This is a genomic window from Myxococcus hansupus, assembly GCF_000280925.3.
Lineage (GTDB): Bacteria > Myxococcota > Myxococcia > Myxococcales > Myxococcaceae > Myxococcus > Myxococcus hansupus.
On the sequence record NZ_CP012109.1, the window covers coordinates 1314825 to 1545510 of the forward strand.

General features: G+C 69.5%; 201 protein-coding genes, 1 other RNA gene and 2 pseudogenes (1 of these 204 running past the window's edge). 139 read left to right on the plus strand and 65 right to left on the minus strand.

Annotated features, from left to right (window positions below):
* Positions 1-38: 38 nt before the first annotated feature.
* From A176_RS05420 to trmB, 4 genes are all read right to left on the minus strand, one after another.
* A complete protein-coding gene (locus tag A176_RS05420; protein WP_226994447.1) occupies positions 39-1184 on the minus strand; it encodes a hypothetical protein in 1146 nt (381 codons plus the stop codon).
* Positions 1185-1254: 70 nt separating this feature from the next.
* Positions 1255-1671 (minus strand): nuclear transport factor 2 family protein, encoded by a 417-nt coding sequence (locus tag A176_RS05425; RefSeq protein ID WP_002638885.1) that lies wholly within the window; start codon positions 1669-1671, stop codon positions 1255-1257.
* 56 nt (positions 1672-1727) lie between these two features.
* Positions 1728-2771, minus strand: a complete 1044-nt coding sequence (locus A176_RS05430; RefSeq protein WP_002638886.1) for a diguanylate cyclase — start codon at positions 2769-2771, stop codon at positions 1728-1730.
* Positions 2772-2878: 107 nt separating this feature from the next.
* Positions 2879-3499: a tRNA (guanine(46)-N(7))-methyltransferase TrmB gene (gene trmB / locus A176_RS05435; protein ID WP_002638887.1), complete on the minus strand. Its 621-nt coding sequence runs from the start codon at positions 3497-3499 to the stop codon at positions 2879-2881.
* A gap of 75 nt (positions 3500-3574) precedes the next feature.
* On the opposite strand from trmB, the gene A176_RS05440 reads away from it, so the two are divergent.
* The 29 genes from A176_RS05440 to A176_RS05580 all read left to right on the plus strand — a co-directional run bounded on the left by A176_RS05440 (position 3575) and on the right by A176_RS05580 (position 42841).
* A complete protein-coding gene (locus A176_RS05440) occupies positions 3575-4501 on the plus strand; it encodes a bifunctional riboflavin kinase/FAD synthetase (protein WP_002638888.1) in 927 nt (308 codons plus the stop codon).
* 204 nt (positions 4502-4705) lie between these two features.
* A complete protein-coding gene (gene pilB / locus A176_RS05445) occupies positions 4706-6406 on the plus strand; it encodes a type IV-A pilus assembly ATPase PilB (RefSeq protein WP_002638889.1) in 1701 nt (566 codons plus the stop codon).
* A gap of 42 nt (positions 6407-6448) precedes the next feature.
* Positions 6449-7570 (plus strand): type IV pilus twitching motility protein PilT, encoded by a 1122-nt coding sequence (locus A176_RS05450; protein WP_002638890.1) that lies wholly within the window; start codon positions 6449-6451, stop codon positions 7568-7570.
* Positions 7571-7627: 57 nt separating this feature from the next.
* Positions 7628-8881, plus strand: a complete 1254-nt coding sequence (gene pilC / locus A176_RS05455) for a type IV pilus assembly protein PilC (RefSeq protein WP_002638891.1) — start codon at positions 7628-7630, stop codon at positions 8879-8881.
* 10 nt (positions 8882-8891) lie between these two features.
* Positions 8892-10592, plus strand: a complete 1701-nt coding sequence (locus A176_RS05460) for a two-component system sensor histidine kinase NtrB (RefSeq protein ID WP_002638892.1) — start codon at positions 8892-8894, stop codon at positions 10590-10592.
* A gap of 110 nt (positions 10593-10702) precedes the next feature.
* Entirely contained in the window at positions 10703-12085 is a 1383-nt protein-coding gene (locus A176_RS05465; RefSeq protein WP_082282687.1) for a sigma-54-dependent transcriptional regulator, read from the plus strand.
* A 448-nt stretch (positions 12086-12533) separates the two neighbouring features.
* Positions 12534-13223 (plus strand): prepilin-type N-terminal cleavage/methylation domain-containing protein, encoded by a 690-nt coding sequence (locus A176_RS05470; RefSeq protein WP_002638894.1) that lies wholly within the window; start codon positions 12534-12536, stop codon positions 13221-13223.
* Positions 13224-13488: 265 nt separating this feature from the next.
* Positions 13489-14256 (plus strand): tetratricopeptide repeat protein, encoded by a 768-nt coding sequence (locus A176_RS05475; protein ID WP_002638895.1) that lies wholly within the window; start codon positions 13489-13491, stop codon positions 14254-14256.
* On the plus strand, positions 14247-15215 hold the full coding sequence (locus A176_RS05480; protein WP_044889627.1) for an ABC transporter ATP-binding protein: 969 nt from the start codon (positions 14247-14249) through the stop codon (positions 15213-15215). The genes A176_RS05475 and A176_RS05480 overlap by 10 nt, the downstream gene beginning before the upstream one ends.
* A complete protein-coding gene (locus tag A176_RS05485; protein WP_002638897.1) occupies positions 15212-15982 on the plus strand; it encodes an ABC transporter permease in 771 nt (256 codons plus the stop codon). Before A176_RS05480 ends, A176_RS05485 begins: the two co-directional genes overlap by 4 nt.
* A gap of 9 nt (positions 15983-15991) precedes the next feature.
* A complete protein-coding gene (locus tag A176_RS05490; RefSeq protein ID WP_002638898.1) occupies positions 15992-16987 on the plus strand; it encodes a prepilin peptidase in 996 nt (331 codons plus the stop codon).
* Positions 16984-18105 carry a sensor histidine kinase gene (locus A176_RS05495; RefSeq protein WP_002638899.1) on the plus strand — a complete coding sequence of 374 codons (1122 nt, stop codon included), beginning with the start codon at positions 16984-16986 and terminating at the stop codon, positions 18103-18105. Before A176_RS05490 ends, A176_RS05495 begins: the two co-directional genes overlap by 4 nt.
* A 72-nt stretch (positions 18106-18177) precedes the next feature.
* Positions 18178-19596 (plus strand): sigma-54-dependent transcriptional regulator, encoded by a 1419-nt coding sequence (locus A176_RS05500; RefSeq protein ID WP_002638900.1) that lies wholly within the window; start codon positions 18178-18180, stop codon positions 19594-19596.
* A gap of 203 nt (positions 19597-19799) precedes the next feature.
* The gene (gene pilM / locus A176_RS05505) at positions 19800-20882 is read left to right on the plus strand and encodes a type IV pilus assembly protein PilM (RefSeq protein WP_002638901.1); all 1083 of its coding nucleotides are present in this window, start codon (positions 19800-19802) and stop codon (positions 20880-20882) included.
* A gap of 27 nt (positions 20883-20909) precedes the next feature.
* Positions 20910-21587 (plus strand): PilN domain-containing protein, encoded by a 678-nt coding sequence (locus A176_RS05510; RefSeq protein ID WP_002638902.1) that lies wholly within the window; start codon positions 20910-20912, stop codon positions 21585-21587.
* 15 nt (positions 21588-21602) lie between these two features.
* Entirely contained in the window at positions 21603-22217 is a 615-nt protein-coding gene (locus A176_RS05515) for a type IV pilus inner membrane component PilO (RefSeq protein WP_002638903.1), read from the plus strand.
* A 43-nt stretch (positions 22218-22260) separates the two neighbouring features.
* Positions 22261-22827 carry a pilus assembly protein PilP gene (locus tag A176_RS05520; protein ID WP_002638904.1) on the plus strand — a complete coding sequence of 189 codons (567 nt, stop codon included), beginning with the start codon at positions 22261-22263 and terminating at the stop codon, positions 22825-22827.
* A 57-nt stretch (positions 22828-22884) separates the two neighbouring features.
* A complete protein-coding gene (locus A176_RS05525) occupies positions 22885-25599 on the plus strand; it encodes a type IV pilus secretin PilQ (protein ID WP_044889626.1) in 2715 nt (904 codons plus the stop codon).
* A gap of 37 nt (positions 25600-25636) precedes the next feature.
* Positions 25637-26290: a hypothetical protein gene (locus tag A176_RS05530; protein WP_021781097.1), complete on the plus strand. Its 654-nt coding sequence runs from the start codon at positions 25637-25639 to the stop codon at positions 26288-26290.
* A 58-nt stretch (positions 26291-26348) separates the two neighbouring features.
* On the plus strand, positions 26349-26711 hold the full coding sequence (locus tag A176_RS05535; protein ID WP_002638907.1) for a roadblock/LC7 domain-containing protein: 363 nt from the start codon (positions 26349-26351) through the stop codon (positions 26709-26711).
* A 135-nt stretch (positions 26712-26846) separates the two neighbouring features.
* Positions 26847-27425 (plus strand): elongation factor P, encoded by a 579-nt coding sequence (efp, locus tag A176_RS05540; RefSeq protein ID WP_002638908.1) that lies wholly within the window; start codon positions 26847-26849, stop codon positions 27423-27425.
* Between the two features lie 42 nt (positions 27426-27467).
* Entirely contained in the window at positions 27468-28070 is a 603-nt protein-coding gene (gene accB, locus A176_RS05545; protein WP_002638909.1) for an acetyl-CoA carboxylase biotin carboxyl carrier protein, read from the plus strand.
* Positions 28071-28143: 73 nt separating this feature from the next.
* Entirely contained in the window at positions 28144-29529 is a 1386-nt protein-coding gene (gene accC / locus A176_RS05550) for an acetyl-CoA carboxylase biotin carboxylase subunit (protein ID WP_002638910.1), read from the plus strand.
* A gap of 189 nt (positions 29530-29718) precedes the next feature.
* Positions 29719-32961, plus strand: a complete 3243-nt coding sequence (sgmX, locus tag A176_RS05555; protein ID WP_002638911.1) for a type IV pili formation protein SgmX — start codon at positions 29719-29721, stop codon at positions 32959-32961.
* Between the two features lie 27 nt (positions 32962-32988).
* Positions 32989-33933, plus strand: coding sequence for an ExeA family protein (locus tag A176_RS05560; protein WP_002638912.1), 945 nt, complete (start codon positions 32989-32991; stop codon positions 33931-33933).
* A 5-nt stretch (positions 33934-33938) separates the two neighbouring features.
* Complete coding sequence (locus A176_RS05565; RefSeq protein ID WP_044889625.1) at positions 33939-37871, plus strand: translocation/assembly module TamB domain-containing protein; 3933 nt, start codon at positions 33939-33941, stop codon at positions 37869-37871.
* Between the two features lie 14 nt (positions 37872-37885).
* Positions 37886-40969 carry a POTRA domain-containing protein gene (locus tag A176_RS05570; protein ID WP_044889670.1) on the plus strand — a complete coding sequence of 1028 codons (3084 nt, stop codon included), beginning with the start codon at positions 37886-37888 and terminating at the stop codon, positions 40967-40969.
* 17 nt (positions 40970-40986) lie between these two features.
* On the plus strand, positions 40987-41499 hold the full coding sequence (locus A176_RS05575) for a hypothetical protein (RefSeq protein ID WP_021781096.1): 513 nt from the start codon (positions 40987-40989) through the stop codon (positions 41497-41499).
* Positions 41500-41521: 22 nt separating this feature from the next.
* The gene (locus A176_RS05580) at positions 41522-42841 is read left to right on the plus strand and encodes a 1-acyl-sn-glycerol-3-phosphate acyltransferase (RefSeq protein ID WP_002638916.1); all 1320 of its coding nucleotides are present in this window, start codon (positions 41522-41524) and stop codon (positions 42839-42841) included.
* Here the strand turns inward: A176_RS05580 and A176_RS05585 are convergent.
* From A176_RS05585 to A176_RS05615, 7 genes and pseudogenes are all read right to left on the minus strand, one after another.
* Positions 42838-44100: a spinster family MFS transporter gene (locus tag A176_RS05585; protein ID WP_002638917.1), complete on the minus strand. Its 1263-nt coding sequence runs from the start codon at positions 44098-44100 to the stop codon at positions 42838-42840. The genes A176_RS05580 and A176_RS05585 overlap by 4 nt on opposite strands.
* Positions 44097-45032 (minus strand): Ppx/GppA phosphatase family protein, encoded by a 936-nt coding sequence (locus A176_RS05590; protein ID WP_002638918.1) that lies wholly within the window; start codon positions 45030-45032, stop codon positions 44097-44099. The genes A176_RS05585 and A176_RS05590 overlap by 4 nt, the downstream gene beginning before the upstream one ends.
* 14 nt (positions 45033-45046) lie before the next feature.
* The gene (locus A176_RS05595) at positions 45047-46231 is read right to left on the minus strand and encodes an aminotransferase class V-fold PLP-dependent enzyme (RefSeq protein ID WP_002638919.1); all 1185 of its coding nucleotides are present in this window, start codon (positions 46229-46231) and stop codon (positions 45047-45049) included.
* Positions 46232-46522: 291 nt separating this feature from the next.
* Positions 46523-47815, minus strand: a complete 1293-nt coding sequence (tolB, locus tag A176_RS05600) for a Tol-Pal system beta propeller repeat protein TolB (protein ID WP_002638920.1) — start codon at positions 47813-47815, stop codon at positions 46523-46525.
* Positions 47812-48600, minus strand: coding sequence for an energy transducer TonB (locus A176_RS05605; protein ID WP_002638921.1), 789 nt, complete (start codon positions 48598-48600; stop codon positions 47812-47814). Before A176_RS05605 ends, tolB begins: the two co-directional genes overlap by 4 nt.
* Positions 48601-48603: 3 nt before the next feature.
* Positions 48604-49070 (minus strand): annotated as a pseudogene (tolR, locus tag A176_RS05610) (protein TolR).
* An 11-nt stretch (positions 49071-49081) separates the two neighbouring features.
* A complete protein-coding gene (locus A176_RS05615) occupies positions 49082-49792 on the minus strand; it encodes a MotA/TolQ/ExbB proton channel family protein (RefSeq protein WP_002638923.1) in 711 nt (236 codons plus the stop codon).
* A gap of 161 nt (positions 49793-49953) precedes the next feature.
* On the opposite strand from A176_RS05615, the gene A176_RS05620 reads away from it, so the two are divergent.
* Positions 49954-50958 (plus strand): hypothetical protein, encoded by a 1005-nt coding sequence (locus tag A176_RS05620; protein ID WP_002638924.1) that lies wholly within the window; start codon positions 49954-49956, stop codon positions 50956-50958.
* 120 nt (positions 50959-51078) lie between these two features.
* Complete coding sequence (gene murI / locus A176_RS05625) at positions 51079-51894, plus strand: glutamate racemase (protein ID WP_002638925.1); 816 nt, start codon at positions 51079-51081, stop codon at positions 51892-51894.
* Between the two features lie 90 nt (positions 51895-51984).
* Here murI and carF read toward each other — a convergent pair whose 3' ends face one another.
* Positions 51985-52836: a plasmanylethanolamine desaturase gene (gene carF, locus A176_RS05630; protein ID WP_002638926.1), complete on the minus strand. Its 852-nt coding sequence runs from the start codon at positions 52834-52836 to the stop codon at positions 51985-51987.
* Positions 52837-53050: 214 nt separating this feature from the next.
* On the opposite strand from carF, the gene A176_RS05635 reads away from it, so the two are divergent.
* The 10 genes and pseudogenes from A176_RS05635 (at position 53051) to A176_RS41005 (ending at position 64447) form a co-directional block, all read left to right on the plus strand.
* Positions 53051-53617: a hypothetical protein gene (locus tag A176_RS05635; RefSeq protein ID WP_044889624.1), complete on the plus strand. Its 567-nt coding sequence runs from the start codon at positions 53051-53053 to the stop codon at positions 53615-53617.
* Between the two features lie 150 nt (positions 53618-53767).
* Positions 53768-54460, plus strand: coding sequence for a cell division ATP-binding protein FtsE (gene ftsE / locus A176_RS05640; RefSeq protein WP_002638928.1), 693 nt, complete (start codon positions 53768-53770; stop codon positions 54458-54460).
* Positions 54457-55359 carry a cell division protein FtsX gene (locus tag A176_RS05645; protein ID WP_002638929.1) on the plus strand — a complete coding sequence of 301 codons (903 nt, stop codon included), beginning with the start codon at positions 54457-54459 and terminating at the stop codon, positions 55357-55359. The genes ftsE and A176_RS05645 overlap by 4 nt, the downstream gene beginning before the upstream one ends.
* On the plus strand, positions 55356-56489 hold the full coding sequence (locus tag A176_RS05650; RefSeq protein WP_002638930.1) for a murein hydrolase activator EnvC family protein: 1134 nt from the start codon (positions 55356-55358) through the stop codon (positions 56487-56489). Before A176_RS05645 ends, A176_RS05650 begins: the two co-directional genes overlap by 4 nt.
* A gap of 69 nt (positions 56490-56558) precedes the next feature.
* Positions 56559-57419 (plus strand): alpha/beta fold hydrolase, encoded by an 861-nt coding sequence (locus A176_RS05655; RefSeq protein ID WP_002638931.1) that lies wholly within the window; start codon positions 56559-56561, stop codon positions 57417-57419.
* 56 nt (positions 57420-57475) lie between these two features.
* Entirely contained in the window at positions 57476-58813 is a 1338-nt protein-coding gene (locus A176_RS05660; RefSeq protein ID WP_002638932.1) for a S41 family peptidase, read from the plus strand.
* A 69-nt stretch (positions 58814-58882) separates the two neighbouring features.
* Positions 58883-60742 (plus strand): PEGA domain-containing protein, encoded by a 1860-nt coding sequence (locus A176_RS05665; RefSeq protein ID WP_044889622.1) that lies wholly within the window; start codon positions 58883-58885, stop codon positions 60740-60742.
* Positions 60743-60744: 2 nt separating this feature from the next.
* On the plus strand, positions 60745-61053 hold the full coding sequence (locus A176_RS05670) for a hypothetical protein (RefSeq protein ID WP_002638934.1): 309 nt from the start codon (positions 60745-60747) through the stop codon (positions 61051-61053).
* Positions 61054-61618: 565 nt separating this feature from the next.
* The gene (locus tag A176_RS05675) at positions 61619-62599 is read left to right on the plus strand and encodes a D-alanine--D-alanine ligase (RefSeq protein ID WP_044889669.1); all 981 of its coding nucleotides are present in this window, start codon (positions 61619-61621) and stop codon (positions 62597-62599) included.
* Positions 62600-62924: 325 nt separating this feature from the next.
* Positions 62925-64447: pseudogene (locus tag A176_RS41005) on the plus strand (cellulose synthase family protein).
* Between the two features lie 68 nt (positions 64448-64515).
* Here A176_RS41005 and A176_RS05685 read toward each other — a convergent pair.
* Complete coding sequence (locus tag A176_RS05685; RefSeq protein ID WP_002638937.1) at positions 64516-65058, minus strand: hypothetical protein; 543 nt, start codon at positions 65056-65058, stop codon at positions 64516-64518.
* Positions 65059-65141: 83 nt separating this feature from the next.
* Between A176_RS05685 and A176_RS05690 the strand changes: the two genes are divergently transcribed.
* On the plus strand, positions 65142-66185 hold the full coding sequence (locus A176_RS05690) for a PEGA domain-containing protein (protein WP_002638938.1): 1044 nt from the start codon (positions 65142-65144) through the stop codon (positions 66183-66185).
* A gap of 94 nt (positions 66186-66279) precedes the next feature.
* On the opposite strand, the gene A176_RS05695 is transcribed toward A176_RS05690, so the two are convergent.
* Complete coding sequence (locus A176_RS05695) at positions 66280-66876, minus strand: hypothetical protein (protein WP_002638939.1); 597 nt, start codon at positions 66874-66876, stop codon at positions 66280-66282.
* A gap of 53 nt (positions 66877-66929) precedes the next feature.
* Here A176_RS05695 and A176_RS05700 point away from each other — a divergent pair, with 53 nt between their 5' ends.
* Positions 66930-68825 carry a M1 family aminopeptidase gene (locus A176_RS05700; RefSeq protein ID WP_044889621.1) on the plus strand — a complete coding sequence of 632 codons (1896 nt, stop codon included), beginning with the start codon at positions 66930-66932 and terminating at the stop codon, positions 68823-68825.
* Between the two features lie 9 nt (positions 68826-68834).
* Here A176_RS05700 and ftsY read toward each other — a convergent pair whose 3' ends face one another.
* Positions 68835-70397 (minus strand): signal recognition particle-docking protein FtsY, encoded by a 1563-nt coding sequence (gene ftsY, locus A176_RS05705; RefSeq protein WP_021781095.1) that lies wholly within the window; start codon positions 70395-70397, stop codon positions 68835-68837.
* Between the two features lie 66 nt (positions 70398-70463).
* On the opposite strand from ftsY, the gene A176_RS05710 reads away from it, so the two are divergent.
* Together A176_RS05710 and A176_RS39030 are read left to right on the plus strand one after the other, a co-directional pair.
* Positions 70464-71024: a hypothetical protein gene (locus A176_RS05710; RefSeq protein ID WP_002637930.1), complete on the plus strand. Its 561-nt coding sequence runs from the start codon at positions 70464-70466 to the stop codon at positions 71022-71024.
* A gap of 58 nt (positions 71025-71082) precedes the next feature.
* Entirely contained in the window at positions 71083-71310 is a 228-nt protein-coding gene (locus A176_RS39030; RefSeq protein ID WP_002637929.1) for a hypothetical protein, read from the plus strand.
* A 334-nt stretch (positions 71311-71644) separates the two neighbouring features.
* Here the strand turns inward: A176_RS39030 and rnpB are convergent.
* Positions 71645-72040, minus strand: an RNA gene (rnpB, locus tag A176_RS37560) — RNase P RNA component class A.
* Positions 72041-72098: 58 nt separating this feature from the next.
* Positions 72099-73376: an RNA polymerase sigma factor gene (locus A176_RS05720; protein WP_002637928.1), complete on the minus strand. Its 1278-nt coding sequence runs from the start codon at positions 73374-73376 to the stop codon at positions 72099-72101.
* A 295-nt stretch (positions 73377-73671) separates the two neighbouring features.
* Here A176_RS05720 and A176_RS05725 point away from each other — a divergent pair, with 295 nt between their 5' ends.
* The 6 genes from A176_RS05725 (at position 73672) to A176_RS05750 (ending at position 83003) form a co-directional block, all read left to right on the plus strand.
* Positions 73672-75003, plus strand: a complete 1332-nt coding sequence (locus A176_RS05725; RefSeq protein WP_044889668.1) for a reverse transcriptase family protein — start codon at positions 73672-73674, stop codon at positions 75001-75003.
* A gap of 96 nt (positions 75004-75099) precedes the next feature.
* Positions 75100-75591, plus strand: coding sequence for a hypothetical protein (locus A176_RS05730; RefSeq protein WP_144429503.1), 492 nt, complete (start codon positions 75100-75102; stop codon positions 75589-75591).
* A gap of 31 nt (positions 75592-75622) precedes the next feature.
* Positions 75623-77386, plus strand: a complete 1764-nt coding sequence (locus A176_RS05735; RefSeq protein ID WP_044889620.1) for an Hsp70 family protein — start codon at positions 75623-75625, stop codon at positions 77384-77386.
* Between the two features lie 6 nt (positions 77387-77392).
* Entirely contained in the window at positions 77393-78913 is a 1521-nt protein-coding gene (locus A176_RS05740; protein ID WP_002637924.1) for a S16 family serine protease, read from the plus strand.
* Positions 78907-81213: a J domain-containing protein gene (locus A176_RS05745; protein ID WP_002637923.1), complete on the plus strand. Its 2307-nt coding sequence runs from the start codon at positions 78907-78909 to the stop codon at positions 81211-81213. The genes A176_RS05740 and A176_RS05745 overlap by 7 nt, the downstream gene beginning before the upstream one ends.
* Positions 81210-83003 (plus strand): tetratricopeptide repeat protein, encoded by a 1794-nt coding sequence (locus A176_RS05750; protein WP_002637922.1) that lies wholly within the window; start codon positions 81210-81212, stop codon positions 83001-83003. Before A176_RS05745 ends, A176_RS05750 begins: the two co-directional genes overlap by 4 nt.
* A gap of 10 nt (positions 83004-83013) precedes the next feature.
* Here the strand turns inward: A176_RS05750 and A176_RS05755 are convergent, their stop codons facing one another.
* Positions 83014-83646 carry a ribonuclease HI family protein gene (locus A176_RS05755; protein ID WP_082282906.1) on the minus strand — a complete coding sequence of 211 codons (633 nt, stop codon included), beginning with the start codon at positions 83644-83646 and terminating at the stop codon, positions 83014-83016.
* Between the two features lie 18 nt (positions 83647-83664).
* The gene (locus A176_RS05760) at positions 83665-84393 is read right to left on the minus strand and encodes a zinc ribbon domain-containing protein (protein ID WP_002637920.1); all 729 of its coding nucleotides are present in this window, start codon (positions 84391-84393) and stop codon (positions 83665-83667) included.
* 166 nt (positions 84394-84559) lie between these two features.
* Here A176_RS05760 and A176_RS05765 point away from each other — a divergent pair, with 166 nt between their 5' ends.
* Both A176_RS05765 and A176_RS39275 read left to right on the plus strand, forming a co-directional pair.
* A complete protein-coding gene (locus A176_RS05765; protein ID WP_002637919.1) occupies positions 84560-85327 on the plus strand; it encodes a carboxypeptidase regulatory-like domain-containing protein in 768 nt (255 codons plus the stop codon).
* Positions 85328-85465: 138 nt separating this feature from the next.
* Positions 85466-85630, plus strand: a complete 165-nt coding sequence (locus tag A176_RS39275) for a hypothetical protein (protein ID WP_002637918.1) — start codon at positions 85466-85468, stop codon at positions 85628-85630.
* An 88-nt stretch (positions 85631-85718) separates the two neighbouring features.
* Here A176_RS39275 and A176_RS05770 read toward each other — a convergent pair whose 3' ends face one another.
* Positions 85719-86012: a TIGR02300 family protein gene (locus A176_RS05770; RefSeq protein ID WP_002637917.1), complete on the minus strand. Its 294-nt coding sequence runs from the start codon at positions 86010-86012 to the stop codon at positions 85719-85721.
* A 147-nt stretch (positions 86013-86159) separates the two neighbouring features.
* On the opposite strand from A176_RS05770, the gene A176_RS05775 reads away from it, so the two are divergent.
* Positions 86160-87896 (plus strand): AgmX/PglI C-terminal domain-containing protein, encoded by a 1737-nt coding sequence (locus A176_RS05775; protein WP_002637916.1) that lies wholly within the window; start codon positions 86160-86162, stop codon positions 87894-87896.
* A gap of 3 nt (positions 87897-87899) precedes the next feature.
* Here A176_RS05775 and A176_RS05780 read toward each other — a convergent pair whose 3' ends face one another.
* Genes A176_RS05780 through A176_RS05790 form a run of 3 tightly spaced genes read right to left on the minus strand, consistent with a single transcriptional unit; the run spans position 87900 to position 90651 of the window.
* Positions 87900-88145 (minus strand): DUF3006 domain-containing protein, encoded by a 246-nt coding sequence (locus A176_RS05780; RefSeq protein WP_002637915.1) that lies wholly within the window; start codon positions 88143-88145, stop codon positions 87900-87902.
* 20 nt (positions 88146-88165) lie between these two features.
* Positions 88166-89464 (minus strand): ComEC/Rec2 family competence protein, encoded by a 1299-nt coding sequence (locus tag A176_RS05785; RefSeq protein WP_002637914.1) that lies wholly within the window; start codon positions 89462-89464, stop codon positions 88166-88168.
* On the minus strand, positions 89461-90651 hold the full coding sequence (locus A176_RS05790; protein ID WP_002637913.1) for a ComEC/Rec2 family competence protein: 1191 nt from the start codon (positions 90649-90651) through the stop codon (positions 89461-89463). Before A176_RS05790 ends, A176_RS05785 begins: the two co-directional genes overlap by 4 nt.
* A 112-nt stretch (positions 90652-90763) precedes the next feature.
* On the opposite strand from A176_RS05790, the gene deoC reads away from it, so the two are divergent.
* The 4 genes from deoC (at position 90764) to A176_RS05810 (ending at position 94492) form a co-directional block, all read left to right on the plus strand.
* Positions 90764-91585: a deoxyribose-phosphate aldolase gene (gene deoC, locus A176_RS05795; protein ID WP_002637912.1), complete on the plus strand. Its 822-nt coding sequence runs from the start codon at positions 90764-90766 to the stop codon at positions 91583-91585.
* A 14-nt stretch (positions 91586-91599) separates the two neighbouring features.
* Entirely contained in the window at positions 91600-91992 is a 393-nt protein-coding gene (locus tag A176_RS05800) for a TraR/DksA family transcriptional regulator (protein WP_002637911.1), read from the plus strand.
* A gap of 65 nt (positions 91993-92057) precedes the next feature.
* Positions 92058-93785: a phospho-sugar mutase gene (locus A176_RS05805; protein ID WP_002637910.1), complete on the plus strand. Its 1728-nt coding sequence runs from the start codon at positions 92058-92060 to the stop codon at positions 93783-93785.
* 65 nt (positions 93786-93850) lie between these two features.
* Positions 93851-94492 (plus strand): hypothetical protein, encoded by a 642-nt coding sequence (locus A176_RS05810; protein WP_002637909.1) that lies wholly within the window; start codon positions 93851-93853, stop codon positions 94490-94492.
* Here the strand turns inward: A176_RS05810 and A176_RS05815 are convergent, their stop codons facing one another.
* The 5 genes from A176_RS05815 to A176_RS05835 form a co-directional block, all read right to left on the minus strand.
* On the minus strand, positions 94493-95659 hold the full coding sequence (locus tag A176_RS05815; RefSeq protein ID WP_002637908.1) for a sensor histidine kinase: 1167 nt from the start codon (positions 95657-95659) through the stop codon (positions 94493-94495).
* 350 nt (positions 95660-96009) lie between these two features.
* A complete protein-coding gene (locus A176_RS05820) occupies positions 96010-96939 on the minus strand; it encodes an ABC transporter permease (protein WP_002637907.1) in 930 nt (309 codons plus the stop codon).
* Positions 96932-98047 carry an ABC transporter permease gene (locus tag A176_RS05825; RefSeq protein WP_002637906.1) on the minus strand — a complete coding sequence of 372 codons (1116 nt, stop codon included), beginning with the start codon at positions 98045-98047 and terminating at the stop codon, positions 96932-96934. Before A176_RS05825 ends, A176_RS05820 begins: the two co-directional genes overlap by 8 nt.
* Entirely contained in the window at positions 98040-99470 is a 1431-nt protein-coding gene (locus tag A176_RS05830) for an ABC transporter ATP-binding protein (RefSeq protein WP_002637905.1), read from the minus strand. Before A176_RS05830 ends, A176_RS05825 begins: the two co-directional genes overlap by 8 nt.
* An 89-nt stretch (positions 99471-99559) precedes the next feature.
* Entirely contained in the window at positions 99560-100753 is a 1194-nt protein-coding gene (locus tag A176_RS05835; RefSeq protein WP_002637904.1) for a BMP family lipoprotein, read from the minus strand.
* A gap of 75 nt (positions 100754-100828) precedes the next feature.
* Between A176_RS05835 and A176_RS05840 the strand changes: the two genes are divergently transcribed.
* A complete protein-coding gene (locus A176_RS05840) occupies positions 100829-102133 on the plus strand; it encodes a thymidine phosphorylase (protein WP_002637903.1) in 1305 nt (434 codons plus the stop codon).
* A gap of 88 nt (positions 102134-102221) precedes the next feature.
* Here the strand turns inward: A176_RS05840 and A176_RS05845 are convergent, their stop codons facing one another.
* On the minus strand, positions 102222-102830 hold the full coding sequence (locus A176_RS05845; RefSeq protein WP_002637902.1) for a DUF4328 domain-containing protein: 609 nt from the start codon (positions 102828-102830) through the stop codon (positions 102222-102224).
* Between the two features lie 430 nt (positions 102831-103260).
* Here A176_RS05845 and A176_RS05850 point away from each other — a divergent pair, with 430 nt between their 5' ends.
* The 4 genes from A176_RS05850 (at position 103261) to A176_RS05865 (ending at position 106085) form a co-directional block, all read left to right on the plus strand.
* A complete protein-coding gene (locus A176_RS05850; protein WP_021781094.1) occupies positions 103261-103671 on the plus strand; it encodes an SET domain-containing protein-lysine N-methyltransferase in 411 nt (136 codons plus the stop codon).
* Positions 103672-103913: 242 nt separating this feature from the next.
* Positions 103914-104279 carry a TIGR02266 family protein gene (locus A176_RS05855; RefSeq protein WP_044889617.1) on the plus strand — a complete coding sequence of 122 codons (366 nt, stop codon included), beginning with the start codon at positions 103914-103916 and terminating at the stop codon, positions 104277-104279.
* A gap of 34 nt (positions 104280-104313) precedes the next feature.
* Entirely contained in the window at positions 104314-104718 is a 405-nt protein-coding gene (locus A176_RS05860) for a cytidine deaminase (protein WP_002634520.1), read from the plus strand.
* 20 nt (positions 104719-104738) lie between these two features.
* Positions 104739-106085: a 5'-deoxyadenosine deaminase gene (locus tag A176_RS05865; RefSeq protein ID WP_044889616.1), complete on the plus strand. Its 1347-nt coding sequence runs from the start codon at positions 104739-104741 to the stop codon at positions 106083-106085.
* A 3-nt stretch (positions 106086-106088) separates the two neighbouring features.
* On the opposite strand, the gene A176_RS05870 is transcribed toward A176_RS05865, so the two are convergent.
* Positions 106089-107456 (minus strand): sensor histidine kinase, encoded by a 1368-nt coding sequence (locus tag A176_RS05870; protein WP_002634516.1) that lies wholly within the window; start codon positions 107454-107456, stop codon positions 106089-106091.
* Positions 107457-107716: 260 nt separating this feature from the next.
* Between A176_RS05870 and A176_RS05875 the strand changes: the two genes are divergently transcribed.
* The 11 genes from A176_RS05875 to A176_RS05925 all read left to right on the plus strand — a co-directional run bounded on the left by A176_RS05875 (position 107717) and on the right by A176_RS05925 (position 121605).
* On the plus strand, positions 107717-108454 hold the full coding sequence (locus tag A176_RS05875; protein ID WP_044889615.1) for a PspA/IM30 family protein: 738 nt from the start codon (positions 107717-107719) through the stop codon (positions 108452-108454).
* A gap of 10 nt (positions 108455-108464) precedes the next feature.
* Positions 108465-109652: an ABC transporter substrate-binding protein gene (locus tag A176_RS05880; RefSeq protein WP_002634513.1), complete on the plus strand. Its 1188-nt coding sequence runs from the start codon at positions 108465-108467 to the stop codon at positions 109650-109652.
* Positions 109653-109663: 11 nt separating this feature from the next.
* Complete coding sequence (locus A176_RS05885) at positions 109664-110467, plus strand: hypothetical protein (protein ID WP_002634512.1); 804 nt, start codon at positions 109664-109666, stop codon at positions 110465-110467.
* Between the two features lie 155 nt (positions 110468-110622).
* Complete coding sequence (locus A176_RS05890) at positions 110623-112275, plus strand: hypothetical protein (protein WP_002634511.1); 1653 nt, start codon at positions 110623-110625, stop codon at positions 112273-112275.
* Complete coding sequence (locus A176_RS05895; protein ID WP_002634510.1) at positions 112272-112973, plus strand: ABC transporter ATP-binding protein; 702 nt, start codon at positions 112272-112274, stop codon at positions 112971-112973. The genes A176_RS05890 and A176_RS05895 overlap by 4 nt, the downstream gene beginning before the upstream one ends.
* Positions 112970-114253, plus strand: coding sequence for an ABC transporter permease (locus A176_RS05900; RefSeq protein WP_002634509.1), 1284 nt, complete (start codon positions 112970-112972; stop codon positions 114251-114253). Before A176_RS05895 ends, A176_RS05900 begins: the two co-directional genes overlap by 4 nt.
* A complete protein-coding gene (locus A176_RS05905) occupies positions 114250-115029 on the plus strand; it encodes a hypothetical protein (protein ID WP_002634508.1) in 780 nt (259 codons plus the stop codon). The genes A176_RS05900 and A176_RS05905 overlap by 4 nt, the downstream gene beginning before the upstream one ends.
* Positions 115030-115129: 100 nt before the next feature.
* Positions 115130-117634 carry a serine/threonine-protein kinase gene (locus A176_RS05910; protein WP_002634507.1) on the plus strand — a complete coding sequence of 835 codons (2505 nt, stop codon included), beginning with the start codon at positions 115130-115132 and terminating at the stop codon, positions 117632-117634.
* Between the two features lie 75 nt (positions 117635-117709).
* Positions 117710-119467, plus strand: coding sequence for an ATP-binding protein (locus A176_RS05915; RefSeq protein WP_002634506.1), 1758 nt, complete (start codon positions 117710-117712; stop codon positions 119465-119467).
* Positions 119468-119522: 55 nt separating this feature from the next.
* Positions 119523-120080 carry a gamma-glutamylcyclotransferase gene (locus A176_RS05920; protein WP_002634505.1) on the plus strand — a complete coding sequence of 186 codons (558 nt, stop codon included), beginning with the start codon at positions 119523-119525 and terminating at the stop codon, positions 120078-120080.
* Between the two features lie 148 nt (positions 120081-120228).
* Positions 120229-121605: a DNA/RNA non-specific endonuclease gene (locus tag A176_RS05925; protein ID WP_226994210.1), complete on the plus strand. Its 1377-nt coding sequence runs from the start codon at positions 120229-120231 to the stop codon at positions 121603-121605.
* Positions 121606-121659: 54 nt separating this feature from the next.
* On the opposite strand, the gene A176_RS05930 is transcribed toward A176_RS05925, so the two are convergent.
* Positions 121660-122652: a L,D-transpeptidase family protein gene (locus tag A176_RS05930; RefSeq protein ID WP_044889614.1), complete on the minus strand. Its 993-nt coding sequence runs from the start codon at positions 122650-122652 to the stop codon at positions 121660-121662.
* A gap of 52 nt (positions 122653-122704) precedes the next feature.
* Between A176_RS05930 and A176_RS05935 the strand changes: the two genes are divergently transcribed.
* On the plus strand, positions 122705-123094 hold the full coding sequence (locus tag A176_RS05935; protein ID WP_021781093.1) for a hypothetical protein: 390 nt from the start codon (positions 122705-122707) through the stop codon (positions 123092-123094).
* Here A176_RS05935 and A176_RS05940 read toward each other — a convergent pair.
* The 3 genes from A176_RS05940 to A176_RS05950 all read right to left on the minus strand — a co-directional run bounded on the left by A176_RS05940 (position 123081) and on the right by A176_RS05950 (position 127735).
* Positions 123081-125480, minus strand: coding sequence for a LysM peptidoglycan-binding domain-containing protein (locus A176_RS05940; protein WP_002634500.1), 2400 nt, complete (start codon positions 125478-125480; stop codon positions 123081-123083). The two genes, A176_RS05935 and A176_RS05940, sit on opposite strands and share 14 nt — an antisense overlap.
* A gap of 336 nt (positions 125481-125816) precedes the next feature.
* Positions 125817-127346, minus strand: a complete 1530-nt coding sequence (locus A176_RS05945) for a multiheme c-type cytochrome (protein ID WP_002634499.1) — start codon at positions 127344-127346, stop codon at positions 125817-125819.
* A 5-nt stretch (positions 127347-127351) separates the two neighbouring features.
* Positions 127352-127735, minus strand: a complete 384-nt coding sequence (locus A176_RS05950; RefSeq protein WP_002634498.1) for a response regulator — start codon at positions 127733-127735, stop codon at positions 127352-127354.
* A 181-nt stretch (positions 127736-127916) separates the two neighbouring features.
* Between A176_RS05950 and A176_RS05955 the strand changes: the two genes are divergently transcribed.
* From A176_RS05955 to A176_RS05990, 8 genes are all read left to right on the plus strand, one after another.
* Positions 127917-129569, plus strand: coding sequence for a mechanosensitive ion channel family protein (locus A176_RS05955; protein ID WP_002634497.1), 1653 nt, complete (start codon positions 127917-127919; stop codon positions 129567-129569).
* A 119-nt stretch (positions 129570-129688) separates the two neighbouring features.
* Positions 129689-130255, plus strand: coding sequence for a hypothetical protein (locus A176_RS05960; RefSeq protein WP_002634496.1), 567 nt, complete (start codon positions 129689-129691; stop codon positions 130253-130255).
* A gap of 15 nt (positions 130256-130270) precedes the next feature.
* Positions 130271-131098: a hypothetical protein gene (locus tag A176_RS05965; protein ID WP_002634495.1), complete on the plus strand. Its 828-nt coding sequence runs from the start codon at positions 130271-130273 to the stop codon at positions 131096-131098.
* A gap of 14 nt (positions 131099-131112) precedes the next feature.
* The gene (gene lpoB, locus A176_RS05970) at positions 131113-131718 is read left to right on the plus strand and encodes a penicillin-binding protein activator LpoB (protein WP_002634494.1); all 606 of its coding nucleotides are present in this window, start codon (positions 131113-131115) and stop codon (positions 131716-131718) included.
* Between the two features lie 16 nt (positions 131719-131734).
* Positions 131735-132991 (plus strand): COG3014 family protein, encoded by a 1257-nt coding sequence (locus A176_RS05975; RefSeq protein ID WP_002634493.1) that lies wholly within the window; start codon positions 131735-131737, stop codon positions 132989-132991.
* Positions 132992-133021: 30 nt separating this feature from the next.
* Entirely contained in the window at positions 133022-133801 is a 780-nt protein-coding gene (locus A176_RS05980; protein ID WP_002634492.1) for a ZIP family metal transporter, read from the plus strand.
* Positions 133802-133832: 31 nt separating this feature from the next.
* Complete coding sequence (locus A176_RS05985) at positions 133833-134717, plus strand: class I SAM-dependent methyltransferase (protein ID WP_002634491.1); 885 nt, start codon at positions 133833-133835, stop codon at positions 134715-134717.
* A 338-nt stretch (positions 134718-135055) separates the two neighbouring features.
* Positions 135056-136780 carry a sigma-54-dependent transcriptional regulator gene (locus A176_RS05990; RefSeq protein ID WP_002634489.1) on the plus strand — a complete coding sequence of 575 codons (1725 nt, stop codon included), beginning with the start codon at positions 135056-135058 and terminating at the stop codon, positions 136778-136780.
* A gap of 23 nt (positions 136781-136803) precedes the next feature.
* On the opposite strand, the gene A176_RS05995 is transcribed toward A176_RS05990, so the two are convergent.
* From A176_RS05995 to A176_RS06015, 5 genes are all read right to left on the minus strand, one after another.
* Entirely contained in the window at positions 136804-137601 is a 798-nt protein-coding gene (locus A176_RS05995) for a biliverdin-producing heme oxygenase (RefSeq protein ID WP_002634488.1), read from the minus strand.
* Positions 137598-137858, minus strand: a complete 261-nt coding sequence (locus A176_RS06000; protein ID WP_226994213.1) for a hypothetical protein — start codon at positions 137856-137858, stop codon at positions 137598-137600. Before A176_RS06000 ends, A176_RS05995 begins: the two co-directional genes overlap by 4 nt.
* A 132-nt stretch (positions 137859-137990) precedes the next feature.
* Entirely contained in the window at positions 137991-138479 is a 489-nt protein-coding gene (locus tag A176_RS06005; protein ID WP_002634486.1) for a GDYXXLXY domain-containing protein, read from the minus strand.
* Positions 138479-139576: a DUF4401 domain-containing protein gene (locus A176_RS06010; RefSeq protein ID WP_002634485.1), complete on the minus strand. Its 1098-nt coding sequence runs from the start codon at positions 139574-139576 to the stop codon at positions 138479-138481. Before A176_RS06010 ends, A176_RS06005 begins: the two co-directional genes overlap by 1 nt.
* A 1-nt stretch (position 139577) precedes the next feature.
* On the minus strand, positions 139578-140591 hold the full coding sequence (locus A176_RS06015; RefSeq protein WP_002634484.1) for a DUF2157 domain-containing protein: 1014 nt from the start codon (positions 140589-140591) through the stop codon (positions 139578-139580).
* Between the two features lie 135 nt (positions 140592-140726).
* On the opposite strand from A176_RS06015, the gene A176_RS06020 reads away from it, so the two are divergent.
* Both A176_RS06020 and A176_RS06025 read left to right on the plus strand, forming a co-directional pair.
* Positions 140727-141416 carry a fimbrial protein gene (locus A176_RS06020; protein WP_002634483.1) on the plus strand — a complete coding sequence of 230 codons (690 nt, stop codon included), beginning with the start codon at positions 140727-140729 and terminating at the stop codon, positions 141414-141416.
* Between the two features lie 162 nt (positions 141417-141578).
* Positions 141579-142265 carry a hypothetical protein gene (locus A176_RS06025; RefSeq protein WP_021781092.1) on the plus strand — a complete coding sequence of 229 codons (687 nt, stop codon included), beginning with the start codon at positions 141579-141581 and terminating at the stop codon, positions 142263-142265.
* Between the two features lie 17 nt (positions 142266-142282).
* Here the strand turns inward: A176_RS06025 and A176_RS06030 are convergent, their stop codons facing one another.
* Both A176_RS06030 and A176_RS06035 read right to left on the minus strand, forming a co-directional pair.
* Positions 142283-142789, minus strand: coding sequence for an ureidoglycolate lyase (locus A176_RS06030; protein WP_002634481.1), 507 nt, complete (start codon positions 142787-142789; stop codon positions 142283-142285).
* Positions 142790-142805: 16 nt separating this feature from the next.
* Positions 142806-144110 (minus strand): sigma 54-interacting transcriptional regulator, encoded by a 1305-nt coding sequence (locus tag A176_RS06035; RefSeq protein WP_044889661.1) that lies wholly within the window; start codon positions 144108-144110, stop codon positions 142806-142808.
* Positions 144111-144618: 508 nt separating this feature from the next.
* On the opposite strand from A176_RS06035, the gene A176_RS06040 reads away from it, so the two are divergent.
* Positions 144619-145599, plus strand: a complete 981-nt coding sequence (locus tag A176_RS06040; RefSeq protein ID WP_002634479.1) for a hypothetical protein — start codon at positions 144619-144621, stop codon at positions 145597-145599.
* A gap of 59 nt (positions 145600-145658) precedes the next feature.
* Positions 145659-146045 (plus strand): thioredoxin, encoded by a 387-nt coding sequence (trxA, locus tag A176_RS06045; RefSeq protein ID WP_002634478.1) that lies wholly within the window; start codon positions 145659-145661, stop codon positions 146043-146045.
* A gap of 70 nt (positions 146046-146115) precedes the next feature.
* Here trxA and A176_RS06050 read toward each other — a convergent pair whose 3' ends face one another.
* Positions 146116-146463 (minus strand): hypothetical protein, encoded by a 348-nt coding sequence (locus A176_RS06050; RefSeq protein WP_002634477.1) that lies wholly within the window; start codon positions 146461-146463, stop codon positions 146116-146118.
* Positions 146464-146751: 288 nt separating this feature from the next.
* Here A176_RS06050 and A176_RS06055 point away from each other — a divergent pair, with 288 nt between their 5' ends.
* Both A176_RS06055 and A176_RS06060 read left to right on the plus strand, forming a co-directional pair.
* Positions 146752-147162: a DUF1761 domain-containing protein gene (locus tag A176_RS06055; RefSeq protein WP_002634476.1), complete on the plus strand. Its 411-nt coding sequence runs from the start codon at positions 146752-146754 to the stop codon at positions 147160-147162.
* A gap of 12 nt (positions 147163-147174) precedes the next feature.
* Entirely contained in the window at positions 147175-147867 is a 693-nt protein-coding gene (locus tag A176_RS06060; protein WP_002634475.1) for a helix-turn-helix transcriptional regulator, read from the plus strand.
* A gap of 63 nt (positions 147868-147930) precedes the next feature.
* On the opposite strand, the gene A176_RS06065 is transcribed toward A176_RS06060, so the two are convergent.
* Complete coding sequence (locus A176_RS06065) at positions 147931-148821, minus strand: alpha/beta fold hydrolase (RefSeq protein ID WP_044889660.1); 891 nt, start codon at positions 148819-148821, stop codon at positions 147931-147933.
* 195 nt (positions 148822-149016) lie between these two features.
* Between A176_RS06065 and A176_RS06070 the strand changes: the two genes are divergently transcribed.
* The 9 genes from A176_RS06070 (at position 149017) to A176_RS06110 (ending at position 157997) form a co-directional block, all read left to right on the plus strand.
* A complete protein-coding gene (locus A176_RS06070; protein WP_002634473.1) occupies positions 149017-150006 on the plus strand; it encodes an AAA family ATPase in 990 nt (329 codons plus the stop codon).
* Between the two features lie 30 nt (positions 150007-150036).
* On the plus strand, positions 150037-150918 hold the full coding sequence (locus A176_RS06075) for a DUF58 domain-containing protein (protein WP_002634472.1): 882 nt from the start codon (positions 150037-150039) through the stop codon (positions 150916-150918).
* The gene (locus tag A176_RS06080) at positions 150915-151904 is read left to right on the plus strand and encodes a BatD family protein (RefSeq protein WP_002634471.1); all 990 of its coding nucleotides are present in this window, start codon (positions 150915-150917) and stop codon (positions 151902-151904) included. The genes A176_RS06075 and A176_RS06080 overlap by 4 nt, the downstream gene beginning before the upstream one ends.
* Positions 151879-152889 (plus strand): vWA domain-containing protein, encoded by a 1011-nt coding sequence (locus A176_RS06085; protein ID WP_002634470.1) that lies wholly within the window; start codon positions 151879-151881, stop codon positions 152887-152889. The genes A176_RS06080 and A176_RS06085 overlap by 26 nt, the downstream gene beginning before the upstream one ends.
* The gene (locus A176_RS06090) at positions 152886-153947 is read left to right on the plus strand and encodes a VWA domain-containing protein (protein WP_002634469.1); all 1062 of its coding nucleotides are present in this window, start codon (positions 152886-152888) and stop codon (positions 153945-153947) included. Before A176_RS06085 ends, A176_RS06090 begins: the two co-directional genes overlap by 4 nt.
* Complete coding sequence (locus tag A176_RS06095) at positions 153944-154954, plus strand: tetratricopeptide repeat protein (RefSeq protein ID WP_002634468.1); 1011 nt, start codon at positions 153944-153946, stop codon at positions 154952-154954. The genes A176_RS06090 and A176_RS06095 overlap by 4 nt, the downstream gene beginning before the upstream one ends.
* Positions 154938-156821: a BatD family protein gene (locus A176_RS06100; protein ID WP_044889610.1), complete on the plus strand. Its 1884-nt coding sequence runs from the start codon at positions 154938-154940 to the stop codon at positions 156819-156821. Before A176_RS06095 ends, A176_RS06100 begins: the two co-directional genes overlap by 17 nt.
* Entirely contained in the window at positions 156818-157528 is a 711-nt protein-coding gene (locus A176_RS06105; protein WP_002634466.1) for an SH3 domain-containing protein, read from the plus strand. Before A176_RS06100 ends, A176_RS06105 begins: the two co-directional genes overlap by 4 nt.
* A gap of 100 nt (positions 157529-157628) precedes the next feature.
* Positions 157629-157997 carry a hypothetical protein gene (locus A176_RS06110; RefSeq protein WP_002634465.1) on the plus strand — a complete coding sequence of 123 codons (369 nt, stop codon included), beginning with the start codon at positions 157629-157631 and terminating at the stop codon, positions 157995-157997.
* Between the two features lie 18 nt (positions 157998-158015).
* On the opposite strand, the gene A176_RS06115 is transcribed toward A176_RS06110, so the two are convergent.
* Positions 158016-158993, minus strand: coding sequence for a tetratricopeptide repeat protein (locus tag A176_RS06115; protein ID WP_002634464.1), 978 nt, complete (start codon positions 158991-158993; stop codon positions 158016-158018).
* 241 nt (positions 158994-159234) lie between these two features.
* On the opposite strand from A176_RS06115, the gene A176_RS06120 reads away from it, so the two are divergent.
* Positions 159235-159642 carry a response regulator gene (locus A176_RS06120; protein WP_002634463.1) on the plus strand — a complete coding sequence of 136 codons (408 nt, stop codon included), beginning with the start codon at positions 159235-159237 and terminating at the stop codon, positions 159640-159642.
* A gap of 13 nt (positions 159643-159655) precedes the next feature.
* Here the strand turns inward: A176_RS06120 and A176_RS06125 are convergent, their stop codons facing one another.
* Positions 159656-159982, minus strand: a complete 327-nt coding sequence (locus tag A176_RS06125) for a PilZ domain-containing protein (RefSeq protein ID WP_002634462.1) — start codon at positions 159980-159982, stop codon at positions 159656-159658.
* Between the two features lie 224 nt (positions 159983-160206).
* On the opposite strand from A176_RS06125, the gene A176_RS06130 reads away from it, so the two are divergent.
* The 11 genes from A176_RS06130 to A176_RS06180 all read left to right on the plus strand — a co-directional run bounded on the left by A176_RS06130 (position 160207) and on the right by A176_RS06180 (position 169282).
* A complete protein-coding gene (locus A176_RS06130) occupies positions 160207-160668 on the plus strand; it encodes a hypothetical protein (protein ID WP_002634461.1) in 462 nt (153 codons plus the stop codon).
* A gap of 15 nt (positions 160669-160683) precedes the next feature.
* Positions 160684-161169, plus strand: coding sequence for a hypothetical protein (locus A176_RS06135; protein WP_002634460.1), 486 nt, complete (start codon positions 160684-160686; stop codon positions 161167-161169).
* Positions 161170-161179: 10 nt separating this feature from the next.
* Positions 161180-161974, plus strand: coding sequence for a flagellar M-ring protein FliF (locus tag A176_RS06140; RefSeq protein WP_002634459.1), 795 nt, complete (start codon positions 161180-161182; stop codon positions 161972-161974).
* 217 nt (positions 161975-162191) lie between these two features.
* Complete coding sequence (locus A176_RS06145; RefSeq protein ID WP_044889658.1) at positions 162192-162653, plus strand: hypothetical protein; 462 nt, start codon at positions 162192-162194, stop codon at positions 162651-162653.
* 144 nt (positions 162654-162797) lie between these two features.
* Positions 162798-163943, plus strand: a complete 1146-nt coding sequence (sctQ, locus tag A176_RS06150; protein WP_002634457.1) for a type III secretion system cytoplasmic ring protein SctQ — start codon at positions 162798-162800, stop codon at positions 163941-163943.
* Between the two features lie 8 nt (positions 163944-163951).
* Complete coding sequence (locus tag A176_RS06155; RefSeq protein ID WP_002634456.1) at positions 163952-164374, plus strand: flagellar biosynthetic protein FliO; 423 nt, start codon at positions 163952-163954, stop codon at positions 164372-164374.
* On the plus strand, positions 164371-165102 hold the full coding sequence (sctR, locus tag A176_RS06160; RefSeq protein ID WP_002634455.1) for a type III secretion system export apparatus subunit SctR: 732 nt from the start codon (positions 164371-164373) through the stop codon (positions 165100-165102). The genes A176_RS06155 and sctR overlap by 4 nt, the downstream gene beginning before the upstream one ends.
* A gap of 4 nt (positions 165103-165106) precedes the next feature.
* Complete coding sequence (locus A176_RS06165; RefSeq protein WP_002634454.1) at positions 165107-165376, plus strand: flagellar biosynthetic protein FliQ; 270 nt, start codon at positions 165107-165109, stop codon at positions 165374-165376.
* Positions 165373-166167, plus strand: a complete 795-nt coding sequence (locus A176_RS06170; RefSeq protein WP_002634453.1) for an EscT/YscT/HrcT family type III secretion system export apparatus protein — start codon at positions 165373-165375, stop codon at positions 166165-166167. Before A176_RS06165 ends, A176_RS06170 begins: the two co-directional genes overlap by 4 nt.
* Positions 166164-167213 (plus strand): EscU/YscU/HrcU family type III secretion system export apparatus switch protein, encoded by a 1050-nt coding sequence (locus A176_RS06175; protein ID WP_002634452.1) that lies wholly within the window; start codon positions 166164-166166, stop codon positions 167211-167213. Before A176_RS06170 ends, A176_RS06175 begins: the two co-directional genes overlap by 4 nt.
* Positions 167210-169282: a flagellar biosynthesis protein FlhA gene (locus A176_RS06180; protein WP_002634450.1), complete on the plus strand. Its 2073-nt coding sequence runs from the start codon at positions 167210-167212 to the stop codon at positions 169280-169282. Before A176_RS06175 ends, A176_RS06180 begins: the two co-directional genes overlap by 4 nt.
* A 16-nt stretch (positions 169283-169298) precedes the next feature.
* Here A176_RS06180 and A176_RS06185 read toward each other — a convergent pair whose 3' ends face one another.
* The 6 genes from A176_RS06185 to ligA form a co-directional block, all read right to left on the minus strand.
* Entirely contained in the window at positions 169299-169652 is a 354-nt protein-coding gene (locus A176_RS06185) for an HU family DNA-binding protein (RefSeq protein ID WP_002634448.1), read from the minus strand.
* 125 nt (positions 169653-169777) lie between these two features.
* Positions 169778-171163 (minus strand): YihY/virulence factor BrkB family protein, encoded by a 1386-nt coding sequence (locus tag A176_RS06190; RefSeq protein WP_002634446.1) that lies wholly within the window; start codon positions 171161-171163, stop codon positions 169778-169780.
* Between the two features lie 584 nt (positions 171164-171747).
* The gene (locus tag A176_RS06195) at positions 171748-174738 is read right to left on the minus strand and encodes an Rne/Rng family ribonuclease (protein WP_002634444.1); all 2991 of its coding nucleotides are present in this window, start codon (positions 174736-174738) and stop codon (positions 171748-171750) included.
* Between the two features lie 548 nt (positions 174739-175286).
* On the minus strand, positions 175287-175730 hold the full coding sequence (locus A176_RS06200; protein ID WP_002634442.1) for a DUF3052 family protein: 444 nt from the start codon (positions 175728-175730) through the stop codon (positions 175287-175289).
* Complete coding sequence (locus tag A176_RS06205; protein ID WP_082282692.1) at positions 175727-176026, minus strand: acylphosphatase; 300 nt, start codon at positions 176024-176026, stop codon at positions 175727-175729. The genes A176_RS06200 and A176_RS06205 overlap by 4 nt, the downstream gene beginning before the upstream one ends.
* 3 nt (positions 176027-176029) lie before the next feature.
* Complete coding sequence (gene ligA, locus A176_RS06210) at positions 176030-178048, minus strand: NAD-dependent DNA ligase LigA (RefSeq protein ID WP_002634439.1); 2019 nt, start codon at positions 178046-178048, stop codon at positions 176030-176032.
* A 530-nt stretch (positions 178049-178578) separates the two neighbouring features.
* Between ligA and rho the strand changes: the two genes are divergently transcribed.
* Both rho and A176_RS06220 read left to right on the plus strand, forming a co-directional pair.
* Positions 178579-180198: a transcription termination factor Rho gene (gene rho / locus A176_RS06215; protein ID WP_193409834.1), complete on the plus strand. Its 1620-nt coding sequence runs from the start codon at positions 178579-178581 to the stop codon at positions 180196-180198.
* 25 nt (positions 180199-180223) lie between these two features.
* Complete coding sequence (locus A176_RS06220; RefSeq protein ID WP_002634433.1) at positions 180224-180538, plus strand: hypothetical protein; 315 nt, start codon at positions 180224-180226, stop codon at positions 180536-180538.
* Positions 180539-180541: 3 nt separating this feature from the next.
* Here A176_RS06220 and A176_RS06225 read toward each other — a convergent pair whose 3' ends face one another.
* From A176_RS06225 to A176_RS06240, 4 genes are all read right to left on the minus strand, one after another.
* Complete coding sequence (locus A176_RS06225) at positions 180542-181771, minus strand: AI-2E family transporter (protein WP_002634431.1); 1230 nt, start codon at positions 181769-181771, stop codon at positions 180542-180544.
* Positions 181772-181891: 120 nt separating this feature from the next.
* Positions 181892-182350 carry a hypothetical protein gene (locus A176_RS06230; protein WP_002634429.1) on the minus strand — a complete coding sequence of 153 codons (459 nt, stop codon included), beginning with the start codon at positions 182348-182350 and terminating at the stop codon, positions 181892-181894.
* Between the two features lie 14 nt (positions 182351-182364).
* A complete protein-coding gene (locus A176_RS06235) occupies positions 182365-182847 on the minus strand; it encodes a hypothetical protein (RefSeq protein WP_002634427.1) in 483 nt (160 codons plus the stop codon).
* A 16-nt stretch (positions 182848-182863) separates the two neighbouring features.
* On the minus strand, positions 182864-183619 hold the full coding sequence (locus A176_RS06240; protein ID WP_002634425.1) for a glutamine amidotransferase: 756 nt from the start codon (positions 183617-183619) through the stop codon (positions 182864-182866).
* Positions 183620-183828: 209 nt separating this feature from the next.
* On the opposite strand from A176_RS06240, the gene A176_RS06245 reads away from it, so the two are divergent.
* Positions 183829-185292 (plus strand): glutamine synthetase family protein, encoded by a 1464-nt coding sequence (locus A176_RS06245; RefSeq protein ID WP_002634421.1) that lies wholly within the window; start codon positions 183829-183831, stop codon positions 185290-185292.
* A 20-nt stretch (positions 185293-185312) separates the two neighbouring features.
* Entirely contained in the window at positions 185313-186497 is a 1185-nt protein-coding gene (locus A176_RS06250) for an iron-containing alcohol dehydrogenase (protein ID WP_044889608.1), read from the plus strand.
* 63 nt (positions 186498-186560) lie between these two features.
* Here the strand turns inward: A176_RS06250 and A176_RS06255 are convergent, their stop codons facing one another.
* Positions 186561-187121, minus strand: a complete 561-nt coding sequence (locus tag A176_RS06255; protein ID WP_002634418.1) for a hypothetical protein — start codon at positions 187119-187121, stop codon at positions 186561-186563.
* Between the two features lie 188 nt (positions 187122-187309).
* Positions 187310-188179, minus strand: coding sequence for a hypothetical protein (locus A176_RS06260; RefSeq protein ID WP_044889607.1), 870 nt, complete (start codon positions 188177-188179; stop codon positions 187310-187312).
* Positions 188180-188620: 441 nt separating this feature from the next.
* Between A176_RS06260 and A176_RS39665 the strand changes: the two genes are divergently transcribed.
* Positions 188621-189328 (plus strand): hypothetical protein, encoded by a 708-nt coding sequence (locus A176_RS39665; protein ID WP_021781090.1) that lies wholly within the window; start codon positions 188621-188623, stop codon positions 189326-189328.
* Between the two features lie 34 nt (positions 189329-189362).
* On the opposite strand, the gene A176_RS06270 is transcribed toward A176_RS39665, so the two are convergent.
* The 6 genes from A176_RS06270 to A176_RS06295 all read right to left on the minus strand — a co-directional run bounded on the left by A176_RS06270 (position 189363) and on the right by A176_RS06295 (position 196434).
* Positions 189363-191213, minus strand: a complete 1851-nt coding sequence (locus tag A176_RS06270) for an ArnT family glycosyltransferase (RefSeq protein WP_002634412.1) — start codon at positions 191211-191213, stop codon at positions 189363-189365.
* On the minus strand, positions 191210-192160 hold the full coding sequence (locus A176_RS06275) for a hypothetical protein (protein ID WP_044889605.1): 951 nt from the start codon (positions 192158-192160) through the stop codon (positions 191210-191212). The genes A176_RS06270 and A176_RS06275 overlap by 4 nt, the downstream gene beginning before the upstream one ends.
* Positions 192147-192659, minus strand: coding sequence for a zinc metalloprotease (locus A176_RS06280; protein ID WP_002634409.1), 513 nt, complete (start codon positions 192657-192659; stop codon positions 192147-192149). The genes A176_RS06275 and A176_RS06280 overlap by 14 nt, the downstream gene beginning before the upstream one ends.
* An 82-nt stretch (positions 192660-192741) precedes the next feature.
* On the minus strand, positions 192742-193686 hold the full coding sequence (locus A176_RS06285; RefSeq protein ID WP_002634407.1) for a CarD family transcriptional regulator: 945 nt from the start codon (positions 193684-193686) through the stop codon (positions 192742-192744).
* An 81-nt stretch (positions 193687-193767) separates the two neighbouring features.
* A complete protein-coding gene (locus A176_RS06290; RefSeq protein ID WP_002634405.1) occupies positions 193768-193974 on the minus strand; it encodes a hypothetical protein in 207 nt (68 codons plus the stop codon).
* 447 nt (positions 193975-194421) lie between these two features.
* On the minus strand, positions 194422-196434 hold the full coding sequence (locus A176_RS06295) for a serine/threonine-protein kinase (protein ID WP_226994215.1): 2013 nt from the start codon (positions 196432-196434) through the stop codon (positions 194422-194424).
* A 382-nt stretch (positions 196435-196816) separates the two neighbouring features.
* Here A176_RS06295 and A176_RS06300 point away from each other — a divergent pair, with 382 nt between their 5' ends.
* From A176_RS06300 to A176_RS06320, 5 genes are all read left to right on the plus strand, one after another.
* Positions 196817-197587, plus strand: a complete 771-nt coding sequence (locus A176_RS06300) for a hypothetical protein (RefSeq protein WP_002634400.1) — start codon at positions 196817-196819, stop codon at positions 197585-197587.
* Positions 197588-197748: 161 nt separating this feature from the next.
* Positions 197749-198234, plus strand: coding sequence for a nuclear transport factor 2 family protein (locus A176_RS06305; protein ID WP_002634398.1), 486 nt, complete (start codon positions 197749-197751; stop codon positions 198232-198234).
* A 68-nt stretch (positions 198235-198302) separates the two neighbouring features.
* Positions 198303-198965 carry an SRPBCC family protein gene (locus A176_RS06310; RefSeq protein ID WP_002634396.1) on the plus strand — a complete coding sequence of 221 codons (663 nt, stop codon included), beginning with the start codon at positions 198303-198305 and terminating at the stop codon, positions 198963-198965.
* A gap of 8 nt (positions 198966-198973) precedes the next feature.
* Positions 198974-199327, plus strand: coding sequence for an ArsR/SmtB family transcription factor (locus A176_RS06315; protein ID WP_002634394.1), 354 nt, complete (start codon positions 198974-198976; stop codon positions 199325-199327).
* 156 nt (positions 199328-199483) lie between these two features.
* Entirely contained in the window at positions 199484-201289 is a 1806-nt protein-coding gene (locus A176_RS06320) for an acyl-CoA dehydrogenase family protein (protein ID WP_002634393.1), read from the plus strand.
* A gap of 30 nt (positions 201290-201319) precedes the next feature.
* On the opposite strand, the gene A176_RS06325 is transcribed toward A176_RS06320, so the two are convergent.
* Positions 201320-202030 (minus strand): PilZ domain-containing protein, encoded by a 711-nt coding sequence (locus A176_RS06325; protein ID WP_002634391.1) that lies wholly within the window; start codon positions 202028-202030, stop codon positions 201320-201322.
* Between the two features lie 263 nt (positions 202031-202293).
* Between A176_RS06325 and mraZ the strand changes: the two genes are divergently transcribed.
* The 18 genes from mraZ to ftsZ all read left to right on the plus strand — a co-directional run bounded on the left by mraZ (position 202294) and on the right by ftsZ (position 229973).
* A complete protein-coding gene (mraZ, locus tag A176_RS06330) occupies positions 202294-202746 on the plus strand; it encodes a division/cell wall cluster transcriptional repressor MraZ (protein ID WP_002634389.1) in 453 nt (150 codons plus the stop codon).
* Positions 202747-202792: 46 nt separating this feature from the next.
* Positions 202793-203179: an STAS domain-containing protein gene (locus tag A176_RS06335; RefSeq protein ID WP_002634388.1), complete on the plus strand. Its 387-nt coding sequence runs from the start codon at positions 202793-202795 to the stop codon at positions 203177-203179.
* 6 nt (positions 203180-203185) lie between these two features.
* A complete protein-coding gene (gene rsmH, locus A176_RS06340; RefSeq protein ID WP_002634387.1) occupies positions 203186-204100 on the plus strand; it encodes a 16S rRNA (cytosine(1402)-N(4))-methyltransferase RsmH in 915 nt (304 codons plus the stop codon).
* Entirely contained in the window at positions 204097-204519 is a 423-nt protein-coding gene (gene ftsL / locus A176_RS06345; protein WP_002634386.1) for a cell division protein FtsL, read from the plus strand. Before rsmH ends, ftsL begins: the two co-directional genes overlap by 4 nt.
* Positions 204516-206534: a penicillin-binding protein gene (locus A176_RS06350; protein ID WP_002634385.1), complete on the plus strand. Its 2019-nt coding sequence runs from the start codon at positions 204516-204518 to the stop codon at positions 206532-206534. Before ftsL ends, A176_RS06350 begins: the two co-directional genes overlap by 4 nt.
* A 51-nt stretch (positions 206535-206585) precedes the next feature.
* Positions 206586-208109, plus strand: coding sequence for a UDP-N-acetylmuramoyl-L-alanyl-D-glutamate--2,6-diaminopimelate ligase (locus A176_RS06355; protein ID WP_002634384.1), 1524 nt, complete (start codon positions 206586-206588; stop codon positions 208107-208109).
* 39 nt (positions 208110-208148) lie between these two features.
* The gene (locus A176_RS06360) at positions 208149-209549 is read left to right on the plus strand and encodes a UDP-N-acetylmuramoyl-tripeptide--D-alanyl-D-alanine ligase (RefSeq protein WP_044889604.1); all 1401 of its coding nucleotides are present in this window, start codon (positions 208149-208151) and stop codon (positions 209547-209549) included.
* Positions 209549-210727 carry a phospho-N-acetylmuramoyl-pentapeptide-transferase gene (mraY, locus tag A176_RS06365; protein WP_002634382.1) on the plus strand — a complete coding sequence of 393 codons (1179 nt, stop codon included), beginning with the start codon at positions 209549-209551 and terminating at the stop codon, positions 210725-210727. Before A176_RS06360 ends, mraY begins: the two co-directional genes overlap by 1 nt.
* 19 nt (positions 210728-210746) lie before the next feature.
* On the plus strand, positions 210747-212114 hold the full coding sequence (gene murD / locus A176_RS06370; RefSeq protein ID WP_002634381.1) for a UDP-N-acetylmuramoyl-L-alanine--D-glutamate ligase: 1368 nt from the start codon (positions 210747-210749) through the stop codon (positions 212112-212114).
* 4 nt (positions 212115-212118) lie between these two features.
* The gene (gene ftsW, locus A176_RS06375; protein WP_002634380.1) at positions 212119-213291 is read left to right on the plus strand and encodes a putative lipid II flippase FtsW; all 1173 of its coding nucleotides are present in this window, start codon (positions 212119-212121) and stop codon (positions 213289-213291) included.
* Positions 213288-214439 (plus strand): undecaprenyldiphospho-muramoylpentapeptide beta-N-acetylglucosaminyltransferase, encoded by a 1152-nt coding sequence (gene murG / locus A176_RS06380; protein ID WP_002634379.1) that lies wholly within the window; start codon positions 213288-213290, stop codon positions 214437-214439. Before ftsW ends, murG begins: the two co-directional genes overlap by 4 nt.
* Positions 214436-215854, plus strand: coding sequence for a UDP-N-acetylmuramate--L-alanine ligase (gene murC, locus A176_RS06385; protein WP_002634378.1), 1419 nt, complete (start codon positions 214436-214438; stop codon positions 215852-215854). Before murG ends, murC begins: the two co-directional genes overlap by 4 nt.
* A gap of 5 nt (positions 215855-215859) precedes the next feature.
* The gene (gene murB, locus A176_RS06390; protein ID WP_002634377.1) at positions 215860-216792 is read left to right on the plus strand and encodes a UDP-N-acetylmuramate dehydrogenase; all 933 of its coding nucleotides are present in this window, start codon (positions 215860-215862) and stop codon (positions 216790-216792) included.
* Positions 216789-217745: a D-alanine--D-alanine ligase gene (locus A176_RS06395; RefSeq protein ID WP_002634376.1), complete on the plus strand. Its 957-nt coding sequence runs from the start codon at positions 216789-216791 to the stop codon at positions 217743-217745. The genes murB and A176_RS06395 overlap by 4 nt, the downstream gene beginning before the upstream one ends.
* 154 nt (positions 217746-217899) lie before the next feature.
* Positions 217900-218754: a cell division protein FtsQ/DivIB gene (locus tag A176_RS06400; protein WP_002634375.1), complete on the plus strand. Its 855-nt coding sequence runs from the start codon at positions 217900-217902 to the stop codon at positions 218752-218754.
* A 46-nt stretch (positions 218755-218800) separates the two neighbouring features.
* The gene (ftsA, locus tag A176_RS06405; RefSeq protein ID WP_002634374.1) at positions 218801-220033 is read left to right on the plus strand and encodes a cell division protein FtsA; all 1233 of its coding nucleotides are present in this window, start codon (positions 218801-218803) and stop codon (positions 220031-220033) included.
* A gap of 418 nt (positions 220034-220451) precedes the next feature.
* A complete protein-coding gene (gene agmC / locus A176_RS06410; RefSeq protein ID WP_420811426.1) occupies positions 220452-228419 on the plus strand; it encodes an adventurous gliding motility protein AgmC in 7968 nt (2655 codons plus the stop codon).
* Positions 228420-228755: 336 nt separating this feature from the next.
* The gene (gene ftsZ / locus A176_RS06415; protein ID WP_002634372.1) at positions 228756-229973 is read left to right on the plus strand and encodes a cell division protein FtsZ; all 1218 of its coding nucleotides are present in this window, start codon (positions 228756-228758) and stop codon (positions 229971-229973) included.
* 22 nt (positions 229974-229995) lie between these two features.
* On the opposite strand, the gene A176_RS06420 is transcribed toward ftsZ, so the two are convergent.
* On the minus strand, positions 229996-230385 hold the full coding sequence (locus tag A176_RS06420; protein WP_002634371.1) for a hypothetical protein: 390 nt from the start codon (positions 230383-230385) through the stop codon (positions 229996-229998).
* A 137-nt stretch (positions 230386-230522) separates the two neighbouring features.
* Here A176_RS06420 and A176_RS06425 point away from each other — a divergent pair, with 137 nt between their 5' ends.
* A protein-coding gene (locus A176_RS06425; RefSeq protein WP_002634370.1) for an acetyl-CoA carboxylase biotin carboxylase subunit crosses the window boundary here: on the plus strand, positions 230523-230686 show its 5' portion. The gene runs 1189 nt beyond the window's last position; only the first 164 of its 1353 coding nucleotides appear in the window; the start codon lies at positions 230523-230525; the stop codon falls past the right edge of the window.

Genomic DNA, 230686 nt, shown 5'->3' on the forward strand with positions numbered 1-230686 from the left:
AAGTCGAGGCGATGCCGCGCGCCCCGCGGTGACAGGCCTCAGGCCTCGTCCGCGGGGGCGCTCTCGTCGGGAGTGGAAGGAACGGGCTCGAAGCGGAGCAGGGCGTGCAGCGGGACGAAGACCTCGTGTCCCTCTTCACCGAGCAGCAGGTCGAACCGGCCCACGCGCAGCAGCGGAAGCTGCAGGGTGATGCCGTTGCGCAGCACCATCCGCGGCGTCGTGCCGATGTGGTCCAGGAAGGCGCGCGGATCCGAATGCGGGCGCTTGTCCGGCTGACGTGCCACGGCCGAGGGCTTCTGCGTCAGCTTCGCGTCGCGCTCCAGGCCGGGCAGCAGCCGCTCCCAGTCCGCGCGGCGGGACAGCAACACCACCTGCAGCTTCTCCAGCCGGCCGGTGCGCTCCAGCGCCAGCGCGATGGGCTCCTCGGCTTGCAGCGTGTCGAGCAGGGAGCGCTCCGCCAGCACCACGGAGACCTCCGCCTTGTCGCGGATGAGGGTGGCGAGGAACTCCGCGACCACGGCGTTCTCCACCTCGCCGCGCGCCTGCTTGATGGCCGCCTTGCGCTGGGTGCGCTCCTTGCGGGCCATGAACTCCGCCACCGTCATGCCGCTCTGGAGCACGCCGAAGGCGTCGCCCAGGGACAGGCTCGGCGTCTGGCCCATCAGCTCGTACACCTGGTCGAAGCGCTTCGCCTCCTCGGCGTGCAGCTTGCGCCAGATGCGGCACTTCATCTTGCCTTCCAGCTCGCCCTTCGCGATGCGCGCGGGAACGCGCTCACGCACCGCCAGCGCCTGGACCTGCTCGGGCGTCGGAGGTGGCCGGGGCGTGGAGGGCCGGAATCCGCCGGGCCGTCCACCAAAGCCGCCAGGGGCCCGGCCCGGCGCCGGAGCGCCACCGCCCGTCCCTGTGGGGCGGGGAGCGAGCGGACGGGGGCTGGGCGCCATGCCCGTGGGGCGAGGCGTGGGCGCGGGGGTGTCCGCTGCCGGCGTGGGACGCGGTGCCAGCGGGGGCTCCGCGGGCGTGGGACGGGGCGCCGGCAGGGGGGCCGAGGCCGTCGTGGGCCGTGGCGTGGGCGCCACGCCCGTGGGGCGTGGGGTGGGGCGCGGCGTGGGCGCCGGAGTCGGGGTCGGAGCGGCCGTGCCGGGCGTCGATGCCGGGCGCCGGATGACTTCGACCGCGGGCATGACCCGCCGTGTCTTCCTGTCGTTCACAGTCGTACGTTACCTGATGCGAGTTTCCCGGGCATACCCGGCTTCACGGCTGGAGGGATGCTGAAAGGTCGACCTTCCACCCGGAAGGCTCTCGAACCATCCGGACCTCGTGGGAGCTACCTGCCGCGCGCACGAGCACTGTCGCTTCGTCTCCCTCCTCCCGGACCAGCGAGACCTCTGTAACATCTGGAGGCGGAGGGACATTCGCGAAGAAGAGGGCCATGGGCTCGGGCTTCTCTTCCCCGCCAGAAGCCTCTCCCACGACCTGGGCCCGCTGGGCCAGGGAGTCCTGGGTGGGCTTGGACAGCGCCCCCCACGCTTGCTGCAGCTCCCCCCGCTTCACGAGCCGGTGGAAGGACGTGTAGGCATCCTGCGGGGTGCCGAAGCGGGGCCGGTTGCAGCCACCCAGGCCCAGCAGGACCAGGGCCAGCAACCAGGGCATCGTCGCGGAGAGGCGCATGGGGACAGGGATTTAGGTCAAAGCGCCGCCGGGGAAAAGCCCGAGCTTCGGACATGTCACGCGGCGTGCTGATGGACACGGTTGCGGCCCGCTTCCTTGGCCGCATAAAGGCTCATGTCAGCCGCCCGCAGCAGCGCCTCCGCGCTCGGCAGGTCGCCCGAGGGCACCGTGGCCACGCCCAATGACGCGGTCAGCCGCACGGGCTGGGGCTTCCCGCTTCCTCCCACATGCACCAGCTCCAGCGCGGCGATGGCGTCGCGGACCCGTTCGCAGACCACGAGCGCGTCCGCGGCGGCTGTCTCCGGGAGGACGGCGATGAACTCCTCGCCCCCGTACCGCGCCAGCATGTCCACTTCCCGAAGGCGCGAACGCGCGGTCTGCCCCACCGCCTTCAGCACCTGGTCCCCGAAGGGATGCCCGAAGCTGTCGTTGATGCGCTTGAAGTGGTCGATATCGAGCATCACCAGCGACAGCGGCGCTCCGTAGCGGCGCGAACGGGCGAACTCGTCACTCAACCGCTCCTCGAAGGCGCGCCGGTTGGCCAGGCCCGTGAGCGCATCCGTGCGGGTGAGGGCGAGCAGCTCCTCGCGCCGGGCCGCGAGCTCCTTGTTGGCGCGGTCCAGCTCGCGGTTCTTCTCCACCAGCGCGTCCTGGAGCGCCTTCAGCCGCAGCATGGACTTCACGCGGGCGGACAGCTCGAGCATGTCGAAGGGCTTCACCAGGTAGTCATCCGCGCCCAGCTCCAGCCCCTCCACCTTCCCCGCGGCCTGCCGCGCCGTCATGAGAATCACCGGGATGAAGCCGAAGCCGTCCTCGCCGGCGTTCGCCTTGACGATGCGGCACACCTCCACGCCGCCCAGGCCCGGCATCTCCACGTCCATGAGGATGAGGTCGGGCCGGGACTCGCGGATGGCGGACAGCGCCTGGGCGCCGTCATGGGCTTCGGTGAAGAGGTAGCCGTGCGGGGCCAGTCCGTCGCGCACATGCCGGACGTGCGCCGGGTCGTCGTCGACGATGAGCACTGTGCGGCCACTCAGGGTGCTCCCGGATGGGGCGCGGCGGGCGACCTCCAGCGTCCTCTTCCGTTCGCCATCCGCCATGAAGTCTCGCCCCCAGGAGCAATCGTCCCGCGGTGCGGGCCTGGCCGCCATTCTTGCTGCCCGCACCCGGGATGCAAGGGGCAGCGCAAGCACTGAATGCGCGGGCGTCAGGCAGGCTTCACTAGCCGCGCCCGGTACACGGGCTCCCCACTGGCCAGATAGCGGCGCTCCCGAGTGGAGGGCACTTCTTCCGGGTCATAGGGATGGAAAACGCCTGAACCCAGGGGGTTCTGGAAACCAGCGGATTCCAGGATGGCGAGCATCGACACGCCGCGGTCCTGGACGTCGGTGCGCATGTCGAAGCGGCCACCCGGTGCGAGCTTCCCGTACAGGAGCTCGGCGAAGGCGGGCTGAATCACAGCGCGCTTGGCGTGGGAGCGCTTCCACCAGGGGTCGGGGAACTGGAGGTGGATGACCGAGAGCGAGCCCGGCGCGAAGATGCGAGGCACGACGAAGCGGGCATCGGATTCGATGACGCGCAGGTTGCGCAGGCCCGCCTTGTTGCCGCGCTCCTGGGTGTCGCGCGCGTACTTCTTGCGCCACTCGAAGGCGACGAAGCGCACCTCGGGGTGACGGCGGCAGTACTCCAGGGCGTGGCCGCCGGCGCCGGAGCCAATCTCCAGTTCGAGTGGCCCCGTGAAACCGAACTCCGCATCCCAGTCGGGAGGGGTCTCCTGGGTGGCCAACGTGAGTCCGACGGGCTCGGGCAGCAGGCGGGGGCGGGGCATGGGCGGGCGCCACCAACCATGGAGGCGGCGGGTTTGGCCAGGGAAAAACGCGGAGCCTGGAGTATACGGGAGCCCATGAAGGTCTTCCCTGCGGTGGCGGACGCGGGCGGAGCGCTGGCCGGACAGGCGCTCGCGCTCGGCAACTTCGACGGTGTGCACGTGGGCCATCAGGCCCTCTTCGCGGAGGCGCGCCGGCACGGACGGGCCGCGGCCTTCACCTTCCATCCCCATCCGGGAAAGGTGCTCCAGCCGGAGCTGGCCCCCAAGCTCATCACCCTGTTGCCACGCAAGCTGGAGCTGTTCGAGCAGTGCGGTCTGGACGCCGCGGTGGTGCAGCCCTTCACCCGGGAGTATGCGCGCACGCAGCCCGCGGAGTTCGAGGCCGCGTTGTTCGACACGCTCGGCGTGGCGCACGTCGTGGTGGGCAGCGACTTCACCTATGGCGCGGCCCGCAAGGGCACGGTGGAGACCCTGCGCGAGGCGGCCTCTCGCCGGGGCGCCTCGGTGCACGTGGTGCCGCCCGTGACGGTGGACGGCGTGGTGGCCTCGTCGTCGCGTGTGCGCGAGTACATCCTGGAGGGCCGTGTGTCCGCGGCGAGGCGGCTCCTGGGGCGCCCCTTCGACTTGGACGGCACGGTGGTGGCCGGTGCGGGGCGGGGGCGGGGCATCGGGTTTCCCACCGCGAACGTGGACACGCAGAACGAGCTGCGGCCCGCACCGGGCGTCTATGCGATCCGCGTCCACCTGCCGGGCGAGTCAAAGGGCACCTGGCACGGCGGCGCCGCGAACATCGGTGTGAAGCCCACCTTTGGCGGCACGGAGGTCACCATCGAGGCGCACCTGCTCGACTTCTCGGGTGACTTGTACGGCAAGGAGCTGCGCGTGCAGTTCCTCGAACGCCTGCGCCCCGAGCAGCGCTTCGGCTCGGTGGCCGAGCTGACGGGGCAGATCAAGCGCGACGTGGAGTCCGCGCGGGCCGTCATCGCACGTGCGGACGGGTGAGCAATTTTCCCGTGTCCGTTCAACGGTTTGTGACAGCAGGGGAGCAGGCGAGGGCGCCTTGACGGGCGCGCGCGGCTCCCCTCTAATTCGCAATCAGGAACTGTGCCATGGGGTGTGGATCACCCGGGCATCGCTCCCGCGTCTTTGAGCTCGGAGGCGGGCCCCCGCCCGCTTCTTTCTTCTTCAAGGAAGAGGCATCAACGAATGTCCGGTCGACTCGGTGAACTGCTGGTTCGCGAGAACCTCATCTCCGTGCAGCAGCTTCGCAAGGCCCAGGAAGAGCAGCAGAAGAACGGCACGCGCATTGGCACCGCGCTCGTCAAGACGGGCGCCATCGAGGAGTCGAAGCTGACCGACTTCCTCTCCAAGCAGTACGGCGTGCCGGCCATCAACCTGAAGGACTTCGACGTCGAGCCGGACATCATCAAGCTGGTGCCGAAGGAAGTGGCGGAGAAGCACCTGGTGGTGCCCGTCAACCGCGCCGGCCCGTCGCTCATCGTGGCCATGTGCGACCCGTCCAACATCTTCGCCGTGGACGACCTGAAGTTCCTCACTGGCTACAACATCGAGACGGTGGTCGCCTCCGAGGTCTCCATCCGCGAGGCCATCGAGCGCTACTACGCGGAGAAGGGCCCGTCGCTCGAGGACATCGTCGGTGACGTCAGTGACGACATCGAGGTCACGAAGGAAGAGACGGAGAACATCGATGAGATGGCCAAGGCCGCGGATGACGCGCCCGTGGTCAAGCTGGTGAACCTCATCCTCATGGACGCCATCAAGAAGCGCGCGTCCGACATCCACGTCGAGCCGTACGAGAAGGACTTCCGGGTCCGCTTCCGCATCGACGGCGTGATGTACGAGGTGATGCGCCCGCCCATGAAGCTGCGCAACGCGATCACGTCGCGTTTGAAGATCATGGCCTCGCTGGACATCTCCGAGCGGCGCCTGCCGCAGGACGGCCGCATCAAGATCAAGATGGGCGGCGGCAAGGAGATGGACTTCCGTGTGAGCGTGTGTCCCACGCTCTTCGGCGAGAAGGTCGTGATGCGTCTGCTCGACAAGAGCAACCTCCAACTCGACATGACGAAGCTGGGCTTCGACGCGCAGCCGCTGGCCTGGTTCAAGGAAGCCATCGACCGGCCCTACGGCATGGTGCTGGTGACGGGACCCACGGGCTCCGGCAAGACGACGACGCTGTACTCGGCGCTCTCCAGCCTCAACGGCCTGGACACCAACATCTGCACCGCGGAAGACCCGGTCGAGTTCAACTTCGCCGGCATCAACCAGGTGCAGATGCATGACGACATCGGCCTGAACTTCGCCGCGGCGCTGCGCTCCTTCCTCCGCCAGGACCCGGACATCATCATGATTGGTGAGATCCGTGACTTCGAGACGGCGGAAATCGGCGTCAAGGCGGCGCTCACGGGCCACCTGGTGCTGTCCACGCTGCACACCAACGACGCCCCGGGCACGGTGAGCCGTCTGCTCAACATGGGCATCGAGCCCTTCCTCGTGACGGCCTCGCTCAACCTCATCCTCGCCCAGCGTCTGGCGCGCCGCCTGTGCCCGGCGTGCAAGAAGCCCGCGGAGAACGTGGACGAGCAGGCGCTCATCGACGCCGGTGTTCCGCCGGACAAGATTGGCACCTTCACGATGTACGAGAAGGTCGGCTGCCGCGACTGCAACGACCGTGGCTACCGTGGCCGCGTGGCCATCTACGAGGTCATGCCGTTCTGGGACGGCCTCAAGGAGCTGGTCATCAACGGCGCTTCGGCCGCGGAGCTGAAGCAGGAGGCCATCCGCCTGGGCATGAGCAGCCTGCGCATGAGCGGTCTTCGCAAGATGATGGACGGCGCCACCACGTTGGAAGAGGTGGTGGGCAACACCGCCCCGGACCGCTTCTAGTCAACCCACCCCCCACCGCATTCCCCCGAAGGACATCTTCCCGTGGCCAACCTGCACCAGCTCCTCAAGGCGATGGTCGAGAAGGGCGCTTCCGACCTCCACGTCACCACTGGCTCACCGCCGCAGCTTCGCGTCGACGGCGAGCTCGTTCCCTTGAAGACGGCGCCGCTGACCCCGGTGGAGACGAAGCAGCTCTGCTACTCCATCCTCACGGACGCCCAGAAGCACAAGTTCGAAGAGGAGAACGAGCTCGACTTGTCCTTCGGCGTGAAGGGGCTGTCCCGCTTCCGCGCCAACATCTTCATGCAGCGCGGCGCCGTCGCGGCGGCGTTCCGGACCATTCCCTTCAAGATCCTGACCTTCCAGGAGCTGGGCCTGCCGCCGGTGGTGGCGGAGCTGGTGAAGAAGCCGCGTGGGCTCATCCTGGTGACGGGGCCCACGGGCTCGGGCAAGTCGACCACGCTGGCCTCGATGATCGACAAGATCAACACCGAGCGTCATGAGCACATCATGACCATCGAGGACCCCATCGAGTACCTGCACCCGCACAAGAACTGCCTCGTGAACCAGCGCGAGGTGGGGGCGGACACGCGGAACTTCAAGACGGCCCTCAAGTACATCCTCCGCCAGGACCCGGACATCGTGCTCGTAGGTGAGCTCCGCGACCTGGAGACGATTGAAGCGGCGCTGACCATCGCGGAGACGGGTCACATCTGCTACGCGACGCTCCACACGAACAGCGCGGTGCAGACCATCAACCGCGTGCTGGACGTGTTCCCGCCGTACCAGCAGCCGCAGGTCCGCGCGCAGATGTCCTTCGTGTTGGAGGGCGTGATGAGCCAGGCGCTGGTGGCGAAGGCGGGCAGCCCCGGCCGCGTGCTGGCGCTGGAGGTGATGGTGCCGAACCCCGCCATCCGGAACCTCATCCGTGAGGACAAGGTCCACCAGATCTACTCGTCCATGCAGGTCGGCCAGGCCAAGTTCGGCATGCAGACCTTCAACCAGGCCCTGGCGTCGCTGCTGCTGCGGCGGATCATCTCCCAGGACGAGGCCTTCGGCCGTTCTAGCGACGCCGAGGAGTTGCGCAACATCCTGGCCACGGGCGGTGGGAACCTGCCCGGGATGCCACAGCAGCGACCAGGCGGGGGAGCGGGTGGTCGTTAGTTCCGGGATTTTGAGAACAGCGGTTAGAGTGGCGCGGCACCCGCGGAGGTCCAGCTCATGGCAGCCCCAGCAGTGAAGTCGGCAGCAGCTCCCAAGAAGGTCACCGCCCAGTTCCTCTGGGAGGCGAAGACCAAGAGCGGGGAGACCAAAAAGGGTGAGATGGAGGCGATGGACATCGAGGCCGTCAACGCGCGCCTCAAGTCCCTGGGCCTGAATCCGACCAAGGTCCGCAAGAAGAGCGTCCTCGACGCCGGCATCTCAATGCCGGGCATTGGCGGCGTCACGGGCAAGGACATCCTCGTCTTCACCCGCCAGTTCGCCACGATGATCGACGCCGGCCTGCCCCTGGTGCAGTGCCTCGACATCCTCGCGACCCAGATGGACAACCCCGCCTTCAAGAAGGTGTTGTTCGCCATCAAGGGCAAGGTGGAGCAGGGAAGTACCTTCGCGGACGCTCTCAAGGAGCACCCCAAGGTCTTCGACGAACTCTACGTCCAGCTCTGCGCCGCGGGTGAAGTGGGCGGTATCCTCGACTCCATCCTCAACCGGCTCGCGGCTTACCGCGAGAAGAACGAGAAGCTGAAGAACAAGGTCAAGAGCGCGATGACCTACCCGGCCATCGTTATCTTGGTGGCCATTGGCGTGACGGCGCTGCTGCTGCTGAAGGTGACGCCAGTGTTCGAGAAGATGTTCTCGGACTTTGGCAGCGCGCTCCCGGGCCCCACGCAGATGGTGGTGGACTTCTCCCACTTGGCGCAGGAGTACATCTTCCACGTCCTCGCGGGCATCTTCGTGTTGGTGACGTCCTTCTCCTGGACCTACCGTCAGCCGAAGGGCCGGAAGTTCTGGGACAAGGTCTTCATCAGTGCGCCGCTGTTCGGGCCGGTGCTTCGGAAGGTCGCCGTGGCGCGCTTCACCCGTACGCTTGGGACGATGCTCTCGTCGGGCGTTCCCATCCTCGACGCCCTGGACGTGACGGCGAAGACGGCGGGCAATCGTACCGTGGAAGAGGCCATCTACTACGTGCGAGGGAAGATCGCCGAAGGTAAGAACATCGCGGGGCCGCTGCTGGAGACGAAGGTGTTCCCTTCGATGGTGGTCCAGATGATTGGCGTCGGTGAGGCCACCGGCGCCATGGACACCATGCTCAACAAGATTGCCGACTTCTACGACGACGAGGTCGACTCGGCCGTCAACGGCCTCACGGCGATGATTGAGCCGCTGTTGATGGTGTTCCTCGGCGGCGTCGTCGGTGGCTTCCTCATCGCGATGTACCTGCCCATCTTCGGTCTGGCCGGTGCCATCAAGTAGTTCGTCTGGGGTGGGGGCGTCCTCGGGTTCGCCGGAGGAGACGCTTCGTCGCAGGCTGACGTGGCTCATCGCGTTTCGCATCGTGGCCACCAGCCTGTCGCTGGTGGCTGTCGCGTTGCGGCTGGTTTCACAAGGGCGCGCGGAACCGGTCCTCGGGGACTGGATTGCCTTCGCCATCATTGGCGGCGTGTACCTGCTCTCCCTCGTGACCGCGGTGGTCGTGCGGAGGGGGCGGTTGCTCGCACCCGCCGTGGTGCTTCAGGTCCTGGGGGACCTGGTGATCGCGACCGTCCTGGTGGTCCTCACCGGCGGCGGTGGCTCTCCCTTCACGTTCACCTATTCGCTGGCGGTCATCAGCGGCGCCATCCTCATGGAGCGTCGCGGCGCGCTGCTGTTGGCGGCGGCGGGGTCGGTCCTCTTCGCGGGCGTGGTTCTGGGCGTGTACGAGCGGATTTCGGGCATCCCATTTACCGCCCGCAACGTGCCGTTCCTGCTCGTCTCTCACGTGCTCGCGTTGTTCCTGGTCGCCGTGCTCGCGGGGTACCTCAGCCGGCAATTGTCGGCCGCGGGTGGCGCACTGACCGCGAGGGAGCGGGACCTTCACCGGCTGGAGACACTGCAGGCGCAGATTCTCGACTGCATGCCGTCCGGGTTGGTGACCTGTGACGCAGCGGGGCAGGTCACCTTCGTGAATCGGGCCGCCCGCGCGATTCTTGGGGTCGAGGCGCTACCTGGGAATCCTCTTGAACGTCTGTTGCCAGGGGCGCTCAACCTGGGACGCCGTGCCTCCCGGCGCGAGCTGACCGTCCGTACGTCCGCAGGTGAGCGCATCCTGGGCCTGAGCACGACACCCTTGGTGGAAGACAACGAAGGGGCGTTGCTCATCGTCTTCCAGGACCTGACTGAGTTTCGGCGCATGGAGGAGGGGCTGCGGCGCGCGGACAGGCTCGCGGCGCTGGGAACCATGTCTGCTCAGCTCGCTCACGAAATCCGGAACCCCCTGGCCGCGATGCGGGGGTCCGCCCAACTGCTGGGGCAGGATGGGGGCGCGGATGCGTCGAGGGTGAAGTTGACGGGAGTCCTGATGCGCGAAGCCGACCGCTTGTCGCGACTGGTCGAGGACTTCTTGCGGTTCGCGCGTCCGCCAACGCCTGTACGCCGCGCGGTGCGGCTGGACTTGCTCGTGACAGAGACGATGGAGATGCTCCGGAGCGACCCCATGGCACGGGACGTCCGACTGGAGGTCCACCAGGGCGACGGGCCGCTGAGTGCGCAGCTCGATGCGGACCAGCTTCAGCAGGTGCTGCTCAATCTGGCTCGAAACGCCCTCCAGGCAACCGGAGCCAGAGGCCATGTCCGCGTGGAGCTGGGACGTGAGGGTGGACAGGTGCGGTTGACGGTATGGAACGCGGGCCCCCCGATTCCTCGAGCGGACCTTCCACGGCTCTTCGAGCCCTTCTTCACGACACGTGAGGGGGGCACGGGGTTGGGACTGGCCTCCGCGCACTCCATCGTGCGAGGGCATGGGGGCGACATCGACGTCCACTCGGAGGAAGGCGAGGGGACGCAGTTCTCGGTGGTGCTGCCTCTCGTGGATGTGGTGGGTGAGCGCACGTTGGCGGAGGCACCTTCAAGCAGCACGGACCAGCACGATGTGTCGGTGGATACGAAGGCGCAGGCTCCGAAGCTCCCTCGTTCGTCGGTGCATTGAGTCTCTTGATACCTGGGCCCCATGGGAATTCCACGGGCTGCCGGTGTCACGCCTGCCTCGCGCGTTGGACCCACTCCGTGCGTCCGGCGCTCTCTGCTAAATTCGCGCGCATGCATATTCTGGTGGTGGACGACGAGCCGTCGATGCGTGACGTGCTCGAGATTCTCTTCACCCGTGCTGGGTTCGAGGTCACCTGCGCGGGGAGCGTCAAGGACGCCACGACGGCACTCGGGGGCGTTTCCTTCGACCTGGTGCTGACGGATATGAAGCTGGGCAGCGGGAGCGGCATGGAAGTGCTGCGCGCCGCGAGAGCGCTCAAGGAGCCACCTGAAGTCATCGTCATCACCGCTTTCGGCACGGCTGCGTCGGCGGTGGAGGCGATGCGCGAGGGCGCGTACCACTACATCTGCAAACCCTTCGACAACGAAGAGTTGCGGCTCCTGGTCCAGAAGGCTTTGGAGAAGAAGCTGTTGCGTCAGGAGAACCGCTCTCTTCGTGCGCAGCTCGCACCAGGCGCTGGGATGCTTGCCGTGGGGCGCAGTCCTCGCATGGAGGCCATCATGGGCCTCGTGGAGAAGGTGGCCGCCACGCGCACCACCGTGCTCATCTACGGAGAAAGTGGAACGGGGAAGGAGCTGATCGCTCGTGCCCTGCACTTGAAGAGCCCGCGTGCCGGGCACCCGTTTCTTCCCGTGAATTGCGCCGCGTTGTCGGAAGGCGTCTTGGAGAGTGAACTCTTCGGACACGTGAAGGGGTCCTTCACGGGCGCAACCAGCGACAGGTTGGGGCTGCTTGCCGCGGCGGGGGAGGGCACGGTCCTCCTGGACGAAATCGGAGAGGTGCCCCCCGCAATGCAGGTGAAGCTCCTGCGCGTGCTCCAAGAGCGAAAGGTCAAGCCGGTGGGGAGCAGCCAGGAGGTGCCCTTCCAGGCCCGACTCGTCGCTGCCACGAACCGCAATCTGGATGCGGAGGTGAAGGCGGGCCGCTTCCGCGAGGACCTGTTGTATCGGCTCAATGTCATCACACTGGAGTTGCCGCCGCTCCGTGAGCGCGCCGAGGACATTCCGCTGCTGGCTTCGCACTTCCTGGCCCGGCTCGTCGAGGAAGTGGGGAGGCCTGGACTGCACTTCACTCAGGAGGCACTCAAGGTGCTCGCGGGCTACGCATGGCCCGGCAACGTACGTCAGCTCCAGAACATCATCGAGCGGGCGGTGACGCTCTCGGAGGGAGACGCGCTCGGGCCAGAAACGTTGCCCGCCACGCTTCGAGGTGAGCCCGCCATCCCGACGGGGGATGTGCAGGTTCCCGTCGGTTTCAGTTTGGAGCGCTTCCTGGATGACAGTGAGCGCCGCTATCTCCTGGCGGCGCTCAAGCGCACGGATGGCGTGAAGACTCGCGCCGCGGAGCTGCTCGGGCTCTCTTTCCGTTCCTTCCGGTACCGCCTCGCGAAGCATGGCCTGGTCGATGAACTGGAAGACCCGAGGCAGTCCTGATTTTGCCTACGGCTCATTTCGATGACCGCGTGGCGTCCATGGCGATGAGCGGTTCGAATCCAGGCCGTGACATTCCAGCGCAGTGGAGTCGGTCCCCCTCGTGTGCATGCACCAGGGTGATCGCCTCGGTGAATCGCGGCTTCCGATCATTGCGGCCAGTCCCCATACGAGCAACGGATACGGAAGTGCGCAAGTCCCGCAGTGGCTTGCGCGGGCTGCGTTCGGGGTTTTCGCCTCGGAGATGCGTGGGGCAAGCGACAGTTCTGGGCACCCCAAGTGCCGTTTTTTGACACCTCGGAAGCTGAGAGATGCTTGAGACTTGGTTCGAGCAATCGAAATTACGCGAGGTTGGCTCGCTTCATCGTCGGCAGGAGGGTTGGCATCCCGCGTGCTAGGTGACTCCTGCAGGGCAACACGCCCTCGTTGTTGTTCCCCCAGAGGACTCCCCATGCGCGTCTCCCGCTTCAACCCCCGGAACCGTGGTTTTACCCTGATCGAGCTGATGATCGTCGTTGCCATCATCGGCATCCTGGCGGCCATCGCCATCCCGAACTTCATCAAGTTCCAGGCGCGCTCCAAGCAGGGCGAGGCGAAGGCGAACCTCAAGGGCCTGTTCACCTCCCAGAAGTCCTATTTCCAGGAGAAGGACCGCTACTCCGGTCTCTCTGGCGCCATCGGCTTCGCGCCCGAGCGTGGCAACCGCTACGCCTACGTCATCTCCGCAGAAGTGCCGGATGGTTCGGGCGCCGTGGCTCAGGATCGCAGCCTCGCGCTCATTCCTGCTGGGGCCAACCACATCATCAACGTCGATACCTTCAAGTATCGCTACATGCCGGATGGCACGACCGACACCCTTCCCAACCCCGCGATGACGGTGCTGGGCGGCGTGCCGAACAACGGCAACGCCGGTACCTACCGCGAGAACCTGAACGGCGTTGACGTGTCGCACTTCCTGCACACGGCCGTGGGCAACATCGACAATGACGTGACGGATGGCACGGGCTACGACCAGTGGTTCATCTCGTCCCAGTCCGTGGGGCCGGTGACGCCGTCTGCCTGCAACGCTTTCCAGCCGGACGAGCTGAACGCCGCGGAAGGCGTTCCCTACAACATGAACAACGACGTGGAGTGCCAGTAGTCGTTGTCGGTTGATTGAAGTTTTGGGGAGGGCTGGCCACGTGCCGGCCCTCCCTTTTTTCATGGAGCGCTTCCCAGCGGTCCTGGCAAGAGGCTCGGTTGTCGCTCTTGCTTGCTGACAGCGGGGAGTCGCGCACGCGATGATTGCCGCTGCCGCTATGTCGAGTCGCCTCATCTGGTCCGCAGTGTTCGCCGTCTCCGTCGTGCTGTGCGTGGCGCTTGCCGCCCCGCCGAGGCGGCCCGCCTATCAGGGGCACACTCCACCTTTGCTTCCTCGGCTCGAGGTGGTGCGCGCCATTGGGGCGCCCATTCATCACCTCGTCACCGACTATTACTGGATCCAGACCATCCAGGCCGTGGGCAAGGCGAAGACGCCCGCCGAGCACCGGGACATCTTCGACTACGCGAACATGGTGACGGACCTCGACCCGAAGTTCCGGCAGGTCTACGTCTTCGCGGGGGTCTCCATCGCATACCCCTTAGGGGGGCGGTGGCTTAATGGGGAGGAGTCCACACGGCTTCTCGAGAAGGGCCTCGAGCACTTTCCGGACTACGTCTACCTGCGCATCATGCTGGCCTACAATCTCAGCACCTTTCATCGGCAATACGAACGGGCGGCGAAGATCGTGGAAGAGGCCTCCAGGATGCCGGATGCGCCGCCGTATCTGGCGGGACTGGCGACCCGGCTCCATGCCCAGGCAGGCAACTTCGACGCAGGGCTGGACTTCGCGCGCTCCCTGGCTGAATCCGCGGAGGAGCCAGAGACCCGGGAGCTGTTCGAGCGTCGGGTGAAGGAGATCGAACTGGAGCGCGAGCTGAGTCACGTCGACGCCGCGGTCCAGCGATACCAGCAGCGCGTGGGCAGTCTGCCTCCAGGCGTGGATGCGCTGGTGCGCGCTGGGGATTTGCCCCACATGCCTGAGGATCCACTGGGCGGCGACATCGAACTGGATGCGACGGGCCGAAGCTACTCGACTGCCCAGGAAAAGCGACTGACCGACTTCGCACGCGCGAACATGGAGGCATCACCGTGAGCAGCACCATCCCGATCGAGGTCCATGGACTCGCCAAGACGTATCGGCTGGGATTCTGGATGAACCGCAAGGTTCGCGCGCTCCAGGGCTTGGACCTGGAGGTGCAGCCCGGGCAGGTCTATGGGCTGCTGGGGCCCAACGGGGCGGGGAAGTCCACCACCATCAAGATCCTCATGAACCTGGTGCAGTCCTCGGAGGGTAGCGCACGCCTGTTCGGGTTGCCGCCCACGGATGAGAACGCACGGCGGCAGGTGGGGTTCCTTCCCGAAAACCCCGCGCCTTACGAGTACCTCACTGGCGCGGAACTCGTGACATTGGCGGGGCAGTTGGCCGGGATGAGCGGCCATGAGCTGGACCAACGGGTGAAGGAAGTCATCGGCATGGTGGAGATGGAGCGCGCCGCGAAGCTCCAGATTCGCCGGTACTCGAAGGGCATGATTCAACGCATCAGTCTGGCGCAAGCCATCGTCAACCGGCCGAAGCTGCTCATCCTGGATGAGCCCACTTCAGGGTTGGATCCGGTGGGGCGGCGGCAGGTTCGGGACCTCATCCTCGCGGAGCGGCAGCGGGGGACGACGATTCTGTTCTGCACGCACATCATCTCGGACGTCGAGGCGTTGTGTGAACGGGTCGTCGTCCTCGTGGGCGGACGGCGCGTTCGAGAAGGAAGTGTCCGCGACTTGTTGTCGGGACAGGCGCCCGTGGTGGAGATGACGGTAGAGGGCCTGTCGCTGGCGCGATTGCGGGAGTTTGGTCACGAGCTGGCCTACGCGCAGGACTTTGGTGACCGCGTGCTGCTTCGCACGGGGGATGCGGCCGCGCAGGCGCTGTTGCAGCAGGCGCTTCAAGCGGGCGGACGGGTGACGCAGATTCAGCCGACCCGCTACTCGTTGGAGGACCTGTTTCTCGATGCGCTCAAGGAGGCTCGGCACGGTACGGTGGGAGGGGAGATTTCATGATTCGCGAATTGGGTGCACTCACGCTCAATGGTTTTCGTGAGGCCCGGCGCAATCGCGTCAGTGTCGTCGTCGCGGTGTTCACCCTGGGGTTGTTGCTGTCCTCCACGCTCGTCACCGATGTGACGGTCTACACGTTCCAGCGAGTCATGTCGGACGTGGGGCTGGGGGCGATGTGCCTCACCCTGGTGCTCCTGGCCATCTTCTTGTCCAGTGGCCTGCTCAGCAGGGAAATTGAGCGGCGAACCATCTTCCTCGTGGTGTCGAAGCCGGTGTCTCGCGCGCTGTTCATCGTCGGGAGATTGGCGGGGAACATGCTGACGCTCGCGGTGCTGCTGCTGATGATGTCCGCGGTATTCTTCTCGCAGGTGGCGCTCTACGGCCTGCCCGTCACGCCGCCGCAGCTCGTCGCGGCAGGCATGCTCTGGGTGGAGTTGCTCGTCATCTCCGCCGTGGGCTTCGCCATGTCGAGCTTCGCCAGCCAGTTGGTGTCCGCGGTGGTGACGACGGGCGTCTACTTCGCGGGCCACCTGTCGGCGGACATCTACACCCTGGCGGGGCGCTCGAGTTCCGTGGTCATCCAATGGCTCGGGAAGGGCATCTACTACCTGCTGCCCAACCTGGCCCGGCTCAACTTCCGCCCCCAAGCTTCCTATGAGCTGATGACACCGGCCGTGGACATCGCGAAGTCGGCGGCCTATGGAGTCGGCTATGCCGGGGTGATGGTGGCGCTCGCCGTCTTCATCTTCAGCCGACGCGACTTCAAGTAGAGGTTTCCAGTGGAAGGCTTCTTCGCTGCCTGGCTGTTCGTCACAGGCTTGGTGGTGGGTAGTTTCCTCAACGTCGTCATCGCTCGCGTCCCTGAGGGACTGAGCATCGTTCGTCCCCGCTCGCGTTGCCCGAAGTGTGGGCACGTCATTGCCTGGTACGAGAACATCCCCGTCGTGTCGTGGTTGGCGCTCCGTGCCCGGTGTAGCGGTTGCGGTACGCCCATCTCCGCGCGCTACCCGATGGTGGAAGTTCTCACTGGGTTGCTCTACTTCGCGTGCCTGCGCCGCTTCGGGTGGACCTACGAGCTGGTTCCCGCGCTGGTGCTCGTCACCTTGTTGGTGCCGCTCACCTTCATCGACCTGGACCACTGGATTCTGCCCTTCTCGCTGACGCTGCCGGGCATCGCCGCGGGCGTGTTGCTCGCGATACCTCGCGGGGGAGATGCGTTGCTGGCCGCGGTGATTGGCGCGGCGGGAGGCTTCCTGGCGTTTCGGCTGATGGAGTACGTGGGCTGGAAGGTCTTCAAGAAAGAGGCGCTCGGAGCAGGGGACAAGTACCTCGTCGCGATGCTCGGGGCGTTTCTCTCCTGGCATGCGCTGCTCGGCATCCTCTTTCTCGCCTCGCTCCAAGGCGCGGTCGTTGGCAGCCTGATGCTGGCGCTGACGGGGCGTGCTGGCCCTGCGAGTGATGCGCCCGGCGATTCGGAGACGCCGGAACCCACGGATGTCGCGGTGGATCCCGAGCCCACGATGACCTGGGACTTCACCAGGTCGGGGCTCCCGCTGTGGAAGCGGCTGCTGCTCTTCCCGGTGTGTTTGTTGTTTCAGCCCATCCCCGACGCGCCTCTGGATGAGGAGGGCGAGGAAGAAGAGTGGGTGCCGGGGCCCACCAACATTCCCTTCGGTCCCTGGCTTGCCCTGGCCGGCCTGGAGGTCATGCTGCTCGGTCCCTGGTTGGGGTCGGTGCTGCCGTCCAACATGGCATTGTTGTTGGGCGCTGGGTGAAGTGGCGCATCGCCAGCGTGGCGTTCTTGTTGGGCTCGCTATCGACGGGGCTCACCTGGCTGTCGGTTCAGCCCGTGCTCATCCAGCTTCTGGACGTGGTTCGTCGGCTCGCGCCCGCGGCAAGCCCTGAAGCGGAGACCCTCGCGAAGGTGCGGGCGTTGCTGCCCCTGGCGCTCGGGTTGGACCTGGTGGCGCTCACGGTGCTGGCCTACGTCGTCTTGGACTTCACGGTGGGACGACCGTTGCGCCGTACCGAGGCCGTGGTGGAGCAGTTCGGCCGGCTGGAGTTGGACGCCCAGTTGGTGCCCACGGAAGGGGGGCCGCTGTTGACCCGCATGCAGAGCGCGTTGCGCCGCATGGCGGAGGCGCTTCGCGCGGAGCAGGGGCTCACCCGCTCTCAGATGGCGTCCCTTCGTGAGGCCAACGCTCGGCTGGCTCGCGTCCAAACGGAACTGGTGGCTTCAGAGCGGCTGGCCATGGTCGGCAGGTTGGCGGCGGGTGTGGCGCATGAGGTGGGCAATCCCCTGTCTGGCATCCTCGGATACCTGTCGCTGGCTCGGGGCAAGGCGACCACGCCCGAGCTCAAGGACTACCTGGACCGCACCGAGTTCGAGGTACAGCGAATCGACCGTATCATCAGGGGGCTCCTGGACCTGGGCCGTCCCACTACGCCCGCGCTGGAGCCTGTGGAGGTGGGGGCGGTGGTGGAGACGTGCGTCCGGCTGGTGCGGGCCTCGCCAGAGTTGGCCCATGTGACGGTGACCGTGGAGCTCGAGCCTGGGGTGGTGGCGCGGGCAGACGCGGGGCCACTGTCTCAAATCGTCATCAACCTGTTGCTCAACGCCGCCCAGGCCATGGAGGGCAAGGGGCAGGTGCGTGTGTCCGTCCTGACTGTGGAGGGCGAGGTCCAGGTCCAGGTCCACGACGCGGGGCCTGGCATTCCCTCCGATATCATGCCGCGCTTGTTCGAGCCGTTCTTCACCACGAAAGGGCGGGATGGAACGGGGCTGGGGCTGGCGGTGTCCCAGCGCCTGGCCCAGGTCATTGGGGGGCGACTGACAGCGGAGAACCCTCCTACGGGCGGTGCTCGATTTACCGTCCACCTGCCGTCCACATGAGACGAGGGACACTTTAGGTGGTCGGGAGCTATCCGCTTCGCCTCCGCTGGGGGAAGATGCCCCCCAACGGTCATGCCCCTGTTCCGTACGATTCTCGTCGCCGACGACGAGCCCTCCATTCGCCACATCCTCACGCTGGTGCTCACCGACCGCGGCTATGACGTGCGCGCGGTGTCGGACGGGGACGAGGCACTGCGGGAGCTGGCCGCACGGGACTATGACGTCCTTCTCTGCGACGTCCGCATGCCGAAGAAGCAGGGCCTTGTCGTCTTGCGCGAGGCGCTGGCAGCGCATCCAGGGCTCACCGTGGTCGTGATGAGCGCCTACGGTTCACAAGAGCAGGCCCTGGAGGCTGTCGCCGGTGGCGCCTTCGATTACGTCCAGAAGCCCTTCAAACCGGACGAAATCGTCTTCGTGCTCCGCAAGGCGGAGGAGCGCGAGCGACTTCTCCGGGAGAACCGCAGGCTGAAGGAGGCCAGCCTTCCTTCCGCGCCGGAAGGCCACATCCTGGGGTCCAGTCCCTCGCTTCAGGCCGTGCTCCGGCAGGTGTCACGCCTGGCCCCGGTGGACACCACCGTGCTCATCAGCGGTGAGAGTGGCACCGGCAAGGAGCTCATCGCACGCGAACTCCATTCGCGCAGCCCTCGGGCCGCGATGCCCTTCGTGGCCGTCAATTGCGGCGCTTTCCCCTCGGGCCTCATCGAGAGCGAACTGTTCGGCCACGCCAAGGGCGCATTCACGGATGCGCGCACCGCCAAGCGGGGGCTCTTCGCGGAAGCGGACGGGGGCACGCTCTTCCTGGACGAAGTGGGGGAGTTGCCGCTCGCGGCCCAGGTGAAGCTGCTGCGCGTGCTTCAAGAGGGGGAGATTCGGCCGGTGGGAGAGAACCGGGTCGAGAAGGTGGACGTGCGCGTGGTCGCGGCCACCTTGCGGGATCTTGGGCGATTGGTGGAGAAGGGTGAGTTCCGGGAGGACCTCTACTATCGCCTCAATGTGGTGAATTTGCGGGTGCCCCCCTTGCGTGAGCGGAGTGATGACGTCCCCCTCCTTGCCCGCACCTTCATCAGCCGCTTCAACCGGCAACTCAACCGCGACCCGCCGATTCAGGGGCTCGCTCCGGAAGCGGAGTCACTCCTGACTGCCTACGCGTGGCCTGGCAACGTGCGGGAGCTTGAGAACGCGATGGAGCGGGCGGTGCTGCTGGCGGATGGCCCGCAGATTCTCCCGTCCAACCTGCCCGATCGGCTGTGGGCCGCGCGCCCACCCGGACCCGTGGGAGGGCCGGCTCGAGTGGCGCTACAGGATGGTGGGGACCTGTCGCTCAAGCGGGCCATCCGGGAGATGGAGGAGTCCTACATCCGGGCGGCCCTGCGAAAGACGAAGGGGAACCGCACCCGGGCGGCGGAGTTGCTGGACATCAGCCACAGGGCGCTCCTCTACAAGATCAAGGAGTTCGGCATCGACCCGGACGCCGAGGCGGAGCAGGGCTGAGGGAAACGGTGGTGTGTTCCCGCCGGATTTGACGGAACGCGCCGGAGGCCGGAAAATCGGGCCTCAGCGGCGGTGTTGAGGGGCCCGGCGCGGTGTTGGTGGTGCGAGGCTCCCGTCCGTCAGGAGGGCAGGCGGGCTCCAGGCACTTTTTAGGAGGGGTTGACGGCCAGTGCTACGCTGGCTGCCTCTCGACGGAGTCACGCATGGCGAAGGGCAAACTGGTACTCGGCCTGGATATCGGATCGACGTCCATCAAGATGATTCTCCTCAAGGAGCAGCGCAAGCGAGGCGAGGTCGGCTTCGCGCTGCACAGCTTCGGAATGAAGCCGCTCCCTCCGGAGGCCATCGTTGATGGGGCGCTGATGAATTCCACGGCCATCGTCCAGGCCGTGCAGGACCTGATGTCCGAGCTGAAGGTGAAGGGCAAGGACGTCGCCATCGGCGTGTCCGGCCACTCGGTCATCATCAAGAAGATTCAGATGCCCCGCATGTCCCAGGACGAGCTCGAGGAGAGCATCCAGTGGGAGGCGGAGCAGTACATCCCGTTCGATGTGAAGGACGTGAACATCGACACGCAGATTCTCGACGGCGGCGGCAACGATGCCACCGGCCAGATGGACGTGCTGCTGGTCGCCGCCAAGAAGGACATGATCAACGACTACACCACGGTGGTCTCCGAGGCGGGGCTTGCACCGGTGGTCGTGGACGTGGACGCCTTCGCCGTCCAGAACATGTTCTCCGTCAACTACGACGTGCCCGAGCGCGAGACGGTGGTCCTCATCAACGCCGGCGCCTCGGTGGTGAACATCAACATCATCTCCAACGGCGCGACGGTGTTCACCCGTGACGTCACCATCGGTGGCAACCAGTTCACCGAGGAGATTCAGAAGCAGCTCAACGTCTCCTACGAGGAGGCCGAGGCCCTGAAGATTGGTGGCAACGGCTCGGACGCGGATGCCGTGGTGCCGCAGGACGTGGAGCGGGTGCTCTCCAGCGTGGCCGAGCAGGTGGCGGGCGAAATCCAGCGCTCCCTCGACTTCTACGCGGGCACCGCCGCTGACTCGAACTTCAGCAAGGTCTACCTGTCGGGTGGCACCGCGAAGATTCCCGCGCTGTTCAAGACCATCGAGGCCCGCACGGGCGTGCCGGTGGAGATTCTCAACCCCTTCCGCAAGATCGAAGTGGACAACCGCAAGTTCGACCCCGCGTTCATCATGGACGTGGCGCCCATGGCCGCGGTGGCCGTGGGACTGGCGCTGCGGCGCCCGGGCGACAAGCTGGCCTGATCCGTCCACCCTCTGGAGACGACGCACATGATGATTCGCATCAACCTGCTGCCCGTCCGGGCGGTGAAGAAGCGGGAAATGGGCCGGCAGGTGCTGGTCCTCTTCGCGATGGTCCTGCTGGGCGCCGGCGTGGGCAATTACTTCTGGTATGCCGACCGGGACGGCGAGCTGAAGGCTCAGCAACGCGCCGTGGCCACGACCCGCACGAAGATCGCCGAGCTGGAGAAGATCATCGGCGAGGTCACGAACATCAACACCCGCAAGGCCGAGGTGGAGAAGAAGCTGGCCGTGTTGGACTCCTTGCGCAAAGGGCGCAACGGCCCGGTGCGCATGCTGGACGCGCTCGCTTCCGCCACGCCCAAGAAGGTCTGGGTGAGGACCTTCACCGAAGCCAACAACGCGGTGTCCATTGATGGCTCGGCGGTGAGCCACGACGAGGTCGCGGAGTTCATGCGCGGGCTCAACGGGGTGGTGTGGACCCCCAAGGGCATGGGACGTCTGGTGGATCAGCGCCGAGAGACTCAGACGTCGCGCGTGGAGTTGCTGACCACGGACGCGACCATCGAGGAGTTCCCGGCCACCCAGGTGACGCCCTTCTTCACGAGCATTGACCTGACCAGCGCGACGCAGAAGGTGGACGCGCAAGCGGCCTCGGTCCCGTTGGTCGAGTTCAAGATCACCCTGTCCGCCAACTACTCCATCTGAAGAAGGCCCAACGCCATGGACAAATATCTGGATCAGTTCGTCAAGGCGCCTCCGGCCACGAAGTTCGGAGGACTGGCCTTCGTGGTGGTGCTGCTGACGGTCGGCAACTACTTCATGCTCATTCAACCGGCGGAGGACGGCATCAAGCAGCAGATGTCCCTGCGTCGGAAGCTGGACCTGGAGCTCGCGGAGAAGAGCGAGATCGCCCAGAACCTCAATGAGCGGCGCCGCGAGATGGACGTGCTCGAGCAGAAGCTCGCAGAGGCTCTGACCGAGCTTCCCGAGAAGCGAGACATCGAGGAGCTGCTCGCGCAGATCAACGACATCGGGAAGAAGACTGGACTGGAAATCTCCAGCGTGACGCCTGGCAAGGAGTCCGTCAGCGGTGGGGAGTTCTTCGCGCGCATCCCCATCAAGATGACGGTGAGCGGCAACTATCACGAGATCGCCATCTTCCTGCAGGAGATGGCGAGCATGCGCCGCATCGTCAACGTCAACAACATCAAGCTGGATGGAGCCGCACTCAAGAACGAGAAGCTCGTTCTCAAGAGCAGCTTCCAGGCGACGACGTTCCGGTTCGTCGAGCAGAAGAGTGCTGCGGGCTCGAAGACGGCGAACTCGAAGAAATAGAAACTTGATCCGCCCAAGAAGTAGGGCGACAAGGGGATTGAGGATGAAGACGTTCAAGGCCACCATGACCACTGCCGTGCTTGCGCTGGCGATGACGGCTTGCGGCGACACGCCCATGCCGCCTCCCGTTGCCGCGAAGCCGGCGGCGGCAGCCGCGAAGCCGGCGGCTCCGAAAGAGGCCGCTCCAGCAGAAGCTCCGCAGGTGCCTGCGTACGTTTACCTGTATAACCCGGTGGGTAAACGGGATCCGTTCCGCAGCCCGTTGGAAGAGTTGGGGCCCGTGACGTCGAACCAGGTGGCCGCGTGCAACGAGCCGTTGTGCGCGTTCGACCTGGGCCAGTTGAAGCTGGTGGCTGTCGTCACGGGAGATGCCAACCCCATGGCGATGGTCGAGGACCCGGCGGGCCGGGGGCACATTGTTCGCCGGAACACCCGAATGGGGCGTCAGGGCGGCAAGGTGACGCAGATCCTTCGTGATTCCGTCACGGTGACCGAGGTGTTTTCGGGCAATGGCGAAATCATCAAGAACCCGGTGATGCTGCAACTGAAGCCCGATGCAAAGCAGGACCCCGCCTACAACATGATGACGGGCAAGAACTACGGGGAGTAGCGCCCTCTGAGGCGCTCCCGCGGGCGGTGGCCCGCTTCCAACTTGTTGAGGGGACGCATGCTCGAGGAGAGCGCTGTGACGAGGGGCAAGTGGATGTTGGCGGCCGCGTGGGCGGTCGCTTTGATGGGTGCCAGAGTGGAAGCCGCCGAGCTGAACACGCTGCGGGGACTGAATGTCTCCCGCACAGGTTCAGGCGCTCAGGTGGTGGTGACCGGAACCCGGCCACCCACTTTTACCGTGTTTCGTCTGAGCGGACCGGAGCGACTGGTGGTCGACCTCTCGTCGGCCGACGCGACGGGGATCAAAGGGCACCACGACGGTTCCGGACCCGTTTCGGGGGTCGTGGCGTCGCAGTTCTCCGACGAACGCGCAAGCGTGGGTCGAGTGCTGCTGGCGCTGGACAAGGCCTCCCAATACGATGTCCGCGCGGATGGAAACCGCGTGGTCATCTCCGTCGATGGGGTCGCGGCGCAAGCGGCTCCCTCGGTGACCGCGTCAACGACGCGGGACGCCGTTGGCGGCGCGAGCGCGGTACCTCCGACGGCCCAGGCGGTTGCCTCTGCGGCGCCGGTACGGGAAGCGCCGAAGAAGGCCGAGCCCGAGGCGGCCCCGAAGGCGGCACTCCCTGAGAACGTGGTCGCCGCGGAAGCGGACGAGCGCGAAGTCGCGAATCCTGCCCAGCGAATCACGGGCATGTCGTTCGCTGGGGACACGCTGCGCATTCGGGCCGATGGCGATATCGCGCGCTATGAGGTGTTGGAACTCGCGGATCCCCCGCGCCTCGCCGTGGATTTGTTTGGGGTCGGCCTGGCGGCGCGTGCGCCTCGGGTGAACTCCGGAGCCCTGCGAGAAATTCGCGTGGGTGCGCATTCCGACAAGGTCCGGTTGGTCCTCGACGTTCGTGGTCAGATGCCCGCGTATCGTGTGGATCGCTCCCGCGATGGCTTGGAAGTGGTCCTGGCCGGCGCGGTCGCGCGCAAGGCGCCTCCCGCCGCTGAGCCCAAGGCCACCGTGGCGGTTGTCGCCGAGAACGAGCCGCTGCGTCCCGCGCAAGTCAAGGAGGACCCTGCCTCCACCGTCGAGGTGAAGGACATCCGGTTCGAAGAGAGCGAGGACGGCGGGCGCCTGGTGATGAAGCTCACGGGCGCGGCCTCATGGAAGGTCGACCGGCCGGATCCACGGAGCGCGGTCCTCACGTTGGACGATGTGCGTCTGCCCAAGAACCTGGAGCGGAGCCTCGACACCAGCGCCTTGGAAACGCCGGTGAAGATGATCAGCGCCTTTAGCGTGCCGGGCGAGGGGCGCAAGGTGCGCCTGGTGGTGGCCGCGGATGGCGCCATCGAGGAGAAGCTGTCTCAGAAGGCCGGCACGTTGTCCTGGCATCTCGCGGTGAAGGGCGTGAAGACGGAGTCGGTGGCTGTCGCGGCTCGTACGGCGGGATTCACCACCGAGGCCCCCGCCTATGCCGCGGAAGGTGCTCCGCAGCAGGCCCGGTACCGTGGCAAGCGGGTGTCCTTCGAGTTCAAGGACATCGATATCCAGAACCTGCTTCGCGTCATCGCGGAGATCTCCAAGAAGAACATCGTGGTCGCGGATGATGTCGGCGGCAAGGTGACCATCCGGCTGCGCAATGTTCCCTGGGACCAAGCCCTGGACCTGGTGCTTCGCACGAAGGCGTTGGGCAAGGAGGAGTTCGGCAACATCATCCGGATTGCTCCTCTGAAGACGCTTGAGGAAGAGGCTCGGCTGCGCCAGGAGCGGAAGAAGTCGCTCCAGCAGCAGGAAGACCTGATGGTCAACCTCGTGCCGGTGAACTACGCCGTCGCAGCCGAAATGGCAGCACGGGTGAAGGACGTGCTGAGCGAGCGTGGGTCGGTGACGGTGGACCAGCGCACCAACGTCCTCATCATCAAGGATGTTCGCTCCAACACGGAGCGAGCGCGCTCGTTGGTGCGGAGCCTGGATACCCAGACGCCGCAGGTGTTGATCGAGAGCCGTATCGTCGAGGCGAATACGACGTTCAGCCGCTCTCTGGGCGTTCAGTGGGGTGGGCAGGCTCGGGCGGGCCCGTCCACGGGTAATGCGACGGGTTTGATCTTCCCCAACAACTTCGCGGTCACGGGTGGTGTGCCGGGCCCCGGCGTTGGTGTCTCGGGTACTCCTAACTTCGCTGTGAACCTGCCGGTCGGCGTTGGGCAAGGTATCGGTGGTGCCATGGGGTTCACGTTCGGGTCCGCAGGCGGAGCGCTTCAGCTCAATCTGCGACTGTCGGCTGCGGAGAACGAGGGCACGGTCAAGACCATTTCCGCGCCGAAGGTGACGACGCTGGACAACAACACGGCACGCATCAGCCAGGGCGTTTCCATTCCCTTCAGCCAGACGTCGGCTCAAGGCGTGAACACCACCTTCGTTGAAGCGCGTCTGTCCCTCGAGGTGACGCCGCACATCACGCAGGATGGCAGCGTCTTGATGTCCATCAACGCCGCCAACAACCAGCCGGATCCCTCCAGCACGGGCGCCAACGGGCAGCCTTCCATTCAGCGCAAGGAGGCCAACACCCAGGTCCTCGTGAAGGATGGGGACACGACGGTGATTGGTGGCATCTACGTTCGCCGGGGAGCCACCCAGACCAACTCGGTGCCGTTCCTGTCGCGGATCCCGGTGCTGGGCTTCCTGTTCAAGAACAACGTCGAAAGCGATGCGCGGCAGGAGCTGCTCATCTTCATTACTCCCCGCATCCTCAACCGGCAGACCATCGCGCAGACGCTGTAGGGGTCTTTCGCATCCTTACGCTGGAGAGCGTTCGCCTATGAAAAACATGTATCTCGCGGTGGCCCTGGGGTTGGCCTTGACAGGGTGTGTCGACAACGTCCCAAGCCTGCAGGTGTCCAACGCGTTCGTCCCAACGGCTCAATGCACCGTGAACGCCTCGGGGCCCGCCAGTCCTGGTGGTTCGCTCGATCTGTCGACTTCGAGCCGATACCTCGTGGGGCTCGCTGTTCGAAACACCTTGACCTCAGAAGAGGTTGTTGCAGGCGGCAACCCAATCACGGGTGGTGATCAGAGCGCCATCTACATCACGGACATCGAGCTGAACTACGAGGTGGTTGGGACTGGGCCCAGCCTGACGAGCGATGTCTACCAGAGCCACATCGTGTTGCCTGGGAACGTGACAACCAACAGCTCGCTCATCGTGGATCTCCTGGGCGGCAACGCTCGTGAGGCACTCCTCAGCTACCTGGGCACTGGGGATTCGGTGACGGTCCTCGTGCGGATGAAGCTGCTTGGCAAGTTCGTCAGCGGTGGCAAGACGGAGTCCAACGAGATCTCCTACCCCATCCAGTTCTTCCGGTCCGGCTTCACCTGTCCGACGGGAACGACCCTGCTGTCCACCGGACCCTGCGGCGGTCCGGGTGGTCAGGACAGTTACGCGCCCTCGTGCACGGATCCTGACGACGCGTAGCCTCACCCCGCCGGGGCCCTTGACCGGGCCCCGGCCGCTTTTCTAAGAGCCTCTGCCCATGTCCTTTCGCACGCACCTCGAGTCGGTGGTCAACCAGGTCGATGGAGCCCTCGCGTGCAGCGTGATGGGCTTTGATGGCATCTCCGTCGACACCTTCCAGAAGGACGAGAGCGCGGAGCTGGACCTCAACGTCGCGTGGGTCGAGTACGCCAACCTCCTCACGCAGCTCCGGAACGCCGCGGAGACCCTCAAGACGGGGACCGTGAGCGAGGTCAGCGTGAACAGTGAGAAGGTGCTGACCATCATGCGGCTGGTGTCGCCCGAGTACTTCCTGGTGCTCGCGATGCACGCCGACGGCAACTACGGCAAGGGCCGTTATGTTCTGCGCGTCACGGCACCCAAGGTGCGCGCCGAACTCTAGCCGCGCCCCCTGACAAGCAGTCATCCAGCCGACGCTTCAGGCGCTGCTTTCCCCTTCCCATCGAAGGGGGCATGGGCTAGACACCCCGGACTTTTCAAGCTTTCGCAGCTGCGAGTCTGTAAGGAGTCGGTCCCCATGGCCGGTGTTATCGATACGTCCGAGTTCCGCAAGGGTCTGAAGATCGAAATCGACGGTGAGCCTTTCGAAATCGCCGATTTCCAGCACGTCAAGCCCGGCAAGGGTTCCGCGTTCGTGCGCACCACGATCCGCAGCCTGATCACCGGTCGCGTGCTGCAGCCCACGCTGAAGTCCGGTGAGAAGGTGGGCAAGCCCGACATCGAGGAGAAGGACATGCAGTACCTGTATGTCCAGGGCGAGGAGTTCTACTTCATGGACACCCGCAACTACGAGCAGACCTTCCTCGGTGAGAAGGTGCTCGGAGAGGCGAAGAACTTCCTGAAGGAGAACATCAACGTCAGTGTCCTCTTCTACAATGGCAAGGCCATTGGCGTGACGCTGCCGAACTCCGTGGACCTCAAGGTCACCCAGTGTGACCCGGGCATCCGCGGCGACACCGTCTCTGGCGCGCTGAAGCCCGCCGTCCTGGAGACCGGCTACTCCGTCAACGTCCCGCTCTTCATCGAAGAGGGCGACGTGCTGAAGATCGACACGCGTGACGGTAAGTACCTCACGCGCGTGGCCACCCGGGGCTAGGTTCGTAGCGGTCGCGACACTGGAGGGAAGGGGACTCGAGTTATGGCAACGAAGCGCAAGACAACCCGAGCGCAGACGCCCGCACGGACGGAGGCCGCTCCGCGCGCCGCCGCCGACACGGGTGGCACGTCGCTGGACGTGGATGCCCTGCGGCAGATCGTGGAGATTCTCGAGTCCTCGGACGTGACGAGGCTGGTCTGGAAGCGCGGTGAAGAGAAGCTCTTCATCCGCCGCGGCCAGGGCCCCGAGACGACCATCGTCCACCATGCCGCGCCGCCGCCTGTCGCCGCCAGCGCCGGGGTGGAGTACGCCGCCCCGGCTCCCGCGCCGCGCGCTGCTGCTCCCGCGCCCGTCGCGGCTCCCGCGGCCCCGGCTCCCGCCGCTGAGAAGCCGGCCGAGAAGCCCGGCCACCCGGTGACCAGCCCCTTCGTGGGGACGTTCTACCGGACCCCGGCGCCGGACCAGCCGGCCTTCGTGGATGTGGGCTCCCTGGTGAAGAAGGGCCAGGTGCTCTGCATCATCGAAGCGATGAAGCTGATGAACGAGATCGAGTCCGAGGTCTCCGGCCGCGTGGCGGAGATCCTCGTGGAGAACGGCCGCCCGGTGGAGTTCGGGCAGGCGCTGTTCCGCATCGAAGTGGCCTGAGAATGAGGCTCGCGCGCCGCCCGTGTTTCGCGGGCGCGCCGCTCCTCAAGACGGCCCTGACGGAGACACCCACGTGTTCAAGAAGGTGCTGATCGCCAACCGCGGGGAGATTGCCCTGCGGGTCATCCGCGCCTGCCGGGAGTTGGGCATCGCCACGGTCGCGGTGCACTCCACGGCGGACGCCAACGCGCTCCATGTCCGCTTCGCAGACGAGGCGGTGTGCATCGGCCCGCCGGCGTCCAAGGAGAGCTACCTCAACGTCCCGCAGTTGCTGTCCGCCGCGGAAATCACCCGCGCGGACGCCATCCACCCGGGCTACGGCTTCCTGTCGGAGAACGCCGAGTTCGCGGAGGTCTGCGAGAACTGCAAGATTCGCTTCATTGGTCCCCGGCCGGAGATGCTCCGGATGATGGGCAACAAGGTGCGCGCCCGTCAGGCCGCGCGCGAGGCCGGGCTCCCGCTCCTGCCCGGCAGCCCCGGCACCGTGAACAACCCGCGCGAGGCGGAGGCCTTCGCCCGCGAGATTGGCTTCCCCGTCATCCTCAAGGCGGCCGCGGGTGGCGGCGGCAAGGGCATGAAGATCGTCCGCGAGCCGGGCGCGCTGGCGCAGGCCTTCGCCACGGCGCAGGCGGAGGCGGTGGCGTCGTTCTCCAACGGCGACCTCTACATCGAGCGCTACGTCGAGAAGCCGCGCCACATCGAAATCCAGATTGTCGCGGACGAGCACGGCAACATCGTGCACCTCAACGAGCGTGAGTGCTCGGTGCAGCGCCGGCACCAGAAGCTCATTGAAGAGAGCCCGTCGCCGGCGCTCACGCCGGAGCTGCGCAAGCGCATGGGCGAGGTGTCCGTCAACGCCATGCGCAAGCTCGCGTACAACAACGTGGGCACCATCGAGTACCTGCTCGACGAGCGCGGCGAGTTCTACTTCATGGAGATGAACACGCGCATCCAGGTGGAGCACCCGGTGACGGAGCTCGTCACGGGCGTGGACCTGGTGAGCGAGCAGATTCGCCTGGCCTACGGAGAACCCCTGCGCATCAAGCAGGAGGACGTCCAGATTCGCGGCCACGCCATCGAGTGCCGGGTGAACGCCGAGGACCCCATCACCTTCGCGCCCTGGCCGGGGAAGATTACCGGCTACAGCGTGCCGGGTGGTTACGGGGTGCGCGTGGACTCGGGGGCCTACGAGAACTACACGGTGCTGCCGTACTACGACAGCCTCCTGTCGAAGCTCATCGTGCACGCGGAGGACCGGGCCACGGCCATCCGCCGCATGCAGCGCGCCCTGGGCGAGTACGTCGTGGAAGGCATCCGCACGAACATCCCCTTCCACCGGGCCGCACTCGCGGAGGAGTCCTTCCAAGAGGGCAACTACGACACCCGGTTCGTGGAGCGGTTGTTGGCGAGCGAGACAGGCTCGCGTCGTTTGAAGAAGGCCGTCGAAGAGACGCCGTAGCGCCCATACACCTGGTGTGGATTCCCGCTTGTCGGGCCGCCACGCGAGCAGGTGATCCGGCCCCGGGGGGAGCCGGGCCGTTTCTTGACCCGCGTCGGAGCTTTCCGTTAGCCTCCGACACTCCCCCTTGCTGAGGATGGAAACCCGCGAAGTTCAAGGGGTTTCGGCCTGCTGGAAGCCCACCGCTCGATGGACAAGAACAAGATCATCGAAGCCGCCGCGAAGCTCGTCGCGAAGGGCGCCTACGACAAAGCCATCAAGGAGTACCAGAAGGTCCTGGAGGTCGACCCGAAGGACATCCGGGTCCTCCAGAAGATGGGGGAGCTGTACCAGAAGAAGAACGACAACCCTCAGGCGGCCCACTTCTTCACCAAGGTCGCGGAGAGCTACTCGTCCGACGGCTTCTTCCTGAAGGCCGTCGCGCTCTACAAGCAGGTCCTCAAGCTCAATCCGAACCTGCTTGAGGTGAACCTCAAGCTGGCGGAGCTTCACCAGCAGCTCGGACTGATGTCCGAGGCGATGGCGTACTTCCAGATCGTCGCCAACCACTACGACAAGGCGGGCGACACCAAGTCGTCGCTCGATACCTTGAAGAAGATGGTGGATCTCGACCCGGAGAACGTGGCGTCGAAGATCAAGCTGGCGGAGCTGTACGCGCGCGAGAACATGACGCGCGAAGCGGCGCAGGAGTTCAAGCGCGCCGCCGAGTACCTCAAGCGCAACAGCCGCGCCGACGACTGGCTCCGCGTGGCGGAGCGCCTGTCCGCGCTCGAACCGGACAACCTGCCGCTCTCGAAGGAGCTGGCGACGTCGTACTTGCAGCGCGGCGACCAGAAGCGCGCGCTGGCGAAGTTGCAGGTCTGCTTCAAGGCGGACGGTCGCGACGTCGAGACGCTCACGCTGCTCGCGCAGGCGTTCCAGGGCCTGGGGCAGACGTCGAAGACGGTCTCCGTCTACAAGGAGCTGGCCAAGATTCATCAGGAGCGCGGCCGGCTCACGGAGTCGGAAGCCGTCTGGACGCAGATTGAAGTGCTGGACCCGCAGGACCCGGATCTGCTCGCGCGTCGCGCGCCCGAGCCGGCTCCCGCTCCCGCCGCGCCTCAGCCCACCGCGGCCCCTCAGCCCGCGCCGCGCCCGGCGGCTCCGCAGCCCGCCGCCGCCGCGCCCGCGCCGGCCCCCGTGGCACCGCCTCCTCCCGCGGGGATGGGGCGCGAGCAGCTCTCCAAGCTGCTCACGGAGACGGACGTCTACGTCAAATACGGGCTCCACGACAAAGCGCTGGAGCACCTGCGCAAGGTGTTCTCCGTCGACCCGGAGAACCTCGACGCCCACGAGAAGGCGTATCAAATCTACGTCGCGTCCGGGAACATGGCGCAGGCGTCCGAGCAGCTCCTGAACGTGCTGCGCCTGTGCACGCGCTCGGCGGAGGTCCAGCGCGCGCAGCCGTACCTGGCCACCATCCTCCAGGAGAATCCCGCCCATCCCGAGGTACCGGCGTTCCTGTCCGTGCTGCGCACGGAGGGGCCCGTGGTCGCCGCGCCGTCGCCGGTGTCGATGGTGGAGTCGGTGGGCGAGGACGCCATCCTGGTGGACTCCAGCGACGACGAGATTCTCGTCGCGCCGCCGCCGGAAGACGCGCTCCTGCACCCGCCCGGTGACGAGCTGGCGCTGGCAACGTTGCCCTCGAGCGACTCGGACGAGGTCATCGAGGAGGACAGCGACTCCACCGTCATCAGCGAGGAGGCGCTCGTCGGCGAGGCCATCACCTCGGGTGAGTTCGAGGTGTACGGCTCCACCGAGCCGGAGGACCTGGCCGCCGCGTCGGTGGACGAGACGCTGGTGACGGATGACTCCGGCCTGGGCTTGTCGGACGAGCCCGGCCTGGGCTTCACCGACGATGAGCCGCTGGTGGCTTCCGGCGACGAGGACCTGGCCGGCGCCACGGCTTACTCGCTCGATGACGAGTCGCTGGTGGACGACGGCACGGCCACGTCCATGGAAGGCCTGTCGCTCGGTGACGAGGACGAGCCGCAGCCCACGCAGATGCACGCGCCCTCGCAGGCGCTGCTCGACGAGGCCTCTCCGGACACGCTTCAGCTCCCCACGTTCGACGACGAGGCGCCGCCTCCGTTGGGCATGGAGGATGTCCCCACGCGCGTGGGCGCCGCGCCGCTGACCGCCGCGGACCTGGACGAGGACCCGTTCGGTGGGCCCGCGCTGGGCGACCCGTTGGAGTTCGAGGAGCCGACCGCCTCGCACGCCATCGTCGTCGACGACGAGCCTGTCGTCGAAGAGCCCGCCGTGGAGGAGGCGGCGGACCTGGTCGCGGACGAGGAGCCCGAGCCGGTTTCGTACGAGGAGCCCGTCGCCTACGAAGAGCCGCTTTCGTACGAGGAGCCTGTCTCCTACGACGAGCCCGCTCCCGAGGCCGAAGCCGCGCCCGTCGCTGAAGCCGAGGCCGAAGCCGAAGCCGAGAGCGCACCCGACGAGGAGGAGCCCGCGGCCGAGGAGTGCGACGAGGCCTCGTTCTTCCTCGACCAGGGCCTGTTCGAGGAGGCGCGCGAAATCCTCGAGACGGTGATGATTGCCTTCCCGGGGCACGCGCGCGCATCCGAGCTGATGGAGCGGCTTGAGGCGGCGGAAGCCGGTGGGGCCGCCGAGGCCGGGCCCTCCGAGCCGGCGCACATCCCGTCCGTGCAGCCTGTCACGGACGCCTTGGACGACGAGCCCGCGGAAGCGACGACGGGCGAGCGCGACGCGTTCGACCTGGCGGCGGAGCTCGCGGGCGAAATCGACAACTTCGGCGACGACGCCGGGGCCACGCCGCTGCCCGCGGAGGAGGACTTCCAGTACTCGGTGGAGGAGGTCTTTTCCGAGTTCAAGAAGAGCCTGGCCAAGGTCGTGAAGCCCGAGGACGTGGACACGCACTACGACCTGGGCATCGCCTACAAGGAGATGGGGCTGCTGGACGACGCGCTCCACGAGTTCGACGTGGCCCGGCAGGGCAGCGTGGGGACGAAGCGCGAGCTCGACTGCATCACCATGATGGGCATGCTCCAGTTGCTGCGCGGTGACGCGGTCGCGGCCGTGGAGGCCTTCCGCGAGGGCCTGGGCAACCCGAATGCGACGGGTGAGGCGGCGAAGGCGTTGGGCTTCGAGCTGGCGGCGGCCTACGAGGCGCAGGGCGACGAGGGCAAGGCGCTCTTCCACTACCAGCGGGTGGCGGCGATGGACGCGAAGTACCGCGACGTGAGCGGGCACGTGTCCCGGCTTGCCGCGACGGTGGCGCCGGTGGAGGATCTGGTCCCGATGCCTTCCACCAACGGGGCCAAGGCCAGCAGCGCGCCCGCACCCGCGGGGGCCGCGGCACCCACCACGACTCCGATTCCAGCGGCTGGCGCGTCCAAGGCGCGCAAGGTCGGCTACCTGTAGTTGCACCCCCCGAGGTCCGGCGAGCCCATGACTACGTACCTGGACTTCTTCGAGCTGACCCAGGAGCCCTTCTCCAACGCTCCGGTCAGCCGCTTCTATTACAACTCCGCCCAGCACTCGCAGGCGCTCACCCGGTTGATGCACGCGGTGAGCTACATGAAGGGCCTGTCCATCCTCGTCGGTGACATCGGCGCGGGAAAGACGACGCTGGCCCGCCGCATGCTCGACTCGCTTCCGGAGTCCGAGTACGAGGCCGCGCTGCTGGTCATCATCCACTCGGGCATCACCGCCAACTGGCTGCTGCGCCGCATCGCGCTCCAACTGGGCGTGGAGAACCCCGCGCAGGAGAAGCTGGCGCTGCTGTCGCAGCTCTACCAGCGGCTGCTCCAAATCTATGAGTCCGGCAAGAAGGCCGTCGTGCTCATCGACGAGGCGCAGATGCTGGAGACGCGCGAGCTGATGGAGGAGTTCCGGGGGCTGCTCAACCTGGAAGTCCCCGAGCGCAAGCTCATCTCCTTCGTCTTCTTCGGCCTGCCGGAGATTGAAAAGAACCTGAAGCTGGACGCGCCGCTCGCGCAGCGCGTGGCCATGCGCTACCGGCTGGAGCCCTTCACCGCCGAGTCCACCGAGGCCTACGTCAAGCACCGCCTCCGGCTCGCGGGTTGCCCGCGGATGCCCTTCAGTCCCGAGGCGCTGCTGGCCGTACACCAGCACTCCTCCGGCTCGCCCCGCGTCATCAACACCCTGTGTGACAACGCGCTCTTCGAGGCGTTCCTGGCGCGCGAGCAGACGGTGTCCGCGGAGCTGGTCCACCGCATCGGGAAGAACCTGGGCCTGCTCGGGGTGAACACGGCCACCGGGCAGGCAGCCGAGCGGCCGAACGCTCCCGCGTCGGCGCTCCCCAGGACGACGAGCAGCAAGGTGGACCTCGCGGAGATCGACCGCTACCTCGAAGGGCTGGGTAAACTGTAGCGGCTTTGTCCTCTCAGAGCCGCCACGGTGCGCGCAGGGCGCTGCTGTTGGTGCTCCTCGTCTTGTCGGGGAGCGTGCTCCTGTTGCGCATGCCGGAGACCTGGGAGCTGGCCTGCACGTTGGGCCGCAGGCACCTGCCGGAAGTGATGGGGTTGGATGTCGGGCTCGGCCGCTGCGAGTTGGATCCGCTCGGCTCCCGCGTGGTGGTGCACGGCTTCTCGCTCTTCCTTCCGGGCACGGATACGCCGCTGGTGGCGGTGGACCGGGCGGAGGTGCAGCTTGGATTCCTGCAGCCCCTGCGCGGCCGGCTGACGCTGGCGAGCGTGAAGGCGTCGCGTCCTCGGGTGGTGCTCGACCTGTCGCGACCGAGCGCGCCGAAGGAGCCAAAGCCGGCCTTCTGTTTCCTGGAGCCGTTGGAGCACCTGCGCGTGGCGAAGCTGGACATCGCCGGCGCAGAGCTGCGGCTCGCGCTGCCAGAGGGGCGGCGCGTGGAGGTGGACGAGCTGAACGTCCATTGGGACGAACAGTGGGGCGTCATCGAGCTCGACGTGGAGGCCCGGCGTGGGCTCGTACGCCTGGGGCCGGATGGGCGGGAGCTGACGCTGGGGCAGCTCGTGGTCGCGGGCGCGCTCGACCCGGATGAAGCCCTGTTGGAGCTGGAGCGCGCGGAGGTGTCACTGGACGACATCACCACCACCGTGTCGGGCCGCGTGGACTCGCTGTGTTCGCCGCGGCTGGCCCTGGACGCGCAGGTGTTCCTCCCGCTGCGCTCGCTCTATCAGGCCCGGTTGATTCCCAGTCCCGCGACGGGACACCTCTGGACGCGTGTCTCCATCGCGGGAAAGGCGGAGTCCCCCGCGGTGTCCCTGGAGCTGTCGGGCAACAGCCTGGGCTATGCGCAGTTCGGGCCGACGAACCTCAGCGCGCGCCTGTCATATTCGGGGGACGAGGTCCTCCTGGAGGACGTCACCATCCCCGTGGGCGCGGGCAAGGTCCACGCGACGGGGCGCCTGGGCCTCACGCCCACCTTCCCGCTGGAGGTGACGCTCGCGACGGAGGACGCGTCGCTGGGCCGCATCCTGGACCGTGCGGGCGTGAAGGGCTCCTGGGTGGACTTCCCGGCGACGCTGGACGCGCACCTGACGGGCAACCTGCTGCCGAAGTTCTCGTTGTCGGGGCCGTTGGACCTGCGCACGGGCCGCTTCGTGCTGGCCACGCACGCATTCGACACGCAGCCCCGAGACGGGCTCACCATCCTGTCCTTCGAGAAGGGACGGGCGCAGGCGCAGGTGAAGATTCAGCCGGACCGCGTGGCCTTCAGCAACGTCTCGGTGGAGACGGGCCACTCGAAGGTGACGGCGGATGTGGCGCTGCTGCTCTCCGGTGGGCTGGGCCTGGACATCCACGGGAAGGGCGACGTGGACCTGGCGGACTTCGGCCACATCGCGGGCCTGCCCTGGGCCGGACGCGGGAGCGCCACGTACACGATTACGGGCCCCGCCGCGGACGTGAAGGTGGAAGCGGGGTTGTCCTTCCGCGACTTCGAGTTCTGGAACCTGTCGCTGGGCGTGCTGCAGGGGAAGCTGGGCTACAAGGACAACGTGCTGACGTTCCCCTCCTTCTCCGGACAGAAGGGGCGCACGCCGTACTACGGCAAGGCCGGGGTGAACTTCGGGCGGCTGCTCAACCTCCGCTTGGAGGTGAATGTCCCGCAGGGCCGCTCCGAGGACCTGGTGGACGTGGTGGCGGGGCTGAGCCCCTCGCTCGCGGTGATGCAGGGCACGTTGGGTGGGACGGTCTCCGGCCGCGTCGAGGTGGACAGCCCCGTGGAGAAGCTGGAGGGGCTGGTGGCCTTCGACCTGAAGGACACCACCTACTACGGGCGGCGCATGGGCGACGGGGAGACCCGGCTGCGCTTCGTGGACGGCAAGGCCATGGTGCTGGAGCGCACCACCCTCACGGGCCCGTTGGGCCGCACGTGGGCGGAGGGCACGTTCACCTTCGCGGGCGGCCTGGACTACCGCTTCGGAGGTGACGGGCTGTCGCTGGCGGAAGCCGTGGACCCGGAGCTCGCCGGACGCATGGGCATCCAGGGGACGATGGTGATGGACGGCGTCGTGTCCGGCACCGCCGACGTGCCCGTGGTGGACATGACGCTGCGCGCGCCGCGCGTCACCTTCGCCGAGCGGAACCTGGGCGCCATGGACCTCACCGGGAAGATGGTGGGGAAGAACTTCGAGGTGTGGGGCCATCCCTTCCGGGACGCGAAGGGCCGCATCCTCATGAAGGTGCAGGAAGGGTGGCCCTACGAAGCCCAGGGCTCCTTCGCCCTGCCGGAGATTCGCCCGCTGCTGCCGGACGCGCCGATGTGGGCGGGCGTCAGCGGTTCGCTCGCGGGCACGGTGACCTCCAAGGGGTTGCTGCTGGAGCTGGCCGGGTCGCAGGTGAACGCCACCGTGGAGCGGCTGGCCCTCTCGCGCGACGACCTGAGAGGGGAGAACGCCGGGCCCATCGTGCTCGCCTACGCGGGGGGCCGCACGGACGTGCAGCCCTTCCGTTTCAAAGGGCAGCATGTGGACCTGACGCTCGGCGGCTGGATGAGCCAGCGCGGATTGGACGTCACGCTGCGCGGTGGGCTGGACGTGCGCCTGCTGGAGTCGCTGATGCCGTCCATGGTGGAGCGGGCCTCCGGGCGCGTCACCGTGGACGCGGGGGCCTCCGGCACGCTGGACAAGCCCTCCGTGATGGGGACCGCCGAGTTGTTCGACATGCGGCTGGCCATGCGCGACTGGCCCGTCCAGGTGCGCAACATGTCCGGGCGCGTGGAGATGACGGGCCAGCGGGTGCTGGTGGAGCACCTGCAGGGGCAAATCAACGAAGGCCGGGTGTCCGCGCGTGGCGACGTGCGGCTGGAGCGCTTCCTGCCGAAGCGACTGGGCCTCACGGTGCAGTTGGACGAGGTGCCCTACCGCTTCACGGAGGACCTGCCCGCGACCTACTCCGGCCTGCTCCAGGTGGTGGGGCCGCCCAAGGGCTTCACCGTCACCGGCGGCATCGACATCGTGAAGATGCGCTACCAGAAGGCGCTGGACGTGGAGTCGCTGCTGAAGACGCTCCAGAAGCGCACCTCGCACCCGGCGGCGTTGAGCTCCGCGTCCGCTTCGGGCGAGCCGCCCAAGCCCTGGGTCCTCTGGGACGTGAACGTGCACTTCGGTGACGTCCGGGTGGACAACAACCTGGCCAAGGCGCGGCTGCTCGGCGACGTGCGGCTGACGGGGACGGACCTGCGGCCGGGGTTGCTCGGCCGGGTGGAGCTGGCGGAGGGCAGCCAGGCGTTCTTCCGCAACAACCCCTTCACCATCAACCAGGGGCAGCTCGAGTTCCAGGACGCGACGCAAATCGACCCCGTCTTCGAGGTCCAGGCCCAGACGCTGGTGCGTGAGTTCGTCGTCCGGTTGCACGCCTTCGGCAAGGTGGCGGACCCCCAGATTCTGCTTTCATCCGAGCCCGCGCTGGTGGAGGGGGACATCATCTCCCTGCTGACCCTCGGGTTCACCTCCTCGGACCAGGACACGGCGGCCTCGGCGGGCGCCGGGCTGGCGGCCGAGGCCCTCTTCAACGTGTCGGGGCTGGACCGGCAACTCCAGCGGTTCCTTCCCAGCAATCCGGTGTTGAGAGATTTGTCCCTTCAGATTTCGACCACCTATAACGACGCCACCCGGCAAGCGGAGCCGACCGCGCAACTGGAGTCGAAGTTCCTGAGCGAGCAGCTTAAAATCGGCATGACGCAACCCGTGAGCGGGCGCGGCACGCGGGCGCGGGCCGAGTACCGTTTCGATGACCGACTCTCCGCGCAGGCCCAGTGGGACAACGAGAACAACGAAGCCTCGTTTGGAAACCTCGGGCTCGAGCTGAAGCTGAGCTGGGAGGTCGAGTAGCCCGCGCCCTGGTGCTGCTGGCGCTGGGGCTCTGCGTCCTCTTCACGCTCCCAGCGCACGCTCGGGGCGACGACGGCAGCGCGTTCGGCGCCGAGGTCGTCGCGGTGGAGCTGCACCTGCCTGGCGGGGCGGACGCGCAGGGCTTGAGCGAACTGGTGGCGGTGCGCAAGGGGCAGACGCTGACGCCGGGCGCGGTGCGACGCTCGGTGGAGCGGCTGTGGGCCACGGGCCGTTTCACGGACGTGGTGGCGCGCACGGAGGCCGTGAAGGGCGGGGTGCGGCTGATGTTCCAGTTGACGCCGGTGGCGCGGCTGGCGCGGCTGCGTTTCGAGAGCAACGGCGTGCTGTCGGACGGAGAGCTCCTGGAGGCCAGTGGCCTGCTCGAAGGCGGGCCGCTGGACGCGGAGGAGCTGGACGGCGCGGTGGCGGCCGTCCTCCAGGCCTACCAGCGCAAGGGCTACGACGCGACGAAAGTCACGGTGACGCAGGAGCCGGTGACGAATGGCATCGCGGTGGTGTTCACCGTCACCGAAGGGCTGCCCACCCGGGTGCGACAGGTGACCTTCTCCGGCAGCCCGGGCTTGCCGCTGCAGCGGTTGCTGGCGGTGCTGGAGCTCCAGCCCGGGCAGGTGTTCGACCGGGCACGGCTCACCGGCTCGCTGGACCACCTGCGCACGTTGATGCGTGAAGAGGGGTACTGGCGCGCGCAGGTGGGGGCGCCCGCGGTGATGGTGGAAGGAAGCTTCGCGTCGGTGGCGGTGCCGTTGGCGGCGGGGCCCAAGTACATGCTGCGCTTCCATGGCAACCGGCACTTCCCCCAGGAGGTGCTGCAGCGCGTGCTGGCGCATGACGTCTCGGAGCCCATGGACGAGGTGGTCGCGGGCCGCCTGGCGCGCCGCGTGGAGGTCTTCTACCGGTACCGGGGCTTCCTCGACGTGCGGGTGCGGCCCCGTGAAGTGCTCCGGCCCGACGGTGAGGCGGCGGCGCTGGTGTTCGACGTGGAGGAGGGGCACGTGACGCGCGTCTCCGACGTGCGCTTCCTCGGCAACGCGGGGCTGCCCGCGGACACATTGCGCGCGTTGCTGTCGGGACGGGTGTTGGCGGGCATGGCGCGGCCAGAGCTGGAGCTGCCGATGCGCGATGACCCGATGGACACGGAGGGGCGCCACGGTGCGGCCCTGCCCGGTGTCGCGCCGCCGCCGCCACCCTCCACGGTGTACGTGGAGGACGCGTGGCAGGAGGCCGTGGACGCCATGAACGAGGTCTACCGCGAGCAGGGCTACCTCTCCGCGGCGGTGTCCTTCCGTGGGTTGACGGTGGACGTGAAGGCGCGCACGGCGGTCGCGGACTTCGACGTGGTGGAAGGCCCTCAAGCGAAGCTGGTGAAGGTGGTGTTCGAGGGTGTGCCGGCGGGCCTGTCCTCGTGGGCCATGGGGCGCCGCGTGAGCGAGGGCGAGCCGCTGAGCTTCGACGCGGTGGAGTCCTCGCGCCAGGTGCTCGAGCAGGAGCTGGGGCGGCAGGGCTACCTCTTCGCGCGCGTCACCACGGAGACGGGCGTGGTCGAGGACGGTACGCAGGCGACCGTCATCTTCCGCGCGGACGCGGGCCCCCAGGTGAAGGTGGGCAAGATTCTGGTGCAGGGGCTGACGCGCACCGACCCGGACCTGGTGCTTGCCAACCTGGCGATGGTGGAGGGCAAGCCCGTCTCATTGGACGAGCTGACGGAAGGGCAGCGCCGGCTGGCCCGGCTTGGCGTGTTCCGCCAGGTGGACGTTGCGCTGGCCGACCCGACCCGGCGCGAGGACACCAAGGACGTGATGGTGTCCGTCCAGGAGCGGCCCCGGTTGGATGGCCAGGTGTCCGGTGGCTACTTCCTGGTGGACGGTCCCCGAATCACCCTGGACACGGCGTATCGCAACCTCGACGGCCTGGGGCTCAGCCTGCTGGCGCGAGGGAAGATCAACTACGCGGGCTGGGGCGCGGAAGCGCTGTCCCGGGACAGGCGCATCGCGTGTCAGCAGGTGGTGCCCGGAGGCGGTCCGGCGCCGGGCTGTGACTTGGAGCTCCAGGGCCTCAACGGCTTTGGCGGCCGGGGCAACCTCGCGCTGGCGCAGCCGCGGCTGTTCTTCCTGTTGCCGTTCCAGGTGGGCGCCCGGTTGGACTTGATTGGCGAGCGCATCCACCGGCCCTCCTACGTGTCCTCGCGGTTCGCCGCGGCGGCGGCCACGGACTGGGCGGTGTCGTCGTGGCTCAACGTGTCGCTGTCGTACGAAGTGGAGAACAACCAGCTTCGCTCGCGTGCGGGCGTGCTGGAGTTGCTCAACCGCGCCGACCAGGAGCGGTTGCGCTATCCGTTCGGCGACTTCGCGCTGCACTCGCTGCGGCCCGCGGCCACGCTCGACTTCCGCGACGACCCGGCCAACCCGCGGCGCGGCGTGGTGTTCGTCTCCAGCGCGGAGTTCACCCGGGGCTTGAGCGTGCGCCCCACGGACGTCGCCGGCAACCGCGTGGACGCGTACCCCATCGACGGCGTGAAGCTGTCCGGCAGCCTGAGCGGATACATCCCCCTGGGGCGCCGGGCGAGTGTGGCGCTGTCCGCGCGCGCGGGCACCATCCTCCCGCTGCAGGACCAGGCGCAGGCCATCGGCTCGAAGCTGTTCTACCTGGGCGGTTCGTCGAGCCTTCGGGGCTTCCGCGAGGACGGCGTGTTGCCCGAGGACGTGCGCGGGGCCTTGGGACAGCGCCTGCGGGACTGCCGGGCGCTGATTTCGCCCGCGGGGTGCTCGGCGGAGCTGAAGGCCGTCCTCGCGGGGCAGGTGCCCACGAGCCAGGGCGGCGAACTCTTCACGCTGGGGAAGGCGGAGCTGCGCCTGCCGGCCTTGTCCTCCGTGGACCTGGGCCTGTTCTTCGAGGCGGGCAACCTGTGGCTGGATCGGACGCAGTTCGACCCGGGCCGGCTGCGCTACGCGGCGGGCGCGGGCCTGCGCTACGTGACGCCCGTGGGCCCGCTGGCCTTCGACGTGGGCTTCAACCTGGACCCGGACGAGTCCATCAACGAGGCCACCACGCAGTTCCACTTCAGCATCGGCACGTTCTGAGGACGGGGAGGGTGCGCATGCGCTGGCGGAGATGGGTGGTGGGGTTGGGGCTCTGGGGCGCCATGGCCGGCTGTGGGCACGCGAAGGCCTCCGCGGCGGGGCCCGAGCGGCCGAAGTGGATGCCTCCCGAGGGCACGTGTCCTCGGGGCGCCATGCTCCAGATGGAGCGCCTGGGCCTGAAGCCGGGAGACAAGGTCCCTGTCATCGTGGACGCCATCCAGGACCATCCGGGGCCGGCGCGCTACAACTACAGCTTCGTGATTGCCCTGCCGCGAGACACCGGCGAGCAGCAGCTCCCGGGCGCGCGCATCGGTGGGCGCCTGTACGTGACGAAGCACCGCGTGTTTGGCCGGTATGACCGCATCTTCCTCCCGGAGTCCGGAGCGTCGGTGCCCTTCTGCGGCATCCTCCTGGATTCGCGGTGGGACAGGGACGGGGAAGGCCTGATTGCCTACCCGAGCCCCATGAAGGGCTTCTCCGTGGTGCAGGACAACACGGGCGTCATCCAGGTGGTGGACCGGTATCCCTGAGACGTGGAGTACAGTCTCCTCCGTGTTCTACGAGTGCGTGCGTGCGGTGGTGGCCCTGTGCCTGCGTCTCTTCTACCGGGTGAAGGTGAATGCCCCTGCGCTGGAGCCTGAAGGCCCGGTGCTCTTCGTGGGCAACCACCCGAACGGGCTCATCGACCCGGCGCTGGTGTTCATCCTCACGCGGCGCAAGGTGACCTTCCTGGCGAAGGCCCCCCTGTTCCGGATGCCCGTCATTGGCTGGCTGCTCAAGGGCCTGGACGCGCTGCCCGTGTACCGGAAGCAGGATGACCCCACGAAGATGGGCGGCAACGAAGGCACGCTGGACGCCGCCAAGGGCGCGCTGGTGCAGGGCCGTGCCATCACCATCTTCCCCGAGGGCAAGAGCCACTCCGAGCCCGGGCTCGCGGAGCTGAAGACGGGCGCGGCGCGCATCGCCCTGAACGCGGCGAAGGCCGGTGCGGCCGTGCGCATCGTCCCCGTGGGGCTCACCTACGCGGAGAAGCACGTGTTCCGCAGCGAGGTGCTCATCGACGTGGGGCCCGCCATCGACGTGCGGGACTACCTCCCCGCGGACGCCGCCGCCGAGCCGGACGCCGTGCGCCGCCTGACGGAGCGCATCGCGGAGGGGCTGCGCGCGGTGACGCTCAACCTGGAGCAGTGGGCGGACCTCCCGCTGGTGCAGCTCGCTGAGCAGCTCTTCGCCTTCAGACAGGGCGGGGCGCTCGACGCGGAGCGGCTCCGGTTGTGGGCGCGAGGCGTCCAGCTCTTCCGCACGCATGAGCCCGAGCGCTTCGAGCGACTCCGCGAGCAGTTCGTCGCGTTCCAGCATCGGATGGGGCTGGTGCGGGCGACGGGGCCGGAGGACCTGGCGCTCGTCTACCGCGCCGGAAACGTGGTGCCCTTCGTGGTGAAGACGCTGCTGGCGCTCCAGTTGGGGCTGCCGCTGTTCGCGCTCGGACTGGGCCTGTTCTGGCTGCCGTATCAGGTGCCTCGGCTCGCCAGCCGCCGCGCCGAGCTGGACGTCCAGGCGACGGTGAAGTTCCTCACCGCCTTCGTGGTGGCGCTGGTGTGGTGGGGCGCGCTGACGACCGCAGCGGCTTTCTGGGGCGGCGCTGTGCTGGCGGTGGCCGTCTTCGTGGCCGTGCCGCCCCTGGCGCTGTTCACCCTCTACTTCTCCGAACGTTGGAGCGTGCTCCAGCGCGACATCCGGGTGTTCTTGGCGATGGGCAACCGCGTACGGCTCAAGGCGATGCTGCTCGCGGAGGGCGAGCGGCTCGCCTCGGAAGTGGAGCGTCTGGCCGATGAGTACCGGCCGAAGCTGGACGCCTCCGCCCGGAGTTAACGCTCCCGGGGCACGGCTTCGCGGAACAGCCGCGCGCCCACCAGCAGCGCGAAGCCGCCCAGGAGCACGGGCAACGCGTTCATCGCGATGGCGGTGCGCAGGTTGGATGCGTCCGCGATGTTGCCGATGAGGGTGGGGGAAATCGCGTCACCCAGCAGGTGGATGCACAGCACGTTCAACCCCATGGCGAACGCGCGGAACGCGGGCGGCACGCAGTTGACGATGGCCGCGTTGATGGGCCCGCTGTTGAGGAAGATGAGGAACTGGGCCACGGCGATGGCCGCGAACGTGGGGCCCACTGCGTCCAACTGCACCGCCAGGAACATGCACGGCGACGCGAGCAGCAGGCCGATGCCGGACATCCACAGGCCGCCGCCCTCGCGCTTGCGGTCGAGCTTGTCGCCCAGCCACCCGCCCGCCAACGTTCCCAAGAGTCCCGCCACCGCGGTGATGGCGCCGAAGATGAAGCCCGAGCTGTCCTGCGCCAGGCCGCGTTCGCGCACCAGGTACGTGGGCATCCAGAAGCCCAGGCCGCCAATGGAGAACGTCATCAGCGTGTAGCCGGCCGTCACCGCCCAGAAGGCCGCATTGCGGCCCAGGCCCTTCAGGCCCACCATGAAGGGCAGCTTCGCCTGGGCTTCCGGTCCGTCCATGGCGCCGCGCTGAGGCTCCGGCATGAAGAAGGCCATGGCGCCCAGAATCAGGCCCGGGACGCCTCCCGCGAAGAAGGCGACGTGCCACGAGTACGCCTGCGTCAGCCACCCGCCCAGGCCGTAGCCCGCCGCAGCCCCCACGGGAATGGCGATGTAGAAGAACGCCAACATCCGCGTGCGCTGGGTGCGCGGGTACAGGTCCGAGATGATGCTCGGGGCCACCGCGCCGTAACCCGCTTCACCGATGCCAATCACCGCGCGGGCCAGCAGCAGCGCGCCGAAGGACGTGGCCAACCCACTGGCGCCGGTGGCGAGGCTCCAGAGAATCACGCCGCCCGCGACCAGCAGCCGCCGAGGGTAGCGGTCCCCGAGGAACCCGCCTATCGGCGAGGCCAGCATGAACACCACGATGAACATGGTGCCCAGCAGGCCGGACTGCGTGTCGTTGATGCCGAATTCCTGCTGGATGCCTGGCAGCGCCACCGCGACGATGTAGCGGTCGAGGTAGTTGACCAGGTTGATGAGGGTGAGGATGAGCAGCGCATAGCCCGCGTGGGTGGCGGGCGCCGCGGGCGCGGCCGGTGAGGCCGCGGGTTGGGCGTTCATGGAGAGGTGGCTCCGGCTCCGAAGCGATGCGCGAGCAGGCCCCAGCGCAGGCCCCTGTCACTCACCCTGCACGCGTCCAGGCCCAGGGCCTTCACCGCTTCGAGCAGGATGAGCGTGCCCGCGGGGATGACATCCGCGCGCTTGGGCTGCATGCCGGGCAGGGTGCGCCGCTGCTCCAGCGGCAGGGTGCACAGCCGGTCCGTCAGGGCGGACAGCTCCCCCACGGAGAGCGAGCCGCCGTGGACCTGCTCCGCGACATAGGGGTCGATGGCGTGCTGCACGGCGTACACCGTCGTCACGGTGCCCGCCACGCCCACCAGGGCCGAGCCGGGAGGGGGCGCGGGGAGTGAGCGGAAGGTTTCGCGCAGGTGCGCCTCGACGCGCGCGCGGTCCTCGGGCGTCATCGGGTCCGAGCGGACGAAGCGCTCCGTCATGCGCACCGCGCCCACGTCGAAGCTGTGGCGGAAGTCCACGTGGCCGCCGCGGTTGCCGTAGATGAATTCGGTGGAGCCGCCGCCAATGTCGAGCACCAGCAGCGGCCCGGCCGCGTCCGCCGCGAAGTCCGCGTGCACCGCGGCGAAGGACAGCTCCGCCTCCATGGCGCCGGAGATGATTTCCACCGTCACGTCGGCGCGGGCCTTGGCGGCGGCGAGGAACTCCGCGCCATTCTCCGCGTCGCGCGCGGCGCTGGTGGCGGAGACGGCGATGCCTTCGGCGCCCAGGGCGCGCGCTTCGCTGGCGAAGGACTCCAGCACCTGGAGCGTCGCCTCCATGCCCTCGGCGGAGAGCCGGCGGGTCGCGTCCACGCCTCGGCCCAGCCGGGTGATTTCCGCACGCTCCTTCACGGCCTCGAAGCGGCCGTCTGGCATGCGCTCGGCGACGAGCAGCAGCACCGAGTTGCTTCCCACATCGATGGTGGCGAAACGCGACATGCGCGGCAGCCTACTCAACGCAGGAGCGCTTCCAAAGCACTGCCCAGGGCCTCGTAATCCTCGGGGGTGTTGTAGAGCTGCGCGGAGATGCGCACATGCCGGTGCGGGGGGCGCGGCCAGGGGGTGATTTGCGCCTCGACGCGGTACGTGTCGAAGAGCCGCAGGTGGAGCGGGTCCACGTAGAGCGGGGGCTCGGGGGACTCCGGGTATCCGTCGGGCAGTCCCACCGTGGCCATGCTGCCCACCATGTCGTCGGGGCAGGCCGGCTTCGAGCCCAGCCGGGCGCACAGCCTGTTTCGAGCCGCAATCACCTTGGCCCGGTTCGACGCCATGACTTCTGGCCAGCCGCCGGGGAGCAGCCCGCCCACGACGCGAATCGCCTCGGGGACGCAGAGCATGGGGGACGGGTCATGCGTCCCCGTCCAGTCGAAGTCCAGGCGGAAGCGTGAACGGTCCGTCCGCCGGGAGTTGTGTCCGTGACTGATGGACAGCGGCTTGATGGCGTCCTGGAGGTCCCGCCGGACGTGGAGGAACGCGGCGCCCTTGGGGGCGCACAGCCACTTGTGGCAGTTGCCGGTGTAGTAGCCCGCGCCCAGCGTGCGCAGGGACAGCGGCAGCATGCCCGGGCCGTGCGCGCCATCCACCAGCGTCTCCACGCCGCGCGATTTCAGCTCGGCGATGAGCTGCGCCAGCGGCATCACCAAGGCCGTCTGGCTGGAGATGTGGTCCACCAGGAACAGGCGCGTGCGCGGCGTCACGTGCGGCAGCACCGCGTCCACCACCGCCTGCGCGGACGGCACCGGCCAGGGCAGCTTCGCCACCACCACCTTCGCGCCCCATTGCGAGGCCACGAAGTCCAGCGCGTTGCGGCTGGCGTTGTACTCGTGGTCGGTGGTGAGCAGCTCGTCGCCGGGGGCGAAGCGCAGCGAGCGCAGCACCGTGTTGACGCCCGCGGTCGCGTTGGGGACGAAGCCCAGGTCATCCGCGTCCGCGTCGAGGAACGCGGCGAGCGCGGTGCGAGCGTCGTCCAGCAGCGGTTCGATTTCGCGGTGGAGGAAGCGCACCGGCTCCGCTTCCAGGCGGGCCCTGAACTCCGCCTGTCGTTGGAGGACGGCGGTGGGGCAGGCCCCGAACGAGCCGTGGTTGAGGAAGACGACTTCGGGGTCCAGGCTCCATTGGCTTCGGAAGGACGCGCTCATGCGTGGGACTCGACCCGAGCGCGCCCAGCCTGTCAACGTCGGCCCGTTTCAGCCGCCGGGCCCGAGCCGCCGGGAAGGGCGGACGTTTGGGCCCTGGCTTGCCCGTTCCATCGGCCGGGCCCGAGCTACAGGCAAGACGGACGTGGGGCGCCTGGCTTGCCGCTGCCAGCCCTCATGCCCAGGTCGCCAGGAACGGCGGACGTCCGGGCTCGGGCTGCCGGGGCCAGCGTGCCTCGATCGCGGCACGCTGGGTGGGAGGGGCTGTGACGCCCGCTCCCATGGGGGGCTTCGCTACTGCGCCTGCGGCAGCGGCGACCAGTCCGGGGTCTGGTAGACGCCCTTTTCGGCGCGCAGCGGCAGTTGGTTGTTGCCGTCCGCGGTCATCACGTAGAGCTGCGAGCCGCCGTTGCGCGTGGACGTGAAGACGATGAGCCGGCCGTTGGGCGAGAAGGCGGGCTCCTCGTTGCTGCCCTGGTCCTGCGTGAGGCGCGTCACCTTGCCCGTCTCGACGTTGATGGTGAAGAGGTCGAAGGCGTTGCGCTCATCGCGCGCGGTGAAGACGATGAGGTCTCCGCGCGGCGACCAGTCCGGCGTCTGGTTGTAGTTGCCCTGGAAGGTGAGCCGCCGCACGCTCGTGCCGTCCGCGTTCATCACGTAGACCTGCGGGCTGCCGCCCCGGTTGGACACGAAGGCGATGCGCTTGCCGTCCGGCGAGAAGGTGGGGCTGGTGTTGAGGCCGTAGGGCGTGTCGGTGAGCGCGCGGTTGCCGCTGCCGTCGACGTTGGCCACGTGAATCTGCGCGCTCTCACCCTCCGCCAGGGAGTAGGCGATGCGCTTGCCGTCCGGCGAGAAGGCCGCGCCCGTGGCCATCTGCCCACCGGAGATGACGGCGCGAGCCTCGCCGCCGGGGGACTGCACGTAGATGTCCGGACGATTCTTCCGGTACGTGGTGAAGGCGACCTGCGTGCCGTCCGGGCTCAGCCCGGGGAGGATGTTGATGCCGCCCTTGGTGAGGGCGCGGGCGTTGCCTCCGTCCCAGTCCGCCACGATGACGTCGCGGTTGGTGCCGGCCTTGCGCACGTAGGTGATGCGCGACAGGAAGGGGCTGGGCTCCTTGGTGAAGTGCCGGTAGAGCGCGTCCGCCAGCCGGTGCGCCAGCAGCGAGGCGTCGGTGGCGGGCGCGTCCTTGGTCACCTTCAGGTCCTCGCGGCCGGTGCCCACGTTGAACAGGCGCAGCTCACCACGCAGCACGCCCGCGTCCTGCGCCAGGGAGACCTTCACCAGCGCCTCGGCGCCCACGTCCGCCCAGCGGCTGAAGTTGATGCTGGCCGCGGCCATGCCTTCCTTCGCGTCCGCCGTGAAGCCCTTGCGGTCCAGCACCTGGAGGATGCCGGATGCGGCCAGGTCGAAGCTGAAGGCCGCGTCGAAGGGGGCCACCAGCGACTTCGCGCCGTCGTTCTGCGTCAGGGGGGCGGGCACCGCCACCGGCAGCGGCCGGAAGTTGGCGCCGGAGATTTCGATGGTGGGCGCCTGCGCGAGCGCGACGACGGGGAGCAGCAGCAGGGAGAGGAGCAGGGCTTTCATAGGGCGTTGAACACCAGGTTGACGCCGCTCTTCTGCAGGGCGTCTCGGAGATGGTCCGGCGGAGGAGAGAAGGGCGCGGCCTTGCGCACGGCCGTGATGACGGCCGAGTCGAAGAGGTCGTTGCCGCTGGCCTTGGAGAGATTCACGTCCAGCACTTCACCCGTACGGCCCAGGCGCACCGCCACCATGGCCTTGAGGTGCAGGCGCTCGGATTCGGGGATGGTGTCCGCCACGCTGTAGTGGCGTCGGACCTGCGACTGAAGCAGGCCGAAGTAGCGCTCGCCTTCCGCCGTGGCCGAGTCGCCGTCCGGGTCCCCGTCCTCGGCACCCTCCGCCTCTTCGGGCTCGGCGGCCTTGGCCGTCTTGTCGAAGGCGCCGAAGAGCCGCTTGCGCCGGTCCTCGCCCGTGGCTTCACCCTTCTGGGGCGCCGGCTTGGCCGGAGACGGCTCTGGCTGGACGCCGGGAATGGGCACGGCCACCTTGGCGGGCGAGGGCTCCGGCGGCGGCGCTTCGGGGGCCGGCTTGGGCGCGTCCACCTTCTTGGGGGGCGGCGGAAGCTGCTCCTTGCGTGGCAGCAGCTTGGTGTCCCGGGGCTTGCCCAGGCGCACCAGCGTGGCGCGGATGGGCTTGGTGTCCAGGTCCACCTTGGGCGTGGCGGAGTAGCGCGCGTACGCGATGGCCGCCACCAGCACCAGGACGTGCCCCACCACCGACACCACCACGAAGCGCGACAGCCGCGTGGAGCGCGTGACGAGCAGGCTGTGGCTTACCGCGGAGTGGCTCATGGGCTAGCGCTTCGCTTCCTTTGACTTGCTCTTGTCGCTGTTGGACGTCCGGCCCCCGTCGACGGGTCCGTGATCATTCCCACATTGCCAATGCCCGCGCGCTGGGCGGCGGCCATCACCTCCACCACCACGCCGTACGGCACGTCGCGGTCCGCGTGGAGGTAGACCTCCTTGTCGGCCTGCGCCTTGGCGTTGGCGGCGAGCTTCTGCTCCAGCTCCTCCAGCGCCACCTCCGCATCACCGATGTAGACCTTGCGGCCCGCGTCGATGGAGAGCACGAGCTTCTTCTCCGTGGCCTCCACCGGCGCCGCCTTCGTCTCCGGCAGGTTCACCTTCACGCCCTGCTGGATGAGGGGCGCCGTCACCATGAAGATGATGAGCAGCACCAGCATCACGTCGACCATCGGCGTGACGTTGATTTCGCTCATGGTGGTGCGGCCACCGCCTCGGTTGCCTCCGCCCATTCCCATGGTGGCCCCGCCTAGCGGAAGAAGTGCCGCTTGATGATGTTGAGGAAGTCCGCGGAGAAGTTCGACATCTCCGTGTCGAACACCTTGATGCGGCTGACGAACGAGTTGTAGGCGACCACCGCCGGAATCGCCGCGAACAGGCCGGCGGCCGTGGCGAAGAGCGCGTTGCCCACCGGCGCGGCGACCGTGGCCAGCGTCGCGTTGCCCTGCTCGGCGATCTGGTTGAAGGCGCTCAGGATGCCGATGACGGTGCCGAACAGGCCCACGAAGGGCGAGGCCGAACCCACCGTGCCCAGGAAGGACACCCGGTTCTCCAGCTCCGTGATTTGCGCGGTGGCGGCGCGGTGGAGCGCGCGCTCCACGTTCTCGATGCCGCCCAGCCGCTCGGCCAGGGCGCCCTCGTTGCCGCCTTCCTTGGTCTGCGCCAGCTTGGTCAGCTCCTCATAGCCCGCGCAGAAGACCTTCGACAGCGGCGAGCCGTCGAGCTTCTGGGCTGACTGGTAGATGGCTTCCAGGCGCGAGGCCTTCCAGAAGGTGTCGAGGAAGGTGAGAGATTGTGCGCGAGCCTTGGCGAGCTGGGACGCCTTCATGGCGATGAGGGCCCAGGAGGCCACGGATACCCCCATGAGGAGCAGGAGGACAGCCAGCTCGATGAGGGAAGCGTCGCGGATGATCTCCACGTAGTTCATGGCGCCAAGCGCCAGGGGCAGGTGGGGCGTCATGGGGAGCAGCGCGTAACACTCCGATAAGACAGGGTCAAACAATGGGGGTACGGTTGGTTGCTTGAGCAGGATTGCTGGTGGCGGTGAATAATTCCCGCGGCTGCCCGTCGGATGGAGCTGAAACGGGCCGAACACCTCACTACCCCACCGACAGGTGCCCCATGAACTCGCGGTTGCTGGTCGCATTCCTCTGCGTCGTTGCGATCCTCCCTGGCTGTATCGTCAACAACGATGGTCCTCGTTACCGCGGGGATGTGACCTTCCGCTGGAGCTTCGGCGGCCTCCGCTGTGATGACGTGCGCGCCGTGATGGGCGTCAACGTCACCATCGACGGCGAGCTGCTGGCCAACGGTGGCCGGTACGACTGCCAAGCCAACGGCTTCGACGGCATCGTCCTTCACGACTTCGCGCCGGGGCGCTATCCGTTCCATCTGGTGGCGGTCAACTACTCCAACGAGGTGCTCTACGAGGCCAGCGGCAGCTTCGTGGTGGACGGGCATGTGACGGTGAGCGCGGACCTGACCCCGGTGGGCCGCCCGCACTCCTTCGCCTACCTGAGCTGGCAGTTCGCCCCCCCCTACGGCCCGTTCCTCAACTGCAACCAGGCCGGCATCGACTCCGTCGACGTGATGTTCGAGAACGGCGACAGCGGGAACTTCGGCTGCTGGGAGGGCCAGGGCGGCAACCACGTCCAGACGGACTACCTGGAGCCGGGCCTCCACTACGTGGAACTCTTCGGGCTCGATCGGCACGCGCTGCCCCAGTACTACTTCGGGGGCGACATCGAGACCTGGGCGGGGCAGCCGACCTCGCACACCGCGGAGCTGTGGGCCATTGGTGGCGCCGCCATCCGGTGGGAGCTGCGCTCGTGGGGTGGCCGGCCGATGAACTGCGGCGAGGCGGGGGTGGACCGGGTGGGCATCAACTTCCTCAACCTCGCGACGAACCAGTGGGTCTACGGCGACGTGGGCGACTGGCACGGCTGCAACGACGCCCCGGTGACCTATGAGTACCTGCGGCCCGGCCGGTATGCGGTGGATGTCTACGGCAAGGGGCGCGACGGCCGCGAGTTCATCACCCCAGATCCGCTCCCGGTCATCGATGTGGTGGCCCACCAGTTCCCGGGCCCGAACTCCGCGCTGCCGGTGTACGCCATCCAGAACTGAGCGCGGCGGGCAGACGGGGGAGTGAGCGGAGGGCCGGGGCACATGCTCCGGCCCTTCGTGCTTTCTGGCGCGGCGTGGGCTGCGCGGGGGTTGGCATCAAACGTGATAGGGACACGCTCCATGCGGCAAGGCAGCCACGGTCCCATTGGCGTGTTCGATTCGGGTGTTGGAGGACTCACCGTCCTCAAGGCCCTCATGTCCCGGCTCCCCCATGAGAGCACGGTGTACCTGGGGGACACCGCGCGGGTGCCGTACGGCACCAAGTCCGGCGAGGTGGTGACGCGCTACTCGCTGAAGAACGCGGAGTTCCTGCTGGAGCGCGGCATCAAGCTGCTGGTGGTGGCGTGCAACACCGCCTCGGCGGTGGCGTTGCCCGCGCTAGAGGCCGCGCTGCCGGTGCCGGTGGTGGGCGTCATCCTCCCCGGTGCCAGGGCCGCGCTGTCGCGCACGCAGGGCGGTGGGGTGGGCATCATCGGCACCCCCGGCACCATTCGTTCAGGGGCCTACCAGCGCGCGCTCGAGGCCGCGGACCCGCGGGTGCGGTCCAAGGCCCGCGCCTGTCCGCTCTTTGTGCCGCTCGCGGAAGAGGGCTGGACCACCGGTGACGTCCCGCTGCTGGTGGCGCGCGACTACCTGTCCGAGTTCACCCGGGACGGCGTGGACACGCTGGTGCTGGGCTGCACGCACTATCCGCTGCTCAAGGGCGTCATCGCGGAGGTGGTGGGGCCCCAGGTGGCGCTCGTGGACTCGGCGGAGGCCACCGCGGAGGCCGTGGCCACGCTGCTCGAGGAGCGCGGCGGGCTGGCCTCGGGGACGCACGGCGCGCCGTCACACGCGTACTACGTCACCGACGTGCCGGAGCGCTTCATGGAGGTGGGAGCCCGCTTCCTCGGCCGGCCCATCACCGCCGCGGAGCAGGTGGACCTGACCTTCTGAGGCGTGACGCGTCGCGGCTGGGCGAAGGTGCTCCAGCCGCGGGCGGTGTGCGACGCCTGCCTGGGAAGGGCGGCGTCGCGGTGCGGCGGATCAGGCCGAGGGCCGGGACGACGCCGGCTTCTCCGGCGTGGTGGCCTTGTTGAGCAGCTCCTTGGCGGCCTGGACCACGGGGGCCTCGCTCGCGTGGTCCGCGGCGACCAGGGCGCGGGCCGCCTCGTCACCGATGTCGTCCTGGCGCGGGAGCTGGCCGGTGGCCCAGGTGATGACGCGCTCGGCGGCGGGAAAGAAGTGCATCATCGTCAGCGGCTTGTTCAGCCAGCCCACGGTGATGCAGTAGTACTTGTTGTACGGCTTGGTGTGGTGGATGCGGTGGTGGTCGGGCGGGAGGATGAGGTGCACGCGCTGGAGGAAGCCGACGAGCGCGGGCGGCGAGTCCGTGTGCGACCACTTGTGGAACTGGTTGGTCGCCATCACCCAGAAGATCATCGCGCCCAGGAAGGACGCGCAGAACACCCAGCCGGGGCTGCTCATGGGCAGGCACAGGGCGAGGATGGCCACGGGCAGGGAGATGAGGCAGTTGTTGCCGTTGGTCTCCACGAAGTCGTGGCGGGTGATGGCCTTCTCGTCCACGTGGTGCTCGCGGAAGGGGCGGATGAGCGCCTTTCCGAGGAGGGGCATCTCGGTGGAGCCCCACGTGTCGCCCAGCCAGTGCACGAAGCCCGAGACGAAGTCCGCGGCGAGGTAGCCCAGCAGCACCGCGCTCAGCAGCAGCCACGTGCCCGCATAGGGGTTGCCCCACAGCCGGTAGACCAGCGCCACTTCCAGCGCGATGAAAGAGACGATGGCTCCAATCTCCATCGCGCGGATGGCGGGCGAGTACCCCTGGGCCAGCACCTGGGCATCCTGCTGGCGCACTTTGTTCTCAATCTCTTGGGTCTTCATCCGGGCGTCCTGACCGTTCGTGGGGTCGTGGCGAACCACGTCCGACCGGCTGTACGTATCCCAGCCGCTTTCAGCTTTTCAACGGAACTGCCATGCGAATGCACGGGCCTGCACGGTCGGTGAGCCTGGGAGCCGATTGCACACAAGAGGTGCGGGCAGGTCACGCTTACCTTGTGTCGTGCGGATGCGGCTGGTACGGTCCGCGACCTCGGCGATGACGAAAACCTTCGAAAAAGCCGTCACCGGCTTCAATCACAACATCAAGCACAAGGGGAAGGTCTACCACGTCCAGACCGAGGACTCTGGCATCAACAATCCCCACATCATCACGCACCTCTTCGTGGGCGGGAACATCCTCGCGTCGAAGAAGACGTCCTACGCGGACATCCTCAACGCGGAGAATCTCGCGGAGGTCGTGCGTGAGTTGATGGAGGAGCAGCACAAGGAGATGCTGCGCAACCTCATCAACGGGGTGTACGACAGCTACGAGTCCATCGCGCGCAGCTACCAGCCTGGTCAGCTCGCCGCGGATACGGACGCATCGCAGGTGAAGCTGCAGCCTGGCCAGTCCATGGCGCAGCGGCCCGCGCCTCCTCCCCCGCCCGTCGCGGTTCCCGCGCCCATCGTGGTTCCTCCGGAGGTCGCCGCGGCACGCGCCCTCAAGGAGAAGCCGAAGATCAACGAGATTGGCGTGGAGACGCTCTTCGGCGAGGACCTCATCTCCGAGAAGAGCCTCGACGAGGTCATCCTCAGCTACCTGGCGGGTGAGGGCGAGCAGTAGTCCCTCCGCGGGTGTCTTCCGTCCGCGCCGGATGTGGGCACGCTGGCGCGGACCGGCCGTGCTCCGCGCGGGGCCGTGGGCGGCTCTCGCGGGGTGTGCGTGGGGACCGCTCGCCGGGCGTGCTAGGTTGGCGTCCTTCCGCGCGACGCCATGATTCAGTTCTTCCACGTCTACAAGGCGTACCCCGGTGACCCGCCGGTCCTGTCGGACATCAACCTCAACGTGGAGAAGGGTGAGTTCATCTTCCTCACGGGCCCTTCGGGCGCGGGGAAGACGACGCTGCTCAAGCTCATCTTCTGCGCGGAGAAGGCCACCAAGGGGCAGATTCTGGTGGGCGGTCGCAACATCGCCCGCATCCGCGAGTCCGCGGTGCCGTACCTGCGGCGCAACATCGGCGTCGTCTTCCAGGACTTCAAGCTGCTGCCGCACCGGACGGTGGAGGACAACGTGTCCTTCACGCTGGACGTGCTGGGCGTGCCCCGCGCGGAGGCGCGCGACAAGGTGCGCCGCATGCTCAAGCTGGTGGGTCTGGAGCACAAGGCGGACTCGTTCCCCCTGCGGCTTTCAGGTGGAGAGCAGCAGCGCGTCGTCATCGCGCGGGCGCTCGTGAATGACCCGACCATCCTCCTGGCGGACGAGCCCACGGGAAACCTCGACCCGGCGCTCACGGTGGAAATCATGGACCTGCTCACGCAGGTGAACATCCGTGGCACCACGGTGATGGTGGCCACGCACGACGCGACGCTGCTGTCGCGTTACCAGAAGCGCACGGTGCGCCTGGAGCGCGGGCAGATTGTGTCCGACGAGGACGGCGTCAAGGCGGCGCGCCGGATGGTGGTATGAGCACGTTGTCGAAGGTGACGTACTTCTGCCGCTCGGCGGCGGTGGGGCTGAAGCAGTCGCCCTTCGTGCACTTCATCGCGGTGACGACCATCGCCATCGCGCTGTTCTCCGCGGGCATGGCCCGGGGCGCGGCGCGGGTGTTGGACAACCTGCTGGCTTCGCTGGGCGGCGAGGTCGAGGTGACGGTGTACCTGGCCCCGGAGCTGGACCCGGACGAGGTCCACGCCGTGCGCTCCCACGTGGAGGCGTTCAGCCGCGGCGTGGTGACGCTGGTGCCGCCGGACGCCGCGCTGTCCCGGCTGCGCGCCGAACTGGGAGACCTGGGCGAGGCCCTGGCGGAGCTGCCCGAGAATCCGCTGCCGGTGTCCTTGGAGCTGCGCGTGCCTCCGGAGCGGCGCAACCCGGAGGCGCTCCAGTCGCTCGCCAAGGCCCTGCGGGAGGCGCCCGGGGTGTCCGGTGTGGACTACGGCGAGGCGGCGGTGCAGCGGCTGTCGGCCATCGCGAGGGCGCTGCGTTTCGGCTCGTTGGTGGCCTTCGCGGTGGTGCTGGGCGCCACGGTGGTCATCGTGGCGGCGACGCTGCAGCTCGCCATCTATTCGCGGCGCGGCGAGATTGAAATCCAGAAGCTGGTGGGCGCCACGGACCGCTTCGTGAAAGCGCCCTTCCTCCTGGAGGGGCTGCTTCAAGGGGTGCTGGGCGCGGCGGTGGCGTTGTTCGGGCTGTGGGCCTTCGGCCGCGTGCTGGGGCCCACGCTGGGGGCGCTCTTCGCCTTCCTGCTGGGCCCCGGGGTGGCGGCGCCGTGGGTGGAGCCCCGGATGGCGTTGGAGTTGCTGTGCGCGGGCTGTGGCCTCGGGCTCGGGGGCAGCTTCGTCGCGGTGGGGCGCTTCCTCCGCGTATGAGCCGGGGCCTCCTCTTGCTCGCGCTGGGGCTCTGCGCCTCCACGGCCCTGGCCGCCGCTCCGGCACGCGTGCCCGAGGAGTCCGAGCAGGCCGCGCTGCGTGAGCGGCTGGCCGCGCAGCGCGCGACGCTGGCGCTGGTGGAGGCGAAGAAGCTCTCCGTGCTGGAGGGCGTGGAGATGATGCAGGAGATGGCCGCCTTCTCCCGCCGGCGCGTGCGCTCGTTGGAAGGCGACCTGGCGGTGTTCCGCCGGCGGGTGCTGCTGGCCGAGCGCGAGCAGGCCGTGCTGGCCGAGGCGCTGACGCAGCAGTTGCGGCGGCTGTCCCCGCGCCTGCGCACGCTGTACCGGCTGATGCGCCGCCGCCCGCTGGAGGTGCTGCTGTCGGCCGAGGACTTCGCCGCGCTGGTGTGGCGCGCGCGAGCGCTGGAGGCCAGCATGTCCGGCGACCTGGAGCTGCTGCGCACCGTGCAGCGCGTGGCGCGGTTGCAGCGTCAGGCGACGCGTGAATTGGGGCGGCTCCAGGCGTCGCTCGCGGCGCGCATGGCCTTCCTCCAGGAGCAGGAGCGGCTGGCCCGCTTGCAGCAAGAGGGGTTGGAGGAGGTGGTGGGGACGCTCGCGGGCGAGGCGGAGCTGGCCCGGCGCGCGGTGCGCGAGCTGGAGCAGGCCGACGCGGAGCTGACGCGAGTGGTGAAGGACCTGAAGGAGCTGCCCGCGACCAGCGGCTTCGGCGCGCTGCGCGGCAAGCTCCCCCGGCCGGTGCAGGGCGTGGTGGAGGTGGGCTTCGGCAAGGTCATCAACCCCCGCTTCAACACCGTCACCGTCCAGAAGGGATTGGACATCCGCGCCGCGCCGGGCACGCCCGTGCAGGCGGTGGCGGAGGGCACCGTGGCCTATGCCGGCTCGCTGCGGGGCTACGGCAAGCTGCTCATCCTGGACCACGGAGATGGCTACCACACGCTCATGGCCCACCTGTCCGCCATCCTCCCGGAGCTGGGCGCCATGGTGCTCCCGGGTGACGTCGTGGGGGAGGTGGGCGACACCGGCTCCCTCAAGGGCGCCTACCTCTACTTCGAGGTCCGCAAGGGCGGGCAGGCGGTCGACCCCGCACTGTGGCTGACCGCCTCGCCCTAACGCGATGCGGCAATGTCGCGGCGGGGTTGTTATTCTCCAGGGACACATCTGCGAGGAGCAGGCGAGCGCATGGACCTGATGGGCGGAATGCAAAAGGCGCTGCGGCACATGCTGGTGGCGCGAGGGGTCGAGTCCTCGACGGTGCGCATCGGTGGCCAAGAGGTGCACCACTACGCGCTGGAGGGGTCGGGGAAGGGGCCGCCGGCGGTGCTGGTGCACGGCCTGGGCGGGTCCGCGAATGGCTTCGGGCGCACGCTCTTCGGGATGTCGAAGCGGTTCTCCCGCGTGTACGCGCCGGACCTGCCGGGGCACGGCTTCTCCGTCGAGTACTGTGGCGGCGAGGTGTGTGTCCGCAACCAGTTCGACGTGCTGCGCGCCTACGTGGAAGACGTGGTGAAGGAGCCCGCGTTCATCGTGGGCAACTCGCTGGGCGGCGCCATGGCGGTGAACCTGGCGGCGGACTACCCGCAGTGGGTGAAGGCGCTGGCGCTGGTGGCGCCCGCGGGCGCGCAGTTGCCGGAGGAAGAGAACACCGCGCTGCTCAACTCGTTCGCGGTGAAGTCGCCCGCGGAGGCGCGCGCCTTCACGCGGCGGCTGTTTCACCGCGCGCCGCTGCCCGCGCTGCTCTTCGCGTACGAGCTGCGCCACTTCTACGACACGCCCACCGTGCGGGCGCTCACGGCGGAGGCGTTGGCCACGCGCGCCTGCCTGGAGCCCGAGCAGGTTCGCAACCTGGCCATGCCGGTGCTCTTCCTGTGGGGCGGCAGCGAGCGGCTCCTCCCGTCGGAGACGCTGAACTGGTACCGCGCCCACCTGCCTGCCCACGCCCAGGTGCGCGTGGTGGACGGCTTCGGGCATGTGCCGCAGTTGGAGCGCCCGGACGAGCTGGTCTCGCACCTGGTGCGCTTCGCCGACTCGGCGGAGCTGTGAGGGCCGGGTAGACTGGTACGGAGCCTTCCGGGTCCCCCGGGAAAGGACGTACCGACGTGACCGGTTCCTCTCAGCCGTGGCGGGCGGCGCTGGCCGCCTTCACCCTCCTGTGTGCCCCCGCGGTGAGTGCCGCGGAGCGGCCCGAGCGCGACGAAGCCACGTACCGCCAGTTGGAGACGTTCGCGCGGGTGCTCTCCTACGTGGAGAACAACTACGTGGAGCCGCCGGACCGCCAGCGGCTCATGTACGGCGCCATCCAGGGCATGCTGGAGACGTTGGATCCGCACACCGTCTTCCTGCCTCCGGACGTGTTCCGGGAGATGAAGATCGACACCTCGGGCGAGTGGGGCGGCCTGGGCATCGAAATCGCGCGCAAGGGCGAGCGCATCGTCGTGGTGGCCCCCATCGATGACACGCCCGCGGCGCGCGCGGGCATCAAGGCCGGCGACGAGCTGGTGGGCATCGACGGCGAGCGGACCGAAGGCATGGACGTCGCGCGCGCGATGCAGAAGATGCGCGGTCCGGCCGGTGGGCGCGTGTTGCTCTCCATCATGCGCGAGGGGTTCACCGCGCCCCGTGAAATCGCCATCATCCGAGACCACATCCGCATCGTGTCCGTGGAGGGTGCGCTTCATGGCGGCATCGGCCACGTGAAGGTGAAGAACTTCCAGGAGCGCACGGACCTGTACCTCCGCAAGGAACTGGAGCGGCTGCGGGGGCTCAACGGCGGCAAGGAGCTGCGCGGGCTGGTGCTCGACTTGCGCAACAACCCGGGCGGGCTGTTGGACCAGGCGGTGGCGGTGAGCGACCGGTTCCTACCGGGCAACCTGACCATCGTCTCCACCCGAGGGCGGGATGGTCGGGGCGGCACGCTGGAGCGCAGCAAGGACCGCGACACGGAGAAGGACTATCCCCTGGTGGTGCTGGTCAACGCGGGCAGCGCCTCCGCGTCCGAAATCGTGGCGGGCGCGCTCCAGGACCACGGGCGCGCGGCCATCCTGGGCACGCCGACGTTCGGCAAGGGCAGTGTGCAGACGGTCATCGAGCTGGAGGACGGCTCGGGCCTGAAGCTGACCATCGCGCGCTACTACACGCCGAAGGGACGCAGCATCCAGGAGCGCGGCATCACCCCGGACTTCCTCGTGCCGGACGAGCCCGGTGGCAAGGTGCCGCGCGAGGTGGTGCGTGAGAAGGACCTCCAGCGGCATTTTCGCGCCGAGCCCGCTGCGTCGAGCGAGCCCGCCGCGCCAGAGCCACGTGGGCTTCCCGAGGGACTGAAGGCCTGGGACGTCACCGCGAAGCTCGAGGACTATCCTCTGCGGGTCGCCTTGGACTATTTGAACGGCATGGCCTCCGCCCCCGCGCGTGCGCCAGCACGGGCCGCGGGTCGCTGAGGACTCCTTCTCTCTTGCTTTTCGCCGTGCAGTCCGTTTGATGCACCACGAGCCAAAGGTGAACGAGTAATGCGACCATCGAAAGTGCGAGCGGCTCACGCCGCGTTGAGTGGATGGCTGGTGGGACTGCTGGCCGTGGGCCCCGCGGCGGCGCAGACGCCGGTGTCCACGCGGTTGGTGCCCAGGGCCTTGAGCGCGGCCACGGCGGAGGCGCCCGCGGATGCGCCAGCCGTCACGGTGGTGGCCATCGCGCTGGACGCGGCGGCACGGGCGGACGCGGTCCGGCTGGTGCGTGAGGCGGAGCAGGCGGTGGCGAACTCGGGCCGGCTGAAGCTGGTGCGCCTGGCGGACGCCCTGGACGTGGAGGGCCAGCGCGAGCGCCAGGCCCGCGAGTCCGAGGCCGCCGAGGCGGCGAAGGCGGGCCAGCGCGCCTATGACGAACTCGACACCGAGAAGGCGCTCGTGCACTTCGACAAGGCGCTGCGCGCCTACGAGGGCGCCGACCTGTCCCAGCGCTTCACGGAGCTGAGCCGCGCGCGGGTGATGAAGGCCGCGTCCCAGGTGGCGAACGGCGAGAACACCGCCGCGCAGTTGGAGATTCGCACCGCGCTGGCGCTGAACCCGGAGGCGCGCTTCTCGCCCAACTTCTTCCCGCCGGAGGAGATGACCTTCGTGGAGAAGGAGCGCAAGGCGGTGCTCTCCGGCAACAAGAGCACGTTGCGCGTGAGCACCGAGCCCGTTCCCGCGCAGGTGTACGTGGATGGCCAGTTCCGCGGCATCTCGCCGGTGGAGGTCGCTGACCTGACGGCGGCGGACCACTACGTGACGGTGGTGGCGCCCGGCTACGCGCTGAACCAGCGCCGGGAGCGCGCGGGCGAGGCGTCCCTCACGCTGGCGCCGGTGGCCGCGCTGCCGGGGCTGCAGACGCTGACGGACCAGGTGGCGCGCAAGCCGGACGGCTCCGAGCGGGACAAGGCCCTGCGTGAGCTGGGGTCGCTCGCGGACGTGCCGCAGGTGCTGGCGCTGCTCGTGCGCGGTGGCGCGGGCGCCGGGCCGCTGGAGGTGACGGGGCTCCGCCTGGACGTGCTGGACGGCCACAATCAGGCATATGCCATTGGGACCGTGCCGCGCGGAGACGCGCTGGCCGATGGGTCGCAGGCGCTGCTGACGCAGCTCGTGAGCACGGACACGCCGCGTCAGGCCGGCAAGCCGGTGACGCACTTCTCCGGAGGGGTCAGCTCCTCGCGCCGCACGGCGGGTTATGTGCTGATGGCCACGGGCGTGGCGCTGCTGGCGGGCGGTGTCTACTTCGGCATGGAGGCCTCCTCGAAGTCGGATGAGTTCAAGCGCACGGCCCAGAACAGCCGCCGTGCCCAGGATCTGAAGAGCACCGGCAAGACGTACGCCGTGGTGGCCGACGTGGGCGTCCTCCTGGGCCTCGCGTCCGCGGGCGTGGGCAGCTACTTCGCTTTCGCGGGTGGTGGCGGTGGGGGAAGCTCCAAGTCGTCCGCCCGTGCCAGCCGCCCCGCGCCTGCTCCGGCGCCCACGCCTCCGGCCACCGAGACGAAGGCGCGGGAACCGCTGCCCATGCCTCCGCCTCCGGAGCAGACGGCGCCTGCCGCGCGGCAGCCGGCACCTGCCGCGCCTCAGCCAGCGCCCGCCGCGCCGCAGCCGGCCCCTGCCTCGTCGAAGAAGGACAAGGAGGCGGCCAAGCGCGCGCAAGAGGAAGAGGCTCGCCAGCGGGAGGAAGAGCTCCGCAAGCGCCGTGAAGAGGTGGAGCGTCAGCGCAAGGAGTCGGAGGAGCGGCGCAAGCAGGAGGAGGCCGCCGCCAAGCGTGAGCAGGAAGAGCGGCGGCGGGAAGAGGAGCGGCGGCGTCAGGAAGAGAAGAAGCGGCCTTCACTCGACGAAGACGATCTCCGGAACTACTAGCCATGCGCCGTCCCTTGAGAAACCTCCTTGTCTTCGTGGCCCTGGGCACCGGGCTGTCCGCGTGCAGCCTCCTTGTCGACTTCGACGAGGAGGGGCAGCCGTGTGACGAGCTCTTCCAGTGCCTGGATAACTACACCTGTGTCGACAACGCCTGCGTGCCCTCGGACGGGGGCGCGACGGACGGGGGCGCTGACGGGGGCATCCTCCCCGACGGCGGCTCGGGCGACGCGGGTGCTCCGGACGCGGGCGAGCCGGATGCCGGCGGCGAGCCGGGACCGACGGAGCCCGTGCCGAACAACCCGACGAGCTGACGTCCTCGTTGAGGTGGCTGTCTCCGCGGACGAGAGAGCGGTTCGGAATGCCGGGCCGCTTTCCTCCAGCGGTGGTTGTGTCGCCGCTGCTCGTTGATGGCGGCGGTGTCGCCGGCCTCTTGGCGTGTCGGCGCGTCCCACTGACGGCGGCTGTGTCGCCGCTGCTCGCTGAGGGCGGCGGTGTCGCCGGCCTCTTGGCGTGTCGGCGCGTCCCTCTGACGGTGGCGGTGTCGCAGCGTCTCGCCGAGGGCGGTTGTGTCGCCGGCCTCCGGCGTATCGTTGCTTCCCTCTGATGGCGGCTGTGTCGCAGCGTCTCGCCGAGGGCGGCTGTGTCGCCACCCTCCCGGCGTGTCGGTGCTTCCCGCTGACGCCACCTGGAATGCGCCAGCGTGTCCCGGGGCATCGTGTCCGTGGCCGACGTGCCGCGCCGTGGCCTCGGGGACACGCCCGCCCGCCGCGTTTCGCGGGCATCCGCTCCGTTCCCAGTGGGCCCACGGCCGCATGGGCCCCGCGCTGCGGCTGGCATCCTCCGTGCTTTGGCCTCGGTCCAGGAGGCATCATGGACATGGGCAAGCGCGTGGGAGTGTTGATGGGCGGGTGGGGCGAGGAGCGGGAGATTTCGCTCAAGACGGGAGAGGCCGTGGTCGCGGCGCTCGAATCCCGAGGCCATCACGTCAGCCGCATCTTCGCGGGGCCCGGCTTGGACAGGGCGCTGCGCGCGGCCGAACTGGACGTGGCCTTCATCGCGCTCCACGGACGCATGGGGGAGGATGGCCGGGTGCAGGGCCTGTTGGAGCTGCTGGAGTTGCCGTACACGGGCTCAGGCGTGCTGGCGTCGGCGCTGGCCATGAACAAGCCCTTCGCCAAGCGGCTCTTCCGTCTGCACAACCTCGGCACCCCCCATGGCTACACGGTGGCGCGCGACGACGCGGGCAGGGCCCTGTTGCTTCACGGGGACCTGGGGTTCCCCTGCGTCGTGAAGCCCGCGTGCGGTGGCTCGTCGGTGGGGCTGGCGGTGGTCCACGCGCCGGAGGAGCTGGTGCCCGCGGTGGCGCAGGCGTGCCGCTTCGGCGGCGAGGCCCTGGTGGAGCGCTTCATGGCGGGTCGAGAGGTGACGGTGGGCATCCTGGGCGGCGAGGTGCTCGGGAGCTGCGAGGTGGCCACCCCGCGCGAGGGCTTCGACTTCGACGCCAAGTACAAGGGCGGTGCCGCGTACTTCTGCCCACCCCGGCTGTCCCCGACGCGGCTGGCGAACGTGGAGGCGTTGGCGCTGGCGGCGTACCGCGCGCTGGGCTGCCGAGGACAGGCCCGCGTGGACCTGCTGTGCTCCGACACCGACAACGACGCCGTCCTGGAGGTGAACACGCTGCCGGGCTTCACCCCCACCAGCCTGTTGCCCAAAATCGCCGCCCAGGCCGGCCTGGACTTCGCCACGCTGACGGAGCGCATCCTGGCGCTCGCCACCCGTGATGAGGCGGGGGTCCTGGATGCCCCGGCCGTGGACGCCGTTCCAGGCCTTCCCGTGCCCCGCCGTGCCGTGAGCTGACCTCTCAGGTCGGTCAACCCCTGGCGTCACCTCAACCCCGGCGCCGGGGCCGCAAGCTGGGTGTGATGGGAGTGACGCGGGGTGTCAGGGCCCGGTGAACGGAACGTTCAAATCCGGGGAATAGTTTGACACGGCCTCGAACGCATTCCTATTGTCCGGCGCCGATCACTCCCCGAAGGTCAAAACCTTGTCTTTTCGGGTACATACGATGTGGGGGCTTAGACGACCCATCCGGTGGCGGTTCGCGCCAGGTGGAATCAACTGGGCCGCCCCGCACGGAAGGACCGCAGGCCCTCTGGGCTGTGGCAGGGGTTGAGCGTCACCGATGACCACCGTCGAGATCATCTTCCTGGGCGTCTATTTCAGCCTCTTGTGCGTGCTGGGAGTCTACGGCTCGCACAGGTACCGGATGGCGTTCCTGTATTACCGGCACAAGTTCAAGCTGCCGACGCCGAAGGGCGCGCTCGAGACGCTGCCCAAGGTCACCATCCAGCTCCCCATCTTCAACGAGATGTACGTCGTGGAGCGCCTGGTGGAGTCGGTGTGCCGCATCGACTACCCCCGTGACCTGCTGGAGATCCAGGTCCTCGACGACTCGACGGATGAGACGTGTGGCATTGCCCGCGCGTGCGTGGAGCGCATGCGCCAGAAGGGTCACGACATCGTCTACATCCACCGCGTCAACCGCCAGGGCTTCAAGGCGGGCGCGCTGGAGAACGGCCTGAAGCTGGCGAAGGGCCAGTATGTGGCCGTGTTCGACGCGGACTTCGTGCCCAGTCCTGACTTCCTGATGCGCACCGTGCCGTTCTTTTCGGACGACAAGGTGGGCATGGTGCAGGTGCGCTGGGGCCACCTGAACCGCGAGTTCTCGCTGCTGACGCAGGCCCAGAGCATCTTCCTGGACGGGCACTTCATCATCGAGCACACCGCGCGCAACCGCGCGGGCTGCTTCTTCAACTTCAACGGCACCGCCGGCATCTGGCGCCGTGACACGATTTCCGACGCGGGCGGCTGGCAGCACGACACGCTCACCGAGGACCTGGACCTGAGCTACCGCGCCCAGTTGAAGGGCTGGCAGTTCGTGTTCCTGCCCGAGGTCATCTCCCGGCCGAGGTGCCGGTGGACATGAACGCCTTCAAGAGCCAGCAGCACCGCTGGGCCAAGGGCTCCATCCAGACGGCGAAGAAGCTGCTGCCCACCATCCTCAAGAGCGATCTGCCGCTGGTGGTGAAGCGCGAGGCGTTCTTCCACCTCACCAACAACATGGCGTACCTGTTGATGGTGCTGCTGTCGGTGCTGATGCCCATCAGCATGGTGGTGCGCTTCCAGCACGGCCTCTACGGCACGCTGTTCCTGGACCTGCCCTTCTTCCTCACGGCCACCGCCAGCGTCTGCTTCTTCTACGTGGCGGCGCAGCGTGAGCGCGGCGCGAAGGGCTGGGAGCGGGTGAAGTACCTGCCGTTCCTCATGAGCCTGGGCATCGGCATGGCCATCAGCAACGCCAAGGCGGTGGCCGAGGCGCTGCTGAACCAGCAGTCGGGCTTCGCTCGCACGCCGAAGACGGGCGCCGAGGGCAAGAAGGCCGTCACCGTCAAGAAGGCGTACCGGGGCAGCAAGTCGCTGCTGCCGTACGTGGAGCTGCTGTTCGCCGCGTACTTCACCGGCGCGCTGTGGTTCGCCATCGACGCGCGCATCTACACGTCGGTGCCCTTCATCGTGCTGTTCCTGGCGGGCTTCCTGTACGTCGGCAGCTCCAGCCTGCTTCAGGGCCTCTCTGGCCGCATGAAGCTGGTGGAGTCCAGTCCCGCGGTGGAGCCGTCCGAGGAGCAGCCCCGCCGCGCGGCCTGAGCGGCTTCCTTCCCCTGGGAAGGCGAGGGGTGGGGTCGGCATCACGCCGCCTCACCCCTTCTTCATTGTTACATCCCCGCGTCGGGCGTGACGCCAGCATCTGGCGCGCCGCGCAGCAGCACCTGCTCCAGCCGGACGCTGGTCGCTCCCTTGGGGGCCGTGCGGCAGTCCTCGTCGATCGAGGTGCTGGTCGCCGAGCGCAGCGTCAGGCCCGCGTCGGTGCAGTGCACCACTTCTGTCGGGAAGACGACCGGGCAGGGCGTGCCCGCGCCGGAGAAGCCGACGGCGCGCGTCTCACCCACGAAGCCCGCGGGCGTGCGCTGCAGGACGATGGACGGTGAGCCCGCGTCGGGCGCGTCCACCTCCTCGGAGTCGTGGGCGCGCACCACGGCGAATGCGAGTGTTCCGCCGTCATCCTCTCCGTAGTACCGGAAGGCCGGATTCTCGGCGTGGTGGTACTCGCCGGCTTGATTGCGCTCACAGCCAGGGGGAACCTTCACGACGGGCGCCGGGGGCGGTGCGGGCTCCGTCCGGGGCGGTGCCTTCGCGGGGCACGCGGTGAGGGAGAGGACGCTGAGACCGAGGGCCAGTGGGGGCAGGACGCGGTGCATGGGGCGCGGATATTCTCCCAATCCGCAAGGCCTCGGGACTCTGTTTGATTCCCTTGGGATGACTCTCTAACCTTCGGACCGTCATGAGCTTCCACCGCATCCTCGTCTTCGCCCTGGTGACTGTCCTGGCGGCCCCGTCCTCCGCGCTCGCGCAGGATGATGACTTCCTGGCGCCGCTCACCTCGCCGTCGGAGTCCTCGAAGTCGAAGCCGAAGCCCGGCAAGGCGAAGGTGGTGAAGAAGAAACCCGCGCCCAAGAAGCCGGCTCGCGCGGCGAAGGGCAAGAAGCCCGCGGCGCCCCCGGATGACGACCTGCTGGCGCCCCTCACGCCGGTGAAGACGGAGGTGCTCGTGCGCCTCACCGGCAACGTGCGCGGCGCGAAGCTCTTCGTGGATGGGAAGGAGTTCGGCGTGCTCTCCTCGGCCGTGGTTCCGGTCGAGGTGAAGCCGGGTGAGCACCAACTGCTCGTGCGCCGCGCGGGCTACGCGGACTTCACCCGCCGCATCGACGTGAAGCCGGGCTCGCAGGCGGAGGTGCTGGTGTCGCTGGATGCCACCATGGGCTTCGCCACGCTGACGGCGGACGTGGCGGACGCGGTGGTGCTGGTGGACGGGCAGCAGGTGGGCGAGGTGCCGCAGACGAACGTGTTGCTGCGCCCGGGTTCGCGCGAAGTCGAGTTCCGCGCGCCGGGCTTCAGGCCCGACGTGCACAACATCACCGTGTTCGCGGGCCGCAGCTACGAGGTGAAGGGCAATCTGCGCCCCGCCATGGACAACTCCATCGCCAGCGCGGACGCGCCGAAGAGCCCGGTGCTGGAGCCGTCCTCCAAGGCCCGCAACTACGACGAGCCCGCGCCGGGCCTGTCGTTCGCGGACGACACCGAGGCGCCCGAGGTGTCGAGCTCGAAGCCCTGGTACGGCCGCTGGTACGTCTGGGCTGGCATCGGCGCGGTGGTGGCCGCCGGCACGGTGGGCGCGGTGATGGCGACGCAGGGAAGCGCTGCCAGCCCGCTGAGCTCCACGGACGTGTGCGGTGGCCCCTGCGACGGCGTCATCGGCGGCGCGCGCTCGGTGCGCGGCGGCGCGGGGCTTCAGGCGCCCGCACCCGCTGGCGCCATCCGCTTCTGATTCCAGGCCCCGGGCCCTCCGCTCCCGCTCGAGGAACGGAGCGCCGAGGGCCTCGTCTCCGGCGCCTCGCTCGCGGCGCCGGAAACAGCCTGCCTCACTGGCCGCGCAGGTCGTCCTCGGAGGCGCGGTCGGTGGGCGCGAGCACGAGGTACACGTCACTCACCCGGCCCACGCCCCAGGTGTCCAGCGCGGTGGCGCGGACCTGGAACGGCTCCGAATCAGGCAGCAGGTGGGTGATGTCCACTTCGCCCGCTTCGAAGTTGAAGGCGCGGCGCCCCACGCTGTCCACCTGCTCCTTGCCCATGTGGACCGCTTCGGTGAAGCCCACGGCGGCGCGCCGGGTCACCTGGCCATTCGCGTCCAGAATCTCCAGCAGCAGGAAATTGTCCACGGCGAAGCCCAGCGTGCCCTGGGCGTCGCCGTAGAGGCGGGCCCGGTTGCCGCCCAGGCTCATCACGGGCGTCTGTCCGGTGGCGACCACGCGCGGCGTGCGCTCGCCCTCGGTGGCGTCCACCTCCACGTCCTCGCGCAGCTTCGTGAGGGTGTGGGTCTCCTTCGCGGGCGTGTCCAGCAGGAGCCGAACGGCGCGAGGCGCGGACGAGGTGGAGGCGGGCGTGGCCGAGGCGGGCACCTGCCGCGCACAAGCCATCAGCCCCAAGGAAGCGGCCAGGACGAGCGTTCGAGAGTACATGGGAAGTCCAGGGTAGATGAGCAGGGGTGGCCAGGGTCAATTAGCATGGCCCCATGCGGACCTTCCTCTACGGGTGCCTCCTGTGGTGTGCGTTCTCCGGGAACCCGGCGTGGGGCAGTGCCCCGGCCGTGCCCGAGCCCGGGATTTCACCCGAGGTGCAGCTCTGTCTCCAGCACCTGAAGCCCTCCGAGCGTGAGCGCGCCGAGAAGGCGCTGGGGCCCCTGGAGGAGCTGCCGCGCTACCGCGTGCAGTTGGAGGTGGACCCCGATGCGCGCACGGTGAAGGGCCGGGTGCAGGTGGAGGTGTTGGCCCGGAAGCAGCCCATCACCGGGCTGTACCTGCGGCTGACGCCCAACGCACAGCAGCGCCGGCTGACCTTGTCCGACGCGAAGCGCGGCAGCCAGCCCGTCCGGCTGGAGCGGCCGGAGCCCACGCTGTACTACCTGTCGCTGGAGTCAGAGCCCGTGCCCGCCGGCGCCGCGGCGGTGTTGGACGTGGCGGTGGAGGGGCTGGTGCCTCGCGCGGCCACGGCCTCGTCGGGCGCGTCTGGCGGGGTGCTGGGCGCGTTGGGGGGCGGTGGGGGAGGGCGCCCCTCGGGTGGGGACCACGGCGCCTTCTCCGCCTCGGAGAACTTCATCAGCCTGGTGGGCGTGGTGCCGCAGGTGCCGCCCATGGACGAGGCGGGGCGGCCGTGGGACGGCCCGCAGGGCATTGGCGACCTGGGGCTCTATGAGCCGGCCCATGTGCTGGCCACCATCACCGTGCCCAGGGGCTGGGCGGTGCACGCCACGGGGGTGCCCATTGGCGAGGTGCCGGAGCGCGATGGCCGGGTGCGCTTCGCCTTCGCGGCCGCCGCGGTGCGCGACTTCCCCATCCTGGTGTCGCGGGGCTACGCGAGCTCCACCGCCACCGTGAATGGCGTCACGGTGGAGAGCCACTACGCGGAGGCGGACCAGGCCGCGGGCGAACGGGTGCTGAAGCACGCCACGTCGATGCTGACGGAGTTCGAGCGCCGCCTGGGCCCGCTGCCCTACACGCACTTCCGGGTGGTGCAGGCGCCGCTGTCCGGTGGCGCGGGCGGCATGGAGTTCCCGGGGCTCGTCACCATCGCCACGTCGCTGTACCGGGGCGCGGAGGGCGCGTCGGAGATGCTTCGCGGCATGCCGGGCGCGGAGGACCTGGAGGCGCTGCTGGGCATGCTCGGGCAGAGCGGTGGTGGCGGCGGGCTCGGCGGCGGGGCGCTGGCGCAGATGAACGGGGCCATGGAGCGCACGCTGGAGTTCACGGTGGCGCACGAGGTGGCGCACCAGTACTTCGCGGGGCTGGTGGGCTCGGACCCCATCCTGGCGCCGGTGGTGGACGAGTCGCTGGCCCAGTACGCCGCGCTGCTCTACCTGGAGTGGAAGCACGGCAAGAAGGTGGCGGACGCCGCGCGCCAGGAGACGCTGGTGGGCCAGTACCACCTGTACCGGATGACGGGTGGGAAGGACGGCCGGGCGGACCGGCCCACGGGCCACTTCGCGGACGAGGTTGAGTACGGCGCGCTCGTCTACGGCAAGGCGCCGCTGCTGCACCACGCGTCACGGAAGCTGGTGGGTGACGCGGCCTTCTTCAAGGCGCTGCGCGCCTACGTGGACACGCACCGCTTCAAGTGGGCGTGCAAGGAGTGCTTCACGAAGGAGCTGGCGAAGGCGAGCCCCGCCAACACGAGCGCCCTGGAGCGCCTGCGCAACCGGTGGTGGCGCGAGGCCAAGGGCGACGAGGACCTGGGCAAGCCGAAGCTGGAGTCGCTGCTGGGCGGCTTCGAGGGCCTCCCGGGGTTGGAGGCCCTCCAGGGCGTGGACGTGGATTCGCTCCAGGGGTTGCCAGGGCTGGAGGCCTTCCAGGGGATGGACGCCCAGTCGAAGCAACTGCTGGAGCAGCTCATCCCCGGCCTGCTGGGGCAGTGAGCCCCCGCGTCAGTCGAAGAGCGCCTTGACGAACTCGCGCGGCTCGAAGCGGCGCAGGTCGGCCACCTTCTCGCCCACGCCCACCCAGACGACGGGGAGCTTCAGCTCGTCGCAGATGCCAATGACGACGCCGCCCTTGGCCGTGCCGTCCAGCTTCGTCAGGGCGATGGCGTTGACGCCCACGGCCTCGTGGAACTGCTTGGCCTGCTGAATCGCGTTCTGGCCGTTGGTGGAGTCCAGCACCAGCAGCACCTCGTGGGGGGCGCCGGGCAGGGCCTTGTCCATGACGCGCTTGACCTTCTTCAGCTCCTCCATGAGCGGGGCCTTGGTGTGGAGCCGGCCGGCGGTGTCGGCGATGAGGACGTCCGCGCCTTCCTCCTTGGCCTTCTTGGCGGCCTCGAAGATGACGGCGCTGGGGTCTCCGCCCTCGACGCCCTTCACCAACTGGGCGTTGGCGCGCACGGCCCAGACGTCGAGCTGCTCGGTGGCGGCGGCGCGGAAGGTGTCACCCGCGGCGAGCACCACCTTCTTGCCTTCACCCGTGAGCTTCGCGGCCAGCTTGCCGATGGTGGTCGTCTTCCCGGCGCCGTTGACGCCCACCACCATGACGACGTGCGGGGGGCCTCCGCCCTCCAGCGAGCGCGGCACGGGGATGTCGCAGATGCGGGCGACCTCGTCGCGGATGAGGCCCTTGATGCGCTCGGGGTCCTTCAGCTCGTTGCGCTTGAGCTTCTCGCGCGCCACCTCCACCAGGTGGTTGGCGGTGCGCACGCCGATGTCGGCCGTGAAGAGGATTTCCTCCAGCTCCGCGAGGACGGACTCGTCCACCTGGCGCTGCTGGCCGAACAGGCCGTTGAGCCGGGCCATGAAGCCCTGGTTCTTCGTCTTGTCCAGGCCCTGGGCCAGGGTGCGGCCGGCCTCGGCCTCCACCTTGGCGCGGGCGGCGGCCTGCTCGGCGCGGCGGGCCTCCTCGACGGCGGCGGCCTCGCGGGCGCGCTCCTCTTCGGCCAGGCGCTGGCCCTCGGCCTGCTCGCGCTTGCGGCGCTCCCGGGCCTCGTCGTCGGCGGCCTTCTTGGCGCGGTACTCGGCGCGCTTCTCTTCCTCCTCACGCTCCTTGAGGGCGCGGGCCTCCGCCTCAAGCCGGGAGCGCTCGGCGGCGTCCTTCGTGGTGCGGGCGGCCTCGGCGGCCTCGGCGCGTTGACGGGCCAGGGCCTCGGCGCGGCCGTGGGCCTCGTCGGCCTCGCGCAGCCGGGCGGCCTCGGCCTCGGAGGGGGGCAGCTCCACCCGAATTCGAGGATGCTCGGCGGGCAGGGCGGGCTTCTCCGCCGGGGTGGGGACGGTGGGCTGCTTCTCCTCGGGGCGCTTGCGGAAGAACAGCTTCCGGGCGGCCAGGACCATCAGCAGGACGAAGAGGGCGGCGGCGCCAATGCCGACGACATCGCCCGCGGGGGAGCCTTCCGGGGGCGGGGTGCCGGTGCCCGGCTGCGTGGTATTCCCGCCCGGCGTGGGGGAGGGAGGGGGGGCGGGCGGCACCTGCGCGGTCAGGGCGTCGAGGGCGTTGGGCGTCTTCATGTGCGCGGCCTCGCATACACCAACGCGCCGGTGGATGCAGCGCCCGTGGCCGGGTAGAACCCCGTCGTGATGCGTCTTCCGCCCCCCTCTGTCCTGCTTTCGTCGCTCCTCCTGCTTGGCAGCGCCTGCATCGTCGAGGCGCCCGGCGGCGCCAGTGAGCAGGAGCGCCGCGCGGCCACCGTCACCCAGGTCCCACCCCTGTCCGTGAAGAACGGGGCCAACCTGGGGGGCAAGGTGGAGCTGGTGGGCGCCACCGTGCAGCCCGGCCGACTGACGCCCGGGGAGCAGGCCAAGGTGGCGCTCTACTTCAAGGTGCTCCAGCCCATGGAGGACGACTACCTCATCTTCGTCCACGTGGAGGACGCGGACGGCCGCGCCGAGCGCATCAACGTGGACCACAAGCCCGCGGGCGGCATGCTGCCCACCTCGCAGTGGAAGCCGGGCGAGACGGTGAAGGACGAGTTCGCCATCTACGTGCCGCCGGGGACGCCCGCGCGCACGATGAACATCTGGCTGGGCCTGTGGGAGCCGCGCACGGACTCCCGGCTGCGCATCGTCAACGCGAATGCCGTGCGCAACGACGGCAAGGGCCGACTGCTGCTGGGGCAGGTGCCCGTGGCGCAGTGAGCCGCGCCGGAACGGGCACCCGGGGGAGGGCGCCGACTACTGGCAGGTCGGCGGACCCATGCAGGAGAAGGTCGCCGTGACGACGGCCGTCATCGAGTTGTCGTTGTTTCGGAAGCAATCGGTCTGTGCTGTCTGGACGTTGCACGTGCCCTTGGGGCAATTGGCGCTTGCGGCCGCGAGTGCGGCGTCGGTCGCGCGTCCCCAGGCGGCGGGGCAGTTGAAGGAGGACGCTGCGCCGGAGGCGGTCCGTCGCTGGCTCTCGCAGGTACACGGCGTCCCGCAGTAGCTGCGGCTTCCGTTGCACTCCACCCAGCCATTTCCGTCGGCGCCCGAGGAACAGACGCCGCTGGCGGAGCTGCAGGAGATGGTCGCGCCACTGTCGCACAACTGGCTCACCGTACAGGTGAGCTCCGCCTCGCTTTGCCCCACCGCGGGCGCCTCCTCTTCAGCGCCTCCCACGTTGCAGGCTGCCAGGACGAGGACCGCTGCCAGGACTCCACTTCGCCAGCGCCAATTGGTTTGCATTTGCATACCGGCGACGCTACGGCCGCGACTCTCCACCCATCCATCGTGGAGAACCGCAGCGGGCCCCGTGGGGGGCCTTCTCATGTGAGGGAAAACGCCGGAGCGGCCGTGTAAGCCGAGTTCTGTTCCCACCCCTTTCGGGATGGGCAGTGAACATTCATCTAGGGCCCTGGTTGCCCAGGGGCCTCATCAGCGAGCAACCCGAACGCATGGGACGGGCCATCCCTGTCCTCCGGACGGCGAGGACGCGCTCCTATTGGCTCTTGCTCCAGGTGGGGTTTGCCGTGCCATCCGAGTCACCCCGGACGCGGTGCGCTCTTACCGCACCGTTTCACCCTTACCCGCCCCTTGCGGAACGGGCGGTTTGTTTTCTGTGGCACTTTCCTGCGAGTCACCTCGACTGGCCGTTAGCCAGCACCCTGCCCTCTGGAGCTCGGACTTTCCTCCCGTCACCCATGAATGCAGTGACCGGCGTTCACCCGGGCCGCTCCGGCACCTTGCGCTTACAACAGCCGGGTGGGGGTGGTCCACTCCGGGGACGTCCCGCTGTCAGGCGGTGCCCTTCCCGCAGGTGGCGGCCCGCTCCAGGAGGAGGGCGCGCTCACGGGTGTTCTGGGTGAGGGCGGCGGCGCGCTCGAACTCGGCCCGGGCCTCGTCGAACCGCCCGAGCTTCCCCAGCAGGTCCCCGCGAACGCTCGGCAGCAGGTGATAGCCCCGGAGCGCGGGTTCCTCGGTCAGCTCCTCGACGATGGCGAGCCCCGCCGCGGGGCCAAAGGCCATGGCGTGGGAGACGGCGCGGTTCAGCTCCACGACGGGGGAGGGCATGACGTCCGCCAGCGTGTCGTAGAGCGCGGCGATGCGCCTCCAGTCCGTGGCCTCGGGCGTTCTCGCGCGGGCGTGGCAGGCGGCGATGGCGGCCTGGAGCGCGTAGGGGCCCTGGGCGCCGCCCAGTGACTCGGCGCGTTCGAGCGCGGCGAGGCCTCGGCGGATGAGCAGGTGGTCCCACAGGGCGCGGTTCTGCTCCAGGAGCAGCACGGGCGCTCCCTTCGGTCCCACGCGAGCGCGCGCCCGCGACGACTGGAGTTCGATCAACGCGATGAGGCCGTGGACTTCGGGCTCCTTCGGCGCGAGCCCCGCGAGGATGCGGCCCAGGCGCATCGCCTCCTCGCAGAGCGCGGGGCGCATCCAGTCGTCGCCGGCCGTCGCCGAATAGCCCTCGTTGAAGATGAGGTAGATGACCTCCAGCACGGAGGACAGGCGGGCGGCCAGCGCGTCGCCCTCGGGCACTTCGAAGGGAACGCGTTCCTCCTCCAGCGTCCGCTTGGCCCGGACGATGCGCTGGGCCACCGTGGGGCCAGGGACCAGGAAGGCGCGCGCAATCTCCTCCGTGGTCAGGCCGCCGAGCAGTCGAAGCGTGAGCGCCACCCGCGCCTCGGTCGACAGCACCGGGTGACAGGCGACGAACATCAGGCGCAGCAGGTCGTCGCCGACGTCGTCATCGAGCGCGGCGTCGAGGTCCGGCGCGGCCGAGCCTTGCAGTGACTCCAGCTCATGACCGAGTTCCTCGTGCTTGCGTTCGAGGAGTTTGTGCCGGCGCAGTTCGTCGATGGCGCGGCGCTTGGCGGTGGCCATGAGCCACGCGCCCGGGTTGTCCGGGACGCCTGTCGCTGGCCACTTCTCGAGCGCGGCGACGAGCGCGTCCTGTGCGAGCTCCTCCGCGCGGCCCACGTCGCGCACCATCCGAACGAGGCCCGCGATGAGCCGGGCCGATTCGATTCTCCAGACGGCTTGGATGGCGCGCTGTGTGTCGGAGGAGGCGGACGTCACGGCCGCGCACTCAAATCATCCCGGGTCATCAAGGCAAGGCCCGAGTGGGCGGGCGTTCGCGCTCATTTCTCTTCTGGGCACTGGACGTGTACGGTGGGCCCGCCATGCGGCGGCTTGGACACCCAGCGGGTAGCAGGGCTGTGAGGTCGCGGTCCACTGCCTCTCCGGGGTACCCCCGGGGACATCTCATCAGGAGCACACCGTCACGCGAGGCCGCGACCGCGGCATGCCGCGGCACGGGCCACGCAAGACAGGACAGGTGGGGCCACGCCGCCGCATGGCGTGTGAGTCCGCGATGAGCGAACGGCGCGTGGTGGCCACGGCGCTCGCGTCCGCGTTCCTGGCGGGGCCGTGGACGATTCAAGGGCTCACCGAGCGGGGACTCGAGGTCGTCGGCGCTCCGTCGCCGTGGGTGGCCTCCCTGGCGCGCAGCGCCGTGCGCTTCTTTCCGCGTGCCCCGCGCGCGCGCATGGAATTGCTCGCGGACTTGTTGGCCACGCGCGCCGCGTTCCAACGGGGCTTCGAGGACCCGGAAGCGCGTGCGCGAATCGTGCGCTGGAGGGTCTCCGAGCCGCGGATGGCGCGGCAGCCATGGCCGGTTCCGTCGCTGCCCGCGCAGGCGGACCTCGCGGACTGGCTCGGCGTGACGAGCGCCCAGTTGGACTGGCTCGCGGATGTGCCGGGCATCGAGCGCACCTCTCCGCCGGGGCGGTGGCGGCGCTACCGCTACACGTGGATCCCCAAACGCAGCGGGGGACAGCGGTTGCTGGAGCGCCCGGGGTTGGACCTCGCGTGCGTTCAGCGAAAGGTGCTCCACGGCATCCTGGACCGCATTCCTGCGCATGACGCGGCCCATGGGTTCGTCTCGGGCAGAGGCGTGCGCAGCTTCACGGCCCCGCACGTGGGGCAGGCCGTGGTGGTGCGGTTGGATTTGGAGGACTTCTTCCTGGCGGTACGGCCAGCGCGCATCTGGGGCGTGTTCCGCGCCGCGGGGTATCCGGATGGCGTCGTCCGGGCGCTCGCGGGGCTGTGTACGAATCGCACGCCCGGCGCGGTGATGGCGCGGGCTCCCACGCCCACGTCGCTCGCGACGGTGGCGGCACGGTGGCGGTGGACGCGGCGGTTGGAGTCACGCCATCTGCCGCAGGGGGCGCCGACGTCACCGGCGCTCGCCAACCTCGCGGCGTACCGGCTCGACGTGCGGCTGTCGGCGCTCGCGGCGGCGATGGGCGCCCGGTATACGCGCTACGCGGATGACCTGGCGTTCTCGGGGGATGCGTCGCTGGCTCGCCGCACCCGAAGACTGCTGCACCTCGTGGGCCTCATCGTCCGTGAGGAGGGCTTCACGCCGCGCGCTGGGAAGACACGGGTGATGTCGCAGGGCACCCAGCAACGGCTCGCGGGCGTCGTGGTGAACGCGCGGCCGTCCATTCCTCGCGCGGACTACGACCGGCTGAAGGCGCTCCTCCATCTGTGCCGGACGCGAGGTCCCGACAGCCAGAACAACACGGGGCACCCTGACTTCCGCGCACACCTGTTGGGGCGTATCGCCTGGGTGTCGCACTTGCACCCCACTCGGGGTGCCCGTCTGCGGGCCCTGTTCGAGCAGATCGCATGGACAGCTTGAGACGGGGGATTGCGCGCGTTCGGTCTGGTGCCGCAGGATTCGCGCCGCGCCGCGCGCTCGTTTGAGGAGTGCCGCGCCTGCTTCGAGGGGAATCACATGATCATCTGGGGTTCGCGGCTCTTCGGTAAAGTCGATGCCGTGCCGGGCTTGGGCTACGTGGCGACCCAGTTCGCGCACATCAACTACCTGCCCCTCTTTCCGATGAAGAGCTGGCTCGTCGTGAGCGAGGAGGGCAATGGCTGGCGTGGGCAGGCCATCCCTCTCAGTTGGAAGTCCGTGCTGGTGGCGTGGGGGCGCGTGGCGCTCATCGCCGCGGCCGCCGTGAGCTTCTTTTCCGGGCTCGGCACGTATGGGGACCATGGCGTGCGCGGCGGCATGCCGTCCTGGGCGCTGACCCTCCTCTTCATCGCGGCAGTCATTGCTTCGTATGTGTGGTCTGGGATTGCCAAGGCGTCGCCGGAGCGCGCGTTGGAGATCGCTCGTCAGGCGGACATCCCCGAATCCAGCCTGGACGAGCTGCGCCGCGCCGCCGAGGCGCCCGTGGCCGCCCCTGTGCCCGCCCAGCGGTGGACTCCTCCCGAGTCCTGAACCGTCCTCCAAGGACCCGAGTCTCCCCGCCATGAGTCACGTCGTCGGTATCGATCTGGGAACCACTCACTCGCTGGTGGCCACGCTGGATGGCTCGGGCCGTCCCACGCTGCTGCCCAACCGGTTGGGGCAGCGCCTTACGCCCTCGGTCGTCGGTCTGGATGCGGAGGGCCGGCTCCACGTGGGGGAATCGGCGCGCGCCCAGTTGCTCGTGCATCCCGAGCGCACCATCGCGGAGGTGAAGCGGCGCATGGGGCTGGACCTGCCCGTGACGCTGGGGGACCGGCGCTATAGCCCCACGGAGGTTTCCGCGCTCATCCTGCGGGCGCTGCGTGAAGACGCCGAACGCGCGCTGGGAGGCGTCGTGACGGAGGCCGTCGTCACGGTGCCCGCGTACTTCAGCGATGCGCAGCGGCAGGCCACCAAGGACGCGGGAGAGCTGGCGGGCCTCAAGGTGGAGCGGCTCCTCAACGAGCCCACCGCCGCCGCGCTGGCGTACGGCGTGGACCACTTGGACGCCGAGCAGTATGTGCTCGTCTATGACCTGGGCGGCGGCACCTTCGACGTGTCCGTGCTGGAGATGTTCCAGGGCGTGTTGGACGTGAAGGCCTCGGCGGGCAACAACCAGTTGGGCGGCAGTGACTTCGACCAGGTGCTGGCGGCCTGGCTCGGCGAGGAGTTCGAGCGGGCCCATGGCGTTTCGCTCAAGGGGAACCTGGGCGCGCAGGTGCGGCTGAAGGCCGCCGCGGAGGCCGCGAAGATCGCGCTCACGACGGTGGAGTCGACGCCGGTCATCGTGCCCTACCTCGCGAACGGACGCGGGGGCTCACCCGCCTCGCTGGAAGTCGAGGTGACGCGCGCCCGCTTCGAGTCGATGGTGGAGAAGCTGGTCCGCTCCACCCTGGAGCCGATGGAGCGCGCGCTGCGTGACGCGAAGCTGTCGCGTGAGTCCATCGCGGAAGTGGTGATGGTGGGAGGCAGCTCCCGCGTGCCGGTGGTGCGTCGTCTGGTGGCGGAGTACTTCGGACGCGCGCCGCGCGATGGCGTGCATCCCGACGAAGCGGTGGCCCTGGGGGCCGCGCTCCAGGCGGGCCTGAAGACGGGGGCGGTGAGTGCCGCGCACGGCATCATGATTACGGACGTGAGCCCCTTCACGCTCGGCGTGGAGGTCCAGACCATGGCGGGCCGGGAGCGGGTCAACGGCGTCTTCTCGCCGCTCATCCCGCGCAACACGACGGTGCCGGTGTCTCGCACGGAGACCTTCGCCACCACGGCGGACAACCAGCGCGCGGTGGAGATTCGCGTGTTCCAGGGCGAGGGCCGGTTGGTCCGCGACAACCTGTTGCTGGACGCCTACACCGTGGAGGGCGTGCCTCCCGCGCGTGCTGGCGCGGAGAAGGTGGCTGTCACCTTCACGTACGACATCAACGGCATCCTCGACGTCACCACGCGAATTGTCTCCACCGGCAAGGAGGCGGTGCTGGTGGTGGACAAGCGCGCGCAGCGGCTGGACCCCGAGCAGCGGAAACAAGCCCGGGAGCGGCTGTCGCGAGAGTGGGATGCGGGTGCCTCTCCGCCCGTCGCCACACCCGCGGCCAAACCGGCTTCCTCGGAGGCCGACGCCGAGGCGCTGCTGGTCGCCGCGACCGAGCGGCTGGCGACCGCGCCGGCCTCGGTGCGTCCCCGGTTGGAGTCGCTGGTGGAGGCCCTGCGTGCGGCTCGGGCGAAGGGGGACCGCGTGGCCGCGGCGCGCCTGGACGCCGAGCTGACGGACCTGCTGTTCGACCTGGGCTGACGCCACGTGCTGCTGACCGAACTCAAACGCGCGGTGGTCCTGAGCCCGTCGACGCCCGCGCCTCGGCTCGCGCTGGCGGAGGCGCTCTTCCAGGAGCGGGACTTCCGTGGCGGCGCGGAGCATGCACGGCGCGCCCTGGACCTGGGCGGTGGTGCGCCCGCGAGGCGTCTGTTGTGCGCGGCGTTGTTGATGGATGGGCGGCGTGATGAAGCGCTGAAGTTGTTGGCGGACTGCCTTGCCAATGCGCCTCGCGACGCGCGGCTCCGCACGGAGCTGGTCGTGTTGCTGGCGGAGGACCGGCCCGACGACGCCCTGGTGCATGCGCTCGAGGCGACGGAGGCTTCTCCAGAGGAACTGGAGCACTGGCGCATCGTGATTGGGTTGTGCCATCGCACGAACCGGCCCGCTCTGGCGCTGCCCGCGCTGAGGCGCGCTCGGAGGCTGTCCCCCGAGGACGCGCGGTTGCGCGAGAAGGTGCTCGGTGCCCGTGCCGCGCTGGGACTCCCTGAGTCCACGGCCATGCTGGACGCCCCGCCGGTAGAGCAGGTCGCGCAGGCGCTCTCGCTGCCCACGGCCCGCGCGGTGATTGCCGAGGCGAAGTTGGAGGCCGCGGCGGTGGCGCTCGGGCGAGGGGCGCTCATGGAGGCCAAGCGGCAGCTCGTGCTGGCGCTCGCGTCCACGCGGACAGGGGCGGCGGCCACTTTCCTTCGCGCGGAGCTCCTGTGGCTGGAAGGCAAGCCCCAGGCCGACGTGGAAGCGGCCCGCCGCGCCGCGTTCGAGGTGCCCGGGGCTCCTGGCGCCGCCGCGTTGCGCTTGGGGGACAGCCGGCTCGAAGCGGGTGACTTGGAGGAGGCGCAGGCGCTCTACGCGCGTGCCGCGGGAAACGGCGAGGCGGCCGTGGCGGCGGGCCGCGAAGCGGAGCTGTCCGAGCGGCGTCGCGAGCTCGCACGGGATGTGCCCGCGGTGGGGCGCATTGGCGTGCTCGGGTGGCATCCCGGCGGCGGACATGTCTCGCCGCTCGAGGCCGTGGCGGTGCCTGGGCGTGGCGTGTTGCGGAGCAGCGGCCACGTGGGGCCCGAGGGCAGGGAGTCCGCCGACGTGGCCTTCAGCGCGGCGCGTTCGCGAGCACCGTTGTTGGGGCTGGGCGACATCGTGAGCCGGTATGACCTGCACCTGCACTACACGGACACCGAGGTGGGCAAGGACGGCCTGTCGAGCGGCCTGGCGTTGGCCCTCGCGGGGCTGTCCGCCTACGCGCAGCGCCCGTTGCTGGCGCGCCTGGCCGCCACGGGAGAGGTGACGCTGTCCGGCGAGGTGCGGAGGGTGGGCGGCGTGCACGAGAAGTTGGTGGCCGCGTACCTGGAGGGGGTTCGCGTGGTGCTGCACCCACGGCGCAACCTCCAGGACGTGGCGACGCTGCCGTCCGAGGTTGCGCGCCACCTGCGACTGGTCGCGGTGGATACGTTGGATGAAGCGTGGCGGGCCGTGCAGACGGCGGCGCGCGCTCCAGGAATGGATCGATGGTGAAAGACGAACCCCGGCGCAGCCCGTATGAGGTTCTGGGCATCGCGGTGGACGCGGACGCGCGCGCCATCAAGAAGGCGTACTTCGAGCGCATTCGTCAGAATCCGCCGGAGACGCATCCGGAGGTGTTCAAGCAGTTGCGCGAAGCCTACGAGCTGCTCTCCGACCCCGAGGCACGTCAGGCCTACGACGCCAGCGCCGCGGCCCAGGCGGAGGGCGGCACTTCGGAGGAGGACGCACGCCTCAAGGAGGCCGTCGACCTGTTCGACGCCGGTGACACCGCCGGAGGCCGCAGCGTCCTGAACCGGATGCTGCTCGAGCAGCCGGACTTCCACCAAGCCCGGCTGCTGCTGGGTCGCAGCTTCTTGTGGGAAGAGGCGCCCGAGGCGGCGCTCACGGAGTTCGACGAGGTGCTGAAGCGCGCGCCCGAGGACTGGCGTGGACACCTGCACCGCGGCTGGGCCCTGAACCGACTGACACGGCTGAAGGAGGCCGCGGACGCCTACTGGCGCGCGGGCAAATACGGCCCGGCGGAGGTGGGTCCTCGCGTCTCTCTGGCGGACTGCCTGGTGGAGATGGGGCAGGTGGACGACGCGCTCAAGGTGCTCCTCGAGGCGCAGGCGTTGCCGGGCATTCCGCGCACGGAGGTCCTGTGGTTCAAGATGCGGCGCATCGCGATGTTGCTGGAGCATGATCGCGAGCGCGAGGCGACCCGCGGGCTGGATGAACTCGACGCGGAAGTGCCCGCGAGCGCCGACCCGGAGCTGCGCCGTTGGATGGCCGCGCAGGTGTCGGCCGCCGCCGCGCACCTCTTCGCCCAGCGGAAGTCCCAGGCCGCGAACCGCTTGCTCGAATATGGCCGGCGCTTCCATCCGGACGACGCTCCCGCCGCCGAGCTGAGCTTTCCGAACGGCGTCCACGTGGACATCTCGGCTCTGCCAGAAGCGGGGCGGCAGTGGGTTCATGCCGGCGCGGAGGACTCCGAGGGCTGGCGCTCCCAATGGAGTTGGGCGATGCCCGCCGCGGTCACGTTCGCGCTGGCCCTGGCGACCTTCTTCTTCCTGGCGTACTGCGCCTTCGGAACCGGCGAGCGCTCCTTCTACAACTGGAGCGGTTGCGTGGTGATGGCCGCCGCCTTGTGTGCCGCGACGGCGTATGCCGCCCGGCGGTTCCTGACTGTGATGACCCAGCCCTACGGGCGCTTCACCCTGCTGCATCCACTGCACCTGGTGGAGGTGATGGGGGACCACGTCATCGTGTGGCCCCTGGTGCATCTGGAAGACGTGCAGTTGGTGAACCAGCACTCCCATGTCTCGTACACGCACACCCTCATCGAGATGCGTTTCAACGGCCGACAGGTGGTCACGTTTGGTCACAGCGAACGGGCCGCCAAGGACTTCGTGGCGCAGTTGGTGGCGCAGCGCCGCCGCGTGCTGGAGCTGCTCAGCCAAGGTCTGCTGAGCGCGGAGGAGGGGATGGCGCAACTGCCCGCGGAGTTGCTGGCGCGCGGCGCGTCGAGCGGCACGGTTCACGGGCCACCCCATCGGTTGCCGCACGCCACCCACCCGCTCGTCGCCGCGGGGCTGGGCGTGTTGCTGGTGGTGGCCGCGGTGATTCCTCATCGCAGCGCCACGGATGCGCAGGCATGGCAGCATGCCGCGGTGCAGACCTCGGGGCTGGGGCCGCTGCTGACCTTCCTGAGAGCGCGTCCCGACAGCCATTTCTCGGTCCAGGCCCAGGCCCGGGTGGACGCGGAGCTGGCGCGCGTACGGGCGCGGCTCGAAAGCCGGTTGGACCCCGGCAGCGCCGCGGCTCGGTCCGTGCCCTTCTTCACCGGCCTGCTGAACGACGTGTCCCGCACCCACAGCCGCCGCGTCGTCGTCGAATGGGCGGAACCTGCCTCGGAGAAGGGACAAGGGCAGGCCCAGGAAGACCTTTCCATCTTGCTGGTGTCCGCCTGGCAGCGGCTGCTGGATGAAGCGCTGGGGCGGGATGTCCTCGTCGTGGATGCAGGACGCAACAGCCAGGAAGGGCCGCCCGTCCTCACCCTTCAGGTGGGCGAAGCGCTGCGCCCATCCACCGGCTCGGGGCCTGTCCGGCACCGTGTCTGGCAGGTGCGCGCGAAGGGGCCGGGGGGCGAGGACATCGTGGCGCCCCTGGAACTCACGGCGGACGCGGCGGACCCGAAGGTACCGGAGAGCCTGTTCCACGCATGGGTGGACCAGTGGCACCTGCCCGGCGCGGGCGACCGGCGTCCCTTGCTGCTGACGGCTTCCACCCTGGTTCGGAGCGCCACGCCATGAGCGCGCCATCGACGTCCCTCCGGCGGGGCCTGTTGCTCCTCGCCGCGATTTTCGGTTTCGCGCTCGCGGTCGTGGCAGTGCTCCGCAACGCGGCGGCGGTGCAGGAAGTGGTCTTCGTCAACGGATTGGACTTCACCGTTCAGGTGTCCGCGGGCGGCACGTGGCTCCGGCTGAAGCCGAACGAGCACCAGGTCCGCGCGTTCCCCGAAGGCGCGTTGGAAATCACCGTGACACACGAGGGGAAGTTGCTGGCCCAGGACATGGTGCTTCTGCCGGAAGGCGGGGGCCACTTCGTCTACAACGTCCTGGGGGCCGCGCCGCTCTACCTGTCGAAGGTCGTCTATTCACCCCGTTCGGCGTCGGGGGCAACGGCTGCTCCCGAACCGGAGCCCCGCCCCCTGCTGGGCACGCCCTTCGAGCGGGTGTCGCGCGTGGACTACGTGCTGACCGAGCCTCCGAGCAGCCTGACGCTGCAACGGGATGCCCGCGGCGCGGTCACCCGCGTCCACCTTGGACTGGCGGATGGCGACTGGACGGTGCGCTTCAACTGGCTGCTGAACTCCGGGCACACGGCGGAGGCCCACCGGCTGGCGGAGACCATCGCACGCGCCCTTCCGGACATGCCGGAGGCCAAGGAACTCGCGCTCTTCTCGGGGATGTCGCTCGACGGAGGGGAGGGCAGTCACGCCGTGGTGGCCACCGCGCGAGCCTGGCGCGATGCCAACCCCGACAGCCTGGATGCACACCGCCTCTGGGCGTACCAGATGCGGCGTGCCGGGCGGCTCGACGAGGTCCGTGCGCACTACACCGCCGAGCTCGCGACCACGCCGAACTCCGCGCTCCTGGCCATTCTGCTCGCGCGAACGGAGACGGGCCGTGAGGCGAGGGCTCGAATCGAGGCGCTGCATCGCGCCCACCCCGATGACCTGGTGGTCCGCCGCGCCTTGGCCATGCTCTACGTGCGCGAGCAGCTTTGGGCGGAGGCGCTGCCGCTGTTCATCGCGCTGGCCGGCGATGACCCTGAATACGCGGAGCGCTACGCGGACGCGCACGATGAAGTCCTCATGGGCCTGGGGCGGCGTGAGGAGGCCGAGCAGCGCGCGGCGGCGCGAATACCCTCCGTCGAAGCGAAGAAGCCCACTCCCTGGAACGAACTGCTCCACTTCGCGCGCCTCCGAGGGAGGCTCGTCCTGGCGGGTGCCAGCTCGCCCTTGAAGCATCACGTGTCCCATGTGGCGGTGGAGGACAAAGTGACGGGCGCCTTGCTGCGCACGTGGCTCGCGGCGTCCATGGGCGAGGACGTGTCGGATGCCGACTTGCGCATGGTGCCCGTGGAAGTCCCGCGGCGGAGCGCGGCGGTGATTCTGGCCGCGCTGCAGGCGGGCCCCGAAGCCGTCGTGGGACCCAGCGCCACCGCCGACACGCGCGCCTTCCATTTCATGGGCTCTGAAGTGGGCATCCTCCTGGCGGCGGAGTTCGAACGGCTGGGTGACTCCGCGCTCGCGGCGCGGATGCTCCAGGTGTCCAAAGCCGAACTCGGGTTCGCCGAGCTCCAGGACGTGGTGCGCGGCGCGCGTGACGTCGACTCCCTGGCCACGATGCGGAGCGAGGAGCGCGCCGCGTTGCTGCTCGCGGTGGCGCGCGGCCAGGATGCACGGGGCGTCCGCTCCACGGAGACCTATGCCCGCGTGAAGAAGCTGGCCTTGCTGCCAGGGGCCGTCACCATCGCGCTGGCGAAGTGGCCGCGTCCGAAGCCGGGCGGCGCGGTGGCGGGGGCGCCCGCGCCGTGACGCCGGGCGGCTACATCCGCTCGTCGATGGCGCGGTTGCTCATCTCATCCGCCTCCGCGTTCTGCGCGCGGGGGACGTGGTGGAGCTTCACCTTGGTGAAGCCCTTGAGCAGCTTCCGCGCCTCTTCGTACAGCGGCTTGAGCGTCGCGCTCTTCACCTGGTAGCGGCCCCCGAGCTGACGAATCAGCAGCTCGCTGTCCGCGTAGACGTCCACCTCGCGCGCGCCCAGGGACTGGGCGTGCTTCAGGCCCAGCAGCAGGCCCATGTACTCGGCGGAGTTGTTCGTCTGCGTCCCAAGGAAGCGCCCCAGCCGGGCCACCACGTTGCCCGTGGGGTCCATCAGCACGGCGCCGGCGCCCGCGGGACCAGGGTTGCCCCGGGCCGCGCCGTCCGAATAGACGCGCAGGCGAGGATGCGGCTCGGAGGCCGCCGCCGGTTCGGCGCGAGGGGACTCGGCCTTCTCCGGAGGACTCACGAGGGGAGGCGCGGCGGCGGGCGGTGCGCCCGCGAGTCGCTGCGCGGCCTCCTCGATGAGCTGACCGAGGTGCTCACGGGTGAGACCTCGGAACTCGCGCACCGTCCCCTGCAACGGCTCCTCACGGGCGATGTGCCGGAGGATGTCGATGATGGACGGCGCGGGCATGTCCACGAAGCCGGGCGGCTACTTCTCCGCCGCGGTTTCCTGCAGCGCTTCCACGGCGTAGATGATGCGGTTGCACGAGGGACAGATGTCCGTGCCCAGGCCGGTGCGGAGCTGGTTGTACAACTGCGGGGGCACGTTCATGTTGCAGCCCTGGCAGGTGCCAGCGACCACGCCGACCATGGCGGGCAGCTTCTTCTTGCGCACCACCTCGTAGCGGCGCAGCAGGGTGGCGTCCACGCCCGCGGCCACGTCCGAGCGCCGGCCCTCGAGCCCCTTCACCTGCGACTCGGCCTCGCCCAGCTTGCCGCGCAGCTCCGTCATCCGGCCCGCCAGCCCCTGCTGCTTGGTGGCGAAGTCGGACTCCTTGCCCTTGATGGCCTCGCGCGCGCCGCCGAGCTGCTTCGTCAGCTCCGTCAGCTCCTCCGCCATCGTCAGATTGGCCTTCTTGGCGATGTCGATTTCACGGGCCAGGGCGGAGTACTCGCGGGTGGAACGCTGCTCGCTGAGCCGCGCCTCCCACTTCTTCACCTTGTCCTTCTCGTCCGTGATGTTCTGCTCGAGCTGGGCCTTCTGCTTCTCCATGTCCGCGACACGGGCCCGTTCCGCTTCGATGGCGCTGCGGGCCACACCCAGCTCCCGCTCCAGCTCTGCAATCTGGCGGGGGTGAACGTCCGCGGCCTTCCGGAGCGAGGCGACCTCGAGGTCCACGTTCTGCAGCTCCGCCAGCGCTTTCAATTTCTCCCGCAAAGTTGCTGCCTCCCACAGGGCCGCACCGTGTACGGCAACGGCCGAGCTCTTGTACCAACAAGGATGATGAGGGTCCAACGTCCAAATGGGCCATGAGTCATCCCCCAGGGCCCTTACCGCGATGCCGCATTTGAAACAGCTTCACGCACCCGTTAGACCGGAGCGCGTGCTTCGTCCATCCTTCATCCTCGTTCTCTGCGCGCTGGCCCCTGCCTGCAAGGAGTCCGCGCCCCCGCCGCCCGCCACCACGGCGGCCCCCGCCGCCCCGCCCGCGCCCGCCGCGCACACGAAGTGGGGTGTCATCGAGGGGCGTATCCAGCTCTCCGGAACGCCTCCCACCCCCGCCCGACAGCCCACCATTGGCACGGTCGTCTCCGTGTGCGGCGAGGAGACGGAGGAGCGCTCGCTCGTCGTGGGCGCCGAGGGCGGCGTGGCCCACGCCGTCGTGTCCCTGAAGGACGGCAAGGCGCTGCCCGCGCCCGTCAGGCCCGCACCGGAGCCGGTGCTGGACCAGAAGCAGTGTGTGTATGACCCGCCCGTGCTGGCCGCGAAGACGGGGAGCACCCTGGTCATCCGGAACTCGGATCCGTTGGTGCACAATGTTCGCGCCGCCTCGGGGACGAACCGCGCCTTCTTCAACGTGGCCATGCCGCTGGAGGGGATGAGCGTCCGCCGCCAGCTCCCCGCCGAGCCCGGCGAGGTCCCCATCCACTGCGACATCCACCCCTGGATGCGCGCCCGGGTGCGCACCTTCGACCATGGGTACTTCGCCACCAGCGGCGCGGACGGGCGCTTCCGCCTGGAGGTCCCCGAGGGCACCCACACCGTCGTCGTCTGGCATGAGCGGCTCCCGGAGCAATTGCACACCGTGACAGTGCGTACGGGGGAGACCGTCCAGGTGGATGCGCGCTGGGCCACCACCGACCTCAAGTAGGGCGGGGCCGTACGGACGGTCCAAGGTTTCTCGCGCTCGGCGTCTAATGGATTGAGAAGCCGCGAAGGGATCGGGGTTCCGTTCCGGCGGAAATATTGTTATGAAGGTGGCATTCGCCACGGACGAGGGGGCCGAGTCATGCAGCAGCCAAAGAAGCGGGCAACCCTGATGAACGACGCACACGGCCTGGAGACGCCCCGGAAGGCGGCGCCCCGGCCCGTCGGAATGCAGGAGATGGGACCGAACCTGTACGAGCAGTTGCGCCGCGCGCTGGTGGAGCTGACGCCCGTCTCGTCCCATTGAACGCAGGCCGGACTGGCGCTGGCGCCACGGCCTGAAAAGCGAAGGGGCTCCCGGCAAATCGCCGTGGAGCCCCTTGCTGTTGATGGACCTAGATGTCGTCCTCTTCGGACTCGCCTCCGGCCGATTCCTCGTCATCGAACGAGTCGAGTTCCTCTTCCTCATCTTCCCCTCGGCCAGCCGGCTCCTCGGGTTCAATGGGTTCGATGACCTTCGGGGCAGCGGCGAGACGTCCGCGCCTTCCCTCGGGTTGAGGCTTCAGTGCCGGGCTTTCCCGCTGATCCGCACCACACTTCGGGCAGATCGGGTCCGGCTTCTTCATGTCGTAGAACTTCGTCTGGCACTTGAAGCAGACGTGTTTTGTTCCGAGGTCCTTCGCCGGCATTCGCCACCTTTGTAAAAGGCGAGTGAAGACAGGGGGGAGGGCGGCTCAATAGTTGGGCCGCAAGACGGAGTCAACCTGTGGTTTGCGTGGAAGATTTCTAGCGGTAGCATCCATGGCGCGTTTTCCCCCGGAAGCTGGACGCCCCTCTTGAACTTTACCTGCGACAATTGCCAGAAGCGGTATTCCATTGCGGACGAAAAGGTCCGCGGCAAAACGGTCAAGGTCCGCTGTAAGAACTGCCAGAACGTCGTCACCGTCGAAGGCCCCGCCGAGGAAGAGAACACCCGCGTGGTGTCGCTCGCGGACGTGGAGCGGATCCGCGCCCAGGAGCGCTCTCTGGCGGAGCCCGAGCCGAGCGCCGCCCCGGCTGCCGTCATCAGCGCGCCCATCGCACCCGCCCCCGCGCCCAAGGCGCCGGCGGCCCAGGCCGCGTTGCAGACGCCCTGGGACGACGAGCCCACTCGCGCCGCCCCCATGAAGGCCACGGGGTCTCCCTGGTTCGTCATGGTGCGCAACAAGCAGGAGGGCCCGCTGGACGAGGGCGCCCTGCGCGAGCTGATGGCCACCGGCGCCGTGAATGGCCGGAGCTTCTTCTGGCAGCAGGGCATGGCGGACTGGAAGCGGGGCTCGGACATCCCCGAGCTGGCCGGGCTCTTCGAGCCGCCGGCCCCCGTCGAGCCGCCCCCTCCGCCGCCTCCCGTGGCCGCGGCCCCGGAGCCCGCGCGTCCCTCGCGCAGCGCCCCGGCCCGCCGTGAGCCGGAGCCGCAGCCCTTCGAGCCGGAGCCCGAGCCGGAGCCGGTGCAGCGCCAGGCCGCGCCGGAGCAGCCCTGGCCGGACGAGGAGGACGACGCGCCGGACAACACCTTCTTCGGTGACCCGCTGCCGCGCGCCGAGCCCGAGCCGGTGCCACGCGCCGAGCCGAGTCGCCGCCCGCAGCCGCGCCCCACGGCCACCGCAGCGCCGCTGGACGACGCGCTGTTCTCCGACCTGGACCTGCCGAACCAGCGCAACGACGGCGAGGACGACGGGCGCCAGGACGAAGACGGCGTGCCGTACCCCGAGGACCCGCACGCCGCGCTGGGCGGCGGTGAGGATGACGACGACGGCAAGGTGGTGCAGGACACGCGTCACTTCGCCAAGAAGTCCGGCGTGACGCGCCGCAACCCGGCCTGGAAGTACGCCGTCTTCGTGCTCCTGCTCCTCATCGTCCCGCTGGGGCTCGCGTACGTGCTGTCGGAGACGCTGGGCGTGGTGCCGCTGCGCGTGCAGACGGTGGATGCCCAGGGCAACGCGGTGGAGCAGCCCGTCTTCTCGCCGGAGGGCGTCGGAGCCCTGCGCGACAAGCTGATGGGCCGTGCGCCGCCGCCCGCGCCTCCCGCGGACAACAAGCCTCCGGCACCTCCCACGGACAGCAAGCGTCCGGCCGGCACCGGTGCGCCCACGGGCGCGGCGGGCTCGGGGGCGGGCGTGGGCGCGCTGTCCGACGCGGAGCTGCAGGCCGCCTACGCGGACTCGGACAAGAAGGACGTGGACCCGGCCGTGCGCGGCGGCGAGGACGTGGCCGCCGCCGACACGGAGGAGGTGGGTGGCCCGTCCGACGAAGAGGTGGAGCGCGTGCTGGAGAAGACGCAGCCTGCCTTCCGTGACTGCGTGGAGGCCGAGCTGCGCAAGAACCCGTCCTTCAAGGGCGGCAAGGTGACGCTCACCGCCACCGTGAGCAGCTCCGGCTCGGTGAAGGCGGCCACGTTCGACCGCAAGGACCTGAACCGCAACAGCCCGGTGGGCACCTGCATCCGGGACCGCGCGAAGGGGATGGTGTTCTCCGCCTTCGCGGGCGAGGACGTGGACCTGGAGATTCCACTGGTCCTCTCCAAGTCGATGTAGCGCCTAGAGGTCGAAGTTCCCCGCGGGAGGCGGCTTCTTGCCGCGCGTCGCCTTCTCGCGGGCCCTGCGCACCTCCTCGCGCAGGGCCTCGGTGGCCTCCCGGTCCACCTCCAGCGTGGCGAGGTCCAGCACGTCGCCCTCGCGAACCCCCGCGGGCAGCTCGCTGAGCGGGCGCGTCACCTGACGGCCGTCGACGACGAGCACGGCGACGTCCTCTTCGATGCGGTCCAGCGTGGCCCGGGTCGTCATGGGCTGTGGCTCCTTGCTGCTCACGGGTTGCAGTCCTTGGCCGGCCGCCGGTTGTTGCGCTTGGCATCCTGGCGGCTGGTGAAGGTCACCAGGTTGCCCGCCTTGATTTTCATGACGTTGCGGCACGTGGGGCGGTGGAACACGTCACTGTTGATGCTGCCCACGTAGGCGCCCACCGTCACGGTGTTGGCGTCGACGCGGGTGCGCGTGTTCCCCCGGGGCGTCGATGGCCGCGAGCCGTCCGGACCCTCGAGGCTCATGGTGTACGGCTGCCCGGCGGGTGGCCGCTTCGCGTTGCCCGCGGTCAGCGGCGCGAGCGCGGGCGCGCCCAGGCCGGGGTAGCTGTAGCGCGTGTCCTCGGGCACGCCCGGGGCCAGCCGCTGCGGGGTGACGACGAGCGTCTTGCCGTCGCTCACCACCTGAATCTCGCCATGTTGGTCCGTGCGGAACACCTGCGTGCCGGCGGCCTTGAGGCGCTCGAGCGTGGCCGGTGAGGGTGCGCCAATCAGGTTGCCCTCGCCCGCGGAGATGACGGCGGCGCGGGGCGACACGGCCGACAGGAACGCGGCGCTGCTGGTGCCGTCGGTGCCATGGGAGGCCACCTTGAGGAGCGTGGCCTGCATGGGGGCGTTGCGCGCCAGCAGGTGCTCTTCGGTGCGCGCGTGCGCGTCCGCCATGAAGAGCACCGTGGTGTCGCCATACGTGAGGCGCAGGATGACGGAGTTGGCCTCCAGCGCGGCCTCGGGCACGTCGAGCAGCGGCTCGGTGGGCGCCCGGGGCCACAGCACGGTGAGGGACACGCCCGCGCCCAGCGGCAGCCGCTGAAGCGCGTTGGGCGTCGCGGGAGACGGGGAGGGGGAGATGAACTCCACGCCCTGGCTGGCCACGGCGCCGAGCAGGGCGTCGTACGCCTTGGGCGTGGCGCCGAGCTGCGGCTCCAGGAGCTGCTTGGCCCCCACCCGCTTGAGCACCGGCTCCAGCGAGCCGTGGTGGTCCGCGTGGGGGTGGGTGAGGACGACCAGGTCCAGCCGCTGCGTGAGCAGCTCCGGCAGCCGGTTCACCAGGTGGTCCGCGGCCTGGGAGGGGCCGGTGTCCACCAGCGCGGTGTACCCGTCGGGGGACACGATGAGCGCGGCGTCGCCCTGACCCACGTCGAAGAAGTAGACGTGCAGCTTTCCGTCCGGGGTTCCGCCGAAGTAGCGCCGCTGGGGCGCGGAGGGGCGCGCGGCCTGGGCGGGCTCGGGGGGCGGCGGGGGCGGGTCCTGGCACGCCGCCAGGGCCAGCAGGACGGCGAGGAGGAAACGCGGGCGGAAACTCATGGGTGGCAGTCCTCGGCGGGGCGGCGTTCGCGCATGGCTTCGCCGCGGCTCGCGTATTCGGTGCGTTCCGACTTGGAGCGCTTGAGGGTCTTGCAGGACGCTTTGTGGAACACCTTGCTGCCCTTGAGGCTGATGTATCGGCCTTCACTGGCGCCGCGTTGCGTCGGGGTGTTCGTGTCCGAGCTGGTGGCGGGGGCGCTCCTGCCACGCGGGGTGCTGGCCTTGCGCGTGCCCCGGGTGATGGGGCCCAGCGCCACCGCGTTGGACGTCACCTCGCCCGCGACCAGCACGGAGGCGCCGCTCCGCCGCTCCCCTCGCACGGACACGACGTTGCCGTCGCTGGTGGCCACGACCTCTCCGTCCAGGTCGGTGCGGAAGACCTGGGCCTTCTCCGCGCGCAGGCGCTCCAGCACCTGCGCGGTGGGGTGCCCGTAGTCATTCTTGGCGCCCACGGAGATGACGGCGGCCTGGGGCTTCACCGCGGCGAGGAAGGCCGCGGTGGACGAGTGCCGCCCGCCGTGGTGGGCCACCTTCAGCACGGTGGAGGTGAAGTCGATGTTCTTGCGCAGCAGCGTGGCCTCGGTGTCCGGCTCGGCGTCGCCGGTGAAGAGGAACGCCGTCTTCCCGTAGGTCAGCTTGGCGACGATGGAGTTGGAGTTCGCGTCGGAGCGGGTGCCCTTGAGGAACGGGTCTTCCGGCACGCGCGGCCAGAGCACGGTGAGGGCGGCGCCGTCGCCCAGGCCGATGGTGAGCAGCGAGCTGGGGTCCGAGGGGTCGGGCAGGGGCTTCATCACCTGGCCCACCTCGTCGCCCACGACGTTCAGCAGGTCGCGGTAGGCCTCGCTCGGGTGGTCGAAGCCCGGGTCCATGAAGCGCCGCGCGCCCACGGTGCGCAGGGCATTGGAGATGCCGCCCAGGTGGTCCAGGTGCGGGTGGGTGAGGATGACCAGGTCCAGGGGCCCCTGCACCAAGTCCCGCAGCCGCCGCTCCAGATGCATCCGGGATTCGGGAGGGCCTCCGTCGATGAGCACCGTCTTGCCCGTGGGCGAGATGACGAGCGCGGCGTCTCCCTGGCCCACGTCGAAGAAGTGAACCGTCAGGGACTGGTTGCCCGACTGGGCCAGGGCCCATCCTGGAAGCGTGGCGAGGAGGAGGACGAGGAGTGCGAGCAGCCGGGCGAAGGACATCACGGGGCGACTCTACCGCTCCGCGCCCGCCCTGGGCACCCGGGGGCGTGTGAAGCCGCGGGCCCGCCGCGAGCGCTTCCCGAGGGCGAGGAAGTGGGCTAAGGGGCCGAGCATGTCCGACTCCGAAGACCTCTTCCATTTCGTCGAGGACATTGCCGACCAGGCGCGCCGCAAGCTGCAGGCGTGGAAGGAGGGGCAGTCGCCCGGGGCTCAGGCTCCGGCGGCGGGACCGTCCACCGCCCGGGTGAATCTGGACACGGTTCGTTCTCCCGCGGACCTGGCGCCTTACATCGACCACACCCTGCTCAAGCCCGAGGCGCGCGCCGAGGACGTGGTGAAGGTGGCCGAGGAGGCCCGGCAATACGGCTTCGCCACCGTCTGCGTGAACAGCACGCACGTGGGCACCGCCGCGCGCGTGCTGGCGGGCACGTCCACGGTGCCCATCGCCGTGGTGGGCTTCCCGCTGGGCGCGTCGTTGCCCGCGGCCAAGGCCTTCGAGGCCCGCGAGTCCATCCGCGCCGGGGCGCGGGAAATCGACATGGTGCTGAACATCGGCGCGCTCAAGGCGCAGGACTACGCCCTGGTGCACCAGGACATCGCCGCGGTGGTGGAGGCCTGTGGCCCGGTGCCGCTGAAGGTCATCCTGGAGACGGCGATGCTCACGGACGAGGAGAAGGTCATCGCCTGCTCGCTCGCCAAGGCCGCGGGCGCCGCCTTCGTGAAGACGTCCACGGGCTTCGGGCCCGGCGGCGCCACCGAGGCGGATGTGGCGCTGATGCGCCGTGTGGTGGGCGACACCGTGGGCGTGAAGGCGTCCGGGGGCGTGCGCTCGGCCGATGACGCGATGAAGATGCTGCGTGCGGGGGCCAACCGCTTGGGCGCGTCCGCGTCCGTGGCCATCGTCTCCGGGCAGACTTCCACCGCGAAGTACTGACGGGGGCGGACACGGTGAACGCGAAACAGCGAGACGAATTCAAGGCGCTGCTGCTCGCGCTCCATTCGGAGCTGACGGAGAAGGCGCCGTCGAAAATCGAGCCCAACCGCACCGATGACGCGCGCATCGGCGGCGACGAGGACGAGCAGCCGCTCAACGAGATGATGCAGGCCATCGCGTCCAACCGGAACCGGAACATGGACGGCGTGCTGGCTCGGGTCATCAAGGCGCTGGGCAAGCTGCGCGAGGACCCGGACGGGTTCGGTGACTGCGAGGAGTGCGGCGACGAGATTCCGCTCGGCCGCCTGCGCGCCATGCCCTACGCGGAGCTGTGCGTGACGTGCCAGGGCAACAAGGACGGCCCCAAGGGCCGCGCCACCCGCAAGAAGCTGACCGACTACACCTGAACAACCGGCGCGCGAGCCCCTGTGCCTCGCGCGCCCTCAACGGCTACACGAGGCTTCGAGGGCTCATGGACACCACCGGACTGAAGGAGCGGGCGGAGGCATGGCGTCAGGCGGACCCGGACGCGTCCACCGCGGCGGAGCTGGCGGCGCTGCTGGCGAAGGGCGACTGGGCCGAGCTGGAGGACCGCTTCTCGCAGGACCTGGAGTTCGGCACCGCGGGCCTGCGCGGCGTGCTGGGCGCGGGGCCCAACCGGATGAACCGCGCGGTGATTCGGCGCACCACCGCGGGCCTGGCCCGCTACCTCAAGGCCCAGGTGCCGGACGTGGCCACCCGCGGCGTGGTGGTGGGGCGTGACGCGCGCAACCTGAGCGCCGAGCTGGCCGAGGACACCGCCGCGGTGCTGGCCGCCGAGGGCATCCCCGCGCACGTCTTCCCGGAGCCGGTCCCCACGCCGCTGGTGGCCTTCGCCGCGCTGCACCTCAACGCCGCCGCGGCCGTGATGGTGACGGCCAGCCACAACCCGCCCGAGTACAACGGCTACAAGGTGTACTGGGGCAACGGCGCGCAAATCATCCCGCCGCACGACACGGGCATCGCCGCCGCCATCGCGAAGGTGGAGCCCGCCAACCGTGTGCCGCTGCTGACGCCGGCCGACGCCCGGGCGAAGGGCCTGTGGAAGGACCTGCCCGCGTCCATGGGCGACGCCTACGTGCACGCCATCCTGGGGCTGCGCGTGTACGGCAAGGGCTCCGAGTCCTTGTCCCTCGTCTACACCGCGATGCACGGCGTGGGCGGCGTCTGGGCCGAGCGCGCCCTGCGGGAGGCGGGCTTCCCGCGCTTCACCGCCGTGGCCGAGCAGCAGCAGCCCGATGGCCGCTTCCCCACGGTGCGCTTCCCCAACCCGGAGGAGCCCGGGGCCATGGACCTGTCCACCGCCACCGCAGAGCGCGTGAAGGCGGACGTCGTCCTGGCCAACGACCCGGACGCGGACCGTCTGGCCGTCATGGCGCGCGACGTGGACGGGACGCTGCGCCTGCTGACGGGCAACGAGGTGGGCGTGCTGCTGGGCTACTACCTGCTCACGCAGGGCCCGAAGCAGGGGACGCCGCACGTCGTCACCACCATCGTGTCGTCCGCGCAGTTGGGCGCCATCGCGAGCGCGCTGGGCGCCGCGTACGACGAGGTGCTCACCGGCTTCAAGTGGATCGCCAACCGCGCACTGGAGCGCGAGGGCGCGGAGGGCACGCGCTTCGTCTTCGGCTACGAGGAGGCGCTCGGCTACACCGTGGGCACGGTGACGCGGGACAAGGACGGCGTGGGCTCCGCGCTCGTCATGGCGGACCTCGCCGCGTGGTGCGAGTCGCGTGGCACCACGGTGCTGGGTTACCTGGAGGAGATTCAGCGCGCGCATGGCCTGTACGTCGGCGCGCAGCGCAACTTCACGTTCCCCGGCGCCGCGGGCGCGCAGGTGATTCGCGGCATCATGGACGCGTTCCGTGCGTCGCCACCGGCCACGGTGGGGGACGACGCCGTGCGCGCCGTGCGTGATTACAAGACGGGCGAGCGCGGGCTGCCCCCGTCCAACGTGGTCGCGCTGGAGCTGGCGAGCGGCGGCCGCGTCACGCTGCGGCCCTCCGGCACGGAGCCGAAGATCAAATACTACTTCGAGCTGAAGGAGACGCTCGCGGAGGGCGAACCCCTGGCGCAGGCCCGCATCCGGGCCGAGGCGCGGCTGGGCCGCTTCATCGACGCTTTCCTCGCGCTCGCGCGTGAGCGCGGGCAGCCCGCGTGAGTCTAGAGACGCAGCACCACACCCACCGCCTGCCCCCCGGGGCGGCCTTCCTAGAAAGGTACCGTGTGAAGCGACTGCTCCCCGGCGTCCTCCTCGCTTGCTTCCTGGCCCTTCCCGCCACCGCGTTGGCTCAGCGGGGACAGGGCTGGTCCGTCCTGGCCGCCGACACGATGGGGCGCGGCAACACCGCGTTCCACGGTCAGATTGGCTGGCCCGGCATCTCCCTGGGCCTGCTGCACGGCGGTTCGGACCGCTTCGACATTGGCGCCAAGTTCAGCTTCAACTGGGGCCGAGAGGGCTGGGTCCGCTACACGGACCCGGGCGTCAAGTTCCAGGCGTGGATGCGGCTCCAGCTCATCAAGGAGCGCCAGTTCTCGCTCGCGCTCACCTTCCAGCCAGGGCCCTTCTTCTACTTCAACCGGCGTGACACCGACGTGGGCCTCGCGCTGCCCGTGGGCCTGGTGGTGGGCATCCCCGCCGGCAGCGCCGTCATGGTGAACCTGGGCCTGGACATCCCCTTCCACGTCTACTTCGGCGAGGGAATCGGCCCGGTGTTCCCCATCCTGGTGGGCGGCGGGTTGGAGTACTTCGTCAACCGCCAGCTCGGCGTCACCTTCAACGTCCGGCTGGGGCCCGCCGTCATCCCGGACTACGACGCCACCGAATTCACCCTGGAAGCGCTGTTCGGCGTCGCCTACCGCTTCTAGCTACCAGGACGACGTCTGCTCGGGCAGCTCCACCGTGAAGGTGCTGCCCTGGTTGACGCGGCTTCGCACCGTCAGCGCGCCGCCCATGGCTTCCACCAGGGTGCGCGCCACGGTGAGGCCCAGGCCGGCGCCTTTCTCGGGCGCCTTCGTCGTGTAGTAGGGCTCGAAGACGGCCTGCTGCTCGTCCTCGAAGATGCCGATGCCGGTGTCCTCGACGAACAGCAGCGGGCCGAAGTCCCCGAAGATGTCGGGCAGCTCCACGCCGGTGATGATGCGCCGGGGACGGTCCATCACGTCCTCCACCGCGTCCACCGCGTTGGCCAGCAGCTCCGTCAGCACCCGCTCCAACTGGCGGCGGTTGAAGACCGCGGCGATGGGCTCGTTGGGCAGCAGCACCGTCAGCTCGCAGGAGCCCAGGCGGCCCGCGTCGCGCATCTGCTCCACCACCGCGGGGACCAGCTCCCGCAGGTCGAAGCGCTGGATGTCCTTGGGGCTGGTGGGGCCCAGCGACAGCAGGTGCTGGCCGTGCAGCCGCATCTGCTCGCCCGCCACGCCCAGCTTCTTCAGCGCGTCCGCGTCCGGCGGCAGGCCCTGCGCGGCGCGGGTGCGCACGTGCTCCAGCGCCTGCTGAAGGCCTTCACCCACGCGGCCCAGGTTCTGCGCCACGTCCGCGGCCAGCGTGCCCACGCGGGCCAGCCGCTCCATCTCCAGCCAGCGCGAGCGCGGGTCCTGCAGCGCCTCGTTGCGCTGGCCGCCGCGCTCACGGTGCGCCTTCAGCTCCAGCAGCGTGTGGACGCGGACCTTGAGCTCCAGCGGATCCAACGGCTCGGTGATGAGCAAATCGTCGACGCCCGCCTCGAGCACCTCGCGGCGCGTCTCGCGGTCCACGCTGGGGCTGAGCATGAGCACGGGGAGCGTGGACTCGCCGAGCGCGTCCTGGAGGCGCCGGTACGTCGCGAGGCCGTCGGTGCCGGCATGGCCCGCGTCGAGCACCACCAGGTCCGCGGCCTGCTTCATGGCCGCCGCCGACAGGGCCGTCCCGCACGCGGGCAGCACGTCGTAACCCGCGGGCGACAGGATGGAGTGCAGCCGCTCCATTCCGCCGGACTCCACGTCCACGGCCAACACCCGGGGCCGATACACCTCGGTCTCCGTCGTCTCCAGCATCACGCCACCCCTACATGGTGACCAGGTGAGCCTCACCCGGGTGTTCCAGGCAGTTCCTACGGACCCCATGGGGCCTGGATGGAGCTCCCCCCGGGCGCACGAATCCAGGCCGGCACGTGATCCGATACCACCCCGTGTCTATGCGAGCCTCGTGCCGGAATTCGTTCAGTGACGGCGAATCCACGAGGTGTCACGGCGAGGAAAACGACCCAGTAACGGCGGGGGGTTGAATCGTTGGGACACTGGAGAAAGTCGGCCCCAACGCGCGTCCTCGCGAGCGGGTGGGGTCAATCGCGACCTTAAATCGATTTGTACCCGGGTTTAAAATGACCCTCCGTGACGACTCGCGATCAGCGAGACTCCTGCTCATAGGGCGTCCCGAGGGCGGCGGGAGCGCTGCTGCGCTGTCCCTGGAGCGTCAGGACGATCAGCGTGAGCAGGTAGGGCAGGGCCAGGAGCACGCCCTGGGGAACCAGCTCGACGATGCCGGGCGCGCTGGACACCAGGCCGATGCGCAGCGCGTTACCGAAGGCGAAGAACGTCGCGGCGAGGAAGGCCCCCACGGGGGTCCACCGGCCGAAGACCATGGCGGCCAGGGCCATGAACCCCAGTCCGGCGGGGGTGTGCTGCTCGAAACGGTCCAGCACGGCGGTGGACAGCACCGCGCCGCCCAGTCCGGCCAGCAGCCCACTGCCCAACACCGCGCCCCACCGCAGTCCCGCCACCGACAGGCCCAGGGTGGCCACCGCCTGGGGCTTGTCGCCCACCGCGCGCAGCCGAAGGCCCAGCGGCGTGCGCGTGAGCAGGCCCTGGAAGACGAAGGGCAGCACCAGCGCCAGGTACGTGGGCGCGGAGTGCCCGGACAAGGCGCCCAGCACCGGCACGCCGCTCAGGCCGGGGATGTTCCAGCGCGAGAGCTGCTCAATCGGCGGGGTGCCGTTGGGGCCGTAGAGGGACTCCAGCAGGAAGGTGCCGCCGGCCAGGGCCACCAGGTTGAGGGCGATGCCCGACACCACCTGGTCCGAGCGCCAGCGGATGCTGAGGAAGCCGTGCACGCCGGCCAGGGCCGCGCCCGCGAGCATGCCCATGACGACGGCCAGGGGCGTGGGCATCACCAGCGCCGCCACCGCCGCGCAGAAGGCGCCCACGCGCATCATGCCCTCGGTGCCCACTGCGATGACGCCCGCGCGCTCGGACAGCACCGCGCCCAGGGCGGCGAAAATGAGCGCGGGCGCGGCGTCGAGCGTGGAGAACAGCAGCGAGTGGAGGACTTCAAGCACGGGGCACCTCCGCCGCCACGGTGGGCGCCACGCCTCGCCGGCGCAGCACCGCGAGCCACACCATGCGGCCAGCGACGAACAGCAGCGCCAGGCCCTGGATGAGCTCGGGGAAGCTCTTGTGCACGCCGAGGAGCTGCATGCGCGTGCCACCCGCGCGCAGCACGCCGAAGAAGAGCGCGGACACGGTGGCGCCCAGTGGATGGTTGTTGCCGATGAGCGCGATGGCGATGCCGTCGAAGCCGTAGGGCGCGCCCAGCGTGCCGGGGTAGCGCCCCTCCGTGCCCAGCACCAACACCGCGCCCGCGAGGCCCGCCATGGCCCCGGCCAGCGCCATGGCCAGTCCCATGCGGCGGGCCACGGGGATGCCCGCGGCGCGAGCGGCCTCGGCGCCCAGGCCCACCGTGCGCGTCTCGAAGCCGGAGCGCGTGCGCGTCAACCACACCCACACGGCCAGCGCCGCGACCAGCGCCAGGGGGAAGCCCAGGTTGAGCCGCGAGCCGTCGCTCAGCAGGCGCGGCAGCACGGCGGTGGCCTGGATTTCGGCGGTGCCGGTGATGGACTGGCCGCCCTCGGCCGCGCCCCGCAGCGGCCCCACCACCAGCCAGTTGTCCACCAGGCTCAGCGCCACCCAGTTGAGCATGATGGTGGAGATGACCTCGTGCACGCCCCGGTAGATGCGCAGCAGGCCGGCGATGCCCGCCCACGCCGCGCCCGCCAGCGCCGCGCCCAGCAGCGCCGCCGGGACATGCAACACGCCGGGCAGCGTCACGTGGGCGCCGACGACGGCCGCGGCCAGCGCGCCCAGCAGCATCTGCCCCTGCGCGCCGATGTTGAACAGGCCCACCTTGAATGCCACGGCCACGGACAGGCCGGTGAGCGTGAGGAGCGCGGCCTTCATCGCGGACTCGCCCAGCGGGCGGGTGATGACGGTGGGCGCCGCGCCGTCCAGGTACGCGGGCCAGTTGCCGATGCCTCCCCACAGCATCTGCAGGTACGCGTCCGTCGCGGTGCCCGGCTCCATCGTCAACGCGATGAGCGCCCAGCACACGCCGAGCGCCAGCAGCACGGAGAGCACCGACGGCAGCAGTTGTCTCACGCGCTCAGGCATGGGCCGGCTCCGTGGCGCCCAGCATGCGCCGGCCCAGCTCGCGCTCGTCGAACGCGTGGCGCGGGAAGTGGCCTGTCACGCGGCCCTCGAAGAACACATAGACGCGGTCCGCCAGGGCCAGCACCTCTTCCAGGTCCAGGGAGACCAGCAGCACGCCCGTGCCCTGGTCGCGCGCCTCGCGCAGCTTCGCTTGCACCTGCGCCACCGCGCCCACGTCCAGCCCGCGCGTGGGCTGCACCACCACCAGCAGCCTGGGTCGCGCATCCAGCTCGCGCGCCACCACGACCTTCTGCTGGTTGCCGCCGGACAGCGCGCGCAGCGCCACCTCCGGGTCGGGAGGCCGCACGTCGTAGGCGACCGTCAGCTCCCGCGTACGCTCACGGCGGCCCTTGAAGTCGAGCCACGGGCCCTTCGCGAAGGGCGGCCGCGTGTGCCGGCCCAGGGCCACGTTCTCCTCCACGCTCATGGCCTTCACCACCGCGCGGTGGTGCCGGTCCTCGGGGATGTGCCCCACGCCGCGCGCCCGGGCCAGGGCCGGCGTGAGGCCTCGCAGCGGGCCTCCCAGCAGCGTGCCGCTTCCGGACGACAAGGCGCGCAGGCCGGTGAGGACCTCCGCCAGCTCGCGCTGCCCGTTGCCGTCCACGCCCGCGATGCCGACGATTTCACCCGCGCGGACCTCCAGGTCCACGCCGCGCAGGGCAGGCCGCCCGTTGTCGCCCGAGGCCTCCAGCCCGCGCGCTTCCAGCACGACGTCGCCGGGCGCCTCGGTCCGTGGAACGTGCGTGGCCTCGGCCGGCGGGCGCTGGCTCTCACCCACCATCAGCGCGGCGAGCTGCTCCGCGGTGGTGTCGGCGGCGCGGACCTCGGCCACGCAGCGGCCCCGGCGCATGACGGCGATGCGGTCCGCCACGCCCAGCACTTCCTTCAACTTGTGGCTGATGAGCACCACCGTGTGCCCTTGCGCCACCAGCCCGCGCATGACGCGCGCCAGCTCGTCGGACTCCTGCGGCGTGAGCACGGCGGTGGGCTCGTCGAGGATGAGCACCTGCGCGCCCCGGTGCAGCGCCTTGACGATCTCCACCTTCTGCTGCGAGCCGACGCTGAGCGTGTCCACCCGCGCGCGCGGCTCCAGTTGGAAGCCGTAGCGGGCGCAGGTGGCGGCCACCTCCTGCACCGCGCGCTCCAGGTCCAGCAGCCCCCGGCGCGTGGGCTCGCGGCCGAGCACCACGTTCTCCGCCACCGACAGCGTGGGCACGAGCATGAAGTGCTGGTGCACCATGCCAATGCCCCGCGCGATGGCGTCTCGCGGGCTCTTGAAGCGCACCGGCTGGCCGTCCAGCGTCATCACGCCCGCGTCGGGCTGGTAGAGCCCGTAGAGGACGTTCATCAGGCTGGACTTGCCCGCGCCGTTCTCACCCACCATGGCGAGCAGCTCGCCCCGGTGGACGTCCAGCGACGCGTCCGCCAGCGAGACGCAGGTGCCGAAGGCCTTGTGGATGTGCTGGAGGGAAATCAGGGCGCGGTCGCCTGGAAGGCGGCGAGGTCCGCCGGGAGGGCGGGGACCTGGAGCTCGCCGGCGATGATGCGCTGGCGCAGGGCCTCCACCTTCTGGAGCGTCTCCGCCTTGCCGGGGAAGTCCACCCGCACCTCGGCCATGCCCACGCCGTTCTCCTTGAGGCCGAGCACCTGCTCACCCGCGGCGAACGAGCCGTCCACCAGGTCCTTCGCCGCCTGGTAGATGGCCAGGTCGGTGTACTTCATCATCGACGTGAGGATGGCGTCCGGCGCCACGTGCGCCTGGTCCGAATCCACGCCAATGGCGTAGACGCTCTTGCCCGCGGCGCGCGCCTCCTTCACCGCCTGGATGACGCCGATGCCGTCCGCGCCCGCGGCGTGGAAGAGGACGTCCGCGCCCTTGGAGATGAGGTCCTGCGCCACCTGCTTGCCCGCGGCCATGTTGTTGAAGCTGCCGGTGTAGACGGACATCAGGGCCTGCGAGGCCTGGGCGTTGGTCGTCTTCACGCCCGCGCGGTAGCCCACCTCGAAGCGCTGGATGAGGGGCACCTCGATGCCGCCCACGAAGCCCACCTTGTTCGACTTCGTCACCAGCCCGGCGAGCGCGCCGACGAGGAAGCTGCCCTCCTGCTCCTTGAAGAGCACCGTGCGCACGTTGGGGAGCTTCATCGCCTTGCCCTGCGCGTCCAGCACCTGGCTGTCGATGAGCAGGAACTGCGCCTGGGGGTTCTCCTGGGCGGAGGTGCGCACCGCGTTGGCCAGCATGTAGCCGTTGCCCACGGTGAGCCGGGTGCCCTGGTCCACCAGGAGCTGGAGGTTGGGGACGTAGTCCTCCTGGGCCTTGCTCTGCAGGACGATGGGCCGCACGGGCAGCGCCTTGAAGCTGGCGGCCTCCGAGGCCAGGTGGGGCGGCAGCGACTTGCGGACCTCGTCGGGCGAGGCGTCCACGTACTTGCCGCCCTCGTAGCGCTTGCCGGCGGCCCACAGCTCCAGGCCACGAAGCGCCGCGTCATTGAACGAGTGGTCGCCTCGGCCGCCCACGTCGATGACGAGGCCCACGGGGAGGGCCTTCTTTTCCGTCTTCCCGGAGGCAGCGGGGCTCTGGGCCCCGGCGGAGGGCGCTTCTTCCTTCTGCTTGGAACACGCGCACAGGAGCGCGGTCAGGGCAAGGACGTGGAGGCGGAGCATCATGAGGGGCCTATCTACCAGATGCCCGACCTTTCCCAGAGTGCATGAAGGGGTGGGTTCCTGGTATGGCCTCGCCTCGTGCAACCCTACGAACTCATCAAGGCCAAGCGGGATGGCGGCCGGTTGGATCCGGCGGACATCCGCGCGTTCATCGAGGCGTATACCGCGGGGACGGTGGCGGACTACCAGATGGCGGCCATGTGCATGGCCATCTTCTTCCGGGGCATGGACTCCCAGGAGCTGGGCGCCTGGGCCCGCGCCATGCTGGAGTCCGGCGAGGTCCTGGACCTGTCCGACACCCCGGGTGTGAAAGTGGACAAGCACTCCACTGGCGGGGTGGGGGACAAGGTCTCCCTGAGCCTGGCGCCGCTGGCCGCCGCCTGTGGTGTGCCGGTGCCGATGATTTCAGGCCGCGGCCTGGGGCACACGGGCGGGACGCTGGACAAGCTGGAGTCCATCCCCGGCTTCAACGTCAACCTGCCGACGTCCGAGTACCGCCGGCTGGTGCGCGAGGTGAACTGCTGCCTGATTGGCCAGACGGCGCAGGTGGCCCCCGCGGACAAGAAGCTCTACGCGCTGCGCGACGTGACGGCGACGGTGGACTGCATCCCGCTGATTGCCTCCTCCATCATGAGCAAGAAGCTGGCGGAGGGCATCGACGCGCTGGTGCTGGACGTGAAGGTGGGCAGCGGCGCCTTCATGAAGCGCGACGAGGACGCGCGCACGCTGGCGAAGACGATGATTGGCCTGGGCGCGGAGATGGGGAAGAAGGTCGTGGCCCTGCTCACCGACATGGACCAGCCGCTGGGCCGCAAGGTGGGCAACGCGCTGGAGGTCATCGAGGCGGTGGACATGCTCCGCGGCAACGCGCCGGAGGACTACACCGAAATCACCTACGCCCTGACGGCGGAGATGCTGGTGCTGGGCAAGAAGGCCGCCACCATCGACGAGGCGCGCGAGAAGCTGCGCAAGGTGGTGGAGGATGGCAGCGCGGTGCGCAAGCTGAAGGAGATTGTCCAGGTGCAGGGCGGAGACCCGCGCGCCATCGACGACTACTCGCTGCTGCCGCAGGCGAAGTCCACCGTGGACGTGGTGGCGACCCGGGACGGCTTCGTCACCGGCATCGACACGGAGGGCGTGGGCCTGGCCGCGGTGGCGCTGGGCGCCGGCCGGCAGCGGACGGACAGCAAGATTGACCCCGCCGTGGGCTTCACGCTGCTGAAGAAGACGGGCGAGGCCGTGAAGCAGGGCGAGCCCGTGGTGCGCGTGCACTACAACGACGCGGGCCCGCTGGAGAACGTGAAGGCGCGCCTCTTGGCGGCGTATCACTTCGGCGACGCGGCTCCGGCGCCCAGGCCGCTCGTCCGCGAGCGGGTGGAGTAGGGCGCCCGTTCGCTGTCGTGGTTCCGGAGGCCCCGGCCGAGGTTCGGCGCGGGGCCTTTCGTGTTTCTGGCCGGTGCCGCGCTGACCGTCAGCCGAGGGATGGCTGTTGGGCGTCCGCCCGGGCGATGACGGTGTCGAGGTCCGCCCGGCGGCTGGCGATCATCGACTCGATGTCCTCGATGACGCGGATGCAGAGCACCGAGGACAGGACGCTGATGGCTTCGGAAATCATCCCCACGGTGAGGGCGGTGGAGATGGCGACGCCGCCATCGCCAATCTTGTTGAAGAGCGAGGCGCTGACGTTGGAGAGGCCATTGCCGATGAGCCACGCGGCCCACCACCCCCTCAACAAGGCCTGTTGAGCCGGTGCGCCGCCCAGGTTCAACCAGAGGTCGCGCACCACTTCGTACGGCTTGACCAGGTTGTAGAAGGGGATGAACCAGGCGAAGACCGCCCAGCGAGGCTCCTCGGTGCTGACGCCCAGTGACACGGCTGTCTTTACGCTCAGGTGCAGCCATCGCAGGTAGCTGATGATGGTGGTGACCATCACCAGCGAGCTGGCGAGGGTGAGCGCCACGTTCAGCGAGTCGTAGGCCTGCGCATCCTCCAACGAGGGCGTGGTTCCGCCCTCGAGGTTCAGGATGAGCCAGGCATGGAGCAGTCCGGTGACGGCGGCCACCGCGACGCCCGCGTACAAGACTCCGCGCGTCCACTTCGCCCGGCCCGACGTGTGCGGCAGCGTTCGGAGCTGTCTCGCGTGGCACGGGACGCACAGGGATGGCACGGGCTGGGTGCACTGGGCGCAAAGGAAACGACCGCAGCGCTCACACGTCCCCGTGGTCGGCTCACCAGCGTGGTCGGGACAGACGGGGGTGGTTTCAGGGACGGCAGGTTGGGACAGCATGGGCTCGAGGACACACGGGTGGTGCGCCGCGCACGCAACGCGCGGTGGGATGGGCTGGGGGGCGGGCGGGGAGGGGCTTCGGTGGCGCACTCTAGCGGACTGGCGCACCGCCGCACAGAGGCGGTCCGGACCTGCCCGGTCGCCAGGACGCGGCCACCTTGTGGCTTCACCCCGCACGGGGAAGGCGCCATTCTTTCCCGGAAGCCATGCGGGCCAGGGGACCATGAATCAGGGCGCAGCGCTGTACATCCATCCGGGCGTGAAGGTCCGGCCGTGTGCGTGGGGCTACGGCGTCTTCACCGACGCCTTCATCAAGGCGGGCGACCTCATCGAGGAATGCCACTACGTCAAGCTGCCGCGCGCGCATTCCCAGAACCCGCAGCTCCAGGACTATGTGTTCCAGCTCCAGTGGGCCGCAAACGAGGCGCCTCGGGAGGGCGAGTGGGTGGCCCTCGTGCTGGGCTACGGGATGATCTACAACCACGCCCGCGAGCCGAACACGGCCTACCACCGCGAGGTGGCCCGGGACCTCTTCTGCTACCACGCCCTGCGCGACATCCACCCCGGCGAGCAGCTCTGCATCAGCTACGGCGAGGACTGGTGGATGTCCCGGGAGCAGGGCGTCCCCGCCTGAATCCGGGTCCAAACCCCCCCGCCGAACGGTGGGAGCCCCAAATTCCGGGCCTCGCGGGCCGGTGTTCCCCCGTATGATGCCGGGGTGATGGGCCGGGGTGGAAGGGTGGGGAGGCGGGAGCAGGTCACCTCGGACGAGACGCCAGCGTGCGTCTACGGTATGGGCTCGCGGCGCCAGGGCCCGTGGGTTGTCTTCAACACCCCGGGCGGTGGCGCGGGCATGAGTGGCAGGAGGCTACGGCGATGGCCGAGAGGAACGACTCGATGAGCGACAAGGCCGAGGACCGGCGGGATTCACCCCGGATTCCCATGCGCCTGAAGGTGCGCCGGGAGGGCAGCTCGGGGGATTTCGAGCAGCATGACGGGGACCTGTCCCTGGGCGGTTGTGCCTGGCAGGGGACGGGCTGGGAGCAGGGGGCGCGGGTGGAAGTGCGCTTCAGCCTGCCCATCCTCCCCGACGAGGTGGAAGCGAAGGGCGAGGTCCTCCACGTGGCGCAGGGGGGCGGCCTCCCGTCGGCGCGGGTGCGCTTCGTGGACCTGCCGGTGGAGTCCGAGCTGGCCATCGCGCGCCACCTGGACGAAGTGCAGCGCGGCGCGGGCCGCCCGTAACGGTCCGGTGTCCGGCTTCGAGTAGGAGGGCGACATGGCGGATGAGATTCCCTGGGAGCGCCTGTTCGAGGAAGCCGCACGCGTGCGAGCGCGTGCCCATGTGCCGTACTCGCGCTTCCCCGTGGGGGCCGCCATCCTCTATGCCGACGGCGCCGTCGTGGCCGGCTGCAACGTGGAGAACGCCACCTACGGGTTGACGGTCTGCGCGGAGCGCAACGCCTTCGCCGCGGGCGTGGCGCAGGGGCACACGCAGCCGGTTGCGGTGGCCATCGTCGTGGACACCCCCCAGCCCTGTCCGCCGTGCGGCATGTGCCGGCAGGTCATGGCCGAATTTGGCGGGCAGGAGTTGCCCGTGCGCAGCCGGACGCCCCAGGGCGGCGAGGCGCGCTACACCCTGGGGGGGCTGCTTCCGCATGCCTTCACCAAAGACTTCTTCTAGCGAGAGAGCCTGAGCACGCCGTGGATCTGCTCCTGACTGGTGGCACGGTTGTAACGATGAACCGCGAGCGCGAGGTGCTCGTGGAGGCGGACGTCCTCGTCCAGGACGGCCGCATCGCCAAGGTGGGCCGGGGCATCAAGCCCCGAGGCACCCGGCGGGTGGTGGACGTGACAGGCAAGGTGGTGCTGCCGGGGCTCATCCACGGACACCTCCACGCCTGTCAGACGCTCTTCCGCGGCCGCGCGGACGGACTGGAGCTGCTGGACTGGCTCCGTGAGCGCATCTGGCCCTTCGAGGCCTCGCACGACGCGGCGTCCATGCGCGCCTCGGCCGACCTGACCTTCGCGGAGCTCATCCGCTCCGGGTCCACGGCCGCGCTCGACATGGGCAGCGTGTACCACTACGACGCCGTCTTCGAGTCCGCCCGGGACGCCGGCTTCCGGCTGGTGGGCGGCAAGGCGATGATGGACGCGGGCGCGAGCGTGCCCGCGGGCCTGCGCGAGAGCACCGAGGACTCGCTGCGGGAGAGCCTGGCGTTGAAGGACCGGTGGCACGGCACGCACGACGGGCGCCTGCGCTACGCCTTCGCCCCGCGCTTCGTGCTGTCCTGCACCCCGGAGCTGCTGCGGGAGGTGGCGCGACTGGCCAAGGAGCACGGCCTGCGCATCCACACGCACGCCAGCGAGAACGCGAAGGAGACGGACGCGGTCCGCGCGTACACCGGCGGCGAGGACAACGTGGCCTTCTTCCACACGGTGGGGATGTCCGGCCCGCACGTGACGATGGCCCACTGCGTGTGGCTGTCGCAGGAGGAGCAGGACATCCTGCGCGACACGCGCACCGTGGTCTGCCACTGCCCCGGCTCCAACCTCAAGCTGGCCTCTGGCTACGCCAAGGTGCCGGAGCTGCTGGACGCCGGCGTGACGGTGGCGCTGGGCGCGGACGGCGCGCCCTGCAACAACACGCTCGACATCTTCAACGAGATGCGGCTCGCGGCGGTGATGCACAACCCGCGCGTGGGGCCGTGCGCGATGACGCCCATGCGCGTGCTGGAGATGGCCACGCTGCACGGCGCCCGGGCGCTGGGCCTGGAGGACGAGGTGGGCTCGCTCGAGCCCGGCAAGCGCGCGGACATCACCGTGGTGGACATCAGCGGTCTGCACGCGGGCCCCACGCCCGAGGACGTGCTGGTGCCGCTGGTGCACTCCGCCCGGGCCAGCGACGTGGCGCACGTCTTCATCGACGGTCAGCCGGTGCTGCGAGACGGCGTGCTCACCACGCTGGACGCGGCGTCGGTGCTGGCGAACGCGAACGCGAACGTGGAGCGCATCCTCAAGCGCCGCCCGAAGAAGGCGCGCACGGGCTGACGCTCAGGCGGGCAGCCGCACGACGAAGGACGTGGACCACCCGGGCGCGTCCTCCACGGCGAGCTGTCCGCCATGGGCCTCGGCGGCGAGGCGGGAGAAGTACAGGCCCAGGCCATAGCCGCGGCGGCTGTCCCGCTCCGTGTTGGCCTGGCCGTACTTGTCGAAGATGCGCCCGCGCGCCTCCTGGGCGATGGGCGGCCCGTCGTTGCGCACCGCGAGCCACCGTCCGCCGTCGTCCGCGCCCGCCTCCAGCCGCACCCGGCCACCTGACGGGGTGTAGCGCAGGGCATTGGTGGTGAGGTTCTCCACCACGCGCACCAGCAGGTCCGCGTCCGCCATCAACACGAGGTCCGCGGGGGCCTGCACGTCCAGCGTCAGCTTGCGCGAGCGGGCCACGCCCTCCAGCGAGCGGCGCACGTCCTCCAGCACACGCACGGCCGGGAAGGGCACCTTGAGGGGCTCCATCCGGCCTTCCTCCAGGCGGGGGACGTCCATGAGGTCGGAGATCATCCGGTCCAGGCGCGCGGTGACGGCCAGCCCGGTGCGGACGGACTCCCCGAGGATGCCCTCGCGCGGCAGCTCGTGCTCCATCCAGGAGAGCGACAGCGTCAGCGCCGACAGGGGCGAGCGCAGGTCATGCACGAGGAACTGGGTGAGCTGCTCCATGTCCCGTTGCAGCAGTTGGAGCTCGGCGTTCTTCGACTGGGCCTCCTCCAGCATGCGGACGATGGTGCGCCGCGCGTCCTCCACCTCCTGGAAGCGCCGCGCCTCCAGGGCCCGCTCCACCTCCACGCGGGTGAGCGTCACGGCGAGGTGCCGCAGCCGGCCGGTGCCGTAGTGGCTCACCACCGCCACCAGCACCAGCGCCACCACGGCGATGGCCACCGCGCCCCAGCCCACGTCCGCCCGGCGCATCAAGTCCGTCTGGGCGAGGCCGGCCAGCACCGCCGTGCCGTAGACGACGCTGCCGCGCATGCTCAGCCCGCTCAGGACGACGACGAGCGAGAACAGGCCCAGGCTGAAGCCCGCCACCCCCGCGGGGAAGGGCGAGACGGGCAGGGCCACGGACTGGAGCCAGTACACCAGCGCCACGTCGACCAGGGACTGCACCACGCCCAGGCCCCGGGCCAGGCGCCGCCGGCGGAGCATGAACAGCGTGGCGGCGACCGCGGCGTAGAGCCCCAGGGCGGGCGGGTACATGGACCAGTCCCGGCCACCCGACAGCCACAGCGTGGTGCTGATGGTCAGGAACAACGCCGCGCCCACCAGCCGCACCGCCGCGCCCGCGCCCACGACGCTCCGCCGCTGGGCATCCATCGCCCGCGACATCGTCTCGTCGAGCGGGCCGGGCACGGGAGGCAAGGACGTCACAGAGACGTGTTTTTCTCCGCTTCCTTCCTCGCTTGCAAGTATTGCCACCGACCGTGCGGAAGCGGACGGACGGGAGGGGGCGGTGGGGGCGAGCGCGTTTTCGGACGAAGAAGTGCCGCGCCGCGCTTTTGAATCCGCCGCAATCGCCTTAGGTAGAGGCGCGTAGACATTGGGCAGACATTGGGACTGTGGCTGCTTGCTCGCCCCGGGGATCGTGTAAGGTGGCTGCAAGTAGGTCTGGATGGAGGTAGACCGCCGATATGTGGCAACGATTCAAGAGAGCAATGCGCAGCTTCGCCGGATTCTTCGTCTCCTCCATCGAGGACCCGGAGCTGATTCTCGAGCAGAACGTCCGTGACCTGAACGACCAGGTCCCGAAGATGAACGAGTCCATCGCCATGGTGCGGGCGAACGTGACGCTGCTGGAGAAGGAGAACGCCAAGTACCAGGACGACGTGCGCTCGCTGACGGCCAAGGTGAAGGCCGGCATCCAGGCGGGCCGCGATGACCTGGCCGCGCAGTATGCCTCCAAGCTCCAGATGGAGAAGGAGGCGCTGGCCCGCAACGAGCAGCAGCTCGCCACCGCGCGCCAGGCCTACGAGAAGGCGCTGTCGGTGAAGAAGGCGTTCATGCGCGAGAAGGAGCGCAAGACGCAGGAGGCGATGAACGCCATCCGCGAGGCGCGCCGCGCCAAGTGGCAGGCCAAGGTCGCCGACACGATGGAGTCCTTCACCGTGGCGGGCATCGACTCGACCCACGATGAAATGCTGCGCAAGGTGCAGGAGAAGTCCGCCATCAACGAGGCCCGCATGCAGATGGCCCTCGAGTCGGTGGACCACACCGCGGCGAACATCGAGGAAGAGGCCGAGAAGATTCAGGCCAACGAGCTGGTGAAGCAGTTCAAGATGGAGATGGGGCTCATGAACAGCCCCGCGCCGGTGTCCGAGGTGGGCAGCAGCCCCGAAAAGACCATCGGCAAGAAGGTGGGAGTCGAGTAGTCCCCGCTGAATGAAGCTCCACCGCGGTCCAGGTCTCTTCCTCTTCCTGTTCCTCTGCGTGCTCGGCGCGAGCTATGCGCTCGCGTCGCGCCTGGGGTACCTGGACCGCTTGCAGGAGCGGTACTTCCCGTCCACCCGTGTGGCCGTCCGCCTGTCGCCCGGAGACTTCCCGGCCGGCGTGGCGGCCCCGGTGGCGGACGTGGCCTCGGTTCCCCTGCGCCCCGTGCTCATCGGCTTCAGCCCCCGGGGCTCGTCGGCGGGCCTCTTGGTGGCGGCGGGCGGGGCGACGACGCTGGACAACCCGGTGCCTCCGCCCGGCGCGGCGCAGGGGCTCCTGAAGACGGCCTATGCCCTGGACGCGCGGGCGGTGCTCTTCGCCAAGGAGGAGGACCTGCGGCACGCGCTGGCCATTGGCGCGGAGAACGGCGGCGTGGACATGGCCACCCTCTCCGTGGACCGGCTGGCGGCCTGGGCTCCGGCGCTGCGGGATGCGGCGCCCCGCACGTTGATGCTGGTGGGGCGCAGCCGGGGGCAGGAGGCCCTGGCCGCCGTGGGCGTAGCGGACCTCGCCTCCCTGCGCGGCAAGCGCCTGGGTGTGTATCCGTATGGCTCCTCGCACTACTTCGCGCTGTGGTTGCTGGCGCGCGCGGGGCTGCGCATCACGGACGTGCGTTGGGTGGAGCTGCCCACCACCTTGGATGCGGGACGGGCGCTGCGCGAGGGCCGCGCGGACGCCGTGGTGGGGCTGTGGGGGGACGTGGAGCTGGCGGCTCGGGACAGGGGAGGCGCGGTGCTGGCGACGACGGCGGATGCCCCCCACCTGGTGGCCACGGTGCTGGTGGCGCGTGGCGACTTCTCGGCGCGTTACCCGGACGCGGTGCGCCGGGTGCTGCGGGGCCTGCTCGACACCGGACAGAGCGTGCTGAAGGACCCGACGGCGGGGGCCCGGATGTTGGGGGAGGTGGCGCCGTACCTGGGCGACCCCATCGAGGCCATCCGCAGCGCGCCGCCGGCCACGCTGGCGGACAATCGGGCCTTCTTCGGGCTTTCCGGCGAGGCGCCCGTCACCTATGACGAGCTGTTTCAGAGCGCCGCCGCGCTCTTCCAGAAGCTGAAGCAGGGCCCCCCGGTGCCTCCGGCGGAGGACACGAAGGACCTCGGGGCCCTGAAGTACGTGTCGGAAGCACGTGGCCCCTGAGGAGGACGGACGTGGCGAAGTCGCCGAACTACATCAAGGCCGCCTTTTTGATGCCCGCCAACCTGGTGGGACTGGGCACGGCGGCCGCCTCGGCGGCCATGACGGGCGAGCCGCTGCCGATGCTGGTGGCCCTGGGGCTGGAAGGCCTCTACCTGGGCGTCGCCTCGTCCATGAAGCGCTTCCAGCGCGCCGTGCGGGCCAACTCGCTCCATGACCCGGAGGCCGCCACCCAGGCCTTGAACGCGCTGCAGGCGGACCTGGCGCCCTCGCAGCGCGAGCACTACCAGCAGCTCGTGGGGCTGAAGGAGAAGATCCTCGCCAACTACCGCAAGCTGCCGGGTGGCAAGGTGCTGGAGGCGGACAGCGAGCCCCGGCTGGACGCGCTGCTCACGTCCTTCCTGCGGCTCATCTCCACGCTGAACCAGTACCGCACGTACCTGAACAGCTCGGACCGCGAACACCTCCAGCGCGAGGTGGCGGAGCTGGAGGCGGACCTCGCGCGGGAGACGAACCCGCGGCTGAAGGACGTGAAGCAGAACCGCGTGGACATCCTCCGCAAGCGGCTGGCGCGCTTCGAGCAGGCCGGTGAGAGCCGAGAGGTGGTGAGCCACCAGCTCGCGGGCATCGAGGACTTGATGCGGCTCACCCACGAGCAGTCGGTGGCCATCCGGGACCCGGAGGTCGTCAACCGCCAGCTCACCATGCTGAGCGCGGAGGCCGAGGCCACCGAGGAGTCCGTGCGGCAGATGGAGCAGTTCCTCGAGTTCTCCGAGGAGACGCGCGGTCCGCTGCCCCATGGCGGCCGGGTGCGTTGAGGGGCCCGGGCGGTCTTGCCTGCCCGGCCGTGACGCGCCGCGCGCGGCCAGGGCGCCCGCCGTTCGCCGCCTGCCCATCATCCGGGCTCCCGGACCGGCGTGGCGGCGCCCACGAATCGGTTGACTCTCACTCCCAGGCATCCTGAGGTGCCAGCATGCTCCGCCGAGTCTGGCTTCCGTCCCTTCTCCTCGTGCTCGCCGTCGCGGGCTGCTCGCGTTGTGGCAAGGACGCGGACACCGCCGCCCCGGCCTCGACGGCGGGCGTGGCCCGCTATCTGCCGCGTGACGCGCAGGCCGCCGTGGTCATCAACGACCTGGGGGCGCTGGGGGAGAAGCTCGCCCGCTTCCAGAAGCTGAAGGCGGCGTCGTTCGCCGCGCAGCTCCAGAACTTCTCCACCGCGGAAGGCTACGTCACCGCGGTGATGCGCCAGATTGGCGTGGACCTGCGCAGCCGGCAGGCGCTGGAGGCCGCGGGCATCGCGCCGGAGCTGGGCGCGGGCGCGGCGTTCCTCGGCCCGAGCCGCGCCATCTCCGTGGTGGGCGTGAAGGACGCCGGCAAGCTGGAGGAGACGTTCGGCAACTTCGCGCGCACGCGCCTGGGCGCGTCCGAGACGAAGAAGGCCACCGTGGATGGCGGCGAGAGCGTCACCTTCGGCCGTCCCGGCGCCGCCGCGCCCGCGCTGGGCATCTTCTTCATCAAGGGCACCCGCTTCGCGCTGCTGGGCGCGGGGCCCTCCGTCGCCACGCTGGGCACCCTGGCCACGCAGCCCGAGGAGCGTTCGCTGGCGAAGGAGCCGGTGATGGCCGCCTCGCTGCAGCGCCTCCCCGCCGAGAGGGACTTCCACGTCTGGCTCCCCGGTGGCGCCGGGCTGGTGCCGCCGGGCACCGTGCAGGGCGTCACCCTCACGGGCGTCATCGACGCGGCCGCGGTGACGCTTCGCGCGGACGCGCCGTGGCCGGACACGCAGGCGTCGCTGGCCGCTTTGGACGCGGTGGCGTCCAGCGGCAACCTCGCGGCGTCGCTGCCCGCGGAGAGCTTCCTGGTGGCCCACTTCCGGGGTGACCCGTCGCACCTGGACGGCGTGTGGCCGTATCTGGCGGGCGGGTACCTCACCCGCGCGGTGCAGAACAGCGGCCTCGACATGAAGGCGGAGGTGCTCGACAACCTGAAGCCGGGCACGGTGGTGGGGCTGTCCCTGTCGCCCACGGTGAACCTGGGCGCGGGCATGCCCGTGTTGGACTTGCGCCGCACCAATCCGTTCCGCTTCGTCCACCTGGTCGCGCTCTCGGACGTGGAGAACGCGTCGAAGATGCAGACCACGCTGGAGCAGCTTCCGCGCATCGCCGGTGACTTCGGCGCCAAGGTGGAGCCTTCCGAGCTGGGCGGCCAGCGCGTGTACCTGACGTCCTATCGCGCGGGCGAAGGCGCGCACTTCGCGCTCGCGCCCAATGGACGCCTGGTGGTGGCCTCGCCCAAGGCGCGGCTGGAGTCCACGCTGGCCTCGGTCGCGAAGCCCTCGGGTGACGGGCCGGTGGCCGCGGATCTGAAGGACGCGGGCAAGGACGCGGCCTTCAGCGCGGTGTTGGACCTGCGGCGGCTGGCGGATGCGGTGCGCAACCTGCCCTCGGAGGCGTGGGGCATTGGCGGCTTCGCCATCAAGGCCACCACCGTGCGCTGGTTGGAGGCCGTGGATGACTTGCGCGCCGTCACGCTGGCGGTGTCCCGCAAGGACAAGGCACTCCAGGCGGAGCTGTCCCTGCGGCTGGCGCCCGCGGCCGCCACCTCCACCCCTCCGGCCGCGCCGTGATTCAAGCCCGCGACGTCTCGAAGGAGTACGTGGACGGTGACGGCACCCAGGTGCGCGTCCTCGACGGCATGTCGCTGGACGTGGCGGCAGGGGAGTTCGTCGCGGTGGTGGGCTCGTCCGGCAGCGGGAAGTCCACGCTGCTGCACCTGCTGGGCGGCCTGGACGTGGACTACCGCGGCGAGCTGTCCGTGGGCGGCGTGAAGCTGCGGGGCCTGGGCGACAAGGCCCTGGCCCGGTTCCGCAACGCGCACGTGGGCTTCGTCTTCCAGTCCTTCCACCTCATCCCCAACCTCTCCGCGGTGGAGAACGTGCTGTTGCCCTCGCACTTCGGCGCGGCGCCCGTGGATGCGCGCAAGCGCGCGGAGGCGCTGCTGGAGCGCGTGGGCCTGGGCGCGAAGAAGGACCGGGCGCCGGTGCGCCTGTCCGGCGGCGAGCGGCAGCGCGTGGCCATCGCTCGCGCCCTGTTCAATCAGCCCAAGCTGCTCCTGTGCGACGAGCCCACCGGCAACCTCGACGCGGCCACCGGCTCGGGCGTCATCACGCTGTTCCAGGAGCTGCACAAAGAAGGGCTCACCGTGTTGTGCGTCACCCATGAGGAGCGGATGAGCGCCGCGGCCGGACGCGTGCTGCGGCTCAAGGACGGGCGGCTCGTGGAGGAGCGCACCGGCTCGCAGGTGGCCGCGGGAGGTGCCCCATGAGGCTGGACGCACTGTCGCGGATGGTCCGGTTGAGCCTCGCGCGGGAGCGCAAGGGCGCGTTCTTCTCCGCGTTCGGCGTGGCGATGGGCGTGGGCGCGCTGGTGTTCTTCGTGGGCCTGGGGCTCGGCGTCGGCACGGTCATCCGGGAGAAGATCTTCCCCACCGACGCGCGGCTGGTGGACGTGGTGCCGCCCTCGGTGTCGCTGGGCTCGCTGCTGGGCGGCGGCAAGCTGGACGCGCCCACCGTGGAGCGCCTGCGCGCGCTGCCCGGCGTGGAGGCCGCGTACCGGAAGATGAACGTGCGCGTGCCCGCGGTGACGCGCTACGACGGCGTCTTCTTCGGCAGCAAGCTGCGCATGGGCATGGAGGTGCTGGCGCTGGGCGTGGAGCCCGAGCTGGTGCAGGGCGACGTGCAGCTCGGCGAGTTCAAGGACGCGGGGGAGGGGCAGCCGATTCCGGCGCTCGTCTCCACGCGGCTGTTGGAGCTGTACAACAAGACGTTCGCCCCGGCGCGCAAGCTGCCGCAGCTCTCCGCGAACATGCTGGTGGGCTTCGGCTTCCCGGTGGAGTTCAACCGCTCCTACGTCGCCGCGGCGGCCGCGTCGGGGGCCACGCAGCCCGCGCAGGCGCAGGTGGTGGGCGCGTCGGACCGGGCGCTGCTGGCGGGCATCACCATTCCGCTGGACGCGGCCGTCCGCCTCAACCGCGCGTTCAACATGGACGCGGAGAACTACTCCGGCGTCACGTTGATCGCGACCGACCCCAGCCAGGTGCCCGCCATCGTGGACGCGGTGAAGGGCATGGGGCTGGAAATCGACGACCAGGATCGCCGCATGGCGGAGAACTCGGGCGCGGCCGTGGCCCTCACCACCTCCGCGCTGGCGCTGCTCTCCATCCTCATCTGCGTCCTCGCGGCGGTGAACATCGCCCATGCCCTGTCCGCGTCCGTGCGGGCGCGCGCCAAGGAGATTGGCGTGATGCAGGCGGTGGGCGCTTCGCGCGCGGACGTGCGCTCCATCGTCCTGGCCGAGGCCGCCGTCGTGGGGCTCGCGGGGGGCGCCTCAGGGACGGCCGCCGCGCTCCTGCTGGCGCTGGGCGTCAACACGCTGGCCGCGAGCCACCTGCCCAACTTCCCCTTCAAGCCCGACAGTTTCTTCTCCTTCCCCTGGCCGGTGGTGGCTGGCGGGGTCCTGCTGGGCCTCGTCGCCGCGCTCGCGGGCGCGTATTTTCCCAGCCGCCGCGCCGCCGCCACCGACCCCGCACGCACGCTCGCCGGATGAAACTTCCTTCACGCAAGACGCTGCTTGGCAACGCGCTGAGCCTGATCGCCATCGCCTGGATTTACGGAGGCGACTTCTACGACGCCGTGCGCGCCCGCAGCGCGGATGTCTCCGCCTTCATCGCCTTGCCGTCGCTGGAGCGCCCCGCCGTGGTGCTCGTCGTGGCCACGCTGGCCACGCTGGCCCTGCTGGTGGGCCTGTTCCAGGGCAAGGAGGAGGGCTTCAAGGGCTACCGGCTGCTGCCCATCGTCCTGGTGGGCGCGCTCTTCGTGGACCTCGTGCTGTCGGAGAGCCGCACGCCGCTGACCTCCACGGACATGGCGTCCATGGCCATCCAGCGCTTCCACCAATCGGTGCAGGAGCGCACCTCCGCCCTGGAGGTGCCGGATGACCCGCGTATGCTTCAACCCATGCTGGAGGAGTTGGGCCGGCCGCCGTACCTGGTGCGGGGTGAGACGCTCAATTCGTACGCACTCCAGGTGCGAAAGGACTGCGACGGACCGGTCCGCGAAGCGCCCGGCGTCCGGCCCGGGACGTTGATGTACTGCGTCGCTCCCGAACGGCTGGGGGCGTGGATCACCCTGGTGGGGCTGCCCGCCGAGGTGCGCTTCGGCTCTCCAGCCATTGTGTCCGTCGGGGGCGAGGCGCGCTTCCTCCTGGCGCGGCCCATTCCCCCCGACGAGGCGGAGCCAGGAACCGCATTCCGGGACAGCCAGGCGTCGCCGTCGTCACCTTCCGTTGACGTGGACGCGGGGACCTCCCGGGCGGGGCCCTGATCCGCCGCTTGCCCGCCTGGTCAGTTTGGACGGGGCTTTCACGAGGTTGACCCCTTGGAGCCCCGATCGATAGGCTCGCTGAGAACGGACCCTCCCACACGTGACGACCACTCAACCGAAGCGGCAGCCTATCCCGTTTGGGAAGTACCTCCTTCTGGACCGCATCAACATTGGCGGCATGGCGGAGGTGTGGCGCGGGAAGCAGTTCGGCGCGAGCGGCTTCGAGCGGCTCGTCGCCATCAAGCGCATCCTCCCCAACATCGCGGAGGATGACGAGTTCATCTCGATGTTCATCGACGAGGCGAAGATCAGCGTCCAGCTGACCCACGCCAACGTCGCGTCCATCTACGAGCTGGGCAACATCCTGGGGAGCTACTTCATCTCGATGGAGTACATCCCCGGCAAGGACATGCGGGCCATCTTCGACCGGTGCCGGAAGAAGGGCGAGCCCGCCCCGGTGCCGCTGGTGGCCTACTGCGTGTCCAAGATGTGCGAGGGCCTGGACTACGCCCACCGGAAGAAGGACGGGATGGGGCGGGACATGAACATCGTCCACCGCGACATCTCGCCGCAGAACGTGCTGCTGTCCTACGAGGGCGAGGTCAAGGTCATCGACTTCGGCATCGCGAAGGCGGCCGGCAAGGCGACCAAGACGCAGGCCGGCATCCTCAAGGGCAAGTTCGGCTACATGAGCCCGGAGCAGATCCGCGGCCTGCCGTTGGACCGGCGCTCGGACGTGTTCGCCATTGGCGTGTGCCTCTACGAGATGCTGACCGGTGAGCGCCTCTTCGTGGGCGACAGCGACTTCAGCGTGCTGGAGAAGGTGCGCAAGGCGGAGGTGCCTTCGCCCACCACGTACAACCGGCGCATCCCGGAGGTGCTGGAGCGCATCGTCCTCAAGGCGTTGGCCAAGGACGTGGACGAGCGCTACCAGTACGCCAGCGAGCTGGGCGACGACCTGCAGCGCTTCCTCATCACCAGCGACACGATTTTCAGCCGCAAGGACCTCGCGCAGTACATGAAGTCCACGTTCGCGGAGGACGTGGAGCGCGAGAAGCAGCGCCTGCTGGACTACGCGGACATCAAGCCGCCCGAGGGCATGCGCGCCGCGCTGGAGGCCGCGTCCTTCAACAGCCCCATCCAGCCGGCCCCGCCGCCGCCCGCCGCAGTGCCGGTGGTGCAGCCCGTGGCGCCGCAGCCGCGGATGACGGGCTCCATGCCCGCTGTGCCCCCGGGCGGCGTGCGCCGCTCGCCCACGCTGGCCGCGCTGCCCAAGCTGACGGCCGCCACCGCCGCGCCCCCGCCCGACGACGACGAGGGCGGCGCGACGCAGTTGGTGTCCAGCGACCACGAGTTCGCCGACACGCCGGAGCCCACCACGCAGCCGGGCGCCGCCGTGGGCCGCGCCGTGACGCCGCTGGAGACGCCCGCCCCGCACCTGGGGGACGAGGACGGCCCCGTGAGTGGCAGGACGGCGGTCATCCCGCCGCCCGCGCCGCTGTCCCCGTCCAACCCGCCCCGGTTGTCGCACGCGAACATCCCGGTGGTGCGGCCCTCCACGACGGTGCCCACGCTGGCGCCCCTGGAAGCGCTGCCGCCGCCTCCCCCCTCGGCGGGGCCCACGCCTCGGACGAGCCGGGGTGGCGGGCTGCCTCGCATGACGCGGGACGTCCCCGTGGTCTCGGACCCGCCGCCGCGGCCCGCGCCTCCCGTGGCGCCGGTGGCTCCCGCCTACGAGGACGACGAAGACGAGGATGATTCGCAGGAGCGCCCCACCGGCGGGATGGCCGCTGTCGTGCCGAAGGACCCCAAGAAGAAGAAGCTGATCATGGGGGCCGCGGGCGTGGCCGCGGTGCTCGTGCTGGTCCTGCTCGGGTGGGCGTTCTCGGGCCCGGGCGTGGGTTACGTGCTGGTGGACCTGCAGAGCATCCCCGCGGAGGTTCGCAACCGGGTCCAGGTGCGCCTGGACACGCAGCTCGTGCCGCTGGAGGGCGGCAGCGCGACGCTGCTGCGCGAGGTGCCCGCCGGCAAGGTCATGGTGGTGGTGAGCGCGGAGGGCTACAACACCTTCACCAAGACGGTGGAGGTCTCCGCGGGCAAGGACGTCACGCCCGTGCAGGCGGCGTTGGAGAGCCTGGTGCGCACGGCGGCCCTGGTGCTCTCCACGGAGCCCGCGTCGGCCGAGGTGAAGGTGGACGGCCGGGTGGTGCGCGAGCAGGGCAAGACGGCCGCGTACATCAAGGACGTGCCCATCAACGGCTCGGAGTGGGTGGTGGAGATGAGCGCGCCGGGCCACAAGCCCGTGTCCAAGCGCGTGCCGGTGGCTGGCGGCGGGCCGGTGGAGCTGTCGCTCAAGCTGGAGCCGCTGGTGACGCGCATGGCGGTGAAGGTGGAGTCGAAGCCGGCCGGTGCCACCATCTTCGTGGACGGCAAGGACATGGGCGCTGTCACGCCCGCCGTCGTGCAGGTGTCCCCCAACGCCCGGCAGCTCACCTTGAAGCTGAAGTGCCACAACGAGGCAGAGGTGGACGTTCCGGACGCGGAGCCAGGCAATGAGCCGGCCACCGCGAGCGTTTCCCTCAAGCGGCAGCCGCGCTGCCGTTAGCCGAACGCCCGCTTCCCCACCGGGGGGCGGGCGCGCCAGCTCCCCACGCGGTGGAGCGAGAGGAGGCGGGAGTTCGTGAGCAAGGTGCGCAAGGTGAACAAGGCGGATCCGCTGGCGGATCTGCCGCGCTGGGCCCAGCAGTTGGCCCGGAAGTACTACACGAAGACGGTCAGCGCCTTCCTGCTGTACGGGGCCGTGCGCGACCTGCAGCCGCTGCAACTGGATGACGGCGGGCGCGGCTTCGGGACGCTCAAGACGTTCCTCTCCGAGGAGCTCTTTGGCGGCCGGGACCACGTCATCTTCTATGACCGCTCGTCGGGCATCCGCTCCTCGACGCCGGAGACGCAGAAGGACCTGCAGCGCGCCATGGCGGGTTACGACGCCATGTACGGCACGGACTACGCGAAGGTCATGCCTCGCGACCCGGGCCGCGCGCTCCAGATTCTGGAGAACTTCCTGCGCATGCGCCTGAGCGAGGGCCGCTCGCTGGCGCTCATCATCGACTTCGCGGAGACGCTCGTTCCCGGCGGGGAGATGAGCCACCTGTCCAGCGAGGACCGCTTCGTGGTGGCCACGTTGGACAAGTGGGCGCACGACCCGCAGTTCCTCGCGGGCGACGTGTCCGTGGTGTTGCTGGCGGAGAACCTGGCGGACGTGTCGCCGCGCATCAGCCGCAACCCGTACGTGGCGCCCATCGAGCTGCCCCTGCCCACCGAGGAGGAGCGGCTGGAGTACGTGCGCTACAAGCTGGAGGGCAAGCGGCTCCAGTCCGTGTCGGACGTGCCGCTGGCGGGCCTGGCGAAGATGACGGCGGGCCTGTCCCGCATCAACCTGGACCGCGTGCTCACCGAGGCGCTCGAGCGCGAGGTGCGCATCACCTCCGAGCTGCTCAAGGAGAAGAAGCGCGAAATCATCCAGGCGGAGTGCCACGGCCTGCTGGAGTTCATCGAGCCGGTGCACACGCTGGACGCGGTGGCGGGACACGCCAAGGCCAAGCAGATGCTGCGGCAGGCCGCCGCGGCCTTGAAGAAGGGCCGCATCGAGGTCATGCCCATGGGCTACCTGCTCGCGGGCCCCGTGGGCACGGGCAAGACGTTCATGGTGAGCTGCTTCGCCGGGGAGATTGGCATCCCCGTGGTGAAGTTCCTCAACTTCCGCAGCCAGTGGCAGGGCGTCACCGAGGCAAACCTCGAGAAGATCTTCAACCTGCTCAAGGCGCTGTGGCCGGTGGCGGTGATGATCGACGAGGCGGACACGTTCCTCGGCAACCGCGACTCTGGCGGGGACTCCGGGACGAGCAGCCGCGTGTTCGGCTCCATCGCCTCGTTCATGGGCAACACGTTCTACCGCGGGAAGATTGTCTGGTTCCTGATGACGGCGCGGCCGGACCTGCTGCCCATCGACCTCAAGCGGCAGGGGCGCGCGGAGGAGCACCTGGCGCTCTTCTATCCGCAGACGGACGCGGAGCGGGACGACCTGTTCCAGGTCATGTCCAAGAAGACGGGCGTCTCCGTGGACGGCATCGAGTCCTTCTCCACGCTGATTCCGGAGGGCGTGCGCGCCTTCAGCGGCGCGGACATCGAAGCCGTCATGGTGCGCTCCAAGTTCCGCGCGCTGGCGGACGGCCGTGAGGCCGTGACGAAGGACGACCTGGCCGCGGTGCTCGCGGACTTCGTGCCGCCCAGCTACCCGCTGGAAATCGAGCTGCAGAACCTGGTGGCAGTGCAGGAGTGCACCAGCCGCGAGCTGCTGCCCGAGGGCTTCCGTCAGCTCGACCGGGACTACATCACCCGGCGCGTGCGGGAGTTGAAGGCGCTGCTGGAGTCGCAGTAACGCGCCGCACCTCCAGGCGCTTGTCCTGGAGGCCCGGCCCGCTGAGACTCGGGGCATGGCTGCTGGCCCTATTGCCCCGCGTCCCTGGTTCGCGTTCTCCCTCGACCTGGCCCCGGTGACGGCGCATGAGCGCCTCCCGGGCCTGCCGCCCATTCCAGACGTGCTGGAGGGCGAGCTGGCCGAGGCGCTCGACGTGGATGTCGTCTACGACGTGGCCTCGCCCGTCTGGGGCGGGAAGGTGGCCCGGCTGGTGGACGCCCCAGGCCGCAAGCTGCCCGGCATGCTCCGGCGCGTGGACGCGGCCGACTGGGACGCGCTGGCCCGCCTGGAGGCCGCGATGGCCGGCGCCTCCGAGGTCCGGCCGGTGAAGGTGCGCAGCTTCACCGGCGCCGTGTTGACCGCGCAGGCCTTCACGCCCCCCGCGCCCACCACGCCCGCGCAGGGGGCCGTGAGTGAGGCCTTCCTCGTCACCCTGGCGCTGGCCGCCGAGCAGGCCGGGCTGTTCCCCGAGCACGTGGAGCGGCTCCAGGCGGAGGCCCGCATCGTCCAGGCCCTCCAGAAGGCGGGGCCCGGCGCCGCGCACCCACTCCCGGTCCCTGGGCGGAAGGGGTAGGTCGAACTCCAGGTGTGGGTTGGCGCTTCGATGCTTCTTCTCCGTCAGAAAACGGAGGTGTGACGCAACTCGGCGCGGCGAACGGCCGACGATGGGTAGGCGGGGCCCCACCTCGTGTCTCTCCTCGTCGGCCCCGAGGACATTCCGGATGACGCTGCGACCCACCACGACGCGAGCAGTCCCTCCGCGCCCGGCATCGGCCGCTCCGTCCACGAACGCCGTCACGACGCCCGGTGGGAGCTGGCGGCGCTCCACCGCGCGTGAGGTGTCCATCCGCGAGCTTCAGGAGAAGTTCGGCTGGAAGGACGAAAGCTGGCAGGTGGGGCTGATGCAGGCGGCGGACGCCGCGAGCACCAGCAAGTCGCGCGGTGGCAACGGCCAGGTGTCCGCAGCCGAGCTGGAGGCCTATCTCTCCGCGCCCGAGGACGGCCAGTACCTGACGTCCACGGCGCTCCAGCAGAAGCGGTCCGCGTTGGACGCGAAGCTGGCGGAGGCGGGCGGCGCCGCGGTGGATGTGGACGCCTTCGACAGTGGCTGGCAGGCCACGGTGGCGAAGCGCGCGGACCTTCTGGGCGGCAACGGCGATGGCCAGTTGAGCGCGGACGAGCTGGACGCGTTCATCCAGGCGTCGAAGGCCGGGAAGCACGCCGAGACGCGCTGGGTGCCCGACCAGCAGATGGCGGCGCTGCAGAGCCGTGTGGCCGAGGCCGCCGGTGAGGTGGACCCCCTGCGTCCGACGGGCGACGCCGGTTCGGAGGCGCTCAGCCTGGTGAAGGAGTACTCGCGCCTGTCGTTGGACCAGGGCGCGAATGTGCCCACGTTCGTGAGCTACATGCTGTCCGCGTCGGACATCCGGGAGACGCCGGCCACGGTGTCCCGGCTGGAGAGCACCTTCGTTCGCGACCCGGAGCTGGGCCGCGACGGCGTGACGGACTCGGACTACACGCGGACCGGCTTCGACCGCGGCCACATGAAGCCGGCCGAGGACTCGCCCACGCAGGAGGCGATGAACGAGAGCCACCAGATGACCAACATCGCCCCACAGCACGGCAACCACAACCAGCAGGTGTGGCGCACGCTGGAGCAGGGCGTCTCGGGGCTCGTGAACGCGCAGGGCGGCAAGGCGTACATCGTCACTGGCAACCTGTACCTGGATGACCAGGGGCAGCCGCTGCCGCCGGAGGCGCGGGAGACGACGGGGGCCGGTGCGCGCCGCCTCGCCGTGCCCACGCACAACTTCAAGACGGTCCTCCACGAGCTGCCGAACGGCAACCTCACGATGTACGCGTACCTGGTGCCGAACTCGAAGGACGGGCCGTCGAAGAAGGACGACATCCTTCCGCTGCTCGACGCGCACCGCGTCCCCGTGGACCGCATCGAGGAGCTGCTGGGGCAGGACCTCTACGCCAACCTGCCTCAGCGCGTGCAGGACCGACTGGAGAAGGGCACCCCGAACGAGGGCGTCTTCCAGCGCAACAGCCTGTACTTCGCGGCCAGCCTCTTCCGCTTCGCGCCCGGCAACTGACCGCGAGGCGCCTCGCTTCCTCGTGAACGCCGTGCGCATGGGCGTGGGCGTCCCTCAGGCCACGGGGCGCGGAACGCCCAGGTGCGGGTCGTCCACGTGTTCGACGACGGCCACGCGGTCTCCCACGGAGAGCGCATCGTGCAGCACGCGCACGGCTTCGTTCGAGTGGCGGATGCAGCCGTGCGAGACGTCGGTGCCGAGCAGGGACGGCAGGTTCGTCCCGTGCAACTCCTCGCCCGAGTGCCGGCCATCCGCCCAGGAGAGGTCGAGCATGCGCACGCCGAAGACGTGGCGGTCGTTCCACAGCCGCGCGCCCGCGGCCTCGGTGGCGAGTTGATCCAACTTCGTGCGGACCACTTTGAGGCCCGTGCGGGTCGGTGAGGCTGTCGCGCCCGTGGCGTTGGGGAAGATGTCCACGAGTTGTCCACGGGGGTCGAAGAGGAACGTCCGGTGCTCGCGCAGCGCGACCACCACGCGGACGGGCTGGCCGTCGAAGAACGCGGAGGGCAGGGCGCGTGACTGCCCGCGCATCCCTGGAGCTGGAGCCAGCGCATCCAGCGCGCGCAGCGTGGCGGCATCCAGCGTGCCCGTGGGGAGAACGGTGGGGAAGGTGCTCGCGGCATGGACCTGGAAGTTCCGGAGCGCGCGGGCAGTGTGTTCGCCGTGGACTCCGTCCGCGCCGCCGTGCAGAGCGAAGCCCATGTCGAGCAGTGCGGACTGAATGGCACGGAGGCCCTCGCCCCGACTTCCCGGGCCGAGCACCTGCGCTCCCGACGCGACGTCGGCCAACTGCGGCAGGCCGGTGAAGCGCGCGTTGGTCGGGGGCAGGGGCGTTCGCGCGAGCCGGTCGATGCCGTCCATGGACGGTGGTGTCTCGGACGGTGGACGTGCCTCCCGGGCGGGCTGAGGGCCTGGGGTAACGGTGATGCGGGAGGCAGTCTCGAGTCCGTGTCCTGTCTTCCCTAGGGCGGGGGGTGGTGCCGCGGCTGGAGCGTCAGGTGGAGGGAACGCGATGCGTGCCTGCGATGGCGAGATGGATGAGGTCATCCCCGGCCTCAGTGCAAACCGCTCGCCCGGCGAATCCACACGAGGCCTGCCTTTGAGACCTGTCCCTGCCACCACGACGTTCCTGAACCTGGACCTCGAAATCCGGAGCCCACACCAGCTCTCGGGCCTGGTCCGCGCGCTGGCACCGGGCGCGTTCGCGCTTCACGAGGAGCCGCACTTCGCCTGCCTGGAGCTGTCCTCCTGGCCGACGTGCGTGGAGCCTGCCCTGATGGATTTCGTGGGGCTCATCCATGCCCTTCCCGAAGGGGCGCGCGCGGCGTGGGACGGCTGCACGCAGCGGCGCTTCGATATCGGGATTCAGGCGGGGCCGGAGCCCGCTTCATGCGTCTTCAAGGTGCCGGACGTCGTCGTCCGGCAGCTCGCCAGCGTGGGCGCGGAGCTCGCCTTCACCGTGTACGCGCCTGAGGTTACGGCGCGCTGAGCAGCAGCACCTTGCCCGTGGGGAGGGTGCGGTGGTCCTTGATCTTGTTCCACCGCATGATGTCGTCGACGCTGACGCCGTAGCGCTGCGCCACGGACCAGAGCGTCTCGCCTTCCGCCAGCGAATGGACCTTGCCGGGCTTGCCCGCGGGCTTGGTGGTGGTCACCGTGTGCTTCGCCAGCACCGTCCCGCCGCGCTCCTGCACGCTGGGGGTGGTCTTGTCGCCGTCGGGCCAGACGTACAGCGTGGAGCCCACCTGAAGCGTCGGGTTGCGGCGCTTGAGGTTGTTCCACTGCTTCAGCGAGTCCACCGACACGTTGAACTTCGTCGCAATCACCCAGAGGCTGTCGCCGGACATCACGCCGTAGGTGATGCGCTGGCGCCCGTTGAGGGTCTCCTTTTTCACGGGGCCCGCGGCCACGGGGCCCTTGGGCGCGCCCGCGGGAACCTCGTCTTGGGGCCGCACCACCACGCCGCTGCGACGGGCCTGCGCCACCTTCGAGGCCAGCGCGCCACCCGAGCTCTTCCCGGCGGGAATCGGAATCACCAGCTCGCCGCCCACGCGCAGCGTGCGCGCGGACTTGAGCTGGTTCATCTGGAGGATGGCCTCGGAGGCCGTGCCGTACTTCTCGGCGATTTGAGACAGGGTGTCGCCGCGCTTCACCTGGTGGATGCGGAAGGTGAGCCGCTCCGCCGGGCTGATGCGCTTGTAGTTCTCCGCGAACTGCGTCCCCGTCCCCTTGGGGAGCCGGAGCGTGTAGGGCTTCTTGGCCGTCGCGGGCGGCGTGCACCAGCGCTTCAGCTCCGGGTTGAGGTCCTGCACCACCTTGACCGGCACCCCGGCCGCGCGAGCCACGACGTCCAGGTCCGCCGCGTCGGTGAGCTGCACCTCGTCGAAGTCGAGCACGGGCTCGGGGTCGAACTCCCGCTCATGAAAGCCGAACGCCGTCGGCTGCTTGGCCACCAGCGCCGCGGCAATCAACTTGGGAACGTAGTGCTTGGTCTCCTTCGCGAGCCCGCGCTCCTCCGACAGGAGCCAGAAGTTGGTGGTGCCGTGCCGCTCCACCATGCGCCGCACGCGTCCGGAGCCGGTGTTGTAGCCGGCCCACGCCAGGTACCAGTGCCCCAGCTCTCGCTTGAGGTCCTTCAGGTAGGACGCGGCGGCGTGGGTGGCCTTGATGGGGTCCCTGCGCTCGTCCACCCAGAAGTCCTGCTTCAGTCCGTACTGCTTGCCGGTGCTGGAGATGAACTGCCAGGGGCCGGCCGCGTGCGCCCACGAATAGGCGTGCGCGGAGAAGCCGCTCTCGATCATCGCCAGGTAGACGGTGTCCTTCGGCAGGCCGTACTGCTCCAGGATGGGGTGCATCACTGGCACGTACCGGGCCGCGCGCGACATCCACTTGCGGAACCAGCGCCTTCCCGGGCCCTGGAAGAACTGGACGTACTGGGCCACGAGCGGCTGCATCTCCACCGGGATGTCGTACCGGTCCTGAATCTGGCTGACGTCGAAGGAGGCGAGGTCCGTGATGAGCGGAATCTCCGGCAGCTCCTCGTCCTCGCGGAAGGTGTACTCGTCGAGGGCGTCCAGCATCCGCATCCGCAGCGGGTTGGCCAGACCGAGCCGCCGCAGCGACTGCATCACCTCGGCGGTGGAGCGCGAAGCGGGGTCCAGCGTGGCGCCTTCCAGCGCGCGCAGCTCCTCCAGTTCCGCCGATTCGGATTCAACGGCGTCACGGGTGGCCTCGTCGTCCTCGGCGTCGTCCGCCGCCAGCAGGCCCGTGCCCGGCTCCAGTGGCTCCACCGTGTCATCGTCCCCTTCCGCAGGGGACGCCGTGGCGGCGGGCTCGGCCGAGGCCGGGGCGTTCTTCGTGTTCTCGGCCGCCACGGCGGTGGCGGGCGGGGAAGTGTCGCTTGCGGTGGCGGACTTCGACTCCACCGTCTCCGAGGCGGGCGCCGTCTGCTTCGCGGTGGCCGCTTCCTGGTTCGGCGCGGGCTGCTTCGTCTCCGCGGCCAGCGCCGGAGTGGCGGTGGTTGCCTGCTTCGCGTTCGTGGCTTCCAGGTCTGAGACAGGCTGCTTCGCGTCCGCCGCCGGAGTCGTTGCAGCCGGGGCCGTCTGCTTCGCGTCCGCTGCCGGAGTCGTCGCAGCCGTGGCCTTTTGCTTGGCGTTCGCGGAGGGCTGCTTCGTGTCCGCCGCCGGAGTCGTAGCCGCCGTGGCCGTCTGCTTCGCGGTCGCGGCGGGCTGCTTCGCGTCCGCCGCCGGAGTCGTCGCAGCCGTGGTTGCCTGCTTCGCGTCCGCCGCCGGAGCTGTCGCGGCCGGGGCCGCCTGCTTCACATCAGCCGGAGACGCCGCGGCGATGATTGCCTGCTTCGCGGCGCTGGGCGCCATTCTTCCCGGGGCCGCTCCGCCCACGGCGGGAGCGACAGCTCCCGCGGGCAGCTCCCCCAGGGGGACCCTCATCCCGTTCGACGCCAGGACCCGGGCCTCGACGGGAGTGTGCCCCACGGGCGGCGGGGCGAGTCCCGATGCGGGAGCCGAGGTCAGGGCAAGCAGGAGCAGGGGTAGAGGCGGCATACAGTCGCGGGGACGGGCGCCCGGAGGCGGGCGAAAGCCGTGAGTATTCGCTCTTTTCCTTGACAGTCAAACAAGGAGTCGCTGTGTGCGCGCCGTTCCGGACCCCTGGTGGGGGCAAACGCCCGAGCGAGGCCCTGGATTCCTGGAGGGCTACGGCTTCCCGTGCCCCGGCCCCACGATTCGCGGCAGGTAGGTCGCGAAATCGAAGTGAGGCGAGTTCTCCGGGTTGTGACACGTGACGCAAACGCTCTCGCCCGGCGACGCGATGATGTTGCGGGCCGAGGGTGCGTCCGCGTGCTTCGACCCCGGGCCGTGGCAGCTCTCGCAGCCCACGTCCTCGCGGCCCGCCACCTTGTCGAGCCGGCACACGCCGCCAGGCTGCTCCCAGCCCGTGACGTGGCACCCGACGCAGTTGAGGTGGAACTGCTTGCCCGCCTGCTCAAGGGTCTCCCAGGCGTGGTGGTGCTTGGACTTCTCCCAGACGGGGAAGGCCTCCTCGTGGCAGGTGCGGCACGGCTCATTGCCCACGAAGCCCGCGCTGCCCGGCGGCGGCGGGGGACAGTCCTGTCCGTGCGCCTTCGCCCAGGCGAGGTTCATCTTCCCCACGTCCGCGTCGTAGGCGGTCACCAGCGCCAGGGCCTCCGCGTCGGAGGGGAGGCTGGACTCCAGCGGGACGAAGCGCAGCGTGAAGGCGTTGCCCGCGCCCGTGGCCACGGGCGGCGTGTTCAACAAGGCCTGTCGCCGCGCCACCAGCTCGTCGCGCTTGGCCTGCTTGAGCGCCTTGAGCTGCGGGTCGGTGCCGGGGCGGTTGATGTCCTTGTCCAGCAGCTCCGCCCGCTTCTCCAGTCCCTCGGCCTCGCGCTCCAGGTCCTCCTGTCCCTTCTGGAGGGAGAAGGCCCCCGGCTGCGTGCCGTACGCCAGGTCCACGCGCAGGAGCGAGCGTCCCTTGCTCTGCAGCGCCACCACGGGCACCTGCGCGCGCACCAGCCGGTTCTGCTCGCCGCTGAATTCGGTGGCGGTGCGGGTGGCGACGACGACGTCCGCCTTCAACCCGGGCTGCTCCACCGCCTTCTGGGCCGCATCCAACGTGACATCCAGCAGGCCCACCACGAAGTCCGCGCCCTGGGCGCGAGCCTGGGCGCTGGCCTCGACGAGCTGCGCGGCCGTGGACGCCGCCACGATGCCCACCTTCCGCGCACCCGCGGGCAGCAGCTTCACCTCGCCGGGGGGAAGCTCCGGAAGGCCGAGTCCCTTGCGAAAGTCCGCGCCCTGCGTGTCATCCAGCGGGCCGGTGGCGCGAACCGACAGGCCCATGCGCCGCATGGCGTCCGCGAGCGCCTTCGCCTTGCGCTCCTCCTGTGGCACCTGTCCCGGCTTGAGCTGGAGCTCGCCAAAGAGGCTGTTGCCGCCATCCACATAGAGGACGGGCAGGGGGCCCTTGCGCGCGTCCTGCACCTGCGCCGCGGCGCGGGCGATGCCGCCGCGCATGTTCTCGCTACAGCCGCACGGGCCCAGGTAGCCCCGCGTGTCGGCGGAAACGAAGAGGATGGCGCCCTCGGGCGCGGCGGCGGGCTTCGACTGGGAGGCGGCCTCGGCTTCAGCGGGCCGGGGCGGCGGGTCCTTGCGTGCACACCCGGCGAGCGACGCGGCCACCAGGGCCGCGGCGAGGAGGGCGCGCATGGGGCTCACCAGAGGATGCTCTGCACCAGTTCGTCGATCTTCTCGCCCATGGCCTCCAGCCCGTTCACCTTGGACAGGGAGCCGTCGGCGCCGACCTGCTCGGCCAGCTTGGACAGCTCGTCGTCCGGGAGGCTGGAGAAGAGGACGATGGGGATGTCCTGGGTGCCGTACTCGTTCTTGAGCGTGCGGCAGATGTCCGTGCCCTTGGCCTCGGGCATGTGGATGTCGGTGAGGATGAGGTCGGGGCGCCACGTCTGCAGCGTCTTCTCGAACTCCATGAGCGTCGAGGTGGCGATGACCTCGTAGCCGCGCGCCTCGAGCACGGCCTTCTCCATCGCGAGCGTAATCTCGCTGTCGTCAATCAGGAGGATTCTTCGCTTCTCGGACACGGCGACCTTCCTTGTCCCTGTTTCTATCCTACCCCCACGCGCCGCACCAACGCTTTCCCGTGAGCGCCTGGCGCCGGAGTTTCCCTGATTTCGGATGTCCACCGCCGCACGGTCGCCCGCCGGGGTGCCGGGGCTGACTTCTTTCCAGTGAGACATCCAAAAGGGGATATGGAAGTCAGTCATGATGCACCGTGACAGTTGGACTCAGAGAGCACGCATCCTGGCCCTGGCGCTGGGACTGCTAGGGAGCCTTCCTGCCGCCGCGCTCAACGCGGGCCTCGGGACGCCCCCGCCCACCGTGGACCGGCAGACGCCGCAGGCCTCCGTCCAGGGCTTCCTGGCCGCCGCGCACCGGGGGGACTACGAAACGGCGGCCCATTACCTGGACCTGGATTTCATCCCCCGCGCCCAGCAGAAGGAGCGGGGCTTCCAGCTTGCCCGCGCGCTCAAGTTCGTGCTGGACCGCAAGCTGCCCGTGGACGTGAGCGCGCTGAGCAAGGAGCCCGAGGGCGACCCGGCCGACGCGCGCTACGACCAGATTGGCACCATTCCGTTGCAGGGGAACTCCGTCCCCATCCGTGTCCAGCGCGTCCCCGCCGAAGGGGGGCTCGTCTGGGTCTTCAATGAGTCCACCATGCGGCAGGTGGACCCGCTCTTCGCGGAGTACGGCCCCCGGCTGGTGGGCTTCCTGCCGGCCTTCTTCTTCAGTGACACGGTGCTGGGGCTGGAGCCCTGGCAGTGGCTGGGGCTGCTGGTGACGGTGCTGGGCAGCCTGGTCCTGTCGGTGTTGCTGGAGCGCCTGGTGCTGGCCCTCGCCCGCCGGGTGGCGCGGTGGACCAAGTTCACGTGGGAGGACGACGTGGTGTCCTCGGGGAAGGGGCCCCTGAAGCTGCTCGCCTTCTCCGCGCTGTTGGTGGTGGGCACGCTGCTGCTGCGACTGCCGCGTCCCGCGCAGGGCTTCTTCATGCGGGTGGGCTACTCGTTGAGCGTCGTGGCGCTGGCCTGGGCCGTGCTGCGCATCCTCCACGTCTCCGCCGCCTTCGTGCAGAGCCGCGTGTCGTCGGAGATGAAGGACGCGACGCGGGCGCGCAGCGTGAGCACGCAGTTGGTGGTGCTCCGGGCCATCTTCGAGGTGGCCACCTATGTCATCGCCGCCGCGCTGCTGCTCATCCAGTTCGAGGTGGTGCGAAACGTCGGTGTGTCGCTGCTGGCCTCCGCTGGTATCGCCGGCCTGGTGCTCGGCCTCGCGGCGCAGAAGTCCATTGGCACGCTGCTGGCCGGCATCCAGCTCTCCATCACCCAGCCCATCAGCATTGGTGACACGCTCATCACCGAGGGCGAGTGGGGCACGGTGGAGAAAATCACGCTCACCTACGTGGTGCTCCGGACGTGGGACCAGCGCCGCCTGGTCATCCCCATCACCCAGTTCCTGGACAAGCCGTTCCAGAACTGGAGCAAGGGCAACCCGGAGATGCTGGGGCCCGTCATCCTCCAGGTGGATTTCCAGACGGACATCGACGCGCTCCGCGTGGAGCTGCGCCGCATCCTGGAGAACGAGGGCAAGGACATGTGGGACGGCCGCGTGGCGACGGTGGTCGTCATGGACGTGCTGGACCGGACCCTCACGGTGCGCGCGCTGGTCAGCGTGTCGGACTTCAGCAGGCTCTTCGATTTGCGGGCGCTGGTGCGCGAGAAGCTGATTGCCTACCTGCGCACGAAGCCCTTGTGGCTGCCCGTCACCCGCACGGAGGCGCGGCCCTTCCCGCTGCCGGAGCCGTCGCCGGCCCTGGAGCCGCAGGCGCCCGCCACCCCGCCCACGCCGCCCCGGGCGTAAAAACCCGTCACCCCCAGGTGAGTGAGTCCTTGCCTGGGGGCAGGCGGTCTTGAATATTCGGTGCGCCGCGCCGTCGGAGCGCGGGTATTTCGCACCTGTCGCCAGGGGGAGTCTTCGAGATGATGCGTCATGTCAGGTTGTGTGGGGCCCTGGTGCTGGTGGCTGCCACCGTGCCGCTGACCGCCGGTGCCCAATCCCGAGGCCGCACGGACGGCCCCGAGGAATCCGAGTACGGCAAGGGTGGCTACAGCGGTCCCGGAGGACGGAGCGTGTCGCTCCAACTCGACTGGGGCGCGGCCATCAACTCCCGCAAGCCGCCCCGGGGCGCACCCGAGGGACCGCCGCTGTTCGTGGGCGCCACGCTCTCGCTGTGGGGCGCGGACTGGTTCCAGATGGATGTGAGCGGCGCCTACGTGTTCGACGGAGGCCGCTTCGTCGGCATGGTGGGCCCGCGCTTCCGGACCTGGGGCTGGCCGCTGGTGTTCACCGCGGGCCTGAAGGCCGGCGCCATCGTCATCCCGGAGGGAGAGGGGCTGCGCTTCGGCATCTCGCCGCAGCTCGGCGCCGAAGTCCTCCTGGGAGACCGCGAGAACATCCTGATGGCCCTCAACTACACCCCGGACATCCCCATTGGCGGCGGCGGCGTCACGCACCGGCTGGGCATGTCCGTGGGCTACAAGTTCTAGAGAGGAGGCCTCGACATGATTGCCCAGGTGCTCGCCGCCACGCTGGCGCTGGCCGTCAGCCAGGCGCCCGTCTCCGTTTCCAACCGGGGAAACCCGCAGGTGAACCTGCCGTTTCCCACGGGAGACGTGCAGACCTACAACATCATCCAGTGGGACCCGAACCAGCTCCCGCGCCTCTATGAGCGCTCCGACCAGCTCCCCCTCTCCGACGAGGAGCTGACCAAGCTGTCCCAGGCCGGCTTCGAGCCCGCCCAGTTGGTGAAGATGATCGAGGAGCGGCGCTGCGCCTGTGACGCCAGCGCGGATGGCCTCATCCGGCTCAAGAAGGCCGGCGTGGACAAGGACGTCATCGCGGCGGTGTCGCGGCATGGCCTGGCGCCCAACCGGTTCCTCAACCTGCTGGTGACGCTGGACTTCACCGGGGAGAGCCGCAGCGCGCGCGAGGCCTTCCTCTACTTCTTCGTGGACGACGGGGACATCACCCGCGTCTTCACCGCCAACATCCCGGAGCTCTTGCGCCGCCGCAACAGCCACGAGTCGACGGTGGACCGCAGCGACATCCTGGTGGCGCGCACCGTGCGCCGCGTCCAACTCGCGGGGCAGGTGCCGCTGCGCACCTACGGCAAGCACAACGTCCTGGTGGCCGCCAGCGCGAGCCCCACGCTCACGCACCCGTCCCAGCTCACGCAGCAGGAGCTGTCGCGGTCGCAGAGCTACACCTTCGACTATCCGCGCGCGTCGTTGCAGAACGTCTGCCGCCTGATGGCTGGGTACCGGCGTGACGCGGTGCTCGCCTACAGGTGGAACTTCGAGGGCAGCCGCTTCGAATGCGAATGGAACTAGGAGTGACCCGCACCATGAACACCCGCAACCTGCTGCTGTCCGCCTGCCTCGTCGCCTCGCTCACCGCCTGTGGGCCGCGCGCCTATACCCGGGGCACCTACGAGGACCCGAACACCATCGAGATGCTGTCGGATCGTTTCAACGAGAACGACCTGCAGCTCATCGCGAAGAAGATGGCGGACTCGCTCGCCAACTCGCCGCGCTTCTCCCAGCCCCAGCCGGACGGCGCGCTGCCCATCGTTCTGGTGGGCAAGCTGAAGAACAGCACCTCCGAGCACATCGACATGCGCTCGCTGGGCGACAAGATCCAGACGGCGCTGGCGCAGACGGGCCGCTTCGGCCTGGTGGACCAGCAGGCGCGCCAGGACATCGCGGAGGAGTACGAGTTCCAGCAGTCCGGCTACGTGGACCCCAACGCCGCCAAGGGGCCGGGGCAGCAGATCTCCGTGGACTTCCTGATGACGGGCGACCTCGCCTCCATCATCCAGGAGGTCGGCCGCGACAAGCTCGTCTATTACAAGATGACCGCGAAGCTGAACAACGTGCGGACCGGCCTCATCGAGTGGACCGACGAGAAGCAGATTCGCAAGAAGTTCGAGAAGCGCGGCGTGAGCTGGTAACGGGCGTTCCCCTTCCATGGCCTCTTCTTCCCGGAGCCCCATCCGCCTGAGCGGGTGGGGCGCGCTCGCGCTCGCGAGCGTCCTCCTCCTGTCGACGGGCTGCGCCGGTGACTATGTCGCGCGGACGCGCGGCGTGCGCTCCGCGTACCAGCAGGGCGACTACACGCGCGCGCTGGCGAACCTGGAGTCCGCGACGAAGGAGGGGCCGGCGCAGGACCAGCTCCTGGTGATGATGGACAAGGGCATGGTGCTGCACGCCGCCGGGAAGTGGGCGGAGAGCAACGCCGTGCTGGAGGAGGCGGAGCGGCTCAGCGAGCAGCTCGACAGCGTCTCCATCAGCGAGGAGGCGAAGACGCTCGTCACCAACGAGCGCCAGCGCACCTACCGTGGGGAGGACTTCGAGAAGCTGATGATTTCGGTGCTCCAGGCGCTCAACTACGTCGAGCTGGGTGACGACGAAGCGGCCATGGTGGAGGTCCGCCAGGTCAACGAGCGCATGGAGAAGATGATCGCCGAGGAGAAGAAGCCCTACGAGCAGCTCGCGATTGCCCGCTACCTGGGCGGCGTCATCCGGGAGGACCAGCGGGACTGGGACTCGGCCTACATCGACTACGCGAAGGCCTACGAAATCGCGCCCCGCAAGGAGGCGCTGGCCGAGCCGCTGCTGCGCCTGGCGAAGAAGGCGGGCCGCGACGACGTGTACGCGGAGCTGCTGGCCAGGTACCCGGACGTGGCGCACGAACCGCTGGCGCCCGGGGAGGGGCAGGTCGTCGTCGTGGTGGAGGCGGGGCTTGCCCCCGAGAAGCAGCGCGGCTCCCGGGACAGAGGGGGCGGCGGCGACCTGGTGGAGGTGCCCGTCTACCGGACGCGGGGGCTCGCTCCGCCCGTGAATGTGGCCCTGGAGGGGCAGTCCAAGACGGCGGCGACGGTGACGTCGTTGTCGGACGTGGCCGTTGTCCACCTGAATGATCGGATTGGCCGCCTGCTGGCGAAGCAGCTCGCGAACGCGGCGGTGAAGGCCGGCGTGGCGGCGGGCGTGGGGGCGCTGACGAAGAGCGAGGAGCTGGGGGTGCTGACCTTCCTCATCCTCAACGCGGTGAACGCCCCAGACCTGCGCTCCTGGCTCTCCCTGCCCGCCGAGTTCCAGGTGGCGCGCTTTCGTGTCCCCCCGGGGAGCCACACCGTGCGTGTGGCGGCCTGGGGGCACACGACGGAGCACCCCATCGAGGTGAAGCCGGGCCGAATCGGCGTTCTGGTGCTGCGACGCTACTGATTTGGTTTTTTGATGTAGGGTGCGCGCCCCATGTCGCCGGTCCTGGCCACGGTGGCCCTGTATTCCCTCATCATCGTCCTCGGCGCGCTCGCTGGCGCGGTCGTGGTCGTCCTGAACGATAGACCCACGCATCTGGTGCGCTTCCTGGCATTCGCCGCGGGCGTGATGCTGGGGGCTGCCTTCTTCCACATGCTGCCGGAGGCGTACGCCGGAGGCGGCTGGTGGGCCTTCGCGCTGGTGCCGGCGGGCTTCGTCTTCCTGCTGGTGCTGGAGCGCTACCTCGTCGCGCACGCGGGCGAGGACCACGGCGTGGCGGCGTCCTCCGGGCACACCGGGCATCCGGGCCACGTGCTGGGGCTCACCGCCTTCCTGGGCCTGTCCACGCACACGCTCTTCGACGGCATCGCGCTCGGCTCGGCGGTGGAGGAGGGCGTGGGGAGCATGGCGATGCTGGCCATCGTCGCGCACAAGGTGCCCTCCGCGTTGTCGCTGGCCACCATCCTCAAGTCGGAGGGGCGCTCGCGCTTCTCCATCCTGTCGCTCTCCACGCTGTACGGGATGATGGTGCCGGCGGGCGCGCTGCTCTACTTCATCTTCGACGCGATGCTGCACCTGGAGAGCCTGGGGGCGAAGGCGCTGGCCTTCTCCGCGGGAAACTTCCTCTACATCGCGGTGTCGGACCTGCTGCCGCACGTGCACCGGCATGGCAAGGACCAGCCGGGCCGCAACGTGCTGGCGCTCTTCGTGGGCCTGCTGCTGATGTTCCTGCTCGCGCGGCTCATGGGGCACCCCGGGCACCACCCGCACTGAGTGCCTCCGGCCCGCGAGCGGGCGCCTTCTCATGGAAAAACGCACTGACTGGTACGAGCACCCGCAGTACTACGAGGCCATCTTCGGCACGGACACCGTGCGCGAGGTGGACTTCCTCCTGGCGCTCAGCGAGCGCTTTGGCACCGGCGGCAAGGTGTGGCTGGAGCCCGCTTGCGGCGCGGGCCGGCTGGTGGAGGAGGCGGCCCGCCGGGGCCTGCGCGTGGTGGGCTACGACATCTCCGAGGCGATGCTCGCCCATGCGCGCAAGCGGCTCACGCCCGCGGAGCGCCGCCGCGTGAAGCTCGGCCCTTCGCGCATGGAGTCCTTCGCGGACCCGGCGCTGGAGGGGCAGGTGGACCTGGCGCACTGCCTGGTGTCGACCTTCCGCTACCTGGACAGCGAGGCCGCCGCGCGCCAGCACCTGGAGGGCACGCGCCGACTGCTCAAGCCGGGCGGCATCTACGTGCTCGGCTTCCACCTCACCGACTACGAGCGCGCGCGTCCCGAGCACGAGCGCTGGGTGGGGCAGGTGGGCGAGGACCGCGTCGTGTGCAACACGAACGAGGGCCTGCCGGAGCGCCGGGCGCGGCGCTCGGCCATGCGCAACCGCCTGCGCGTCACCGGGCCGGACAAGGACTGGCTCATCGAGACGCAGTGGCACTTCCGGACCTACAGCAGCGCCCAGGCCGCGAAGTTGTTCCGCGACGCCGGGCTCCGGGTGCTGTCCTGCTTCACCTTCGACTACGACATGGACGCACCCGTGGAGCGCGGCAGCCTCCGGTTGGACCGCGTCTTCATCCTCCAGCCGGACGCCGTGTCCCAGCCCGAGGACGCCCCGCCGCCGGCCCCTGCGTCCTCGCGGAAAGCGCCGAAAAAGGCCTCTACCCCTCAAAAACGGCTCAAGACTTCACGCTGAGGCCGTTAATCAGGGGTTTTCGGCGCACTATCGGTGGGTTTTGAGGGGCCTGCGTCCTGTTGGGACGCGGGCGCGTCCTATTGGGACGCGGATGAAGGCCCTTCCGAATCCGCGCTCGCGCCATCCTCGTGAAATCACGCCGGCAGAGTGTCTGGCACGCCACACGCATGGCGCTGCGACGAGGCGACCCGTGAAACGGGGCTGCCCCGCAGTATCGGAGTTTCGGGAACGCGGAAGGAGGGGCCGCTCCTTCCGCGTTCTTCATCTCCGCTACACTCCGTCCCCCTGATGTGGTTCCTGTCGGAGCCCGTCAGAGGGCCTAGGACGGAGGCGAGTGGATGCAAGACGAGATGGCGCAGCTCCTCACGGATTTGCGAGGAGCCAAGGACTTCGAGACCGCGGCGGCCGCCACCCTTCGGCGTTTGCAGGCGGTTGCCCAGGAGGCCGTTGCGTCCAGCCGGTACGCAGCCCGGGGCCGGGTGCTCCGCGGCATCGTCCACCTTCGCCCTGGTGAGGCCTACCGCAGCCTGGCTGCGCTGGATGTGGGCGCGGCGGAGATTACGGATGCCAGTGTAGGGACGCCCTTCTTCACCTCGGCCACGGCGTGGCGCGCGGTGGTGGAGCACCGGTGCGCGGTGTCCATCGACGTGAATGTCGGGACGGTGCAGCCGCACGCGCCCAACGCGCCGGTGACGGGGGACCCGAGCCTGGCGGGCTTCAACAGCCATGAGAGCCGGCAGCGGTTCCTCGGCCGTCACGCGACGCACGTGTGCGTGCTCCCGCTGCGCACGCCCGGGGGCGCCATCGAGGGGATGATTTCCCTGGAGGCGGACTGTCTGGCGGCGATGGGGCAGGAGTTCGTCTGGATGGACGCCGGCGACAGGCTTCAGCTCCTGGCGGACGTGGCGGCGCCGTACCTGGCGCGGCTGCCGCAGCGGCCCGTGGCCCGGCCGGAGGTGGACGAGTTCCTTCCGGTGGTGGGGCGCTCCATGGCGGAGCTGCTGCCCATCCTCCGCGTCTTCGCGTTGCAGGATGAGACCATCCTCATCAGCGGCGCCACCGGCGCGGGCAAGTCGCGGCTGGCGCGCTGGTGCCACGAGCGCTCCAACCGCCGCGGCAAGCCTTTCGAAACGCTGGACCTGGTGACGGTGCCCGAGGACCTCCAGATGGCGGAGCTCTTCGGCTGGAAGAAGGGCGCCTTCACCGGCGCGGTGCGCGACGCGCCCGGCAGCGTGGCCCGCGCGGAGGGCGGCACGCTCTTCATCGACGAAATCGACAAGCTGTCGCTCAAGGCGCAGGCGGGGTTGCTGCACCTCTTGGAGTCGCGCAGCTACCGACCGTTGGGCGAGGGCACCGGTGAGCGGCAGGCGGACGTGCGCTTCATCATCGGCACCAACGCGGACCTGCACGCGGAGGTGCGCGCGGGCCGTTTCCGCGAGGACCTCTACTACCGCGTCAACGTGCTGCCGGTGCGCATGCCGCCGCTGCAGGAGCGCCAGGACGAAATCCCCCTGTGGGCGCAGTACATGGTCAACCGCCGGCACCGCGAGCGCGCGCCAGAGGGCCACGCCCGGCTGATGAAGGAGGCGGAGCTGCTGCTGGTGGGGAGCGCCTGGCCGGGCAACCTGCGGCAGCTCGACAACATCGTCCGCCGCGCCTACACGCTGGCCATGGTGGAGCACGCGGACGCCCCGGGCGAGCTGGTGCTGCACGAGAAGCACGTCGCGCGGGCGCTGGACTACGAGCTGGCCCCGGGCGCCCGTCCGCTGCCCGAGGCGCTGCGCGCGGCGGCCCAGGCCTTCGTCGCGGAGGCGCGCCGGCGCAACGCGCCGTTGGATTTGGACCTGGCGGATGCCTTCCGCGGCATGGTGCTGGGGCTCGCCATCCGGCAGGTGGGCCGGGACGAGGGCTTCAAGCTGCTGGGGCGGGAGAGCCTGGTGAAGAACCGCAACCACCACAAGGCGCTCAAGCGCGAGCTGGAGAAGGTGGACTCGCTCTACAAGGCGCTGGGTGAGGACGGCTCGCCCTTCTCCGACTTGCTGTCGGAGGTCGAAGCCGCCTGAAGTGGAGCACGGCGCCCGGGGGACTACCGGGCGTCGGTGTGGGGGCGGTCCACGATGCCGGTGGCGCCCCGGGCCAGCTCGTCACACACGAGCGAGTGCAGCCGGAAGGCCATGCGCGCCTCCTGCACCACCTCGCGCGCCTCGTCCTCGTCCAGCTCCAGCCCGTCGAGGCGCGAGTGGAAGCGCACGCGGAAGGCCGCCAGCTCGGACTCGGGCACGGCGCCGTAGAAGGACGTGCCCTGTCCCTCCGCCAGCTCGAACGCGTCGGTGATTCGCTGGGCGCGGCGGTGCCCGGCGAACACGTCCAGGACGCAGCGCGCGTAGGCGTGCGCCACCAGCAGGTGGGGCGCGTCCTCGGAGACCTCCCGGATGCGCTCGGCGTGCAGCCGCGTCTCCACGCACGCGAAGGTCTCCGTGCGGGCGTCGCCGCAGAAGTACGTCAGGTCCGACTCGAGCGTGGAGGCCAGGCGCAGCTCGGGGAGCAGCAGCGCCGTCGTGAGCGTGGTGCCCATGACGCGGGGCAGGGCCGTCTCGAAGGCGGTGTAGAGCGTGTGCAACTGGCGCAGGTGGCTCACGTAGTGCTGGGCCCGGACGTACTGGCCATACAGGCCGCCTTCCCAGGCGTCGAAGAAGAGGGACTGGATGAACAGCGAGCGCTCCGCCTGCTCCGCCAGCTTCGCCGTCCCCTCCGCCAGCAGCACGGACAGCGGCTGGGGCCCCGTGGCCAGCGGCACCGACGCCGGGCGCTCCGGCTCCACCAACCGCTTCACGCGCGCGGACACGTCCGTGCGGGGCAGCCTCAACGTGCCGGTGGCGCTCACTGCTTCCACCCGCCGGCCAGCGCGCTCATCGTCAGCGGCTCGGTGTCCTCGTTCGAGAGCGACTCCAGCGGCGTCCCCAACTGCTGGAGCGCCTCCGCCACCGTCATGCCGATGGCCCGGAGGACCTCCTCCTCCACGCGAATCGTCACCGGCCCCATGGCCAGGTGGATGTGCCCGCAGGAGCACCGAGTCACCTCGGCGCACGGACCTCGCGCCAGCACCGTCTTGCCGCATCCCTGACCGACCATCGTCGTCATCCCTTGATTTTGATTTTGAATATCGAAATCAAAATGATGATGCACCAAAGGCGGGCGGAGAGCAAGCCCCCGCCTTTTCACGATTTACGGTGAGTGTGAGGAAGTAGACCCGTGTGTTCCCTCGGGGGCCGGTCAGCGCCCCAGGGGCTGGCGCTGGGCGTCCCGCAGGCCCACGAGCACGCTGTTGCCGTCGTCCGCCACGCGGAGCTCGCCGTAGCGGGCGCCCTCGTAGCGGTCGGCGTGGCCCTCCTGGAAGAAGAAGGACTCCGCGCCGAGCCGGAAGCGCTCCGCGCGCACGCGGTAGCGGAGCTTCAGCTCATCGGCGGCCAGCGGCGTCTCGGGGGCGTCGTAGCGGGTGAAGGTGCCCACGCCGTTCGCGTCCAGCTTCAGCACCAGGCGTCCGTCGGAGGGGAGGGTGGCGGTGTCGTCTCTCCGGTCCCGGCTGATGGCGTAGTCCAGCACCATGTAGTCGCCCTGCATCAGCGAGCGCGGGTCCACCGGCGCCAGCTCCAGCAGCACCACCTTGCCCGAGCGAAGCACGCGCTCCTTCTGGAGGACGAGCCCCGTGGGGACGAGCAGGGCGAAGGCCAGCCCGCCGAGGATGACCGCCGTGCGCAGCATCACCGCACCTCCGTCGCCGGGGCGGGGAAGCGCCGCAGCAGGAACGAGCGCAGGCCCAGGAACACCAGCCCGCCGCCCATCAACGCCAGGGACTTGGCCAGCAGCGTGAGGCCCAGGTCGTAGTAGTAGTAACTGCCCGCGGCGAGCAGGAACGTCACCGCCAGCCCCAACAGCACGCTGCTGCGCCGGTGGAAGCCGAGCACCAGCATGCCCACGGCGGCGATGACCGCCGGCGTGTGTGGCGTGAGCACCGCCAGGAGCGCCAGGGCCGCGAACACCGCCGCGCCGGCCACGCCCGTGGGGGTGATGCGCAGCTCCTGGAGCACCCGCCACACGGTGTACAGCGTCAGCGCCGTCAGCCCCAGGGTGAGCACGCTGTTCGGCATCCCCGAGGAGATTTCAAAGCCCGCGTCGGACAGCCCCCGCGTGCCTCGGACGAGCAGCGCCGCCGGGACGATGAACGCGAGCGAGAACGCCACCGGGCCCACCCAGTCACCGCGGCTGAGCTGGCGCAGGCGGACCTGCTCCACGATGAGGACGTGCATCAGCACCGCGCTGCCCAGCAGCAGCAAGTCCACGCCGTAGCCCCCCGCGGCCTTATAGGCGAGAACACTGGCGGAGGCGATGATGCCCCCGGTGCTCAAGAAGCGGAGGACGGCGTCCGGGTAGATGGCGAGCAGGACGGCGCTGATGGTCAGTCCGGCGAAGGCCGTGGTGACCTCGCTCTCGGCGTCGATGCCGATGCTGGCGACCATCATCCAGGCGCCCGCGAGGCACAGGGCCAGGGCCAGTTGTTCCACGAAGACGCCGTGGACCTCGCGGCGCAGAAACGTGGCGCCGCCGCACAAGAAGAGGCCCAGCACGCCCATCACCGCCTTGTTCTCCAGGATGCCCGTGCAGGCGAAGAAGCTCACCACGAACACGGCGGCCATCCAGGCGCCAAGGCCCGAGAACGCTCTCACGAACCAGGGGACGGCCGTGGACTTGCGCTGGTGGGCTTCCAGGGCGGTACGGGCGGGCTCCACGGCGTCGGGGCCGAGGTGGCCTTCTTCCTGGAGCGTGTTCAACACCTGCTGCACGGAGGGACGCAAGGCCATGTCAGGACTCCTCCGAGGCGCCGGTGACGCGGGCTTCGTGCCGCAGCCACATCACGGCGAGCGCCACCTGCCCGATGACGAAGAGCGGCATGACGAAGAGGCCGAAGACCTCCGCGTCACGGCCGAAGTCGAAGACGAAGCTGGTGGCGCTGGACGTCAGCAGCGTCATCACGGTCAGCGCGCCGAGGGTGAGCATGAACAGCTCGCCCTGCAGGTGCCGGTGCAGCGCGTACTCGGCCGCGAGCGTCGCCAGCACCAGCAGCAGCGCCACCCCGGCGCCGGTGGTCGCGCGCGTGGGTGACGTGACGAGCGGCACCGACGCGATGAGCAGGGGTGTCACCGTCATCACCGCAAGCACGCGCGGCACCCAGCGCGCCTGGAGCCAGGACACCCGCAGGTTGGCGAAGTGCTCATAGGTGGCCCAGGTGAAGCCGTTGAGTCCGCCCAGCGCCACCGCCAGCCAGTACTCCCGGCCCTCCTTCGTGCCCAGCACCTGCTCCCAGAAGAGGAGGATGCCGGTGTTGGTCAGCACCAGCGCCAGCAGCCCCAGGGGCGGGAAGCGCGACACCGCGACCCAGGGAAGAATGAGGACCGTCCACCCCACGAACAGCTCATAGGGGTCCGCGCCCGTCTGGTAGGCCTGCCCGTAGACGGCCAGCAGCCCGCCCACGAGCACCGACGCGGTGAACAGCGACATCTGCCCGCCGAGCGTCTCGCCCAGCTTCCAGGCGCTCAGCGCGGCGCCAGCGATTGCCACCGCGATGAGGCCCATCTTCGCGAAGCGATGCATCTCCGCCCAGTTGTAGGCGAAGAAGTAGATGACGCCCGCGAGCACCAGCAGCGCGCCCAGGCCCAGCAGCGTGGTGGACAGGAAGCGACGCCAGTCCGCGCGCGGCGGCGTCGCCACGGACAGGTGCAGCGCGCGCTCCATCGCGGTGGGGGACAGCACCCCCGCGTCCGCGAGTGCTCGCAGGCGGTCCGGCGTCGCGTCCAGGTCGAACGGTTGTTTCGGCACGGACGCAGTCTAGCGGCCTGGATGGGTGGCGCGTCCATCCTCGTGAGCGCGGCACCCGGCCGCGGGCCCGCCAGGGGGCCGTGATACATTGCACGGCTGCGTGGCGGACACGCGTATCCAGGGGGAAGCCAGCACATGGCGAAACTGGAGTGCCCGAAGTGCGGTGAGCTGCTCGAGGTGACGGGGCGTTCCCCGGGCGTCCTCCTCACCTGTGCCTGTGGGAACGTGGCCCGCGTGCCTTCGCGGGTGTGGGGGCTGGGGCTTCGTGGCCTGGCCGCGGCATTGGGGTTGTTGCTGCTCTGTCCCTGCGCCGGCGTCCTCGCCGCCATCGCCATCCCCAACTACAACAAGCTGACGGTGCGCTCCAAGCAGCGGGAGTGCAAGACGAACCTGAGGGCCCTCTTCACCGCGCAGCGCAGTCACGCCGCGGAACATGATGCCTACGCGCCTGGCATCGTCAAAACAGGCTTCCTGCCGGAGCCTGGCAATCGCTATGCGTATTTCATGGCCGCGGGTCCCATATCGCCCCGCGACACGCGGGGGGCGGAAGTCAGTGCGGACGCAGTGGGGATTGGCGTGGACCGGTCCATGGATGACCGCATCCGCCCCGTCACCTTGGAGGACCTGCCCCCGTGGGTCACCCGGCAACTGGGCGTTTCGGGGGCCTGCCCCGAATGCCAGCTCACCATGGCCTGCGCGGGGAACATCGACGTCGATGACACGCTGGATGTCTGGCTCATCTCCACGCGCGAGCTCACCGACGCGGATGGAAGCCGTGTTCCGCCCGGTGTCCCGGTGAATGTCGTGAACGACGTCAATGAGTGACGTCCGCCACTCCCGGGTGCCGCGCTCACCGGAGGGGCGCGCCGGACACCTCGCTGTGATTGAGGTCGTGGCTGCTGTTGAGGATTCGCTGGCGAGACGGGGGTGATAGGGTGCCGCGCTTTCCGCGCATTGGGGTGCGGACATCTTCAGGGGGATTCTTCAATGGCAGCCATTCCATGTCCTGCGTGCGGCGCGAAGCTCGAGGTGACGGGCCTCAAGGCGGGGGCGACCGTCCAGTGCGCTTGCGGCAACAAGACCTCCGTGCCGCGGGGCAGCCGGAAGAAGGTCTTCCTCATCGTGGCGGGCGCGCTCGCCTTGTTGTTCGTCCCGTGTTTCCTCATCTTTGTCGTGGGGTCGCTCAGCGGCTTCCAGCGCTACCAGGGCCGCGCGATGCAAAGCATCTGCAAGGTGTCGCTGAAGCAGTGGTACACCGCGCAGAAGGTTCATTACCTGGAGCACGACACCTACGAGCCCGCCTTCTCGAAGGTGGGGTTTGAAATCCCGCGCGGCAATCAACAGCTCTTCCTGGTGGGCGTCGACCCGGTGGATTTGCGTGACACCGCGGGGGCCCCGGCGGTGGAGGACGCGGTCGCGGTGGGCGTGGACGTCGCGACGAACCCGAAGTTGAAGTCCATCGCGCTCGGTGATGTGCCGGTTCTCGCCATCACGCAGGTGGGCGTGACAGGGGAGTGCCCCGAGTGCGACATCACGGCCGCGTGTCTCGCCAATCTCGACGGTGATGACGACCTGGACGTGTGGCTCATCTCCACGGGGGAAGTCGTCGGGCCGGATGAGAAGCCCGTGCCGCCCGGCGAGCTCCTCCACTTCGCGAGCGACCTGGATGACTGACGGGCGCTGAGCGCGGCTCAGTCGCGGGTGATGAGCACGGGCGTGGGCAGGGGACGCTCCTCGCAGTCGAGGGCGGACCCGTCCTCCCAGGCCAGCATCAGCAGGTCCGCGGGTCCCTCCAGCGCGATGATGGGATGGTGCCACTGGCCGGGGCGGTAGTTCACGCCCTGGCCCGGGCCACAGACGAAGGCTTGCAGTCGGTCCAGGTCCGGCTCGCCTCGCGCATCCTCCGGACACACGACGACCAGGAAGCGCTGACACGCGAGCGCCACGAACATCTGCGTGGAGCAGGGGTGGCGCTCCAGCAGGCGCACCTCGAAGGGCAGCGTCTTCGCCACCGAGCGGAACACGGCGAGGTTAGGCTTCGCCTCGGGCCGGCTGCCGGTCAGGTTCGCCACCCGGTCGAAGCGCGTGGCCGTGCCCTGGTTGGCGCTGTTGCCACCGGCGAGCTCCAGCCCGATGACGTCCCCGAAGGGTGCGAAGGCCTCCCGCGTGAGTGGCTGGGCCCGGACGGGCGGTCGCATGGCGTGTTCTCCTCGCTCAGTCGCGTGAGTCATCGTCGTCCACGAGCATCATCCCGTGCTTCGTGAGCAGCTTGCGCAGGTAGACGCGGGCAATGCCGGCCTCCCGCGCGGCGCGGGAGATGTTCCGGTCGCAGCGGGTGATGAGGCCCTGGAGGTAGTCCCGCTCGAAGACCTCGATGAGCCGCTCCTTCGCTTCCTTGAAGGGCAGCTCCGTCTCCGGCGTCGCCGTGGGCACCCGCACCGCGCCCGAGGGCGACTCCATGGGGGGCAGGGTGTCCTCGCCCAGGTGGACGGCCTGCTCCACCACGTTGCGCAGCTCACGCACATTGCCGGGCCATGGGTACTGGGCCATCAGCGCGCGGGTCTGCTCGGTCAGGGCGCTGGGAGGCCGGCCCATTCGCTCCAGCATGGCGTCGATGAGCAGCGGCAAGTCGTCGGCCCGCTCCCTCAGCGGTGGCGGCACCACCTTGAGCACCGCGAGCCGGTGATAGAGGTCCTTGCGGAACCGGCCCTGCTGGACGGCCTGCTCCAGGTCCACGTGCGTGGCCGCCACGACGCGCATGTCCACCGTGCGGTAGTCGTTGGCGCCCACGCGCTTCACCTGACGGCGCTCCAGCACGCGGAGGAGCCGGGGCTGGAGCTCCAGCGGCAGCTCGCCCACCTCGTCCAGGAAGACGGTGCCGCCCTGCGCGCGCTCGAAGGCGCCCGCCCGCTCGCCCTGGGCTCCGGTGAAGGCGCCCCGCACGTGCCCGAACAGCTCCGACTCCATCAGGGACGGCGGAATCCCCGCGATGTCCACGATGATGAAGGGGCCCTCGGCCCGGGCGCCCTCCTTGTGGAGGGCCTCCGCGCACAGCTCCTTGCCCGTTCCCGTCTCGCCCTGGACGAGCACGTCACCGCCGCCCGCCGCCACGCGCTCCAGGAGGGTGAACAGCTCGCGCATCTTCACGCTGCCGCCCACGAGGGCGCCGAAGCGCTTCCTCGAGGACAGCGGCATGACGCGCTCCCTCGAATCCTCCGGAACCACCTTGAGGACGACGGTGCCCAGCGTCAGCACGGCGCCAGGGCGCACCTCCAGTTCGGTGAAGCGCACCCCTTCGAAGAAGGAGCCATTGCGCGAGCCCAGGTCGGTGGCCACCACCCGCTCCTCGCTCACCTCCAGTTGGAGGTGCTGCCGGGACACGACGCGGTCCGTCAAGATGACGTCGCACGTCGACGACGTCCCGAGCCGGACGACGCCGGGGCGCAGCGCGTGGCTCTGACCCGCCTGCTCGCCGGAAAGCACCAGCAGCTTCAGCCGTAAAGGGCCCCGCCGCATCATGGGGACGGGGGCCGTCCGGACCAGCTCGTCTGGCACCACGTCATTGTCACCTGGGTCCGCCACGGTCCGCAGGCTACCACCTCGCACGTGAGGGGGAGGGGGGTGACAACTGTTGTTGCCACCTGACAACCGCGGTTATCGCCCTCCCAGGCGTCGCGTTGCGGTGCGTTCCCTCGGGAGCGGCCCCTCCGCCCCGCCAGCGACGCCCCGGAACGCCCTGGCATGTCCACTGCAATGCCCTGGATCCGAATCTGAAACACCAGGTCCGCGCAGCCCGCCCGCGATGTCTTGCCTTGAATGGCCAGACGCTTCGCGGGTGGGCTTGTTTGTGTTTGTTTTGTGCTCGTTTCCCTCTAAGGCGCGCGGAAAATAAATAAAAACACCGCAGGAAACACCGCGCGGGTCCGACAGAGAATGTAAATGTAGTCAGCGCTCGGGGCTTTCGGCTGAAACAGCCACTCGCTCCCAATCCAAACCATCGCTGTCATTGAAACCAGGAGTCACGACCATGAGCCTGTCCATCGCCAAGTCCGCCGTGTGCAACAGCTTCTCCTCCAACGCCCGCGGCTGCGGCCCCACGGACCGCTACCAGGCCGCCTACCAGTCGATGGACCCGTCCAAGGCGGCGCAGACGGTGCTCAAGCACTTCGACGCCATCGAGGGCGTGGGCATGAACGCCAGCGGCGCGGGCGCCGGTGACAACAACATCGGGACGTCGGAGCTCCGGCGCGTCGCGGAGCCGAACAGCGGCTTCCCTCCCGAGGTCCGCGCCGCCGCGAAGTGGATGCTGGACCACCCCATCGCGCTGCGCTCGCTGGACCAGGGCGCCAGCAAGGCCCACGGCGGCAACAACGAGGTGCACCTGAGCAAGGCGGACCTCCAGGCGCACGCCAAGAACGCCTCGGACTGCAACGCGCCTCAGCGGCCCACCTTCCCGCAGCGCCCGTCGCCCTGCGGCCCTGGCTTCGGCGGGGGCTCCGGCTTCGGCGGGGGCTTCGGGGGCTTCGGTGGCATGCAGGGCCTGCCCAACCCGCACCGCCCCAACCTGCCGCCGCGGCTGGACCTCTGCGGGCCTTCGTTCGGGCAGGGGCCGCAGTCGCCCTTCGGCGCCGGTCGTCAGGGCCCCATGGATGTCTACAAGGCGGCCCAGACGCTGAAGGACCACTTCAACTTCGCCGAGGGCGTCGGCATGAACGGCAGCGGCAAGGGCGCGGGTGACAACAACATCGGCCTGTCGGAGCTCAAGCGCGTGGCCGACCCGAAGAGCGGCGCGCCGAAGGAGCTCCGCGAGGCGGCGCAGTTCCTGCTCAACCACCCCACCGCGCTGAAGTCGGTGGACCAGGGCGCCAGCAAGTCCAAGTCCGGCAAGGAGGTCCACATCAGCCTCCAGGACCTGGAGGCCTTCACGGCGAAGGCGCCCCAGCGTGAGACGCAGTCGAACCGGCTGGACCTGGCGCAGTTCATGGGCCGGGCGAGCATCTGGGGCTGAGCTTGCCTGCCGTCCCCTGACACTGGCGCCTCCGGGGGGGAGGGCCCAGTGTCAGGGACATGGCAACCACCGACATCACGAAAGCCAACTTCAAGGAAATCGTCTCGAAGGAGGGAATCGTCCTGCTCGACTGGTGGGCCGAGTGGTGCGCGCCGTGCCGCACCTTCGCGCCTGTCTTTGAACAGGCGAGCTCGAAGAACCCGGACATCGTCTTCGGGAAGCTCGACACCGACAAGGAGGTGGAGCTGGCGGGCGCGTTCGCCATCCGCTCCATCCCCACGCTGATGGTCTTCCGTGACGGCATCATGTTGTTCGAGCAGGCAGGCGCGCTGCCGGCCAACGCGCTCGATGACCTCATCCGCCAGGTGCGCGCGCTCGACATGAATGAGGTGCGCAAACAACTGGTGGACCGGCAGGCGGGGGAGGGGGCCTCGCCGCAGGCCTGAGGCGGCTCGCCGCGGATCGACGTGACGATGGCGGGGCCTCCGGGGGGAGGGCCTCCGCCATCGCCGCGTTTCAGCTCACGACCTGCACCTTGCCGTGGTCGTCGCAGTGGCCGTCGTGCGGGTGATGCAGGTGACCGTCCACGAGATAGTCCATGTGGTCTCCGTGGGGCGCGGCCGCATGGCCACACGAGGGGCCGTGGCGGTGCGTGCCCTCATGGGCACCACAGGCGTGCTTCGGCGTGCATTGCGCGGGGTTGCGCGCGTCCTCGGCGAGGGTGCACTCGTCCGTGTGGTCCGCGTGCGAGTGGTGCAGGTGCCCGTCGTGCAGGTAGTCCACGTGGTCCTTGTGCTGGATGGCGGGGTGGCCACAGCCCTTGGCATGGACGTGGTCATGGGCCTCGTGAGTCTTGTGATTCATGGCAGCCTCCCTGGCGGCGGTGTCCGTGGATGACACAGCGGGACGGTCGCCATCCGAGAGGGCCAGGACAAGCGCCGCCAGGACGAGCTCCGACCTCCGGACCGGGCCGTGTCGCCCGGAATGCGTCGGGGCGCCGGCCTGCCGGGCGGCCGTTCGTGAAGCACGTTCATGCGGTGGCCGGTCCGGGGTGAATGTCGACGGTGTGCAGCAGGCGATTCGCTGCTGCCACCACGGTGGCAACAGGGTGGCGGTACCTCATGCGTCTCACCTCGACACGGGACGCAAACGATGTTCACGCTTTCACTCAATGGGTTCGCGGTTCTTCTCTCGGCGGCGGCGCAGGGGATGCTCGGCGCGGTGTGGTACATGGGGGTCATCCCGAAGCCGTACGCGCTGGCGCTCGGGCGCACCGACCTCGTGGGCCGCAAGCCAGAGCCGCTCTTCATCGCGGGGCCCCAAGTGTGCATGCTCGTGGTGACGCTGGGGAACGCGATGCTGCTGCGTGCGCTTCACATCGACGCGATGCCGGATGCGCTCGTGTTCGGTGCCCTCAGCGGCGTCGGCTATATCGTCGCCACGGTGTTCAACGTGGCCATCAACCCGAACATCCCGCGGCCGCTCCTGTACGGCGTCATCAACGCGCCGTACTTCCTGGTCAGCAACCTCGTGAGCTGCGCTATCCTGACCGCGATGGCATAGCGCAGAGGACGCATGCGACGCGCTGACCGCTTGTTCGAGATTCTGCAGGTGCTGCGGCGGGCGAAGGGGCCGATGACGGCCAGTTCAATCGCCGAGCAGCTCGAGACGAGTCAACGCACGGTGTACCGGGACCTCGCGGCGTTGATGTCGCGTCGCGTGCCGATTCGCGGAGAAGCGGGGGTCGGCTACGTGCTCGAGCGCGGCTTCGACCTGCCGCCGCTGATGTTGACGCCGAGCGAGGTCGAGGCGGTGGTGCTCGGCGCGCAATGGGTGGCGGCCAACGCGGACAAGACGTTGTCGGCCGCGGCGGGAGATGTCCTGGCGAAGGTCGCCGCCATCGTTCCCAAGCACCTGCGCGAACTGGTCGACGACCCCGTGGTGGGCATTCCACCCCCAAGCCAGCGGCAGCCGGACGGAACTGTCGACGTGGGCCGACTGCGGGAGTGGTCGCGGAAGCAATTGAAGCTTCACATCCACTACGCCGACGCGGAAGGCACGATGAGCCAGCGCACGGTGTGGCCCTTTCTCGTGGGCTACGTGACCGGCGTCCGCGTGTTGATTGCGTGGTGTGAGCTGCGTCGGGACTTTCGATACTTCAGGACGGAGCGTTTGCTCAGCGTGGACTTCCTCGACGCGCCGTACCCGGAGCGCCGTTCCGCCTTGCGCCGGCGCTGGGAAGCCCAGCGGCGTCCGTCGAAGACGTAGCGGGGCGTGGGCGCCGGCCATCCCTCGTGAACGGGCAGCCTGTCTCGGACCGCGGTGCGAGCCTCACGCTTCTGGGGCCCCGGCGAGGAACGCCTTCAGCTCCGGGAGGACGCGCTCCGGGCGCTCCTGGTGGGGGCTGTGGCCCGCGTCCAGGCGCAGGAGCCGGGCGTTGGGGAGGCGCCGTGCCGCCTGCTCGGCGAGGGAGACGGGCAGGACCTCCTCGTGTTCACCCCAGACAAGGAGCACCGGCGCCGTCACGGAATCGAGCTTCTCCTCGCGGTGGAAGACGGCGCCTGTCACGGGCACGAGCCGGTTGAAGGCCCGGGGGGCCTCGGGGCTGGCTCCCGGCCGGGCGAGCAGCTCGTACTCCAGGGCGCCCAGCCGCTGACCCAGGGGCGTTGGCGGGGGCGGCATCATCCGGGCCCAGGCCCAGGGGCCCAGGGAGCGAGCCAGGCGCTCCGGTCCGGCGTGGAAGAAGAGGCGGGCCTTGCGCGTCAGCTCGGGCCCCAGGCCCATGGCGTCCACCAGGGCCAGTCGCTCCACGGGCACCCGGGCGCGCAGCGCGAGCTCCAGCGCCACCAGCCCGCCCAGCGAGTGGCCCACCACGGACACCGGGCCGGGGGCGAGCCGGGCCAGCAGCGCCTCGACGGGGGCGGTGAAGAAGGCCAGCCCGTCCTCGGCGGTGGCCAGGGGGCCCTCGGTGGGGGACGACAAGCCGAAGCCGGGCAGGTCCACCGCCAGCACCCGGTGGCTCCGGGCCAGCGCCGTCAGATAGGCGAACCACTGGGAGGCCGCGCCGCCGCGCCCGTGCAGCAGCACCACCGTGGGGCCCGTGCCCGCCTCCAGGACCCGGAGGGCCCCTCCGCCCGGCAACCAGTGAACCGTCGCCGAGACGGCCGGGGCCAACTGGGCGAGCAGCGCGGCCTCCACCGGCCCCACGGCGGGGGCCTTCATGGTGTGCCCCAGCACGCGGCGGTCCGCCGGGAGTGGAACAAGGGTTGGCGTGGCGGCTGTGAGTGGTACATGGGGAGGACACTCCAGGAGGAGCGGACGGACGGGCAACTTACTGGAATGCGCGGCCCTCTGCGGTGTTGAGCCGGATACCCTGTAAACCCTAGGCTGCCCGCCGCCAGTCCGACACGAGGCGACATGAACACCGACATTCGCGCGCTCACCGAACGCGTGCAGCAGGAAAGCAGCTTCGTCGAGGTCCTCAACCAGGAAACCAGCAAGGTCATCGTCGGGCAGCGCTACATGCTGGAGCGCATCCTCATTGGCCTGCTGTGCAACGGACACGTGCTGCTGGAAGGCGTGCCCGGCCTCGCCAAGACGCTCACGGTGCGCACCGTCGCTGATTCGCTCAGCGCCACCTTCATGCGCATCCAGTTCACCCCGGACCTGCTGCCCGCGGACGTGGTGGGCACCATGATCTACAACCAGCAGGCGGCGAACTTCACCGTCCGCAAGGGCCCCATCTTCGCCAACATCGTGCTCGCGGACGAAATCAACCGCGCCCCGGCGAAGGTGCAATCCGCGCTCCTGGAGGCCATGGCCGAGCGCCAGGTCACCATCGGTGACCAGTCCTTCGGGCTGCCCTCGCCCTTCCTCGTGCTGGCCACGCAGAACCCCATCGAGCAGGAGGGCACCTACCCGCTGCCCGAGGCGCAGGTGGACCGCTTCATGCTCAAGGTGAAGGTGGGCTACCCGACGCGCGACGAAGAGAAGGTCATCATGGACCGGATGTCGGGTGGCTCCTCGCCGCGCGCGCAGCGGGTCATCGACCTGCAGCACCTGGTCCGCGCCCGCGAGCTCGTCCACCACATCTACATGGACGAGAAGGTGAAGGACTACATCCTCAACGTGGTGTTCGCCACGCGTGAGCCCGCCAAGTACGGCCTGAAGGATTTGGCGGACTACATCCAGTTCGGGGCCTCGCCTCGCGCCACCATCGCGCTGGCCCAGGCCGCGCGCGCGCACGCCTTCCTGCGCCACCGCGGCTTCGTCACGCCGGAGGACGTGAAGGCCATTGCCTTCGACGTGCTCCGCCACCGCGTGGCGATGACGTACGAGGCGGAGGCGGAGGACCTCACGCCGGAGAAGATCATCCAGCGCGTGTTCGACCGCGTCGAAGTCCCCTGACCCTCACTCCCAGAGCCCGCCAGGCGCCCCGTGCTTCCCAAGGACCTCATCCGCCGCATCCGCAAGCTGGAGATTCGCACCCGCAAGGTGGTCTCCGACATGCTTGCTGGCCAGTACCACTCGGTCTTCAAGGGCCGGGGCATGGCCTTTTCCGAGGTGCGCCAGTACCAGCCCGGTGACGAGATTCGCATCATCGACTGGAACGTCACCGCGCGCATGGACGAGGCCTACGTCAAGGTCTTCACCGAGGAGCGCGAGCTGACGGTGATGCTGGTGGTGGACGTCTCCGCGTCGAAGGAGTTCGGCTCGCGCGAGCGCACCAAGTCGGAGATCGCCGCGGAGGTCGCGGCGCAGATCGCCTTCAGCGCCATCGCCAACAACGACCGGGTGGGGCTCATCCTCTTCTCGGACCGGGTGGAGAAGGTGGTGCCGCCGCGCAAGGGCCGCACGCACGTGCTGCGGCTGGTGAGCGACATCCTCACGTACCAGCCCGCGGGCAAGGGCACGGACCTGGCGGTGGGGCTCAACTACCTGACGCAGGTGGCGAAGCGGAAGGCGGTGACGTTCCTCGTCTCCGACTTCCAGGCGCGCGACTACGAGAAGCCGCTGAAGCTGGTGGGGCGCAAGCACGACCTGGTGCCCGTCGTCGTGGCGGACCCGCTGGAAGAGGCGTTTCCGCGCCTGGGGCTGGTGGACATGGAGGACCCGGAGACGGGCGAGCGCTTCGTCGTCGACACCAGTGACCCGCGCGTGCGAGGCCGCTTCGCCCGGGCCATGCAGGCCGCGCGTGACGAGCGGCGCAAGCTGTTCAAGAAGCTGGAGCTGGACCACGTGGAGCTGCGCGCGGGCGACGACCACGGCAAGGCGCTCGCGAACTTCTTCCGCGCGCGGGCCCGGAGGATGGCGGCGTGACGCGGCTTCTTCCTCTCCTGATGCTGTGCTGCGCGCTGGCCGCTTCCCCGTCCCGGGCGCAGGCCCCGGCGGCGGACGCGGGCGTCGAACTCGCCAAGCCGGAAGGCATGTCGGTGCGCGTGGCCCCCCAGCAGGTCCGCATTGGCGACCCCTTCGTCTACGAGGTGGTCATCACCCACCCGAAGGACCACCGCTACGAGCTGGCGGTGCCGCAGCAGACGGGCGACTTCGAGTTCCTGGACCAGACGCGCCAGCGCCAGGACGGGCCGGAGTCGGCCACCACGACGTTCCGGGTGCGGATGTCCGCGTTCGCGCTGGGCTCGGTGGAGGTGCCCGCGCTGCCGTTCGACGTGTCCACGCCAGAGGGCCCCAGGCGCTACACCGCCCCCGCGCAGGCGGTGGAGGTGACGTCCACGCTGCCGCCGGACGCGGACGGGCAGGGCGCGGACCTCTTCGACTACAAGCCGCCGGAGGAAGTCCCCATCCGCTCGTGGCGCCTGGTGTTCATCGTGCTGGGCGCGCTGGCCGCGGCGGCGCTCGCGTGGCTGCTGTTCCGGTGGTGGAAGAACCGGCCGAAGCACCAGGTGGTGGTGCCGCGCCTGCCGCTGGATGTGCGCACGCGCAAGGCGCTGGACGCGCTGAAGGCGGAGGACCTGCCGGCGCGTGGCCAGGTGAAGGAGTTCTATTTCCGGCTGTCGGAAATCATCCGAGGCTACCTGGGCGAGCAGTACGCCTTCGAGGCGCTGGAGTGCACCAGCTCCGAGCTGATGGCGTCGCTGCGCCGCATGCACACGCCGGGACTGCCGGAGGACGCGCTGATGCGCTTCGTGTCCGAGTCGGACATGGTGAAGTACGCGCGCGCGGAGGCTTCCGCCGAGTCCTGCCGCGCCTCGCTGACCTTCGGTTACACGCTCATCGACCAGACGTACGTTCCGCCACCGCCGCCCCAGGCTTCTGACAATGCCGCCGCTCCCCGCGTTCAATAACCCCGAGGCGCTCTGGGGGCTGCTGCTCGTGCCGCTGCTGCTCTGGCAGGCATGGCGGGAGCGGCGCACCCGCGCCACGCTGCGCTTCTCCGCGGCGCACGTCTTCCTGCAGGGAGGCCGGGGCTTTCGCGCGTACCTCTTGCCGCTGCTGCCTCTGCTGCGCGTGGCGGCGGTGACGGCCGCGGTGCTCGCCATCGCCCGGCCGCAGGTGCGTGACTCGCGCGTGCGGGACTTGTCGGTGGAAGGCATCGACATCGTGGTGGCGCTCGACCTGTCCACGTCGATGGAGGCCGGTGACTTCCGTCCGCAGAACCGCATGCACGTGGCCAAGGAGGTGCTGAGCGAGTTCATCTCCAACCGCGTGAATGACCGCATTGGCCTGGTGGTGTTCGCGGGCGCGGCCTACACGCAGGCGCCGCTCACGCTGGACTACGGCGTGCTGAAGGAAGTCATCAAGCAGCTCCGCACGCGCGTGCTGGAGGACGGCACGGCCATTGGCGACGCGCTGGCCACCTCGCTCAACCGCCTGCGGGACTCCGAGGCGAAGAGCCGCGTGGTGGTGCTCATCACCGACGGCGACAACAACTCCGGGAAGATTTCGCCCATGGACTCGGCGAACATGGCCCAGGCGCTGAAGGTGCCCATCTACACCATCCTGGTGGGCAAGGGCGGCAAGGTGCCCTTCCCGCAGGGCACGGACCTGTTCGGCAACACCGTGTGGCGCGACACGGAGATTCCCATCAACCCGGAGCTGATGCAGGACATCGCGGACCGGACCGGCGGTGAGTACTACCGCGCCACCGACCCCGAGCAGCTTCGCGAGGGCCTCCAGAAGGTGCTCGACTCGTTGGAGCGCTCGAAGCTGATGGAGGGTGGGGCCAGCGCGACGTACCGCGAGGACTTCCATCCCTTCCTCCTGGCCGCCTTCGGACTCGCCGCGCTGGAGCTGCTCCTGCGCGCCTCCTTCCTGAGGGTCTTCCCGTGACGCCCGTGGAACCCTGGCGCTTCACCGTGCTCGGCTATCAGGCGGGGCTCGCGCAGCCCCTGTTCCTGCTGATGGTGCTCGTGGGCGTGGCCCTGGGCCTGCTCGCGTTGGTGGGGGCGCTGCGGCGCCGCTCGCGCGTCCGCGCGCTGCTGCACGAACGTCACGCGGAGCGCTTCACGCCCGGCGTGTCGGCGTGGCGTCCGGCGACGCAGGGCGGGCTCTACGGCCTGGGCCTGGCGCTCTTCGGCTTCGCGCTGGCGCAGCCGCAGTGTGGCACCAAGAGCGAGCTGACGAAGCGGCGCGGCATCGACGTGGTGGTGGCGCTGGACGCCTCCAAGTCCATGCTGGCGCGCGACGTCCAGCCCAGCCGGTTGGAGCGCGCGAAGCTGGAGCTGTCCACGCTGCTGGACGAGCTGAAGGGGGACCGGGTGGGCCTGGTGGTGTTCGCGGGAGACGCGTTCATCCAGTCCCCGCTCACGTCGGACTACTCGGCGGTGAAGCTGTTCCTGCGCGCGGTGGATCCGGAGGTGATGCCACAGGGTGGCACCAACGTGGGCTCGGCGCTGCGGCTGTCCTGGCAGGTGCTGGAGAACGCGGACCGCGGCTCGAAGGAGCGCGTGGTGGTGCTGCTGTCGGACGGCGAGGACCTGGTCGGCGACGTGTCCGAGGCCACCGAGCAGTTGAAGGACGCGGGCGTGCAGGTGCTGGCGGTGGGCGTGGGCTCCGAGTCCGGTGAGCCCATCCCCGTCTTCGACCGGCGCGGCATGTTCGTGGACTACAAGAAGGACGCGGCGGGGGAGACGGTGATTTCGCGCCTGGACCGGGCGGGCCTGACGGCCGTCGCCGAGGCCACGGGAGGCGCCTTCTATTTCCAGCCGCGCGGCGTGGCCATGTCGCAGGTGGTGGAGCGCATCGACCAGATGCAGAAGAGTGAGCTGGAGAGCCGGGTGACGGTCCGCTACGACGAGCGCTTCCAGTCGTACGCCATCCCGGGGCTGGCCTTGCTGGCGCTGGGCATGATGCTGCGGCCCTCCGCGCGCCGGAGGACGTCGCCATGAGCGGGAAGATGCCGCGCGCGACGAAGTGGCTGGCGTGGGGGATGGCGGCGACGCTGGCGATGCCGTCGCACGTGCTGGCCGCCGGGCCGCTGGAGCGGGACCACCCGCTGGTGGAGCAGGGACGCGAGGCGTACACGGCCGGCCGCTTCGACGAAGCGCTCGCCGCGTTCGAGGCCGCGAAGAAGGAGCGCCCCAACGACGTGGTGGTGGACTTCAACCGCGCGGACGCGCTGGCGAAGCTGGGGCGCATCGACGACGCGAAGGCGCTCTTCCACACGGTGACGGAGTCCAACCGCGCCGACCTGCGCCAGAAGGCCTGGTACAACCTGGGCAACCTGCACGCGACGACGGGGGACCGGCAGGAGGCGCTGAAGGCCTACCGGCGCGCGCTCACCCTGGACCCGCAGGACATGCAGGCCCGCCACAACTACGAGGTGGTGCTGCGCAACCTCCCGCCGCCGCAGGACGGTGGCCAGGATGGCGGCACGGACGGCGGCGACGACGGCGGCAGTGATGGTGGCCGTCCGGACGCGGGCGAGGATGGCGGCACGAAGGGTGATGGTGGCACGCCGCAGGACAGCGGCACCGACGGCGGCGCGGACGGTGGTGAGGACGGCGGCGCGGACGGTGGCGCCAGCGATGGTGGCGAGGACGGCGGCGCGGACGGTGGGGACGGAGATGGGGGCTCGGACGCCGGCTCGGATGGGGGCGCGGACGGTGGGGACCAGGGTCCGCCGGACAAGGGCGATGGCGGCGCGGACGGCGGCGCGGATGGTGGACAGGACGACGGAGAGGGTGAGCCGCAGGACGGTGGCAGTGACGGCGGCACCGCGGGAGAAGAAGACTCGGAGGCCTCCGAGGCCGACGGGGGCTCCAGCCAGTCGGACCTGGACCGGCAGGAGGCGGAGCGCCTCCTGGATGCGATGAAGCAGAACGAGAAGAACCTCCAGCTCTGGCGGTTCCAGCAGAAGAAGAAGCAGAGGAAGCCGAATGAGAAGGACTGGTAGCGCCCTCGGCGTGGTGTTCGCCGTGTTCGCCCTGCTGGCCACCGCGCCGGCGTGGGCGGCCTCGGGTGACCTCGATTTCTACCAGACGGTGGACCGCGAGGAGGTGGGCACCGAGGACACCTTCCGCCTGACGGTGGTGGTGGTGGACGCGCCATCCAACGCCCAGGTGAAGGTGCCGGAGTCGGACGACTTCGCCATCCTCTCCAGCTCGCGCAGCAGCCAGCGCTCCATCTCCTTGTCCGGCGGCGGCCCCGCGGTCATCCAGGATGTCACCCGGCAAGTGCTGACGATGCAGGCCAGGCGCGCGGGCCGGCTCAAGATTCCGCCGTCGCAAATCACGGTGAATGGGAAGACGTACCGCACGCAGCCGGTGGAGCTGACGGTGAGGGAGGGCCGCGTGGGCGGACCTCCCGCCTCGGCGCAGTCGGGCCGGGGGCGGCAGCCGGACCCCTTCAGCAGCATGCAGTCGCAGATGCAGCAGATGGAGGAGGCCTTCGGCGACATGATGGAGCCGGACCGGCCCACCATCCCGCGCGGCGACTCCGACTTGTTCCTGCGCGCCAGCCTGGACCGGGACGCCGTGTACGTGGGCGAGCAGGTGACGCTGTCGCTCTACATCTACTCGCGCGTGGACCTGTCCAGCGTGGACGCCGTCACCATGCCCAAGCTGGAGGGCTTCTGGACGGAAGAGGTGGAGAGCCCCACGCAGTTGTCCGGCGAGCAGCGCGTCGTGGATGGCATCCCCTACCGCGCCTACCTGCTGCGCCGCCGCGCCATCTTCCCGGTGAAGTCCGGCACGCTGGCCATCACCCCCGCGGAGGCGGACATCACCACCGGCTTCCTCTTCGCCGGACACCGCGTGCACCGCGTCTCCAACGCGCTCAAGGTGAAGGTGAAGCCGCTGCCGCCGGGCGGGCCGGAGAACCTGCCCAACGCCCACGTGGGGAGCTGGCGGCTGTCCATGGACGTGTCCCAGACGCAGGTGGAGCTGGGGCAGCCCGTCACGGTGAAGGTGACGTTGGAGGGCGTGGGCAACGTGAAGAACGTCACGCCGCCCGTGCTCAAGGGCCCCGCCGCGCTCAAGATTTATGACCCCACCACCTCCGACAAGGTGTCGCAGCAGCGTCACCGCGTGCAGGGCCGGCGGGTGATGGAGTACCTGGTGATGCCGCAGCGCACGGGCAGCTTCACGTTGCCCGCGCTGGAGTTCACCTACTTCGACCCGCGCGCCCGCAAGTACGAGGTGGCGCGCACCGACCCGGTGACGCTCACGGTGGAGGCGGGCGCGGGTGGCGCCTCGTCCCTGGCCGCGGGGACGCAGCAGGGTTCGACGGACGCCGCCAACGAGCAGAAGAACGTGCTCACCGCGGGAGGGCTGCGGCCGGTGCGCTACCAGGCGAAGTTCGCCGCGCCGGGCGTGCCGGTGTGGCAGCGGGGCTTCTTCGTTCCGGCGCTGCTGGCGCCCCTGGGCCTGCTGATGGGCGTGGCGCTGATGGGCGGCGTGCGCGGGCGGCTGGCGCTGCGCACCGAGGCGGGTCGTGGACGTCAGCAGGCGAAGGCCGCGCGCAAGCGTCTGGCGGACGCGGAGAAGCTCCAGTCGGGCGCGAACGTGGGGGCCTTCTACGGCGAAGTGGAGAAGGCGCTGCACGGCTTCCTGGAGGCACGGTTGGGCATGCCCGTGGTGGGCCTCACCCGCGAGGCGCTCGCGGAGCGGCTGACGGCGTCGGGCGCGGACGCGGAGCGGCGCGCCAAGGTGCTCTTCGTGCTGGAGGCGTGTGACTTCGGCCGCTACGGCGGTGGAGGCGACCCGGCCGAACGCCAGAAGGTCATGGATGCCGCCGCGGCGGCCATGGAGGGCTGGGCGTGAGCGGCTACTACACGCCGGAAGAGGCGCAGGACATCTTCCTCAAGGCCAATGAGGCCTACGCGCGCGAGGACTACGCGGCGGCGAAGGAGGGCTACGAGAAGCTCCTGTCCAACGGCCAGGGCGGACCGGACGTCCTCTACAACCTGGGCACCACGCACCTGGCGCAGGGAGACCTGGGCCGCGCGGTGCTCGCGCTCGAGCAGGCCCGGAAGGCGGGCGGCGTCGCGCCGGACCTGGAGGCCAACCTGGCCGTGGCGCGCGCGCGGCAGGTGGACAAGGTGGTGGGCGCCACCGCGGAGGACGCCTTCCTGCCCCGGCTGGCGGCGGCCACGGATGGGCCGGTGGTGGCGTGGACCTTCCTGGGCACGTGGGTGGCGGCCTTCGTCCTCGTGCTGCTGTGGCGGGTGTTGGCGCCAGGGCGCCGGACGGCCGTGGGCATCCTGGCGGTGTTGCTGTTCGCCATCGCCGTGCCCTCCGGACTGCTGGTGGCCACGCACGCCTACGTGGGCGCCACCGTGCACGAGGCGGTGGTGCTGGCGCCCACGCTGGTGGCGCGCGAGCTGCCCCAGGCCGGCGCCCGCTCCATCTTCGAGGTGCACGCGGGCCTCAAGGTCCGGCTGCTCGAGGAGACGGGCCGCTTCGTCCGCATCCGGCTGCCCAACGGCCTGGAGGGTTGGGCCGAGCGGGACGGCGTGGCGGAAATCTGAACCGTCGCGCACGCAGGCGCGGAAGCCTGGAAGTTCCCGCCATCCGGCGAGTAGACTCGTTCCGGAGGGATGGCGGGTATTGCCAGGAGGTCGTGGCCCTGTGTTTTCGGTCGAGGCGCTCGTTGGCAAGAACCGGCTGGTGATTCGCCTCTGGGGCGTCGTCACCGAAGCGGAGGCGCTCCAGATTGGCGACGCGGCCCTGGCTGCGTTGGAGCGGCTCCGGCCCGGCTTGGACATCCTCTCTGACTTGCATGGCGTGACGGGGCTGCCGGAGTCGAGCTCCGGGCAGTTCGACCGCGTCGTCGAAGCGGCGCGCGTCCGGGGTTTCCGCCGGGTGGTGCGCGTGGTGGGGCACTCCGTCGCGGCGGCCGTCCGGTTCCAGCAAAGCAGCCGCCGCGTGGGACACGAGGCCTACCTCGCCTTCTCCCTGGAGGAGGCGGAGCGCCTGTTGGACAACCCCTGGCCTTGAGCCGCGCTCGCGGCCCGGTCAGCTCCCGCGGCCCATGAGGCGGGCGAGGAGTCCGCGTTTGGCTTCCTTGGGCTCGCCGCCCGCCGCGGCCGCCAGGCCCGTCACCTTGAGCAGGTTCTGCTGGAAGACGGGGTGGTTCGGCTCCAGGGCCACGGCGCGCTCCAGGAGCTCGACGGCGCGCCGGTAGTCCTTGCGTTGGTGGACGAGGATGAGGGCCAGCTTGCTGTAGAGCACCGCGGCCTCGGGCACCCGGGCGATGGCGCGCGTGAGCACGTCGATGGCCCGGTCCACCTGGCCGTCACGCTCCAGCCGGACGGCGCGCTGGAGGAAGTCCTCGGCCGAGCCGGGCTCGATGCCTGGCCGCCGCACGGGTGGGGGCGCCCGAGGTGGCGCCGGGGGCGGGGAGGGCGCCGGAGCGCGAAAGGCCGCCATGGGCCGCGCGGGCGGCTCCTCGTCGCCGAGCGCCATGGGCTCCGGCATGAGGAACTCCTGGCCATCCAGCACGGGCAGCTCCTCCGTCATCGTGCGCATGGCGGGCGCGCCGGGCAGGCGGTGAAGCTCCACCACGCCTCGCTCCAGCAGCGCCTTCAAGACGACCTTCACCTCGATTTCAGGCAGCCGGGCCGCGCGGGCCAGCTCGGGCACGGCGTGGTCCCCGTCGATGAAGGAGGCGATGTGGGCCTCGAACGGGTGGAGGGGCTGCAGCGCGGCGTCCAGCCCGGCGCGCAGGTGCGGCACCGTGTGCGCGTCCATGGGCACCGTGAAGCGGGCCGTGGCCAAATCATGCGGTGTGGCCTGCTGCGGCGGCGGTCGGGGGATTTCCAAGGTGCGGGTGCGCTGGGGCGGCGACAGCAGGGCACGGACGATGGTCGGCTCCGTGATGACGTATTCCCCGCTGGCCTGCTGCGGATCCAAGAGCAGGCCGCACTGCGTGCACTGGAAGTCGTTGCCGCCCACCGGCGACTGGCACTCTGGACATACAAGTTTAGCGGCCATTACCGGTTCATCATAATCGCCGCGCCGTCGCCGCGCTGGAGGGGTCCATGGCCACCCCGGCGACCCTCCCGGGTTGAGCGAAAGGGAGGCATCCAGTCCAGGTCCGGCTTACGTAAACAAGGAGACGGGGGCACTGCACAATCCGTTGCATCCCCGCTGGTGCAGTCCAGCCCCGGAGGGCTATACCGCGCGCGGCGGGTGACATTGGCATCGTTCGCAGTGGCTTCGTGTCCGGAGACCCATGGCTGGCAATTCCCAGGCACCCTTCCACATCCTCCTCGTCGAGGATGAGCCGGTCATCCGGGAGTTGGTGCGTTCCATGCTGAGCGACGGCACCGTCGAGGTGGTGTGCGCCGCCACGGGGCTGGAGGGCCTGAAGCTGGCCAAGAGCCGGTCGTTCCAGCTCATCCTGATGGACGTGGTGTTGCCGCAGCTCGACGGCATCTCCGTGTGCCGCATCCTCAAGAGCGACGCGGCCACCGCCGGGGTGCCCCTGTACATGCTCACGGCGAAGGCGAAGCGCTCCGACATGGAGAGCGCCACCCAGGCCGGGGCGGACGGCTACATCCACAAGCCCTTCCGGGGCGCCGAGCTGATGTCGCTGGTGGAGCGGCTCCGGGAAGCCGCGCCGAAGTCCGAGCTCCCCTGAGCCCGGGCGGGCTTCAGGGCAGGCGCGGGTGGAGGTAGCGGGCCAGGGCGATGAGGTCGTCCCAGTCCAGCTCTCCGAACTCCAGCGCCACGCCGTCCACTTCACGGCGGCGAATGTGGCAGGTGGTGACGATTTCCCGGTCGCCGGGCAGCGGCACCGCGATGGTGAGCTGCCGGGTGGTGTCCGACGGGTGGGCCATCAGGAACAGGCCCGCCATGGACACGTCTCGGGCGCGAGCCTCCACCGAGCGGCCCTTGAGGAGCACCTTCACCGGCAGGTTGGCGTCGACGCGCGGGTGAAAGCGCTCAGCAATCTGGGGGCCGCCATCGGTCGTCCGCACCGGGGTTTCTCCTCTTCTCCACACAACAGGGTGCAACAACTCTGAGGCACTCTGCGCCGGACGCAAGTTTCCAGCCCGCGCGCCGTCCAGCCTGCTGGACGCGGCTCCCGGGCCGTGGAGCGCGCCAGGGGACTGGCCGCCGTCCAGGTGCTTGGGATTGCTGGGGTTTCCCGCTGGCACGGCCGCTGAAACAGGGCCGGGCAACTCGCCGCAGGAGGCTGCCCGTGTCCAATGACAGTCGGATTCCGACCCTGACCATCACCCAGACCGTCCCGAGACAGACGCCACACAACGACTTCGGCACGCTGCTGGCGCGCGCGGCGAACGAGGTGGTGCGCTCGGGCGCGGGCCTGGTGGGGGGCATGATTCCGGCGGGGCCCATCGTCAGCGCGGCCATCTCCAGCACGAAGACGGTGGTGTCGGCGGTGGCGCCGAAGGCACACGCGGGCGGGATGCCCGCCGCCGCGGACACGGGAGGCACGTCGGGCGCGGGCGCGGGCAATCAGGAGGCGTGGGACCTGTACGAGGCCCAGAAGATGCTCGCCGCCGAGGGCCAGAAGTTCAACATGGCCTACCTGAGCCTCCAGAACGAGATGCAGAAGGAGAGCCGCGAGCACAACGCGGTCTCCAACATCATGAAGGTCCGCCACGACTCCGCGAAGGCGGCCATCAACAACATCCGCTGAGGAGCCACGCGAGCCATGACCATGGACACGTTGGGACCGGTGGGTGGCGCGGGCGCGTCGCCCGCGGTGGAGCCGAGCCGGGAGCGGTTCAGCAAGGTGCTGGACGAGGTGCAGGGGCCGGCGAAGGGCGCCGGGATTCCGGTGTCGACGGAGGGGCCCGCCAAGTCCGCGTCCACGTCGGTGCCACGCGGCGTGGCGCGGGCGGATGGGGTGGGGCCCGCGGCGCCGGGCTGCGCGGAGGCGAAGCCCCGCTCACATGTGGACTCGGTGCAGGCGGCTCGCGAGCAGCAGGCCGCGCAGGTGCTGGACCGCGTGGGGCAGGCGCAGAAGCGGTTGGACCACATCCTCCAGTTGGCGCAGTCCGGCCGCAGTTTCTCCGCCGCGGAGTTGCTGGCGCTGCAGGCCCACGTCTACCGGGCGAGCCAGGAGCTCGACCTCGCCGGCAAGGTCGTCGAGAAGGCGACCGGCGGCGTCAAGCAGGTCCTCCAGACCCAGGTTTGAGGAGCACTCGATGCATTCGTCTCTTCGTCGCTGTCTTCCGCTGCTCCTGTGCCTGGGCCTCACCGCGTGCCGGGAGCGCATCCAGCACGGCCTGGATGAGCGGCAAGCCAATGAACTTCAATCCGTGCTCGTCGAGCGAGGGCTCGATGCGCGCAAGGTGCCGGAGGCGGGCAAGAAGCCCTCCTGGTCCATCGAGGTCTCCGATGAGCAGGCCTCGGACGCGGTGCGCATCCTGGCCGAGCTGGGGCTGCCTCGGCCCCAGGAGGAGGTGGGCTGCGACGTCTTCGGTGGTGGCGGGTTGGTGCGCACGCCGGTGGAGGAGAGCGTCTGCCGGGTGCGGGTGCTGGAGCGGGGGCTGGAGAAGACGCTGCAATCCGTCGAAGGCGTCCTGCTGGCGCGCGTCCATCTGGTGGTTCCACCGCCTCCTCGTGTGGGGCAGGCGCCGGGGCCGTCGAAGGCGTCCGCCATGCTTCGGGTCTCCCAGGGCAGTGCTTCCCGGGTGCGCCAGTCCTCCGAGACGTTGAAGGTGCTGCTCGCGGGGGGCGTGGAAGGCCTGGCTCCTGATGCCGTGTCGTTGCTGGTGGACGAGGTGTCCACGCGGGTGGAGGTTCCCGCGGGGAGCGGCGTGTCACCCCTGACGCGGCTTCGGGCTCTGCTCGCGGTGCTGGGATTGATGGTGACGGGGCTGGCGGTGGTGTTGGTGCTGGTGACGCTGCGGATGCGCCACTACCGCGACCGGACGGTGGCTCCGGCTGCGCCCGCGCGACCGGTGTTGTCGCCGGGGCCGGCGCGCAAGGTGGCGTGAGTCTCCCGTGGAGCGTGCAAGAATGGATGCGACACGCGTGGGGCGAAAGCCCCGCTTGGACAGGGGCTCCGCCTCCGCCCGGGCTGAAGCGCCGACGGAGGAAGTGCCCCTGCTGTCGAGCTCGTTGCCTCTTTTCCGGGCTGAAGCGCCGACGGAGGAAGTGCGCCTGCTGTCGAGCTCGTTGCCTCTTTTCCGGGCTGAAGCGCCGACGGAGGAAGTGCGCCTCTTGGCGAGTCCGTTGCCTTCCTTCCGGGCTGAAGCGCCGACAGAGGAAGTGCCCCTGCTGGCGAGCCCGTTGCCTCCCTTGCCCATGCCCCTGGAGCGCCTTGCTTTGGTGTCCTGGGTGCTGGGGCGGGAGCGGGCGGCGGAGCTGCTGTGTGGACTGGAAGAAGGGGCGGCCACGTCTGCCTCGGAACATCTGCGGAGGCTGGCTACGCTTCCCTCCGCGCAGCGTCAGGCGAAGGTCTCCGTCGAGTTTGGTGAGAGGCCGGACGCCGCCGCGAGGCTGCGCCAGTTGATGAGCGAGGCCCCACCCCTTCTGCGAGCGGAACTCCTCCGGCGTCTTCCGCCGTACCACCGGACGCTGTTCCCCTCGGAGCCGCGAGGCACTCCCCGTCAGGACGTGTCTCCCGCACTGGGCACCCTGGCGGAACGTCTCATTCGCGAGGCGACGCGCTGACTTGAAGGGGGCCGTCCCGGCCCTCGCACCCGGTGTCCCGTCTGGGGATGCCGCGCCCTCCCAAACCCGCGACTCCACGAGCCTGGCCCCTGGCGGGGGCCCTGCACGGGTGGGGTGCGTCTCGATGCAGCGCCGGAGTGATGGATGAACACCCGTATCGAAAAACCGTTGTCTCGAAAGGCGCGCCCCCTGCGCAGGCTGGGCACGCGGCGGCTGACGCGAGCGCACCTCGTGCTCGCCGAGCGCCCCCAGGCCGCGGCCCTTGGAAGGCAGGCCCTTGTCTCGATGGCGGAGGCGTTGACTCGCGAGCTGGGCTGCCCGGTGAGCGTGGAGGCCCGCCTGCTGGAGTCGGTCATCGCGCCCATGGAGGGCCTCTCCGAGCCCGCGATTTTCGCGATGCTGGAGCTGTCGGCGGTGGGGGGCACCGCCGTGCTGGAGCTGGAGCCCGCGCTCGCCTTCGCGGGGTTGGAGCGCATCGCCGGGTCGGGACAGCGCCCCGGTGTCGTCACGGAGTTGGCCCGGTTGGAGGAGGCGACGCTGGCCTATCTCCTGTTGGTGGCGCTCTCCGCGGTGCGCGCCTCGGGGGAAGCCCACGCGCGGCTCGGCCCCCGGCTCGCGGGCGTGACGATGCGCAGGGCGGACGTGCTCGCGCGGTTGGAGTCGCGTCAGTCCCTGGTGGGCATCGAGGTGTCGATGTCTCTGGGAGAGGTCCACGCGGGGGCGCGACTGTTGTTGCCCGCGCAAGTGGTCCAAACGGTGTTTCAGGCCCTGCCCGTGGAGCGGGCTCCGGACATCGCGCCGGAGGTGTTGGCCGCCGCGTTGGAGGCCCGGTGCCTGGTGGGCCAGACGCCGCTGGCCGCGACCGCGCTGGATGCGCTCGTGGAGGGTGACGTCGTTGTTTTCGAAGGTGTGCGGACGCAGGTGGACCGGCTCTTGGGGCCTGGTCGCCTGGTGACGCGTGGCTTCGCGCTCTCGGGCGTGTTCGACGCCGACGGTTTTTCGCTGACTCGCGCGCAGGGGCGCGCGCTTCCCCAGGAGTTGGACATGGCTGCAGTGAACAAGCCGGAGGACGGAATGCCTCCGCTTCCCGTGGACGTGGAAATCGAGCTGACGCGGGTGATGATTCCCTTGTCGGAGCTCGCGGCGCTCAAGCCGGGCGCGTTGCTCCCCCTGCACATCAACGCCAGCGAACCGGTGTTGCTGCGGGTGGGGGACCGTGCCGTGGCCCGCGCTGAGTTGGTGGAAATCGAGGGCGAGGTCGGCGCCCGTGTCCTGGCGCTGCTGCCGTGAGTCCTCTCATGAATGCACGGCGGTGGAGGGGAACGCCTCGCTCGCGGCTGATGGTGGCGGGGGCATTGCTCCTCGGGCTGGCCGTCATGGGCCCGGTGGCGGGTGTGTCCTCGGTGGCCGCGGCGCGGTGGATGCTGGGCGCGGTGGCGCTGGCGGCGCTGGGCTGGTGGTTGCACCGGCGAGGGGGCGCTGTTCCGGGCGCCGTGGCGGAGCCCCGGTTGAACGTCGTGTCTCGGGCTGGGTTGTCTCAGCGGTGTGGCCTGGCGCTCGTCGAGGTGGACGGGCGGAGCTACCTGGTGGCCTTCGGTGATGCGTTCGCGGAGATTCGTGAGACGCCTTCGCGCAGGTCCGAGTTTGGTCAGGTGCTCGCGCAGGCCCGGCGTCCCATGCCGAAGCCGCGCAAGGTGCGTGGGCGGAGGGTGACGCCATGACGCGTGGACTGCTGGGCGCGGGCCTGCTGGTTCCGGCGGCGGCCTCCGCGGCGGAGTCCTCGCTGGCGAAGATGTCCTACGCGGGCAGCCCTCTGTCGATGATGGGCATGCTCGCGTTGATGTCGCTGCTGCCGTTCGCGGTGTTGATGCTGACGAGCTTCTCGAAGATCGCCGTCGTGTTGTCGCTGGCGCGCTCGGCCATGGGGACGCAGCAGGCACCGCCGACGGTGGTGCTGACGGGCCTGGCGGCGGTGCTCACGGGGCACATCATGGCGCCGGTGATGGAGCGCATGTACGACGCGGGACAGGTGGCCTATGCGCAGGTGGCCTCGGGCTCCGGCGCGGAGATGCTCGCCGCCGCGTCCCGTGTGTCGGAACCGCTGCGGTCCTTCCTGGTCAAGCATGGGAGCGCCGAGGAGCGCGCGCGCTTCGTGGACCTGGCGCGCGAGCTGCGGCCCGAGGAGGAGATGGCGTTGGTGCGGGAGACGGACCTCTTCGTCGTCATTCCGGCGTTCGTCATCACCGAGTTGAAGGAGGCCTTCCAGATTGGCTTCCTCGTCTTCCTCCCGTTCCTGGTGCTGGACATGGTGATTGCCAACGTGCTGCTCGCGTTGGGGATGCAGACGCTGTCACCGAGCCAGGTGAGCCTGCCCTTCAAGATTCTTCTCTTCGTCGCCGTGGATGGATGGTCGCTGCTCGCGCGCGGCCTCATCCTTGGCTACCGGTGATGCGATGACCCAGGATGTCCTGCTCACCCTGGGGCGAGAGGCCCTGCTGTTGATGGTCCTGGCCTCGCTGCCGCCCATTGGCGCGAGCCTCGTGGTGGGCTTCCTGTCGAGCCTGTTCCAGGCGACCACGCAGCTTCAGGAGCCCACGCTGTCGGTGGTTCCCAAGCTCTGCGCCGCCGTGCTGGCGCTGGTGGTCGCCGGTCCCTGGATTGCCGCGCAGCTCATGCGCTTCACCCACCAGCTCCTGCTGCTCATCGCCGAGGTCGTGGCATGAACCTGGAGTCGCTCCGCGCCTGGCTCGAGTCATTGGGCCCGGACGTCGTCGTGGTGGCGTTGTGCTCCGCGCGGCTGTTGCCCATCGCCTTCCTGTGTCCGCTCCTGGGAGGGCAGGCCACGCCGACGACGGTGCGTCTGGCGCTGGTCCTCGCGCTGTCGCTCTTTCTTCGCGTGGAGGCGGGAATCACATTGGCGGCACCTGTCGAGTCGACGCTGGCCCTGGCGGGCCTGGTCCTTCGCGAGCTCGTCTATGGCACGTCGGTGGGACTCGTCTCGGCGCTGCCATTCGATGCGGCGCGCATGGGCGGGCGGTTCATCGACCTGCTCCGAGGGACGTCGGCGGAGGCGAGCCTGCCCATGGCGGGGAGCCGGGAGTCCGCTGCGGGCGAGGGGCTCTATCACCTGGTGGTGGCGTTGGTGGTGTCGGGAGGCCTGTGGCCGCTGGTCATCGGTGCCGTGCTGCGAGGTTTTGGGGTGGTTGGGCTCGGAGCCTTCGTCCCGACGGAAGCCGCCACGCTGCACGTCGCGGTGCTGGTGGGCGCGGCCATGGCGACGGGACTGGCGGTCGGCGCGCCCATCGCGGCGGCCGTGCTGACCGTGGACTGCTTCCTGGGGTTGGCCTCGCGGGCGGCGCCGCAGGTGAACCTCCAGGAGGTGGGCGCGCCCCTGAAGATTCTGGGGGGCGGGGCCGTGCTGTGGCTCGGGACTGGTGTGCTCTGTGAGCGGCTGTTGGCGGGAGTGCTGTCGGTGGAAGGGGCGCTGTCGGTGCTGGGGGAGGTGGCGCAGTGAGCGGGGAGAAGACGGAGAAGCCCAGTGCGAAGCGCCTGCGCGAGGCGCGGCGGAAGGGGCAGATTCCCCGCAGCCGCATGCTGACCTCCAGCGCGGTGACGGCGGGTGGATTGTTGGGCCTCTCGATGACGGCGCCCGAGGGATTCGAGCGGCTCAAGACCTGGACGGAACGCCTCTTCCTTCACCCGCAGGACATGAGCACCTGGCACGAAGGGCTTTGGGTGAGCGCGTACCTGTGCGTTCCGGTGTTGGGAGGCGCGCTCGTCGCGGCGCTGGTGGTGTCGGTCGCCACGGTGGGCTTCGACGCGAACCTCGAGCACGTCCAGCCCAAGCTGGAGCGCATCAGCATCGCCGCGGGCGCGACGCGGCTGTTCAGTTGGCGGCCCTGGGTGGATATGGCCAAGGCCCTGCTCGTGCTCGCTCTGGTGGGCGTGTTCGTCTGGAGTGAGGTGGAGGAGTCCGGCTCGGACGCCATGGCGTCCGCATGGCACGGCGGTGCGCAGAGCCTGGGCGGCATTCTCACGCATCTCGCGGGGCTCCTGAGCCGGCTGACGTGGCTGATGGTCGTGTTGGGGGTCGGGGACTTCATGCTGGCCCGGCGGCGGCACATGAAGGACTTGATGATGAGCCGCGAGGAGCTGAAGCGCGAATACAAGGAGAGCGAGGGCGACCCTCGACACAAGGGACAGCGGAAGGCCCTGCACCGTCAGTTGTCGCAGGGAGGCTCGGCACGAGGGGTGCAAAAAGCCACGGCCGTGGTCGTCAATCCCACGCACATCGCGGTCGCGCTTCGTTACGACGCCGAGGAATGTGAGGCCCCCTACCTGGTCTCGAAGGCCCAGGAGGGGGATGCGCTCGCCATGAAGGAGCAGGCACGCCGGCTCGGGATTCCGGTGGTGCGTGACATCCCCCTGGCGCGCAGCCTCATTCACTACGACGTGGGCGAACCCATTCCGGAGGAGCTGTACCAGGCGGCCGCGGTCGTCCTGCGCACGGCGATGGAAGCACGGGAGTTGGACGGCCATCCACGGAGACAGACGTCATGATTCCCCTCGTAAAGGTTTTGCTGAAGGCGCGGAAGTCCTCGGACGTGGTGCTCGCGGTGGCCATGGCCGCGGTGTTGGGGGCGCTCATCATTCCCCTTCCGGCATGGCTGCTGGACGCGGGGCTCGCCATCAACCTCGCTGCCTCGGTGGCCTTGTTGGTGGCGGCACTTCGGGCCAAGGACGCCCTGAAGGTGACGTCGTTTCCCACGCTGCTGTTGTTCACCACGTTGTTCCGGCTGTCGCTCAACGTGTCCTCCACGCGGCTCGCGCTGGCGGAAGGACACGCGGGAGAGGTCATCCAGGCGTTCGGTGAGTTCGTCGTCCGGGGCGACTACGTGGTCGGCGCGGTGGTGTTCGCCATCCTGACGCTGGTGCAGTTGCTGGTGGTGACCAAGGGGGCGGAGCGGGTGGCGGAGGTCTCCGCTCGCTTCACGCTGGACGCGATGCCGGGCAAGCAGATGTCCATCGACGCGGACCTGCGTGCGGGCGCCATTGACCAAGCACAAGCCCGTCGGAGGCGCCGCGACCTGGAGCGCGAGTCGCAGATGTTTGGTGCCATGGACGGCGCGATGAAGTTCGTGAAGGGGGACGTGATTGCGGGGCTCGTCATCGTCGCGGTGAACCTGCTCGGCGGAACCGTCATTGGCGTGCTGCAAGGCGGCATGTCGCTGTCCGAGGCCGCATCGACCTTCGCGCTCATCGCGATTGGCGACGGACTGGTGTCCCAGGTGCCCTCGTTGTGCATCGCGGTGGCGGCGGGCCTCGTCGTCACGCGGGTCGCCTCGGAGAAGGAGGACGACACGCTGGGGGCGGAGATTGGCGCCCAGTTCTTCGGTGAGTCGCGGACGCTCTGGGTGGTGGCCGGGCTGTGTGTCGCGCTGGCGCTCATGCCGGGGATGCCCCACCTGACGTTCCTGCTGCTGGCAGCGGGGCTGGGGGGGCTGGGCCATGTCCTCAGCGGCCCGGGGCTGCCGAAGGAAGGCGAGACGGAGGGGGCTTCGGCGGAGGGCACGGCTTCCGGACAGGGGAAGACGGGTGCTCCGCCGGAGAGTGCCGCGACGCCGGTGGGCGTCTCCCCGCTGACGCTGGACTTGTCTCCGGACCTGACGGTGCTGGCCGAAGCGGAGGGGGCCACGTTCGTGCACAAGACGTTGAACGGCGTGCGGGACGAGCTGTTCTTCGAGTTGGGCGTCCGGGTTCCCGGCATCCGTGTGCGCACGCAGGCCGCGTATCTGTCGTCCGGTGAGTATCGCCTCCTGGTGGACGAGGTCCCCGCGGGTGGGGGGCAGGTCGTCCCCGGGGCGCTCTACGCCTTGGTGCCTCCGGAGGAACTCGCCTTCCTCCAGGTCCAGGCCGAGGCCGCGACGGAGCCCGCGAGCGGGAAGGTCATCAGCCGCATCGCGGAGTCGGGGCGGGCCCTGTTGGAAACGGCGCAGGTGCCCGTGCGGCTCCCGGGCGAGTTGCTCGCGGACCATGTTCGCGCCGTGTTGCGCCTCCGTGCCGCGGACCTGCTCGGGCTCCAGGACGTCCAGGGGCTGCTGGAAGGCTTGGAGGCACAGTCGCCCGTGCTCGTGAAGGAGGCGCTCCAGAAGGTGCCGCTGCCGCTGCTGACGGACGTCCTGCGGAAGCTGCTGCAGGAAGGCGTCAGCATCCGCGACCTGCGCGCCATCCTGGAGGCGCTCGTGTCTCCCACGACGGAGGGGGACGCGGTCGCGCTCGCGGAGCGGTGCCGACAGGCGCTTCGCCGGTACCTCAGCCACAAGTTCGCGCCCACCGGACCGCTGTATGCGTACCTGGTGGATCCGGAAGTGGAGGAGGTGCTTCGGGGCATGGGGCCGCGCGGACTGGCGCCCGATCCGGAGCGGGTGGCGGAAATCCTCGAAGGCGTGCGGCAGGTGGCCCCGGATGGCCGCGCGGTGTTGCTGACGGCGCCGGACGTCCGGAGGCCGCTGCGCAGGTTGTGCGAGGGCGCGTTCCCGGACGTCGCGGTGCTCACCTACGGTGAGCTGGATGGGGCGCTACAGATTCGCCCCATTGGGAGGCTGTCGCCAGTGGCGATGGGGCGCTGAATCCGCGGGGAGGGGCTCAGAGCCCCGTGCCGGTGTTGCCGGGGCCCTTGCTCTCGGGGAGCGGGGGCAGGTCCGTCTGAGCCTGCTGCGGAGCGGGACGGTTGACGCGGTCCCGGAGCTCCTTGCCGGTGCGGAAGAGCAGGCCGCGCTTGGGCTTCACCGGGATGACCTGACCCGTCTTCGGGTTGCGGCCCTGATAGCCCTGGTAGTTCTTCACGTGGAAGGCACCGAGTCCGCGGATCTCGATGTTCTCGCCACGGCAGAGGGCATCCTTCATCGACTCGAAAATCGTCTCGATGGTGGCCTCAGCCTGCTTCTGCGTCACGCCCCGCTTGGCCACGAGGATGTTGATCAGATCGGACTTGAGCATCGGACGCTCCCGCAAACCCGGTGACCCCTTGGAAACAGGGCGCTCTGGCCCATGGTCGAATCCTGAAAACATAACAGAACACATCCTTCGTGCAAGCTGGGTGCGCTTGCAAACACCCAGAACCTCTACGGATTTCCCCCAACAGCCACTTTGACAGAGGGGGAGGGGGCGGGCTCCGCCAACCCCGGGCGGAGCGGCACCACCAGGTCCAGCCACCGCGTGCGACGTAACAGGTCAATACCGGCGCAGTCCGCTGCCTGGAAGATCGGTTCCAGTTGTTCGAAGCCGGGGGCTCGGGGGCCGTCCCAGGTGTCCGCGCCGCCGGTGATCATCACGCCGTGTACGGCCAGCGTGGTGTCCGCGAGCGTGAGGACCGCCGGATCCTTCGCGGGGCGCAGGCCGCCCTTGCGCAGGCGCTCGAGCAGGGTGGCGGCCACCATCTTGTCGACGACCTCGTGGACGAGCGACTCGGGGACGCGGAGCCGGGTCGCCAGCTCGCGGGGCGTGGGGGCCTGCAGGCCGTCCACCCAGGCGAGGGTCGTCTCCTGGGCGACGCGCGCGCCGACCAGCTCATTGGCGCGAGGGTGGCTGCCGAAGGCGAACAGGGAGTGACGGAACGCGGCGTGCTCCACCGCGTAGGACAGCCTCGCGCCGAATAGCAGCAGCAGCCAGCTCACGTAGACCCACGCGAGGAACATGGGCAGCGCGCCGAGCGAGGCGTAGAGCGGATTGTATTGGAAGCTGCGCTCCGCGAAGGCGGCATACACCTGCTTCGCGAACATCCACCCCAGACCGGACACCAGTCCCCCCGCGACGGCCGAGCGCACGCGGACATGGGCGTAGGGCGTCCAGTAGTAGAGCAGCGTCAGGCTCGCCACCGCGATGAGCGTGGTGCCCAGCAGGATGAAGGCGTTGGCGTAGGGCGCGTGGCTCTGCAGGAAGACGCGGACCTTGCCCGTGCCGGAGAAGGACACGGCGAGGAAGAATGGCCCGATGAGCAGGAGGCCCGCGTAGATGAGGAGGCGGATGCGCCACGGACGCTGGCGCCGGATGCCCCACAGCTCATTCACCGCGCCGTCGAGCTGGCGGAGCAGGGAACCCGCGGACAGCAGCACCGCCAGGAAGCCCACGCTGCCAATGGCGATGGTGTTGCCGGGGTTGAGGAAGCGGTCGAGGAACGCGGAGGACTTGCCGCGCACGCCCGGGTTGAGCACCTCGCTGACGACGAAGCGCAGCTTCTCCTTGAACTCCTCCTGATGGAACGCCGTCAGGAGCACCAGCGCGACCGTCAGCAGGGGCACCAGGGAGAACATGCTGACGTAGGTGAGGGCGGCGGCCCTCAGCCGGAGGTTCTCCCCGCGGAAGCCCTCGGTCACCGTCTTCGCTGCCAGGAACGTGTCCGTCGCGAACAGTCCCAGGGGCGTGTGCTGCACGGGGGCCCAGAGCCGCGCGGCCTGGGCGGCCAGCTTCTCTCGGGTGCTGCGGAGCCACTGCAGGGGTGTCACCTTCACGGGGGACCCTCAGGCGTCCCGGCCGCGGCAGGCGCTCGCCTGTCGGGGGCGGAGGGAACGTTCCCCTAGACGGGGCGATACCTGTGCGGTGTGAGAGGACATCATCCGAGTGACTGGGCCGAACTTGGCGGCGGAACACGCCCCAAGGAATGGGTGCCCACGCTAGCCAATCCCAGGCGGCGAGAGCCAGCCCACCCCAGTTCAGGGTGGCGTGGCCTCGTACACAATCCGACATGCTGGAACGATGGTGTTTGCCTGCCTGCTCTGCGCTCGACGGAGCGGAGGCTACGGCCTCGCAGAGGATGCGATGCCCCTCGTCACGAAAGGTGCCCCCTGATGTCCCACCACCGAATCTGAGGGGACCGGAGGCCCTGGCGACGGTGGGCCGCGATGTAGTGGAGAGGCAGCCACTCGTCGCGGCAATGCGCCCGCGACGCACACCTACCAAAGCTGAGGCGATGGGAGGCCGAGGCACCTGCGAGCCGCGACGCGGCCCGATGCCATGTGGCCTGCTGGCGACCCCTGCCCCGCACTGGGAAGTGGGCAGGGCAGGGTGCCAGGGTTCAACGTGTCAGCGAACCGGCTCAGTCCGTGCCGCCGCCAGAGCCTTCGGAGCCGCCACTGGAGGCCGGGGGCGGAGGCGTCGAACCACTGGCGCTGTCTCCACCGCCGGAGCCGGACGTGTTCTGCGCACCACCACCGCGCTCGCCCCGCTCACCCCGGCGCTCGCCGCGCTCGTGCCGTTCACCGCGCTCGGACCGGTCGCCCCGCTCACCTCGCTCGGAACGCTCGCCACCACCGCGCTCGGAGCGTTCACCGCGCTCGCCACCGCCGCGCTCGGAACGCTCACCACCGCGCTCACTCCGTTCGCCACGGGGACGGTCGCCACCCCGGCCCTCGCGGCGCCCCTCGCGCCGGTCACCGCCGCGCTCCGGGCGCTCGCCACCGCTGCGCTCACCACCTCGCTCCCGGTCACCACCACCGCGCTCCCGGTCACCACCACCGCGCTCCCGGTCACCACCGCCACGCTCCCGGTCACCACCGCGGTCCCGGTCCCTGCCGCCGCGCTCGCCGCCACGACGGCCCTGCTCCTGGCGGCCGTAACCGCCGCCGCCGTTGCTGTCGGGCTTGCGCTGCTGCATGGCCAGCTCGCCATCACCCGAGCCCGGGGACGACGCGACCTTGTGCTCGGGGCCCGTCGCCGAGCGTCCGTAGATGTCGTACTGCTCACGGTGGTAGTTCTGCTGCGCCTTGACCTGGATGGACTTGTTGTACCGGTCCATCAGGTGCCGCAGCTCGTTGCGCTCCTCGCCCTGGAGCAGGCGCGCGACCTCCGCGTTGCAGTTGATGACCAGCGTGGAGTCCTTGTAGCCCGGCGCTTCGCGGCGAATCTCGCGGAAGATTTCGTACGCCACGGTGGTGGCCGTCTTCACGAAGCCGTTGCCGTCGCAGTACGGGCAGTCCTCGTGGAGCACGCGGCCAATGGACTCGCGCACGCGCTTGCGCGTCATCTCCACGAGGCCCAGCTCGGAGATGCGCAGCACGTTCGTCTTCGCCTTGTCGCGGCCCAGGGCTTCCTGGAGCGCCTTGAAGACCTTGTCGCGGTTCTGCGCCTTCTCCATGTCGATGAAGTCGCAGATGATGATGCCGCCGATGTTCCGCAGACGGAGCTGGTAGACGATCTCCTTGGCGGCCTCGACGTTGATCTTCGTGATGGTCTCCTCGAGGCTCTTCTTGCCGACGTAGCGGCCCGAGTTGACGTCGATGGCGGTGAGCGCCTCGGCCTGGTCGATGATGAGGTAGCCGCCGCTCTTCAGCCACACCTTGCGCTGGGTGGCGCGCTGGAGCTCCTGCTCGATGCCGTACGCGTCGAAGACGGTGTCGTCGCCCTCGTGCAGGGCCACGCGGTCTCTCAGCGCCGGGTCCTGCGCGGTGACGAAGCCGAGGATGCGCTCGTACTCCTCGCGGTCATCGACGACGAGCTTCTCCACGTCGTGCGCGAAGAGGTCGCGCGTGGCGCGCAGGATGAGGTCCAGGTCCGGGTGCAGGATGCCGGGCCCGCCCCGCTTCTCGTTCTTGCGCACCACCTGGTTCCACACCTCGATGAGGAACCGGATGTCGCTCTCGAGCTTCTCCTGGGGCACGTTCTCCGCGACGGTGCGGACGATGAAGCCCGTCCCGGGCGGGCGCAGGCGGTCCACGATTTCACGCAGACGCCGGCGCTCCTTCTCGTTGGAGATGCGGCGGCTGATGCCCACGTGGTCCACCGTGGGCATGAACACCAGGTGCCGGCCCGGGATGGAGATGTGCGAGGTGAGCCGAGCGCCCTTGGTGCCGATGGGGTCCTTGGAAATCTGGACGACGACTTCCTGGCCCACCTTCAGCAGGTCTTCAATCTTGTCCGTGCGGCGAGGCTTGGCCTTCTCCTTCTCCTCGTCGCGCTTGTCGCCGCGGCGCTTCTCCTCCTGCGGCCGACGACCCTTCTCCTTCTCCTTGCTTCGGGGCTCGCGGGCCTCACGGGCCTCGCGCGGCGTGCGGCGCTCACCGGAGACCTCGGCGGGGCGGGCAGCCTGCGCGGACTCGGCGCCCGCGGGAGAGGGGATGATGTCCCCGAGCGCGGAGGCGGCGGGAGGCGGCGGCTCGACGGGCAGCCCGGCCACATCGGTACCGGACACCTGGCCGACGTCAGCGGCGACGGCAGCGGGCTCGGACGCAGCCGCGAGAGACAGCGCCGCCTCGGGCGACGCCGTCGGCTGCGCGGAAGGCGCTTCACCCACCGCCGAGGAGGGCTCGGCCGTCACCGCACCGCCCACCGTGGCGGCCTCGGCCGTCACCGTACCGGTCGCGGCGGGGGACTCCGTGGTCACCGCATCCGCCGACGTGGCGCCCTCGGCCGCCACCGCGGTGATGGCGGCCGTCACCGCACCCGCGGACGTGCTGCCCTCGGAAGGCGCCGCGCCCGTCGCCGTGGCGGCCTCGGCCGTGGTGGCCTCGGAGGCCACCGTCACCGCGGACGAGGTGCCCTCGGCCGTCTGCGCCTCGGAGGGCGCCGCGCCAGCCTGAGCGGAAGCGCTGGGCGTCTCGGACGTCGCCACGGCCGCATCGGACTCGGCGGGGGGCGTCACGGAAGGCGCATTGGCGGCCAGCTCCATGACGGTGTCGCGCGGCAGCGACTCCGTGCGGGCCGCGGCGGCCTCGACCTGGGCCTCCTCGGCCTCCACCTCGGTGTGGCGGGGGGCGTGGCGGGCGGCGATTTCAGCGGCCTCGGCCTCGGACTCGTCGGGGACATCCGGCGCGTCCTCGTGCTCGCCCTCGGTCAGCTCGAACTGCGCGCGCGCGAAGTCCGGGTCGTAGACGACGTCACTGACGTAGAGGAAGGCGGCCTTCTCCAAGCCGATGTCCACAAAGGCGGCCTGCATGCCGGGGAGCACCCGGACGACCCGGCCCTTGTAGATGTTCCCGACGACGCCCTTGTCCTTCTTACGCTCGAGGTAGAACTCCGCGATGTGTCCGCTCTCGACGAGCGCGACGCGCGTCTCGCGACCCGCGGCGTTGATGACCAGGATGCTGCTCATGGATGAGTCCTGCTGGCGCGCGCGGTAGGGCGGACCTCACCGGACGGGCGGCGGCGAGACGCCGGGCCTCCGTGCGCGCTGCGAAGGGAGAGGCGGCCTCCGGCGGGCCTTCAGCGCACGACGCCTGCCCGGACATGCCGGGTGCGGCGAGGGGCGCGCTGTCGAGGACCGAGGGGACCACCGCCTGCTCCTCCGAGTTCATTGGCGCCCCGCATTGCGACCGGCACCGTGCCGGGCGAGGCCTTGTCTTCACAACGCGTTCGAGCTTCCCCACGACGCGCGAGCCGTCCGCTCTTCTATCCACACCCGGTCGATGCCCATCGTGGGCACCTTGGGGGGCGACTGGAGCCTCGGTACAACCGGCGCGACTGGAGGAGCGGGAACGCAACCCGTCAAAATCCCTACCAGACGTTGACTCCCGACAACGCGGGGCGTCACACAACCGTCCAGAAACACGGGGAGTTTTCCACGGCCCCCCGGGTGTGTAAAGCCGAGAAACGGCTTCCATCCACTGTCAGGCAGATGCCGGGCTCCTACCCGGCAGGGCATCAGGCCTGAGCGGGGGCTTGCTTCCGCTCTCCGGGCTTGTCCAGCCGCCCTCGGGGCCGCCGCACCAGCCGCAGACCCGTCCAGGTCGCGTCGATGGTGCAGATTTTGTTGTCCACCAGACCGATGTCCAGGGCCGCGTGGCGGACGAAGTCCTCGGAGAGGCCCTTGCGGATGCCCTCGCCGCCCGGCCAGCAGACCCAGATGCCCCCGGTGAGGGCCATGGCGCGGGCCAGGGCGGGCAGCCGCTGCACCAGCTCCTGCGGGTCCTGGGTGAAGAAGAGGATGACATCCAGGCCCGTCACCGCAGTGATGAGGAACTCCACCCCATCCGGCAGCGGGTTGAGCTTCTGCACGAAGCCCCGAGGCGGGTTGATGACGGAGACCTTGGACCCGGCCCGGATGCCCAGCATGGAGGGCAGGGAGGCCAGCGCGTAGGGCGTCATGAAGTGCGCTCCACGTTGAAATGACTGAACTCGCCGGTGGCCTCGCCGTCCGTGCGCTGCACGCCCGAAACCCGGGCCTGCGACGGACCGCGATGACACCAGCGGATGAATTCCTCGAGCACGGCGGGCTCCCCTTCCACGACGGCTTCCACGGACCCATCGGGCCGGTTGCGCACCCAGCCTGTCAGACCCAGGCGGGTGGCTTCAACGCGGGCGCTCTCCCGAAAGAAGACGCCCTGCACCTTGCCCTCGATGCGCAGCGAGGCTCGCCGCGTGCCACTCATGGACCGCCCCATCCTCTAGGCATTGCCCTGCAGCATCTGCAGGAACGCCTGCTCATCCAGGATTCTTACCCCGAGTTCCTGGGCCTTCTTCAGCTTGCTGCCTGCATCCTCGCCCGCCACCACGAAATCGGTCTTGCGCGAGACACTTCCAGCGACCTTGCCGCCTCGGCGCTCGACCTCTTCCTTGGCCTGCTCCCGCGTCATACCCGTCATCGCGCCGGTGAGCACCACGGACTTGCCCACGAAGGGGCCGCCGGTGGCGACCTGGGGCGCCGCCGGCTTGACGCCCGCGGCCAGCAGCTCCCGGATGGCGGCCTGGTTCTGGGGCTCCTGGAAGAAGGTGTGGATGACCTGGGCCATGATGGGGCCCACGTCCTTCACGCGCGAGACGTCCTCCAGGCTGGCCTTGAAGAGCAGCTCCGCCTCCGGGAAGGCCTCGGCCAGCGCCTTGGCGGTGGCGTCACCCACGTGGCGGATGCCCAGGGCATAGAGGAAGCGGCGCTGCGTGGTCTGCTTGGAGCGTTCCAGCGCGGTGACGAGGTTGTCGGCGCTCTTGTCGCCCATGCGCTCCAGCGACAGCAGCTTCTCCCGGTCGAGCGCGTAGAGGTCCGCGAACGTCTTCACCCGGCCAGTGGCCACGAGCTGCGCGGCCAGCTTGTCGCCCAGGCCCTCGATGTCCATGGCCAGCCGGCTGGCGAAGTGGCGAATCTTCTCCACCAACTGCGCGGGGCACGAGGCGCCCGTGCAGCGGATGATGGCGCCGTCCTCGTCCTTGGTCGCCACCGCGTTGCAGACGGGGCAGTGCTTGGGGAACTCGAAGGGCGCGGAGTCCGCGGGGCGCTTGGAGAGCACCACGGACACGATTTCGGGAATCACGTCACCCGCGCGGCGCACGAAGACGGTGTCGCCCTTGCGCACGTCCTTGCGGCGCAGCTCGTCCTCGTTGTGCAGCGTGGCGCGCGCCACCGTGACGCCGCCCACCTTCACCGGCTTGAGGTGCGCCACCGGCGTCAGCGCGCCCGTGCGGCCCACCTGGATGCCAATGTCCTGCACCTCCGTGGACTCCTCCTCGGGCGGGAACTTGTAGGCCACCGCCCAGCGGGGGCTCTTGGAGACCTGGCCCAGGCGCTTGCGCTGGTCCTCGTCATCCACCTTCACCACCATGCCGTCCACTTCGAAAGGCAGCTCGTGGCGGCCCTTCAAGGAGGCGTCATAGGCGCCGCGCACGCCCTCCAGTCCCTCCGCGAGGCGGTACTGGTTGGTGGGCAGGCCCAGCGTCTTCAGGTACTCCAGCTTCTCGACGTGCGTCTTGAAGGCGGGCACGCCCTCGGTGGGGACGCACTCGTACAGGAAGACGGACAGGGGGCGGGTCGCCGTCTCCTTCGGGTCGAGCTGGCGCAGGCTGCCGGCGGCGGCGTTGCGCGGGTTGGCGAAGAGCGGCTCGCCTTCCTCCTCGCGCTTCTCGTTGAGCTTCTGGAAGTCCTTCTTGCGGATGAAGACCTCGCCGCGCACCTCGAGGACCTCCGGCACCTTCACGCCGTCCTGGGGGAACAGCGTCATGGGCAGGCTGCGGATGGTGCGCAGGTTGGTGGTGACGTCCTCGCCGGTGGTGCCGTCGCCGCGCGTGGCGCCCTGGACGAAGGCGCCCTTCTCATAGCGCAGGGCGATGGCGAGCCCGTCCAGCTTGGGTTCGCACACGTAGGTGATGGCGGGCTGGCCCACCAGCTTGCGGATGCGCTCGTCGAACTCGATGAGGCCCTGGTCCTCGAAGAGGTTGGCCAGGGAGAGCATGGGCGCCCGGTGCACCACCTCGCCGAACTCCTCGGCCGCGGCGCCGCCCACGCGCTGGGTGGGCGAGTCCGGCGTCTGGAGGTCCGGATGCTTCGCCTCCAGGTCCTGCAGCTCGCGCATCAGCTTGTCGTATTGCGCGTCGCTGACCTCGGGCGAGTCGAGGACGTAGTAACGGTAGTTGTGGTGCGCGAGCTCACGGTGGAGCTCACGGGCTCGGGCTGCGGCTTTCTGGAAGTCGTCCACGGTTCGCGGTCCTTACTCCAAAACACGTCGCGGCGGTGCGCGCCGCTGATGGCCGCCACTCTAGGGTTCCCGACTGACAAGGTTTCCTCGCCGCCCGTGCGTGAACCCGTCCCAGGGGGAAGCGGGACTCGGGGGCGGGGGGCTGTCGCTGGGAGTGACGATGCGCTCGCCGCGACCCAAGGGGTCCTCGGTCCGGGGTGGGAGGTGCCAGAAGGCCCGCACCGCCGCATGGAAATGGAGCGCACCCGGGCGCGTGTTGCTCAGCAGGAAGCGATGGCGCCGAGGGCCTCAAGATGCCTTGACAGGCCCAGAGGCCGTCAATAACGTCCCTCGCGGTTTCATGGCGCAGGCGTATCCGACGGCGCCGTCTCTTCTCCCAACCACAAGGCTCACGCCCGCGCAGTCCCGACCTGGGATTCCGGCGGGGCCGTCCTCCTGGAAGGTGCTTCCGAGGGCCGCGCGGACGTTTCCCCCCGCCATTCCACCCGTCCGAGTCCTCGGTCGCTTCGTTCCTCCCAAGCGTTACAGACATGCGTAAAGCCCGTACTTCGAGAGAGAAGGCTGCTGACACCGACGTCGCCGTGGAGGCGGACGCGGAGAAGCCTCGCCGCAAGCGTGCGGCGAAGACGGTGGAGCGGGAGGAGGCCGAGAAGCCCGCCCGTGCCCGCCGCAGCACCCGTCGCGACGAGGAAGTCAGCGCCGAGGCCGAGGAGGCCCCCGCCGAGCCGCCCCGTCCCGTCCTCACCCCCATCTCCCGCCCGGTCCGGGACGATGACCTCCAGGAGGCCCGCATCTCCGGTGAGGAGGAGCCGGCCGCCTCCCTGCCGCCTCCTCCCGAGGCCCCCGAGGCCCCGGCCATCACGGAAGTCACCCGCGACGGCGAGCCGATGCAGGTCATCAAGCTCAATGACCTGAAGCGGATGAAGATCACGGACCTGTCCAAGATGGCCCACGACGTGGGCGTCGAGGGCTACCAGGGTCTGAAGAAGCAGGACCTCATCTTCGCGCTGCTGGGCGGCATCGCCGACAAGCGCTTCGAGGTCCACGCGGAGGGCGTGCTGGAGCTGCTCAGCGACGGCTTCGGCTTCCTACGCAGCGCGGACAGCGACTACCAGCCCAGCCCGGACGACATCTACGTGTCCCCGTCGCAGGTGCGCCGCTTCAACCTGCGCCCGGGCGACACGGTGACGGGCCCCATCCGCCAGCCCCGCGAGGGCGAGCGCTTCTTCGCGCTCCAGAAGGTGGACAAGGTCAACTTCGCGGACCCGATGTCGGACGCGGCGCGCGAGCGCATCCTGTTCGACAACCTCACGCCGCTCTATCCGACGCGCAAGCTCAAGCTCGAGCACGAATCGTCGGAGATGACCACGCGCATCATCGACATGTTCTGCCCCATTGGCCTGGGCCAGCGCTGCCTCATCGTGGCGCCGCCCAAGGCCGGCAAGACGGTGCTGCTGCAGAACATCGCGCACGCCATCAGCCGCAACCACCCGGACGTCTACCTCATCGTGCTGCTCGTGGACGAGCGCCCGGAGGAAGTGACGGACATGGAGCGCAACGTGCGCGGCGAGGTGGTGTCCTCCACCTTCGACGAGCCCGCCACGCGCCACGTGCAGGTCGCGGAGATGGTCATCGACAAGGCCAAGCGCCTCGTCGAGCAGAAGTACGACGTCTGCATCCTGCTGGACTCCATCACCCGTCTGGCGCGCGCCTACAACACGGTGGTGCCCGCGTCCGGCAAGATTCTGTCCGGCGGCGTGGACGCCAACGCGCTCCACAAGCCCAAGCGCTTCTTCGGCGCCGCGCGCAACATCGAGGAGGGCGGCTCGCTGACCATCATCGGCACCGCGCTCATCGACACCGGCAGCCGCATGGACGAAGTCATCTTCGAGGAGTTCAAGGGCACGGGTAACTCCGAAATCGTCCTGGACCGGAAGCTGATGGAGAAGCGCATCTTCCCGACGCTGGACATCAACAAGTCCGGCACGCGCAAGGAAGAGCTGCTGCTGGGCCCGGGCGACCTGGTGCGCATCACCGCCCTGCGGCAGGTGCTCCACCCGTTCACGCCGATTGACGCGATGGAGTTCGTGCTCAAACACATGCGGCCCACCCCGTCGAATGCGGACTTCCTCGGGTCGATGAACCGGTAGAGATTGTCCGAGCAAGGAGTGTCCATTGCTCAGACACGGACGTTTCCGCCTGCTCACCCTCGTGATGGGGGTGACGCTGGGCGGCGGTGGAGTGGGATGTGACGGCCTGGGAGACTTGCCGCTGGGGGACATCCCCCCGACGCTGTCCGACCAGATTTGTTACACGGACGACGACTGTGTGGCCAACGCGTGCTGTGGGCTGGGAACGGCCGTCACGCACGCGGACGAAGGCCCGACGTGCGGCGGCCCCTGCAACAGCGGCTGCCCGGACGGCTCCATCGACTGTGGACGCTGCATCCCCACGTGCCGCGAGTCACGCTGCGCCGCGGCCTGCCAGTAGGGCTCAGGCGGCGGGCGGCTGACGTTCGCCGGGCAACGGGGCCGAGGTGGCCAGCGCCACGGCGGGCGCGGGCTGCGCCTTCAGCCGGGCGTAGTCGAAGCACGCCACCAGGACGGACGCCACGGGCACGGCGAAGAGCGCGCCCACCAGCCCGAAGAGCCGCTCCCCGGCGATGAGGGAGAAGGCGACGATGACGGGGTGCAGGTGCGCCGCCTGCCCCATGATTTTGGGGTTGAGGAAGTACGCCTCCAGCGCGTGGATGCCGATGATCCACGCCAGGATGGCCAGCCCCTTCTGGAACCCATCCGCCAGGGCGATGAGGACGATGGGCACCGAGCTGATGATGGTGCCGAAAATCGGGATGAGGCTGAAGAAGGTGGCGATGGTCGCCAGCAGGAAGGCGAACTTCACGCCGAACAGCAGCAGCCCCACGAACGTCAGCACGCCGTTGACGATGCAGATGGTGACCTGCCCGCGCACCACGCCGGACAGCGAGCGGTCGATGCGCTCCAGGAGCTGCCGCGCGTCGGTGGCGTACTCGGGCGGAATCAGCGTGCCGAAGTAGTGGCGGATGGCCTGCGCGTCGATGGAGAAGAACGCGGCCACCATCAACACGAAGAACAGCATGAACACGCCCGCGGCCACGCTGGTGACGATGCTGCGCGACACGTTGACGATGTCGCCCAGGTTCTCCTGCACCAGGATGGACACGCGCTTCACCGCGTCGCCCAGGAACTGCTCCAAGTCCAGCGCGAAGCCGAAGGTGCCGTTGCCGTTGCCTCCGTCCGCGCCCTCCAGCGCGCGGTTGGACAGCGCCACGGGGATGCCGCGCGTGCTGAGCCACGACTCCGCGCGCTGCGCGAGCTCCTGCACGTTTTCGGGCGTGAGGGTGTTGGCGAACGTCACCGCCTCCCGGCTGACGCGGGACATCTCGCGGTAGAGCTGCGGCACCAGCGCGACGAAGAAGAGGTACGCGCCCACGAAGAAGCCGGCGTAGATGAGCAGCAGCGCCGCCCAGCGCGGCACCGGCCGGCCGGCCACCTTCACCTGGGAGATGCGCCGCACCAGCGGCTGCACCAGGTACGCGATGAGCGCGGCCCCGGCGAAGGGCATCACCACCGAGCGGAAGGCGAGCAGCAACAGCAACATGCTCAGCCACAGGGCTCCCAGCAGGAGCAGGCGCTTGCGTTTATCGGCGAAGGTGATGGCGGTGTCCTGGGGCTGCTGCGACATGGCGTCTGGCTTACGGCAGTGCCATCCCGGTGACAAGGGCCGCCACGTGAGGAGGCCCACTCCAGGGGGGCGCGGGGCCACTCGGGCACGGATGGTGCCCGTTCAACATTTCATCGGGGCTCAGGCCTGGGGGAGCTGAAGGCCGCTCAGCTTGGACTGGAGCCGCTCCAGGCAGTCGCGCATGTGCTTGCGCTTGATGCGTCCCTCGGTGGCCTCGCCCAGGCCCAGCATCTGCTCGGTGAGCCAACGACTGAGAAGCAACAGGGCCAACCGGTCGGTCGGCGCCAGGCCCCGCTCCAGGTAGCGCTTGTTGCGCATGTAGTCGTCGTAGGCGTCCGTCTCGTGGGACAGCTCCCAGTGCGTCAACCGGAAGGCCTCGCGGTAGACGGCCGGAGACGGGCGGGCCTGGGGCTCGGTGAAGAGCGGCGCGAAGTGGCCTCCGGTGTCCAGGTCCAGCTCCTCGACGGGCGGCGGCCACTGCGACAAGTCCTTGTGCAGCAGCTTCGCCACCTCCTCCAGGAGGTGGTCGAGCAGGGTGACCGGTTTGAGGTCGAAGAGATGGTCCCAGCGAGACGCCATGCCGCTTCTCTACCTCAAATGCCGGCGTCGGCCGTGCCCGCGTCGGTGCCGCCGTCACCGCCCGTGCCCGCGTCGGAGCCGCCGTCGCCCGGCCCCGCGCCCTGGCAGCAGGCGGGCACCTGCGAGAAGTAGAGCCCCGACTGGGAGCAGGACACGCGGATGTCGCGGCGGTAGACGCCGCAGCCGGTGACGAAGCGGTCCTCGCCGCAGGTGGGCGGTGCCGCGGTCGCCGGGTCGCAGGCCTCCAGGGTGACGGCGCACACCGCGCGCGAGCGGTAGAAGCGCGCGTCGGTGCGGTCACCCGCGACGACGGTGCAGGTGGTGCCGTTCGTGCACTCCTGGAGGATGGGGCCGCTGGAGCAGGGGCCCACCGTGCACTCGGGCTCGCAGTTGAGGGCTTCCGAGCCATCGCAGCGGGGCGCCTGGCTGCAGAGGTCTTCCGAGCAGGCGCTGGTGAGGAGGGCGAGGAGCAGGGTCGGCAGAGCGAGACGGAACACGGGGGCCTCAGTCAGGTCAGGAGAAGCGCTCGAGGAAGTTCAGCAGGATTTGGCGGCCCGAGGGAGACGGCGTGAGCCCGGCCAGCAACTGGCGGACATGTTCCCCGGGCGTCGCGCCCCGCGCCACGGCGGCCTGGTCCAGCTTCTCCCGGCGCGCCTCGATGACGGCGCGCAAGGTGTCCACGCCCGCTTCCGGATGGAACTGCACGCCGCGCACCTTGGGGCGGAAGGCCAGCGCCTGCGCGGCCGTGTTCGCGTTGCTGGCGAGCACCTGCGCCCCTTCGGGCACCTGCGAGACGATGTCCTCGTGGGTCGCCTGCGCGGTGAAGCGTTCGGGGACGCCGTCGAAGAGCGCGTCCTTCCGGCCGGCCTCCGTGAGCGTCACCTGGACGCTGCCCGTCTCGCGGCCCTGGGGATTGCGGGACACGTGGCCGCCGTAGGCGTGCGCGAGCAACTGCTGCCCGAAGCACACACCCAGCACCGGCGTGCCGCGCTCGCCGGCCTCCACCATGAAGTCCGCGGCGCGCTCCATCCACGGTTCCAGCGCCGTCACCGACAAGGGGGAGCCCGTCATCATCACCGCGTCGTAGGCGTCCGCGCGGGTAGGCAGAGGCGCACCCTTGTGTACCGGGACGACGTCGAAGCGGTAGCCGGACAGTCCAATGGTTTGCAGAAACCACCGGTCGTAGTCGCCGATGGAGACGCGCACGGAGTCGGCCGCGTCGCCGGCTTTCAGCAAGAGGACGTTCTTCACCGCCGATGGTTGCCGCATGCCATCCCCATTCCTACCGTGTCCTGCCCCGCGTGTCCGTTCCTGACCAGTGTGTGTGGAACGCGCCCGTGTGCTTCGAGGTTTCCACATGACCGGCGCCCGTTGGCTCTCCCACTCATCCACCGACCCCAGTCTGCGCATGGACGGGCGGCGGGTGGAGTCCCTGGTGGAGCGCCCGGCGTCTTCCAACGAGAGAAGGGATTGATTCGATGCCGACCCGACCGAAGGCGAAGGTCCTCAACCATCCCGTCATGGCCCGCCGGATGCGCGACAAGGCGCCGCGTGCCCGGGCGAGAGGCCATGCCGCGCGAGAGGCCTCGGATGTGGATTCGCTGCGGCGGTGGTTGGATGAAAAGGGCATCAAGAAGGTGAAGGTGGGCGCGGTGGACGTCGATGGCGTCTGGCGCGGCAAGTACATCTCCCTGGAGAAGTTCCTCAGCGCGGCCAAGGGCGGGCTGGGCTTCTGCGACGTCGTCTTCGGCTGGGACTTGAGCGATGACCTGCTCGACAACACCGAGGTGACGGGGTGGCACACCGGCTACCCGGACACGCACGCGAAGGTGGACCTGTCCACCGGGCGCGTCATCCCGTGGGAGCCGGACACCGCGGCGTTCCTGCTCGACTTCGAGAACAAGGACGGCACGCCCTTCGAGGCCAGCCCCCGGCAGCTCCTGCAGAAGCTGGCCACGCGCGCGCGTTCGCTGGGCTACCTGCCGCGCTTCGGCGCGGAGTACGAGTTCTTCATCTTCAAGGAGCAGCCGCAGAGCCTGAAGGACAAGGGCTACCAGGGGCTGACGCCGCTCACGCCGGGCATGTTCGGCTACTCGTGGCTGCGCACGTCGCTCAACGCGCCGCTGGTGCACGCCATCATCGACGGGTGCAACGAGTTCGGCCTGGGCATCGAGGGCTTCCACACGGAGACGGGGCCCGGTGTCTTCGAGGCGGCCATCCGCTACGACGACATCGAGAAGTCCGCGGACAAGGCCGCGCTGTTCAAGACGGTGGTGAAGGAGATTTGCGCCCGCCACGGCGTCACCGCGTGCTTCATGGCGAAGGTGAACGCGAAGCTGCCAGGGTGTTCGGGGCACGTGCACCAGTCGCTGTGGGATTTGGACGGCGAGCGCAACCTCTTCCACGACGCGAAGGCGCCGAACGGCATGAGCAAGCTGCTCCGGCACTACATCGGCGGGCAGGTGGCGCTGATGCCGGAGCTGACCGCGCTCTACTGGCCCACCATCAACAGCTACAAGCGCAGCGTGGAGAACACGTGGGCGCCCACCACGGTGACGTGGGGGCTGGAGAACCGCACCACCGCCATCCGCGTCATTGGTGAGAACGCGAAGGCGATGCGCCTGGAGTACCGGCAGCTCGGCGCGGACATGAACGCGTACATCGGCATGGCGGCCAGCCTGGCGGCGGGCCTGTGGGGCATCGAGAACGAGGTGGAGCCGCCGCCGCCGTGCGACGCCAACGCCTACGCCAAGAGCGACGCGCCCCCGCTGCCGCGCAGCCTGAAGGACGCGGTGGAGCTGCTCAAGAACAGCGAGCGCGCGCGGGAGTTGCTGGGCGACGGCTTCGTCGACCACTTCGTGCGCACGCGCGAGTGGGAGGTGCGCCAGTACGAGCGCGCCGTCACCAACTGGGAGTTGGAGCGTTACCTGGAGCTCATATGAGCGCGAAAGAAGCAGCCGCGATGAAGCCGTTCGACCTTCCCTCCGAGCCGCGCGTCACCGAGATGGCGTGGCCCACGCGCATCGTCTTCGGCGCGGGCGCGCTGCTGCGGCTGCCCGCGCACACCCAGCGCCTGGGCATCCAGCGTCCGCTCCTGGTGACGGACGCGGGCGTGGTGAAGGCGGGGCTGGCCGCGCGCGTGGTGGACGTGCTCAAGACGGCCGGCCTGCAGTGCGAGGTCTTCGACCGCGTGGAGCCCAACCCCACCGAGCGCGACGTGTTCGCCGGCCTGGAGACGTACCGCGCCCACGGGTGTGACGGCATCGTCGCGCTGGGAGGCGGCAGCGCGCTGGACGCGGGCAAGCTGATTCAGCTCCTCACCACGCACGAGCCGCCGCTCAGTCGCTACGACGACGCGAAGGGCGGAGACCAGTACGTGCGCGATGACCTGCCGCCGCTCATCGCGATTCCCACCACCGCGGGCACGGGCTCCGAGGTGGGTCGCTCGGGCGTCGTCACGCTGGAGGACACAGGCCGCAAGACGGTGATTTTCAGTCCGCACCTGCTGCCGCGCGCCGCCATCTGCGACCCGGAGCTGACGCTGGGGCTGCCTCCGGGCGTCACGGCGGCCACGGGCATGGATGCCTTCACGCACTGCCTGGAGGCCTACCTGGCCAACGGCTTCCACCCGCTGGCGGACGCGGTGGCCATCGACGGCATCCACCGCGTGGGCCGCTCGCTGGAGGTGGCGGTGCGGGACGGCAAGGACCTGGCCGCGCGCACGGACATGATGGTGGCGGCCATGGAAGGCGCCATGGCCTTCCAGAAGGGCCTGGGCGCCTGCCACGCGCTGGCGCACGCGCTCACGCCCATCTCCAACCTGCACCATGGGCTCGCCAACGCCGTGGTCCTGCCGGTGGTGATGGAGTTCAACCGGGCCGTGTGCACGGCGCGGCTGGCGCGGGTGGCGGTGGCCCTGGGCGACACGACGAACGCGCGCGAGGAGGTGCTCGCGAGCAACGCCATCGACCGGGTGCGCAAGCTCAACGCGGCCGTGGGCATCCCCTCGCGGCTGCGGGACGTGGGCGTGCAGGAGAAGGACCTGCCGCGCATCGCGGAGAAGGCCTTCCAGGACGCCTCGCACCTGTGCAATCCGCGCAAGGTGACGGAAGCGGACCTGCTGGCCATGGCGCGCGAGTCCTACTGAGCGCGCGGCGGCCCGGGGGAGGGGAACTCCCCCGGGTGTGGTGTCACGGCGCGAGAGGACGGCTCAGGAGCCGTCATCCATGGCGCCCAGGTTTCCGCCCTCGGTGCCGCCGTCCGACAGCACGGAGGCGCCCGTGCCGTTCGTCCCGTCGACCACGGTGCCCGTCACCTCGGTGCCGGCCTCCTCGGGCGCGAACTCGAGCGTCTCCACGAACACCTGTCCTGGCAGGCGCAGGTCCATGGCGTTGATGCGCTCCTGGCCGCGCAGCTCGTAGAGCTGCTGCGCCACGGGCCCCGCCGGGATGCGCTCGTTGGAGAAGAAGATGTACATGCGCACCTTCCCCTCCTGGTACGGGACGCGGAAGCTCGTGTGCGCCACGGGCGTGTTCGCCTCGCAGCGGATGGAGCGGTTCTCCCGCGTCAGCGTGAGCTGTCGGATGACGCCCTTCTCGGACACCGTGTACAGCATGCAGTAGGGGAGCTGGCCCTCGGAGGGGATGACCTCCACCGTCGCCGCCCCCGTCTTGCGCAGTTGCGCGCGCGTTGGCCTGTCCGTCGATTTCTTCCCGTCACAAGCCACGCCACACAGCGCGGCCACCACCAGCAACCCACTCCAGCGCTTCATGTGTCCCTCCCGGGGTGTGGAAGAACCTTCACCAACGCGTTCAGATTACTGCGGAGCGTCCTCTTCCGGGGAGGTCTGGCGTCGTCTGATGTCGACGTGTGAGGGCGCCAACGACCGCCAGTGCACACCCCGGCCGGGCGGACGCGGGCATGCACGGCGTCATGCCCCGGAGGACGAGAGACGCGGGCTCAGGGACAGCCGGAGCTGACCTGGAGCGCGTCGTAGGCCATCCAGCCGTTGCGCTTGGTGCCCGTCGTGGCCGCGATGACGTAGCCATACAGGAACTTCATCGTCCCGGACTGCTGACGATAACGGCCCGCGCTGTCCTGCACCCACAAGGGAATATCGATGGACGGCACGCCGTGCTCCGTGGGGACGTCCAGGCGCTGGAACCTGGTGCCCGCCGGGAAGTGGTCCACCGCGGGGCCCCCGAGCGCGAAGCCCGGCACGTTGAAGACGAGATTCACTGAACGCAGGCCGTTGGCGCGCACCAGCGGGAGGTAGTCGCCCGCGCGCTCGTGGGTCGCCGTGCTGTCGTAGACGACCTTCTTGAACTCCAGCGTCGTGTCATGCGCGTTGCGCACGGCGTAGCAGCCCATCTTCGCCAGCCCCGCGCCCAGCGCCGAGACGTGGCCGACCTTCTGTTCGAAGGAGGTGCGCCCCAGGATGCTGGAGATGGGCAGCCAGCCCGCGCTGGAGTTGGACGTCGACACCGCGAAGGCATGCCGCTCACCCGCGAAGGTTCGCGTCTGGCCGTAGTTGAAGGCGGCGCTGGTGCGCGTGTTGGTGCCCACCACGGTGCCGTTTCCATCCCGGATGGGGACGCCCGTCACCAGACCCCAGTTGTCGTCCTCGGGCGCGTTGGTGGGAACGCGGTTGCCGCCGGATGCCTGGAGCTTGCAGTTGTAGGGACTGACGAGACAGTAGGTGCCATTCACACCAGAGAACGCCGCCTGCTCCTGGGCCGCGAGTGTTTCGTCCGCGTCGTGCGGGGCATCACTTCCACAAGCCGAGACGCCGAGCGCCGCCGCGATGACTGCATGGAGGGGGATTCGCATGGCGGGATTGGAAAATGGTAATATTAGAAAAGCAAGGAAAGCGTGGTGCGGGGTGGGCGTGCGGGCGGGGAAGTGGCCAATGACAGACACCTGGTCCCGTTCCTGGAGGAGGCTCGACGGCACCACGGATTTGGATTCAAGTCCCGGCCACCACCGCGCGCGACCACCTTGGTTCTTCTTCTCCTGAAGGAGTTCCCCATGCAGAAAGTCGGCTCCCGCAGCCCCAAAACCCGCTCCCCTTCGAAGCGCCATTCGCCGTATGCGAAACCCGCTCCGCGGACGTCCGCCTCGCCGTCGCCTTCCGCGTCCTCCAGTCGCGCGTCGTCACCGGCGCCGACGGACAGCTTCGACGGCGGGCCCGCGAGAACGCGGCCCCAGCGCTCGGCGGCGACAGGCGGACCTCGTCCCTCCAAAGCGGACCTCTTCAAGCAGTCGAAGGACGTGGGGCTTCAGGACACGCACTCGGCGCGTCCCGCCAACATGGAGGCGCTGCGCACCGTGAAGGACAGCCCCACGGACAACCTGAACACGCTGGCGCACTACTCGAGCCAGGCGTCGAACCAGAAGGGTGTCTTCGCCAGCGGCCCGTTGGACTCCCGGGGGCTGGGGCCGCAGCAGGTGCTGACGTCGGTGCCGGACCGCGACAAGGGCGAGCACACCAAGGTCTTCGGCCAGATGACCGGAGGTGAAAAGAGCTCCACCCAGTACCAGAAGCAGCTCGGCACCGCGGAGCCGGGCACGAAGTACGAAATCCTCCACGGCATGGGCCACGGCGAGGGCGGCAAGAAAACGCAGTCCCCCAACAACCTGGCCTCCGCGTCGCACGGGGCCAACACGGCCATGATTCCCCCGGACAAGGCCATCTCCGGCAACCCGGACGTCCGCGTGGACACGACGTTCGCCATGCGGCCCGGCACGCAGCGGGCCGAGTACGTGGACCAGCGCTTCTTCCACAAGGACCACCCCGACCAGCCCTTCTTCTCGCAGCGCATCGACGGGGACCGGCCGGCCGTGACGACCAGCGAGTACAAGCGGATGGAGGAGCAGGCCTCGCAGTTCAGCGACCCGGACACGCTGCGAGGGGCCGCCCACCTGATGAACCTCGGCAAGGCCTCGCGGAACGGCGGCTCCAACAGCGGCAACGCCTGAGTCCTCGCGTCCTGGGAGACGCGGGGCCGAAGGGCTACCGCGTCTCCGGGCGCACGTAGACGACCACCTGGGGCGTCTCGTCCACATAGAGGCCCGTCACGGGCGTGCGCGTACCGAACGCCTGCCACGTGAGGAACTCATGCTCACGGAACTCCTGGTGGTACTGGTACGCGACGATGTCCGCGTCGGCCGGGCTGCCCACCGCGCGCAAGTCGGCGCGCAGCATGCCGTTGCGCTGGTAGTCCCGGAACGAACCGCCGTGCACCTCGTGCAGGAACAGCCGCGCGCCTTGCTTGGCGTTGGCGTTGATCCACGGCAGCACGCCCGTCACGTGGCTGGACCAGAACTGCCGCTGCATGCCCAGCGTGGCCGCGCCCGGCAATCCGCCCGCGAGCTCCGAGTACGCCGCCGTCCCATAGGGGAAGACGCGCACCGAGTACACCAGCGCGGGCGCCAGCAGCACCGCGAACACCGGCACGGCCACCGCCGCCTGGGGCAGTGAGGGCCACTTCGCCTTCAGCACCGCCCACAGCGCCGTGCAGCCCCGGGCCACCGCGGCGCCCGCGAGGATGCCCAGGAACACCATGGACGGGAACCAGTGCTTCACGCCGCCGAAGTGGGGCACCTGCGGGTGGCTGATGATGAGGATGGAGGCCACCGCGTTCACGCACACCAGCGCCTCGGTCATCGTCACCGGGCGCTCCACCCACGCGCGCGTTTTCTCGAAGGCGCCCAGCACCGCGCGGGCCACCAGCGCCACCAGGCCCGTCACCATGGGGACGAAGAGGCTGGTGGGCACCGTCAGCGCCGTCTTCACCACCACGTAGGCAAGCGGGAAGGGCGGCTCGCGCAGGAGCTGGTTCAGATAGAACCAGGCGTAGTGGTTGTGTTTCGCGTGGAAGGCCAGGTACCACGCGGTGCGGTCCACCGGGTGGTGCCAGAGGTAGGGCCAGTGCAGGTAGAAGATGACGGGCCCCAGCACCGCCATGGCGGCGATGGGCACCAGCGCCCGCGTCACCGGCGCGCTCACCTTGTCCACGCCCTGGAGCACCCAGGCGCCGCCCACCGCGAGCCCGGCGAACAGCAGCGTGTGCGGGCTGAGCAGCAGGAACTTGCGCTGGAAGCCCTCGCCGCCGCCCAGGGACAGCAGCAGCAGCCCGTAGAACACGGCCACCGCGGCGAACACGCCCACGAAGCGGCCGAGCCAGGCGCGGGCCTCGGGCTGGCCTTCGCTGTCGCTCCACGCGCGCCACAGCGCGAAGGGCGTGAGCACGAAGGGGAGGAACAGCGCGTTGTGCTTGGTGGCCAGCGTCAGGCCAAAGGCCACGCCGCACCACAGGCCCCAGCGCGTGTCCTCCAGGGCGCGCCAGAAGCAGTAGACGACCAGCAGCCACATGGCGGCCACGGGCACGTCGAAGCACGCCATCTCCGAGTTGAAGTATTGGCGCGGCACCAGCATGAACGCGAAGGCGGCGAACAGGCCGGCGACGCGGCCGTACATGGCGCTGCCCAGCAGGAAGCTCAGCGCGGGCACCATCGCCGCCAGGGCGAAGGCGGGCAGGCGGAACGCCGTCGCCGAGCGCATCCACCCCAGCCCCTGGTGGAAGAGCAGGTGGCTCAGGCTGAACAGCGCCTTCATCAGCACCGGGTGCTCGTGGTTGTAGTCCCACGCGCGCACGATGGCCGCGTCGGTGAAGGCCCGGGCGGGGGACTGGAAGAGCTGCCGGAACCAGCCCGCGTAGTGCTCCGCCGCGATGAAGTAGACGCTCTCGTCGCGCGTGTAGCCCACCGCGGCTTCCGTCAGCCACAGCGCCGCGAAGGCCAGCACCCACAGGGCCCAGGCCAGATACTTCTCGTCGCGCGTGGGGGCGCGTCCTCGCATCATCCCCGCACCCCCACCTGCTGCTCCACGGCCAGCACGTCCAGGCACACCTGCCGCCGGTCCGCGTTGTCCGCCTGCACCCAGATTTTCACGGTGCGCGGCCCGCCCTCCGGCAAGCGCGCCTCCGCCTTCTGCACGCCCTCCATGCCCGGAGGAATGGCCAGCGACAGCAGGCCCGTGCCCGCCGTCACGTCCTCCACACCCAGATGCGTGGTGGACAGGCGCGCGTCCTTCGGGAAGGCGTGCTCGAAGATGATGCCGCCCTCCAGGCGCAGGCCCAGCCCGCCGGGGACGCCGTCCAGCTCCGCCACCAGGCGCTGCTTGCCGCCGGGCGCGTGCATCCAAAGACAGCGCCGCGGCTCGTAACGGATTTCGTGCCACTCCGGCGCCACGTACAGGTGCGCGGGGCCGGGGCAGCGGTGGACCTTGCCGTCGAAGGGGCAGTCGCGGCGCGTGCCGTCCGGCTGCTCCAGGTACACGCGGGCCTTGGCGTACGCGTCCGTGGCGGTGAAGCGCCGCGGCCGGTGGAGGCCATTCTCGTAGGGCGTCAGCGTCAGCGTGCCGTGCCGCGACGCCTCGCCCACGGCGCGGCGCCCGGGGAGGAACGCTTTCAGGAAGCCCGCTTCATCCGAGCGGGGCAGCTCTGGCTGTCCCAACACCCAGACGCGCGGATGGGCGGACAGGTCATCCGTGTCCGAGCCCAGGTAGCCGTACACCGGCATCGCGGGCGGCACGAAGATGCGGGCGCGCTCCGCCCACCAGGGGAACAGCAGCACGGCGTCACCGGGCTGTCCCTCGGCCTGGAGCCGCTGCGCCGCGGCCTGGTAGTCCGCTTCCGAGGGGAGGCGGCCCGGCAGGCGCAGGTGGAACACCAGACACAGGAGCGCGACGAGGAGGAGGCCCCCCAGCTCGACGAGGGGCAGGGCGCGCGTGACGCTAGGACTTGGCAAGGCGGATCTTCTGCTCGCTCTTTTCCCGGCAGAAGGTGCAGAAGATGGCCTCACCCTGGATGAAGGACGGCGTCCAGGGCGGGTACATCGAGCACCGCGGGTCCAGGCAGTGATGCAGCTCCCAGAGGTGGCCCAACTGGTGGAGCGCGTGGCGGGAGACGGCCTTGAAGGCGCTCTCCAGGTCCTTGTGGGGCGCGATGGTGAGGATGGCGCGGTCCCGGCCCTGGCGCGCGAAGCCCGCCGTCGGGGCCACGCCGCTGGGCAGCTCGCGGTCCTTCAGCTTGCGCGTGGTGAGGATGAGCACCTTGTCGTCCTTGTAGGAACGGATGCCCTTCACCTCATCAATCAGCTTCTCCGCGTCCAGCGGCTCGGACATGCCCGCGGGCACCTCGGCGCTGCCGGAGTGCTCGCTGCCCACGCCGAACGCCGTGTAGAGCGTGCGGTTGAACTTCGCGAGTTGCTTGTCGTCGAAGGGGTCCAGCGTCACGACGCGAATCACGGGGCGTCACCTCGGCGGAAGGGCCCTGGGCGGTGCGGCCATGCGCATCCGTCCGAGGGGGCCCGTCGGTCCATTGGGGCTGTCAGCTCTCACCTTCAGGTGGCTTCACCTTCGGGGGCCGGCCGCGCTTCTTCGGTGCGGCCGGCGGTGCACCTTCCACCTCCGGCGGCTTGGGCTTGGGAGGCCGGCCACGCTTCTTGGGCGCGGCGGGCTCGGCGCCCTCGGCGGAGGCCTCCGGCTTGGGCTTGGGAGGCCGGCCACGCTTCTTGGGCGCGGCGGGCTCGGCACCCTCTTCACCCTCCGCCTTGGCCTTGGGCGGGCGGCCGCGCTTCTTGGGCGCGGAGTCCTCGGAGGACTCTTCCTCCTCCTGCGATTCGCCTTCCTCGGAGGGCTCCTCCTCGGCGGGCTCCTCGTCGGAGGGCAAATCCAGGTCGCTGTCCAGGCCCAGCAGGTCGCTGTCCAGGTCCAGGTCGCCGTCCTCGCGCTGGAACTCGGCGGCGGTGCGCTTGGGGCGCTCGCGGCCGGGCGGGAAGAGGACGATGTCGATGGCGTCCTCGGCGTTGACCTCGGCGGTGCTCAGCGCGGCGGCGACCTCCGTCACCAACAGGTGACGGGCGTTGTCGTAGAGCTCGCGCTCCTTCGTAGGCAGGGGGCGCAGCTCGCTCAGGACCTGGAGGCCCTTCACGACCTCGGCCAGACCCATGATGCCGCCCTGGGTCATCCGGTCCAGGTTGGTGCGGGCGCGCTGCTTCCAATCGAGGTCGGCCTTGTCGCTGTCCGAGCGGAGGAAGGCGAAGATGGCCTCCACGTCCTCGGCCGAGGCGACCTTGCGCACGCCGATGGCGAGCACCTTGCCTTCAGGCACCATCACGACGGCGCCATCTTCCTCGCGGCGCATCGTGACGAAGGTGAGCTTCTGTCCCGCCACTTCCTTCACGTCGATGGCGGAAACGCGGCAGACTCCCTGGTTCGGATAGACGACGCGGTCGCCAACCGCGAGCTGGAGTGACGCGGACCCTTCAGGCATGTCCCCCTCGCGGGTGAGGTAGTTGGGTGAACGTCGGAAGCGGTTCGGGCTTAGCACCGAGCCACGTCGGACGCCACGAGTTTACCGGTGGATTGCCGCCGTGCGTGCGTCTGTCTGCTGAATTTGCAGGAGCTTGCTCAGCACCAGCTTCTGCCGGGCATCCAGCGCCGCTTCAACCTGTGCATCCGTTGGCTCCATGCCGTCCACTCCCGGCCGGGCGTCCACGCGCGCGGCCAAACCCAGCGTTCCCATCAGGCCGAACACGGCCACCGCCACCAGCTTCTTCATGGTGAGTCCTCCTTGCGGCCCAGGGTAGGGGGCGGCCTTCGCTGATCAACTTTTCGGCGACAGGTCGCTGCACCGCTGTAGCGGTCCGTTACGGGGTGTGCGTCCCGGGAGGCGCCGGCTGCTCGGAGGGCGGGCTGCCGGGCGCCCCGGCGGGGGACACCTCCAGCATCAGGCCGCCGCTGTTGTCCGCCAGGTGGTCGTCCGGGAAGGCGAGCTGGAGCCAGGTGGCGCCCTGGAGCCGCAGGGGCCGCCCCACCTCCAACAAGATGAGGGTGCCCGCGGACGCCTCGGGGCCCTCGCCGGTGCCATGCAGGCCCAGCACGCGGCCCACGGGCCCGCCTTCGAAGCCGCGGGTGTGTGCGGGCTCGGACGTATCCCGCACCACGACGTCGTATGGCGTCTGGGCGTCCAGCTCGCGCAGGAGGAAGCGGTCGGCGCGCGACAGCTTCACCGCGTGGGTCCGTGCGTCCAGGCGGAGCGTGGTGGTGGCGCTGTCGTCATCCCATTCGCGGACGCGGACGCGCAGGGTGCCCTGGTTGTCCGTCCGGTCCGCGTCCAGCAGGAAGACGTGGAGCCGCGACGCGTTGCGCACCCGCCGCTCCTCGCCGTCCAGCAGGCCGAAGGATTCGTTCGCCGCCAGCCGCGTGTCGCCTTCCAGGAAGTAGCCCGCCTTCTCCACCCGGCTGGGGCCGCCCAGCGAGGCCTCACCCTCCACGCGCACGCTGTAGGTGCGCGCTGGGTCCAGCCGCATCTGCGCGGTGGAGAGGTAGGGCACGCGGAAGGCATGGGCCACGCTGGACAGCGGCAGTTGCGCCGTCCCCTCGGGCATCCGCGCCTCCTGGGGCGGCGGCGGTCGGGCCTCCGGGTGTGCCGGGGGCGCGGGGGGCGCCGGGGCAGGAGCCGGGCGTGGACGGCCAGGGTGGTGCCGCTTTCGGCGCGCAGCGTCTGGCTCCAGGGCACCATGCCGGTGGCCTGGACCTCGAGCAGGTGCTCCGTGTCCGCGGAGAGCTGCGTGAGCAGCGCGGGCGTATGCGCGGTGTGCTGCCGCCCGTTCACCCGGATGGCCGCGCCCGGCGGCGACGAGCTCAGCTCCACGGAGAAGGTGCCCGCGTTGTTCGTCACCAGCATCGCGAGCGTGGCCGTCAGCGCCACGGCGATGGGCGCGCCTATCGCCACCGCCCAGGGCAGCCCGAAGGGGCCCGTGGGTGTCGGGGGCGTGGGTGTCGCGTCGGCGAGGGGCACCCCGTCCGTGCCCGGCAGCACGGGGAGGGGCAGCGTGGTGCGCTCGGGGCGAAACGCGGCGGGAGGACTGGCGGCCGAGGACGGCTCCAGCGGCGGCAGGTCGTCCGGCAGCTCGATGTCCGCGATGGGGGTGCGCTCTTCCTCCGGGTCGAGGGCGGACAGCTCGCGGACGGGCGGCGCGGCATCCCGGAAGGGGCGGCGATCCAGGGTCGACTGCGTCCACCGGGCCATCTGGGCCAGGAACTCGCGAGGGAGCAGCACCGGGCGGCCCTCGCCCACCAGTTCCGCTTCGAAGAGGTAGCCCATGAAGTGGGCGCGAGCGCTGGACGACACATCGGGCGCGGCCGTGTGGAGGTGCCGGGTGAGGGCCTCGGCGAAGGCCTCCGCGGTGGCGTAGCGCTGCTCGCGCTCCACGGCCAGGGCGTTGAGGAGGATGCGCTCCAGCGCGGTGGGGATGCCCGGGTTGAGGTCGCGAGGGCGCGGAAAGTCGCCCAGCGCGAGCTTGCGCAGCACGTCCTCCATCTTCCCTTCGAAGGGGAGACGGCCGCACAGCATCTCGTAGATGACGACAGCCGCGGCGAAGATGTCCGAGCGCGCGTCGGGCTCTCGCCCGCGGACCTGCTCCGGCGCGAAGTACGTGTACTTGCCCTTCAGCTCGTGCTCCTCGGGCTCGGAGCAGCCCGCCAGCCGGGCCCGCGCGATGCCGAAGTCCACCAACTTCACCTGGCCTTCGTAGCTGAGCAGCACGTTCTGCGGGCTCACGTCGCGGTGCACGATGTGGAGCGGCCGGCCGCGCTCGTCCAGGCGCGTGTGCGCGTAGGCCAGGCCCTCGAGCATCTCCACGGCGATGAGCAGGGCCAGCGGTTGGGGCAGGGTGTACATGCCCTTCTCCCGCGCGCGCCGCATGACGCTCGACAGGGTGCGGCCATCCACCCACTCCATGGCGATGAAGTACTCGCCATCCACCTCACCGAAGTCGAAGACCTGGGCGATGTTGCCGTGGCTCAGTCCCGCCGCGATGCGCGCCTCGTTGACGAACATCGACAGGAACGCGCTGTTGTCCGCGTAGCCCGGGAGGATTTTCTTGATGACCACCGGCTTGGTGACGCCCGCCGCGGCCGTCATGCGGGCGCGGTAGATCTCCGCCATCCCGCCCGTCGCGATGCGCTCGAGCAACTTGTACTTCCCGAAATGGTGCCCTTCGGAAGGCTGCTGCACGTGTGTTCCAGCTCCTTCAGGCGCAGGTGGCCGCTGCGCCAAGGGGGCCCTCGCTGTCGTCGCGTGGGCTGGAAAAGGTATCATGGGGTAGGCAAAACGCCATCGCAGGAAAATTCCGCCACGTATGGCTATGCGGTCGATGCGTCCCTTTTCTCGTTTCGCGATAACCCCCCGCCAAAAGCTCACCGGCGCCTGCTGGCCCTCGCCGGGCGCGGAAGGATGCCTGCTTCGGGAAAGGCCTGCTGTCGCGGCCTCATGTGCGACGTTGGATGGCGGCCACTTGGGGTCGCGGCAGACACATCCTGGCGGCGGATTTCAACGCGGGTGTTTGGCGGTGCGCGTCGTGCGTCAAATGACACAGGTGGTCGCGGCCGTATGTCTCATGGTCGCCGGGGTTGGGTGCCGTGAGGAGAAGCCCGCCGAGCCGCTCAAATCCTTGAAGCCGGAGCCCTTGCCTTCGTTGCCCGCGTCGGGTTCGGCGCCGGACACGCGGGGGCCCTTGGAGGACGTGGCGGGCCCTGTCTACGGCGAGCCGCTTCCGGCCGATGCCCTGCGCGTGGAACTGGCTGGCGAGCGTGTGCGTCTGGGCGCGGAGGCCTTCTCGCCGGTTCGTCCGGAAGACGCCGTGACGCTGACGCAGCGTGTGAAGGGGCGCACCGTGCTCGTGGTTCCGGACGCGGACACGTTCCTGGTTCAGGCATCGGAGCTGTTGGCCGTGCTGCGGGAGTCGGCGGCGACGGTGTGGCTGGCGCATCCGGACGGGCCGGTGGCGTATCCGGTGGTGCTGCGCGACGAGGCGGGCTTCCGCGCCTGGTTGGAAGAGGTCGCGCCGGGCAAGCTGCGCATCATCATGCGCGGGGACGGCTTCGAGCTCACCACCAGCGTGGGCAAGCTGCCGGGCCCTGACGCGAACGGTCCCTCGGTGCCGGTGCGAGAGGGACGGCAGGACATCGTCACCCTGCGCAAGGGGCTCGGCCTGCTGAAGGGGCGCTTCAAGACGTCCGAGGACATCTGCCTGGTGCCCTCGTTCGGCATGGAGGTCGCGCAGGTGGCGCGGGCGCTGGGGGGCGTGTTCTCCGCGCCGGGCGAGCCGATCTTCGACACGTTGTGCCTCGTCTATCCGACGCCGCATCGGCCGACGGACGCGGGCTGACGCAGCGGCTCGGAGGGCGGCCTTTGGCCCCGTGTGAAGTGAACGCGGGGGAATAGGCAAGAACGCCGGGGGCCTGGGCAATGGCCGGACGCGGGTCGTTTCCTAGTGTCGGCCACGAATGACCGTGGAGCGAGGGCTCCACGCCGACAGGAGGACCGCCCATGCGTCACATTCGAACCCTGGCCTCTTTCATCCCTGCCTGCGTGCTGGCGCTGCTCGTGAGCGTGCCGGGCCTCGCCGGTGCCGCCGACACGGACTTGGAGGCGGCCAACACCGCGTTGGTCAAGAAGGCCTTCGAGGATTGGAAGCACGGACGCGGTAGCGTGTTCGACTTGCTGTCCGAGCGCGCCGAATGGGTCGTGGCGGGCTCCAGTCCCGTGTCCGGCGTCTACCGCTCGCGGGATGAGTTCATGAAGCAGGCGGTGAATCCCATCACCGCGCGGCTGTCGACGCCCATCGTGCCCGAGGTCCGGCACATCCTGACGCAGGGCGAGCACGTCGTGGTGTTCTGGGAGGGGCGTGCGACGGCGCGCGATGGCAGCCTCTACAAGAACAGCTACGCCTGGCACCTCGTCCTGGAGAAGGGCCGTGTCACCCGTGTGGTCGCGTTCCTCGACACCTGGCGGCTGCATCAACTGATGAAGTGAGCACGGGCGTGTTGACAGATGCCTTGAGGCTTCCAATATATAAGTCCGAACTTATATATGGAGGCCGCATGAGCAACGTGGAGCGTTACCTGGGGGCCGTCGTGCGGGAAGTGGAGCACCGTGAGCACGAGGGCAAGCCCGCGCGGGTCGTCGTGGCGATGCGCGACTACGACACGACGGTCGACGACTTGTGGGATGCGCTGACCAACCCCGAGCGCCTTCCGCGCTGGTTCCTGCCGGTGTCCGGCGACCTGAAGCTGGGCGGCCGTTACCAGTTCAAGGGCAACGCGGGTGGGACGGTGACCCGCTGCGAGCCGCCGAAGCACCTGGCGGCGACGTGGGAATTCGGTGGGGGCATCAGTTGGGTGGACGTCATCCTCGCCGAGGCCCCGGGCGGTGGGACGCGGCTGCGGTTGGAGCACATGGCCCACGTCGATTCCCATTGGAACGACTACGGGCCGGGCGCCGGCGGCGTCGGCTGGGAACTGGCGCTGGTGCAGGGACTGGACAGGCACCTGGCGTCCGGCGGCGCCGCCGTCGACAGTGCCGCGGTGGAGGCCTGGACGATGTCGGATGACGGGAAGGCCTTCATCACGGCCAGCAGCGAGGGCTGGGCGCAAGCGGACGTGGCAGCGGGGGAGGACGCCGCGGTGGCGAAGGCCCGCGCGGCGCGGACGACCGCGTTCTATACTGGCGCGCCGCCTCCTGACGTGAAGCATCCGGGGACCTGAGCGCGACGATGCATGCCTTTGACGTCCTGGGTGATCCGGTGCGACGCCGGATTCTCGAACTTCTCATCGAGGGGGAGCGCCCCTCGGGCGAAGTCACGGAGGCCATCCAGGCCGAATTCGGCATCAGCCAGCCCGCGGTCAGCCAGCACCTGAAGGTCCTCCGGGACAGCGGCTTCGCGGACGTGCGGGCCGAGGGCACTCGCCGTGTCTATCGCGTCGACCCCGCGCCGCTGCAGCAGGTTGACGCGTGGCTGGAGCAGTTCCGCGTCTTCTGGACACCTCGGCTGGAGGCGCTCGCCACCGAGGTGGCCCGCGGCAAGCGGGCCCGCGCCAAGGCGGAAGAAGAAGGCGGCGGCTCGTAGCGCGTGCGCGGTGTCCTGCGGCGCACGTGCGAGGTGCCCGTCCGTGCCCGTTGACCCGGCGGGGACGCCAGTGCCTCGCGTCGTCGCGAGCTTCCTCGGGACGGAGGATTAGATTCAGGCCCCGGGGCGCTCCCGCCCAGGACCTGGAGGTCATCGATGGTCGCAGCATCCAAGCCTGCCTCGCCGAAGGCGTTGCCCCCGGGTGGGGCCTTTCTCTTCGAGGAGGTGGGCGCCACCCGCATCGTCACGCCGGAGACCTTCACGGAGGAACAGCGCCTCTTCTTCAAGACGGCCCTCCAGTTCTCCCGGGAGCAGGTCCTCCCCGCGTCCGAGCGCATCGAGGCCAAGGACAACGCGCTCCTGCGCGCGCTGCTGCGGCAGGCGGGCGAGCTGGGCCTGTTGAGCGTGGACATCCCCGAGTCCTACGGCGGCACGGGCCTGGACAAGACGACGTCGCTGTTGCTCGCGGAGGCGATGAGCCTCAACGGCTCGTGGTCGGTGACGTTCGGCGCGCACACGGGCATCGGCACGCTGCCCATCGTCTGGTTCGGCAACGCGGCGCAGAAGGCGAAGTACCTGCCGAAGCTGGCCACGGGCGAGTGGGTGGCGGCCTACGCGCTCACCGAGCAGGGCAGTGGCAGCGACGCGCTGGGCGCGAAGACGAAGGCGGTGAAGTCCGCCGACGGCAAGCACTGGGTCCTCAACGGCTCCAAGCTCTACATCACCAACGCGGCCTTCGCGGACGTGTTCATCGTCTTCGCCAAGGTGGACGGGGACAAGTTCACCGGTTTCATCGTGGAGAAGGACACGCCGGGGCTCACCGTGGGGCCGGAGGAGCACAAGATGGGCATCCGGGGCTCCTCGACGTGCCCGCTCTACTTCGAGGACGCGCGCGTCCCGGTGGAGAACCAGCTCGGCGAGGTGGGCAAGGGCCACAAAATCGCCTTCAACATCCTCAACTACGGCCGCCTCAAGCTGGGCGCGGGCGTGCTGGGCGGCATGAAGCTCCAGCTCCAGAACGCGCTTCAATTCACGCAGGAGCGCAAGCAGTTCGGAACGCCCATCGTCCGCTTCCCGCTGTCGCGCGAGAAGCTGGCCCGCATGGCGGCGCTCGTCCACGCGGTGGAGAGCATGACGTACCGCACCGCCGGGCTCGTGGACGCGCGCCTTTCGCAGGGAGACAAGGCCGCGCCGGACCACGAGGCGCACCTGCTGGCCGCGGTGGAGGAGTACGCCATCGAGTCCTCCATCCTGAAGGTGCACGGCTCGGAGTCCCTGGGCTCGCTCGTGGATGACGCCGTCCAGCTCCACGGCGGCGCGGGCTACATCGAGGAGTACCCGGTGGAGCGCTCGTACCGCGACGCGCGCATCAACCGCATCTTCGAGGGCACCAACGAAATCAACCGGATGTTGATCGCCGGCATGCTCCTCAAGCGCGCCGTGAAGGGGGACCTGCCGCTGTTCGCCGTCGCCGGCAACGTGGCGGAGGAGCTGTCCCGGGGAGAGCGGCCCCGGGCCCGCGTCCAGGACGCGCTGTCTCCCCAGGAGGTGGCCGCCGAATCCGCCAAGCGGCTGGCGCTGCACGGCCTGCGCGTGGCGGCGGAGACGTTCGGCACGGAGCTGGAGGAGCACCAGGAGGTGCTCGCGGCCCTGGCCGACGTGGTGATGGACGCCTTCGCCCTGGACTCCATGGTGACGCGCACGCGCCAGGCGGCGTCCGGCGGCGCGTTGGATCCGGTGCGTGTGGCCATGACGCAGCTCTACGCCCTGGACGCGATTCCCCGCGCCTACGACAGGACGCGCCGCGCGCTGTGCGCCACACTGAAGGGGGACGCGCTCGACGCGGAGCTGAAGCGCCTGCACGTGCTGGACGTCTTCACCCCGTACGACCCGGCCGCGCTGCGCGAGACGGTGGTGGCGGCCCTGGAGTCCTCGGGCGGCTACCCCCTGACCTCGGTGTAGCCCCCGCGCCAGCGATGGCCTTGGGGGCCGTCACGGCATGCGCGCGACGGCCTCCATGCCGAAGCTCACGCGGGCCTTCCACGGGACGGGCGGCAGCGTGGCCAGGGACAACAGGCCGTCCAGCCGCTGCTGCATCTCCGGCCTCAGCCGCCCGAAGGTGGCGCCGAAGCCCGGCGTCACCGTCCCGGTGCTCTTCCGGGGCACCGACGAGGTCCACGCCACCTCGCCGTGCAGCATCATGGGCCCCTCCCGGAAGTCCATCTCCAGCAGGAAGGGCGTGCCCACCTTCACCTGTCGCGGCAGGGCAGGGGCCTGCACCTCCAGCCCCACGCCGCCCCGGGAGATGTCCCGGACGACGAAGGCCGGTGACAGGGGCGCCGCCTCGATGGCCCGCAGGTACAGGGGCAGCCGTGGGAAACGGCGCAGCCCGGCCTGTTCATCCGAGGAATAGATGCGCTGGAGGATGGCGTCCAGGGCGCTGCGGTCCTCGCTGACCCCATAGCGGACGGTCAGCAGGAAGCGCCGGGCCTCCTCCTGGGGAATGACCTGGACGACCTCGCCCAGGACCTCCACGGGACGGGGCATGCCACCCGCATGCAGTTCAAAGGTGAAGCGAGTCCCCAGCGGCAGGCTGCGGCGCGTCTCCAAGGTGACGCCCCCCAGTCCCACGCTGCGCGTGTACTCCCCCACCAAGGACTGCGGCGTCTTGTAGGCCACCTTCAGCCGAACGTTCGTGTTCACGCAACCGACACTCTGCGCCTGGGTCCGGGGGGAACTCAAGTTTACCCCAGCGCAATAGGTAGGGCATCGCACTGCGCCAAACACGGGACCTTCCAGGTGTGACGGCCTTTCAGGACGTCCGGCGCGGACAAACCGCTGTTTCAACCTGTTGCGGTTTCTTGACCCCCCCAGGTGGGGCGCGTATGTATGCCGCCCGTAGTGGCAAGGAGTGGGAAGGAGTGGAGGTTCATCCCTCAGCGGGTTGAAAAGGTGGATCGTCCCGAGTGTTCCGAGGCGTCTATGAGCACCAGATCGACGCGAAGGGGCGGACGAGCCTCCCGGCGAAGCTTCGGGAGACGCTGGTGGGCGCCTACGACGAGAGGCTCATCCTCACGACGGCGCTCGACCGGTGCCTCCACGCCTACCCGGTGCGGGAGTGGGAAGCGCTCGAGGCGTCGTTGGCCAAGCGCAACCCGATGGAGCAAGGGGTGAAGACGCTGATGCGCCTGTACGTGGCCAGCGCGCAGGAGTGCCCGTTGGACAAGTTGGGGCGCCTGCTCATCCCGCCGTCGCTCCGCTCCTATGCGGGGCTGGAGAAGGACGTGGTGTGGGCGGGGATGGTGAAGGTCATCGAGCTTTGGAGCCGCGAGGGATGGGCGAAGGCGCAGGAAGAAGCGCGCCAGGAAGCGACCTCCGCGGACGTGATGAAGGTGCTCGCCGAGCTTCGGCAGGCATGACGGGAAAGTCGACAGGACCCCGAAGTACCGGGAGGGTGGCAAGCGTATGAACCAGGTTCTGGAGGTACGGCCAGGGTTGGCGGGCGCGGCGATGGCCGCCGGCCGTGTCGAGACGCTCATGCTCGAAGGTGAGTTGAGCGAGCAGGACCTGCTGGAGCTGTGCGACGACCTGGGCCGCAAGCTGAACCGCGGAACGCGCCAGGTCGTGCTCGACTTCGGCGACGTGGGCCACCTGAACTACCGCGGCGTCAAGCCGCTGATGGCCCGCACGGAGGTCTTCCGCCGCAGCGGCGGGGACGTGAAGCTGTCGGGACTGTCGCCGTACCTGGCCGCCATCTTCCGCGCGGCCGGCGCGCACGACTGTTTCGAAATCTACCCGCATATGAACGATGCCCGGGCCGCCTTCGCGCTCGCTCGGGCCCCCTTCGTCTGACGGCCTGTGGGGGCTTTGGACTTCCAGCACCAGACCGTCCTCCTGCGGGAAGCAGTGGAGCTGCTCCGGCCGGCGGACGGGAAGGTCATCATCGACGGGACGCTCGGGGGTGGCGGCCACTCGGAGGCGTTGCTCGCCGAAGGTGCGTCCGTCGTGGGCGTGGACCGGGATCCGGTGGCGCTGGCCGCGGCCACCGCGCGGCTGGGCGGCAACCCGCGCTTCCAGGGCCGTGCGGGGAACTTCGCGGAGCTGCTCCGCGTCGGCGCGGACCTGCTGCCGGTGGATGGCGTGCTGGTGGACCTGGGCGTGTCGTCGCCCCAATTGGACGTGGCCGAGCGCGGCTTCTCCTTCTCCAAGGACGGCCCGCTGGACATGCGCATGGGCCCGGACGGCCCCACGGCCGCGGAGCTGATCGCCTCCACGGATGAGCGCGAGCTGGTCCGCATGCTCAAGGACTACGGTGAAGAGCCCTTCGCCCGGCCCATTGCCCGCGAGCTGAAGAAGGCGCTGCCCACGCGCACGCTGGAGGCCGCGGAGGTGGTGAAGCGGGCGGTGCCGCGCAAGGCGTGGCCCAACCGCATCCACGTGGCCACCCGGACCTTCCAGGCGCTGCGCATGGCCGTCAACGGTGAGCTGGAAGCGCTGGACGCGCTGCTGGCCGCCATCCCCAGCCTGCTCAAGGTGGGGGGGCGCGCGGCCGTCATCGCCTTCCACTCCCTGGAGGACCGGAAGGTGAAGGAGGCGTTCCGCGCGCTCGCGGGGCGCTGCACCTGTCCGCCGGGGCTGCCCATCTGCGTGTGCAGTGGCGTGGGTGATTTCGCGCTGGTGACGAAGAAGGCCGTGGCCGCCTCCGAGGCGGAGGTCGAGGCCAATCCCCGTTCTCGCAGCGCGCATCTGCGCGTGGTGGAGAAACTCCGATGAGCAAGGTGCACTCCCGGGTGTCGGCGTTGCGTTCTTCCGTGACGGTGGGCGGCGTGCTGCTGCACCTGCTGCCGGCCGTGTGCCTCTTCGCCCTCTTCGTGGCGGTGGGCATCCTCCACGTCACCAGCCGCGTGCTGGTGGTGGACATGGGCTACCGCCTGTCGCGCGAGGAGGCGGAGAGCCGCGTCCTCACGCGGGAGAACGACCGGCTCAAGCTGGAGCTGGCCACGCTCAAGGCGCCGGGCCGGCTGGAGCGCGTGGCCCGTGAGCAGTTGAACATGGCCATGCCGCGCGGCGGCGCGGTGGTGTCGCTGTCGGTGGAGAAGCCGGCGCGTGGCAACGGCGCGCGCGCGGAGACGGTGGACCCCGCCGCCCAGCCCAGCACCCGCGTGGCGGGCCGTGCCGGAGCGGGTCGGTGAGGGACTTCAAGGCGGCGCGGGCTCCCGAGCCCAACGCGAAATGGCTGAAGCTGCGGGTCAAGCTGCTGTTCGGGCTGTTCCTCATGCTTCTGGGCGTCGCCTTTGGCCGTGCGGTGCAGCTCCAGGTCTTCGAGCAGGAGAAGCTGCGCGGCCTGGCGCAGGACCAGTACGTCCGGCACATCGAGATTCCGGCCCGCCGCGGCGACATCTTCGACCGTCGCGGCGCGCCGCTGGCCCAGAGCGTGGAGGTGGACTCCATCTGGGTGGACCCCTCCATGCTGCCGGACGTGAAGGCCGCGTCCCGTGCGCTGTCCAAGGCGCTGAAGCTGGACGCGGATGAGCTGCACGCGCGCCTGTCGCGGGCCAAGCGCTTCGCCTGGGTGAAGCGCCAGGCCAAGCCCGCCGAGGTCGCCGCCGTGAAGGCGCTGGAGCTGCCCGGCATGGGCTTCTCCAAGGAGCCCAAGCGCTTCTACCCGCAGCGGGAGCTGGGCGCGCACGTGGTGGGCACGGTGGGCATGGACGGCCGCGGCCTGGAGGGCCTGGAGCTGGCCTTCCAGGACGAGCTGTCCGGACAGAACTCGAGCACCTCCGGCTTCCGCGACGCCAAGGGCCGCAAGCTGCTGGTGCAGGGCGCGTTGGATCCACTCCAGCGTCAGGGCGCCGCCGTCACGCTGACGTTGGACCGGCACCTCCAGTACGTCGCGGAGAAGTCGCTCAGCCGCGCGGTGGAGGACGCCAAGGCCGTGGCCGGCATGGCGGTGGTGTTGGATCCGCGCACGGGCGAGCTGCTCGCCGTGGCCAACCACCCGCGCTTCAACCCGAACACGCCGGAGTCCAGCTCGCGCACGAGCATGCGCAACCGCGCCGCCCTGGACACCTTCGAGCCCGGCTCCACGCTGAAGTCCTTCGTCGTGGCCGCGGCCCTGGAAGAGAAGGCCATCACCGCCGACAGCCTGTTCTTCTGTGAGAACGGCGCCTGGCGCGTGGGCCGCCACACCATCAACGACACCCACTCCTACGGCTGGCTCACCCCGCAGGGCATCCTCCAGGTGTCCTCCAACATCTGCATGGCGAAGATTGCCCAGACGATGGGGCGCGAGAAGTTCGTGAAGGGCTACCATGCCTTCGGCTTCGCCGAGCGCACGGGCCTCTCCCTGCCGGGCGAGGGGCGGGGCGTCATCCCGTTTCCGAAAGCGGAAGTCTCCCTGGCCACCCAGTCCTTCGGCCAGGGTATGACGGCCACCGCGGTACAGATTGCGGCCGCCTATGGTGCGCTGGCGAACGATGGGGTGCTGATGCGGCCCTATCTGGTGTCGAAGGTGGTGGACCCTGACGGGGTCGTTCTGCTGGAAAACCGTCCCACGGAGCTGCGAAGGGTGGTGTCCACGAAGGTCGCCCGGCAGGTCGTGGGCATGCTCGAAAGCGTGGTGGTCAAGGGAGGGACGGCCACCAAGGCCGCCATGGAGGACTACCGGGTGGCTGGCAAGACGGGCACCGCGCAGAAGGCGGATCCGGTGGCGCGGGGGTATTCGGACAAGCGGATCGCCTCCTTTGTTGGCGTGGTACCGGCCGAGTCTCCTCGCGCCGTGATTCTTGTCGTAGTGGACGAACCGAAGACGGACGTATACGGGGGGTCCGTGGCTGCCCCTGCTTTCAAGGAGATTGCGACCGCCGCCATGGCTCACCTGGCCGTGCCCCCGTCCCGGACGGTGGCACCCGAGGTGGCCGTGGCCGCCGTGTCTTCCGCGCCTGCCGCGGCGAAGCCGGGGGCCAAGGCCTCCGGAGCCGCCCGGACGGCGCTGGCGGACGCGGTGACGGAGACCCCTGAACCCGGCACGGTACGTGTGCCGGACCTTCAGGGTGAAGTAGGCCGTGAGGCCGTGGTGAAGCTGCTCGCCGCGGCGCTAGAGCCACAGGTGTTGGGCAGTGGACGCGTGGTATCTCAAACCCCCGCCGCCGGTTCACTGGTGGAGAAGGGGGCCCGGGTGACGCTGGAGCTCGCCGCGCGGCAATAAGGCCGCGTCCGCTCCAGGCCCCGCTCTTGCAATGCGTGTGAAGGGGAAGAGATGAAGCTGACGGATGTCCTCGCAGGATGTGGTGCCGAGCAGACCTCGGGCGGCCGTTCCGCGGTTGACGTCACCGGTGTGACGCAGGACTCGCGCCGCGTGAAGCCGGGAGACCTGTTCGTCGCCATTCCTGGCACGAAGGAGGATGGGGCCCAGTTCATCGGTGAGGCCGTGTCCCGTGGCGCCGTGGCGGTGGTGTCGGAGAAGCCGGTGCCGTCCTCGCAGGTGCCCTTCTTCAAGGTGGGCAGCGCTCGGAAGGCGCTGGCGCTCATCGCGGCCAATTTCCATGGCCGCCCGGCGGACCAGTTGACGTTGCTGGCCCTCACCGGAACGAACGGGAAGACCACCACCAGCTACCTGCTGGAGGCGATCAGTTCCGCGACGTATGCGTCCACGGGTGTCATCGGGACGCTGGGCTACAAGTTCGCCGGGAAGACGGTGGAGTGCGCGAACACGACGCCGGACCCGCTGGAACTGCACCGCATCCTCCGGGAGATGGTGGACGCGGGGGTGGAGACGGTCGTCATGGAGGTGTCCAGCCATGCGCTCGCGCAGGAGCGCGTGCACGGGCTGACCTTCAAGGCGGCGGGCTTCTCCAACTTGAGCCGTGACCACCTCGACTACCACAAGGACATGGAGGACTACTTCCAGTCCAAGCGGAAGCTGTTCGCGGAGAACCTGTCCGCCACGGGCGTGGCGGTGGTGAACGGTGACGACACCTACGCCAGCCGCATCTACAACGAGCAGCGCGGCCAGAAGCGCATGGCGTGGAAGTTCAGCCGTCAGGGCTCCGGGGAGATCTCCGCGGCTGACGTGAGCTACTCGCTCCAGGGCATCAAGGGCGTGCTGAAGACGCCCGCGGGTGACATCCCGCTCAAGAGCAAGCTCTTGGGGCCCCACAACCTGGAGAACATCCTCCTGGCGGTGGGCATGGCCCTGGGCGCGGGCTTCGCGCGGCGCGACGTGCAGGAAGGCGTCGAGCGGATGATGCCGGTCGCCGGCCGCATGGAGCGCGTGGAGAACTACGGTCCGTCCGGCGCCCCCGCGGTGCTGGTGGACTACGCGCACACGGATGACGCGCTCAAGCGCTCCATCGAGGCGGCGCGCTCGCTGGCCAAGGGCCGCGTCATCGCGGTGTTCGGCTGCGGCGGGGACCGTGACAAGGGCAAGCGTCCGCTGATGGGCGCGGTGGCCGGTGAGGGCGCCGACCTGGCCGTCATCACCAGCGACAACCCCCGCACCGAGGACCCGGAGGAGATCATCTCCCAGGTGTCCGCGGGCATCGAGAAGAGCGGCCTGCGCCGCATCTCCGCCGGCAAGGCGAAGAGCGGTGAGAAGGGCTACCTGGTCGACGCGGATCGCCGCGCGGCCATCGAGCAGGCCATTGGCCTGGCGTCCGCGGACGACGTCGTCCTCATCGCGGGCAAGGGCCACGAGACGTACCAGCACGTCGGGGCGGAGAAGCTCGCCTTCGACGACCGGCAGGTGGCCGCGAAGGCGCTGGCCAACCGCATCGCTGGCTGAAGCCGTACGCGCCCCGTCGACCCGCCCATCTCTCACACCATGGCAGCTTCCTTCAGCGACGAAGAGGTGGTGCAGGCGACCGGGGCGACCCGGCGTGGCGGCCCGGCCCCGGCCGCCTACGCTACCGTCTGTACCGACACCCGGGCACTCACCCCCGGGTGCCTGTTCGTGGCCTTGGTGGGTGAGCGCTTCGACGCCCACGCTTTCGTGGACGTCGCGGCGAAGGGCGGGGCGGCTGGCGCGGTGGTGGCACGCGGGCGGCCCTTGCCCGCGTTGCCCGAAGGGTGGGTCCTCTATGAAGTGGAGGACACCCTGCGGGCGCTGGGCGCGCTGGGGCGGCACCACCGTCAGCGCTTCCGGATTCCGGTGTGCGCGGTGGGCGGCTCCAACGGGAAGACGACCACCAAGGAGATGGTGGCCGCCATCCTGGACACGCGCGGGCCGGCGCTGAAGACCGAGGGCAACCTCAACAACGAGATTGGCGTCCCGCTGACGCTCTTCCGGCTGGAGCCGCGCCACGTCGCGGCGGTCATCGAAGTGGGGATGAACCAGCCGGGGGAAATCGAGCGGCTCGCGCGCGTCGTCCTGCCGGATGCCGGTGTCATCACCGTGGTCCAGCCCGAGCATCTGGAAGGGCTGGGCAGCATCGAGGGCGTGGCGGCGGCGGAGGGCGAGCTGTTCCAGGAGATGGGCCACGGCACCACCATCGTGGTGAACGTGGATGACGCGCTCATCCCCGCGCAGGCGGAGCGCAGCGGCGCGCAGCGGCTGACGTTCGGCCGGGCCGAGCACGCCGACGTGCGCCTGGCGGACGTGAGGACGCTGGGCCGCGAGGGCATGGTGGCCACGGTGCGGCACCTGGGCCGCGAGTGGCCGGTGCGGCTGCACTTCGTGGGTCCGCACAACGCGCAGAACGCGACCGCGGCCTTCGCGGTGGCGCTGGCGCTGGGTTACACGCCGGAGGAGTGCGTGCGGGGCCTGGAGTCGGCCCGGCCGTACTCACGGCGCCTCAACGTGGTGGACGGGCAGCACGGCGTGACGGTCATCGACGACTGTTACAACGCGAACCCGGCCTCCATGGACGCCGCGCTGGAGACGCTGGGCACGTTGGTGTCCGCGGGTGGCCGGGCGGTGGTGGTGCTGGGGGACATGCTGGAGCTGGGACCGGGCGAGCTCGAGGAGCACGCGCGCCTGGGCGGCCAGGTGCCCTCGCACGCGACGCTGGCGGCATTTTTCGGACCCCGCTCCGTGAAGAGCTGGGAGTCCGCTTCCATGGGTGATTCCGCCGCCCACTTCACCGAGGTGGAGCCGCTGATGGCGTGGTTGTCGCCGCGGCTTCGCGAAGGGGACGTGGTGCTGGTGAAGGGCAGCCGCGGCATGCGGCTGGAGCGGGTGGTGGCCGCCCTGACGGGCTCGGCCGTCCCCGGAGGAAACCACTAGTGCTGTACCTCCTCTACGAGGTCATCCAGAACACGGAAGCGGGGCGCGTACTCAACTTCCTGCGCTACCCCACCTTCCGCATCATCGCCGCGGGCGTCTTCGCGCTGCTGCTCGGCATGCTCATCGGGCCCAAGCTCATCGCCCGGCTGCGGCTGAAGCAGCACGGGCAGAGCAACGTGCGCGAGGACACGCCGGATTCGCACCAGAAGAAGAAGGGCACGCCCACCATGGGTGGCGCGCTCATCCTCTTGTGCATCGCGGCGGGCACGCTGCTGTTCGCGGACCTGAAGAGCCGCGCGGTGTGGGTGATGCTGCTGCTCACGCTGGGCTACGGCTTCATCGGCTTCCTGGATGACTGGCTCAAGCTGTCCAAGCGCAACTCCAAGGGCCTGGCCGGGCGCAAGAAGATGGTGCTGCAGACCTTCTTCTTCCTGGTCGCCGTGTTCGGCCTGCTGACGACGTGGACGCTGCCGGATGGTTCCTTCGGCCCCACGCTGCTCATCAACACCAAGCTGACGCTGCCGTTCATCCCCACGCGCTGGTTCAACCCGGACCTGGGCTGGTTCTACGTCTTCTTCGCGTGGATTGTCGTCGTCGGCACGTCCAACGCGGTGAACCTCACGGACGGCCTGGACGGTCTGGCCATCGTCCCCACCATCGTGTCCGCCATCACCTTCGCGGTGCTCTGCTACGTGGCGGGCACCACGCTGAGCATCGCGGACTCCGAAGTGGTGGGCGGCGTGTCGAAGCTGGTGGCCACGCCGCTGTACCAGTACCTGGGCGTGCTCCAGGTGCCGGGCGGCGCGGAGCTGGCGGTGTTCTGCGCGGCCATCGTCGGCGCGGGCATCTCGTTCCTGTGGTTCAACACCTACCCGGCCTCCGTCTTCATGGGCGACATCGGCTCGCTGGCCCTGGGCGGCGCACTGGGCGGGCTGGCGATGTTGTCCAAGAACGAGGTCGTCTCCGCCATCATCCACGGCATCTTCTTCGCCGAAATCCTGAGCGTGATGATTCAGGTCACGTCCTTCAAGATGACGGGCAAGCGCGTCTTCAAGATGGCGCCGGTGCACCATCACTTCGAGCTCAAAGGAATGGCGGAGCCGAAGATCATCGTCCGTTTCTGGATCGTCTCCATCCTCTGTGGTGGCGTGGCGCTCCTGTCCCTGAAGCTGCGCTGAACCCGGAGGTGGCACGGCCATGACGTTGGCGCTGTCCGGTCAGAAGGTGCTGGTGTTCGGGCTCGCGAAGAGCGGAGTGGCCGCGCTGCGCCTGCTGCGTCAGCAGGGCGCGGACGTCACGGCGCTGGATGCGCGCTCCGACGACGCGCTGGGCGCGGTGGGGCACGAGGTGAAGGCCCTGGGCGCCACGTTGGTGTCCGGCCCGACGCCGCCGGGGCTGCTCGCCTCGCAAGATTTGGTGGTGGTGAGCCCGGGCGTGCCGCTGGCGCTGCCGGAAATCCAGGCCGCGCGCGCGGCGGGCGTGGCCGTCTGGGGCGAGGTGGAGCTGGCGGGCCGCCTGCTGTCCAGCGTGCCGCTGTTCGGCATCACCGGCACCAACGGCAAGAGCACCACCACGGCGCTCACGGGCACGCTGTTCTCCACGGGCGGCAAGCGCACCTTCGTGGGTGGAAACCTGGGCCGCCCCTTCAGTGAAGCGGCCATGGCCCCGGAGGACTGGGACGCGCTGGTGGTGGAGCTGTCCAGCTACCAACTGGAAGGCATCCGCGCGCTGCGCCCTCGCGGCGCGGCCATCCTCAACCTGACGCCGGACCACATCGACCGGTACCCCAGCCACGCCGCGTACGGCGAGGCGAAGGCGCGCATCTTCCAGAGTCAGCAGGCCGGGGACTTCGCGGTGGTGAACGCGGACGACGCGGACGTGCTGGGCCTGGCGCGCGCGGCGAAGGCGCCGGTGTACGGCTTCAGCCTCACGGGCACGCCGGTGGCGGACGCCCCGAAGCTCGCGGGGCTGGCGGTGGCGGAGCCGGGCGGCTTCCGGCTGGCGTTCCTGGGCGAGCACTACACCCTGACGAACCGCGCGCTGCGCGGGGCCCACAACGCGCAGAACGCGATGGCGGCGGCGCTGCTGGCGCGCCTGGGCGGCGTGGCCTCGGGCGCGGTGCAGGCGGGGCTGGATGGCTACCCGGGCCTGCCGCACCGGCTGGAGAGCGTGCGCATGCTGGACGGCGTCGAGTGGGTGAACGACTCGAAGGCCACCAACGTGGACTCGGTGCTGGTGGCCCTGCGCGCGTTCGCGGGCGGCGTGTGGCTGATTGCCGGCGGCAAGGGCAAGGGCGCGCCGTACGCGCCCATGGTGGACGCGGGGCGGGGGAAGGTGAACGGCGTGCTCACCATTGGCGACGACGCGGACACGCTGGCCCAGGCCTACGCGGGCGCGGCGCAGGTCCACGCGTGCGGCACCCTGGACCGGGCCGTGGCGAAGGCGCGGGAGCTGACGCGTCCCGGGGACACGGTGCTGCTGTCGCCCGCGTGCGCGTCCTTCGACCAGTTCAAGAACTTCGAGGACCGGGGCGAGTCGTTCAAGCGCCTGGTGGAGGCGCTGTGACGGCATGAAGAGCTCTTCTCCTCCTTCTCCGTCCACCGCCCTCGTGCGCTTCGACCCGGTGCTGCTGTGCGCGGTGCTGGGGCTCGTGAGCTTCGGGTTGGTGATGGTGTACTCCGCCAGCGCGGTGCTGGCGCAGGACAAGCTGGGCGACAGCCTGTACTTCCTCAAGCGCCAGCTCGTCGCCGCGGGCCTGGGCCTGGGCGCCATGGCCATGGCGATGAAGGTCGGCTGGCGCCGGCTGGCGCGCTGGGCCTACCCGCTGCTGCTGGCGGCCATCGTCCTGCTGGTGCTGGTGAACATCCCGGGCATCGGCAGCACGGCGGGTGGCGCGCGGCGGTGGATTCGCCTGCCGGGCTTCGGCCTGCAGCCCGCGGAGGTGGCGAAGTTCGCGTGGGTCGTCTACCTGTCCTACTCGCTGGCGAAGAAGCGGGAGAAGGTGGCGAAGTTCTCCGTCGGCTTCGTGCCGCACCTGGCCCTGTGCGGCATCCTGGTGTTGCTTTGCATGATGCAGCCGGACTTCGGCAGCAGCGTGCTGCTGGTGTTCATGCTCTTCGTGCTGCTGTTCGCGGCCGGCGCGAAGCTGAGCTACCTGGTGGGCATGGTGTTGCTGGCGCTGCCCCTGGCCTACGTGGCGATTGCGTCCAGCCCGTACCGCATGAAGCGCATCCTCGCGTTCATGGACCCGTGGGCCCACCGGCATGACGTGGGCTACCAGGTGGCCGAGTCACTGATGTCCATCGGCTCGGGCGGCGTGGCCGGGCTGGGGCTGGGCGACGGGCGGCAGAAGCTCTTCTTCCTCCCGGAGGCGCACACGGACTTCATCTTCTCCATCATCGCGGAGGAGACGGGGCTGATTGGCGTGGGCATCCTGGTGGTGCTGTACGGCGTGGTGCTGTGGCGCGGCGTCCGGGCCAGCCTGGCGGCGGGCGAGACGTTCGGCACGTACCTGGGCCTGGGCATCAGCTCCATCATCGCGTTCCAGGCGGCGGTCAACATGTGCGTGGCCATGGGGCTGCTCCCCACGAAGGGCCTGACGCTGCCTTTCGTGTCGTACGGAGGTTCATCGTTGGTGGTGCTGATGGGCGCGGCGGGAGTGTTGTTGTCGTTGAGCGCGAACACCCAGGGGGCCGCGAGGCCCAGCCGGGTGGGAACCGACATGCGGGAGGTGGCGGCATGATGAAGGTGCTCATCGCGGGTGGGGGCACGGGCGGACACCTCTTTCCGGGCATCGCCCTGGCGGAAGAGGTGGTGACGCGGCATCACCGCAACGAGGTCGTCTTCGTGGGCACCGAGCGCGGCATCGAGTCGCGCGTGGTGCCGAAGGAAGGCTATCCGCTGGAGCTGGTGAAGGTGCAGGGCCTCAAGGGCAAGGGCTTCCTGTCCCTGCTCAAGGCGCTCTTCGCGCTGCCGCTGGCCTTCTTCGAGTCCTTTCGCATCCTCGCGCGGCAGAAGCCGGACGTGGTGGTGGGCGTGGGCGGCTACGCCAGCGGGCCGGTGGTGCTGGCCGCGTGGCTGATGGGCATCCCCACCGCCATCCAGGAGCAGAACGCGCTGCCGGGCTTCACCAACAAGGTGCTGGGCAAGATTGTCCGCGTGGTGTTCATCGCCTTCGACGAGGCGCGCCCCTTCTTCCCGGAGAAGAAGGTCCAGCTCATCGGCAACCCCATTCGCCGCAAGCTGATGGACAACTACCTGCGCAGCCACGTGGCGCACGAGCGCTTCTCGGTGCTCGTCTTTGGCGGCAGCCTGGGCGCGCGGGGCATCAACCAGCGGATGACCGAGGCGCTGGACTCGCTGGGGGACCTGAAGGACAGCCTGCACTTCGTCCACCAGACGGGGAAGAACGACTTGGAGTCGGTGCGCAAGGGCTACGCCGACAAGGGTTTCCAGGCGGAGGTGGTGGAGTTCATCGACGACATGTCGAGCGCCTACGCCCGCGCGGACCTCGTCGTGTGTCGGGCCGGCGCGACGACGCTCGCGGAGCTGACCGTCTGCAAGAAGGCCAGCATCCTGATTCCCTTCCCCCACGCCACCGACGACCACCAGGCCGTCAACGCGCGGGCGCTGGTGGATGCGGGCGCGGCGCTGATGTTCCGCGAGTCGGAGCTCACCGGGGAGAAGCTGGCGCAGACGATTCGCGAGCTGAAGGGCCACCCCGAGCGCCTCAAGAGCATGGAGAAGAAGGCGGGCCTCCTGGGCCGCCCCGAGGCCGCCAAGGAGCTGGCGGACGTGTGCGTGGACCTGATGGTCCAGGCGTGGGGCCCCAACGGCCGCGAGCGCACCCCTGTCGAAGCCGAGAAGAAGGCCCCGAGGAGCCATTCGTGACGCGCAACAAGCCCCCCAGTCTCTTCAAGACGCGCCATGCGGCGCAGGTCCACTTCGTGGGGCTCGGCGGTATTGGCATGAGCGGCATCGCCGAGGTGCTGCTCAACCTCGGTTACCGGGTGTCCGGCTCCGACCTGCGTGAGAGCGACATCACCCGGCGCCTGGCGCGCATGGGGGCGACGTTCTTCGAGGGCCACCGCGCGCAGAACCTGGTGCAGGCGGACGTGGTGGTGATTTCCTCCGCGGTGCGCAAGGACAACCCGGAGGTCGTCGCCGCGCGCCAGCGGAAGATTCCCGTCATCCCCCGCGCGGAGATGCTCGCGGAGCTGATGCGGCTGAAGTACGCGGTGGCGGTGGCCGGCAGCCACGGCAAGACGACGACGACGTCCATGGTGGCCACCGTGCTGAGCGCGGCGGGCCTGGACCCGACGGCGGTGGTGGGCGGCAAGGTGAACGTGCTCGACTCCAACGCCAAGCTGGGCAAGAGCGAGCTGATGGTGGTGGAGGCCGACGAGAGCGACGGCAGCTTCCTGCACCTGCACCCGTCCATCGCCATCGTCACCAACATCGACCCGGAGCACATGGACCACTACGGCGACCTGGAGACGCTCCAGTCCGCCTTCGTGGAGTTCTGCAACCGGGTGCCCTTCTACGGCCTCAACGTGCTGTGCCTGGACAACCCCAACGTCCAGGCGCTGCTGCCGCGCATCGAGAAGCGCTTCGTCACCTACGGCAGCTCGCACATGGCGGACTACCGGCTGGAGAACATCCAGTTGGACGGCTTCACCACGCGCTTCCAGGCCTACCGCCGGGAAGAGGCGCTGGGCGAGTTCCGCGTGCGGATGGTGGGCGCGCACAACGCCTTCAACGCGCTGGCCGTCATCGCCGTGGCGGAGGAGATGGACATCCCGCTGGAGACGGTGCGCGAGTCGCTGGCCGAGTTCGGCGGCGTGCAGCGGCGCTTCACCGTGCGCGGCGAGGCGCAGGGCATCACCGTGGTGGACGACTACGCGCATCACCCCACGGAAGTGCTGGCCACGCTGGCCGGCGCGCGGCGGGCCTTCGGGCGCCGGGTGGTGGTGGCCTTCCAGCCGCACCGCTACACGCGCACGCATGACCTGATGAAGGAGTTCACCACCTCCTTCAATGACTCGGACGTGCTCTTCGTCACCAGCGTCTACGCGGCGGGGGAGGAGCGCATCGAGGGGGCCACGGGCGACGCGCTGGCGGACGCCATCCGCGCCCACGGCCACCGCGACGTCACCTTCGTGGAGAAGCGCACGGACCTGCCGGCGGCGCTGCTGCCGCGCCTGCGCGAGGGAGACCTGGTGCTGACGCTGGGCGCCGGGGACATCACCCACGTGGGGCCGGAGCTGCTCGAGCTGCTGCGCACCTCCCGCCTGGCGAAGGACTAGCCGCCATGGTGGAAGCAGGCGTGAAGACGGCGCTGGCCGCGCGCGTGGAGTCGCTGGGCGGCAGTGACGTGAAGGCCGGCGAGCCGCTGGCCCCGCTCACCAGCGTCCGGGCGGGAGGGGCCGCCGAGGTGCTGGTGCGCCCGCGCTCCCCCGACGCGCTGGTGGCGCTGCTCAAGCTGGCGCGCGAGGAGGGCCTCCCGGTGTCGGTGCTGGGCGGCGGCGCGAACACGCTGGTGGGGGACGGCGGGGTGCCCGGCCTGACGCTGAAGCTCCCCGGAGACCTCTTCCCGGAGGTGGCCGACGTGGGCGCCGAGGAAGGGCGGCTCACGCTGGGGGCGGGGGCGGCCATCGTCCGGCTCATCAACGTCATGCGCGCCCACGCGCTGGTGGGGGCGGAGTTCCTCGCCGGCATCCCCGGGACGCTGGGGGGCGCGGTGTCGATGAACGCCGGCACCAAGAATGGCGAGGCGTTCCGCGTCATCGAGGCGGTGGAGTTGGCCACCGCGGACGGGGTGGGGTGGCTGACGAAGGCGGAGATTCCGCACGCCTACCGGCACTCCGAGCTGCCGCCGGGGGGCGTCATCACCCGGGTGCGTTTCGCACTGCGCAAGGGGGACGTGGTGGCCTCCAAGGCGGTGATGGACGCGGACCTGGGTTACCGGAAACGGACACAACCGCTCAGCCAACCCAACTTCGGCAGCGTCTTCACCAACCCGCCGGGCGACCATGCCGGGCGGCTCATTGAACTGGCGGGCCTGAAAGGGTACTCGCTGGGACGCGCGCAGGTGTCCCCCCTGCACGCCAACTGGATTGTGAACCTGGGCGGTGCCACCGCCCGCGACGTGCTGGGGCTCGTCACCTTCATGCAAGTGCGGGTGCTCGAGCAGTCCGGCGTCGACATGAAACCCGAAGTCAAGCGCCTGGGAGACTTCTTGTGACTGCCAACCGCGGTGCCTTCACGAAGGACGAGCTCAAGCGGAAGCGTGTGGGCGTGCTCCTGGGAGGCATGTCCGCCGAGCGTGAGGTGTCCCTGCGCACCGGCGAGGCCGTGTCCGGGGCGCTGCGCTCGCTGGGCTACGACGTGGTGGACATCGACGTGGGCCGGGATTTGCCCGCGCGGCTGGCGGCGGAGAAGGTGGACGTGGCGTGGCTGGCCGTCCACGGCCGCTACGGCGAGGACGGCTGCCTCCAGGGGCTGCTGGAGTCGCTCTTCATTCCTTATACCGGCAGCGGCGTGCTCGCCTCCGCGCTGGGCATGGACAAGGTCTACGCCAAGCAGGTCTTCGTGGCGCACGGCATTCCGACGCCGGCGTACCGCGCGTTCCGCGACGCGGCGTCCGCGCTGGCGGCGGCGGACAGCCTGCCCTTCCCGTTTCCAGTGGTGGTGAAGCCCAGCCGCGAAGGCAGCAGCGTGGGCGTGCACATCTGCAAGACGCGGGACACCTACGAGGCCGCGGTGACGGACGCGGCGAAGTACGCGGGCACGCTGCTGGTGGAGCAGTTCGTCAAGGGACGCGAAGTGCAGGGTGGAGTCCTGGACGATGAGGCCCTGGGCGTCATCGAGGTCCGCGCCGCGCGCGAGTTCTACGACTACGACGCGAAGTACAAAGCGGGCACGGGCACGCAGTATCTCTTCCCCGCGCCCCTGCCTCCGGATCAGTATGCGCGGGTGAACGACGTGTGCCTGGCCGCGCATCAAGCCCTGGGGTGTAGCGGGGGCTCGCGCTCGGACGTCATCGTCACCGACGGAGGCGATGTGTTCCTGCTGGAAACCAACACGCTGCCGGGCATGACGGCCTCCAGCCTCCTGCCCAAGATTGCCGCCGGTCGCGGCATCGACTTCCCGGCCCTGTGTGAACGCCTGCTGCTGGGGGCGTGTCTCAAGACCTGAGCGTTCGTTTTCGGTCCGGCGCAACTTGGCGTCGGGCCTCCCCGAAAATTTACGAACCCCTTGTGCAGCGCATTGCGCTACAGCGACGTGGCTGTAGCCAAAAACTGGCGTGGCTCCCCAACCGCGCACAGCATGCGTCAACCGTTTTCTCCCCATGGCCTTCGGTAAATCCAAGAACCGCCGCCGTCAGGACGCCGCCCAGCAGAGCGAGGCGGTCCGGGGCGTGGTGCGCTCGAAGGCGCCGGGGGTCCTCAAGGTCCTGGGCCTGACGGCGATGACGGGCCTGCTGGTGTGGGGTGGGGTGGCGCTGCGGGAGTGGGCGCTGACGTCGCCCACTTTCGAGTTGGAGGCGGTGTCCTTCTCCGGGCTCCAGCGCGCCTCGCGGGTGGAGCTGCTGCGGCTGGCGGCGCTGACGAAGGGGCAGAACCTGTGGACGCTGGACGTGCCCGCGCTGGAGCGCGCCATGGACCAGCACCCCTGGCTGCGCACGGTGGAGGTGACGCGCCGGTTCCCCAACCGGGTGTCGGTGGAGGTGACGGAGCACACGCCGGTGGCCATGGCCGTCCTGGGGGAGCTGTACGTCCTGGACGACCAGGGCGAGCCCTTCAAGCGGGTGACGCCGGGCGACGGCCTGGACCTGCCCCTGGTGACGGGGCTGGACCGGGAAGGTTATGTGGCGGACCCGGCGGTGGCGCGGGAGCGCTTCCGGTCGGCGTTGGAGGTGGCGAGCGCGTATTCGCGGCTGTCACCCGACAAGACCGAGCAACTGTCGGAGGTTCGCCTGGAGGCGCAGAGCCTGACGCTGGTGGCGGCGTCCGGGCAGGAAGTGCGCCTGGGTGAAGGAGATTCAGAGGTCAAGCTGCAACGTCTGGCCCGTGTCCGGCGCGAACTGGGTGCGAGGGGGCTTGCAGCGGAGATCATTCACCTGGATAACCGTGCCCGGCCCGGCTGGGTGGCGGTGAAGATTTCGAGTCCCGTGTCCGAGAGGAACGGGACTTCGAAGCGGTAAGCGGACGCGCCCCTTTCACGAGAGTGGGGGGCCTGGGAGGGTTGTCATGGCGAAGCAGAAGTCGGGGGAGATCATCGTCGGCCTCGACATCGGCACGACGAAGATCTGCGCCATCGTCGGAGAGCTGACCGACAGCGGCATCGACATCATCGGTATCGGTACGCATCCGTCGAAGGGTCTGCGCAAGGGCGTGGTGGTGAACATCGAGGCGACCGTCTCTTCCATCCGCCGCGCGGTGGAGGAAGCGGAGCTCATGGCGGGGGCGGAAATCTCCCACGTCTACACGGGCATCGCCGGAGGCCACATCAAGGGCTTCAATTCCCAGGGCATCGTCGCCGTCAAGGACAAGGAAGTCCGCGAGGCCGACATCGCGCGCGTCATCGACGCGGCGAAGGCCGTGGCGATTCCGCTCGACCGGGAAGTGATTCACGTCCTCCCGCAGGAATTCATCATCGACGACCAGGGCGGCATCAAGGAGCCCCTGGGCATGGCCGGCGTCCGTCTGGAGGCCAAGGTCCATATCGTCACCGGCGCGGTGTCCAGCGCGCAGAACATCGTCAAGTGCGCCAACCGCACCGGGCTCAACGTCTCCGACATCGTCCTCCAGCCGCTGGCCAGCGCGGAGGCGGTGCTGGGTGAGGATGAGAAGGAGCTGGGCGTGTGCCTCGTCGACATCGGCGGCGGCACCACGGACATCGCCATCTTCTCCGGCGGCTCCATCGTCCACACGGCGGTGATTGCGCTGGGCGGCAACAACCTCACCAGCGACATCGCCATTGGCCTGCGCACCCCCGCGCACGAGGCCGAGCGCATCAAGCAGAAGTACGGCTGCGCGCTGTCGTCGCTCATCAACAAGGACGACACCATTGAAGTGCCCAGCGTCGGGGGGCGTCAGCCCCGCGTGCTCGGGCGGCAGATTCTCTGCGAAATCCTGGAGCCGCGCGTGGAGGAGATCTTCCAGCTCGTGCACCGCGAAATCCAGAAGTGCGGCTACGAGGACCTGCTGGCCTCGGGCGTGGTGATTACGGGTGGCTCCACGCTGCTCGCCGGCATGCCGGAGCTGGCCGAGGAAGTCCTGGGCCTGCCGGTGCGCCGTGGCATGCCGCGCGGCATCGGCGGTCTGGTGGATGTGGTGAAGAGCCCCATGTACGCCACCGGCGTGGGCCTGGTCGTCTACGGCGCCCGCCACCTGGACCGGCGCATGTTCCGCATCCGAGAGGAGAACGTGTACAAGAAGGTGAAGGGCCGCATGCGGGAGTGGCTCGAGGAAATCTTCTGACGCACCGGGCCGAGCGCCCACCGCGTCGCCGAAGGGCTCTCCGAAAGGGGGGCCCTTTTTTGTTGGCCGTGGGCCACACCCTGCGTCCCGATTGACGCGTCAGCGTCCGGATTTGACGCGTCAGCCGACCTGGTGGGTTGCCCTCCGGCGTGCCCGAATCGGTCCAGTTTCCGGAATCTGGATCCGTGGTTCGGATGGGGCCCGGAGAACCCAGGGAGCGGGGCGCTGAAATCCTCGGAATGTCGACGGTCGTAGAGTGGACAGACGATGGCTCCCGGATTGCTATGTGCGGCATTTGCCGCTGGGCCCACTCCCCCCAACGACCCACGTTTATGAATCAAGAGACCAATCAAGTCCCTCTCGCTAGTCGGGTTTTCCGAGGACGCATCCGGCCCGCCATCGCACCTCTGGTGCTGTTGTGCGTGGCGCTGCTCGGCCCGGTCGCGATGGGCGCCGCGGACACCTTCGGGCTGGGGAACGGAACCAGCGGCGCGTTGACGGTGAACGGGGCCAACCCCCCATCAACGTCTACACGCGCGTGACGGCGGCGGCGCCCGCCGGGCAGAACTTCGTGACGGTGGCCTCGTCCACGGGCTTTTCGGTGGGCAGTCTGGTGATGGTGCACCAGACGACGGGCCTGGGGACGGTTCCGGCGTCGGGCAGTCAGACGCCCATCACCCTGACGGGAAACACGGTGGGCCGTTGGGAGTTCGCGCGGGTTTCGGCCCTCACGGCGACGCGGCTCACCTTCTCGCAGCCGCTCACGGGGGCCTACACGGCCACGGGCACGCAGGCGATCCGGGTGCCCGAGTACTCCACGGTGACGGTGAATGCAGGGGGAAGCCTCGTGGCGCAGCCGTGGAACGGCACCACGGGCGGCGTGCTCGCCTTCCTGTCGCAAGGCGCGGTGACCAACGCGGGCGCCATCCACGCGGATGGTCGCGGGTTCCGGGGTGGCTTCGCGTGGAACGGTGGCGGAGATGGCTGCGAAGGCATGGACGACGCGTGGGGACCTGATGATCAGTACCTGAACGGGACGTCGAAGGGCGAGGGCCTGGTCCCCAACCGGTTTGGAGGAGATGCGCTCCCTCCTGATGGTCCGACGGGCCTGACGACGGGCCGGGGCAATATCGCCAACGCGGGTGGCGGTGGCGTCTGCCACAACTCGGGTGGCGGTGGCGGGAGCAATGCGGGTGCCGGCGGCATGGGTGGGCGGACGTGGGTCGGTGAGGAGGGCGGCGCATTCTCTCGGCCCGTGGGCGGGCTCGGCGGCGCCCAGTTGACCTTCGATGCGGTGTCCTATGCGTTGTTCGGCGGTGGTGGTGGCGCGGGCCATGGCAACGACGGCGCGGCCGGTGGGGGCAGCGCGGGTGGCGGTGTCGTGTTCATCCGCGCGAGTTCGCTCACCGGAGCCGGTCGTGTGACGGCGGACGGCCTGGCGGGAGTCAACGCCCAGGGGATTGGCAATGACGCCGCGGGCGGCGCTGGTGCTGGAGGTACCGTCTACCTGCGCGTCACCGGCGCCCTGACGTGCTCTGCCAATACTGTGAGGGCACGTGGTGGCGCCGGTGGCGGCACGACGTATGACCAGCACGGAACGGGCGGTGGTGGTGGTGGTGGCCGGATGCTGTTGCAGTCCGCGTCCGGAACCTGCACCCCTGTCGTGACTGGTGGTGCCGCGGGTACGCAGCCGACGGCCAGCGCTCCGGACGGGCTTACGTACGGCGCCGCCCCGGGCAACGTGGGTGTCGTCACCGTTCTTCCCGGCGCCTTCCCCATGAATCTGGCTGCGCCCGTGGTCGTGATGCCGGCCAACGGCTCCACCACGGGGCCGCGTCCGGCCATCTCGGGCACGGCTCCGGCGAACTCCACGGTGGTCATCTTCGTGGATGGTGTGGAAGTGGCTCGGGTGCCCGCGGATGCTTCGGGCAACTTCACCTACACGCCGACCACGGACCTGGTGACGGGCGCGCACACCGTGAACGCCTACGCCACGCTCCAGGGCGTGGTCTCCGCGACCAGCAACACGAACACGTTCACCGTCGCGTCGGACACGACGCCGCCGGACACGACGATTGTGACGGGTCCGCCGCCGGTGTCGGGCTCCACGAGCGCGACGTTCTCCTTCAGCTCGAACGAGAGCCCGGTGACGTATGAGTGCAGCCTGGATGGTGGCCCGTTCGTCGCGTGCTCGAACCCGCGGACGTACACGGGGCTGGGCCAGGGCAGTCACACGTTGGCGGTGCGTGCGCGGGATGCGGCGGGCAACGTGGACCCGACGCCCGCGACCTACGCCTGGACGGTGGACACCACGCCGCCGGACACGACGATTGTCAGTGGCCCCACGGGCACGACGACGTCTCGCAGTGCGACGTTCGACTTCACCTCGAACGAGAGCCCGGTGACGTATCAGTGCTCGCTGGACGGCGCGGCGTACGTGTCGTGCTCGGACCCGGTGACGTTCACGGGCCTGGCGGATGGCTCGCACACGTTGCTGGTGCGCGCGGTGGATGCGGCGGGCAACGTGGACCCGACGCCGGCGTCGCGCACGTGGATGGTGGACGCGACGCCGCCGGACACGACAATTGTCAGCGGTCCTCCGGCGGCGACGAACTCGACGAGCGCGACGTTCGACTTCAGCTCGAACGAGAGCCCGGTGACGTATGAGTGCAGCCTGGACGGTGGGCCGTATGTGGCGTGCACGGACCCGGTGACCTTCACGGGCATCGGGCCGGGTAATCACACCTTGTCGGTGCGTGCGGTGGACGCGGCCGGCAACGTGGACCCCACGCCCGCGACGTACGCCTGGACGGTGGACACCACGCCGCCGGACACGACGATTGTCAGCGGCCCGTCGGGCACGACGACGACTCGCGACGCGACGTTCGACTTCAGCTCGAACGAGAGCCCGGTGACCTACCAGTGCTCGCTGGACGGCGCGGCGTATGTGGCGTGCACGGACCCGGTGACCTTCACGGGCCTGGCGGACGGTTCGCACACGCTGCTGGTGCGCGCGGTGGATGCGGCGGGCAACGTGGACCCGACGCCCGCGTCGCGCACGTGGACGGTGGACGCCACGCCGCCAGACACGACGATTGTCAGCGGTCCCCCGGCGGCGACGAACTCAACCACGGCCACGTTCGACTTCAGCTCGAACGAGAGCCCGGTGACGTACCAGTGCTCGCTGGACGGTGCGCCGTTCGTGACGTGCACGGACCCGCAGTCGTACACGGGCTTGAGCGAAGGCAGTCACACGCTGACGGTGCGCGCGGTGGACGGCGCGGGCAACGTGGACCCGACGCCCGCGACGCACACCTGGACGGTGGACACCACGCCGCCGGTGCTGCCGACCATCGACTCGCCCGCGGACCAGGAGGAGGTCGCGACCTCGACGCCGACGCTGACGGGCACGGGTGAGCCGGGCAGCGACATCTACCTGGAGGTGGATGGCACTCCCTACGGTCCCGTCCTCGTGGATGAGAACGGCAACTGGACCTTCACCGTGCCGGACGACCTCGACGAGGGCCCGCACACGGTGTCCATCATCAGCGTGGACCCGGCGGGCAACTCCGCGGGCCCGGTGACGAGCACGTTCATCGTGGACCTGACCGCGCCCGACACGTTCATCGAGTCCGGCCCGGCGCTGCTGACGAACGCGACGTCCGCGACGTTCGAGTTCCGTTCGGAGGGCGGCGGGGTGGCCTACGAGTGCAGCCTGGACGGGAACAGCTTCGCTCCCTGCTCCAACCCGGTGACGTTCACGGGCCTGGTGGACGGGGCGCACATGCTCATGGTTCGCGCGGTGGACGCGGCGGGCAATGTGGACCCGACGCCCGCCGAGTACACCTGGACGGTGGACACGGCCCCGCCCGATACGCTCGTCGTGAGCGGCCCGGCGACGCCGACCTCGCAGAGCACGGCGAGCTTCGAGTTCGAGTCCTCCGAGCCGGGCTCCACCTATGAGTGCAGCCTGGACGGCGCGGCCTATGTGCCCTGCGCGGAAGTGGTGACCTTCGAGGGCTTCGCGGAAGGGGACCACACGTTGCTGGTGCGCGCGGTGGACGCTGCGGGCAACGCGGACCCGACGCCCGCCGAGTACACCTGGACGGTGGACCTCACGCCGCCCGCGGCGCCGCTCATCACCTCGCCCGCGAACGGCGCGGTGCTGGACAGCGGCGTGGTGACCATCACCGGCACGGCGGATGGCGCTGACTCCGTGATGGTGACGGTGGGGGGCACGGAGTATGGCCCCATCCCGGTCGACGCCAACGGCAACTGGACCTTCTCGCCGCCGGTGACGCTGGCGGATGGGCCCTACGCCGTTGTCGTGACGGCGACGGATGAGGCGGGGAACACCAGCGCGCCGGCGAACTCCACCTTCATCGTGGACACCACGGCGCCGGATACCGCCATCGACAGTGGCCCGGCGGCGCTGACGAACGTCGCCACGGCGGACTTCGTCTTCTCCTCCAACGAGTCTCCGGTGACGTACGAGTGCTCGCTGGACGGTGCGCCCTTCGTGGCGTGCCCGGCGCAGGCGCAGTTCGGCCCGCTGGCGGATGGCTCGCACACGCTGCTGGTGCGCGCGGTGGACGCGGCGGGCAACGTGGACCCGACGCCCGCCGAGCACACGTGGACGGTGGACACCGCGGCGCCCGTGGTGGTCATCACCACGCCGGCCAACGGCGCGGTGCTCGACGTGGCGGTGGTGACGTACTCCGGTACCGCCGAGCCGAACAGCACCGTGACGGTGGTGGTGGACGGCGTGACGGTGGGGACGACGCAGGCGGATGGCGCCGGCAACTGGACGCTCCCCGTGGGCGACACCCTGTCGGAGGGCAGCCACACGGTGTCCGTCACGGCGGTGGACGAGGCGGGCAACACCAGCTCGACGGTGACGCACACCTTCACCGTGGACGCGGAGCCGCCGCAGACCACCCTCACCGTGACGCCGCCGGCGCTCTCCAACAGCGACTCGGCGACGTTCGAGTTCGATTCGGATGAGTCCCCGGTGACGTACGAGTGCAGCCTGGACGGCGCGGCCTTCACGCCGTGCTCGAACCCGGCCACCTTCACGGGGCTCGACGACGGCGAGCACACGCTGCAGGTGCGCGCGGTGGATGCCGACGGCAACGTGGACCCGACGCCGGCGACGTACACCTGGACCGTGGACACCACGGCGCCGAACACCCTCATCATTTCCGGTCCGCCGCTGTCGGAGGCGCCGTCCACGGCGACGTTCGACTTCGACTCGGACGAGTCTCCGGTGACGTACGAGTGCAGCCTGGACGGCGCGGCCTATGTGGCGTGCACGGACCCGGTGACGTTCACCGGCCTGGCGGAAGGCAACCACACCCTGTCGGTGCGCGCGGTGGACGCGGCGGGCAACGTGGACGCCACGCCGGCCACGTATAGCTGGACGGTGGCGGTGGACTCGGACGGCGACGGCCTGTCGGACGCCGAGGAGATCGCGCTGGGCACCGACCCGAACAACCCCGACACGGACGGTGACGGCTTGCCGGACGGCATCGAGGTGAACGTCGCTGGCACGGACCCGCTCGACGACGACACGGACGACGACGGCATCCTGGACGGCAACGAGGACGCCAACCACAACGGCATCGTCGACCAGGGTGAGACGGACCCGAAGCTCTGGGACACCGACGGTGACCTGCTCTCCGACGGTCTGGAAATCGGTCTCACCGCGCCCCAGGGCACCGGCACCGACATGACGCGCTTCGTGGCGGACGCGGACCCGACGACGACGACGGACCCGCTCAACCCGGACACGGACAACGGCAGCGTGTGGGACGGCATCGAGGACGCCAACCGCAACGGCCGCGTGGACCCGGGCGAGACGGATCCGCTCAACCCCGCGGATGACGTCGACAGCGACGGTGACGGCATCGACGACGCGACGGAAATCGCGCTGGGCCTGGACCCGAACGACGCGGACACGGACGACGACGGCATCCCCGACGGCCTCGACGGCATCACCGACACGGATGGTGACGGCCTCATCGACGCGTTGGACCCCGACAGCGACAACGACGGCATCCTGGACGGCACCGAGGCGGGCATCACGTTGGAGACCGCGCACGCGGACACCGACCGCACCTCGCCCAACTTCCGTCCGGACGCGGACCCGAGCACCACCACCGACCCGAAGAACCCGGACACGGATGGTGACGGGCTGCGTGACGGCGAGGAGGACGTGAACCGCGACGGCCGCGTCGACGCCACGGAGACGGACCCGAACAACCCGGACACGGACGCGGATGGCCTGACGGATGGCGTGGAAGTGAAGGGCGCCAACCCGACGGATCCGCTCAACCCGGACACGGACGGTGACGGCCTGCTCGACGGTGTCGAGGACGCCAACCGCAACGGTGCGTGGGACAACGGTGAGACGGACCCGAACAAGGCGGACACCGACAACGGCGGTGTGAACGACGGTGAGGAAGTCGCGGGCGGTACCAACCCGCTGGATGGCAACGACGACTTCATCATCTCCGGCCGGGGCTGCAGCACGAGCGGCGCGGGCACCTTCGCTCCGCTGGCGCTGCTGCTCCTCGGGCTGCCGCTGCTGGGCCGTTTCCGCCGCACGGCGGGGCGGGCCAGCGGGTTCTCCGCGGTGGCCGCGGCGGTGCTCGCGCTGGCGGGCATGATGGTGGCGGTGCCTGCCTCCGCGCAGGTGCCGTCGCTGTCCGCCTCGCAGTCCATCGACGTGCAGCAGTACAAGCCGGGCCCCAGCTCCAAGGACATCCTGGGCGTGCAGAGCGCCCAGGTGCATTCCCACCTGGGGTGGAACGTGGGCATGTCCGTGAACTACGCGGACAAGCCGCTCAACTTCATGGACCCGCGCTCGGGCCGGTACATCACGGCCCTGGTGCGGAGCCAGGTGGGCATCGACCTGATGGGCTCGGTGGGCCTCTTCGATCGCTTCGAACTCGGTGTGTTGCTGCCGGTGACGATTCAGCGCTCGCAGGCGGCGCCCATGGTGGACCCGTCCTTCGCGCAAGGCGTGGGCTCGGGCGGCATCGGTGACCTGCGGCTGGTGCCCAAGGCCCGGCTGCTGGAGGAGGGCTCTTTCTCCCTCGCGTTGACGGTGCCGGTGGTGCTGCCCACGGGCGGTGGCTCGGACTTCCTCGGCGGCTCCGGGCTGGGGGTGCAGCCGCGTGTCGTGGCCGAGTACGGCGAGCGGTTTCGCGTGGCCGCCAACGTGGGTGTGGACTTTCGCGAGAAGCAGCAGCTTCGCAACCTGAACATCGGCAACGCGGTGTCCTACGGCGTGGGCGCCGAGGTGCCCTTCTCCGTGCGCGAGGTGCCGCTGGCGCTCGCCGCCACGGTGGTGGGCGCGGTGGGCCTGGACCAGCAGAACACCGAGGAGCGCCCGCTGGAGCTGCTGGCGGCGCTGAAGTACCGCGCGCTGGGCGGCTTCTCCGCGCACGTGGGCGGTGGGCCGGGCCTCACGCGGGGCTATGGCACGCCGGGCTTCCGGCTGCTCGCGGGCTTCAGCTACAGCCCGGACCCGTCGCGTGAGCCGCCGCAGGCCGCGCCGGTGGACACGGATGGCGACGGCATCCTGGACATCGACGACCAGTGCCCGACGGAGCCCGAGGACAAGGACGGCTTCCAGGACGCGGACGGCTGCCCGGACCCGGACAACGACGGTGACGGCATCCCCGACACGGCGGACAAGTGCCCGAATGAGCCGGAGACGGTGAACGGCTTCGAGGACGAAGACGGCTGCCCGGACGTGGCGCCGCCTCCGCCGCCGGTGGACACGGATGGCGACGGCATCATGGACCCGGACGACCGCTGCCCCAACGAGCCCGAGGACATGGACGGCTTCCAGGACGAGGACGGCTGCCCGGACCTGGACAACGATCGGGACGGCATCCCCGACACCGAGGACAAGTGCCCCAACGAGCCGGAGACCATCAACGGCTTCCAGGACGAGGACGGCTGCCCGGACAAGGGCACCGTGAAGGTGCTCGTCGACGGCGAGCGCATCGTCATCCTGGAGAAGGTCTACTTCGCGACCGGCAAGGACGTCATCCTGGCCCGCTCGTTCCCGCTGCTGAAGCAGGTGGCCGCGGTGCTGCGCGCCAACCCGCAGGTGGAGCTGGTCCGCATCGAGGGCCACACGGACGACCAGGGCAACGACGCGAAGAACCTGGACCTGTCCCAGCGCCGCGCCAACAACGTGAAGGCCTTCCTGGTGAAGGAGCGCATCGCCGAGGGCCGTCTGGAGGCGGTGGGCTACGGCGAGACGAAGCCGGTGGACACCAACAAGACGGCGAAGGGCCGCGAGAACAACCGCCGCGTGGGGTTCACCATCCTCCGCGTGGCGAAGGTCGAAGTGGAGCGCGAGGCACGCTGACTCGCGCTGGCCTTGAATACCCGGTGAAACACACCGGTTGATTTCATCCGAGGGTGGCTCCGAAACAGTTTTCGGGGCCACCCTTCGTGTTTTCGGGCATGCTGGAGCCGACCCGGTACGCAGTCCCGGCAATCGCGAGTCAAGAGGCGAAGTTCGCCCGCCGCGCCGCACGCCTGCACGTCCCTGGGACTGCGTAAGTGCGCGTCAGGACTCGGACGCGCAGCATCCCGCTACAGGCTCGTAGCGGAATACTTGCCAAAGCGTGGGACTTGCTGATGATTGTGGAGGTTGGGAGCACGCGCGCTGCATCGCGCAACTCCAGGCGAGAGGACCACCATGGACCAGTTCGATCAGAACAAGCAGGCCGCCAAGATTCGGGTCGTCGGGGCGGGTGGGGCCGGCTGCAACGCGGTCAATACGATGATCCTGTCCAAGTTGGACCGGGTGGACTTCATCGCCGCCAACACCGATGTCCAGGCGCTCGCCGCGAGCAAGGCGCCCACCCGGCTTCAGCTCGGCCAGACGCTGACGAAGGGCCTGGGCGCGGGCGCCAACCCGGAGATGGGCCGCGAGGCCGCCCTGGAGTCGCGCGACCAGATTGCCGCGGTGCTCGAGGGCGCCGACATGGTGTTCGTCACCGCCGGCATGGGTGGCGGCACGGGCACGGGCGCCGCGCCCATCATCGCGGACATCGCCAAGAGCCTGGGTTGCCTCACCGTGGGCGTCGTCACCAAGCCCTTCCTCTTCGAGGGCAACAAGCGCCGCAAGCAGGCCGAGCAGGGCATCGTGGAGCTCAAGGCCGCGGTGGACACGCTCATCACCATTCCGAACCAGCGCCTGCTGTCGCTCTCCAACGAGCCCATGCCGCTGCTGGAGACGTTCAAGCGCGCGGACGAGGTGCTGCTGAACGCCGTGCAGGGCATCAGCGACCTCATCCAGTACCACGGCTACATCAACGTCGACTTCGCCGACGTGAAGACCATCATGAGCGACAAGGGCATCGCGCTCATGGGCACGGGCAACTCGTCGGGTGACAAGCGCGCGTTGATCGCCATGCAGCAGGCCATCGCCAGCCCGCTGCTGGAGGACGTCTCCATCGACGGCGCCACGGGCCTGCTCATCAACATCACCGGTGGCCGCGACATGACCCTGCAGGAGGTCAACGAGGCCCTCACGCTGGTCCACGACGCCGCCGACAGCGAGGCGGAAATCATCTTCGGCTCGCTCATCGACGAGAACATCGCGGACGAGGTGAAGATCACCATCATCGCCACGGGCTTCGTTCACCGCGACGCGCCCAAGGTCCGCACGGCGACGCCGGTGGTCCAGATGCCGCTGTCCCGTCCGGGCCCGTCCGTGCTGGCCAACGCGCGCGAGGAAGTCGCCAGCCTGGTGCCCGCGAAGAGCAGTGGCTCGCGCCCCATGCCCGTGGAGAGCCCCAAGTCCGTGAGCGCGCGCACCTCGGTGGTGAAGGACGCGCCGCTGCCGCTGGACGAGGATCAGTTCGACATCCCCACGTTCCTGCGCCGCCAGGGTCAGACGGAGCTGCCGTAGGGGAAGGGTCGTGCGGCGGGGCTCAGCGGCCGGGAAGCTGGGCCACGCTGGCTTCGTCGCGGCCGGACAAGGTGTCCGCGCGGTCGAAGAGGCCGTCCACTTCCGAATAGAGCGCGTCCACGCGCTCCGGGAGCCGGGCCGCGGGCAGCACACCGTCGCCGGAGACTTCCTCCAGGCGCGCCTGCGCCCGCTGCAGCAGTTGGAGCGCCTTCAGCAGGGCCAGGCCGCGGCGCGTGCCTTCCTGCGTGAAGAGCGTACCGCTCTGCGTCAGCGTCTCGAGCGTGGTGCGCACGAACCGCACGCGGTCCGCCTGCCGGCCACGGTACAGGTCCAGGCGCTTGGCACGGCGCGCGCGGTGCAAATCCACCACGCCGCCAGGGCTTGAAGAGGAGGGGGGCGTCACGGGGAACAAGGTACGACACGGCCTCGTAGACCCGCAAATTTACTGGACTGTAGGGACCTGTTGCACGTCCGTCCGCACCCTTGTCTTGGGAGGGAGCGAGGGTTAGGTTCGCCGCCCTTTCGCACCTACACCCCAAGGGTTTCGCCATGTTCCAGAAACTGCTCATCGCCAACCGGGGCGAGATTGCCCGCCGCATCGGCGTGGTGGCCCGGAGCATGGGGCTCAAAACAGTCGCCGTGTACTCGGACGCGGACGCCGAGCTGCCCTTCGTGAAGGAGGCGGACGAGGCGGTGCGCATTGGCCCCGCGCC

Excerpts from the sequence above, each read along its gene's own strand:
- A176_RS05420 (WP_226994447.1), bottom strand. The coding sequence starts at position 1,184 with ATGCCCGCGGTCGAAGTCATCCGGCGCCCGGCATCGACGCCCGGCACG.
- A176_RS05425 (WP_002638885.1), bottom strand. The coding sequence starts at position 1,671 with ATGCGCCTCTCCGCGACGATGCCCTGGTTGCTGGCCCTGGTCCTGCTG.
- A176_RS05430 (WP_002638886.1), bottom strand. The coding sequence starts at position 2,771 with ATGGCGGATGGCGAACGGAAGAGGACGCTGGAGGTCGCCCGCCGCGCC.
- trmB (WP_002638887.1), bottom strand. The coding sequence starts at position 3,499 with ATGCCCCGCCCCCGCCTGCTGCCCGAGCCCGTCGGACTCACGTTGGCC.
- A176_RS05440 (WP_002638888.1), top strand. The coding sequence starts at position 3,575 with ATGAAGGTCTTCCCTGCGGTGGCGGACGCGGGCGGAGCGCTGGCCGGA.
- pilB (WP_002638889.1), top strand. The coding sequence starts at position 4,706 with ATGTCCGGTCGACTCGGTGAACTGCTGGTTCGCGAGAACCTCATCTCC.
- pilC (WP_002638891.1), top strand. The coding sequence starts at position 7,628 with ATGGCAGCCCCAGCAGTGAAGTCGGCAGCAGCTCCCAAGAAGGTCACC.
- A176_RS05465 (WP_082282687.1), top strand. The coding sequence starts at position 10,703 with ATGCATATTCTGGTGGTGGACGACGAGCCGTCGATGCGTGACGTGCTC.
- A176_RS05470 (WP_002638894.1), top strand. The coding sequence starts at position 12,534 with ATGCGCGTCTCCCGCTTCAACCCCCGGAACCGTGGTTTTACCCTGATC.
- A176_RS05485 (WP_002638897.1), top strand. The coding sequence starts at position 15,212 with ATGATTCGCGAATTGGGTGCACTCACGCTCAATGGTTTTCGTGAGGCC.
- A176_RS05500 (WP_002638900.1), top strand. The coding sequence starts at position 18,178 with ATGCCCCTGTTCCGTACGATTCTCGTCGCCGACGACGAGCCCTCCATT.
- pilM (WP_002638901.1), top strand. The coding sequence starts at position 19,800 with ATGGCGAAGGGCAAACTGGTACTCGGCCTGGATATCGGATCGACGTCC.
- A176_RS05510 (WP_002638902.1), top strand. The coding sequence starts at position 20,910 with ATGATGATTCGCATCAACCTGCTGCCCGTCCGGGCGGTGAAGAAGCGG.
- A176_RS05515 (WP_002638903.1), top strand. The coding sequence starts at position 21,603 with ATGGACAAATATCTGGATCAGTTCGTCAAGGCGCCTCCGGCCACGAAG.
- A176_RS05520 (WP_002638904.1), top strand. The coding sequence starts at position 22,261 with ATGAAGACGTTCAAGGCCACCATGACCACTGCCGTGCTTGCGCTGGCG.
- A176_RS05525 (WP_044889626.1), top strand. The coding sequence starts at position 22,885 with ATGCTCGAGGAGAGCGCTGTGACGAGGGGCAAGTGGATGTTGGCGGCC.
- A176_RS05530 (WP_021781097.1), top strand. The coding sequence starts at position 25,637 with ATGAAAAACATGTATCTCGCGGTGGCCCTGGGGTTGGCCTTGACAGGG.
- A176_RS05535 (WP_002638907.1), top strand. The coding sequence starts at position 26,349 with ATGTCCTTTCGCACGCACCTCGAGTCGGTGGTCAACCAGGTCGATGGA.
- efp (WP_002638908.1), top strand. The coding sequence starts at position 26,847 with ATGGCCGGTGTTATCGATACGTCCGAGTTCCGCAAGGGTCTGAAGATC.
- accB (WP_002638909.1), top strand. The coding sequence starts at position 27,468 with ATGGCAACGAAGCGCAAGACAACCCGAGCGCAGACGCCCGCACGGACG.
- sgmX (WP_002638911.1), top strand. The coding sequence starts at position 29,719 with ATGGACAAGAACAAGATCATCGAAGCCGCCGCGAAGCTCGTCGCGAAG.
- A176_RS05560 (WP_002638912.1), top strand. The coding sequence starts at position 32,989 with ATGACTACGTACCTGGACTTCTTCGAGCTGACCCAGGAGCCCTTCTCC.
- A176_RS05575 (WP_021781096.1), top strand. The coding sequence starts at position 40,987 with ATGCGCTGGCGGAGATGGGTGGTGGGGTTGGGGCTCTGGGGCGCCATG.
- A176_RS05585 (WP_002638917.1), bottom strand. The coding sequence starts at position 44,100 with ATGAACGCCCAACCCGCGGCCTCACCGGCCGCGCCCGCGGCGCCCGCC.
- A176_RS05590 (WP_002638918.1), bottom strand. The coding sequence starts at position 45,032 with ATGTCGCGTTTCGCCACCATCGATGTGGGAAGCAACTCGGTGCTGCTG.
- A176_RS05595 (WP_002638919.1), bottom strand. The coding sequence starts at position 46,231 with ATGAGCGCGTCCTTCCGAAGCCAATGGAGCCTGGACCCCGAAGTCGTC.
- tolB (WP_002638920.1), bottom strand. The coding sequence starts at position 47,815 with ATGAAAGCCCTGCTCCTCTCCCTGCTGCTGCTCCCCGTCGTCGCGCTC.
- A176_RS05605 (WP_002638921.1), bottom strand. The coding sequence starts at position 48,600 with ATGAGCCACTCCGCGGTAAGCCACAGCCTGCTCGTCACGCGCTCCACG.
- A176_RS05615 (WP_002638923.1), bottom strand. The coding sequence starts at position 49,792 with ATGACGCCCCACCTGCCCCTGGCGCTTGGCGCCATGAACTACGTGGAG.
- A176_RS05620 (WP_002638924.1), top strand. The coding sequence starts at position 49,954 with ATGAACTCGCGGTTGCTGGTCGCATTCCTCTGCGTCGTTGCGATCCTC.
- murI (WP_002638925.1), top strand. The coding sequence starts at position 51,079 with ATGCGGCAAGGCAGCCACGGTCCCATTGGCGTGTTCGATTCGGGTGTT.
- carF (WP_002638926.1), bottom strand. The coding sequence starts at position 52,836 with ATGAAGACCCAAGAGATTGAGAACAAAGTGCGCCAGCAGGATGCCCAG.
- A176_RS05635 (WP_044889624.1), top strand. The coding sequence starts at position 53,051 with ATGACGAAAACCTTCGAAAAAGCCGTCACCGGCTTCAATCACAACATC.
- ftsE (WP_002638928.1), top strand. The coding sequence starts at position 53,768 with ATGATTCAGTTCTTCCACGTCTACAAGGCGTACCCCGGTGACCCGCCG.
- A176_RS05645 (WP_002638929.1), top strand. The coding sequence starts at position 54,457 with ATGAGCACGTTGTCGAAGGTGACGTACTTCTGCCGCTCGGCGGCGGTG.
- A176_RS05650 (WP_002638930.1), top strand. The coding sequence starts at position 55,356 with ATGAGCCGGGGCCTCCTCTTGCTCGCGCTGGGGCTCTGCGCCTCCACG.
- A176_RS05655 (WP_002638931.1), top strand. The coding sequence starts at position 56,559 with ATGGACCTGATGGGCGGAATGCAAAAGGCGCTGCGGCACATGCTGGTG.
- A176_RS05665 (WP_044889622.1), top strand. The coding sequence starts at position 58,883 with ATGCGACCATCGAAAGTGCGAGCGGCTCACGCCGCGTTGAGTGGATGG.
- A176_RS05670 (WP_002638934.1), top strand. The coding sequence starts at position 60,745 with ATGCGCCGTCCCTTGAGAAACCTCCTTGTCTTCGTGGCCCTGGGCACC.
- A176_RS05675 (WP_044889669.1), top strand. The coding sequence starts at position 61,619 with ATGGGCAAGCGCGTGGGAGTGTTGATGGGCGGGTGGGGCGAGGAGCGG.
- A176_RS05685 (WP_002638937.1), bottom strand. The coding sequence starts at position 65,058 with ATGCACCGCGTCCTGCCCCCACTGGCCCTCGGTCTCAGCGTCCTCTCC.
- A176_RS05690 (WP_002638938.1), top strand. The coding sequence starts at position 65,142 with ATGAGCTTCCACCGCATCCTCGTCTTCGCCCTGGTGACTGTCCTGGCG.
- A176_RS05695 (WP_002638939.1), bottom strand. The coding sequence starts at position 66,876 with ATGTACTCTCGAACGCTCGTCCTGGCCGCTTCCTTGGGGCTGATGGCT.
- A176_RS05700 (WP_044889621.1), top strand. The coding sequence starts at position 66,930 with ATGCGGACCTTCCTCTACGGGTGCCTCCTGTGGTGTGCGTTCTCCGGG.
- ftsY (WP_021781095.1), bottom strand. The coding sequence starts at position 70,397 with ATGAAGACGCCCAACGCCCTCGACGCCCTGACCGCGCAGGTGCCGCCC.
- A176_RS39030 (WP_002637929.1), top strand. The coding sequence starts at position 71,083 with ATGCAGGAGAAGGTCGCCGTGACGACGGCCGTCATCGAGTTGTCGTTG.
- A176_RS05725 (WP_044889668.1), top strand. The coding sequence starts at position 73,672 with ATGAGCGAACGGCGCGTGGTGGCCACGGCGCTCGCGTCCGCGTTCCTG.
- A176_RS05730 (WP_144429503.1), top strand. The coding sequence starts at position 75,100 with ATGATCATCTGGGGTTCGCGGCTCTTCGGTAAAGTCGATGCCGTGCCG.
- A176_RS05735 (WP_044889620.1), top strand. The coding sequence starts at position 75,623 with ATGAGTCACGTCGTCGGTATCGATCTGGGAACCACTCACTCGCTGGTG.
- A176_RS05745 (WP_002637923.1), top strand. The coding sequence starts at position 78,907 with ATGGTGAAAGACGAACCCCGGCGCAGCCCGTATGAGGTTCTGGGCATC.
- A176_RS05750 (WP_002637922.1), top strand. The coding sequence starts at position 81,210 with ATGAGCGCGCCATCGACGTCCCTCCGGCGGGGCCTGTTGCTCCTCGCC.
- A176_RS05755 (WP_082282906.1), bottom strand. The coding sequence starts at position 83,646 with ATGCCCGCGCCGTCCATCATCGACATCCTCCGGCACATCGCCCGTGAG.
- A176_RS39275 (WP_002637918.1), top strand. The coding sequence starts at position 85,466 with ATGCAGCAGCCAAAGAAGCGGGCAACCCTGATGAACGACGCACACGGC.
- A176_RS05770 (WP_002637917.1), bottom strand. The coding sequence starts at position 86,012 with ATGCCGGCGAAGGACCTCGGAACAAAACACGTCTGCTTCAAGTGCCAG.
- A176_RS05780 (WP_002637915.1), bottom strand. The coding sequence starts at position 88,145 with ATGACGACCCGGGCCACGCTGGACCGCATCGAAGAGGACGTCGCCGTG.
- A176_RS05785 (WP_002637914.1), bottom strand. The coding sequence starts at position 89,464 with ATGAGTTTCCGCCCGCGTTTCCTCCTCGCCGTCCTGCTGGCCCTGGCG.
- A176_RS05790 (WP_002637913.1), bottom strand. The coding sequence starts at position 90,651 with ATGTCCTTCGCCCGGCTGCTCGCACTCCTCGTCCTCCTCCTCGCCACG.
- deoC (WP_002637912.1), top strand. The coding sequence starts at position 90,764 with ATGTCCGACTCCGAAGACCTCTTCCATTTCGTCGAGGACATTGCCGAC.
- A176_RS05805 (WP_002637910.1), top strand. The coding sequence starts at position 92,058 with ATGGACACCACCGGACTGAAGGAGCGGGCGGAGGCATGGCGTCAGGCG.
- A176_RS05815 (WP_002637908.1), bottom strand. The coding sequence starts at position 95,659 with ATGCTGGAGACGACGGAGACCGAGGTGTATCGGCCCCGGGTGTTGGCC.
- A176_RS05825 (WP_002637906.1), bottom strand. The coding sequence starts at position 98,047 with ATGCCTGAGCGCGTGAGACAACTGCTGCCGTCGGTGCTCTCCGTGCTG.
- A176_RS05830 (WP_002637905.1), bottom strand. The coding sequence starts at position 99,470 with ATGGTGGGTGAGAACGGCGCGGGCAAGTCCAGCCTGATGAACGTCCTC.
- A176_RS05835 (WP_002637904.1), bottom strand. The coding sequence starts at position 100,753 with ATGATGCTCCGCCTCCACGTCCTTGCCCTGACCGCGCTCCTGTGCGCG.
- A176_RS05850 (WP_021781094.1), top strand. The coding sequence starts at position 103,261 with ATGAATCAGGGCGCAGCGCTGTACATCCATCCGGGCGTGAAGGTCCGG.
- A176_RS05855 (WP_044889617.1), top strand. The coding sequence starts at position 103,914 with ATGGCCGAGAGGAACGACTCGATGAGCGACAAGGCCGAGGACCGGCGG.
- A176_RS05860 (WP_002634520.1), top strand. The coding sequence starts at position 104,314 with ATGGCGGATGAGATTCCCTGGGAGCGCCTGTTCGAGGAAGCCGCACGC.
- A176_RS05875 (WP_044889615.1), top strand. The coding sequence starts at position 107,717 with ATGTGGCAACGATTCAAGAGAGCAATGCGCAGCTTCGCCGGATTCTTC.
- A176_RS05880 (WP_002634513.1), top strand. The coding sequence starts at position 108,465 with ATGAAGCTCCACCGCGGTCCAGGTCTCTTCCTCTTCCTGTTCCTCTGC.
- A176_RS05890 (WP_002634511.1), top strand. The coding sequence starts at position 110,623 with ATGCTCCGCCGAGTCTGGCTTCCGTCCCTTCTCCTCGTGCTCGCCGTC.
- A176_RS05900 (WP_002634509.1), top strand. The coding sequence starts at position 112,970 with ATGAGGCTGGACGCACTGTCGCGGATGGTCCGGTTGAGCCTCGCGCGG.
- A176_RS05905 (WP_002634508.1), top strand. The coding sequence starts at position 114,250 with ATGAAACTTCCTTCACGCAAGACGCTGCTTGGCAACGCGCTGAGCCTG.
- A176_RS05920 (WP_002634505.1), top strand. The coding sequence starts at position 119,523 with ATGGCTGCTGGCCCTATTGCCCCGCGTCCCTGGTTCGCGTTCTCCCTC.
- A176_RS05925 (WP_226994210.1), top strand. The coding sequence starts at position 120,229 with ATGACGCTGCGACCCACCACGACGCGAGCAGTCCCTCCGCGCCCGGCA.
- A176_RS05930 (WP_044889614.1), bottom strand. The coding sequence starts at position 122,652 with ATGACCTCATCCATCTCGCCATCGCAGGCACGCATCGCGTTCCCTCCA.
- A176_RS05940 (WP_002634500.1), bottom strand. The coding sequence starts at position 125,480 with ATGGCGCCCAGCGCCGCGAAGCAGGCAATCATCGCCGCGGCGTCTCCG.
- A176_RS05945 (WP_002634499.1), bottom strand. The coding sequence starts at position 127,346 with ATGCGCGCCCTCCTCGCCGCGGCCCTGGTGGCCGCGTCGCTCGCCGGG.
- A176_RS05955 (WP_002634497.1), top strand. The coding sequence starts at position 127,917 with ATGATGCACCGTGACAGTTGGACTCAGAGAGCACGCATCCTGGCCCTG.
- A176_RS05960 (WP_002634496.1), top strand. The coding sequence starts at position 129,689 with ATGATGCGTCATGTCAGGTTGTGTGGGGCCCTGGTGCTGGTGGCTGCC.
- A176_RS05965 (WP_002634495.1), top strand. The coding sequence starts at position 130,271 with ATGATTGCCCAGGTGCTCGCCGCCACGCTGGCGCTGGCCGTCAGCCAG.
- lpoB (WP_002634494.1), top strand. The coding sequence starts at position 131,113 with ATGAACACCCGCAACCTGCTGCTGTCCGCCTGCCTCGTCGCCTCGCTC.
- A176_RS05975 (WP_002634493.1), top strand. The coding sequence starts at position 131,735 with ATGGCCTCTTCTTCCCGGAGCCCCATCCGCCTGAGCGGGTGGGGCGCG.
- A176_RS05980 (WP_002634492.1), top strand. The coding sequence starts at position 133,022 with ATGTCGCCGGTCCTGGCCACGGTGGCCCTGTATTCCCTCATCATCGTC.
- A176_RS05985 (WP_002634491.1), top strand. The coding sequence starts at position 133,833 with ATGGAAAAACGCACTGACTGGTACGAGCACCCGCAGTACTACGAGGCC.
- A176_RS05990 (WP_002634489.1), top strand. The coding sequence starts at position 135,056 with ATGCAAGACGAGATGGCGCAGCTCCTCACGGATTTGCGAGGAGCCAAG.
- A176_RS06000 (WP_226994213.1), bottom strand. The coding sequence starts at position 137,858 with ATGACGACGATGGTCGGTCAGGGATGCGGCAAGACGGTGCTGGCGCGA.
- A176_RS06005 (WP_002634486.1), bottom strand. The coding sequence starts at position 138,479 with ATGCTGCGCACGGCGGTCATCCTCGGCGGGCTGGCCTTCGCCCTGCTC.
- A176_RS06010 (WP_002634485.1), bottom strand. The coding sequence starts at position 139,576 with ATGGCCTTGCGTCCCTCCGTGCAGCAGGTGTTGAACACGCTCCAGGAA.
- A176_RS06020 (WP_002634483.1), top strand. The coding sequence starts at position 140,727 with ATGGCGAAACTGGAGTGCCCGAAGTGCGGTGAGCTGCTCGAGGTGACG.
- A176_RS06025 (WP_021781092.1), top strand. The coding sequence starts at position 141,579 with ATGGCAGCCATTCCATGTCCTGCGTGCGGCGCGAAGCTCGAGGTGACG.
- A176_RS06030 (WP_002634481.1), bottom strand. The coding sequence starts at position 142,789 with ATGCGACCGCCCGTCCGGGCCCAGCCACTCACGCGGGAGGCCTTCGCA.
- A176_RS06035 (WP_044889661.1), bottom strand. The coding sequence starts at position 144,110 with ATGATGCGGCGGGGCCCTTTACGGCTGAAGCTGCTGGTGCTTTCCGGC.
- A176_RS06040 (WP_002634479.1), top strand. The coding sequence starts at position 144,619 with ATGAGCCTGTCCATCGCCAAGTCCGCCGTGTGCAACAGCTTCTCCTCC.
- trxA (WP_002634478.1), top strand. The coding sequence starts at position 145,659 with ATGGCAACCACCGACATCACGAAAGCCAACTTCAAGGAAATCGTCTCG.
- A176_RS06050 (WP_002634477.1), bottom strand. The coding sequence starts at position 146,463 with ATGAATCACAAGACTCACGAGGCCCATGACCACGTCCATGCCAAGGGC.
- A176_RS06055 (WP_002634476.1), top strand. The coding sequence starts at position 146,752 with ATGTTCACGCTTTCACTCAATGGGTTCGCGGTTCTTCTCTCGGCGGCG.
- A176_RS06060 (WP_002634475.1), top strand. The coding sequence starts at position 147,175 with ATGCGACGCGCTGACCGCTTGTTCGAGATTCTGCAGGTGCTGCGGCGG.
- A176_RS06065 (WP_044889660.1), bottom strand. The coding sequence starts at position 148,821 with ATGAAGGCCCCCGCCGTGGGGCCGGTGGAGGCCGCGCTGCTCGCCCAG.
- A176_RS06070 (WP_002634473.1), top strand. The coding sequence starts at position 149,017 with ATGAACACCGACATTCGCGCGCTCACCGAACGCGTGCAGCAGGAAAGC.
- A176_RS06085 (WP_002634470.1), top strand. The coding sequence starts at position 151,879 with ATGCCGCCGCTCCCCGCGTTCAATAACCCCGAGGCGCTCTGGGGGCTG.
- A176_RS06095 (WP_002634468.1), top strand. The coding sequence starts at position 153,944 with ATGAGCGGGAAGATGCCGCGCGCGACGAAGTGGCTGGCGTGGGGGATG.
- A176_RS06100 (WP_044889610.1), top strand. The coding sequence starts at position 154,938 with ATGAGAAGGACTGGTAGCGCCCTCGGCGTGGTGTTCGCCGTGTTCGCC.
- A176_RS06115 (WP_002634464.1), bottom strand. The coding sequence starts at position 158,993 with ATGGCCGCTAAACTTGTATGTCCAGAGTGCCAGTCGCCGGTGGGCGGC.
- A176_RS06120 (WP_002634463.1), top strand. The coding sequence starts at position 159,235 with ATGGCTGGCAATTCCCAGGCACCCTTCCACATCCTCCTCGTCGAGGAT.
- A176_RS06135 (WP_002634460.1), top strand. The coding sequence starts at position 160,684 with ATGACCATGGACACGTTGGGACCGGTGGGTGGCGCGGGCGCGTCGCCC.
- A176_RS06140 (WP_002634459.1), top strand. The coding sequence starts at position 161,180 with ATGCATTCGTCTCTTCGTCGCTGTCTTCCGCTGCTCCTGTGCCTGGGC.
- sctQ (WP_002634457.1), top strand. The coding sequence starts at position 162,798 with ATGAACACCCGTATCGAAAAACCGTTGTCTCGAAAGGCGCGCCCCCTG.
- A176_RS06155 (WP_002634456.1), top strand. The coding sequence starts at position 163,952 with ATGAATGCACGGCGGTGGAGGGGAACGCCTCGCTCGCGGCTGATGGTG.
- sctR (WP_002634455.1), top strand. The coding sequence starts at position 164,371 with ATGACGCGTGGACTGCTGGGCGCGGGCCTGCTGGTTCCGGCGGCGGCC.
- A176_RS06165 (WP_002634454.1), top strand. The coding sequence starts at position 165,107 with ATGACCCAGGATGTCCTGCTCACCCTGGGGCGAGAGGCCCTGCTGTTG.
- A176_RS06170 (WP_002634453.1), top strand. The coding sequence starts at position 165,373 with ATGAACCTGGAGTCGCTCCGCGCCTGGCTCGAGTCATTGGGCCCGGAC.
- A176_RS06180 (WP_002634450.1), top strand. The coding sequence starts at position 167,210 with ATGATTCCCCTCGTAAAGGTTTTGCTGAAGGCGCGGAAGTCCTCGGAC.
- A176_RS06185 (WP_002634448.1), bottom strand. The coding sequence starts at position 169,652 with ATGCTCAAGTCCGATCTGATCAACATCCTCGTGGCCAAGCGGGGCGTG.
- A176_RS06195 (WP_002634444.1), bottom strand. The coding sequence starts at position 174,738 with ATGAGCAGCATCCTGGTCATCAACGCCGCGGGTCGCGAGACGCGCGTC.
- A176_RS06200 (WP_002634442.1), bottom strand. The coding sequence starts at position 175,730 with ATGACGCCCTACGCGCTGGCCTCCCTGCCCTCCATGCTGGGCATCCGG.
- A176_RS06205 (WP_082282692.1), bottom strand. The coding sequence starts at position 176,026 with ATGGGGCGGTCCATGAGTGGCACGCGGCGAGCCTCGCTGCGCATCGAG.
- rho (WP_193409834.1), top strand. The coding sequence starts at position 178,579 with ATGCGTAAAGCCCGTACTTCGAGAGAGAAGGCTGCTGACACCGACGTC.
- A176_RS06225 (WP_002634431.1), bottom strand. The coding sequence starts at position 181,771 with ATGTCGCAGCAGCCCCAGGACACCGCCATCACCTTCGCCGATAAACGC.
- A176_RS06230 (WP_002634429.1), bottom strand. The coding sequence starts at position 182,350 with ATGGCGTCTCGCTGGGACCATCTCTTCGACCTCAAACCGGTCACCCTG.
- A176_RS06240 (WP_002634425.1), bottom strand. The coding sequence starts at position 183,619 with ATGCGGCAACCATCGGCGGTGAAGAACGTCCTCTTGCTGAAAGCCGGC.
- A176_RS06245 (WP_002634421.1), top strand. The coding sequence starts at position 183,829 with ATGCCGACCCGACCGAAGGCGAAGGTCCTCAACCATCCCGTCATGGCC.
- A176_RS06250 (WP_044889608.1), top strand. The coding sequence starts at position 185,313 with ATGAAGCCGTTCGACCTTCCCTCCGAGCCGCGCGTCACCGAGATGGCG.
- A176_RS06255 (WP_002634418.1), bottom strand. The coding sequence starts at position 187,121 with ATGAAGCGCTGGAGTGGGTTGCTGGTGGTGGCCGCGCTGTGTGGCGTG.
- A176_RS06260 (WP_044889607.1), bottom strand. The coding sequence starts at position 188,179 with ATGCGAATCCCCCTCCATGCAGTCATCGCGGCGGCGCTCGGCGTCTCG.
- A176_RS06270 (WP_002634412.1), bottom strand. The coding sequence starts at position 191,213 with ATGATGCGAGGACGCGCCCCCACGCGCGACGAGAAGTATCTGGCCTGG.
- A176_RS06285 (WP_002634407.1), bottom strand. The coding sequence starts at position 193,686 with ATGCCTGAAGGGTCCGCGTCACTCCAGCTCGCGGTTGGCGACCGCGTC.
- A176_RS06290 (WP_002634405.1), bottom strand. The coding sequence starts at position 193,974 with ATGAAGAAGCTGGTGGCGGTGGCCGTGTTCGGCCTGATGGGAACGCTG.
- A176_RS06300 (WP_002634400.1), top strand. The coding sequence starts at position 196,817 with ATGGTCGCCGGGGTTGGGTGCCGTGAGGAGAAGCCCGCCGAGCCGCTC.
- A176_RS06305 (WP_002634398.1), top strand. The coding sequence starts at position 197,749 with ATGCGTCACATTCGAACCCTGGCCTCTTTCATCCCTGCCTGCGTGCTG.
- A176_RS06310 (WP_002634396.1), top strand. The coding sequence starts at position 198,303 with ATGAGCAACGTGGAGCGTTACCTGGGGGCCGTCGTGCGGGAAGTGGAG.
- A176_RS06315 (WP_002634394.1), top strand. The coding sequence starts at position 198,974 with ATGCATGCCTTTGACGTCCTGGGTGATCCGGTGCGACGCCGGATTCTC.
- A176_RS06320 (WP_002634393.1), top strand. The coding sequence starts at position 199,484 with ATGGTCGCAGCATCCAAGCCTGCCTCGCCGAAGGCGTTGCCCCCGGGT.
- A176_RS06335 (WP_002634388.1), top strand. The coding sequence starts at position 202,793 with ATGAACCAGGTTCTGGAGGTACGGCCAGGGTTGGCGGGCGCGGCGATG.
- ftsL (WP_002634386.1), top strand. The coding sequence starts at position 204,097 with ATGAGCAAGGTGCACTCCCGGGTGTCGGCGTTGCGTTCTTCCGTGACG.
- A176_RS06355 (WP_002634384.1), top strand. The coding sequence starts at position 206,586 with ATGAAGCTGACGGATGTCCTCGCAGGATGTGGTGCCGAGCAGACCTCG.
- A176_RS06360 (WP_044889604.1), top strand. The coding sequence starts at position 208,149 with ATGGCAGCTTCCTTCAGCGACGAAGAGGTGGTGCAGGCGACCGGGGCG.
- murD (WP_002634381.1), top strand. The coding sequence starts at position 210,747 with ATGACGTTGGCGCTGTCCGGTCAGAAGGTGCTGGTGTTCGGGCTCGCG.
- ftsW (WP_002634380.1), top strand. The coding sequence starts at position 212,119 with ATGAAGAGCTCTTCTCCTCCTTCTCCGTCCACCGCCCTCGTGCGCTTC.
- murG (WP_002634379.1), top strand. The coding sequence starts at position 213,288 with ATGATGAAGGTGCTCATCGCGGGTGGGGGCACGGGCGGACACCTCTTT.
- murB (WP_002634377.1), top strand. The coding sequence starts at position 215,860 with ATGGTGGAAGCAGGCGTGAAGACGGCGCTGGCCGCGCGCGTGGAGTCG.
- A176_RS06400 (WP_002634375.1), top strand. The coding sequence starts at position 217,900 with ATGGCCTTCGGTAAATCCAAGAACCGCCGCCGTCAGGACGCCGCCCAG.
- ftsA (WP_002634374.1), top strand. The coding sequence starts at position 218,801 with ATGGCGAAGCAGAAGTCGGGGGAGATCATCGTCGGCCTCGACATCGGC.
- ftsZ (WP_002634372.1), top strand. The coding sequence starts at position 228,756 with ATGGACCAGTTCGATCAGAACAAGCAGGCCGCCAAGATTCGGGTCGTC.